At 39.9% G+C, this 230,686-nt stretch carries 185 protein-coding genes, 3 tRNA genes and 3 pseudogenes (2 of these 191 only partly in view); 104 read left to right on the top strand and 87 right to left on the bottom strand.

Features of this window, described 5'->3' with window-relative positions; all coding sequences use genetic code 11:
- From AC2D3N_RS08600 to AC2D3N_RS08590, 3 genes are all read right to left on the bottom strand, one after another.
- Positions 1–1,424: the start of a PAS domain S-box protein gene (locus AC2D3N_RS08600; RefSeq protein ID WP_484693364.1), read on the bottom strand. It extends 1,546 nt beyond the left edge of the window; only the first 1,424 of its 2,970 coding nucleotides appear in the window; the start codon lies at positions 1,422–1,424; the stop codon falls past the left edge of the window.
- A 235-nt stretch (positions 1,425–1,659) separates the two neighbouring features.
- Entirely contained in the window at positions 1,660–2,205 is a 546-nt protein-coding gene (locus tag AC2D3N_RS08595) for a BON domain-containing protein (RefSeq protein WP_484693363.1), read from the bottom strand.
- A 95-nt stretch (positions 2,206–2,300) separates the two neighbouring features.
- Positions 2,301–3,374 carry a hypothetical protein gene (locus AC2D3N_RS08590; RefSeq protein WP_079676804.1) on the bottom strand — a complete coding sequence of 358 codons (1,074 nt, stop codon included), beginning with the start codon at positions 3,372–3,374 and terminating at the stop codon, positions 2,301–2,303.
- Between the two features lie 394 nt (positions 3,375–3,768).
- Here AC2D3N_RS08590 and treS point away from each other — a divergent pair, with 394 nt between their 5' ends.
- The 3 genes from treS (at position 3,769) to AC2D3N_RS08575 (ending at position 7,829) form a co-directional block, all read left to right on the top strand.
- Positions 3,769–7,089, top strand: a complete 3,321-nt coding sequence (gene treS, locus AC2D3N_RS08585; RefSeq protein WP_484693362.1) for a maltose alpha-D-glucosyltransferase — start codon at positions 3,769–3,771, stop codon at positions 7,087–7,089.
- A 180-nt stretch (positions 7,090–7,269) separates the two neighbouring features.
- Entirely contained in the window at positions 7,270–7,485 is a 216-nt protein-coding gene (locus tag AC2D3N_RS08580) for a hypothetical protein (protein ID WP_079676806.1), read from the top strand.
- Complete coding sequence (locus tag AC2D3N_RS08575; RefSeq protein ID WP_079676807.1) at positions 7,482–7,829, top strand: type II toxin-antitoxin system PemK/MazF family toxin; 348 nt, start codon at positions 7,482–7,484, stop codon at positions 7,827–7,829. Before AC2D3N_RS08580 ends, AC2D3N_RS08575 begins: the two co-directional genes overlap by 4 nt.
- Positions 7,830–7,963: 134 nt before the next feature.
- On the opposite strand, the gene AC2D3N_RS08570 is transcribed toward AC2D3N_RS08575, so the two are convergent.
- From AC2D3N_RS08570 to treY, 3 genes and pseudogenes are all read right to left on the bottom strand, one after another.
- A complete protein-coding gene (locus AC2D3N_RS08570) occupies positions 7,964–9,139 on the bottom strand; it encodes a TFIIB-type zinc ribbon-containing protein (protein ID WP_484693361.1) in 1,176 nt (391 codons plus the stop codon).
- An 8-nt stretch (positions 9,140–9,147) separates the two neighbouring features.
- On the bottom strand, positions 9,148–10,209 hold the full coding sequence (locus AC2D3N_RS08565) for an SPFH domain-containing protein (RefSeq protein ID WP_484693360.1): 1,062 nt from the start codon (positions 10,207–10,209) through the stop codon (positions 9,148–9,150).
- A 175-nt stretch (positions 10,210–10,384) separates the two neighbouring features.
- Positions 10,385–13,190: pseudogene (gene treY, locus AC2D3N_RS08560) on the bottom strand (malto-oligosyltrehalose synthase).
- 267 nt (positions 13,191–13,457) lie between these two features.
- Between treY and AC2D3N_RS08555 the strand changes: the two are divergent.
- The 9 genes from AC2D3N_RS08555 (at position 13,458) to AC2D3N_RS08515 (ending at position 22,523) form a co-directional block, all read left to right on the top strand.
- Positions 13,458–14,690 carry a nucleotidyltransferase domain-containing protein gene (locus AC2D3N_RS08555; RefSeq protein WP_079676816.1) on the top strand — a complete coding sequence of 411 codons (1,233 nt, stop codon included), beginning with the start codon at positions 13,458–13,460 and terminating at the stop codon, positions 14,688–14,690.
- A gap of 254 nt (positions 14,691–14,944) precedes the next feature.
- On the top strand, positions 14,945–15,409 hold the full coding sequence (locus AC2D3N_RS08550; RefSeq protein ID WP_484693359.1) for a PqqD family protein: 465 nt from the start codon (positions 14,945–14,947) through the stop codon (positions 15,407–15,409).
- 69 nt (positions 15,410–15,478) lie between these two features.
- Entirely contained in the window at positions 15,479–16,561 is a 1,083-nt protein-coding gene (locus tag AC2D3N_RS08545) for a hypothetical protein (RefSeq protein WP_484693358.1), read from the top strand.
- On the top strand, positions 16,561–17,967 hold the full coding sequence (locus AC2D3N_RS08540) for a hypothetical protein (RefSeq protein ID WP_484693357.1): 1,407 nt from the start codon (positions 16,561–16,563) through the stop codon (positions 17,965–17,967). Before AC2D3N_RS08545 ends, AC2D3N_RS08540 begins: the two co-directional genes overlap by 1 nt.
- Before the next feature lie 115 nt (positions 17,968–18,082).
- Positions 18,083–18,787 carry a glycosyltransferase family 2 protein gene (locus AC2D3N_RS08535; RefSeq protein WP_484693356.1) on the top strand — a complete coding sequence of 235 codons (705 nt, stop codon included), beginning with the start codon at positions 18,083–18,085 and terminating at the stop codon, positions 18,785–18,787.
- A 5-nt stretch (positions 18,788–18,792) separates the two neighbouring features.
- On the top strand, positions 18,793–19,491 hold the full coding sequence (locus AC2D3N_RS08530) for a glycosyltransferase family 2 protein (RefSeq protein ID WP_484693355.1): 699 nt from the start codon (positions 18,793–18,795) through the stop codon (positions 19,489–19,491).
- 33 nt (positions 19,492–19,524) lie between these two features.
- Positions 19,525–20,373 (top strand): SDR family NAD(P)-dependent oxidoreductase, encoded by an 849-nt coding sequence (locus AC2D3N_RS08525; protein WP_484693354.1) that lies wholly within the window; start codon positions 19,525–19,527, stop codon positions 20,371–20,373.
- 81 nt (positions 20,374–20,454) lie between these two features.
- A complete protein-coding gene (locus tag AC2D3N_RS08520; protein WP_484693353.1) occupies positions 20,455–21,405 on the top strand; it encodes an SMP-30/gluconolactonase/LRE family protein in 951 nt (316 codons plus the stop codon).
- A gap of 17 nt (positions 21,406–21,422) precedes the next feature.
- Positions 21,423–22,523 carry a nucleotidyltransferase family protein gene (locus tag AC2D3N_RS08515; protein WP_484693352.1) on the top strand — a complete coding sequence of 367 codons (1,101 nt, stop codon included), beginning with the start codon at positions 21,423–21,425 and terminating at the stop codon, positions 22,521–22,523.
- 18 nt (positions 22,524–22,541) lie between these two features.
- On the opposite strand, the gene treZ is transcribed toward AC2D3N_RS08515, so the two are convergent.
- Both treZ and AC2D3N_RS08505 read right to left on the bottom strand, forming a co-directional pair.
- Positions 22,542–24,362: a malto-oligosyltrehalose trehalohydrolase gene (treZ, locus tag AC2D3N_RS08510; RefSeq protein ID WP_484693351.1), complete on the bottom strand. Its 1,821-nt coding sequence runs from the start codon at positions 24,360–24,362 to the stop codon at positions 22,542–22,544.
- Between the two features lie 18 nt (positions 24,363–24,380).
- The gene (locus AC2D3N_RS08505) at positions 24,381–25,472 is read right to left on the bottom strand and encodes a DMT family transporter (protein WP_484693350.1); all 1,092 of its coding nucleotides are present in this window, start codon (positions 25,470–25,472) and stop codon (positions 24,381–24,383) included.
- 101 nt (positions 25,473–25,573) lie between these two features.
- On the opposite strand from AC2D3N_RS08505, the gene sppA reads away from it, so the two are divergent.
- Entirely contained in the window at positions 25,574–26,392 is an 819-nt protein-coding gene (gene sppA / locus AC2D3N_RS08500; protein ID WP_079676827.1) for a signal peptide peptidase SppA, read from the top strand.
- Between the two features lie 83 nt (positions 26,393–26,475).
- Here the strand turns inward: sppA and AC2D3N_RS08495 are convergent, their stop codons facing one another.
- Positions 26,476–27,018 carry a dihydrofolate reductase family protein gene (locus AC2D3N_RS08495; protein WP_079676828.1) on the bottom strand — a complete coding sequence of 181 codons (543 nt, stop codon included), beginning with the start codon at positions 27,016–27,018 and terminating at the stop codon, positions 26,476–26,478.
- 160 nt (positions 27,019–27,178) lie between these two features.
- On the opposite strand from AC2D3N_RS08495, the gene AC2D3N_RS08490 reads away from it, so the two are divergent.
- From AC2D3N_RS08490 to AC2D3N_RS08475, 4 genes are all read left to right on the top strand, one after another.
- Complete coding sequence (locus AC2D3N_RS08490; RefSeq protein ID WP_079676832.1) at positions 27,179–28,612, top strand: AMIN domain-containing protein; 1,434 nt, start codon at positions 27,179–27,181, stop codon at positions 28,610–28,612.
- A gap of 193 nt (positions 28,613–28,805) precedes the next feature.
- The gene (locus tag AC2D3N_RS08485; RefSeq protein ID WP_484693349.1) at positions 28,806–31,814 is read left to right on the top strand and encodes a type ISP restriction/modification enzyme; all 3,009 of its coding nucleotides are present in this window, start codon (positions 28,806–28,808) and stop codon (positions 31,812–31,814) included.
- A 153-nt stretch (positions 31,815–31,967) separates the two neighbouring features.
- Positions 31,968–32,390 carry a putative toxin-antitoxin system toxin component, PIN family gene (locus AC2D3N_RS08480; protein WP_079676834.1) on the top strand — a complete coding sequence of 141 codons (423 nt, stop codon included), beginning with the start codon at positions 31,968–31,970 and terminating at the stop codon, positions 32,388–32,390.
- A gap of 7 nt (positions 32,391–32,397) precedes the next feature.
- The gene (locus AC2D3N_RS08475) at positions 32,398–32,616 is read left to right on the top strand and encodes a toxin-antitoxin system HicB family antitoxin (RefSeq protein WP_484693348.1); all 219 of its coding nucleotides are present in this window, start codon (positions 32,398–32,400) and stop codon (positions 32,614–32,616) included.
- A 151-nt stretch (positions 32,617–32,767) separates the two neighbouring features.
- Here the strand turns inward: AC2D3N_RS08475 and AC2D3N_RS08470 are convergent, their stop codons facing one another.
- Both AC2D3N_RS08470 and AC2D3N_RS08465 read right to left on the bottom strand, forming a co-directional pair.
- The gene (locus tag AC2D3N_RS08470; RefSeq protein ID WP_079676836.1) at positions 32,768–33,247 is read right to left on the bottom strand and encodes a flavin reductase family protein; all 480 of its coding nucleotides are present in this window, start codon (positions 33,245–33,247) and stop codon (positions 32,768–32,770) included.
- A gap of 57 nt (positions 33,248–33,304) precedes the next feature.
- The gene (locus AC2D3N_RS08465; RefSeq protein WP_079676837.1) at positions 33,305–34,438 is read right to left on the bottom strand and encodes a succinylglutamate desuccinylase/aspartoacylase family protein; all 1,134 of its coding nucleotides are present in this window, start codon (positions 34,436–34,438) and stop codon (positions 33,305–33,307) included.
- A 154-nt stretch (positions 34,439–34,592) separates the two neighbouring features.
- Here AC2D3N_RS08465 and AC2D3N_RS08460 point away from each other — a divergent pair, with 154 nt between their 5' ends.
- The 3 genes from AC2D3N_RS08460 to AC2D3N_RS08450 all read left to right on the top strand — a co-directional run bounded on the left by AC2D3N_RS08460 (position 34,593) and on the right by AC2D3N_RS08450 (position 38,570).
- Positions 34,593–37,283: a DEAD/DEAH box helicase gene (locus AC2D3N_RS08460; protein WP_079676838.1), complete on the top strand. Its 2,691-nt coding sequence runs from the start codon at positions 34,593–34,595 to the stop codon at positions 37,281–37,283.
- Between the two features lie 340 nt (positions 37,284–37,623).
- A complete protein-coding gene (locus tag AC2D3N_RS08455; RefSeq protein ID WP_484692500.1) occupies positions 37,624–38,016 on the top strand; it encodes a helix-turn-helix domain-containing protein in 393 nt (130 codons plus the stop codon).
- Positions 37,974–38,570 (top strand): IS630 family transposase, encoded by a 597-nt coding sequence (locus AC2D3N_RS08450; protein ID WP_484692499.1) that lies wholly within the window; start codon positions 37,974–37,976, stop codon positions 38,568–38,570. The genes AC2D3N_RS08455 and AC2D3N_RS08450 overlap by 43 nt, the downstream gene beginning before the upstream one ends.
- Here the strand turns inward: AC2D3N_RS08450 and AC2D3N_RS08445 are convergent.
- The 6 genes from AC2D3N_RS08445 to AC2D3N_RS08420 all read right to left on the bottom strand — a co-directional run bounded on the left by AC2D3N_RS08445 (position 38,565) and on the right by AC2D3N_RS08420 (position 46,158).
- A complete protein-coding gene (locus AC2D3N_RS08445) occupies positions 38,565–39,491 on the bottom strand; it encodes a hypothetical protein (protein ID WP_484693347.1) in 927 nt (308 codons plus the stop codon). The genes AC2D3N_RS08450 and AC2D3N_RS08445 overlap by 6 nt on opposite strands.
- 69 nt (positions 39,492–39,560) lie before the next feature.
- The gene (locus AC2D3N_RS08440) at positions 39,561–40,382 is read right to left on the bottom strand and encodes a metal ABC transporter permease (RefSeq protein ID WP_079676840.1); all 822 of its coding nucleotides are present in this window, start codon (positions 40,380–40,382) and stop codon (positions 39,561–39,563) included.
- A 138-nt stretch (positions 40,383–40,520) separates the two neighbouring features.
- Positions 40,521–41,531, bottom strand: coding sequence for an adenosyl-hopene transferase HpnH (gene hpnH / locus AC2D3N_RS08435; RefSeq protein WP_484693346.1), 1,011 nt, complete (start codon positions 41,529–41,531; stop codon positions 40,521–40,523).
- 118 nt (positions 41,532–41,649) lie between these two features.
- On the bottom strand, positions 41,650–42,630 hold the full coding sequence (gene hpnA / locus AC2D3N_RS08430; protein WP_484693345.1) for a hopanoid-associated sugar epimerase: 981 nt from the start codon (positions 42,628–42,630) through the stop codon (positions 41,650–41,652).
- A 66-nt stretch (positions 42,631–42,696) separates the two neighbouring features.
- Positions 42,697–45,450 (bottom strand): efflux RND transporter permease subunit, encoded by a 2,754-nt coding sequence (locus AC2D3N_RS08425; protein ID WP_484693344.1) that lies wholly within the window; start codon positions 45,448–45,450, stop codon positions 42,697–42,699.
- Positions 45,451–45,798: 348 nt separating this feature from the next.
- Positions 45,799–46,158, bottom strand: a complete 360-nt coding sequence (locus AC2D3N_RS08420; protein WP_484693343.1) for a hypothetical protein — start codon at positions 46,156–46,158, stop codon at positions 45,799–45,801.
- A 16-nt stretch (positions 46,159–46,174) separates the two neighbouring features.
- Here AC2D3N_RS08420 and AC2D3N_RS08415 point away from each other — a divergent pair, with 16 nt between their 5' ends.
- Together AC2D3N_RS08415 and AC2D3N_RS08410 are read left to right on the top strand one after the other, a co-directional pair.
- A complete protein-coding gene (locus AC2D3N_RS08415) occupies positions 46,175–46,879 on the top strand; it encodes a YdcF family protein (protein WP_484693342.1) in 705 nt (234 codons plus the stop codon).
- 337 nt (positions 46,880–47,216) lie between these two features.
- Positions 47,217–48,230: an IS701 family transposase gene (locus AC2D3N_RS08410; protein WP_484691139.1), complete on the top strand. Its 1,014-nt coding sequence runs from the start codon at positions 47,217–47,219 to the stop codon at positions 48,228–48,230.
- Positions 48,231–48,347: 117 nt separating this feature from the next.
- Here AC2D3N_RS08410 and AC2D3N_RS08405 read toward each other — a convergent pair.
- The 4 genes and pseudogenes from AC2D3N_RS08405 to cimA form a co-directional block, all read right to left on the bottom strand.
- Positions 48,348–48,647 (bottom strand): annotated as a pseudogene (locus tag AC2D3N_RS08405) (AAA-like domain-containing protein); the annotation flags it as partial.
- Between the two features lie 127 nt (positions 48,648–48,774).
- A complete protein-coding gene (locus AC2D3N_RS08400) occupies positions 48,775–50,304 on the bottom strand; it encodes a YifB family Mg chelatase-like AAA ATPase (protein ID WP_079676853.1) in 1,530 nt (509 codons plus the stop codon).
- A gap of 203 nt (positions 50,305–50,507) precedes the next feature.
- Positions 50,508–52,391 (bottom strand): biosynthetic-type acetolactate synthase large subunit, encoded by a 1,884-nt coding sequence (gene ilvB, locus AC2D3N_RS08395; RefSeq protein WP_484693744.1) that lies wholly within the window; start codon positions 52,389–52,391, stop codon positions 50,508–50,510.
- A gap of 189 nt (positions 52,392–52,580) precedes the next feature.
- On the bottom strand, positions 52,581–54,200 hold the full coding sequence (gene cimA / locus AC2D3N_RS08390) for a citramalate synthase (protein ID WP_079676855.1): 1,620 nt from the start codon (positions 54,198–54,200) through the stop codon (positions 52,581–52,583).
- A gap of 234 nt (positions 54,201–54,434) precedes the next feature.
- On the opposite strand from cimA, the gene AC2D3N_RS08385 reads away from it, so the two are divergent.
- On the top strand, positions 54,435–54,767 hold the full coding sequence (locus AC2D3N_RS08385) for a 2Fe-2S iron-sulfur cluster-binding protein (protein ID WP_079676856.1): 333 nt from the start codon (positions 54,435–54,437) through the stop codon (positions 54,765–54,767).
- Positions 54,768–54,808: 41 nt separating this feature from the next.
- Here the strand turns inward: AC2D3N_RS08385 and AC2D3N_RS08380 are convergent.
- From AC2D3N_RS08380 to AC2D3N_RS08345, 8 genes are all read right to left on the bottom strand, one after another.
- Positions 54,809–54,881: transfer RNA gene (locus tag AC2D3N_RS08380), tRNA-Met, on the bottom strand.
- Between the two features lie 181 nt (positions 54,882–55,062).
- Positions 55,063–57,219 carry a LysM peptidoglycan-binding domain-containing M23 family metallopeptidase gene (locus AC2D3N_RS08375; protein WP_079676857.1) on the bottom strand — a complete coding sequence of 719 codons (2,157 nt, stop codon included), beginning with the start codon at positions 57,217–57,219 and terminating at the stop codon, positions 55,063–55,065.
- Positions 57,220–57,766: 547 nt separating this feature from the next.
- Entirely contained in the window at positions 57,767–58,228 is a 462-nt protein-coding gene (locus tag AC2D3N_RS08370) for a tRNA (cytidine(34)-2'-O)-methyltransferase (protein WP_079676858.1), read from the bottom strand.
- Between the two features lie 135 nt (positions 58,229–58,363).
- Positions 58,364–59,515 (bottom strand): glutamate--cysteine ligase, encoded by a 1,152-nt coding sequence (gshA, locus tag AC2D3N_RS08365; RefSeq protein WP_484693341.1) that lies wholly within the window; start codon positions 59,513–59,515, stop codon positions 58,364–58,366.
- Between the two features lie 173 nt (positions 59,516–59,688).
- Positions 59,689–60,513, bottom strand: a complete 825-nt coding sequence (locus tag AC2D3N_RS08360; RefSeq protein WP_079676860.1) for a cobyrinic acid a,c-diamide synthase — start codon at positions 60,511–60,513, stop codon at positions 59,689–59,691.
- Between the two features lie 232 nt (positions 60,514–60,745).
- Complete coding sequence (locus tag AC2D3N_RS08355) at positions 60,746–61,216, bottom strand: KGK domain-containing protein (RefSeq protein WP_484693340.1); 471 nt, start codon at positions 61,214–61,216, stop codon at positions 60,746–60,748.
- Between the two features lie 184 nt (positions 61,217–61,400).
- The gene (locus tag AC2D3N_RS08350) at positions 61,401–61,883 is read right to left on the bottom strand and encodes a DUF4168 domain-containing protein (protein ID WP_484693339.1); all 483 of its coding nucleotides are present in this window, start codon (positions 61,881–61,883) and stop codon (positions 61,401–61,403) included.
- Between the two features lie 44 nt (positions 61,884–61,927).
- Complete coding sequence (locus tag AC2D3N_RS08345; protein ID WP_144017639.1) at positions 61,928–62,419, bottom strand: DUF4168 domain-containing protein; 492 nt, start codon at positions 62,417–62,419, stop codon at positions 61,928–61,930.
- A gap of 268 nt (positions 62,420–62,687) precedes the next feature.
- On the opposite strand from AC2D3N_RS08345, the gene ggt reads away from it, so the two are divergent.
- Together ggt and AC2D3N_RS08335 are read left to right on the top strand one after the other, a co-directional pair.
- Positions 62,688–64,238: a gamma-glutamyltransferase gene (gene ggt / locus AC2D3N_RS08340; RefSeq protein ID WP_484693338.1), complete on the top strand. Its 1,551-nt coding sequence runs from the start codon at positions 62,688–62,690 to the stop codon at positions 64,236–64,238.
- Positions 64,239–64,409: 171 nt separating this feature from the next.
- Positions 64,410–65,141 (top strand): glutamine amidotransferase-related protein, encoded by a 732-nt coding sequence (locus AC2D3N_RS08335; protein WP_484693337.1) that lies wholly within the window; start codon positions 64,410–64,412, stop codon positions 65,139–65,141.
- Positions 65,142–65,278: 137 nt separating this feature from the next.
- Here the strand turns inward: AC2D3N_RS08335 and AC2D3N_RS08330 are convergent, their stop codons facing one another.
- Together AC2D3N_RS08330 and AC2D3N_RS08325 are read right to left on the bottom strand one after the other, a co-directional pair.
- Positions 65,279–67,069 (bottom strand): transporter substrate-binding protein, encoded by a 1,791-nt coding sequence (locus tag AC2D3N_RS08330; RefSeq protein WP_484693336.1) that lies wholly within the window; start codon positions 67,067–67,069, stop codon positions 65,279–65,281.
- A 132-nt stretch (positions 67,070–67,201) separates the two neighbouring features.
- The gene (locus tag AC2D3N_RS08325; RefSeq protein WP_484693335.1) at positions 67,202–69,010 is read right to left on the bottom strand and encodes a protein kinase domain-containing protein; all 1,809 of its coding nucleotides are present in this window, start codon (positions 69,008–69,010) and stop codon (positions 67,202–67,204) included.
- A gap of 23 nt (positions 69,011–69,033) precedes the next feature.
- Here AC2D3N_RS08325 and AC2D3N_RS08320 point away from each other — a divergent pair, with 23 nt between their 5' ends.
- On the top strand, positions 69,034–70,623 hold the full coding sequence (locus tag AC2D3N_RS08320) for a phenylacetate--CoA ligase family protein (protein WP_484693334.1): 1,590 nt from the start codon (positions 69,034–69,036) through the stop codon (positions 70,621–70,623).
- Between the two features lie 10 nt (positions 70,624–70,633).
- Here AC2D3N_RS08320 and AC2D3N_RS08315 read toward each other — a convergent pair whose 3' ends face one another.
- Positions 70,634–70,900, bottom strand: a complete 267-nt coding sequence (locus AC2D3N_RS08315; RefSeq protein WP_484693743.1) for a pentapeptide repeat-containing protein — start codon at positions 70,898–70,900, stop codon at positions 70,634–70,636.
- Positions 70,901–71,028: 128 nt separating this feature from the next.
- Here AC2D3N_RS08315 and AC2D3N_RS08310 point away from each other — a divergent pair, with 128 nt between their 5' ends.
- Entirely contained in the window at positions 71,029–72,066 is a 1,038-nt protein-coding gene (locus tag AC2D3N_RS08310) for an SGNH/GDSL hydrolase family protein (RefSeq protein WP_159451493.1), read from the top strand.
- 164 nt (positions 72,067–72,230) lie between these two features.
- Here the strand turns inward: AC2D3N_RS08310 and AC2D3N_RS08305 are convergent, their stop codons facing one another.
- Complete coding sequence (locus AC2D3N_RS08305; protein ID WP_484693333.1) at positions 72,231–72,989, bottom strand: ABC transporter ATP-binding protein; 759 nt, start codon at positions 72,987–72,989, stop codon at positions 72,231–72,233.
- Positions 72,990–73,080: 91 nt separating this feature from the next.
- Complete coding sequence (locus AC2D3N_RS08300) at positions 73,081–74,298, bottom strand: ABC transporter permease (protein ID WP_484693332.1); 1,218 nt, start codon at positions 74,296–74,298, stop codon at positions 73,081–73,083.
- A gap of 152 nt (positions 74,299–74,450) precedes the next feature.
- Here AC2D3N_RS08300 and AC2D3N_RS08295 point away from each other — a divergent pair, with 152 nt between their 5' ends.
- The 6 genes from AC2D3N_RS08295 to AC2D3N_RS08270 all read left to right on the top strand — a co-directional run bounded on the left by AC2D3N_RS08295 (position 74,451) and on the right by AC2D3N_RS08270 (position 80,629).
- A complete protein-coding gene (locus AC2D3N_RS08295; protein ID WP_484693331.1) occupies positions 74,451–75,815 on the top strand; it encodes an NAD-dependent succinate-semialdehyde dehydrogenase in 1,365 nt (454 codons plus the stop codon).
- Positions 75,816–75,881: 66 nt separating this feature from the next.
- Positions 75,882–77,519 (top strand): acetolactate synthase large subunit, encoded by a 1,638-nt coding sequence (locus AC2D3N_RS08290; RefSeq protein ID WP_079676871.1) that lies wholly within the window; start codon positions 75,882–75,884, stop codon positions 77,517–77,519.
- Between the two features lie 135 nt (positions 77,520–77,654).
- Entirely contained in the window at positions 77,655–79,223 is a 1,569-nt protein-coding gene (locus tag AC2D3N_RS08285) for an NAD(P)H-quinone oxidoreductase subunit N (protein WP_079676872.1), read from the top strand.
- A 154-nt stretch (positions 79,224–79,377) separates the two neighbouring features.
- Positions 79,378–79,674: a type II toxin-antitoxin system Phd/YefM family antitoxin gene (locus AC2D3N_RS08280; protein ID WP_083616242.1), complete on the top strand. Its 297-nt coding sequence runs from the start codon at positions 79,378–79,380 to the stop codon at positions 79,672–79,674.
- Positions 79,646–79,996 carry a Txe/YoeB family addiction module toxin gene (locus tag AC2D3N_RS08275; protein ID WP_484693330.1) on the top strand — a complete coding sequence of 117 codons (351 nt, stop codon included), beginning with the start codon at positions 79,646–79,648 and terminating at the stop codon, positions 79,994–79,996. The genes AC2D3N_RS08280 and AC2D3N_RS08275 overlap by 29 nt, the downstream gene beginning before the upstream one ends.
- A gap of 36 nt (positions 79,997–80,032) precedes the next feature.
- Positions 80,033–80,629 carry a Uma2 family endonuclease gene (locus AC2D3N_RS08270; RefSeq protein ID WP_484693329.1) on the top strand — a complete coding sequence of 199 codons (597 nt, stop codon included), beginning with the start codon at positions 80,033–80,035 and terminating at the stop codon, positions 80,627–80,629.
- A gap of 8 nt (positions 80,630–80,637) precedes the next feature.
- Here AC2D3N_RS08270 and AC2D3N_RS08265 read toward each other — a convergent pair whose 3' ends face one another.
- Both AC2D3N_RS08265 and AC2D3N_RS08260 read right to left on the bottom strand, forming a co-directional pair.
- Positions 80,638–82,758 carry a PAS domain S-box protein gene (locus AC2D3N_RS08265; protein ID WP_234996589.1) on the bottom strand — a complete coding sequence of 707 codons (2,121 nt, stop codon included), beginning with the start codon at positions 82,756–82,758 and terminating at the stop codon, positions 80,638–80,640.
- Between the two features lie 315 nt (positions 82,759–83,073).
- The gene (locus tag AC2D3N_RS08260) at positions 83,074–84,915 is read right to left on the bottom strand and encodes a ShlB/FhaC/HecB family hemolysin secretion/activation protein (protein ID WP_484693328.1); all 1,842 of its coding nucleotides are present in this window, start codon (positions 84,913–84,915) and stop codon (positions 83,074–83,076) included.
- A gap of 177 nt (positions 84,916–85,092) precedes the next feature.
- On the opposite strand from AC2D3N_RS08260, the gene AC2D3N_RS08255 reads away from it, so the two are divergent.
- The 3 genes from AC2D3N_RS08255 (at position 85,093) to AC2D3N_RS08245 (ending at position 86,694) form a co-directional block, all read left to right on the top strand.
- Positions 85,093–85,428, top strand: a complete 336-nt coding sequence (locus AC2D3N_RS08255; protein WP_200816695.1) for a 2Fe-2S iron-sulfur cluster-binding protein — start codon at positions 85,093–85,095, stop codon at positions 85,426–85,428.
- A gap of 168 nt (positions 85,429–85,596) precedes the next feature.
- Entirely contained in the window at positions 85,597–86,082 is a 486-nt protein-coding gene (locus AC2D3N_RS08250) for a type II toxin-antitoxin system antitoxin SocA domain-containing protein (RefSeq protein ID WP_484693327.1), read from the top strand.
- 3 nt (positions 86,083–86,085) lie between these two features.
- Entirely contained in the window at positions 86,086–86,694 is a 609-nt protein-coding gene (locus tag AC2D3N_RS08245; RefSeq protein ID WP_484693326.1) for a type II toxin-antitoxin system PemK/MazF family toxin, read from the top strand.
- 67 nt (positions 86,695–86,761) lie between these two features.
- Here AC2D3N_RS08245 and AC2D3N_RS08240 read toward each other — a convergent pair whose 3' ends face one another.
- Entirely contained in the window at positions 86,762–86,917 is a 156-nt protein-coding gene (locus tag AC2D3N_RS08240; protein WP_484693325.1) for a DUF29 family protein, read from the bottom strand.
- A 36-nt stretch (positions 86,918–86,953) separates the two neighbouring features.
- A tRNA-Pro gene (locus tag AC2D3N_RS08235) sits at positions 86,954–87,027 on the bottom strand.
- A gap of 91 nt (positions 87,028–87,118) precedes the next feature.
- Between AC2D3N_RS08235 and lipA the strand changes: the two genes are divergently transcribed.
- Together lipA and AC2D3N_RS08225 are read left to right on the top strand one after the other, a co-directional pair.
- Positions 87,119–87,988: a lipoyl synthase gene (lipA, locus tag AC2D3N_RS08230; RefSeq protein WP_484693324.1), complete on the top strand. Its 870-nt coding sequence runs from the start codon at positions 87,119–87,121 to the stop codon at positions 87,986–87,988.
- A gap of 191 nt (positions 87,989–88,179) precedes the next feature.
- A complete protein-coding gene (locus tag AC2D3N_RS08225; protein WP_484693323.1) occupies positions 88,180–89,544 on the top strand; it encodes a protein kinase domain-containing protein in 1,365 nt (454 codons plus the stop codon).
- Positions 89,545–89,567: 23 nt separating this feature from the next.
- Here AC2D3N_RS08225 and AC2D3N_RS08220 read toward each other — a convergent pair whose 3' ends face one another.
- The gene (locus tag AC2D3N_RS08220; protein ID WP_484693322.1) at positions 89,568–89,756 is read right to left on the bottom strand and encodes a hypothetical protein; all 189 of its coding nucleotides are present in this window, start codon (positions 89,754–89,756) and stop codon (positions 89,568–89,570) included.
- A gap of 170 nt (positions 89,757–89,926) precedes the next feature.
- Positions 89,927–90,061 carry a hypothetical protein gene (locus tag AC2D3N_RS08215; protein WP_484693321.1) on the bottom strand — a complete coding sequence of 45 codons (135 nt, stop codon included), beginning with the start codon at positions 90,059–90,061 and terminating at the stop codon, positions 89,927–89,929.
- Between the two features lie 80 nt (positions 90,062–90,141).
- On the opposite strand from AC2D3N_RS08215, the gene AC2D3N_RS08210 reads away from it, so the two are divergent.
- Together AC2D3N_RS08210 and AC2D3N_RS08205 are read left to right on the top strand one after the other, a co-directional pair.
- Positions 90,142–90,471, top strand: coding sequence for a type II toxin-antitoxin system RelE/ParE family toxin (locus AC2D3N_RS08210; RefSeq protein WP_079676879.1), 330 nt, complete (start codon positions 90,142–90,144; stop codon positions 90,469–90,471).
- On the top strand, positions 90,458–90,817 hold the full coding sequence (locus AC2D3N_RS08205) for a hypothetical protein (protein WP_042153014.1): 360 nt from the start codon (positions 90,458–90,460) through the stop codon (positions 90,815–90,817). Before AC2D3N_RS08210 ends, AC2D3N_RS08205 begins: the two co-directional genes overlap by 14 nt.
- Here the strand turns inward: AC2D3N_RS08205 and AC2D3N_RS08200 are convergent.
- Entirely contained in the window at positions 90,814–90,954 is a 141-nt protein-coding gene (locus AC2D3N_RS08200) for a hypothetical protein (RefSeq protein WP_159451494.1), read from the bottom strand. The genes AC2D3N_RS08205 and AC2D3N_RS08200 overlap by 4 nt on opposite strands.
- A gap of 127 nt (positions 90,955–91,081) precedes the next feature.
- Positions 91,082–91,155, bottom strand: a tRNA-Asp gene (locus AC2D3N_RS08195).
- A 124-nt stretch (positions 91,156–91,279) separates the two neighbouring features.
- On the opposite strand from AC2D3N_RS08195, the gene glsA reads away from it, so the two are divergent.
- Positions 91,280–92,206: a glutaminase A gene (gene glsA, locus AC2D3N_RS08190; protein ID WP_484693320.1), complete on the top strand. Its 927-nt coding sequence runs from the start codon at positions 91,280–91,282 to the stop codon at positions 92,204–92,206.
- 92 nt (positions 92,207–92,298) lie between these two features.
- The gene (locus AC2D3N_RS08185) at positions 92,299–94,491 is read left to right on the top strand and encodes an alkaline phosphatase D family protein (protein ID WP_484693319.1); all 2,193 of its coding nucleotides are present in this window, start codon (positions 92,299–92,301) and stop codon (positions 94,489–94,491) included.
- A 117-nt stretch (positions 94,492–94,608) separates the two neighbouring features.
- Here the strand turns inward: AC2D3N_RS08185 and AC2D3N_RS08180 are convergent, their stop codons facing one another.
- A complete protein-coding gene (locus tag AC2D3N_RS08180) occupies positions 94,609–95,688 on the bottom strand; it encodes a PIN/TRAM domain-containing protein (protein WP_079676882.1) in 1,080 nt (359 codons plus the stop codon).
- A 315-nt stretch (positions 95,689–96,003) separates the two neighbouring features.
- On the opposite strand from AC2D3N_RS08180, the gene hemW reads away from it, so the two are divergent.
- Both hemW and AC2D3N_RS08170 read left to right on the top strand, forming a co-directional pair.
- Positions 96,004–97,278, top strand: a complete 1,275-nt coding sequence (gene hemW, locus AC2D3N_RS08175; protein WP_484693318.1) for a radical SAM family heme chaperone HemW — start codon at positions 96,004–96,006, stop codon at positions 97,276–97,278.
- A 65-nt stretch (positions 97,279–97,343) separates the two neighbouring features.
- Entirely contained in the window at positions 97,344–98,666 is a 1,323-nt protein-coding gene (locus AC2D3N_RS08170; RefSeq protein WP_484693317.1) for an aromatic ring-hydroxylating dioxygenase subunit alpha, read from the top strand.
- A 111-nt stretch (positions 98,667–98,777) separates the two neighbouring features.
- Here the strand turns inward: AC2D3N_RS08170 and purF are convergent, their stop codons facing one another.
- Entirely contained in the window at positions 98,778–100,256 is a 1,479-nt protein-coding gene (gene purF, locus AC2D3N_RS08165) for an amidophosphoribosyltransferase (RefSeq protein WP_079676886.1), read from the bottom strand.
- A gap of 182 nt (positions 100,257–100,438) precedes the next feature.
- A complete protein-coding gene (gene purL, locus AC2D3N_RS08160) occupies positions 100,439–102,982 on the bottom strand; it encodes a phosphoribosylformylglycinamidine synthase subunit PurL (protein WP_484693316.1) in 2,544 nt (847 codons plus the stop codon).
- Positions 102,983–103,179: 197 nt separating this feature from the next.
- Here purL and tadA point away from each other — a divergent pair, with 197 nt between their 5' ends.
- The 3 genes from tadA (at position 103,180) to AC2D3N_RS08145 (ending at position 104,951) form a co-directional block, all read left to right on the top strand.
- Complete coding sequence (tadA, locus tag AC2D3N_RS08155) at positions 103,180–103,668, top strand: tRNA adenosine(34) deaminase TadA (RefSeq protein WP_079676889.1); 489 nt, start codon at positions 103,180–103,182, stop codon at positions 103,666–103,668.
- A 96-nt stretch (positions 103,669–103,764) separates the two neighbouring features.
- Positions 103,765–104,484 (top strand): lysophospholipid acyltransferase family protein, encoded by a 720-nt coding sequence (locus tag AC2D3N_RS08150; protein WP_079676890.1) that lies wholly within the window; start codon positions 103,765–103,767, stop codon positions 104,482–104,484.
- Between the two features lie 38 nt (positions 104,485–104,522).
- Positions 104,523–104,951, top strand: coding sequence for a hypothetical protein (locus tag AC2D3N_RS08145; RefSeq protein WP_079676891.1), 429 nt, complete (start codon positions 104,523–104,525; stop codon positions 104,949–104,951).
- Positions 104,952–104,956: 5 nt separating this feature from the next.
- Here the strand turns inward: AC2D3N_RS08145 and AC2D3N_RS08140 are convergent, their stop codons facing one another.
- Complete coding sequence (locus AC2D3N_RS08140; protein WP_026787890.1) at positions 104,957–105,151, bottom strand: hypothetical protein; 195 nt, start codon at positions 105,149–105,151, stop codon at positions 104,957–104,959.
- 302 nt (positions 105,152–105,453) lie between these two features.
- On the opposite strand from AC2D3N_RS08140, the gene AC2D3N_RS08135 reads away from it, so the two are divergent.
- From AC2D3N_RS08135 to AC2D3N_RS08090, 10 genes are all read left to right on the top strand, one after another.
- Positions 105,454–108,084: a TIGR03960 family B12-binding radical SAM protein gene (locus AC2D3N_RS08135; protein ID WP_484693315.1), complete on the top strand. Its 2,631-nt coding sequence runs from the start codon at positions 105,454–105,456 to the stop codon at positions 108,082–108,084.
- Positions 108,085–108,910: 826 nt separating this feature from the next.
- The gene (rne, locus tag AC2D3N_RS08130; RefSeq protein WP_079676893.1) at positions 108,911–111,175 is read left to right on the top strand and encodes a ribonuclease E; all 2,265 of its coding nucleotides are present in this window, start codon (positions 108,911–108,913) and stop codon (positions 111,173–111,175) included.
- A 162-nt stretch (positions 111,176–111,337) separates the two neighbouring features.
- Positions 111,338–112,525: a glutamate 5-kinase gene (proB, locus tag AC2D3N_RS08125; RefSeq protein ID WP_079676894.1), complete on the top strand. Its 1,188-nt coding sequence runs from the start codon at positions 111,338–111,340 to the stop codon at positions 112,523–112,525.
- A gap of 37 nt (positions 112,526–112,562) precedes the next feature.
- Positions 112,563–112,880 carry an MGMT family protein gene (locus AC2D3N_RS08120; protein WP_484693314.1) on the top strand — a complete coding sequence of 106 codons (318 nt, stop codon included), beginning with the start codon at positions 112,563–112,565 and terminating at the stop codon, positions 112,878–112,880.
- A 214-nt stretch (positions 112,881–113,094) separates the two neighbouring features.
- Positions 113,095–113,595 carry a hypothetical protein gene (locus tag AC2D3N_RS08115; protein ID WP_484693313.1) on the top strand — a complete coding sequence of 167 codons (501 nt, stop codon included), beginning with the start codon at positions 113,095–113,097 and terminating at the stop codon, positions 113,593–113,595.
- A 116-nt stretch (positions 113,596–113,711) separates the two neighbouring features.
- On the top strand, positions 113,712–116,423 hold the full coding sequence (locus AC2D3N_RS08110) for a BON domain-containing protein (RefSeq protein ID WP_484693312.1): 2,712 nt from the start codon (positions 113,712–113,714) through the stop codon (positions 116,421–116,423).
- The gene (locus AC2D3N_RS08105; RefSeq protein ID WP_079676898.1) at positions 116,420–116,947 is read left to right on the top strand and encodes a Rab family GTPase; all 528 of its coding nucleotides are present in this window, start codon (positions 116,420–116,422) and stop codon (positions 116,945–116,947) included. Before AC2D3N_RS08110 ends, AC2D3N_RS08105 begins: the two co-directional genes overlap by 4 nt.
- Before the next feature lie 39 nt (positions 116,948–116,986).
- A complete protein-coding gene (locus AC2D3N_RS08100) occupies positions 116,987–118,861 on the top strand; it encodes a sensor domain-containing diguanylate cyclase (RefSeq protein ID WP_484693311.1) in 1,875 nt (624 codons plus the stop codon).
- Between the two features lie 178 nt (positions 118,862–119,039).
- Positions 119,040–121,202, top strand: a complete 2,163-nt coding sequence (locus AC2D3N_RS08095; RefSeq protein WP_484693310.1) for an adenylate/guanylate cyclase domain-containing protein — start codon at positions 119,040–119,042, stop codon at positions 121,200–121,202.
- A 51-nt stretch (positions 121,203–121,253) separates the two neighbouring features.
- A complete protein-coding gene (locus tag AC2D3N_RS08090; protein WP_484693309.1) occupies positions 121,254–122,378 on the top strand; it encodes a HetZ-related protein 2 in 1,125 nt (374 codons plus the stop codon).
- A gap of 73 nt (positions 122,379–122,451) precedes the next feature.
- Here AC2D3N_RS08090 and AC2D3N_RS08085 read toward each other — a convergent pair whose 3' ends face one another.
- Positions 122,452–123,015, bottom strand: a complete 564-nt coding sequence (locus AC2D3N_RS08085) for a Uma2 family endonuclease (RefSeq protein WP_079676901.1) — start codon at positions 123,013–123,015, stop codon at positions 122,452–122,454.
- A gap of 120 nt (positions 123,016–123,135) precedes the next feature.
- Here AC2D3N_RS08085 and sbcC point away from each other — a divergent pair, with 120 nt between their 5' ends.
- The 5 genes from sbcC (at position 123,136) to AC2D3N_RS08060 (ending at position 129,840) form a co-directional block, all read left to right on the top strand.
- Positions 123,136–126,246 (top strand): exonuclease subunit SbcC, encoded by a 3,111-nt coding sequence (gene sbcC, locus AC2D3N_RS08080; RefSeq protein ID WP_484693308.1) that lies wholly within the window; start codon positions 123,136–123,138, stop codon positions 126,244–126,246.
- 227 nt (positions 126,247–126,473) lie between these two features.
- Positions 126,474–127,181 (top strand): Uma2 family endonuclease, encoded by a 708-nt coding sequence (locus AC2D3N_RS08075; RefSeq protein ID WP_484693307.1) that lies wholly within the window; start codon positions 126,474–126,476, stop codon positions 127,179–127,181.
- 32 nt (positions 127,182–127,213) lie between these two features.
- Positions 127,214–128,140, top strand: a complete 927-nt coding sequence (gene puuE, locus AC2D3N_RS08070; RefSeq protein WP_484693306.1) for an allantoinase PuuE — start codon at positions 127,214–127,216, stop codon at positions 128,138–128,140.
- Between the two features lie 27 nt (positions 128,141–128,167).
- Positions 128,168–128,812, top strand: coding sequence for a calcium-binding protein (locus AC2D3N_RS08065; protein ID WP_079676905.1), 645 nt, complete (start codon positions 128,168–128,170; stop codon positions 128,810–128,812).
- Positions 128,813–128,820: 8 nt separating this feature from the next.
- The gene (locus tag AC2D3N_RS08060; RefSeq protein ID WP_484693305.1) at positions 128,821–129,840 is read left to right on the top strand and encodes a hypothetical protein; all 1,020 of its coding nucleotides are present in this window, start codon (positions 128,821–128,823) and stop codon (positions 129,838–129,840) included.
- Between the two features lie 118 nt (positions 129,841–129,958).
- On the opposite strand, the gene AC2D3N_RS08055 is transcribed toward AC2D3N_RS08060, so the two are convergent.
- Positions 129,959–130,513, bottom strand: a complete 555-nt coding sequence (locus AC2D3N_RS08055) for a phycobiliprotein lyase (protein WP_079676907.1) — start codon at positions 130,511–130,513, stop codon at positions 129,959–129,961.
- 109 nt (positions 130,514–130,622) lie between these two features.
- Here AC2D3N_RS08055 and AC2D3N_RS08050 point away from each other — a divergent pair, with 109 nt between their 5' ends.
- On the top strand, positions 130,623–132,245 hold the full coding sequence (locus tag AC2D3N_RS08050; RefSeq protein ID WP_234996590.1) for an MBL fold metallo-hydrolase: 1,623 nt from the start codon (positions 130,623–130,625) through the stop codon (positions 132,243–132,245).
- A gap of 45 nt (positions 132,246–132,290) precedes the next feature.
- A complete protein-coding gene (locus tag AC2D3N_RS08045; protein WP_484693304.1) occupies positions 132,291–132,821 on the top strand; it encodes a DUF1499 domain-containing protein in 531 nt (176 codons plus the stop codon).
- A 166-nt stretch (positions 132,822–132,987) separates the two neighbouring features.
- Here AC2D3N_RS08045 and psbD read toward each other — a convergent pair whose 3' ends face one another.
- From psbD to AC2D3N_RS08025, 4 genes are all read right to left on the bottom strand, one after another.
- Complete coding sequence (gene psbD, locus AC2D3N_RS08040; RefSeq protein WP_079676909.1) at positions 132,988–134,046, bottom strand: photosystem II D2 protein (photosystem q(a) protein); 1,059 nt, start codon at positions 134,044–134,046, stop codon at positions 132,988–132,990.
- Positions 134,047–134,393: 347 nt separating this feature from the next.
- Positions 134,394–134,687 carry an Asp-tRNA(Asn)/Glu-tRNA(Gln) amidotransferase subunit GatC gene (gatC, locus tag AC2D3N_RS08035; protein WP_079676910.1) on the bottom strand — a complete coding sequence of 98 codons (294 nt, stop codon included), beginning with the start codon at positions 134,685–134,687 and terminating at the stop codon, positions 134,394–134,396.
- 54 nt (positions 134,688–134,741) lie between these two features.
- The gene (locus AC2D3N_RS08030; protein ID WP_079676911.1) at positions 134,742–135,263 is read right to left on the bottom strand and encodes a photosystem I assembly protein Ycf3; all 522 of its coding nucleotides are present in this window, start codon (positions 135,261–135,263) and stop codon (positions 134,742–134,744) included.
- Between the two features lie 209 nt (positions 135,264–135,472).
- Entirely contained in the window at positions 135,473–136,297 is an 825-nt protein-coding gene (locus tag AC2D3N_RS08025; RefSeq protein WP_079676912.1) for an SDR family NAD(P)-dependent oxidoreductase, read from the bottom strand.
- Between the two features lie 686 nt (positions 136,298–136,983).
- Between AC2D3N_RS08025 and AC2D3N_RS08020 the strand changes: the two genes are divergently transcribed.
- Both AC2D3N_RS08020 and AC2D3N_RS08015 read left to right on the top strand, forming a co-directional pair.
- Positions 136,984–139,644: a tetratricopeptide repeat protein gene (locus AC2D3N_RS08020; protein ID WP_484693303.1), complete on the top strand. Its 2,661-nt coding sequence runs from the start codon at positions 136,984–136,986 to the stop codon at positions 139,642–139,644.
- Between the two features lie 30 nt (positions 139,645–139,674).
- A complete protein-coding gene (locus AC2D3N_RS08015) occupies positions 139,675–142,527 on the top strand; it encodes a tetratricopeptide repeat protein (protein WP_484693302.1) in 2,853 nt (950 codons plus the stop codon).
- Here the strand turns inward: AC2D3N_RS08015 and AC2D3N_RS08010 are convergent.
- Complete coding sequence (locus AC2D3N_RS08010) at positions 142,514–143,548, bottom strand: glycosyltransferase family 2 protein (RefSeq protein ID WP_079676914.1); 1,035 nt, start codon at positions 143,546–143,548, stop codon at positions 142,514–142,516. The genes AC2D3N_RS08015 and AC2D3N_RS08010 overlap by 14 nt on opposite strands.
- Positions 143,549–143,684: 136 nt before the next feature.
- Between AC2D3N_RS08010 and AC2D3N_RS08005 the strand changes: the two genes are divergently transcribed.
- From AC2D3N_RS08005 to infB, 5 genes are all read left to right on the top strand, one after another.
- On the top strand, positions 143,685–145,118 hold the full coding sequence (locus AC2D3N_RS08005; RefSeq protein WP_484693301.1) for a hypothetical protein: 1,434 nt from the start codon (positions 143,685–143,687) through the stop codon (positions 145,116–145,118).
- Positions 145,119–145,331: 213 nt separating this feature from the next.
- Complete coding sequence (gene rimP, locus AC2D3N_RS08000; protein WP_079676915.1) at positions 145,332–145,799, top strand: ribosome maturation factor RimP; 468 nt, start codon at positions 145,332–145,334, stop codon at positions 145,797–145,799.
- A gap of 91 nt (positions 145,800–145,890) precedes the next feature.
- A complete protein-coding gene (gene nusA / locus AC2D3N_RS07995; protein ID WP_079676916.1) occupies positions 145,891–147,114 on the top strand; it encodes a transcription termination factor NusA in 1,224 nt (407 codons plus the stop codon).
- A gap of 118 nt (positions 147,115–147,232) precedes the next feature.
- On the top strand, positions 147,233–147,475 hold the full coding sequence (locus AC2D3N_RS07990; RefSeq protein WP_079676917.1) for a YlxR family protein: 243 nt from the start codon (positions 147,233–147,235) through the stop codon (positions 147,473–147,475).
- Positions 147,476–147,904: 429 nt separating this feature from the next.
- Complete coding sequence (infB, locus tag AC2D3N_RS07985; RefSeq protein WP_079676918.1) at positions 147,905–151,006, top strand: translation initiation factor IF-2; 3,102 nt, start codon at positions 147,905–147,907, stop codon at positions 151,004–151,006.
- A 72-nt stretch (positions 151,007–151,078) separates the two neighbouring features.
- Here infB and AC2D3N_RS07980 read toward each other — a convergent pair whose 3' ends face one another.
- The 4 genes from AC2D3N_RS07980 to AC2D3N_RS07965 form a co-directional block, all read right to left on the bottom strand.
- Complete coding sequence (locus tag AC2D3N_RS07980; protein WP_079676919.1) at positions 151,079–151,555, bottom strand: TspO/MBR family protein; 477 nt, start codon at positions 151,553–151,555, stop codon at positions 151,079–151,081.
- Between the two features lie 86 nt (positions 151,556–151,641).
- Positions 151,642–153,573, bottom strand: coding sequence for a tetratricopeptide repeat protein (locus tag AC2D3N_RS07975; RefSeq protein ID WP_484693300.1), 1,932 nt, complete (start codon positions 153,571–153,573; stop codon positions 151,642–151,644).
- A 5-nt stretch (positions 153,574–153,578) separates the two neighbouring features.
- Positions 153,579–156,095 carry a tetratricopeptide repeat protein gene (locus AC2D3N_RS07970; protein ID WP_484693299.1) on the bottom strand — a complete coding sequence of 839 codons (2,517 nt, stop codon included), beginning with the start codon at positions 156,093–156,095 and terminating at the stop codon, positions 153,579–153,581.
- 206 nt (positions 156,096–156,301) lie between these two features.
- On the bottom strand, positions 156,302–156,580 hold the full coding sequence (locus AC2D3N_RS07965; protein WP_484693298.1) for a hypothetical protein: 279 nt from the start codon (positions 156,578–156,580) through the stop codon (positions 156,302–156,304).
- Positions 156,581–156,668: 88 nt separating this feature from the next.
- Here AC2D3N_RS07965 and AC2D3N_RS07960 point away from each other — a divergent pair, with 88 nt between their 5' ends.
- Both AC2D3N_RS07960 and AC2D3N_RS07955 read left to right on the top strand, forming a co-directional pair.
- A complete protein-coding gene (locus AC2D3N_RS07960; protein WP_484693297.1) occupies positions 156,669–160,181 on the top strand; it encodes a glycosyltransferase in 3,513 nt (1,170 codons plus the stop codon).
- Positions 160,182–160,221: 40 nt separating this feature from the next.
- On the top strand, positions 160,222–161,184 hold the full coding sequence (locus tag AC2D3N_RS07955) for a GDP-mannose 4,6-dehydratase (protein WP_484693296.1): 963 nt from the start codon (positions 160,222–160,224) through the stop codon (positions 161,182–161,184).
- A 416-nt stretch (positions 161,185–161,600) separates the two neighbouring features.
- Here the strand turns inward: AC2D3N_RS07955 and AC2D3N_RS07950 are convergent, their stop codons facing one another.
- Positions 161,601–162,218, bottom strand: a complete 618-nt coding sequence (locus AC2D3N_RS07950) for an aspartyl protease family protein (RefSeq protein ID WP_484693295.1) — start codon at positions 162,216–162,218, stop codon at positions 161,601–161,603.
- A gap of 216 nt (positions 162,219–162,434) precedes the next feature.
- On the opposite strand from AC2D3N_RS07950, the gene AC2D3N_RS07945 reads away from it, so the two are divergent.
- Positions 162,435–165,236 (top strand): glycosyltransferase, encoded by a 2,802-nt coding sequence (locus tag AC2D3N_RS07945; RefSeq protein ID WP_484693294.1) that lies wholly within the window; start codon positions 162,435–162,437, stop codon positions 165,234–165,236.
- Positions 165,237–165,462: 226 nt separating this feature from the next.
- On the opposite strand, the gene AC2D3N_RS07940 is transcribed toward AC2D3N_RS07945, so the two are convergent.
- The 8 genes from AC2D3N_RS07940 to AC2D3N_RS07905 all read right to left on the bottom strand — a co-directional run bounded on the left by AC2D3N_RS07940 (position 165,463) and on the right by AC2D3N_RS07905 (position 173,820).
- Entirely contained in the window at positions 165,463–166,992 is a 1,530-nt protein-coding gene (locus AC2D3N_RS07940) for a glycosyltransferase (protein WP_484693293.1), read from the bottom strand.
- Positions 166,993–167,045: 53 nt separating this feature from the next.
- A complete protein-coding gene (locus tag AC2D3N_RS07935) occupies positions 167,046–167,951 on the bottom strand; it encodes an NAD-dependent epimerase/dehydratase family protein (protein ID WP_484693292.1) in 906 nt (301 codons plus the stop codon).
- The gene (gene rfbC / locus AC2D3N_RS07930) at positions 167,948–168,481 is read right to left on the bottom strand and encodes a dTDP-4-dehydrorhamnose 3,5-epimerase (protein ID WP_484693291.1); all 534 of its coding nucleotides are present in this window, start codon (positions 168,479–168,481) and stop codon (positions 167,948–167,950) included. Before rfbC ends, AC2D3N_RS07935 begins: the two co-directional genes overlap by 4 nt.
- A complete protein-coding gene (locus AC2D3N_RS07925; RefSeq protein WP_484693290.1) occupies positions 168,478–169,707 on the bottom strand; it encodes a methyltransferase domain-containing protein in 1,230 nt (409 codons plus the stop codon). Before AC2D3N_RS07925 ends, rfbC begins: the two co-directional genes overlap by 4 nt.
- A 181-nt stretch (positions 169,708–169,888) precedes the next feature.
- Positions 169,889–170,308, bottom strand: a complete 420-nt coding sequence (locus AC2D3N_RS07920) for a clan AA aspartic protease (RefSeq protein ID WP_235754180.1) — start codon at positions 170,306–170,308, stop codon at positions 169,889–169,891.
- Between the two features lie 22 nt (positions 170,309–170,330).
- The gene (locus AC2D3N_RS07915) at positions 170,331–171,314 is read right to left on the bottom strand and encodes a GDP-mannose 4,6-dehydratase (protein WP_484693289.1); all 984 of its coding nucleotides are present in this window, start codon (positions 171,312–171,314) and stop codon (positions 170,331–170,333) included.
- A complete protein-coding gene (rfbF, locus tag AC2D3N_RS07910; protein ID WP_484693288.1) occupies positions 171,311–172,090 on the bottom strand; it encodes a glucose-1-phosphate cytidylyltransferase in 780 nt (259 codons plus the stop codon). The genes AC2D3N_RS07915 and rfbF overlap by 4 nt, the downstream gene beginning before the upstream one ends.
- 158 nt (positions 172,091–172,248) lie before the next feature.
- Positions 172,249–173,820, bottom strand: a complete 1,572-nt coding sequence (locus AC2D3N_RS07905; RefSeq protein WP_484693287.1) for a tetratricopeptide repeat protein — start codon at positions 173,818–173,820, stop codon at positions 172,249–172,251.
- 160 nt (positions 173,821–173,980) lie between these two features.
- Here AC2D3N_RS07905 and AC2D3N_RS07900 point away from each other — a divergent pair, with 160 nt between their 5' ends.
- From AC2D3N_RS07900 to AC2D3N_RS07885, 4 genes are read left to right on the top strand one after another with little or no spacing between them, the layout of a single operon-like run.
- Positions 173,981–178,018, top strand: a complete 4,038-nt coding sequence (locus AC2D3N_RS07900) for a tetratricopeptide repeat protein (protein WP_484693286.1) — start codon at positions 173,981–173,983, stop codon at positions 178,016–178,018.
- 33 nt (positions 178,019–178,051) lie between these two features.
- Positions 178,052–179,161 (top strand): FAD-dependent oxidoreductase, encoded by a 1,110-nt coding sequence (locus tag AC2D3N_RS07895; protein ID WP_484693285.1) that lies wholly within the window; start codon positions 178,052–178,054, stop codon positions 179,159–179,161.
- Between the two features lie 7 nt (positions 179,162–179,168).
- Positions 179,169–179,954, top strand: coding sequence for an NAD-dependent epimerase/dehydratase family protein (locus AC2D3N_RS07890; protein ID WP_484693284.1), 786 nt, complete (start codon positions 179,169–179,171; stop codon positions 179,952–179,954).
- Positions 179,954–180,802, top strand: coding sequence for a sugar phosphate isomerase/epimerase family protein (locus AC2D3N_RS07885; RefSeq protein ID WP_484693283.1), 849 nt, complete (start codon positions 179,954–179,956; stop codon positions 180,800–180,802). Before AC2D3N_RS07890 ends, AC2D3N_RS07885 begins: the two co-directional genes overlap by 1 nt.
- Here AC2D3N_RS07885 and AC2D3N_RS07880 read toward each other — a convergent pair.
- Positions 180,780–180,947 carry a hypothetical protein gene (locus AC2D3N_RS07880; RefSeq protein WP_484693282.1) on the bottom strand — a complete coding sequence of 56 codons (168 nt, stop codon included), beginning with the start codon at positions 180,945–180,947 and terminating at the stop codon, positions 180,780–180,782. The two genes, AC2D3N_RS07885 and AC2D3N_RS07880, sit on opposite strands and share 23 nt — an antisense overlap.
- 401 nt (positions 180,948–181,348) lie before the next feature.
- Here AC2D3N_RS07880 and AC2D3N_RS07875 point away from each other — a divergent pair, with 401 nt between their 5' ends.
- Complete coding sequence (locus tag AC2D3N_RS07875) at positions 181,349–182,902, top strand: FkbM family methyltransferase (RefSeq protein WP_484693281.1); 1,554 nt, start codon at positions 181,349–181,351, stop codon at positions 182,900–182,902.
- A gap of 94 nt (positions 182,903–182,996) precedes the next feature.
- On the opposite strand, the gene AC2D3N_RS07870 is transcribed toward AC2D3N_RS07875, so the two are convergent.
- The 5 genes from AC2D3N_RS07870 to AC2D3N_RS07850 all read right to left on the bottom strand — a co-directional run bounded on the left by AC2D3N_RS07870 (position 182,997) and on the right by AC2D3N_RS07850 (position 189,634).
- Positions 182,997–183,461 carry a DUF29 domain-containing protein gene (locus AC2D3N_RS07870; RefSeq protein ID WP_484693280.1) on the bottom strand — a complete coding sequence of 155 codons (465 nt, stop codon included), beginning with the start codon at positions 183,459–183,461 and terminating at the stop codon, positions 182,997–182,999.
- Positions 183,462–183,480: 19 nt separating this feature from the next.
- Complete coding sequence (locus AC2D3N_RS07865) at positions 183,481–184,068, bottom strand: Uma2 family endonuclease (RefSeq protein ID WP_484693279.1); 588 nt, start codon at positions 184,066–184,068, stop codon at positions 183,481–183,483.
- Positions 184,069–184,180: 112 nt separating this feature from the next.
- Positions 184,181–189,286, bottom strand: a complete 5,106-nt coding sequence (locus tag AC2D3N_RS07860) for an nSTAND1 domain-containing NTPase (protein WP_484693278.1) — start codon at positions 189,284–189,286, stop codon at positions 184,181–184,183.
- Positions 189,249–189,377, bottom strand: a complete 129-nt coding sequence (locus AC2D3N_RS07855; protein WP_484693277.1) for a hypothetical protein — start codon at positions 189,375–189,377, stop codon at positions 189,249–189,251. Before AC2D3N_RS07855 ends, AC2D3N_RS07860 begins: the two co-directional genes overlap by 38 nt.
- Before the next feature lie 2 nt (positions 189,378–189,379).
- On the bottom strand, positions 189,380–189,634 hold the full coding sequence (locus AC2D3N_RS07850) for a hypothetical protein (RefSeq protein WP_079676936.1): 255 nt from the start codon (positions 189,632–189,634) through the stop codon (positions 189,380–189,382).
- A gap of 486 nt (positions 189,635–190,120) precedes the next feature.
- On the opposite strand from AC2D3N_RS07850, the gene AC2D3N_RS07845 reads away from it, so the two are divergent.
- Both AC2D3N_RS07845 and AC2D3N_RS07840 read left to right on the top strand, forming a co-directional pair.
- Positions 190,121–192,007, top strand: a complete 1,887-nt coding sequence (locus tag AC2D3N_RS07845) for an ArsA family ATPase (RefSeq protein ID WP_484693276.1) — start codon at positions 190,121–190,123, stop codon at positions 192,005–192,007.
- Positions 192,008–192,137: 130 nt separating this feature from the next.
- Positions 192,138–192,650, top strand: a complete 513-nt coding sequence (locus AC2D3N_RS07840; RefSeq protein WP_484693275.1) for a hypothetical protein — start codon at positions 192,138–192,140, stop codon at positions 192,648–192,650.
- Between the two features lie 13 nt (positions 192,651–192,663).
- Here AC2D3N_RS07840 and AC2D3N_RS07835 read toward each other — a convergent pair whose 3' ends face one another.
- From AC2D3N_RS07835 to AC2D3N_RS07825, 3 genes are all read right to left on the bottom strand, one after another.
- Positions 192,664–193,698 (bottom strand): phosphotransferase, encoded by a 1,035-nt coding sequence (locus tag AC2D3N_RS07835; RefSeq protein WP_484693274.1) that lies wholly within the window; start codon positions 193,696–193,698, stop codon positions 192,664–192,666.
- Positions 193,699–194,115: 417 nt separating this feature from the next.
- Positions 194,116–195,264, bottom strand: coding sequence for an ABC transporter ATP-binding protein (locus AC2D3N_RS07830; protein WP_484693273.1), 1,149 nt, complete (start codon positions 195,262–195,264; stop codon positions 194,116–194,118).
- A 34-nt stretch (positions 195,265–195,298) separates the two neighbouring features.
- A complete protein-coding gene (locus tag AC2D3N_RS07825) occupies positions 195,299–195,871 on the bottom strand; it encodes an HD domain-containing protein (RefSeq protein ID WP_484693272.1) in 573 nt (190 codons plus the stop codon).
- Positions 195,872–195,982: 111 nt separating this feature from the next.
- Here AC2D3N_RS07825 and thyX point away from each other — a divergent pair, with 111 nt between their 5' ends.
- From thyX to rph, 5 genes are all read left to right on the top strand, one after another.
- Positions 195,983–196,705, top strand: a complete 723-nt coding sequence (thyX, locus tag AC2D3N_RS07820; RefSeq protein WP_484693271.1) for an FAD-dependent thymidylate synthase — start codon at positions 195,983–195,985, stop codon at positions 196,703–196,705.
- Positions 196,706–196,893: 188 nt separating this feature from the next.
- Positions 196,894–197,340, top strand: coding sequence for a dUTP diphosphatase (gene dut / locus AC2D3N_RS07815; RefSeq protein WP_484693270.1), 447 nt, complete (start codon positions 196,894–196,896; stop codon positions 197,338–197,340).
- A 19-nt stretch (positions 197,341–197,359) separates the two neighbouring features.
- Positions 197,360–197,926: a deoxycytidylate deaminase gene (locus AC2D3N_RS07810; RefSeq protein WP_484693269.1), complete on the top strand. Its 567-nt coding sequence runs from the start codon at positions 197,360–197,362 to the stop codon at positions 197,924–197,926.
- Positions 197,927–197,977: 51 nt separating this feature from the next.
- A complete protein-coding gene (locus tag AC2D3N_RS07805; protein WP_079676945.1) occupies positions 197,978–198,526 on the top strand; it encodes an adenylate kinase family protein in 549 nt (182 codons plus the stop codon).
- A gap of 49 nt (positions 198,527–198,575) precedes the next feature.
- Positions 198,576–199,322, top strand: a complete 747-nt coding sequence (gene rph, locus AC2D3N_RS07800; protein ID WP_484693742.1) for a ribonuclease PH — start codon at positions 198,576–198,578, stop codon at positions 199,320–199,322.
- A 41-nt stretch (positions 199,323–199,363) separates the two neighbouring features.
- On the opposite strand, the gene fcmC is transcribed toward rph, so the two are convergent.
- Positions 199,364–199,942, bottom strand: coding sequence for a filament morphology membrane protein FcmC (fcmC, locus tag AC2D3N_RS07795; RefSeq protein ID WP_144017644.1), 579 nt, complete (start codon positions 199,940–199,942; stop codon positions 199,364–199,366).
- A gap of 181 nt (positions 199,943–200,123) precedes the next feature.
- On the bottom strand, positions 200,124–201,233 hold the full coding sequence (gene fcmB / locus AC2D3N_RS07790; RefSeq protein WP_079676948.1) for a filament morphology actin-like protein FcmB: 1,110 nt from the start codon (positions 201,231–201,233) through the stop codon (positions 200,124–200,126).
- A gap of 435 nt (positions 201,234–201,668) precedes the next feature.
- Here fcmB and ftsH2 point away from each other — a divergent pair, with 435 nt between their 5' ends.
- The 5 genes and pseudogenes from ftsH2 to AC2D3N_RS07765 all read left to right on the top strand — a co-directional run bounded on the left by ftsH2 (position 201,669) and on the right by AC2D3N_RS07765 (position 208,053).
- A complete protein-coding gene (ftsH2, locus tag AC2D3N_RS07785) occupies positions 201,669–203,552 on the top strand; it encodes an ATP-dependent zinc metalloprotease FtsH2 (RefSeq protein WP_484693268.1) in 1,884 nt (627 codons plus the stop codon).
- 189 nt (positions 203,553–203,741) lie between these two features.
- The gene (locus tag AC2D3N_RS07780; RefSeq protein ID WP_079676950.1) at positions 203,742–205,052 is read left to right on the top strand and encodes an aminopeptidase P N-terminal domain-containing protein; all 1,311 of its coding nucleotides are present in this window, start codon (positions 203,742–203,744) and stop codon (positions 205,050–205,052) included.
- A 225-nt stretch (positions 205,053–205,277) separates the two neighbouring features.
- Entirely contained in the window at positions 205,278–206,420 is a 1,143-nt protein-coding gene (locus tag AC2D3N_RS07775) for an MGDG synthase family glycosyltransferase (protein WP_079676951.1), read from the top strand.
- 127 nt (positions 206,421–206,547) lie between these two features.
- Positions 206,548–207,198: pseudogene (locus tag AC2D3N_RS07770) on the top strand (family 1 glycosylhydrolase); the annotation flags it as partial.
- Between the two features lie 30 nt (positions 207,199–207,228).
- On the top strand, positions 207,229–208,053 hold the full coding sequence (locus AC2D3N_RS07765; protein WP_484693741.1) for a family 1 glycosylhydrolase: 825 nt from the start codon (positions 207,229–207,231) through the stop codon (positions 208,051–208,053).
- 170 nt (positions 208,054–208,223) lie between these two features.
- Here the strand turns inward: AC2D3N_RS07765 and AC2D3N_RS07760 are convergent, their stop codons facing one another.
- Together AC2D3N_RS07760 and AC2D3N_RS07755 are read right to left on the bottom strand one after the other, a co-directional pair.
- Positions 208,224–208,610 (bottom strand): type II toxin-antitoxin system death-on-curing family toxin, encoded by a 387-nt coding sequence (locus AC2D3N_RS07760; protein WP_079676953.1) that lies wholly within the window; start codon positions 208,608–208,610, stop codon positions 208,224–208,226.
- On the bottom strand, positions 208,607–208,888 hold the full coding sequence (locus AC2D3N_RS07755) for a hypothetical protein (RefSeq protein ID WP_079676954.1): 282 nt from the start codon (positions 208,886–208,888) through the stop codon (positions 208,607–208,609). Before AC2D3N_RS07755 ends, AC2D3N_RS07760 begins: the two co-directional genes overlap by 4 nt.
- A 192-nt stretch (positions 208,889–209,080) precedes the next feature.
- Here AC2D3N_RS07755 and AC2D3N_RS07750 point away from each other — a divergent pair, with 192 nt between their 5' ends.
- Positions 209,081–209,776: a hypothetical protein gene (locus tag AC2D3N_RS07750; RefSeq protein WP_484693267.1), complete on the top strand. Its 696-nt coding sequence runs from the start codon at positions 209,081–209,083 to the stop codon at positions 209,774–209,776.
- A gap of 53 nt (positions 209,777–209,829) precedes the next feature.
- On the top strand, positions 209,830–210,156 hold the full coding sequence (locus AC2D3N_RS07745) for a sugar ABC transporter ATP-binding protein (RefSeq protein ID WP_484693266.1): 327 nt from the start codon (positions 209,830–209,832) through the stop codon (positions 210,154–210,156).
- 75 nt (positions 210,157–210,231) lie between these two features.
- Here the strand turns inward: AC2D3N_RS07745 and AC2D3N_RS07740 are convergent, their stop codons facing one another.
- The 4 genes from AC2D3N_RS07740 to AC2D3N_RS07725 form a co-directional block, all read right to left on the bottom strand.
- A complete protein-coding gene (locus AC2D3N_RS07740) occupies positions 210,232–210,489 on the bottom strand; it encodes a gas vesicle protein GvpG (protein ID WP_079676956.1) in 258 nt (85 codons plus the stop codon).
- A gap of 11 nt (positions 210,490–210,500) precedes the next feature.
- Positions 210,501–211,238, bottom strand: a complete 738-nt coding sequence (gene gvpF, locus AC2D3N_RS07735; RefSeq protein ID WP_484693265.1) for a gas vesicle protein GvpF — start codon at positions 211,236–211,238, stop codon at positions 210,501–210,503.
- 126 nt (positions 211,239–211,364) lie between these two features.
- Positions 211,365–211,826 (bottom strand): gas vesicle protein K, encoded by a 462-nt coding sequence (locus tag AC2D3N_RS07730; RefSeq protein WP_484693264.1) that lies wholly within the window; start codon positions 211,824–211,826, stop codon positions 211,365–211,367.
- Between the two features lie 67 nt (positions 211,827–211,893).
- Positions 211,894–213,426: a SagB/ThcOx family dehydrogenase gene (locus AC2D3N_RS07725; RefSeq protein WP_484693263.1), complete on the bottom strand. Its 1,533-nt coding sequence runs from the start codon at positions 213,424–213,426 to the stop codon at positions 211,894–211,896.
- 280 nt (positions 213,427–213,706) lie between these two features.
- Between AC2D3N_RS07725 and AC2D3N_RS07720 the strand changes: the two genes are divergently transcribed.
- The 3 genes from AC2D3N_RS07720 to AC2D3N_RS07710 all read left to right on the top strand — a co-directional run bounded on the left by AC2D3N_RS07720 (position 213,707) and on the right by AC2D3N_RS07710 (position 214,871).
- Positions 213,707–213,970 (top strand): type II toxin-antitoxin system Phd/YefM family antitoxin, encoded by a 264-nt coding sequence (locus AC2D3N_RS07720; protein WP_079676960.1) that lies wholly within the window; start codon positions 213,707–213,709, stop codon positions 213,968–213,970.
- Positions 213,954–214,211, top strand: a complete 258-nt coding sequence (locus AC2D3N_RS07715) for a Txe/YoeB family addiction module toxin (RefSeq protein WP_079676961.1) — start codon at positions 213,954–213,956, stop codon at positions 214,209–214,211. The genes AC2D3N_RS07720 and AC2D3N_RS07715 overlap by 17 nt, the downstream gene beginning before the upstream one ends.
- 186 nt (positions 214,212–214,397) lie before the next feature.
- Positions 214,398–214,871 carry a hypothetical protein gene (locus AC2D3N_RS07710; RefSeq protein WP_484693262.1) on the top strand — a complete coding sequence of 158 codons (474 nt, stop codon included), beginning with the start codon at positions 214,398–214,400 and terminating at the stop codon, positions 214,869–214,871.
- Positions 214,872–214,917: 46 nt separating this feature from the next.
- Here AC2D3N_RS07710 and AC2D3N_RS07705 read toward each other — a convergent pair whose 3' ends face one another.
- The 3 genes from AC2D3N_RS07705 to AC2D3N_RS07695 form a co-directional block, all read right to left on the bottom strand.
- A complete protein-coding gene (locus tag AC2D3N_RS07705; protein ID WP_484693261.1) occupies positions 214,918–216,153 on the bottom strand; it encodes a GTPase family protein in 1,236 nt (411 codons plus the stop codon).
- Positions 216,154–216,253: 100 nt separating this feature from the next.
- Positions 216,254–217,168, bottom strand: a complete 915-nt coding sequence (locus tag AC2D3N_RS07700) for an ROK family protein (RefSeq protein WP_484693260.1) — start codon at positions 217,166–217,168, stop codon at positions 216,254–216,256.
- A 71-nt stretch (positions 217,169–217,239) separates the two neighbouring features.
- Positions 217,240–217,527, bottom strand: coding sequence for a hypothetical protein (locus tag AC2D3N_RS07695; protein ID WP_026797985.1), 288 nt, complete (start codon positions 217,525–217,527; stop codon positions 217,240–217,242).
- Positions 217,528–217,978: 451 nt separating this feature from the next.
- On the opposite strand from AC2D3N_RS07695, the gene carB reads away from it, so the two are divergent.
- From carB to AC2D3N_RS07655, 8 genes are all read left to right on the top strand, one after another.
- Positions 217,979–221,212, top strand: a complete 3,234-nt coding sequence (gene carB / locus AC2D3N_RS07690) for a carbamoyl-phosphate synthase large subunit (RefSeq protein ID WP_079676965.1) — start codon at positions 217,979–217,981, stop codon at positions 221,210–221,212.
- Positions 221,213–221,829: 617 nt separating this feature from the next.
- Positions 221,830–223,161 carry an urea ABC transporter substrate-binding protein gene (gene urtA, locus AC2D3N_RS07685; RefSeq protein ID WP_484693259.1) on the top strand — a complete coding sequence of 444 codons (1,332 nt, stop codon included), beginning with the start codon at positions 221,830–221,832 and terminating at the stop codon, positions 223,159–223,161.
- A gap of 139 nt (positions 223,162–223,300) precedes the next feature.
- Positions 223,301–224,464 (top strand): ABC transporter permease subunit, encoded by a 1,164-nt coding sequence (locus AC2D3N_RS07680; protein WP_079676967.1) that lies wholly within the window; start codon positions 223,301–223,303, stop codon positions 224,462–224,464.
- Entirely contained in the window at positions 224,461–225,639 is a 1,179-nt protein-coding gene (gene urtC, locus AC2D3N_RS07675) for an urea ABC transporter permease subunit UrtC (protein ID WP_079676968.1), read from the top strand. The genes AC2D3N_RS07680 and urtC overlap by 4 nt, the downstream gene beginning before the upstream one ends.
- Positions 225,640–225,643: 4 nt before the next feature.
- Positions 225,644–226,393 (top strand): urea ABC transporter ATP-binding protein UrtD, encoded by a 750-nt coding sequence (gene urtD, locus AC2D3N_RS07670; RefSeq protein ID WP_079676969.1) that lies wholly within the window; start codon positions 225,644–225,646, stop codon positions 226,391–226,393.
- Positions 226,394–226,682: 289 nt separating this feature from the next.
- Entirely contained in the window at positions 226,683–227,384 is a 702-nt protein-coding gene (gene urtE / locus AC2D3N_RS07665) for an urea ABC transporter ATP-binding subunit UrtE (RefSeq protein ID WP_079677380.1), read from the top strand.
- A gap of 131 nt (positions 227,385–227,515) precedes the next feature.
- Positions 227,516–228,163, top strand: a complete 648-nt coding sequence (locus AC2D3N_RS07660) for an ABC transporter ATP-binding protein (protein ID WP_079676972.1) — start codon at positions 227,516–227,518, stop codon at positions 228,161–228,163.
- A 21-nt stretch (positions 228,164–228,184) separates the two neighbouring features.
- On the top strand, positions 228,185–228,979 hold the full coding sequence (locus tag AC2D3N_RS07655) for an ABC transporter permease (protein ID WP_079676973.1): 795 nt from the start codon (positions 228,185–228,187) through the stop codon (positions 228,977–228,979).
- A 74-nt stretch (positions 228,980–229,053) separates the two neighbouring features.
- Here AC2D3N_RS07655 and ureC read toward each other — a convergent pair whose 3' ends face one another.
- A protein-coding gene (gene ureC, locus AC2D3N_RS07650; RefSeq protein ID WP_484693258.1) for an urease subunit alpha crosses the window boundary here: on the bottom strand, positions 229,054–230,686 show its 3' portion. The gene runs 86 nt beyond the window's last position; the window shows 1,633 of its 1,719 coding nt (coding positions 87–1,719); its start codon lies beyond the right edge, outside the window; it ends in the stop codon at positions 229,054–229,056.

Genomic DNA, 230,686 nt, shown 5'->3' with positions numbered 1-230,686 from the left:
ACTCCTAAATAAATCCCCTCAGCATTCATCCAAGAAATTGAACCGGGTACGGCATTTAATACCGCTTCTAGCTGTTCCTTGGCAGCGGATAAAGCCTGTTTTGCCTGTTCTAAATCGGCATTTTTTGCTTCTAATTTAGCAAAGGATTCTTGCAGTTGCTCGGTCATGGTATTAAAAGAACTGGCTAAAATTTCAAGCTCTGTAATCCCTTTGGTTTCAATATGTTGATCCAGTTGACCTTGAGCAATTGCTTCCGATGCGCTGCTTAATTTCAAAATCGGTTGAGAAATCCAGCGGGAGGTAGCAATACCCGCTAAAATTGCGATCGCTAATGCCACTAAACATAAAATAATAGTCAAGCGATTATTGGCATTAATTTCATCCATAAAATCGCTTTCTGGAATCACAACTACAATTAACCAGTCCAGTCCCCGACCATCTTTAAAGGGTAAAACTTGAATAAATTTCCGTTGATTATTGAGTAGAAACTCCGTTTGTACAGGTTTATCTAAGCTGGCAAAACTGCCATATTGAGAAATAATTTGTTGAGTCGCGCCTCTAATTAAGGGATTTTGGCTATCGTTTGCCGGGAGGAGTTTGGCTTGCTTGCCTTCTCCGACGGTGAGGGTTTCATCGGTGGAACTCGAAAGTAACTGGCCAGTGTGATCGCTGACAAAGGCAATACCGGATTTTCCGATCGCTAACCTTGAAAGAAATTTGCGGAAATCATCGGGTAGTAAAACATCCGTGGCGCAAACCCCCAGCAGTTCGTCCGTCTCGGGATTATAAATCGGTTGACTGGCTGTAACCGTGGGTAAACCAGTGGAAAAGGCCAAATAGATATCACTCCAGACCGGACGCCCGGTTTTTTGGGCTTTTTGATACCAAGGGCGTTGTCGCGGGTCATAAACAGTCCCGCTATCCTTGTGTAATGTGGTGGGCCGTCCTTGACCATCAATATTGTAGAGATATAAATGTTGTCCCGTTTCAATGTTCGCCGTCCACAACCCCAAGGTATTATTTTCTAAAATCCTCACCGCCCCTAAAAATTCTCCTTGGGAGTTACCACAATAGATAGCGTACAGAAGGGGAGATATTTTCAATTGATCTAACAGGGGAAGCGCGCTGTCAACCGTTGTAACATCGAGTTCCCCGCGTGAAAATGCACGACTATTGAGTTGGTTAAGTCTGTAGGGGTTTTCAAAATAGCTTTTGAGTTCCTGTTCAATGCGGGCACTCAGTTCGCTACGCAGTTGAGAAGCCAGGGTATTGACGGCTTTTTGAGCATTTCTAAAGGAAAGATACCCGACCAATCCAACGGCGGCAACAATTTGAACAACAAATGTAACAACTAGGGTAGTTCGCAGGCGCACTTTAGGTCTAATGGGGGGAACGGGATCGGGCGCAGGGGGAGTGGATCTCATGGGTGATTGTTAGAATAATTGATCAGGGATCATAGCTTTATTCTTAATCCTGGGCTTTCCAAGAGATATTTTAGGCATAGTACCCTTAAGTTTGATTGACTATCTTTAATCATAACTGTCTGCAAGAGTTACAAATCATCATAATCCTGATCAAAAGTCAAACCCGCCTTGAAACAAATTCAAGGCGGGCAGACGGTTTAATAGAATTTTTCCATTAATCCTATAATTTTTTTTCTTAATTGGGATTGGTTGGGGGCTGTTCCGAATTATTATTAGTCACTGGTTCAACCTTTTTATCTTCGGTTTTAGATTGGGCTTCTTTCCCTGGTTGGGCTGGGGCGATCGCTACATTAACTACAACCCCCGTTACCCCTTTAATTTCTTTTGCTAAGGGATCAATGCGGTCATATTGGGGTTGGTTTGGCACTGTTCCAGCCACCGTTACCACTCCATCTTTAGCTGTAACTGTGAGTTGACTCGCAGGTAAATTCGCCTCTAGTTTAGAGCGCACCTCATTCTCTAAATCACTATCGGCTCGAATTGCATCACCACCGGTCAAATTATTCCGTTGTTCCCGCGCCCGAATATCTTCATTAAGCTGACGTTGCCGCAGGTCACTTTTGGCATCTTTCTGAACGGCTTGGGCCGTTTCTACCGTGGGGGTTTCTGCGGTTTGGTTCGACCCACTTGGTGCACCCGTACTGGTTTTAGCGACATTTCCGCAGGCTATAGTGCTCAGTAGTAAAGCACTACCGATGAGTAAAGCGGTTAATTTTTTCATGATGGAAACTCCTAAACAAAAATATAAAGTAGGGAACACCGGAACCATAAGAGTTCACCCAGTTCTGCTGTTCCCAATTCGGCCATTAATCGCTTTTAAACAGGGAAATTAGTGCGATCGCGACCAAGGGACGTTAATGGTTTTGTTGGGCGAGTTTCTATTAGCGGAACTTCGGTTTGATCATAGACGTGCCATTGTTCAATTTTATGATTGCGGAAAATCGGCGCCGCCCGTTGAACTTCATCTTTTGTACCACTGACCAGCACAACGAAATCACCCCGATCTAGGCGATCGTTATAGATTTTGGTATGTTCAGTGGAGATACCGTCTCCCATGCCATCAAAGCGATCGCTCATTTCAATATCTGCAAACCCTTGGGATTTCGGTTGATGAGAGACTAAACGAATCTGACGTAAGGGGAAACCTGTACTTCTTAAATCGGTAATCGCCCGTTCGGTATCCTGTGGATTGGAGAATACACCCATCGCCAGTTTATTGCCGTTGGTATGCAGGGAATGATCTGGAGCAGAGAAAGTAATATCTCGGTTGAGGTGTTCCGGGGACATCGAAGCCAGACCGGGGGCATCATAAACCCTGTATTCCCGAATATTATGGGTTTGTAAAATTTGGTGGGCGCGGGCAAGATCCGCCTCGTTGCCATCAACAATAATTAAATATTCACCGCGACCGATGCAGTCGTTATAGATTTTGGCATCTGCTTCGGGAATTCCCAGGCCAATCAATCCCCCTAATAACCCTCCGGTGGCAACCCCAATGGCTGTCCCGGCTAAGGTTGTTGCGATCGCTGTAGTAGCGGCTCCTGCTAACATAATCGGGCCAACTCCCGGGATGGCAATACTGCCTAAACCGACTAATAACCCCGTCAATCCACCCAAAACCCCCCCTGTGGTCACTCCCAAGACTGCCCCTTCTTCGGCTTTATTATCAACTCGGTTGGCAACGTGATCCTTGGAAACGGAATCACTGACATCGGCCCCAGCAATTTCCTCGTCATGAATCGCGTCTTTTGTCATCACGGAAACCTGATTCATCGGAAAACCAGAGTCTCTTAAGGCATAAAGAGCTTCTTCCGCCGTACTCCGGTTAGGAAACACACCTACGGCACGCTGATTTTTAGTCGCTACAGAATTAGATTGACTAATGACCATAATATTCTTCCTTGAAAATATCTTAATTTGTTTTTTTGGCTTCAACAAGATCGACTCAAATTATTAAGTCTTAGTGCGAAAGTAAGATGATAAATTTCGTCATCCTGATCAACACTATGATTTTTTAAGTTATCTCATCTCCTCAAGACGATCTGAGGTTTACAGATATTTACTCACGAGTTTTAACTTCCATAATCACTACGTTAACGAGGTCAAAAATATTTTTCCTCTGTCTTTAGAGACAAGTTTTTTTCAGTCATCAGTGATCACTGATGACTGATTATTAAGTTATATCTAAAGAACGATGATTTTCCTGATCATTTGTTTTAGAATGGGAAAGTGTGTATTAACTCTATTCAAACAAAACACCGAAAATCTTAGGTAATTCAAGAAAATGCAACACAATAAACTCCCTAACGATTCCCTGTGGTTTAAAGATGCCATTATTTATGAAGTTCCAGTTCGCGCCTTTGCTGATAGTAATGGGGATGGAATTGGAGATTTTATTGGATTAACGGAAAAATTAGATTATTTACAGGATTTAGGAGTAACAGCCCTCTGGATTCTGCCGTTTTTTCCTTCCCCCTTGCGAGATGATGGTTATGATATTGCCGACTATATTAATGTTAATGGAATTTATGGGAATTTAGAAGATTTTAAAACCTTTTTAAATGCTGCCCACGATCGCGGAATTCGCGTGATTGTCGAATTAGTGATTAATCATACCTCCGATCAACATCCCTGGTTTCAACGGGCAAGATTAGCCCCCAAAGGCAGTAAAGAACGGGATTTTTATGTCTGGAGTGATACCCCAGAAAAATATCCAGAAGTCCGAATTATTTTCCAAGATTTTGAAACCTCAAATTGGGCTTGGGATAGTGTGGCAAAAGCCTACTATTGGCATCGGTTTTATGCCCATCAACCCGATTTGAATTATGAAAACCCAGAAGTGATCACCGCCATTTTAGAAGTCTTAGATTTCTGGATGGAAATGGGGGTGGATGGAATGCGACTCGATGCTATTCCTTATATTTTTGAACGGGAGGGTACCAACTGTGAAAACCTACCTGAAACCCATCAACTGTTAAAACAATTACGCAGTTATTTAGACACAAATTATGCTAACCGAATTTTCCTCGCAGAAGCCAACCAATGGCCGGAGGATGCGGCGGCTTATTATGGTGATGGGAATGAATGTCACCTGAATTTTCACTTCCCCTTAATGCCTCGATTATTTATGGCATTACGGATGGAAGATAGCTTTCCAATTATTGATATTTTAAATCAAACCCCCGCAATTCCTGATAACTGTCAATGGGCATTATTTTTAAGGAATCATGATGAATTAACCTTAGAAATGGTAACCGATGAAGATCGGGATTATATGTATAAAGTTTATGCTCAAGATCCCCAAGCTAGAATTAATTTAGGTATTCGGCGTCGTCTCGCACCCTTACTCGGAAATGATCGCCGTCAGATTGAATTAATGAATAGTTTATTACTCTCCTTACCCGGAACTCCCGTACTTTATTACGGGGATGAAATTGGCATGGGAGATAATATTTATATTGGCGATCGCAATGGCGTTAGAACCCCCATGCAATGGAGTCCCGATCGCAATGCTGGGTTTAGTCGGGCGAATCCACAAAAACTCTATTTACCCTTAATTTTTGATTCTGAATACGATTATAAAGCCGTTAACGTCGAATCCCAAAGTAGTAATCCTAATTCCTTTTTATCCTGGATGAAACGGATAATTGCTATGCGAAAACGGTTTCAAGCCTTTGGACGGGGAACCTTTGAAATCTTACATTCAGAAAACCGGAAAGTTCTGGTTTTTACCCGCACTTATCAGGGAGAACATCTGTTAATTGTGGCTAATTTATCTCGATTTGTACAATCGGTGAATTTAGATTTATCCGCCTTTAAAGGCATGGTTCCCGTGGAGATTTTTGGCCGAACAGAATTTCCTAAAATTAGCGATTCTTCCTATTTTATCAGTTTATCTCCCCATGGGTTTTACTGGTTTATGCTCCAGTTTGATCCAAAAGTCGCTTTATTACCGCGACCTCAAGCCCAATTACCCACTTTTATTGTTCAAAATAATTGGCAAGAAATTCTCACCCAACCCAACCTAAAAACCCGCCTAGAATCTATTTTACCCGCCTATATCTATCGCTGTCGCTGGTTTCTTTCTAAATCTCGCATTCTCCAATCTGTAAAGATTACAGAATCCATTCCTATTCCCTATAAAGACAGTCAAGCAATTATTGTTTTATTGCAAGTAGAATATACAGAAGGATTCCCAGAAATCTATCTTGTTCCTTTAGCCTATGCGGGGGATAAATTAGCAGAAACTCTGAAAATAGAAACCCCTCAATTCATCTTAGCAACGGTACAACAGAATACAGAAACCGGAATTTTATTAGAAGTAGGACAGAATCTTGACTTTTTAAGTTTACCCTTAAAAATGATTATCAATTCTGACCGTTATGCGGGTCGATCGGGTAATTTAATTGCCACCACAACGGAAGTCTTAAAACAACAGGATTTAGAGCAGAAATTAGATCCTCATTTATTAAAAGAGGAGTATGATAATTCCTTTGTAATTTATGGCGATCGCTTCCTGTTTAAACTATTTCGTCGAGTAGAAGAAGGTATCCATCCCGAGTTAGAAGTCCGTAAATTTTTAGAACAAAAACAACAATTAGGATACACAACGCCATTATTAGGGGGATTAGAATATCGTCGTCATCGAGGAGAATCCCTCACTTTAGGGGTTCTGCAAGGGTATATTCCCAATGCCATTAATGGTTGGAATTATACCTTAGATAGTCTGCGAGATTACTTTGATCGAGTCATCCTACAACCCAGTCAAGATTTAGAGATTTTATCTACATCCGGTTCATTCTTTGACCTCTATCAACAACCCATTCCTGAAGACGTTTTACTCCTGATTGGTTCCTATTTAACCAGTGCCGAACTGTTGGGAAAACGCACCGCCGAATTTCATATTGTTCTATCAAGTGATCCCCATAATTCTAATTTTGCCCCGGAACCCTTTTCTACCTTTTATCAACGCTCAATTTATCAATATTCTCGCAATTTAACCGGGCAAGTCCTGTTAAAATTCAGGAAACAACTACACACCTTACCCTCGGAACTTCAACCCCTTGCCCAACATATTTTGAACAATCAAAACTATATTTTAGGTCGGTTTCAAAGCCTATTAAATTTAAAAATTACCGCCCTAAGAACCCGATGTCATGGCAACTATTCCTTATATGATGTTTTGTATACGGGTAAAGAGTTTCTGATCATTGATTTTGAGGGAGAATCCTATCGGTCACTCAGTGAAAGACGGATGAAACGTTCCCCCCTGCGAGACGTCGCGGGAATGTTACAATCCTTTGATTTTGCTACCCGTTTTGCCCTGCGAGAAGAAGTTAATAATGGGATGATTCGCCCGGAGAATTTAGCCCAGATGGAACAGTGGAGCAAATTATGGTCAAACTGGGTTAGTGCGGCTTTCTTGAATAGTTATTTAGAAACCGCATCCCCAGATCGATTTTTGCCCCAAGGAAAACAGGAACTTAACGTTTTATTAGATTGTTATTTGTTAGAAAGAACCATTCAAGAATTGGGCTACCATTTAGATTATCGTCCCGAATTATTAGATATTTCTCTCAAGCGATTAGTCTCCAGTCTTCACTAGGTTATAGGAGGGAATGGGCAAAGCCAAAGAAACCGGGTTTCTAATCAGGGACTGTTGGTAAATAGATATTGATAGAAACCCGGTTTCTGACTTTTGGGGCGGTTCAGTTGTGGATAATGAGGTATAATAGAAGCCAAAGTCAGGCTGAAAATCAACTTTAACAAAAATAATAACTCACCCATGGTAACTACCTATCGTTTAAAAGCTAGTGAACTCGATCAGAGCTTTTTAGAAAGATTAAAAGCCACTTATGGAGATCAAGAAATAGAAATCAGCGTTTCTAACTTAACAACACAACTAGAAGCGATGGCAAACGATCTATCTATTCAAGCTGAGATTCAGCAAATAGAACAGGAATTTAAAATAACTGAAATGGATGGTTTAACTGATTTATGACTATTCAAAGAGGCGAGATTTATTTTGTTAATCTTAACCCTGTTCAGGGCAGAGAACAAGCAGGACAAAGACCTGTGTTAATTTTATCAATTGATTCTATTAACCAACTACCCTTAGTTATTACTGTAATTGTAGGAACAAAAGGTGAAAATATCACCCGTGACTTTCCCACTAATGTGCGTGTTTCTTCTTCTGAAAGTGGATTGCCCATGGAGACTGTTTTTTTATGTTTTCAAATCCGTTCTTTGGATAAAAATCGTTTTCCTGATTCTCCAGCAGGACGAATTTCTGAAACTAAAATGGCAGAACTTGAGACATCAATTCGTTATTGTTTAGGGTTATAGAAATTCACTTAACCATCTTGATACTGTCGTTCTATATTTTCTTACTAAAGATGCGTGCGATCTTTCCTGTATTTTCTACTTGCTTCGTCTTCAGCCAATATCATATCTGTATTCTTTCCATTACCCATTACCCACTATTGATTGTTTTGAGTGGGTTGATGTTGGGGAAAACGAGGAATTTTAACCTGACTCCAATCCACCATAAACGCTAAAATAATTGCTGTCGCCGTTACCATTCCTGCAATCATAGAAGCAGCAATTTTTAACCGACTATAGGGACGTGCTCCTTGCACTTCTCCCGTGCGAGCATTCACTAAAACTTGATATTTTTGATTTCGATAATCATAGGAACAGAGCCAAACTGGAAGCAAAATTGGTTTAAAAGCAATATCTTCATATTCAGTTGAAATATGATCAACTTTTTGTTCATCGCCACCAATATGACAGCGCACATCTTGATGAATTTGACCCGCCATAATCTGCTTGGCCTGTTCAAATCCCTCTTTTAAACTCATTTGGGGACGTTGGGCTTCAAATCCCGCTAAATAAGATGAATTATAGGGTTTCAAAGATTGTTTTAACTCCCAAGGTTCTAAGCCGTTTAAATAGGCAGTATCGACCGATTTTGTAGCCGCCACTAAAACATCATCAAACCAGCGATTGACCCGCCCCGATGCCGGACACCATCGGGTATGTCTGACCTGCCGGGTGCGTTCTTCCTCCTGTTGTTTTCCCTCGGAATCTGTGACCGTAACCCTGTAGGTTTCCGTGACATAATAATAGTCTCCCCGTTCCCCCCGATAGTCACTGGTGGTGTTAGTATCGTAAGTCCAAAAGGGTAAATAAATCCCATGAATTTTTTCCTGTTGTGCCAAGTATTTCAAAGCAGACGGAGCAAACCAGCGACTTTTAATCCACTTTTGAATTTCATTTCGCGCCTGTTTTCCTGTGATTTGAAAGGGAATAATTCCCTCGGGAATCACCGTAGGATTAGCTGCTTGCGGTTGGGTAATTAAAGCGGTATTACAAAACGGACAATTTTTAGCTACCGAGGAGGGTTCAAACAAAATATTGGCCCCACATCCGGTACATTTGACCTCTAAGGCCGTTTCCGATAAGCTCGCAACCGGGGTAGAGTCCCATTGCAAAGAATCGGTATAGGAGCGTTCTTGCGCCCCTGTGCCCGTCTCTGGAATTTCCTCCATCGACCCACAATAACTACATTTGAGTTTTCCCCCCGTCGGGTTAAACTCCATCGGTGCACCACAACTCGGACAGGGAAAATTTTGGATTGATGCCGGGGTGTTCATAAACTGTTCTATAACGCTGGCGGAGGCGGAGGCGGCAAGATGGGGGCTAATTCTGGAATTTGGGCCGCGGCCGTCCAACCTGGGAGTCCCGAATGCCAAACCAGGGTATCGCGTGTTAGTCCCTGCTGGCGCAGTTGGTCTGGGGTCAATGGCCCAACGGGTTGACCATTCTGGGCAATAAACCATTGAATGATGGGGGGAGGAGGAGCAGAAGCCGGGGTATTAAACGTGTTATTTAACTTTTGTGCCATGGCCATTCCTACCCCAAATTCTAAACCCATGTTACCCGAACCTGGATTTTTCGCTGATTCTTCAATGGCATTGGCGGCTTGATATTGGGCATAGTCTTGCAGATTGCCTAAAATTCCCATCGAAGACCGTTTATCAATGGCTTCTTCAACGCTCGGAGGAACCGAAACATTTTCAATATATAACCCGGTAAGTTCGACCCCGATTTCTTGCATTTGGGGTTGAATTCCTTGACGCACTTGTTCGCCAAAATCTGCATAATGGGAGGCAAAATTTAACAGGGGAATTTGAGCTTTTCCTAACCAAGAGGCAAACTCTGTGATGATAATATTACGGAGATGATCTTGAACTTCATCAACTTGAAATAACCCATCTGTACTGACTAGGGTTTTTAATAAATTTCCCGGTTCATTAACCCGAATACTATAGTTTCCATAGGCACGAATCCGCACGGCTCCAAAGTCTGCATCTCTCATGGGAATGGGGTTAGACGTTCCCCATTTTAAGTTAGTAAAGGTTTTTGTATTGACAAAATAAACTTCCGCTTTATAGGGAGAATTAAACCCATAGGGCCAGGCTTTGAGGGTACTTAAAATGGGTAAGTTTTTGGTATAAAGTTCGTAGGTTCCGGGTTGAAAAATATCAGCTATTTGCCCTTCATTCACAAAAATAGCTTGTTGTCCCGGTCGGACAATGAGTTTCGCTCCCTGTTTGATTTCGTTATTATGGCGCTGAAAACGGTAAATTATTGTATCATTCGTAGAGTCAAGCCATTCGATAACGTCAATGAATTGACCTAAAATATTATCAAATAATCCCATGGATTTACCTCAATTTTGTCAGTACAAACTGCTGATTATTCTATTATAGCAATCCTATTTGAGTTCTAAGAACTATTACCCATCAGTCATCAGTTGTAGGGGCGGGTTCATCAAGATTTAAGTGATTAACAAAGATCTAAAAAAACCCGCCCGTACCAGTTTATTAACCATTCCCTTAATTCTCTAAAGATAAACTTCCCAATAAAGCCACGGGAAACACTGTTAAAATATCTCCGATATTCAAGGAATGATTGCCTTTAATCCGTTGATTTGTAATTGTCTCTTTCCAATCATTTGTCCAATCTTCCGGTAATTTAATCGCCGTATCTTTCCAAATATTATTTCCTAAAGGAAACTGTTTGGGTTCAACTAAACTTGTTAAAAATCGGGGGACAATGGTAATTATAATCGTCTGACCATAGGTGCGACCAAAGGCTAAAATATGTTCTCCATAGTCTCCGGTTATTTCTAAGGGAATGTAAGTCCCCTGTTGATAAACTTCCAGATATTGTTGACGGATGGCTAACGCTTGAGTTGTTAAAAATAACTTAATTCTTCCATCTTCTGGTGTTTGTTTTAACTCCTCAATTAAAGATAAAATATTTTTCTGAGAACGGGTTTTAATTTCCTTGAGATATTCCATCCGTTTTTGATAATCAACGGGACGACGATTATCCGGGTCAACTAAACTAAAATCCCAAAGTTCTGTTCCTTGATAAAAGTCGGGTAAACCCGGGCTCGTGATTTTAATTAAGGTTTGGGAGAGAGAATTAAAGATTCCATAAAAGGCTATTTTTTGTTGAAAAGTTCTGAACTGTTGTAAAAAATTATTGTCCTGAGAAGGATTTAAAATTTTATCAATAAAAGCTAGATAACCTTCCTCATAAACTGAGTCAGGACGTAACCAAGCTGTATGAAATTTCGCTTCTCGGACGGCTTTAATCGCAAACTGTTTGACCCGTTCTACAAATTGGGGATATTCAACTTCATCAAAGGGGTAAGAAACCGATTAAATTTTGATACAAGAAATATTCATCATTTCCATCAGGAATAATCCGTCCATCGGTTTCGGTTTTCTGGTTACGGTTTAACGCCATCCAAGTTCTAACTTGGGCTTCCCATTCATCCGGGATTTCAGAAATGACGTTTAAGCGAGCGCGTAAATCTTCGCTGCGTTTTGTATCATGGGTGGAGGTGGTATTCAGGGTATGGGGCCAACTTTTTGCCCGTTTTTTATTAAATTGATGCAGGGTATCGGGACTAATTCCAAAGTGATTGGGTGCGCCACCCACTTCATTTAAAGAAACAAAACGGTTATAAACATAAAATAGGGTATCTTCCACTCCTTTTGCGGTTAATGGCCCAGAAAACTGTTGAAATTTCATCACAAAATGCAACCATAACCGTTTGTTTTCTTCGCTTAAATAGGGGTCGTATTCTAGTAAGAGAAACTTTTCAATTAAATTGAGTTCATTAATCAGTTCAGGATGTTTTCCTTTAGCTTCTTGAACTGCAAATTGAACATAATGTCGATCGGCTTCGCTGATTTGTCCTTCCTTAATATAGGTTCGATAGACTGGAAAGCGGACTAATACTTCTAAAATAGCGGTTTGTAATCCATGTAGGGTTAAGTCTCGTCCGTAACGATATTGACCTGCAATTTGTTTGAGTAATTGGGCTAAATTATCGGCATCTCCGGCTAAGTTACGATTGGCAATTAAGCGTTTTTTGTTAATTAATAGTTGTTTAAAGGATACGGCTAAACCCGTTGCATCTCGATAAATTTGGCTAAACCGGTCTTCATTTTTGCTCTGACAAAATAAACTATTAACATAAATTAAAAATTCATAACCGGAGGTTCCCTCAATCGGCCATTGGATGGGTAAGTCTTCCTCAATTTCTAAAATTTTCTCGACGGTTAGATAAATATTTCCGGCTTTTTCTCGAATAGATTGTAAGTATTGCAGGGGGTTATAGAGTCCATCAATATGATCAATTCTAAGTCCGGTAAATTTTCCCGACCTGACTAATTTAAAAATTAGATCATGGGTTTTATTAAATACTTTTTCATCTTCTACCTTGACACTAATTAACTCATTGACGGTAAAGAAGCGTCGATAGTTTAATTCTTCCGCACCGACTTTCCAATAGGATAATCGAAAAATTTGTTCAGATAATAGTTTATCTAAAAAGTTAAAACTTTCAGTATCTCCGGTTTCCCCATTCAAATATTGAATATTTTCATCAATAATTTTTTTGATATCGGCGTTTTCTTGATACAATCCCCAGAGTAATCCTTTAGCAAATAAGGCTTGCGATCGCCGATCTTGACTTGAGGTTTCATTGGGAATATTTTTAAGAACATAAAGCACCCCTAAAAGTTTAATGACATTCGGGTGTCTTCGTCCTAATCTTTCTTCTAATTCTTTCAGGCGATGACTGACTAAATAAGTATAGGATTCAATTTTTAAGGGGAATTTTAGATTATAATAATTTACACATAATTCTTCTTCTTCATAGGAAATTGTTAATTCTCTATTCTCTAAACAATTACCATAAAAATCTCCTAATAAGGGAGCTAAAACACGACTTTTTAGATCGGAATCAGGATGTTTCCAATCAATATCAAAAAAATCTAAATAATCGGAATCAGAACCATATTGAAAGATATCGGTTAAATATTTATTCTGACTATCATAGGCCATGTGGTTAGGAACAATATCCTGTAACCATCCCATCCCCTGATTTTTAATTTTTTCCATTAATTGATCAAAGTCTTCGGGGGTTCCTAGTTCGGGGTTCAGTTGATTTTGATCAACAATATCATAGCCATGGGTACTTCCAATTCTGGCTTTAAAAATGGGAGACGCATACAGGTCGGAAATTCCCAATTCATGCAAATAATTAATAATTGCTTGAGCCTGATTAAATGGGAAATCGCTATTAAACTGAATGCGATAGGTAGCTACAGGAATTCTCATAGTGATTTTGAGATAAAATTATAGAGAACACTTTGATTTTAGCCTCGATTTTTCATTTTGGTTATCTATCTAAAGATTGAAAATGTTGTTTTAGCTTATAAATTTCAAATATGATTAGATTTTTTCACCCTTGCCATATTAGAGATAATCTTGGCTTTCTTAATTTTTTGCGCTAGTCAAGCAATATCTACATAGGTATAACTTGCAACTTGCATTAATTAATAAATTAAGTTACTAATGAAGTTATAGCCAGACAAGTGGAGTCAAATGTCATTAAAATCACAAAGTTGGTCTTCTTTGACGGGAATTCAGCATGAACTAGAAGTATTGCTAATTTGTGCGAACACCCAGATAAACGCAGAAAGCAGGCAAAGGTTGAAAACTTTACTGCAAGAAACTATAGATTGGGTAGAGTTGGTACAGATGGCGAATCAGCATAAGGTGATGCCACTTTTGTACTCAAACCTGAACGCAATTTGTCCAGAACTTGTTCCCAAGCCAATTTTGACAAAGTTACGAATAGAGTTTCAGTTTAATACTCGCAAAAGCCTTTTATTGAGTGGTGAACTGGTCAGATTGTTGAATTTGTTTGAAACCCAAGGAATCCCACTTCTTCCGTTTAAAGGGCCTGTATTAGCGGCGACGGCTTATGGTAATTTGCTACTGCGACAGTTCAGCGATTTAGATATTCTAATTCATACTCCAGATATTGAACGGTCAAAAGCCCTGTTTTTATCTGAGGGATATCAAATGAAAATTGAGCGCGTCGAACTAACACCGGAACAGGAAAAAGTGTTTTTGCAATCGGATCAAATCTATCAATTTGTCCGCGAAGCTGCTTACCCATTTCTTCACCCCCAGAAAGAAATATTGGTAGAACTTCACTGGGGAATTATGCCCAAGTATTTTTCTTTTCCCATTGATGATCAGGGGTTATGGGAGAACTTAGATTCTGTTGTGATTGCGGGGAAAACGATACCCAATCTATCGCCAGAAAATGCAGTATTAGCAATTACAGGACACGGAACAAAAGAGTGTTGGACACAGCTTGCTCGGATCTGCGATTTAGCTGAATATATTCGCTCTCATCCCCAATTAGATTGGGCAAAATTAATCGAGAAAGCGACGGAAAAAGGCGGTCAACGAATGTTGTTTTTAGGTTTAACCCTTGCTGATCATCTGTTAGGAACAATTATACCCCAGGATATCCTACAAAAAATACAAGCCGATCCAGAAGTAGAATCCCTAACTGATCAAGTATACAAACAGCTTTGTTATTCTGTTGATAGTTCGTTTAAAGATGGTTCAACCACCCGCTTTCATCTCAAGGTGAGAGAACGATTTCAAGATCGGGTACGATACTTTTTGAAGGTTGCAATTACACCAACAACGACCGATTGGTTGGTACTCCCCTTAGCAAAATTTCCCGCTTTTATTTACTATCTACTGCGACCCCTGCGATTAATAATAGAGCAGGTTGTCAAAAGGGTTAAGAAATAACTGAACATTGTTTCAATTTCCTAAAAGTTTTTTGGGGTGTCATCTACTCCCTTCTTACAATAGAGATTTTGATCCTTTAACTCTTTAAAGGATAGTAACACTATGGCTTTTTAATTGAGTCAGAATAAACAAGATTTTTTTGCGAATCGAATCTCAAATTCCCGGAAAATAAACTTGACATATATCTAAGGATAGATTAAAATCAATGGAAATCAAATATAAATAAGTTAATCCACCCAAAAACTAGATCAGAAATGATGAACCCAGACGAAAAATTTAATGCTAATACTCCCAAAGTTGTTCATGAAAGTATTGATGGTGAAGTCGTCGTTGTCAACTTGGAACAGGGAGATTATTTTAGTTTAGTTAAAGTCGGTGCAGATATTTGGGACGGTTTGATTAGAGGTCTTTCCAGAGGGGATATTGTATCAGAAATCATTCAGCGCTATGAGGGCGATCGCACCATTATTGAAAATGCCGTTAATCATTTTATCGAACAATTACAACAGGAAGAACTGATTGTTCCCCATACAGGAGATGCGGTAGACAGCCAAAACAACCCTAACGATCCAACTCCAACCATTACAAACTTAGAAAAATTAAAATTTGAACCTCCCGGCTTACAGAAATATACGGACATGGAAGAATTACTGGCTTTAGATCCTATCCATGAAGTTGACGAGCAAATCGGTTGGCCGAGTGCTAAAGTTGAAGTTTAATTCCTTCAAAAAAGGGAGGAAAAACTCCTCCCAATTGTTTTATAATTATCGCTGAGTCCCAAAAATCAGATGATTACAAATACAGTTGAAAATCCTGATCATTCTGATCAGAAAGACCCTTTAGATTTTTTCAATACTGTTTATGAATTATATGAAAAAGCTGAGGTTTCTGCTGGGGGTTGTATTGACCGTTTTTACTGCATAGCAGGGTTAAAAATTCGGTTGCGGTTTGCAGGGGAAGCCTTAATTCCATACATGACCCCCGCTTTAGGACACTTAGAAACAGAACCTTTTTGCGATCAGGCACTTACAGTTTGTTTGTGGGATAGCACCTCGACAAATACCGTAATGCCACCTCCACCTTGGCAGAGGTATCAACATCATCCCAAGCGTGGAGAGATTTACGGTTTCAATAGCGATCGCATTCATACCAGTTTCCAATGGGGTGCATTTGCGTTAAGTCTGTTGGATAGCGATCGCAATCTAGGAATTTATTGGGTTGAAACAACCGAACAAATTCCCTATTGGGAAAAAGGTTCGCCGCTACGGGCAATTTTAAACGTTTGGATGAGTAAGCGGGGCATTCAGCTAGTTCATGGTGGTGCAGTAGGACTTCCATCGGGTGGCGTGTTGCTAGTCGGAAAGGGGGGATCTGGTAAATCTACAACCGCTTTAACTTGCCTAAATTCAGAGCTTTTTTATGCCAGCGACGATTACAGTTTCATCACCAGCGAACCAACCCCGACGGTGTTTAGCATCTACAACACGGGCAAGAAAAATGCCGATGATGTGAACAGATTACCGTTTTTGGCGGCGGCTATCAGTAATAGCGATCGCCTTTCAGATGAAAAAGCACTTTATTTCATTAACGAACATTTCCCTGAAAAAATTTTGACCAATTTCCCCATCCGTGCAGTTTTAATTCCACGCATTACTGGCAAAACAAATACCTCCTTAACAGCTACCTCTGCTGCTGCTGCTTTAGCTTCACTCGTACCAAGTACCATGATTCAACTACCAGGTTCTGGTAAAGAAGCTTGCCAAATTATGATGCAAGTTTTGCAACAAGTTCCTGCTTATTATTTAGAACTAGGCACTGATTTAGAACAAATTCCTCAAGTGATTTTTGAACTTTTATCTAAAAATAATTGATGCTAGATTCAAAGCAATTGAACAACAAATCCGCAGACCTACAATTAAAATTGTCCTATGCGTGGCAATTAAAGGGAAACCTAGAAAGAGCATTTCTTGGTTATCAGGAAGTTTTACGTCTCTACCCAGATTACTTACCTGCGTATGTACATTTAGGTAATCTGCTGCTAAAAAAAGAACGGATTGATGAGGCATTTCAATATTACGATAAAGCCTTAGCTATAGATGCAGAAGCAGTTGATTTATCTCACTACTATGCCTATCTTGGCTTAATTGTCCAAAAATCTCAGGAGTCTTTACCAAAAAAGAAATCTGAAGAAATTCAAGAAAATCCAGCCGGAAAAATTAATTTATATCACCAAAAAACTTTTTCCTTTCATCGAAGTGGCTGGAGTTTTGCGATCGATGCCTTAAAGCCTTTGCACAACAGTCAAGGGATCTTATTTGATGGATTTCTAGAAAATACCTTTTCTTGGGAACATCGACATGAAGGATCCAGACCCGCTAGAATTTTAGAAAAAATGAAACAAGATGGAGTATTTTCCCAATTAGCAACCTCCGAAGAAAAAGGGATTACTGATTATAATCAGCCTTGGGTTGGTTTTCTCCATAATCCACCAGGAATGCCAACCTGGTTTCATTACCAAGACTCTCCTCAAAGAATATTAGCTAAAGAGATTTGGAAAAAAAGGATTAATTCCTGTGTCGGATTATTTGCTTTATCTGAGTACCAGGCTCAATGGCTGAGGGAGCAAACAGGCAAACCAGTTTCGACTTTAATTCATCCCACAGAAATATCAGAAGTTCAGTTTGATTTTGATAAATTTATCCATAATCCTCAAAAAAAGATTGTGCAGATAGGTTGGTGGTTGCGAAAGCTGAATGCAATTTACCAATTACCTATCGCACAAGATAACCCTTTAAATTACGAAAAAATTAAGCTAACTCCTATTTTTTTCGGTCAGGCTAGTGAATATCTTCAAAAGCTGGCAGAAAAGGAAAAAAATGTAGCTCAATTAGAAATAGAGGAGAAATTTTTCCAGAATACTAAAGAAATACAGCACCTAGCAAACCAAGACTATGATCAATTACTATCCGAGAATATAGCTTTTGTAGATTTATATGATTCAAGTGCTAATAATGCCGTAATCGAATGTATTGCCAGAGCCACCCCACTTTTAATTAATCCTTTGCCTGCTGTGGTAGAATATCTGGGTAAGGATTATCCGATGTACTTTAATAACTTATCAGAAGCAGCCGAAAAAGCTCTAAATACTTCCTTAATTATAGATACCCATGAATATCTCAAGAATTGTGAGACTCGGAAAAAACTTTCGGCTGGGTATTTTTTGAAAAGTTTTGAAGAGAGTGAGGTTTATCAGTTAATTGATTTGGGTAAATGGTAAAGTTTCCCAATCTTTCTGATCAAATCTTAAAAAATCGTACTTGTTTGACAAAAATATTTAAAGCATCTCTTGAGCTTAAACGCAATTCTAAAGTCGTTAAAAAGGAGTTAGAGTAATGACGGAAAATGAATGTCTGGTATCTGTAATCATTCCAGTTTACAATGGCGATCGCCATCTAGCTGAAGCAATCGAAAGTGTTTTGGCACAGACCTATCGACCAATCGAGATTATCGTAGTTGATGATGGTTCAACTGATAATACCGCTAATATAGCGCGATCTGATCAACAAATCCGCTACATTTATCAAAAAAATCAAGGTAACGGAACGGCAAAAAATACCGGAATTTCAGTTGCTCAGGGAGAGTTAATTGCTTTTCTCGATGTTGACGATCTGTGGACATCTAATAAACTGAATTTGCAAGTTAATTATCTTCTTCAATATCCCCATATAGATGCTACAATTTGCCAAATGCGTAACATCTTGGAGTCTGGCAATGATTGGCCTTCTTGGTTAAAAAAAGAGCATATAGATGCAGATGTAGCAGGCTATATTCCCAGTGCTTTAGTTGTCCGTAAAACTGTGTTTGAAAAAATTGGTAATTTCGATCCAACTTACAGACGAACCAATGATGCTGACTGGTTTTTTCGCGCCAAGGATGGGGGTATTGTAATTGCGGTTATACCCGAAGTCCTTTTATATAAGCGTATTCATAACTCTAATTTATCCCATCAAACCAAAGAAATGAACTCAGAACTGATGGGAATTTTAAGGTCATCAATTGAGCGAAAACGCAATCAGAAGCTATCTAATCCTGAGTAAAAAAAATGGAAAAAATGAACTATACCCCTTTGATCAGCGTAATTATACCAGTCTACAATTGCGAAAAGTATTTAGCAGAAACGATTGAAAGCGTCCTAGCTCAAACTTATCAGCCACTAGAAATTATTGTAATAGATGATGGTTCAACTGATGGTAGTGCAGAAATAGCAAAGCGCTTTGGTACTACAGTGCAATACTGTTTTCAAGTCAATAGCGGTACGGCGGCGGCTCGTAATCGAGGAATAGAATTAGCCAAAGGCGATTTTTTTGCCTTTCTCGATGCAGATGATCTTTGGGTAGAAGATAAATTAACCAACCAAATGGCAGCATTTACAAATAACCCCAATCTTGATATCGTATACGGACAGGTTCAACAGTTTATTAGTCCAGAATTGGGGGAAAATCTGAAAGCCAAACTACAGGTTTCTCCTAAATTAGTACCAGGACATATTCCCTCAGCATTGCTAATCAAACGGGAGTCTTTTTTTCAAGTTGGCTTATTTGAAACTCAGTGGAAAATAGCCGAATTTGCTAGTTGGCAGGTGCGTGTTACAGAGCTAGGACTCCAGACAATGATGTTACCCGAATTAGTAGCCAAGCGCCGACTGCATGAAACCAATAAAGGAATTAAACAACGCGAATACCAAGCTGAATATGTTCAGATTTTGAAAGCATCACTAGACCGCCGCCGTGCTAAAGGTTAGGATATTAAAATTGCTGGCTTATAATCAACGGATATGAATTTAAAGACTCGGCTAAACAACATTAAAACTCGTTTCAAAGCTGCATCCAAAGCATTCCTTAATCCGATGCCTACGCTTAAACCAAAAGTTTTTGTCAAAACAGTAGAGCCTTTGGTTACTTTAGATAATCAGCTTTTAGCTGGAAAAAATGTCTTGATTACCGGAGCCGCAAGAAATATTGGCAGAAGTATTGCTATTGAAATGGCAAAACAAGGCGCAAATATTTTTTTTACCGATATTGTTGAGGAAGAATGTTTAAACTTAGAAAAAGAATTAAATACTTATCCAGTGAAGGTGAAAAGTTTTGTTTCAGACATATCAAAGCCTGAAGATATTGATTATTTATATAGCATTTTGGATGAGAACAAAATCATAATTGATATTCTGGTCAATAATGTAGGAATTCAATTTGAAACAATTGGGATAAATAACTTGGATTTGGGAGAATGGCAGAAAACCTTTCAAACTAATATATTTGGGCCGATGTACCTTACCAAAATTATCGCCAAAATGATGGTCAGTAATTCTATTCAGGGATCTATTATTTTTCTGACTTCTATACACCAAGAAATACTTGTTCGCTGGCCTAGTTATAGTTCTTCAAAAGCAGCATTAGGTATGATTATCAAAGAATTAGCGGTAGAATTTGCTCCCTACGGAATCAGAGTAAATGGAATTGCTCCCGGTTGGGTTGTAGAAGATGAGCAAGGGAACCATTTAGATCATGAATATAACCTATTACATAAGTGTTCTATTTCTCCTTGTTATATTGGTAGAGCGGCTATTTATCTAGCCTCAGATTATTTTTCAAAATTCACGACGGGAAACCGTTTTGAAAATTGATGGTGGAGCGACATTATATAGTTATCGTGTTGCTCAAAATCCGCCTATAAAAGTAGTATAAAATTAACAAAAGAAAGCCAAATGTTGCGTATTGCCAGATGGATAAAGAGACAGATCGAAAGGAAATTAGCCGCCAATCAAAAATTGCAATTAGGTGTCAGTCGTCTGGAAGCAAATTCTGAGACGTTTAAAACCCTCTTTCCTAAAAATGCCAAGATCGAGCGCGTAGCTACCGGATTTCAGTTTACTGAAGGGCCGATTTGGATAGCTGAAGAAAAGTATCTACTATTTAGCGATATTCCCGCTAACAAAATTTTGCAGTTGACTCCTCATGGAGAGGTAAAAATATTTAGAAAACCTAGTAATAATTCTAATGGTTTAACCAGGGACAAACAAGGACGATTAATTGCCTGTGAACAGGGGACGCGCCGAGTTACCCGCACCGAAAAAGACGGTTCAATTACTATTTTAGCCGATCAATTTCAAGGCAAAAAACTCAATAGTCCGAATGATGTTGTTGTTAAAAGTAACGGTGCAATTTATTTTACCGATCCTCCCTATGGAATTCAACCGGAACAACAAGAACAACCCATCCAAGGAGTTTATTTAATTCCGCCAGATCATCAAGAAATCATGCTCCTCGCCGATGATTTTTATAAACCGAATGGTTTGGCATTTTCACCAGATGAAAAACAGCTTTATATTGACGATTCCCAATCCCGTCATATCCGAGTTTTTGATGTCAAAATTGATGGTACACTGGCTAATAGTCGTGTGTTTCACGATATGAACATCAAGGAACCCGGCTCACCGGATGGCATGAAAATCGATGTTCAGGGAAACATCTATTGTACAGGAGCCGGAGGGGTGTGGGTGTTTGATTCTGAGGGCAATCATTTAGGAACAATTGTCACTCCAGAACGCCCCGCAAATTGTGCTTGGGGAGACGAAGATGGGCAAAGTCTTTATATCACTGCTCAGACTTCAGTTTACAGAATTAGAGTTAATATTCCAGGTATTCAAGTGACTTAATTAATTAGAACTAAATTATGAATTTTAATTTTAATCAAGAGCAACAATTAATTTTACAAGCCGCGCTTTTACAAGGTGAAGCAGCCATTAATTCTTGGCAAAGATGGAGAACATTGATCAATATTGACGATGTGGATCAAGACTCTTATCGGTTATTACCGTTACTGTATCGCAATTTATCGGCTCATAATGTCACAGATCCATATATTGGTAGACTCAAGGGGGTTTACCGACGTATCTGGGTTGAAAACCAAGTTTGGTTTCAACAAATTCGATCTATTTTAGGCTCTTTTCAAGAGGCTGATATTAAAATCATGCTGCTTAAAGATCCCGCTTTAAATTTGCATTATTATCAAGATTATGGTCTACGTTATATCGATAATCTTGATTTTTTAATTAACCCCACAGATGTTTTAAAGGCTATAAAATTATTACAAGAATTGGGTTGGACAGCCAAAGGAAAAATTTTGAATCCCACTGTTCCTTTTAGTCATTATATTGGGTTTGAAAATGAATCTAAGCAATATTTAAGTCTCCGTTGGCATCTTTTCGCGGATGGTTTTAATGAAAATGCAGAAACCGAGTTTTGGCAAAATGCAATATTAACTCAAGTCAACGATTTTCCCGTTTATCTTTTATCGGCAACTGACCAGTTATTTTATACCTGTGTATTTGGAGGATTAACAAATTCAATTTCACCCATTAGTCGGTTAGTAGATGCTGCAATCATTCTTCAGTCATACCCCCTTGAAATCGATGCAAACCGATTGCTAACATTAGCAGAAAAATACCGTTTTATTATACTCTTAAAATCGAGAATAACGCAGTTACAAGAAATCCTAAATTTACCCCTTTTATCCTTAATTATACCCGAACTTCAAAAATTATCAATTTCTAAATTTGAACATCAAGAATATCAGATGATAACGAGTAAAGAAAACACCACCTTAAATCGTTTAAAAAAAAGATATTTCCAATATTACAGAACAGTCAACACGGATGATTTTAACGTCTTCAATTTTTTCAGTTATCTGCAATCTATTTGGGGTTTAGAAAATTTATGGCAAGTACCCATACAAGTTATAATCCGAGGAATTAAAAGACAGATATCTCGTTAGAATTGCTCAAACTAACTATTAAGTTTCATACAGGACAAAACTTTCAGGTATCAAGATCAACTCTGAAGTATCAGTTAAAATTTCAGGTGAATTTGATCCCGAACCTAGCCATTTTTGATCATTGGAATCTAAGCGTTTATGCCAAGTTTTACCCCTCAAATCAGGACTATAAGAAACCGGATTTTTACTATAATTAATCAGACAAAAAACTTGATTGTCTTCAAACCAACGTCGGAAGTATAATAATTTATTCTCCTCCATAGCTTGAACTTCTTGATGGGTGCGATCGCGTAATTTTAAAGCCGAAATATTCCGCCTTAATTGGATTAAAGTTTGATATAATTTCCATAATACTTGATGTTTTCCTTCCTGTTTCAACTGCCAATTTAACTTGCATTGCTCGAAGGTTTCTCGACTTTGAGGATCGGGGGCTTCCCCCTCCAGATGAAATGCTTCAAAATCTGCTTTTCGTCCTTTCCGTACCGCTTCAATTAAATTCTGGTCTGAGTGACTAATAAAATATTGAAAAGGTGCCGGTTCCCCATATTCTTCTCCCATAAATAATAGGGGAATATAGGGCGATAATAACACCGTCGCGGCGGCCAACTTCAGAGCATCATAGGAGACTAAAGCTGTTAACCTTTCCCCTAATAAACGATTACCAATTTGGTCATGATTTTGACTAAAAACCAAAAAATGATCGGGAGGACAATCTGCGGCTGACTGTCCATGTAAACGTTTACGGTTAGGGGAATAATCCCAGGTATAAATAAACCCTTCTCGGTAGGATTTTGCTAACTGTTCGCAGCGACCATAATCTTGATAATACCCAATATTTTCACCCGTTAATATAGTATGAATAGCATGGTGAAAATCATCACACCACTGCACATCTAAACCATAGCCTCCTACGGCTTTTGAACGGATTAATTTAGCATCGTTTAAATCCGTTTCTGCCATTAAATAAAACTTCCGCCCTTGCTGTTGAGAAAGTTGATTGACGTGCTCGGCTAATTCCTGTAAAATGTGTTTAGCACCCAGATCAAAAATATTATCCGCAGCATCTAATCTTAAGGCATCAATATGAAACTCCCTTAACCAATAGAGAGCATTTTCAATAATAAAATTCCTGACTCCCTGACAATAGGCTTGGTCATAATTAATCGCTGAACCCCAAGGAGTTCGATAGAAGTCGGTAAAATAGGGGCCGAATTGTCCGATATAATTTCCTTCTGGGCCAAAGTGATTATAAACCACATCTAAAATCACCGCCATGCCCTGTTGATGGCAAGCATTGACTAACTGTTTTAACCCTTCTACTCCCCCATAGGAATTTTGAGGGGCATAGAGATAGGTGCCATCATAACCCCAATTGCGATAGCCCGGAAACTGACCAATAGGCATTAATTCAATGGCATTAATTCCTAATTCTAATAACTCCGAAATGCGGGGAATAATTGCGGTAAATGTGCCCTCTGTTGTAAACGTGCCAACGTGCATTTCATAAACAATTAATTCATCTAAGGAAATACTTTTCCAGTCCTGATCCTGCCAAATAAAACAACTTTGATCAATCACTTCTGAGGCTTGGTGAACTCCTTCCGGTTGAGAATAGGAAGCGGGATCAGGATGGGTAACATTGCCATCTAACTGATAAAAATAACGGCTTCCTGGAGGGATATTATCAACCGTGGCACTCCAATATCCCTGTTGATCGAGTTCTAAATCAATTAACCGTTCTTCCGGGGATAGAATCTTAACAGCAACCCGTTTACGCAAGGGCGACCACACTTTGAATTCACAGCAATTGTTGCCTAAATAATTTGCACCGATTTTCATGGGAAATTTTGGGGTAAATTACAGTTTAGGGTGTAGAGATGGGTTTGGGCTTGTCTCCACTTCGTGAATTTCTACGGGTATTTCTAGGGAATTTACCTCGGCGGGTTGTAATAAATTGGTTTCTGTTTGAGAGGGGGTAAAATCCTGAAAACCTTTGATTTTAAACTTTTCGGCTAAGGTTTCCCGTTGATTTACCAAATAGATACTCACTAATGTCAAACAAACACCCAATGATTGTAACGGACTGAGAACTTCTTGTAAAAAGAAATTTCCAAATAAGAGGGCAAAAACTGGAGTCAGAAACGTCAGAGAACTAAGGCTAGTCAGGCTTCCACTAGATGCAAAATAGAAAAATAATCCGTAGGATATGGCACTACCAAATACGGTAGAATAGCCCATGGCCGCCCAACCGGAAAGATCAATATTTTGCCATTGTTGAGTTTCCGAAATAGCTGATAACCCGAATAGGGGGAAACCCCCAATAATCATGTGCCATCCCGTTCCTACCACCGGATCAGCATAGCGACAAACCCACCGCACTAATACCGTTCCCACGGCCATGGATAGGGCAGCTAATAACATTAATAATTGCCCACTATTAAATAGTTGAGAAATATCAATAGAAGTGGTTAATAATTCCGAATTAAGTAACCCTAAAATCCAATCATCGGGTAAACCAATAAAACTAATTCCAATAATCCCAATAGCCAACCCTAACCAGCCCCAAAATCCAATGGTTTCTTGAAATAACCATAGGGATAAAATTGCCACGGCTAGGGGTTGGGAGTCGATCATCACCGATCCTAACCCGGCTCCAGTTCTCATTAACCCTTGGGCTAAAAATCCTTGAAATAGGGTGGCGTCCACTAACCCAAATATTGAGATCCAGAGCCAGGCTTGCCAGCCTTTGGGTTGGGGACGTCCCGACAATATCCCCGCCAATATTACCAAAACCCCTGCGGGAACTAACCGGACTCCCGCCATAAAAAACGGTGTGGTTTGGGGGAGAAGTCCCTTCATCGCCACCATCGCCGTCCCCCAAAAGAAGAAGGGGGCAATTAACAATAATGGTTGAAAGGGTAATTTACCAGGGGTTTGGGGTTGCTGCATTCGCTTCTCCATTGAGGTTGAGTTAGGAGGGATGAAAATTATGTACTTTTATTAAGCCGTTTATATCATATTATTAACCTAATACAGTTCTGTCATTACCCATGATTTGGCCATTTAAACCGAGCTACCGCAAACAAATCGCCCGCATAGAAATTAATGGAGCCATTGGGTCAGAGACCCGCAAACGGGTGTTAGAAGACCTAAAAACCGTGGAAGAACGGAAATTTCCCGCCCTATTATTGAGAATTGATAGCCCCGGGGGAACCGTTGGCGACTCCCAAGAAATTTATAGCGCCCTGAAACGGTTACAGAAAAAAGTCAAAATTGTGGCGAGTTTTGGGAATATTTCTGCCTCCGGGGGTGTGTATATTGGCATGGGAGCCGAACATATTGTGGCTAACCCCGGTACAATTACCGGAAGTATTGGAGTAATTTTAAGAGGTAATAATATAGAGCGCTTATTAGAAAAAGTAGGTGTATCTTTTAAGGTGATTAAATCGGGGCCCTATAAAGATATTTTGTCTTTTGATCGAGAATTAACTGAACCCGAACAACATATTTTACAGGAATTAATTGATACCAGTTATCAACAATTTGTACAAACCGTGGCTGAGTCTCGGAACTTGAGTCATGACACCGTGAGAACTTTCGCTGACGGTCGAATTTTTACCGGACAACAAGCGGTAGAATTGGGCATAGTAGACCGTTTAGGAACGGAAGAAGATGCCCGGTGTTGGGCGGCGGAATTAGTTAAACTTGATCCCAAGAAAACCGAGTGTTTCACCTTTGAAAAACCCAAACCTTTTCTAAGTAGATTAACCGGGAGTAATTTAGCCCCTAATAGCATTATTGCGGCTAACCGTTGGTTAGAATTTGAGTTATCTACCAGTGGTTTACCCCTGTGGATGTATCGACCATAATCAGTTATCAGTTGTAGGGGCGGGTTCATCAAGATTTAGGTGATTAAAAAGATCTAAAAGAACCCGCCCGTACCAGTTATCAGTTAATAGTTGTCAGTTATTAGTGAACAGTTTTTTAAATCATAAGATACCTGTAGTAAGCCAGAAGGATAGGTTTTTACCTGTTTTAATTCTAGGGAAATTTCTAAATTGGGATCGGAAGTTATTAACGGAATCCCACTGCCTAAAATGATGGGGTGAATGGACAAAATTAATTCATCAATCCAACCTTGTCGGAGAAATTCATGGATTAATTGACCTCCTCCTACAATCCAAATATCTTGACCTGGAGATTGACGGAGGGATTCAATAAAGTTTTTACAATCTCCGCCAATGAATTCTACATGATTAGTTTTTGTCCCTTGATCAGATTTGGAAAAGACAAATCCCTTTTTTTTGGGATAGGGATATTCTCCAAAGGTTAGAACTTGCTGATATGTTTTACGCCCCATTAAAACCGTATCAATTTGATCATAAAATTCCGTGTAGCCATAATCCGCATCGGTGAATAACCAATCAATTTCGCCCGTTTTTCTGGCAATATATCCATCTAAACTTGAGGCAATAAACAACCGTATTTTTCTCATGATCATGAGTTGCTTTTATCTAGGGTTAGGTGATATGGATATTTTAGTCAAGCTTCAGAGTTCATAGGCTATTATTGATATCTAATGACTTTAACACTTGCATTCTGCTCTTAAATGTGCTAATAAAACATCAATCAACTAGAGTTTTCACGCAGAAACCATGCAAGCGCAAAACTTCAAACAAAAATTTAAGCAAACGGTACAAACCTGCGTCGCCTCGGACGTGACCGCGTTGTATGGGAGTATGCTGTTGAGAAGCTCTAGTGTTGTCGCCTGTCTAGCCTTAGCAACTGCCCACCCCTTAACCGCACAAGCCGCCGCCGTTGTAGATTGGAAAATTGATCCCAACACCGGAATTGTCGAGGTCGAACTGCCGCCAGGGAATCAGCCCCAATTATCGGTTTATAACCTTCCCCCGCGCCTAATCCTAGACCTTCCGAATACAGAAGTTAAAGTAAATATTACCGAACGCTATGATACAGGCGTTGTTCGTCAAGTCAGTTTAATTCAGGCTAAACCCCAACAAGCTCAACTGGTGGTGGAATTTACCCAGGGTATCACCGTTGACCCCCAAACCCTCGATTTACGGCAAATTGGGATTGATAACCTCTGGGTCTTGCGTCCCACCCTACAAACCTTACCCCCGGAACCCCCTGCAACTCCTCCGAATAGCGTTGCGACCGCCCAACCCCAAACGACTCCAACTCCTGCCCCCTCCCGAACTGCCACCGCCCCCCAAACCACCACCGTTAAGCCGACCGAACCCCCAAAACCTCCTCAATATTCTGTCCGTCAATACGACCCCCGACAAACGGTTTTACCCAACCCCCAACCGACCCGAGATTCGAGTTTAGATGTGGTGCGGTTTCCGGTGAGTCAGCCTAGCCAAGCCCAACTGTTCCCTACCGTTTCGTCACCCCCAAACCCGTCCCTGAAAACCCCGATTGTCCGTCCGGTGGCCACCATTCGCCCAGCCAATTTATACCCATACCCACCTGATTATCAATACCAAGCATCATCCCTGCCCCAAGCGGTTCCCTTTGGTCAACCTTTGCCCCCAGGACAGCAGCAATCCTATCTTAATCCTCGTCCTCCGGCGATTCTGCTTCCGACCGGAACCGCTTTAACCTTACTGTATCCCACGGAAGATCAAGTGCGTTTAACTAATCGTTCTGAACGTCAGGATGTGTTGTTATTGCAAGGGGGAATTGTTGATAGTTTAGGCAATTATATTGTGCCGCCGGATACGCCGATTGTCGGAGAGTTTGAAACCACAGCAAAAGGCAGTCGATTTATTGCTCAAGCGATTAATTTAGACGGTCGTAGTATCCCGATTCAAGGTCAATCTAACTGGATTCCAGGGTCATTAGAAGTTCGTCCCGAACGGGTAGGAATTGGTACGGGTGCGGGGAGTTTAGCGGGGTTTTTAATTAGTGGTTTTACCGGAGTTGGGGCTTTAGTCGGCGCCATTGCTGGGGCGGGAATTGGCATTGGGACTTCTCCCTCGCCCACGACTTTACAACCCGGTCAAATCATTTCTATTCAGTTAACCCAGGATTTGACGACTCCTAATTTCTTTATAGTCAATCAATAGGTTTATTTGGGATAACGTTAATATTCAATTCTATAGCAATCCGCGCCGAGATTCTAACATTTTATCGTAGGGGTTGGGTCTCCCAACCCTCTTTGCGCCTGGGTTGGGAGACCCAACCCCTACAGGTTTTGATCACAAATCCTATACGGATTGCTATATTTTGATCAATAGGTTTTGAGGATCGGGGCGATTTATGTCTAAACTTTTGATTCATCAATATTATAATACCGTTGATCAAATTATTCAATATGGGGGAAGTCGCAAAGAAACTTCAATCCGCGTGGCGTTTCAAAATCTGTTAAATGACTATTGTAGAAGCAAAGATTTTATCTTAATTCCTGAGTTAGAATACAAAACCAAAAAGGGAAAACCTGTATATCCCGATGGGACAATTAAAGATACTCTCAGATTAGATTATGGGTATTGGGAAAGTAAGGATCAATATGATAATTTAGATTTAGAAATTGAGAAGAAACTGGCGAAAGGTTATCCCGATGATAATATTTTATTTGAAGATTCCCAAACGGCGGTTTTAATTCAAGGAGGAGGGGAAATTCTGCGGGTATCCATGGAAGATGCGGAAGCATTGGATACCGCTATTAACGCTTTTATTAACTATTTACGTCCAGAAGTTCGGGATTTTCGAGACGCTATTAGCCATTTTCAAGAAGATTTACCGACCATTTTAACAACGTTGCGATCGCTAATTGATCAACAGTCTATTAGTAATAAACCCTTTCAACAAGCGCGGGATAAATTTTTGCGGGTTTGTCAAGATTCTATTCACCCAGAAATTAGTTTAGAAGATATCCGAGAAATGATGATTCAGCATATCTTAACCGAAGATATCTTTATTAATATTTTCAATGAGTCCCAATTTCACCGAGAAAATAATATTGCTAGTCAGTTACAAGCGGTGATTGAAACTTTTTTCACCGGGGCGACCAAACGCAATACTTTAAGCACTATTGAGCGTTATTATGCGGTTATTCGACGCATCGCAGCTAATATTTATAACCATCACGAAAAGCAAAAATTCCTGAAAGCAGTTTATGAGAATTTCTATAAAGCGTATAACCCAAAAGCGGCGGATAAGTTAGGAATTGTTTATACTCCTAATGAAATTGTCCGGTTTATGATTGAGAGTACGGATTATTTATTGCATAAACATTTTGGTAAAATTTTAGCGGATAAGGATGTGGAAATTTTAGATCCCGCCACGGGGACGGGAACATTTATTACTGAATTAATTGAATATTTACCTAAAGCTCAATTACCCTATAAATACGAGCATGAAATTCATGGTAATGAAGTGGCGATTTTACCCTATTATATCGCTAACTTAAATATTGAGTTCACCTATCTGCAAAAAATAGGGAATTATGCCGAATTTCATAATATTTGTTTAATGGATACTTTAGATCATACGGTTTTTGCGGATAAACAGTTAGATTTATTCTCGATGACGGTGGAAAATACCGCTAGAATTAAACGACAAAATGATCGCAAGATTTTAGTTATTATGGGAAATCCGCCTTATAATGCTAATCAACAAAACGAAAATGATAATAATAAAAATCGCGAATACCCCGCGATTGATAAACAGATTAAAGCTACTTATATTAAAGAAAGTACCGCGCAAAAAACTAAACTTTATGATATGTACTCCCGATTTTTTCGATGGGCTTCTGATAGATTAGGAAAAAATGGTGCTTTGGCTTTTGTGACTAATTCATCTTTTATTGAAGCACGAAGTTTTGATGGTTTTAGAAAGGTAGTTAGTCAGGAGTTTAGTTATATCTATATAATTGATTTAGGTGGAGATATTAGAAAAAATCCCCAACTTTCGGGAGCTAAACATAATGTTTTTGGCATTCAAACTGGGGTAGCGATTAGTTTTATGGTCAAAAAATATTCAAACCAGAAAAATGTACCTTGTCAAATTTTTTATACTCGTCGAAATGAATTTGATACAGCCGAGGAAAAACTAAATTTTTTAGCGTCTATCTCTTTTGAGCAGGTTGATTTTGCTCATGTTACTCCTGATGATAAAAGTAATTGGATTAATTTAACAGATAATGACTTTGATAGTTTATTACCTTTGGTTGCTCAAAAAAATCAAAATTCTATATTTAAGTTAAATAATCCAGGTATATCAACAAATAGAGATTTATGGGTTTATGATGTAGAAAAAAGCAATTTGATAAATAAAATCAATTACATGATTAAAACCTATAATAATCTTTTAGATGAAAAGAACAATAATTATCCAGAAATAATTAAATGGAGTCATGTATTAAAAAAAAGATTTGCACGAGAAACAAATTTTAGTTTTTCTTTGGAAAAAATCACAAAAGCCTGTTACAGACCATTTTATAAAGTATTTTATTATGGGGATTTAGATTTAAGTGACTTGCTAACTGAGTTACATTTTTTAACTTATGGAAAAAATTTAAAACAAAGTAATTTTGTAATTAATTTTACTGGCCCAAATTCTCAAAAACCCTTTATGGTATTAATAAATAATTGTGTTAGTGATTTACATTTTGTAGGTGCTGCTGCTGCAACCCAATGTTTAACTTTATATATTTACACTGAAAATAACGAAAAAATCGATAACATTACCGACTGGGGGTTAACTCAATTTCAAACCCATTATAACGATAAAACTATAAAAAAAATTGATATCTTCCATTATACCTACGCTGTTTTACATCATCCCCTCTATCGACAAAAATACGAACAAAACCTAAAACGGGATTTTCCCCGTATTCCCTTTTATGATAATTTTCCACAGTGGGTAACTTGGGGAAAACAACTGATGGAACTTCATATTAACTATGAAACCATTAACCCCTATCCCCTAACCCGGGTTAATAGTTCGGAAACCGAAATCACCAACCCCAAACCCAAATTAAAAGCCGATAAAATCAAAAATGAAATTATCCTTGATACCGTCACCAGCTTAACCGATATTCCTAAAACCGCCTGGGACTATCGCCTAGGAAATCGTTCGGCGTTAGAATGGATATTAGACCAATATAAAGAGAAAAAACCCAAAGATGAAACTATTGCCAAACAATTCAATAATTATCGATTTGCGGACTATAAAGAACAGGTGATTAACTTATTAATGCGGGTTTGTACCGTTAGTATAGAAACCGTTAAAATTATTCAAGCCATGGAAACCCATCAACATTAATATATAGTAATCCTCAATAGGTTGTAACATTTTAATACTGATATGAAACAGTCAAAAGTATTATCCCTATTCCCTGTTCCCAGATCCTTTAATTAATGTTAACTTACAAAGAACGGAGTCAAAAGATGATAGAATATATGCTATTATTAGCTTATGTCTAGCAAACTTGTAATTGACACCAACGTTTTTGTCAGTGCCTTAATTAGCCCTTCTGGAGCAAGTCGCGCCGTACTTCGTGCCTGCTTACAAGGGAAGTATAAACCCCTGATGGGAACAGCATTATTGATGGAGTTTGAGTCAATCCTGGGGCGATCGGAGGTGATGGCACGCTGCCCAATATCGAAAGCTGATATTGAAGTATTGCTTGCTGCTTTGATGTCAGTAAGTCAATGGGTTCAGGTTTATTATTTATGGCGACCGAACTTGAAAGATGAAGCGGATAATCATCTAATTGAATTGGCGATCGCGGGTAATGCAGAGGCAATTGTTACCCAGAATATTAAAGATTTCCAAAGGGCTGAACTTCTCTTTCCCCAGCTTTCTATTATTTCCCCGGAAGCATTGATTACGGAGTAATTACAATATGGCAACTTTAACGATTCGTTTATCTGATGACAAACATTTCCGCCTGAAGGCTTTAGCTGAATCTCGCGGCATTAGTATCAATAAGCTTATGGAAGAATTATCAACGTTTGCGATCGCTGAGTTTGATGCTCAGACACGATTTCAATCTTTAGCAATGCGGGGCGATGTGGCACAGGGTTTAGAAGTTTTGGATCGGTTGGATGCCTTAAATCAGTAGAGAGTCTGGTTAGCAGATGTTAGCTTGGCAACAGTTTTGTCAAGGGGCGGTAATTCGACATAATGGGGTTATAGTATTGTTTAACTTCTCCCCCCCACCCCTCCACAGGTCAAGGGGAGAAGAATTCTTAAATCTATCTGTGTTTCCCTACCTATCCCCCATAATTCCATCCCGTGCTGGCGAGGTTAAGAATTTCCGCTTCTTGATGAACACCGGCGGCGATGACTTCCCCGACAAATACCGTATGGTCGCCATGTTCAACGCAACCGACCACTTGACATTCCACATAACCCAAGGCGACGGAAATAATCGGACAACCGGTTTCTCCTAAGTAAAATTCGATGTCTTCAAATTTGTTTCCCACTCGATGTTGGGGTTTAAAGAATTTCTGGGCAATGTCTTTTTGGCCTTCTGCCAGGAAACTCAGGGCGAACACACCACTGGTTTTAATCATGGCATGGGATTTAGAATCATTTTTAACACAGTTGACCACTAAAGGTGGTTGAAAGGAGGCTTGTGTCACCCAACTGGCGGTAAAACCATTGACTTCCTCTCCCTCTTTGACTCCACAAATATAGAGGGCGTGGGGAATTTTACGCAGAATTGTTTTTTTAGCGGCTTCGTCTAACACAATGTTAATGGGATATTTAGTGGTTTTACAGAAATTAGTTTAACAAAAAACTAGGATTTAAGACGGCATTACCCCTAAAACATAATCCCATTGATTTACGGAATGATTTTTGCTGATGTCGAAAATGAGTCCGTCCCCTTCGGCGCAAACCTCCCGAATTTGGGGTAATTCTCCAATTTTATTGAAACTCAAAATAGTATAGAGTTTCTGATTTTTATGAACGGTTTCCCCTAGTTTAACATAAAATTCAATCATGCCTCCGCCGGGGGAATAATAGCGTTGAATTGTGTTTTTAGGGGTAAGATTAATCCGATGATTTGGGGTGGAAGCTAAGGGGAAATCTTCGATGGATAACAGTCCTTTGGTCGCCAAATAATTTTTAATTCCCCTAATTCCTTTCTGCACAGATTCGGGATTCATTTCCAACCCCGAACCCAGTTCTAATGTCCAAGATTCAATCTCAAATCTGATATTTTTTCCCAGTTTATTTAATTCGTGTTCTAAGGCTAACCAGGGCTTCATAAAGGCTTCATCAAAGGCATCCCCATCATAATCATTCATTAATATTCCTGTATCCAATAGAAAGGCATTAGCACTTGCTTCTCGACTATGAAAACAATATAAATAGTCGAGGGCGTTATGGGTTGAACTGTGTAAATCAATCACATAATCAGCATCTAGGGCTAGGTTTTGGAGTTGATAGCGATAATAATTATTGTAGGAAACTCCTGGGGAACTCCTGATGGATTTAGCCAGTTGATGGAATTTATTTAAAATAGTTTGACGATATTTTTCTTGAATTTCATCTGGTTCTAAATCCTGATAATCTTCTGCAAATTCGCCAATATCGGCTCCGGTTTTTTCATAATCCCAAAAAATTCGATTCCAGTCTTTGCCATCATAGAGATTATATCGACCGGAGGAAAAATAGTGCGATCGCTGATTCACTCCCAAAGGATTACAAACAGGAACTAATAAAATTTCTCCCGTTAACTGAGTCTTATCCAAGGTGATTAAAAAATTAATTAAATCCCTAATCACCGCATTTCCACTAATTTCAGCCCCGTGTAAATTAGATTGTAAATAAACCTTTTTTCCTGGATTTTCGCCTGTAAACTGATAACTTTGAATAAATAATTGATCGCCAGAAGCGAGTTGAATCAAGGGAATAGTTGAAATATTAGGAATCATAAAATCATTAAAAATTAGGGTAATTTAATTCAATCATCAGTTAACTGATAACTGATGACTGATGACTGATGACTGATCCATTGTCTCTTTTGAAAAAAATCTATGCTATGATGGTGATTTTAACCTTAGAATTAGTCTTATTATTTATATTCCTGTGTCCTACTCTACCGAAAACAATCCCTCCCTGGATCTCAACGCCCTATTTCCATTTTCCCTGGATGAGTTTCAATGCAATGCCATTACAGCATTGGACGGGGGAAAGTCCGTTGTGGTTTGTGCGCCTACGGGTTCGGGAAAAACCTTGGTAGGAGAATATGCCATTCATCGGGCTTTAGCGGGTAATAGGCGGGTCTTTTACACTACACCCCTAAAGGCGCTATCCAATCAAAAGTTTCGGGATTTTCGAGAACAGTTTGGGGCGGACAAGGTAGGGTTATTAACGGGGGATATTTCCGTTAACCGGGATGCGGCCGTGGTGGTGATGACCACGGAGATTTTCCGCAATATGCTCTATGGTACACCGATTGGAGAAGTCGGAACTTCCATGGAAGCGGTAGAAGCGGTGGTTTTGGATGAGTGCCATTATATGAATGACCGCCAACGGGGGACGGTTTGGGAAGAATCGATTATTTATTGTCCCCGGGAAATTCAATTGGTGGCACTATCGGCAACGGTGGCCAATAGTGAACAGTTAACCCACTGGATTTCCCAAGTCCATGGCCCCACAGAATTAATTTATTCTGACTTTCGGCCAGTACCGCTACAATATCATTTTTGCAATAATAAAGGCTTTTTTCCCCTATTGGAAGACTCCCTGAAAAGAATTAATCCTCGCCTCAAAGAAAAAAAAGGTATCCCCCAACGGGGTAGACGCAATGATATTCCGAATTTAACCGCCGTCATCTCCCATCTACAAGAACGGGATATGCTGCCTGCTATTTATTTTATCTTTAGTCGGAAAGGTTGCGATCGCTCCGTTGGAGAAGTGCGTCATTTATCCTTAGTGAATGAAGCCGAAACTGCCCGCTTAAAAGAACGAATTGATGCGTTTTTAGCCTCAAGTCCTGAAGGCATTCGTCCCGAGCAGGTCGAAATTTTATATCGGGGAATTGCCGCCCACCACGCGGGACTTTTACCAACTTGGAAAGGGTTAGTTGAGGAGTTATTTCAACAGGGATTAATTAAGGTGGTATTTGCCACGGAAACCCTTGCCGCCGGGATTAATATGCCCGCGAGAACCACCGTAATTTCTAGTTTATCAAAACGCACCGATGACGGTCATCGCCTGTTAAAACCCTCGGAATTTCTGCAAATGTCGGGACGGGCGGGACGGCGGGGCATGGATACCGAAGGCTATGTGGTGACGGTACAAACCCCCTTTGAAGGGGCAAAGGAAGCAGCCTATTTAGCGACATCTAAACCCGACCCCTTAGTCAGTCAATTCAGCCCCAGTTATGGCATGGTGTTGAACTTATTACAACGGCATAGTTTAGAAAAATCTAAGGAATTAGTTGAACGCAGTTTCGGACAATATCTGTCTACAATTAATTTAATTCCCACTCAACAGGAAATAGAAATCCTGCAAGCAGAATTATCGTTAATTGAAGCCCAATTTGGCTTTAGTGGCGAACAAAATATGGCATTGTTGGAAGAAACCCTAGCCAGTTTTGAAAAAGTTTATGAGCGCCTGCGAGAAGAACGCCGTTTATTAAAACTCCTACAACAGCAAGCCGAAGATGGCCGAATGCACCGGATGGCCAACTTAATGGATATTGCCCCATTAGGTACAACGGTTGGGTTACGGGGAAAAAATGTTCCTACGGCCCGCAAACTGGAGTCTGACCCCATTCCCGCCGTGTTAGTCGCCAAAACCCCCAGTTCGGGACAGGTGCCCTATTTCCTCTGTTTGGGACGGGATAATCGCTGGTATGTGGTGAGTGCCTCTGATATTGTGATTCTGCAACCTGATTCTAAACGGTTAAATGTAGATTATCTGGAGATTCCTAATATTCCGTTTAAATTAGGTCAATGTCGTAAAGGGGACGAGTTAACCGTAGCCATTACCCAACAAATTCCCGAATTAAATATACCCGAACCGCCTCCAGAAGTCATTGCTCAACAGGAACAAGTCGAACGATTAGAGTTAGAATTAGACTCCCATCCCATCCATGAATGGGGTAAACCGAATAAACTGTTAAAACGGTGGCAACGCTGGGCAGAATTAAATGAAATGATTGAAGAAATGCGAGCGGAATTAGAAGAAGATTTAGCCCGTCATTGGGATGAATTTATGGCTTTAATTTCAATTTTGCAATACTTCCAAGCCCTAGATGAGTTGAAACCAACGGACTTAGGACAGGCCACCGCCGCCCTGCGGGGAGATAACGAATTATGGTTAGGGTTAGCCTTAAAGTCAGGGATTTTTGACCAACTCGACCCCCATCATTTAGCAGCGGCCTGTGCCGCTTTGGTTACGGAGGTTTCCCGTCCCGATAGTTGGACGCGCTATGACTTATCGGAGGAGGCGGAAAACGCCCTAGGACAGTTGCGCCATCTGCGTCAGGAATTATTTAAACAGCAACGACGGTATCGGGTGGCTTTACCCATCTGGTTAGAACGGGATTTAACGGGTTTAATTGAGCAGTGGGCCTTAGAAACCGATTGGTTGGAGTTAGTGGCAAATACCAGTTTAGATGAAGGAGATATTGTCCGAATGTTCCGAAGAACTTTAGATTTTCTCTCTCAAATTCCTCATGTTCCTTATTTAAGTGAATCTTTGAAAAAAAACGCTCTGCGCGCCCGTCAGTTGATAGACCGATATCCAATTAATGAGGCAGTAGACTAGGTTTTGACATCCTCCTCTACCTCCTCTACCTCCTCTACCTCCCCTGCCTCCCCTGCTCCCCCCGCTCCCCCCGCTCCCCCTGCTCCCCCTACTCCCCCTGCCTCCCCTGCTCCCCCTGCCTCCCCTGCTCCCCCTGCTCCCCCTGCTCCCCCTGCTCCCCCTGCCTCCCCTGCTCCCCCTGCCTCCCCTGCTCCCCCTGCCTCCCCTGCTCCCCCCGCTCCCCCTGCTCCCCCTGCTCCCCCTACTCCCCCTGCTCTCCCACTCCCCTACCTCCCCCTACATACAGCGGTTCCCGCTGTAATGGGATACACTAAAGTAATAACAAAAATATGATTTGTAAATGAAAGCATTCTCAATAGATTTCCGGCAAAAAATAGTGACAGCACATCTGGTGGAAAATCTATCCATTAGAAAAGTAGCAGCTAAATTCTCTGTCAGTAAAAGTTTAGTCCAAAAACTGGTAAAACAACAACGAGTTGATGGAAATTTACAACCCAAGAAACCCGGGAAACCACAGTTTAGCCATCTCAAAAATGCTGAAGCAGATTTAAGAATAATGGTAGCCGACAATCCTGATGCAACTTTACTGGAATTTTGCGAATTATTTGCAGCCAAGACAGGGAATTGGGTCAGTCGAAGTGCTATGTCTGCCTGTTTACAAAAATTAGGATTAAATCGTAAAAAAAAACAATGCGGAGTAGCCAAGCTGCCACAGAAAGAGTTCAAAAGTTAAGATTAGATTACTGGGAAAAAGTCAAAGATATAGATCCTATCAACTTAGTATTTCTGGATGAAACTGGCGTGATGCTAGGATTGGCAAGAACTCATGCCCGCTCACAACGAGGAACAAGAGTATACGATTTAAAACCTTTTTATCGAGGGTCAAAAGTAACGGCTATTGGAGCAATTAGTATTAAAAAAGTCCTAGCATTGATGACGATGGACAATTCCATGGACGGAAAAGCTTTTGAAGTATTTGTTAAGAAATTTTTAGTTCCTGAATTGTGGCCAGGAGCCGTAGTAGTAATGGATAACTTACCAGCCCATAAACTAGCTTCAGTTACAACTATGATTGAAGCTGTTGGTGCTAAAATTCTTTGTTTATCACCCTATTCTCCTGATTTTAACCCCATTGAATTATGGTGGTCTCAACTTAAGTCTTTCTTACGAAGGTTGGCTCCAACTACAGCAGAAATGGTTGATACCCTAATTGCCGTTGCACTCCATTTAGTCAATCCTCAACATTTAAGAAATTGGTTTGCTAATTGCTGTTACTGTACCTCATAACAGCGGGAACCGCTGTATCTCCAATTTCGCCCCCGTAGCGCAGGCTTCCTCTGCCATTCCTAACGCCACACCATCAAACACAGGGGCGGCCCATTGTCGCCCGGCTTGAATTGACCCCGCCCGTTGAATAATTTCTGCGGCTTGGGCAACCTCAATAATCGCCACTTTAGGATTATATTCCGCCGCCCTTTCAATCATCGGATGCCAAGCCAAAGAATGACCCTCACGATTATTTTTCCCCCCTCGAACTCTCGGCCCAATATTAACTAAACCCTGCTGTTGATAAAACCCAACTAAACGATTTTGAATGCGATATTCCCACCATAAATCCCGTTGATGGAGTCCGGTAACTAACATTTGAGCACCCGGACGGGGGTTAGCAGCATTCGCAACATTAGCATCGGCTGTTAAAACCACCGTTTGCACCGAAGTATTTCCCTTATGAACTCCGGCAATAAAATGTTCTAAAGCCTGGAATCCATCTATATTTTCTCCATACATAGAAATCGTCGGAGTTAACACATAAAATCCTAACGCTTCTAACCGTCGTTTCATTTCTTCAACGGTAATTGAATTCCAAATTCGACCCACGGAAACACCGTTAACACTTGCCCCGGATTGTACACCATTGCTAGTATATTGCATGGGTAAAATTGCAATTGGTTTATTCGTATTAATTCTTATGGGGGCAACATCAGCATGAGTCCAATTTTCTCCAGTATAATTGTAGCGAACTCGATAAATCCCCTGTCCGGCTTCATATTCATAAGACCGACCATCTTCTAAAATCGCCACGGTTTCTGTCGAGTTGGAGTTTTGACACGCAGAAACTGAACTCGGACAGTTAAGATTCTGTGCCGTTGCCGGGTAGGAAAAGCCTAAAATTAGGGAAGTCAAACAAAGTGCAATCTGGGTTTTCATAAATTCATCTAAAGGGTGATTCAAGGTTCAACAGAGGACTTTAGCATAAATCAGGAAAATTGAACCCCATCAGGCTTGTTTAATCATATTTTTTAGGCTTAAACTGAATAAATAAGCGCAACCAGCGACTAAAATAATCGTGGCACCGGAGGTTAAATTAAAAAAGTAAGAAATTCCTAATCCTAGGGTGGTAAAAACCATTCCTAAAATACTGGATAGTAACATCATTTGTTTTAAGTCTTTAACAAATTGTCCTGAAATTGCCGCCGGAATTGTTAATAGGGCAATTACCAAAATTAAACCGACAACTTTCATCACCATCACCACTGTTAGGGCAATGGCAACTATTAACATTAGATAAAGTTGGTCTACTGGTAAATTCCGAGTTTCGGCAAAAACTGGGTCAAAAGAAATGGCAACTAATTCCTTATAAAATAAAAGAATCATCCCCCCAATTAAAATATTTAATATTAACATCAAAATTAAATCCGATGGAGGGACGGTTAGAATACTGCCAAATAAATAACTCATTAAATCCACTTTATAACCTGGGGTTAAGTCGATAAAAATAATCCCAATTGCCATTCCTATTGCCCACATTACACCAATAATAGTATCTGCCCGTTGTTGAGTTTTTCGATATACTAACCCCATTCCTAGGGCGGAAATTACAGAAAATGCGATCGCCCCGAATACGGGACTAAATTTGAAAAAGTAACCCATACCAATTCCCCCATAGGCAGCATGGGCGATTCCTCCACTAATAAAAACAATCCGATTCACAACAACAAATGTTCCAATCATGCCACAGGCAATACTCACTAAAAGTCCTGCCATTAAAGCATTTCTCATAAATTCAAATTCAAATAATTTAATTAATTCTGTTAGCATTATTTTTGATTATATAAAATGGAATAAACCGTTAAGCTAAAGCACGCAACCTAGCGACAGAGGACGCTCGGACTAGAAGGGTTTTACAATGGTTATACAAAAATAGGGCAAGTTAATCATAAACCTACCCGCAACTAATTAAAATAAAGCTCCAATAGAACGCCCCATATTTTCAATTTTCATCGCTTCTATAGCCGCCGTAGGTTCATAACCACAGTGAACCATACAATCTACACATTTAGGATTTCCACTGGATTTACCGTATTGTTCCCAGTCGGTTTTTTCCAATAATTCTTGATAACTGGAATAATACCCTTCATTTAATAAATAACAGGGTTTTTGCCATCCTAAAACACTATAACTAGGACTGCCCCAGGGAGTGCAATCATAGTCTTTTTCTCCGATGAGAAAATCTAAGAATAAAGGATTATGATTAAAATTCCATTGCTTTTTACCTGATTGATAGGGAGATAAAATTTCCCGGAATAAGGCTTTAGTTTGTTCTCGTTTTAGGAAATGTTCTTGATCTGGTGCCCATTCATAACTATAACCAGGGGAAATCATCATTCCATCTAAACCTAAACTTTCCAGAAAATCAAAGAATTTCTGCATTTCTTCCGGCTGAGTTCCCGCAAATACCGTTGTATTGGTTGTCACCCTAAATCCTTTTGATTTAGCCACTTTAATCGCTTTTACTGCAATTTCAAATACGCCCTCCCGATCTACACATTGATCATGATGTGCTTTTAACCCATCTAAATGCACACTAAAGGTTAAATAGGGAGAAGGTTTAAATTTGTCTAAACTTTTTTCGAGCAAAATTCCATTCGTACACAAATAAATAAACTTTTTGCGAGTAACTAACCCCTCAACTATTTGATCAATTTGCGGATGTAATAAAGGTTCACCTCCGGGAATTGAAACCACGGGTGCACCGCATTCTTCCACAGCTTTAAAACAGTCTTCTGGGCTTAAATTTTGCTTGAGAATTTCTTTCGGATGTTGAATTTTTCCACAGCCTGAACAGGCTAAATTACAACGAAATAATGGTTCTAACATCAACACTAGGGGGAATTTTTTTCGCCCCATTAACCGTTGCATAAACAAATATTTGCCGACGGTAATTGCTTGTTCAATTTGAATGGCCATTTTTCTCCTTTTAGATCACGGATTTAGATGGATTTCACGGATTTCGCGGATTTTTAAGGACGGGTTAATCAAGATTTGGATTGATTAAAAAAGATCTGACTGAGCCCGCCCGTATCCGTCAAGAGTCAACTGTTAACATAAACCAATTAACGGCATCTTTCAAGGCGGTTTTAATTGAAGATTGAGGTAAACCCAATTCTTGAACTGCTTTTGAAGCATTATAATACATCGGTTGTCTTGACATTTTAACGCCATCTAGGGGAATAGAAGGTTTTTTTCCTAAATTAGCTAAAATCATTTCATCGACCCAGGCAATGCCCAAGGGAAGCCAAACTGGGATGGTTTTTTCGGGGGCGGGTAATCCGGTTATTTCTGACAATAAATCCAAGAATTGTTTTAAGGTTAAATTCTGATGACCTAAAATATAACGTTCTCCTGTTTTGCCTTTTTCTAAGGCTAGTAAATGACCTTGGGCAACATCTCTAACATCAATAAAATTCAATCCGGTATTCACATAGGCGGGCATTTTTTGGCGGAGAAAGCGTAAAATCAAATCCCCCGTCGGTGTGGGTTTTATATCCCAAGGGCCAATGGGTGTACTGGGATTGACAATCACAATATCCTGACCCAATTTTACCACATTTTGGGCTTCCTGTTCTGCCCAATATTTGGATTTTTTATAATATCCCACTAAATTCTCAACCGAACTTTGATAGGTTTCATTAACAGCAACTCCAGATTTTACCCCAATTGCAGCAACGGAACTGGTATAAATTGTTCGTTCAATTTTCGCTTGCCTAGCGGCGGCTAAAATATTACGAGTGCCGATAATATTATATTGTTGTAATAGGTGTTTATCTCTTTGCCAAAGAGAATAATGGGCTGCACAATGAAATAGAACCTTACAGCCTTTTAAAGATTGAGATAAGTTGGCATCTGTTAAGTTTCCTATAACAATTTCAACCTCTAAATTTTTTAAGTTATCTAAATTACTCTCAGGACGAACCAACACCCGAACCGCATAGTTATTTTTCAATAACGATCTAACTAAATTCGCCCCAATAAACCCCGTACCACCCGTTACAAATACTTTGATCATCTCTCTGTTTTCTCCTAATATTTGATTCCCCTAAATCCCCCTTATTGATGGGAAATTTAATATCTTTTATTTGCCTGATAAACTTTGTTTATTAAATCGTTTTTTTATCTTCAAACCTTCATCTTCTAAAAACGTATTTAAAACCGGAACAACAATTAAACTTAATAAAGTAGATGTAATTAAACCCCCAATAATCGCCACGGCCATCGGTTGTCTTAATTCTGCCCCTGCTCCTAATCCTAAAGCAATCGGTAACATTCCTAAAACCGTCGAAGCGGTGGTCATCATAATCGGTCTTAAACGGACAACTCCCGTCTCAATAATTGCCTGATTTCGACCCATGCCTTTTTGACGTAATTGGTTGATATAATCCATCAATAATAATACATTTTTATCTAATAATCCCAAGAGAAAAATTAACCCAATTAAAGAGATAATCCCGAAATCACTTTGGGTAATTAATAAGGCTAACATTGCTCCAGCTAGAGACAAGGGAAGGGTTAACCCCACCACCGTCGGTTCGACCCAACGACCAAATAATAGAAATAGTAACCCTAACATACAAATCACTGAAAACAAAAGCGTGACTAAAAAACTATTTAAAACTTGACCAATTCTGGCGGAATCTCCGGTTAATTTTACGGTGACTTCATCGGTTATTAAAGTTTGAGCAATATCCATTACTTGATTAGTCGCATCTCCTAATAATTGACCTTGGCTTAAATTCGCCGTCACATAAGCCGCTCGTTGACCATTAAATCGTTCAATCTGGTTAATTGTATTGGATGTATTGTCTTCTCCCGTTGCCCGAACATCAACAAAACCGGGTAATTTTGTGACTTTTTCTTGAATGGTTTTAGCTATATTATTTAATTTCGGAATATCTTCTCCTAGCAATACAATTTGCAGGGGTTTTTCATCCCCTGTTTCTACAAATTGAATATCTTCCACACTGACGGTAACATTATCAATGGGAGGTAAATTAGAACGAATTTGATCTTGAGCTTCTAAGGTAGTTAATTGACGATTATTTTTCAATTTGACATAAATTCTACCTCGATTTGGTTGCCCTTTAATCCCAATAATACTAAAGGCTTTTTCCACATCAGGAGTTTGTAAAATAACCGCTTCTATTTTTGTGGCGGTTGTGCGAGTTTTTCTCAGAAAAAGTTGAATGGGATTTCTCGCTAAATCAGTTAACCAGTCAAAAGCTCCTGGCTGTTGAAAAATATCGTTGGAGGGAGAGGAGACGCGCCGTGGCTCGTCTCTACGGGGTTGAGGTTGAATATTGGAAATTTGAGGCAGAGGATAGGAATAATTAATTACAAATTCTCCCCTATCGAGTCGCGGTAAAAACCCCTGTGGGACAAAAGGAATTAAGGCTAAACCCACAATAAAACTCAAAATAGCGATTAGAATAACTCGTTTTCGGTGGGTGAGTGACCATTGCAATAATCGACGATAATTTTCGATAATTGGGTTGGGTTTTGGAGTATAATTTTCCGGTCTATCTTTTGCGGGTTTTAACCAATAAACTGCTAAAACTGGAGATAACGTTCTGGCGACTAATAATGATATAACCACAGCCGAAGAAATAGTCAAAGCAAAGGGTTTAAAAAACTGTCCTAACGCATCTCCCATAAAGGCTACGGGGAGAAAAACTGCTACAATTGTTAAGGTAGAAGCTGTCACCGTTAACCCAATTTCATCTGTTCCTTTAATTGCTGCTTCTCTGGGTGTTTCTCCGGCATCAATTAACCGGGCAATATTCTCCACATCAACAATAGCATCATCTATGACAATTCCAATTACTAATGCTAAGGCTAATAAGGTTATCGTTTCTAAGTTAAATCCAGCAATTGCCATCACAATGCAGGTTCCTAATAAAGAAGTGGGAATGGCTAAAGCGGTAATTAAAGTTGCTCTAAAATTTCTTAAAAATGGGAAGACAATTGCAATAGCTAAAACAACGGCTAATAATAATTCATTAATTGTAGAACGGGTGGCTTTTTTAATATAATCTGCTTGGGTTTCTGCTAAAATTATCTTGACATCGCTTAAGTTTTTTTGGAGACTATCAATTGTATTTTCAACCTGATTAACCACTTCTAAGGTATTAGCATCACTGCGTTTTACCACTTGAACTGCTAAGACATTTTCACCATTATATCTAACCAAAGTTGGCGGGTCTTGAATTAGGGTTTGAGAACTGGATAAGGAGGCGATATCCTTTTTGGCTTCTCGACTTAATCCATCCCCCAAGAGATTAACTTTTAATACCCCTGGTAAAGCTTTTAGTTGGGGAATAATTGCACTTTTAGTAATTGTGGTTAATTCTTTTAAGGTTTTGCTTTCGCTTTTAATCGCGTAGGTAATAGCTGTTGATTCGTTTAGGTTTAATGGAATTATATTGTAGGTTGTTTCAAGAGGTAATCGAATGGTTTTTAAAGCTGTTTCTACTTGATTTGTTGAGGATTCTAAACTCGTACCCACTAAAAATGCCAAACTAACAATACTGCGTCCGGCATAGGTTGATGAACGCAAATCATAGACTCCTGGAATAGATTTTACCCCCGTTTCAATCGGTAAAGTCACTTTTAATTCCGTATCCGTTGCCGTGGAAATTGGTGTAGTGGTACTCACAACTACAACCGGAAACGTCACCTCTGGAAATAGGGCATATTTGAGATGACTAAATGCCAAAATTCCTGCTATAATTACCCCAATCCAAAACCCAATTGCAATTCTAGGATGAGCGATACAAGCACGAGAAATATTGAACTGTTCTCGCATAGAAGGTTTTAGCGGAGACTGAATCATAGGAGGTATTGATAATATATGATTATTAAACTATTTATTGTAAACTATTGAGGGAACACCGAAACACCGAAACACCGAAACAGGGGTAATACTTCTGGTTGTTTCATATTAGTATTAAAATATTACAGCCTCGGCGCGAGTTGCTATAGCTATAGCAATCCGTGTAGGATTTGTGATAAAAACCCGTAGGGGTTGGGTCTCCCAACCCTCTTTGCGCTTGGGTTGGGAGACCCAACCCCTACAATAAAATGCTACAACCTATTTAGGATTGCTATATGAAGATTTAAACTCTATTTTCCAGCGAGTGAGGACGCTCGCACTGCAATATTTTTTGGATTTTATATTAATTTATTGGAGCAATTTTTCAGCACATTCAATCCCCACATCCACAAACTCATCGGGGGATTTTTTTGTCTTTTGAGCTTGGGTATAAATTTTCAGAAACTGCTCAAAACTGTACCGAGATTGAAATTGGTTAATAGTACACTGACAAACCACTTTCGCCTGTTGTTGGGTTAAACCTTCTTGAACACTGCGTTGACTACAACTACTGATATAAGTATTAACAATTTCTTGGGGATATTGATATTTGGGTTTGGGTTGAGTAGAATTATTTTGAGCCAGAGTCGAAACCGGATAAAGTCCTAAAGCCAAGAATAATATAAAATACAACAGACGAACAACGACAAAAGGACTGATAATATTCATAAAGGATTGGTTTTAAATGAATTGGCGACCATTACAATTAAAACATAAATTGTGCCTAAAAATTTTACTGCTAGGGACAATTATTATATTAATCACGCTGTCGAGTAGTATTTGGCATCAATTCCAGAAGCTATCTGTCGCCTCCCAACAACCTGTGGATACATTTTTTGTCCTGGGGGGAAGTATTAAACGGGAAATGTATGTCGCCCAACTAGCAAAACAAAATCCCGATATTCGGATTTTAATTTCAACCGGATCAGATGATCCCTGTATTTTAAAATTATTTCAAATACAACAAGCACCAACACAACAGGTTTGGCTAGAAAAGTGTGCAAATTCTACTTTTGATAATTTTTTTTACAGTCAACCTATTCTGAGTAAATGGCAAGCTCGTCATATTAAATTAATTACCTCTCCCACCCATTTACCCCGGGCAAAATGGATGGCTCAAATTATGTTAGGAGCCCATGGAATTTGGGTGGATGTGGAAACAGTAAAAGAAACCGGAGTTCCCGCAAATCGGGAATTGTGGCTAAAAACAGGAATAGATATCACCCGAACTTTTTTATGGGCGTTAGCAAGTCAAGTGATTCAACCTTCCTGTTCTAATCTAACTCAACTTGAAGGGGTAAATCTGAAAAACTGGTGTCAGGAAAAATTCTCCTGTGAATATCAAAGTGGTATTGACCGAAAATCAATTTGTCAGGAAAGGGAGCCCTAATTAGACCTTAACTTTACATACGCTTTTGACAAAAAAGTCCCCCAACCTTTTATCCCATCGGTTTTACAAGCCTTAAAATTTCAGCACTCAATGTAAAGATTGAGTTAAAGATTTAATAAAAATCATCGGAATCTGCTTCAATTTGGGAACACCCTGGATTAGACAGGACTTACGCAAGCACACTATATATGGTGTGCGGTAAGCCAGCGAACGCTGCCAATTATTCAAGTATTTGCGCCAGCAATATAAAATTTAGACACAAAAATCATACTGATTGACAGATATTTAACAGTCAATATTTATGCTAAACTGATTAAGTTAACTTGGGGTGAAAAATATGTCGTTTAGCCAATTAGATTACTGCCAGTATCTATTAAGCAGTCCAAACAATTATACTTTAAATAACTTAGCCAACCACTTAGAAAACGTTAGCCATGATACCATAAACCGTTACTTAACCAAAGAAAATTTTACCTCGGAATCTTTGTGGCAAAATGTCAAAAAAGATATCCAAATAAGTGAAAATAGTGCGATCATTTTTGATGATACAGTGCTGGATAAAAGGTTTGGGGAAAAGATTGAATTAGTCCGTCGTCAATATAGCGGAACAGAACATCGTGTACTGTCAGGTATTGGGCTGGTTAACTGTGTTTATGTTAATCCAGAACTAGGTTTATTTTGGGTAATTGATTATCGCATATATCAGCCAGAGTATGATGATAAAACCAAACTAGATCATGTAGCTGATATGTTGAATAATCTGGTGACAGAAAAACAACTCCCCTTCGCAAAAGTCCTGATGGATAGTTGGTATGGGTCACAAAAACTAATGGCAATGATTGACGAATTAGGAAAAATTTATTATTGCCCATTGAAAAAGAATCGTTTAGTAGATGACACAGGAGGAAAAGAAAAATACCAATCAATTGAAAAGTTAAACTGGTCTAATACTGAAGAAAAATCAGGGAAGTTAATCAAAATCAAAAATTTCCCTAAATCTCATAAAGTCAAGCTATTTCGGGTTATTGTTTCTACCAACAGAACGGAATATGTAGCAACTAATGACTTAACTCAAGCATCCACATTGGATACGAAAAAAACCTGTGCTATTCGCTGGAAAATAGAGGAATTTCATCGAGAAATTAAGCAGTTAACAGGGATTGAATCTTGCCAGTGTCGTAAAGCTAGTATTCAAAGAAATCATATTGCTTGTGCCATTTTAGTTTGGAATCAATTGAAAAGATTAGCTCATCTGACTCAGAAAACAGTCTATCAGTTAAAAGCTGAATCTTTGTCAAGTTATTTAATCAAAGAATTGAATTTTCCTTCGATAAAAATGGAACTTGTTTGATTGTTTTGGGTTTATTTTTAAATAAATAATCAGGACTTTTTGGGACGATTGCTATTATCATTGGTATGCGATCGCCTACTTTTGACACTCTATATATAGCGTGCTTGCGTAAGTCCTGTCATATAAATTCAAACTACTAACAATACTATCAATAATTCCCGCATACCATTCTGCCGATGTAATATCCGCCGTCCCAATAGCTGTTAAATCAATAGAAACACATAAAACTCCTGCATCTTGTAACCTTTGCATTGTGCGGACTCGCAAGGAAGATTTTCCCATTTGTCGGGAGTTTAACACATAACAAAACTTTCCTGCTTTCAATGCTTGATACAGGTCTTCATCCGCTTGTCGTTTAATATAGGTAGGAGCATCAACGGGTAAACTCCCACCCACTTGATAAATGGAATAGGACATAGGATAAACAGGAAATTTTGCCAGGTATAGAGGAAACCACCACTATTGTTTTAAGTCCTAAATGTTTGCTACCTATAAACAATAGTAATCTGTAAAAGACGGAATGACAACAAATTACCTCTACAATTTACTGCATTCGATCAATAGTTCGGTATTGAATAGCCTCCGCAACATGGGCAGGTTTAATATTATCTTCCCCCGATAAATCAGCAATAGTTCGACCTACCTTTAAAATCCGATCACTTGCCCTGGCTGATAATCCTAATTTCCTAATCGCATTTTCTAATAAACTCTGTCCGACCGTATCCAATTGACACCATTTTTGAATATGGCGACTCTGCATTTCCGCATTTGATTTTAACTGGGGTTCATCTTCAAATCGTTGGCGGGTGCGTTCCCGGGCTGTGATCACTCGTTGTCGAATATTAGCAGAATTTTCACCTTGAGATTGTTGTAAAATTTCCTCTGGTTTTAATCGATTAACAGCCACTTGTAAATCAATCCGATCCATCAATGGCCCCGATAATTTTGCCCAATATTGCTCTCGATGACGAGGCGAACAAGTACAAGGTTGAATAGTATCCCCATAATAACCACAGGGACAGGGATTGGTACTCGCTACTAAGGTAAATTTAGCCGGAAAAATTACCGATTGTTTGGTGCGAGAAACCGTCACAAATCCATCCTCTAAAGGTTGTCTTAAAAACTCTAAAACATCCCGTTTAAATTCTGTCAATTCATCAGCAAATAAGATCCCTCGGTGAGCCAAAGAAATCTCCCCTGGTTTCGGATAGGTTCCTCCCCCAACTAAAGCCGGGCCAGAAGCGGAATGATGGGGACTTCTAAAGGGGCGATCGCTCACTAAAGTTCCCCGATTTTTTAATAGTCCCGCCACCGAATAAATCCGAGTCACTTCTAAGGATTCTTCAAAACTTAACGGGGGTAAAATCCCGGGTAAACGCCGGGCTAACATGGTTTTTCCACTCCCTGGCGGCCCAACAAAAATTAAATTATGTCCTCCGGTTGCCGCAATTTCTAATGCCCGTCTAGCGTGGGCTTGTCCCTTAACTTCACTTAAATCTAAGCCAATTGTTGTTTTTTGAGATAATAAATCCGTTGCGGTTAATTGAACAGGTTGATAAGCACTGGGATGATTTAAAAAATCCGTCACATCTAATAAACTTTTAAATCCATAAACTGATAATCCCTGCACAACGGCCGCTTCTTGAACATTATCTTCAGGAACAACTAACCCGGTAATTCCCATTTTTTGGGCTGCTACGGCGATCGGAAGTACCCCGGCAACGGGTCTTAATCCACCGTCTAAACTCACCTCTCCTAAAAATAAAAAATCCCCCAATAAATCAGCCTTAATTTGTTCTGATGCGGCTAAAATCCCAATACTAATGGGAAGGTCAAAACTCGGCCCTTCTTTGCGTAAATCCGCCGGAGTTAAGTTAATTACAATATTTCGCATCGGGAAATGGTATCCGGCATTTTTTAAAGTTGCTTTTACCCGCTCTCGTGATTCTTGAACCGCCGCATCGGGAAGTCCCAACACCATAATTTTAGGCAGTCCCCCGGAAATATCAACTTCCACCCCGACTTTAACCGCATCAATTCCAACAATAGAGGCACTCCAAACCCTGGCTAACATGGTTTTTAAGTTTAATAATGGGTTCTATTTTTATCAGTTGACAATTGATAATTAACAATTGACAATTAGTTAATTAGGTTGAAAACCTCCTTTTTTAAGAGGAAAAAATTAACAATTTTTCCTGATTGTCAATCCTCTCACTTTAGGGAGAGGTAATTGTTAACTGTCCATTGTCCATTGTACATTGTCAATTGTTGAAAGATCTAAGCTAACACGAAATCCGTCGTTAATTGTGTTCCACATTCTGAACAACATTTGTGATTAATTGGATTGAGTGTGCCACAACTTGGACATACTAATCCTTGAGGATTGGTTTGGGTAATCTTCGATTTTAAACCCATCATATCATCATTCCCATGACCTGGAGCGACCATGGGAAAACAGTCTTCATTCCGAGTGACCCGCACATCTAATAACATGGGGCCGTCATAAGTTAATAATTCAGCGATCGCCCCCGCTAAACTTTCCCGCCGAGAAATATTCAATGATCTAATATTATAAACATCGGCTAATTTAGCAAAATTGGGACTGCCTTTTTCTAAATTTGTTGCTTCATAGCGATCATCATAAAATAAATGTTGCCACTGGCGCACCATGCCTAACCAACCATTATTTAAAATAATCACTTTGATTCCCACATTGTATTGAGAAATAGTTCCCAATTCCTGCATATTCATCTGAAAACTGCCATCCCCACTAATACAAATTACTTGTTCATTGGGTAAGGCAATTTTTACCCCCACCGCCGCCGGAAGTCCATAGCCCATGGTTCCTAAACCCCCGCTAGAAATCCACCGTCGCGGCCCGGTTTTGAGGAATTGAGCCGACCACATTTGATGCTGTCCGACATCGGTGGTATAAAAAGCATCGGGGGCTTGACGAGCAATTTCTACAATCACTTCTTGAGGAGAAATTCCGGTTTCCGGTTGAGAAATTTCCAAGGGATATTCTAAGCGCAGTTGGGCTAAATGTTCACACCAACTCTGATTTTTTTCGGGATTAATACTATCCCCCAACTCATGGGCGTGACGCAACAAATCCACTAAAACTTGACGCACATCTCCGACAATGGGAATATCGGGTTGGCGTGTTTTTCCCACTTCCGCCGGATCAATATCAATATGAATCACTTTGGCATTTTTAGCAAAGTCATTGCCTTGACTCGCCACGCGGTCATCAAAACGTACCCCTAAAGCGATTAATAAATCACATTCAGCCACGGCAAAATTAGCGTAGGCCGTGCCGTGCATTCCCAACATTCCTAAACATAAAGGATGATTTTCATTGAATATTCCTTTCCCCATTAAAGTCGTGGTGAGCGGAATTTGAAATCGTTCTATTAATTCTTGAATTTCGCCATGGGAATTGCTAATAATTGCTCCCCCGCCGACATATAATAAGGGTTTTTTTGCCTGTTGAATTAACTCTAAGGCTTGATGAATTTGGCGGGGATTTCCTTTCACCGTTGGCTTATATCCAATTAGTTTAACTTGACCGGGTTCAACGGGACGATAATCAATCTTAGCAATGCCCACATCCTTGGGAATATCAATTAAAACTGGCCCGGGTCGGCCACTATTGGCCAAGTGAAAGGCTTCAGCTACAATCCGAGAAATATCCGCCGGATTTCTCACTAAATAAGAGTGTTTAACAATGGGTAAAGTGATCCCATAAATATCAATTTCTTGAAAGGCATCACTCCCTAAAGACCCCCGGGGCACCTGTCCGGTAATGGCCACCATGGGCACGGAGTCCATGTAGGCCGTTGCCAAGCCTGTAACGAGGTTGGTGGCTCCGGGGCCAGAGGTGGCCAAACAGACCCCCACCCGACCCGTTGCCCGGGCGTAACCATCGGCGGCGTGGGCGGCAGCTTGTTCGTGGCGGACTAGAATATGTTGGAGATCTCCTGCCTGTTCTGCTCGATAAAGTTCATCATAAATCGGTAAATTTGCCCCGCCGGGATAGCCAAAAATATGTTTAACACCGTGACGTTTGAGACTATCAACTAAGGCAAACGCGCCTGAAACTTGTTGTTGATTTTGCATATCTTTCTCCTGAGAATTAGAAACTCTCGGTTGACGATTAATTAACCTAACAAAAGGATAATTTTGTAATGAATTATTGTTTTATTTTTGCTGTAAAATTTATACTTCTATAATAAGGCAAATTTAGGAAAGAAAAGCTATATTTTTTATTAAATTTTATAAAAGGAAAAGAAAATCCCCATCTTGAAAATTAGGGGATGGGGATAATAATAAATTGAGACTTAGACGGGGTTAAATTGCCACAACAACAGTAACCGGAGTTTCTTGCTGTTTCAGTAATAAACCATATTCTAATCCTTCCACAACAGCTTGATAGGAGGCATCAATAATATTAGTAGAAACTCCCACGGTTGTCCAACGTTGCTGACCGTTACTGGACTCAACTAAAACCCGAGTTTTTGCCGATGTTCCCGAACCTCCATCGAGAATTCTAACTTTATAATCTCGCAGTTGAAATTCGGCAATCATGGGATAAAAATTAACTAAAGCTTTTCTTAAAGCCGCATCTAAAGCCGATACGGGGCCATTTCCCTCGGCAGCTTCTAAAATATCTTGACCATTAACTGCTACTTTCACTGTGGCTAAAGCATGGCAAACTTCATCACTAGATTTATCACAATGGACTTGAAATCCTTTGAGGGTAAAAAAGGCTTTGCGGGTTCCTAATGCTTCTCGCATTAATAAATCAAAACTTGCTTCCGCCGCTTCAAATTGATAACCCTGATTTTCTAAATTCTTCAGTTGTTGTAAAATTTTACGACTGGCGGGATTATTCCGATCTAAATCAATGCCAAAGGTTCTGGCTTTAGCTAAAATATTACTTAAACCCGCTTGATCGGAAACCACAATTCGCCTTTGATTTCCAATAGTTTCCGGGGGTATATGTTCATAGGTTAGGGGATTTTTTTGTACCGCAGAAACATGAATTCCGCCCTTATGGGAAAAGGCAGATAATCCCACAAAAGGTGCGTGATCATCCGGGGCTAAATTTGCGACTTCACTGACAAATCGACTCACTTCGGTTAGTCTTTTAATCTGTTCATCTTGAATACAATTATAGTCTAATTTTAACTGGAAATTGGGAATTAAGGTACAAAGATTGGCATTTCCACAACGTTCTCCATAGCCATTGATGGTTCCTTGTACCATCGTGACTCCTTCTAATACGGCGGCGATCGCATTCCCAATCGCTGTTCCCGAATCATTATGACTATGAATCCCAAATTGCAGAGGAAAAGGAGTTTCTAAGTTTTTTGTGGCTTGAATTGCATCCCGGACAATTTGAGTCACTTCATGGGGTAAAGTTCCGCCATTGGTATCACAAAAAACCAACCATTCCGCCCCCGCTTGCGCCGCCGTCATTAAAGTTTGTAAGGCATAATCAGGATTATTTTTATAGCCATCAAACCAGTGTTCCGCATCATAAATTACCCGTCTTCCCTGACTTCTGAAAAACTGAATGGTATCGGCAATCATCGCCAGATTTTCTGTTAGAGTAGTTTGCAATCCTTCGATAACGTGCAAATCCCAGGATTTTCCAAATAACGTGATCCAACGTGTTCCCGCCGATAAAATCGCTTTTAAATTATCATCTTCTGCCGCATTACTATTCGGTCGTCGGGTCGAACAAAATGCCACGACTTCCGAATTAACTAAGGGTTGTTCTTGCAACTTCCAAAAAAACTGCACATCTTTAGGATTTGCCCCCGGCCATCCTCCTTCAATAAAAGGGATTCCTAAACTATCCAACTGACGCGCAATTCGCAATTTATCATCAAGAGATAGGGATAATCCTTCCCGTTGGGCGCCGTCTCTTAATGTGGTATCATATATCCAAAGTGGATGAGTCATGGCTGATAGGATTTATCGTTAACAATTAATTTAATTCACAGTGCCACAAATATCAGTATTTCATCATATTTTAGCGTTAGGGTTTGTTGCCTTGACCCCTATGGGCTTGTAATCATCCGTCCCAGCTAATTTTTTATTTTTCACTCCCATTCTACTTTTAAATCTCTCTTTTTGGGCTTGAAAAAAAGTAACAATTCAGTTAAGAATTATTGCATCACTTTTATTAAGGGAAACATGGTACAAATTCAAGCTCAAGGGAAAACGATCACTTGCGATCGCGGTGCCAATCTCCGTAAAGTTTTATTAGAGAATGGAATTGATCTCTACAATGGTCAAGCCTCCCTGATTAACTGTCACGGGTTTGGGACTTGTGGGACTTGTTGCGTGGAAATTGAAGGGGAAGTTTCCGAACCCCAATGGAAAGAGAAAACCCGGCTTTCCCTTCCTCCCCATTCCTCTGGTAGCACCCGCCGTTTAGCCTGTCAGGTTCAAGTTTTGGGGGATATCAAAGTTAAAAAATATAATGGTTTCTGGGGTCAGGGTTCCCAGGGAGTGTGGAATCCATAAACAGATTAGAAAAAGATAATCTTTTTCCAGACAGATAGAAATGGCTCAGGCGGGATTTGAACCTGCGACCTTGGGCTTATGAGTCCCCTGCTCTAACCACTGAGCTACTGAGCCTTATTTGATTCACAGTTTACTAGGTTAACACAACCCTTTCCCAAAGATCAACCCCCTGTTTAAAGTTTTTTCAGGGGGCAAGGGACAGGGGGAGTAGGGGGAGCAGGAGGTTGATATGCGCACTTAGTATCCAAGCCTCAATACCTCAACCTCAGCACCTCAAACTCAACACCTGAACAGCCTAATAATTTTGGGATACCGTAGAACTTTCTGGAGGTAAGAGAGCGATCGGGTTGACTGCACCTTGGCCACTAGGATGGACTTCAAAGTGTAAATGGGGCCCCGTACTGCGACCGGTGGTTCCCATTTCCGAGATTTGATCTCCCTGAGCCACTTTTTGGCCTTCGCTGACCAGGATGCGATCGTTATGGGCGTAAACCGTTAAACTGCCGTCGGGATGTTCAATTTCGACTAAATTGCCATAGCCGCCATCATTCCATCCCGCATAGCTAACCACCCCGGGGGCGGCTGCCACAACTGGGGTTCCAATCGGCCCAGCAATATCAATTCCACTGTGCATCCGTCCCCAACGCCAGCCATAACCAGAGCTTAGGACACCCGATGATGGCCAAATATAGCCATTAAAGCGCATAGACCCACTCGGTAAATAAACGTCTGGCCCCGAGAGCGGGGGTAACTGCGGGGAAACCATCTGACCCAAAGCCGGGTTGCTTAAAGGATCATAGGCCTTAGAACCAACGGGGGCAGTAGCCACTACCGAACCTCTGGATGCAGGTTGGAGTTGAGCGACCGGAGACGTCACGCCATTGGGAGATAATTGAGCTAACTGTTCTGAAGCCAAGTTCTGTGCGGCTTGACCAGCCTTTTCAGGAGCATAGGCTTGAGGATTAAACTCAGGATTAATCAGTTTTTGACGATGTGCGGAAGCCGCTCTCTTAGAGGTCAAAACTTCAGCCTTGGGCTGTTCATTTTTTTCTAGGGATACGCTGGTCAACTGATAGCCACTCTGAACCTTATACTCCTCGCGCAGTCGTTCTACCTCAGATCTCAGGCGGTCGCTGTACAATTTGTTGACGGCTTCTGATTTGCTAACGGAAACCTCTTGAACCGCCACCTGTTCGGACAAGGAAGAAAACTTTGCATCAACCGGAATCGCTACGGCTGCGGCTGCTACCGGAGCAGAGGAATCGACCGCACTCATGGCACGGTTCGCCAGTTGGTTCAGGGAGAGTTGATTTAAAGTGCTATGGGTGGGAATCGAACTCAGATCAGTAATATCTTCCCCTGGAAGATCGGCAACTACTGAATCAGCACTTCTAAATTCCGAGGGAAGAACTGCCGGAAGCACCGCTTGAGGTAATCTCCCTCCTAAAAGGCCCAAGTCTGTTGTTGTAGCAGCTTGTTGTGGAGAGGGGGCAGCATCTGGACGAATCTGGGGGTCTTGCCATGGATTCGTTGCAACAGAGGACAGATTGCTAGAAAAACTACTCGCCAGTTGCTTAGGGATTTTTAGACTCTGATTAACACTCAGAACATTAGGATCAGTTAGCTGATTTGCCTTAATAATGGCATCTACAGAAACATTATGTAGTTTAGCAATTCCAGCTAAGGTATCACCCGAACCCACTTGATAAACTTCCGAAACGGTTGGGTACCGTTCATCATTCGGAATCACAAATGCTCCAGATGCCCCTTGGGAGAGAGTATCTAAAGAATTAAAATGAACTGAGTTAGAAACCCTATTGGTTGGCTCCCACTGCTGATTAGGGCGGGTTGGAGAGCCTGAACTATCCACCGATGGATGTAGAATTTCCTGAGTTGCCGAGGGTTCAACCCCAGAAGGAGGAATCTGCTGATTGAATCCGGGGATGGATTCCGGCAGGGTAGCTGATTCAGGTAACGATTCCGAGTTAACACTCGGCCGAGACCCTGGTGTAGAAAGTGCTTCTACGCTAGTCTTATCCGGTTTTTTTAACCCTAAATCCCTAGATTGACTCCGGTTATTTGTCGCTTTCTCATCTGTATTCAGACTGGAAAGGCTTCGCAATAGAGATGGCTGCCAATCGGGTTGGGATACTTGTCCCCCAGAGGTGGGATTTTCCACCGTCGGAGCCGATGCTGCCATCGGTGCAGGTGACTGCATCGCCGGATTGGACTCAGGATTGGATAACTCCGTTGCCATGACCCGATCATTCGTTTTGGGCATAAGGATGCCCGAAGCGACGGCCAAACCGAGAAATGCGACAGAGGTATAAACCTTATGACTGCCAGAGTATGCGACCTGCTGTTTGGTCTGGCCTGTTGCAGTCTGATCTAAATTGGAATCTAAATTAGGCATAACAACAGGTTGATCATGATTTGGAACTGTTCCTTTCAAAGAACGACCTCCTATGGAGAAGCGTGCTGACTGTCCTCGAACCGCTCAAGAACCTCATATCAGTGAAATTAATCACATTAATTATTGACTGAAATCACTGAAGATAATCTTGATTAAGTCAGATTACCTTGATTTTTCAATTTCGGCAACAAAAGCCGAAGTTTAGATCGAAATACGAACCCTGAAAACTAAGGACAGATAAACAATAACCCTTGAGGGTCGAGGATATTTAAAATATGAGTGAATTCTGTTACCAGAGTTCAGATGAGAATTTACACCAGTTCCTACCAGAAATACAACACCTGATCTGGGGCTGTGAATTTCTGGGGATCGGTGGGGAAGATGGATCAAAATCAACAAATAAGACCCTTAAATCAAAGCCAGTCAAGGGTTCTGGCTTTTTTTGAAACAGGAAAAAACACCCCGTTTAGATGAATAAAATCTATCACTGTCGGGGGACAATTGAATCCGGTCATTTATAAAAAAAAGTTATCAGATTAGGGTGATTTTGGGGATTAACACAATATCAGGGTTTGAGGGATGGACTTTACCCCAAATAACCGAGTTGGCGGCGTGCCTCAAATAAACTGGCGGCAACACTCACGGAGAGATTCAAACTTCTGACTCCGGCTTCAGCCATGGGAATATATATTGTTGCGGTGCAAGTCTCCAATACATCGGGGGAAAGTCCGGTGGTTTCACTGCCAAAAAGTAGCCAGTCGGAATCTTGAAACTGGAACTGGACATAGTTAGAAGCCCCTTTGGTACTAAACCCGAGCAAACGGCCACCCCGTTGTTGATGATGGGTTTGAAAGCTGGAGAAATCGGAGTGCTGGGTGAGTTTAACGTAGGGCCAATAATCTAATCCGGCTCGTTTGAGGTAGCGATCGCTAATTTCAAATCCCAAGGGCCCGACTAAATGTAATTCGGTACAGGTTGCTGCACAGGTACGGGCGATATTTCCGGTATTGGGCGGGATTTGTGGCTGAACTAAGACAACGTGGGGCATGAGGTAATTAGACCAGGAAACAAGGGCTTTTGGGTCGGATCAACCCGGTGGATGAGTAATAAATCTATAGTTTTTCTTTATACTTTGTAAAGAAATTTATCGATAAGATATTCTCATCTAATAATGGGCCGATTTTCAGGCTATCAGGGGTTGACAAATTTGATCTTCAAACTCTTTTTCCTGGGTTGCCATCTCCTGAATGGCCTGTTGAATAATCAAGCGAGGATCGTGGCCCTGTTCCGATAGCCGTAACCACTGTTGGGCGGTAGACCCTTCTCGCAGGAGCTTTTTCACCGGAGACAGAAAGCAACTAAACCCGTGTTTTTTGGCAATGGGCCAAACTTCTTCATAGAGTTGCTCAATCCAATCTCTAGCGGAAATCGTGCTGCCGTCTTTCCAATGCCGCAGTTGGGCGTCCAAACTCTGGTGAGCGGCTAGAATTTCATTTTGATCTGAAATTTCGACTAAATCCTGGGCCCGGCTATTTTCCGGGAGTTGACTCCGTTGCAACGGATCAAGATCGGGGTTTTCCAATATTTGCCAGATCCGAGCTTCTAATAACGCTGTGATGGCTAACAGGGCGATGGGGTTGACCATCAAATCACAGATTCTCAGTTCTAAACGGTTTAAATTATAGGGACGGCGATCGCCATTGGGTCGTACCGATGACCACAGGTGACGAACATTCTGCATGGTTTTTTGTTGCAGTTGGGTTTCTGTCCAGTCAATAAAATGGCGATGGCTTTCAAATAAGGGGACAAAAGCCGGGGTTTTGGGGAATAAATGCCAACGGGTGGAATGATACCCGGTAACTTTACCGCCCAAAAACGGAGAGGAAGCACTCATCGCTAAATATAAAGGCGCTTCCACCCGCACCAAACGAATGGCCCGCATTAACTGTTCGGGGTCAGCGATACCCACATTAATATGAATACTAGCGGTGACTACATCCGTACCATAGGTTTGTTCAATATAATCATGATAGGGATTTTGCGGATCGGAGCGATAAAATTTCTCCGTGCCGCCCAGGGGTAGGGTACTTCCGGGGATGATGGTATAGTCGCCCAACTGTTGTAAATATTTTCGGAGTTCCCGCCGGGGTCGAACTAAGGCACACAATAACCGCTCATAATTACACAGGGGGGCGGTTGTGTACTCGACATTGCGACTATCGGGTTCGCGGACGAATCCCTCTAAATCGGCTACAATTTTATCGGACAGTCCCACCACGTCACCTTGGGGAGTTCCGGTATACATTTCTACTTCAAAACCTTTGGATAAAAGCATATTACAGTTATCAGTAATCAGTAGTAGGGGCGGGTTCATCAAGATTTAGGTGATTAACAAAAATATCACAAAACCCGCCCCTACAAGTTATCAGGGTAAGAGTTATTAGAAAAGAGTTGATCAACTGTTTGCTAATAATTGGATCTAGGTTATTAGAAAATAATTCCTATTCTCTATCCTATCATGGATTCTGAACCCCAAGGAAAAATGCTATCGGGTTCATTAGAGTTAAAAATATAGTCATAATCAAAATCGAAGGCTCGACTATGACGAGTGAGGGAGAATCCACAAGCAATCACTTGTCCAGTGGTAAAGGTTGCCATCACTAACTCAATTAATTTCCTCAATTTTATTTCGGGTTTCTGTACATAAAAATCTCGTTTTGCGAAAAATACCCGCTCATCTTTAGGAACAATAATTCCATTCACTTTATGGGCGTGTTGAATCGGTTTGAGATAATTTTTAATAAAATAATCTTGATTAGTTTGTAGGCGGGAGAGTCGTTCATGTTGTACCCAACTCATTTGAAATAGGAGTTTAATCATTTCAAATCCGATGATATAATTAAAAACATTATCTTTGTCTTTTGGGCTTAATGCTAATTTTAAAGCGGACTCTAAATATTGACTGGGTTGGCATCGAGCATCCTGGGCGGAATGAATATAGAATTGTCTAATATACTCCCGCAAAACCGATTCATTTAAGGGGGCTTTTATTTGAAAACCACTAAGATATTGTTTGACTCTTTGCAGGGTATCAATATCTTCTAGCATCTTAGCAATTAAACCATCGGCGGTATATTCATCTAAAAATTCCGCTTGTTTTTCCGGGGAAGATGCACACAGAATATAGCACAGAGAGAGAACATAACGGCGTTGATTCCAAGGTAAACTTTCTGCCCACTGTTGCACTTCTAGGGGGAGTTTGTCAAACATCAAGTTATGTTTCATCAACCCAAAAACATCTATATCTGCTTCATCGTTGAATTCAATATTCATGATCTGATCCCCTTCGGCACACTGAATAAATTTTACCTGATTTTAAAGGATTTGAGGGGTTTTTGTTTGTCCGCGACTGAATTTTATTGAGATACTCAAGAGTTTATACGGTGGGGGTATCCTAGCCCAAAACCTGTCTATAATCTTGAAAACGTTTAATATTTACCGTAGGGGTTTGGTCTCCAAACCCAACCTTAACTTTAAATAGTGTCAGAAGATCCAAACCCGATTATTAAATAGCTTTCATTTCGTTTAATTCTGCTCTAATTTTATCTAAACTGTTATCATAATTAATGTTGTTCTGTTCTTCTTCGTTAGATATTATTTCATCAGGAGCAAATTCTGCTTCTATAATCAGTCTATCACTATAACCTCCCTGACTATATATATGATCTGCATCGGCTTGAAATCTGATTTTACCTGAAATCCACTGTCCAGACTTTAATTGGAGTAACTGACATTCTGTTCCGTTAGGCGGAAATACTAATCTAATTTCATTTAATTTCAGTTTTATTGATTTATCTGTTATTGTTAAATCTTGGCATAACCTATGAGTTAAAGCTGATTTACTATCAGGTTCATAGAAAAGTCTATGTCTCATATTCTCAGTTATCAACTCTTTCAACCTCGATACAGTAAATGTATCCTTACCCAACATTACAATATCGTTATCCTGTTCTAACTTAATAAATGATTCCGTCATTAATTTAATCCTTGAAATTATTATAGATATCCTATATTTTAATTTATGTAGGTATCTATAATTAATCTTAAAAAAATCGTTGTTGGGCTTTAGCCCTTCTTGATGCGCTCAAGCGCAACAACAGAATAAAAGGTTTCGTTGTTGCGCTTTAGCCCCCTCTTAATGCGCTGAAGCGCAACAACGGTTAGTTTCCACCTGATTGTAATAATTTTAAAATCTCGGCTTGAATTCGTTGTCTAAAACGGGGATCATTTTGTTGATGACGGGTGATATCATTGAACTGAGCAATCGTTAATCCCTTCGATTCAATCATGCGTTTTGCTTGGTCACAATAACTTACTGCTAATTGAGGTGCGTTCCCCGGTAAGGCATTAAAACTGGTGGGTTGATCACAAATAATTCGGGGCACATCTCCAACAATTTTTTTAATTTCATTGGCTACTTCATGACGTCGGGATTCTAAGGCTAAAGCTGCCCGGGCATAATTTCTAATCGTTTCTTCACTATAGTTAAAACTATCTTGAGCCTGGGCGGGCGAACCCCAACTTAAGGACGGAAAAGCTTGGGATGGCGTTTGACTCCATCCAATAAAACTACCACAACCGGATAGAATCGCAACGGTTAAGGATTTCGATAGAATTTGACGAAATAGTAATGTAGTTTTCATAGCAGGTTCATCATATATAGAGTTAAATTTGAGAAAATCTTAGATTAGTTTTGTAGGCGCTGGAGTTCCCCTTGAATGCGTTTTTGTAACGCGGGGTCAGCCTGTTGACGTTGGGTAATTTCATTGAAACGAGTAATAGTTAACTCGTTGGTTTCAATGATAGATTTTGCTTGGGTGCAGTAATTGACCGCAATATCTCGAACACCTTTATCCAGGCCATTAATGGTTCGGGTTTCACTGCAAACCACATCGGGGACAGATTTTCCCGCCCCGAATATTGCTTGAATTTCGTTGTATGCGGTCTGGCGTCTGGGTTCAATTCCTAGGACAGCACGAGCATAATTCCGAATTTCCGCCTCACTAAATTCTGGGGACTGTTGGGCCAGAACAACGGTATTAAAGCCAGAAGCGTTTGATACTGAAACATCTGGGACAACTCCCAACAAAACCGCGCCCGAAGAAAATAGTCCCAGTAGCAGAGCACGGGTAAGGGGGTGTTGAGGCCTGAATCGTAAGGTACGCAAAGAATCCATCATATTCAAAGGTTTTGATGCCACAGGAGCAGGTGAAAGTGCTTAGTTATCTTGAATTATTTTATCGGTAAGAAGTTCCTCATCCAAAACTTAAAAATGCTTTAGCTAAGAATTCCATGTCCAGTCACAAGTTTGACTTCAAACAACTGAGGGTTTAACTTGTACGCAGAGAAAAACTTGATATTCAAAAGGCGTAATCGCAGGAAGTGAAACTTTTTAGATGGAAAATCCATTGTATCCTGAAATGTTGACCTGGAAAATTTAAGAAAGTATGAAGAAAACAAACGGGGTAATTGCCGCAGGACATCCCAAAACCGTTGAAGCCGGGTTGAGAATGTTTGAGGCGGGTGGCAATGCTTTTGATGCGGCGGTGGCTTGTATTTTGGCGGCTTGTGTTACCGAACCGGGTTTAACTTCCCTCGCAGGTGGGGGATTTTTATTAGCTCATACCCATACTAATCAGAATATTTTATTTGATTTTTTTACTCAAACTCCCCGATATAAATGCCCGATATCGGAGTTGAATTTTTATCCAGTTGGGGTTAATTTTGGTCGGATTATTCAGGAATTTCATATTGGTTTGGGTTCGATGGCGGTTCCTGGGGTTTGGGCCGGGGTAATTCGGGTGCATGAAACCCTGGGACGTTTGCCGTTTTCTCTGGTGGCGGAACCGGCGATCGCTTTAGCAAAACAGGGGGTAGAAGTTAATTCTTTTCAGGCTTATACTTTCTCTAATTTGTTACAACCGATTTTATTAACAACGGCGGAAGGACGGGAAATTTACGCGCCTGAAGGTGATATTTTAAAAACGGGCGATCGCTTAATTATGAATAACTTTGCCCAGACTTTAGAGGGTTTAATCTCGGGAGGAAGGGCAGAATTTTATCAAGGCGAAATTGCTCAAAATTTGGTCAGAGATTGTCAAAATAGTGGCGGACATTTAACCTTAGAAGATCTCCAGAATTATAGGGTTATTGAACGGGAACCTTTAACAATTAACTATCGAGGAAAAACGATATTAACTAATCCACCACCGAGTGCGGGCGGAACTTTAATTGCTTTTGCTTTAGAGTTGTTATCGGCTGTGGATTTGAGTGGAATTGAGTTTGGTAGTCACCAATATTTACAGCTTTTAAAAACCGTGATGCAGTTAACTAATATCGCTAGAACAGATCGGTTAGATGGTAATTTATATCAAGATAATATTACAGATACTTTTTTATCTTCTGCCTCTAGTTATCAACAACCGTTAATTCATGCGGTGAATAAATGGGGAAGTACCACCCATATTAGTGTTTTAGATCAAGAAGGAAATGCCGCAAGTGTGACAACTTCTAATGGAGAAGGTTCGGGATATATGATTCCGGGAACGGGAATTATGGTTAATAATATGTTAGGAGAAGAAGACCTAAACCCCCTGGGATTTCATCTCTGGCCGGAAAATGTTAGAATCTCCTCGATGATGTCTCCAACTTTAGTATTAAATCAGGGGAAACCGGAAGTGGTCATGGGTTCGGGGGGTTCAAATCGGATTAGAACGGCTATTTTACAAGTCCTATTAAATTTAATTGATTTTCGGTTTTCTGTGGAAGATGCGGTTAATCATCCTCGGTTTCATTGGGAAAATCACCGCTTGGATATAGAACCAGGTTTTGATCCTGAAATTATTAATACTCTTGATTTATCTGAACAGGATGTAGTCAGATTATGGCCGGAAAAAAATATGTTTTTTGGCGGGGTTCATACTTTAGTTAGAACGGCAGATGGACAGTTATCCGGGGCTGGAGATCAACGTCGGAGTGGTGTCAGTTTAAAGAGTTAATCAATATTATAACACTTTTCCTAGGAATTAATTAGTATTTTTTTACTAAAATGTATTAAAAAATACAACAATTATCTCGGAAAACCATACTAAAATACCCATAGTGTTTTATTGTTTAATAATAGACTAACTTCTGGTTTGTTTGAATAGTTTATTGGAATCATCAGACGCATGAAACATATTCTCGTTATTATTCACCAACCCACTTCTGAGACGGGACGGGTGGGACAAATTCTAACATCCTATGGTTATCAACTCGATATTCGCCTTCCCAGTCACGGGGATAGTTTACCTTGCCATTTAGACAAACATGATGCGGTGATTGTTTTTGGGGGGCAAATGAGCGCGAATGATGAGAATATTTTACCTCATATTCGCACAGAATTAAACTGGATTCCCCTAGTTTTGGAGTCGAAAAAACCCTATTTAGGGATTTGTTTAGGGGCGCAACTTTTAGCCAAAGTTTTAGGGGCAAAAGTATCTGTTCATCCCCAAGATATTCAAGAGATTGGCTATTTTCCCATTACTCCAACGATAGAAGGACAGGATTATTTTAATGATTTGGAATATGTTTACCACTGGCATCGAGAAGGCTTTGAATTACCCTCGGGAGCCGTATTATTAGCAACGGGTAAAACCTTTAAAAACCAAGCATTTTGCTATGAAAAAACCGCCTATGGTCTTCAGTTTCATCCTGAAATAACTGGGGCATTAATGCAACGCTGGATTGAACGCGACATGGAACAATTAACTTTACCCGGAAGCCAATCTATTATAGAACAATTAAGAAGACACCGTTTGTATGGAGTTCAAGGAGAAAAATGGTTAAAAACATTTATTCCGCTTTGGATTCATTCAATTCAATCGGAACAACGTTTACAGCTAGAAAGACGCTCTGCCTAAATAAAATAGGGAATATAGCAATTTGCGACGGGCGATACGGAGGTTGTAACATTTCAATACTGATTTGAAACAACCAGAAATATTACCTCTGTTCCCTATTGCCTATTGCCTATTGCCTATTCCCTATTCCCTTAATCTTAAACATAGTGTAAACACCATTGATTTTTACCGTTATGTTTAGCTTGATAAAGGGCTTTATCGGATTCGGAAATCAATAATTCAGGGGAAGATTTTAATAGGGGAATCTGACTGGCAACTCCTAAACTGACGGTGACATAATCATTAACTAAAGAGTTTAAATGGGGAATCTCAAGTTGTTGCACTTCCAGATTAATCCGAGTAGCCACTTGTGAGGCATCAAATAAGGTAGTGCGGGGTAAAATTACGGCAAATTCTTCACCCCCATAACGAGCGACAATATCACAACTATTTCTAACGGATTTCTTAATTGCTTGAGCGACTTGTTGTAAACAGTAATCGCCCATTTGATGACCGTATGTATCATTATAATTTTTAAAATAATCAATATCACATAAAATTAATGCTAAGGGGGTTTTAGTCTGTAGATTTTGATGCCATAAGGATTTGAGACATTCATTAAACCAATATCGATTCGAGAGTTTGGTTAAACTATCGGTAATTGCCATATATTTTAGTTCTTTATTGACCTCTTGTAAGGCAATTTCAATCCGTTGGCGTTCTTCAATTTCCTGTTGTAATTTTCGCATCGTCAGTTCTAAACTAAGGCTATTTTGCTCTAATAAACAACTGTGTTGAATCCCTTGGGATACCTCTGCTAACATATCAATGACTAAATCGGCTTGAGGGAAATTTTTTAATTCCTCTACTCCTAACCAGGGTAAAGGTTTAATTAAATTAGGACTTTTCCAAATAATTTCAAACTGTTTAATTTCGTTAACACGACCAACATAACAGTGTTTCCATAAATGATGATTCGGTTCAATTTTAACTAACCCCCCTGGAGCATAAAAGGTTTGACAATATGCAGCTTTTCTGACTGCATTAGTTTTAAAACTTTTTGCAGTTTCTACGGATTTTTTCCATAGATAAACTTGAAAATAAGCAGCTTCAATGGGGTCAGAAGTGACTCTTTCTTGACCATATAAGGCTTTAAAGTTATTCACAAATTCATGATTATGGGGAGTATTTAAACTTTGAAAATAACTCCAGCAGGCATAGTGGCCTACACTGGCTTTACCGATACTTTGAACTTCTGACTCAGAAATACTCATCGCCATAATCGGCAGATCCGAGGGTTTAATTCCAGCATCATAATAGGCATTATAAAAGTAAAAATTGCTATCTCCATTTAACGTATTAAAAACCACATCCGGCTTGATCTGTTTAATTTGATCAACAATATCAGTAAAGTTTTTATCTCCACAGGGAAAATATTGTTCTCCGACAACGGTTCCACCTTCATGTTTCAGGAGGGATTTAACTAATTTGTGAGCCGTGCGGGGAAATACATAATCTGAACCTAATAAATAAAATCGTTTTCCTAAATTTTTGAGTGACCAACTAATCACCGGTTGAATTTGTTGATTTAAACAGGAACCCGTATAAAAAATATTAGGAGAAGATTCTAACCCTTCATACTGAACCGGATACCACAGTAAAATATTAAACTGTTCAAATATCGGTTTAACTGCCTTACGAGCCGTCGATGTCCAGCAGCCAAATACCGTAGCCACTTGATCAATAGCTAGTAATTTTCTAGCTTTGTCTTCAAAGATGGAAATATTGGAGGCTCCATCTTCAATTACGGGTTCAATTTCATACCCTAAAATCCCGCCTTGGGAATTAATTTCTGCGATCGCCATCAAGGTTGCTTCTAACAATGGCGTCGCGCTCATCGCCATGGTTCCGCTTAATGAATATAAAATCCCAACTTTTATTTTTTCCATAAAATTTAATATCCTTGAGAGTCTGGCATGGATGAGAACCTGAACCTCGACAATTTAGAAATATTCAATTATCACAGATAGCCGATAAATTTTCAGTTCGTTTGAATACTCTTATCAACAATGATAAACTCCTTAACGAGTTTCTAGGGTTAACTCATAGTCAAACGGTCGAGAAGATTCAGACACCACAACCACTTGATAATCACCAGAATCGGGTAAACGACCTGACCAACGGTTTTTAGCAGAATCTTCTAGTAAAAATTGAGCTTTTTGTGTATAAATGGAAAGTAAAGTTGAGGATTTTGGGGATTTGAGATGCACCTGTAAATCTTGATTTTTATTAAAGCGAGCAATATAGATTTTTCCCTCTCCGGGTTTTAACCGATCTTTTAAGGTTTTTCGAGTTTTTGTAGAAGCAAACTCTACCCGTTCCCAAGCCGTTCCCGCTTCTAAATTTTTAACCAGATCATCGGAAACAGCTTGCCAAACTTGTCCTATTGGTAATCCTAATAAATCAGCATTTCTCGATTGTTCGGGAAATAAATCAAAAAATTTAGCATCCGCCAAATCATATAAGGATTGACTGCTTAAATTTAACTGATTCACTTGTGCTTTTAAGTGATCTAAATCATTATTATAGGTTCCTAATTTTATTCGAGATTGATCACTGAGTTTGGCTAAACGTTGCAAAAATTTATCTGCAATTTTATCCCATTTTTCTCGCCAAATTGCATCGGAGGGTTTATCTGTTAAGGTTCTTCCCCGTTGTTCGGGATAGCGAGTATAAAATTCTTCGTTAACTAAATCCACAAAAAAGTTGAAATCAATATCTAATAAACGCCGTTGTTCTCGTAATGCTTCTTGTCGTTTTTCCTCGGTTTTTGAGAGTTGATTTAAGTCATAATTTGCATAATGATTTAACCCATAACGTCCTCCTAACCATCCAAAAACCCCTAAAGTTAAGATAAAAACAAATACCAGTAAAGGCGTTTTGATAGGAGAAGACTTTCCGGTTTGAGGAGAAAAAGGTTGGGGAGATAAGCTCTGATTGAGGATGGTTTGAGTAGGGTTTATAGAGGTTTTTGGGGGTGGATTTATGGCGGAAAGAGCGACTAAAACATCCTGAACCGATGAAAAGCGATCGCTGTGACGATAGGCTAACATTTTATCTAATATTTCCCCAAATTTAGGATTTAATTGGATGTATTTTCTCCAATTCCAAGTTAAGGTTTGGGGATCAATTAAGTGTTGCGGTTCTTTTCGAGTTAATAACACTAACATAGTTGCTGCTAAAGCATACAAATCACTATTAGGATAAACCATACCCAAACGCATTTGTTCATCGGGGGCATACCCCACTTTTCCTAACCTTGTCGGTGAGGGATTTTGCCCCCCCTGGGCTGCCAATTCCGATTCTACTTTGGCTTGAATTAATTTAACGCCGCCGAAATCAATTAACATGGGTAAACCATCGGATTGACGTTGAATCATATTGTCAGGAGAAATATCTCGATGAATTACCCCGTAACTGTGAATATAGTCTAATACGGGTAAAATTTGGAATAATAATTCCAGCACTTCGGCTTCTGTAAAAGTGTGTTGATTGAGTAAACTGCGATAGTTCAACCCCTCAACATAATCCTGGACAAAAAATAAATACCCTTTATTATCAATTGTTTCTCGAAATAACTCTCGAAATTTAGGAATTTGGGGATGTTTTAATTTATAGAGAATCTCCGCTTCCCGTTCAAATAATTCTTGGGATTTTTTCAAAGCAAAACTGCCTTGTACCTGGGGAGAAAATTCTTTTAAAACACAAAGTTCATCAAACCGATGTTGGTCTTTGGCTAAATAAGTTCGTCCAAAACCCCCATGTCCTAACTCACGGACAATGGCGTAATGATTTCTCAAAACAAGACCCGGATAAATTAATTGACTCATGCGGTGTTAGGGTGAAAAAATGAATGCTGAACGGTTCCGATCTGTCTCAATTTAGAGTAGCAATTTATGAGGACTGTAGCATGGGTCAACTCCGAGACGAACAACGCCAACGGGCAATTTCCGCCTTAAACGGCTTTTTATCTACACCCCTATCAGATTTAATTCAACCCTCTAAAGATAGAGGAGTGACTTCTGTTTTACAATTATTCCAAGATGTTGTCACAAAAGTTCCCGCCTATCAACATTTTTTAGCCGCCCATCATCGGTCTGTTAATGAGATTCAAACCCTGGAAGATTTCCAAACCTTGCCCTTAATTACAAAAGAAAATTATCTCCGCCAATATTCCCTATCCCAATTATGTCGTCACGGTCAATTAGAAACCTGTGATTTGATTGCGGTTTCTTCTGGTTCCACCGGAAATCCGACATTTTGGCCCCGTTTTATTAGTGATGAATTGCAAATTGCCACTCGCTTTGAACAGATTTTTTATGATAGCTTTCAAGCGGATCAACGTCGAACTTTAGCGGTAATTTGTTTTACTTTAGGAACTTGGGTTGGAGGCATTTATACAACGGCCTGTTGTCGTCATTTAGCCACCAAAGGTTATCCGATTACGGTGATTACTCCGGGCAATCAAAAACCGGAAATTTTTCGGGTGATTCGGGAATTGGGAGAACAGTTTGATCAGGTGGTTTTATTAGGTTATCCTCCGTTTATTAAAGATGTCATTGATACGGGAATTATTGAAGGCATAGAATGGGCAAAATATCAAGTTAAATTAGTATTTGCAGGAGAAGTTTTTAGCGAGGAATGGCGGAGTTTAGTCGGGGAAAGGGTGGGATCAACTCAACCCTATTATGATTCAGCTAGTCTTTATGGTACGGCAGATGCGGGGGTTTTAGGGAATGAAACGCCTTTAAGTATTTGTATCCGGCGGTTTTTAGCTGAACATCCAGATATTGCTAAACAATTATTTGGGGAATCTCGACTTCCTACTTTAGTTCAATATGATCCTAAAAGTCGATTTTTTGAAGTCCAAAAAACAGATGATTCTATAACCGGAACTCTATTATTTTCCGGTGATAATGGGATTCCTCTAATTCGATATCATATTGCTGATCAAGGAGGAATTATTGAATTTGAGGAAATGTTAGACTTTTTGAAACAATGGGATTTTGATCCGATTTTAGAATTACAAAAAATAGGCGATCGGGGAATTTATCAATTACCGTTTGTTTTTGTGTTTGGGCGATCGCAATTTATTATTTCCTATTTTGGAGCTAATATTTATCCTGAAAATATTACCGTAGGTTTAGAACAACCCTTAATTAAAGATTGGGTGACGGGTAAATTTGTTATGTCTATTCTCGAGGATTCTGATCAAAATCGGTGGTTATCGGTGGTGGTAGAATTAGCGCCGGGGATTGAAGAAACCGAGGATAAAAAACAAGCGATCGCCACTTCTATTTTAACCCAATTAAAGCGCCTAAATAGTGAATTTGCTAATTATGTTCCCCCCGAATATCAAACCCCTCAAATCACCCTCAAATTAACCGGAGACCCCGAATATTTTCCCCTGGGAGTAAAACATCGCTATACCCGAAAAAATTAAGATCATCACCCTAGGACTGTAGGGGCGAGGTCTCCTCGCCCACTCCCTGTATATTTACTCCCTGTATATTTACTCCCTGTATATTTACTCCCTGTATATTTACTCCCTGTATATTTACTCCCTGTATATTTACTCCCTGTATATTTACTCCCTGTATATTTACTCCCTGTATATTTACTCCCTGTATATTTACTCCCTGTATATTTACTCCCTGTATATTTACTCCCTGTATATTTACTCCCTGTATATTTACTCCTTGTACATTTACTCTCTGTATATTTACTGAAGTTTTACAATAATTCTCCCCAAACTTTACAATATCCCCGTAATTCTACGGACAACCCACAGACTAAAATGCTAAATTGGACTCAAACAAAGTCAATTTCAGCTATCAAGGTGTACGCTATGATCAATATTTATACTACGGGTCGTTTACTAGCCGTTTCCGTTGGCACCATTGCATTTACAATTACGGGGATAAATGCTGCACAAGCCGCCAAGTTTACCAGTATTAACATTTTCGGAGATAGTCTGAGTGATCCTGGGAATGCTTTTAAAGCATCTGGTGGTTTATTTCCTCCAGCCCCCTATTACCAAGGACGCTTTTCTAATGGCCCCGTTTGGACAGACTATTTAGCCAATGATTTAGGACTCAATCCTATTCCCTACATGGACACGAATGGCATACCCTCGGCTAAAGGTGTTAATTATGCTTTTGGAGGGGCAACTTCGGGGAAAGAAAATATTGCTTATCTCTTTGACCCTAAACTTGCTGGACTACCTGGTGTACAGACTCAAGTAGGTGCATTTATTCAACCTTTATTACAACAAGGTAAAACAGCCGATCCCAACTCTTTGTATGTGCTTTGGGCGGGGGGCAATGATTATACCTATGCAAGTAGTAAAGATACTCAGGGAGTTGTTAATAATTTATCCTGGGCTATCAACAACTTATATAATATCGGTGCCAGAAATTTCTTAATTAGCAACTTACCGGATTTAAGTCAAACTCCTTTAGGAAGTAGTGGTGCATTAGTTCCATCGGGGGATTTACAAAAAACAGTTCAAGAGCATAACACTTTACTCAATCAAGAAATTACCAACTTAAATCAATCATTGTTTAATTCTAATATTGCCCTGTTTGATGTTAACAATGTGTTTGAAGATGTGATCAACAAACCTGATCAATATGGGCTTACAAATGTTACTGAACAGTGTTTTTCAAAAACATCAGTTGCAATATTTCTTTGTAGTAATCCCGATGAATATTTATTCTGGGATGATTTACACCCGACAACCAAGGGTCATAAATTAATAGCGGATGCTGCTTATGCAACTATTCAACAAGAATTTAAGTCTACTCCCGAACCTAGTACAATACTTGCCCTAACAGGAATAGGTTTAGGATTCCTTTTGTTAAATAAAAACAAGAAGGTAGCATAAACAAAGCTAAAAAAAGTCCCCGTTGTTGGGCCGTTGTTGGGCTTTAGCCCTCTTAATTGTTGGGCTTCAGCCCATTCTTAATAGGGTCTAATCTCAAAAAAGTCTCCTGTTGTGAGGTTTTAAACCTTGAGAAGATGGGCTAAAGCCCAACAACTAATATGGAATTAAAAAATAGCACTGTGTAAATCATTTGGGCTGAGATGGGAATGAATAACTTCACCGTCTTTAAACCAAACAATTCGACGAGTTTGGCGGGCAACATCGGCTTCATGAGTCACCATGACAACGGTCATTCCACCCGCATTTAATTCCGTGAAAATATCCATCACTTCTTGAGTTGTGTGAGAATCCAATGCTCCGGTAGGTTCATCTGCCAATAATAATACTGGCCGATTCACAATAGCACGGGCGATCGCTACCCGTTGTTGCTGACCACCAGAGAGTTGATTCGGTTTATTATTTAATCGATTTTCCAACCCGACTCGAATTAAAGCTTGCTTTGCTCTTTCTTTACGTTCAGCCGAGGGAATTCCGGCATACATCATCGGTAAAATCACATTTTCTAAAGCACTCAATTGGGGTAAAAGATGGAATTGTTGGAACACAAACCCTAATTTAATATTACGAATTCGGGCTAAATTATTTTCCGACATTTGCGCCACATTTACCCCATCCAAATGATAAGCACCTGTGGAGGGACGATCCAAACAACCGATAATATTCATCGCCGTTGATTTTCCCGAACCCGATGCTCCCATAATTGAACAATATTCCCCTTGTTCTACCGTTAATGTTACCCCTTTTAAAGCCTGAACTTGAATATCACCCATCCCATAAACTTTAGTGACATTTTCTAAATGAATAATAACCGGATTGGTTTGAAAATCTTGATTTTCTGTCTTGTTAGAAATTGATGTTTTCATGATTTTAACAGAATAGGGAATAGGGAACACCAGATAATACTTTTGGCAGTTTAAGCTAAAATCAAAAATCAACTAATCAAAAATCAACCAATTAAATACTTCTTAAAGCCACAATTGGGTCAAGTTTAGCAGCTTGTTTAGCAGGAACAACCCCAAAAAATAATCCAATTGCCCCAGAAATACTAACGGCTGTTACAATCGCAACGGTGGAAACTCCGGCTTGTAAAGGAGTGAAAGCACCGACAACTAAAACGCCACCCACGCCAACCAATGTACCAATCAAACCCCCGGCTGCGGATAGGATCACAGATTCAATTATAAACTGAATTAAAATATCTGATTGGGTGGCTCCGATCGCTTTTCTGAGTCCGATTTCTTGGGTTCTTTCACTAACAGAAACCAGCATAATATTCATAATTCCGATCCCACCCACTAATAATGAAATCGCGGCGGTTGATGCTAATAAAAGGGTTAAAGCTCCGGTAATACTACCCAAAATATTCATCAAATCTTTTTGGTTTCGCACCGTAAAGTCATCTTCATTGGTGATTTTATGACGTAACCTCAATAAATTTTCCACTTGAAATTGGGCTGCCCGCATATTATCTTGACTATCAATACTAATAGAAATAAACGTAACTTGAGTTCCGTAGGGTGATCGATTTCCTACAATTCGATTAGCCATTGTGGTTAAAGGAACAAAGGCATTCATATCATCATTACTGCCAAAACTGGAGCCTTTAGGCTGCATTACCCCAATAACTTGTAAACTTAAATTCCGCAGTCGAACCGATTTACCAATGGGATCTTCAGTTCCAAATAATTGTTGAGCTAATTCTGACCCTAACGCCACAACTTGTTCATTCCGTTTTAAGTCTAAATCCGTAATAAATCGACCTTTAGCAATATCAAAATTTCGCACCGATAAAAATTCCGGTGTGGTTCCAACTATAGAAGCTGAAGCATTATTACTGCGATAGGTAATTAATTCACTGCCATTTAAAGACGGAGCAACCTGTTGAACAGAAGGGACTTGTTCAGCGATCGCAATTGCATCTTCCAAGACCAAATTTTGCGGTGGAAATACTGGACGGCGTTGGGATTCGGGGCTTCCTGGCAATACAAATAAAATATTAGGCCCCAAGGAATTAACTTGACTATTGACAAATTTCTGAGCGCCTTCGCCAATTCCAATCATCGCAATCACAGAGGCATTGCCAATAATAATTCCTAACATGGTTAAACTACTTCGCATTTTATTGGCTAATAGCGTTGTAGTTGCCATTTTGATACTTTCTAGGAAATTCATAATTATTAAGAATCTTGAATTTATTTATACTATTGTACAGTTTTGTGTCAATTTATTAACCCGTGATCCCAGAAGTAAAAATCGGGAGTTTTTAAGGGTTACGATAAAAAAAGTAAAAGACTAAATTCTAACTTAAAACTAAACAATCAATTATGGGCATTGCTACAATTAACCCGGCCACGGGGGAACAGCTAAGAATTTTTACTCCCCTAACAGATGCCGAAATTGAAGACGCTTTGGCTCTAGCAGATCGCGCTTTTAGAGACTATCGGCGAGTCTCCTTTGAACAGCGATCACAATGGATGTTAAAGGCGGCTAACCTGTTAGAAGAAAACGCCGAAACCTACGCCAAAATCATGACCTTGGAAATGGGAAAACCCATTACCTCAGCGATCGCCGAAGTCAAAAAAAGCGCCTCCGTTTGTCGCTTCTATGCGGAAAATGCGGCTCAATTTCTCGCCGATGTCCCCGCCGAAAGTGATGCCAGTAATAGCTTTATTGCTTACGAACCTCTGGGGACAATTTTAGCAGTCATGCCCTGGAATTTTCCCTTCTGGCAAGTCTTCCGCTTCGCTGCACCCGCATTAATGGCCGGAAATGTTGGTTTACTCAAACACGCTTCTAACGTGCCTGAATGCGCCTTAGCCATTGGGGAAATTTTCCAAAAAGCCGGATTTCCTGAAGGCGTGTTTCAAACCCTATTAGTGGGGTCTGATAAAGTGGCTCAAATTATTACCGATGATAGGGTGAAAGGGGGAGCGTTAACTGGAAGTGAACCCGCAGGCGCCAGTTTAGCATCTTTGGCGGGTCAAAACATTAAAAAAACCGTCCTGGAATTAGGGGGAAGTGATCCGTTTATTGTGTTAGAAACTGCGGATCTAAATGCAGCAGTCGAAGCTGCCGTTACCGCCCGAATGTTAAACAATGGACAATCCTGTATTGCGGCTAAACGGTTTATTTTAATCAGTACAATTGCTGAGGAATTTGAAAGTCGTATGGCGGAAAAATTTGCGGCTTTAAAAATCGGTGATCCGATGTTACCCGATACCGAAGTCGGGCCCCTAGCAACCCCAGGTATTTTGACAGAATTGCACCAACAGGTTCAAAGCTGTGTTGAAGCTGGAGCTAAGGTATTAACTGGAGGTCAACCCCTAGAACGTCCCGGAAATTTTTATCCCCCCACAATTCTAACCCAAATTCCTGAAGGAACACCCGCTTACAGTGAAGAATTCTTTGGGCCGGTGGCGTTAATCTTCCGGGTTAATTCCTTAGAGGAAGCGATTACCCTGGCTAATAGCACGATCTTTGGTTTGGGTGCAAGTGCTTGGACAACCAATCGGGCCGAACAAGAGCGTTGCATTCGAGAATTAGAAGCGGGTGCGGTGTTTATTAATGGTTTAGTTAAATCCGATCCGCGCTTACCCTTTGGCGGCATTAAACGTTCCGGTTATGGACGGGAATTGAGCAGTCAAGGAATTCACGAATTTGTGAATATTAAAACCGTTTGGATTAAATAGGGTAAAGGAAGCCGGGTTTCTAGGTTGGGTGTACAGATATAGCAATCCCATTTACATTAAAAAATTATGAACACAGCAGAACTGTTAGTTAAATGCCTAGAAAATGAAGGAGTCGAGTATATTTTTGGGGTTCCAGGAGAAGAAAATATGCAAATTCTGGAATGTTTAAAAACCTCCTCAATTAAGTTTATCACCACTCGCCATGAGCAGGGTGCCGCATTTATGGCCGATGTTTATGGTCGCTTAACCGGACGGGCGGGAGTTTGTTTATCAACATTAGGCCCTGGGGCAACTAATTTAATGACCGGGGTTGCGGATGCGAATTTAGATGGAGCTCCGTTAGTTGCAATTACGGGTCAAGTGGGAACTGATCGAATGCACATTGAATCCCATCAATATTTGGATTTAGTGGCAATGTTTGCCCCGGTTACTAAATGGAATGCCCAAATTGTTCGCCCCAGTATTACCCCAGAAATTGTCAGGAAAGCGTTTAAAATAGCGCAAGCTGAAAAACCAGGAGCAGTGCATATTGATCTGCCGGAAAATATTGCCAGTATGGCTGTCGAAGGTTATCCCTTAAAACAAGATAAGCGAGAAAAAGTTTATTCGGCTTATCAGAGTATGAATGAAGCGGCGATCGCTATTTCTAAAGCCAATAATCCCTTAATATTAGTCGGAAATGGAGCGATTCGGGGGAATGCCAGTGCCGCTTTAACGGAATTTGCTACCCAACTAAATATCCCCGTTGTTAATACATTTATGGGCAAAGGAATGATTCCCTATACCCATCCCTTAGCCCTCTGGACAACGGGATTACAACTGCGGGATTATATTAGTTGTGGGTTTGATAAAGCGGATTTAGTCATCGCCATTGGCTATGATTTAATTGAATATTCCCCGAAAAAATGGAATCCCCAAGGCAAAATTCCGATTATTCATATTGGTGAAACCCCCGCCGAAGTCGATAGCAGTTATATTCCCATTGCTGAAATTATTGGGGATATTTCTGACTCTCTCCAAGAGATTTTAAGGCGTTCAGATCGTACCGGAAAACCCGAACCCTATGCTTTAAAATTAAAACCAGATATTCGCAATAATTACGAATTTTATGCCAAGGACGATGGCTTTCCGATTAAACCCCAAAAAATTATTTATGATTTGCGTCAAGTTATGGGCCCAGAAGATATTGTGATTTCTGATGTTGGTGCCCATAAAATGTGGATGGCGAGACATTATCACTGTGAAACACCGAATACCTGTTTAATTTCTAATGGATTTGCAGCCATGGGAATTGCGATTCCGGGTGCAGTGGCGGCTAAATTAGTTTATCCGAATCGGAAGGTGGTGGCGGTCACTGGTGATGGCGGATTTATGATGAATAATCAGGAACTCGAAACTGCTTTACGAGTGGGAACTCCCTTTGTGACTTTGGTCTTTAATGATGGCGGTTATGGATTAATTGAATGGAAACAAAACGACCAATTTGGCGAATCCTGTTTTGTTAAATTTGGTAATCCTGATTTTGTTAAATTTGCCGAAAGTATGGGATTGAAAGGATATCGGGTGGAAGCAACAACCGATTTAGTTCCTATTCTTAAAGAAGCCCTAAATCAAGATGTTCCGGTCGTGATTGATTGTCCCGTAGACTATAACGAAAACTCCCGCTTTAGTCAACGTTCCGGCGGCTTATGTTGCCCTATCTAACCCCGTTGTTGTGCCACGGATGCCCCTGTCTGCTATCCTTAAACTGATGTTAAAACGTGGTCAAATTATTGGGAATTGAGAGGAATTCTCAAAGTCCCATCGATTGTAAACGGTATTATCCATTTAGGTTAGACTATGGATTTTTCGACTCTTGCAGCCCAGTTGAATGCTGGGGTTATTTGGCCAGAGGGGATTGTAATTGTCACCCTCTTGGTGGTGTTGGTGGGTGATTTAATTGTCGGGCGTAGTCGGTCTTCTGTGTGGACACCATACGCGGCGATCGGCGGTTTACTGATTTCCGTGGGGGTGTTGTACACTCAATGGGACAGTAGGAATACCATCGCCTTCCTAGGCAGTTTCAATGGCGATGATCTGAGCATTGTGTTTCGGGGGATTATTGCCGTATGTTCAGCCGTCACTATTTTAATGTCGATTCGCTACATTGAACAGACGGGAACCCCCTTAGCGGAATTTATCGCCATTCTATTAACCGCAACTTTAGGGGCGATGTTTCTCTCGGGGGCGAATGAATTAGTCACCATTTTTGTGGCTTTGGAAACCTTAAGTATCTCCTCTTATTTATTAACCGGATATACCAAACGTGACCCCCGTTCCAATGAAGCTGCGTTGAAATATTTATTAATTGGAGCCGCCAGTTCCGCCGTATTTCTTTATGGTTTATCCCTATTATATGGACTCTCGGGCGGTCAAACCAATTTAACCAAAATTGCCGAGGTTTTGGCTCGCTCCAATGGCGAATCCCTAGGGGTGGTCATCGCTTTAGTTTTCGTGATTGCCGGAATTTCCTTTAAAATTTCTGCGGTTCCCTTTCACCAATGGACACCGGATGTTTATGAAGGTTCACCGACTCCGGTGGTGGCATTTTTATCCGTCGGTTCCAAAGCCGCGGGATTTGCCCTGGCGATTCGTTTACTGATTAACGCCTTTCCCTCCGTTGCCGATGAATGGCGGTTTGTATTCACTGCCTTAGCCATCCTGAGTATGATCTTAGGAAACGTGGTCGCCTTGGCGCAAACGGGCATGAAACGGATGTTGGCCTATTCTTCCATCGCCCAAGCGGGATTTGTGATGATTGGGTTAATTGCCGGAACCGAGGCGGGATATTCCAGCATGGTATTCTACCTGTTGATTTATCTATTTATGAACTTGGGTGGCTTCATTTGTGTGATTCTATTCTCCCTGAGAACCGGAACCGATCAAATTAGTGAATATAGCGGGTTGTATCAAAAAGATCCCCTATTAACCCTGTGTTTAAGTATTTGTCTATTATCCCTCGGTGGTATTCCCCCCCTAGCTGGATTTTTTGGCAAAATTTATCTGTTTTGGGCGGGTTGGCAAGCGGGTTTATATGGCTTAGTGCTGTTGGGCTTAGTCACCAGTGTGATCTCGATTTATTATTATATTCGAGTCGTGAAAATGATGGTGGTCAAAGAACCCCAAGAAATGTCCGATGTGGTGAAAAACTATCCCGCAGTTCAGTGGAATTTACCCGGAATGCGTCCCCTACAAGTGGGTTTGGTTTTAACTTTGGTAGCAACGTCTTTAGCGGGGATTTTATCAAATCCGTTATTTACTTTATCCACCGAAGCTGTTACTCATAGCACCATGTTTGACAGTGTATTGGTGAAGACAAAAACCGTTGCTCATCTGACAAAATCTCCGTTAATTGCCCAGAGAGATTAGATCTCCCTAAATTCTACCCGAAATGCCCCGTACACGGGGAGCAGGGGGAGCAGGGGGAGCAGGGGGAGACTTCGATCTTAATCTTTCCGTCTCCCCCTTTTTTTGGTTTTAGGGGGGTTTATAATAGGAATATTGATTCAGGTTTTCCTAAACTATGACTGAAATCGATTATGCTCAAGCCTGTAAAGATTTTGAGACAATCTACAATCAAGTGCTTCTGAATCGTCAACCGATTACAATTTATCGAGAAGGTTTAGAAAGTGTCTCTGTGATTGCAACGGCTGAACTTGAAAGTCTGATCGAAACCGTTTATTTGTTTCAATCCCATGAAAATGCAGCCCGTCTTTTAGCTGCGTTAGGGCGTGCAAAAGCTGGAGTTAATCAACCTCAAACTGTTGAAAAATTACGTCAGGAGTTCGGACTTGGCGAAGAAGAAAAAGCCTCAGCCTGAAAGCGAAAAACCCCAAGAATCATTAGCCAATACTTTTCCAGCTAAAGCTAGAATTAAACGAGATCTGGTTTTTGATTCTCAGTTTCTTGAAGATATGGCTTATTGGGTTAAAACTGATCGAAAAATTGCCTTACGTCTATTATCATTAGTTGAAGAAATTGGACGTATCCCTTTTGATGGGACAGGAAAGCCAGAACGCTTAAAATATCAAGATGCTAATGTGTGGTCACGCCGTCTTACCGACAAAGATCGGATTGTTTACTTAGTAAGTGAAGATAGAATAGAGTTTTTACAAGGTCGTTATCATTATAGCGATCATTGATTATTGAATATCAGCTTTAAGTTTAAGGATAAAACTATGGGATTATCATCTTCTACATTACCTGTTAATATTCCCTCAACGGTTCAATTAATGGTAACTTCTGAACAATTTATGGAAATTGCGATCGCTAACCGCGATTTAAAGTTAGAAAGAACTGTTACTGGAGAATTAATTGTTATGCCCCCGACAGGAAGTGATACCGGATCTAAAAATTCAGATATCAACGGACAACTTTGGTTCTGGAATCATCAAAATAAATTGGGAAAAACCTTTGATTCTTCCACCGGGTTTCATCTTCCTAATGGTGCCGATCGTTCTCCTGATGCTGCTTGGATATCTCACAAACGATGGCAACAACTAACCCCTGAACAACAACAAAGTTTTGCCCCTATTTCTCCTGATTTTGTCTTAGAATTACGGTCTAAAACCGATAGTTTGAATGCACTGCAAGAGAAAATGCAAGAATATATAGAAAATGGTGTGCGTTTGGGTTGGTTAATTGACCAAAAACATCAAACCGTTAGTATTTATCGGCAAAATCAAGATATAGAAATTGTACAACAACCCTTGAGTTTATCCGGTGAAGATATCCTACCTGGATTTATATTAGATTTAACAGAAATTTGGCAATAAATTGCAATCTAATTCCCTAAAGGAATTTCGATTAAAAAGTTAGTTCCGGTTCCTAATGCTGAAAAACAGGTGAGTTCCCCGTGGTGTTTATCTGTGACTAAATGATAAGCAATTGATAGTCCTAAACTGGTACCTTTCCCTTGTAATTGTGGGGGAATAAAGGGATCAAAAATGCTTTTCCGTTCTATTTCCGACATCCCAATTCCATTATCTGCGATCGAAATAGCAACGGTATTTTCATTCTCTAAATAGGTGCGAATGGTAATTTTAGGTTGATCCACTAAATCATCCTTCAAACTGGTGGCTTCTAAACGATCAATGGTGTAGGTAAGTAAATTCATAAACACTTGATTTAGTTGTCCCGCATAGCAACCAACTTTGGGTAACGAACTATATTCCTTAACTAAAGTAATACCCGATCTTCCGGCTTTTGCTTGCAGACGATTTTGTAAGATTAAGATGGTACTATCTAACCCTTCATGAATATCAACAAACTTCATTTGAGATTCATCTAAACGGGTGAAATGACGCAGCGATCGCACGACATCTCTAATTCGTTCGGCTCCCACTTTCATCGACTCTAACATCCGGGGTAAATCCTGCTTTAAAAAGCTCAAATTGACTTCTTCTATCTCATCGGCAATTTCAGGAACAATTTCAGGATAATACTGTTGATATAAGCTAACTAAATTCATTAAATCTTCAATATAATTTTTAGCATGAGCAATATTTCCCGAAATAAAACTCACTGGATTATTAATTTCATGGGCAATTCCCGCCACCAACTGCCCCAAGGATGACATTTTTTCGGTTTGAATTAGTTGGGTTTGGGTGCGTTGAAGTTGAGTTAAAATGGTTTCTAATTCGGCTCGTCGTTTGGCTTCTTGTTCTTCACTGCGCCGTAACGCTTGCTCCATTTGTTGACGTTCGGTAATATCTAAACCCACAAAAACCGCCGCCGAACCTCGGTGATATTTTTGGGCAACAATTAAATAAGTACAGGGAAATCCTCGGACATTAGCCGTTAGTTCCCGGGAACTTTTCCAGTGATCTTGAGCAAAAAATTCATAGACAAATTGATTAAATTCTGGGCTAGTTTGGAGAAATCCCACCTCTTTCCCGATGAAGGTTTCCGCCGGAACATTGTAGGAATTGGCTAAATGGCGATTCACCCCTAAATATTTTAAATCGGAACTAATCCAAGAGACTAACCCGGGGACGGCATTTAATACGGCTTCTAATTGATCCTTGGAGGCTAAAATGGCAGAAGACGTGGCTTTTTGTTCAGAAATATCATGGGCAAAACCACAAATTAAGGGTAAACCCGGAACTGAAACTGCACCGAATTCGGTTTCAACGGTTAAAGTCGGATCGGAGGACTCTAATTCTAAATAATTAATTTTAAAATTAACCGGAAAAATAGAACCGGATTTTCTTTGATAACTGGACTCAAAGGTTAATGATCCTTTTTGTTTTAATTCTTGGCAATATTCCTGCCAAACCACGGTAGTTAAATCGGGATCAATATTATGAATATTTAGTTGCAGTAATTCACTTTCCGTATAGCCCAACATCCGACAGGCGGACTGATTCACATAGCAAAAATTACCTTCTAAAGTCATCCAGAAAATAGCTGTTGCTGCCTGATCAAATGCTTTTTGAGTCAGTTGTAATTTTTCTTGTAATTGTTTTTGAGGCGTAATTACTTCTAGGTATAAAATCAACCCGCCAATCTCTCCCGATGCGGTTTGCCAAGGTTGAACTACCCATTTATTCCACTGAATAGAACCCTGGGTTAAAGGGTGGTAGGTTTCCAGTTCCCAACGGGGTAATTTCCCCGCCAAAGATAGTTCGGCATTCTGATACCAAATTTCCGGTAAATGGGGAAACCATTGTTGATGAGCCGAACCGATTAAATTAATATTGCCTTCGCCATAGTCCTGTTGCCATTGGCGGGATACGGCTAAATATCGCAGTTGCGGGTCAACCATCGCCATGGCCGTCGGCAGATATTCCACGAAGCGACGGAAATAATCTGGATCGGAGTGGGCAGAATCTGGGACACCGAACCCAGTCCCAGGGGGGTCGGAGGGGTTGGAAATAGTAGTGGGTTGAACTTGTTTATCCACGATTTGACACTCCCTCAGTCAAAATTGGGTTAGGAAAACTCCATTTGTTTATACAAGATGGAAGATCTGAATTCAATAAAATTGAATATTACCCTGATGAGGGGTGTTACCCTCCATTGTATAATTAGTTGCAGGAGTTTGTCTATGAATTGAGTCCTTTTCTGGAAAATTCCCACCGCAACCGGGGAATCTCATCGAAAAATTATGATTTTTTGCTGCAATTAATTGTTATCTATTATACTGAAATTCGATCTAACAATTAATTCAACTTTACAAAGTTTGGGGTGAGAAAGCCCTGAAGGGCTTACTACGGGGTTAGAAGGGTTTCCAATTGAAAAGGAAATAAATCCCTTGTTCCTGTAAACTGCGATCGCGAGACTCTAATTTAATTAAGGGAATGCCCCAGTCAATCTGTGCGGTTATGCGATCGCCATATTGCCACTTTAATCCTAACCCAATTGATAATAATGTGCGATCGGGCAATGTCAATTCTCCGGGCGCATTCCAAGCCTGACCAAAATCTATAAAAGGTGTAAGTTGGAGGATGCCTTCACCATTTTTAGTTCTCAAAATTGGATAACGCAATTCTGCGGAGGCAAATACCACATTATCGCGTAACAAAACATCTTGACGATACCCTCGCACACTCTCTAAACCCCCCAGTCCCATCTGTTCTAAAGCGAGTAATTCTTGGTTGGTGAGTTGAACATCAGAACGGAGTAAAAAAATCGTATCGGGCGCTAATAAACGTACCCATTGGGCTTGACCGCGCCAGGAAAAATATCGACTATCGGGTTGATCGGAACTGAGGGTGGCATCCAATAATCCTACCCCAAAACTGAGTTGCGATCGCACCGCTAAGACCTGTTTTGGCCCCTGATTCGTATATTCTTGAAAAAATCGCACAATTGAAAGTCGGGTTTTTCCATCATCCTCGGCCCCCCTGGACAGGGGAAAACCCACTCCTAAAATACTTGTGTCACTTTCCTGACGGCCAAAGGTTAATCCTAATGCCAATTCCTCCGTTGGGGTGCGGATAATCGGTTGGCGAAATCGCAATTCATACGTCCGACTATTCCCCCTAATATCCAAATTGTCAAAAGGCGGTTCAATAATTTGGCTATTAGTCGAGTTGAAATAAAATCCTAATGTGGCATTTCGAGATGTCAGGGGAAAGGTATATAAAACATCTCCAATACTACTTCCTTGGGTATTACTAAAGGATAATTCTAAGCGATCGCCCTGTCCTAATAAATTCCCTTCTTTGACTTCAATTCCCCGTTGCCAAGATCCCACCGCCGGAGACCGATTATTATTGGTAAATAAATTCAGATCAAAGGTTTTTGCCGTTTGAAACTCAATATTTAGAATACTTTCCCCAGGTTGAGTTCCCGCTGCCAATTCCGCCGAAATCGTTTTCACCACTGGATCAAGTTGTAGCAATTGTAAAGTTTGTAACAGATGTTTTTGATTAAAGGGTTTCTGAGTCACTAATTCTAACCGACTCTTAATATAGTTGGGGTTTAAACGTCCTTTTCCTTTAATATTAATCTCCGTAACTTTCCCTTCTAAAATTGAAATAGTAACAATTCCATTGGTTAAAGGTTGAGCCGGAATAAATGCCCCAGAGGTAATATAACCCTGTTTAATATATAAATCCGTTACCGCAGAACGGGCTTGCAATAGTTCCGTAAAAGTAATCGGACGACCAACAAAATCTTTGGTAACTTCAGCTAATTTTTGATCAGAAAAAACTGTATTACCTTCAAAATTAAAGCGTTCAATATTAATAGTATTGGGACTATCTGGAATATTGTCTGGAGTTGTTGGCGTGGGAACCAATGGAGAAAACAGACGTTCTGTTGGGGGTAGGGGTTCAGGAAGTTGGGGTTCGGTGCGTCCAGGTTGAGGAGGAATCGGGACAATAGAATGATCGGAGGGCAAAGAATCTGGAATTTCCGCCAACAGAGGACGACTCACCGCAGTTAAGGCGCAATTAATTTGTACTGCTAGAATTAAACTGGCAAACAATTGAGAGTAGACTTGAATATACCGAAGGCGAGAAAATTGCCATAGCAGGATCAATAATTTCAGATTCGGTTTAAATTGTTCTATGGGTAAATAATTAATCGACGGTCGAGGACTTAAAGGGCGCATAAAAAAATGTTTAAATTAGGTTTTACTCAAAAAAATATCAAGAATATACTGGGATCATCATGATTAACCTTTTGGTTGTTTCTTTTCGGGGACTTATTCTTTTAATCATCTCCTCCTTCTTTTATAATCAAAAAATAAGCTAACCCTGAAATATAATTGAGTCAAATTTTTATGACCATGGTTTATCAAGTCCGCCTGATTAACGAAGCTGAAGGTTTAGATTGCACAATTGCAGTTCCTGATGACCAATATATTCTCGATATTGCAGAAGACAACGGGATTCGTCTACCATCAGGATGTAAACAAGGAGATTGTTCCGCTTGTGTGGCTAAACTCCTCCAGGGTCAAGTGGATCAAAGTGAACAAAAATTTCTCCGTCCTGGGGAAATTGCCATGGGCTATACTGTAACCTGTGTTGCTTACCCTCGTTCAGACTGTACCCTGATCACCCATCAAGAAAAGGTTTTATATCAATCTTCTCTGTATCATCAGTCTAGTTCCGATCCCGGTTAATTACTCAATTTATGCCTAATTACCCTAGTTTGATAGATGAGCGTTAATTGTCAGGCAAGGTTTAGGGTTCCGGTTTTGTGTTACAATAGGGAATCATTCTAAAATTCATCTAAAAAATCTAATTTATATACTTGATTCTCAACCTTCTTTTCATAATAGGAAAAAGCCATGTTAGAGAAACTAATTCAGTATTTTGTCTATGAGACAAAAGGCTATATCACTAAAACCCAGATGGTCAAATTTTTATATCTAGCTGATCTTTATTCTGTTAAATGGACTGGGAAACAACTTACTGAACTCGATTGGTATTTGTACAAATTTGGCCCTTGGCATGAAGATATAGACACTGCATTAAATAAAATGGAGGATCAAAAGATTATTCAGAGACTACCACAGGGAAATATAATCCAGCTAAACATCGGTTCAGAAGCAGGTAATGTAGAAGAACTAAAACTTCCTCTAGGTTTGACACTTATGCTTGAGAATATTAGACGAGAATGGGCAGGTTTAAGTCAAAATAAAGTGGATCAGCTATTAGAGTATGTATATAATACTGCACCAATGGTCGAGGTTAAAAATATTCATAAACCTGATGAAAAAGTCAGGCTGAATCTCGACAAAGAAAGAGAAAAACTAATGATTGAATTAGGATAAAAAATGGCTGGACAAAAACCTCGACAAGGTTGGATTTACAGGATCAATCCCTCTAGGGTATCTCTACGTTGTCAACGAAATCATGTTCATATTTATGATTTAGATGAAGCGGGTGAAGTGGAATGTAAGACCACTTCTTGTACACTAACTATTAATTCTAGTCGAGTTTTTAGGGGAGAGCATCCTTATATTGTTTGGACAAGCGATCAATTTCAAGATGAAGCCAGGTACATCAAAACTTTTATCGTGATTCCCCTAACCTCGCAAGAAACCTATAAAGGTTTACCGACAACCTATCCTATTAATTTTACCAGTAAAAATGGTCTTGATAGAAATTCCTATGCTCTAATTCATCAACTCGATACTGTTGATGCTAATTGCTTCAAAGACTCAGAGGGAAATTGGTTAACTCGAACTGGACAACTGGATAAGTGGGATAAAGAAGAGATAGAAAAACGTTTAAAATATGTTTTGAATATTAAGGAAAATCCCAGTGATGATTGGTTTGCTGAAAATGCCTCTCCAGAACTTATAAAAAAGGTTTTTGATTATCTCCCTAAAGACAAAAAAGAGATAGTTATAGAACAATTAATAGAACATCCTGATTTATAGTTAAGAAATTTATTAGTTACTTTTCACTCAACCTTTGTCGATCATTTTCTAACATCTGATCCCGTCCTTAGATCGGTAAAAAATCTTGATCCAGAGTTTGTTCAGGAGTAAAAGGGGACTGACTGGGAAATTTACCGAAAGGTAATTCTGTTTCCTCAGCCCACAAACAAAAGTCGAAATCGTATATTTTAGAGGTGCGATCGCCTAATTGTGATCCGGTCATATCACAATACCCCGTAAGTTTTGCTTTTAATAAAAATCGGGATGATAGGATTTGAACCTACGACCCCCGCGTCCCGAACGCGGTGCGCTACCAAGCTGCGCTACATCCCGATGCCTTAATTAAGACACCTTTAGTGAGTATAACACATAAAAGATCAGTTAGGATCTATAAAGATGTGAATTTATTAGGAAAAGGTAGCCCGTGGTAGTCAAGCCAGACTGGTTAAGAGTCAAAGCCCCTCAATGGGAGCGTGTTGGCAACGTTAAAGGGATTTTGCGGGATTTAGGCTTAAACACCGTCTGTGAGGAAGCCTCCTGTCCCAACATTGGGGAATGCTTCAATGCTGGAACCGCTACATTTTTAATTATGGGGCCAGCTTGTACCCGGGCTTGTCCCTACTGTGATATTGATTTCGAGAAAAAACCCCAACCCCTAGATACTACTGAACCGGAAAGACTAGCGGAAGCGGTGCGACGCCTGAACTTAAATCATGTTGTGATCACTTCTGTCAACCGGGATGACCTACCCGATGGCGGTGCGTCCCAGTTTGTTCGGTGTATTCAGGGGGTGCGTTTGCTATCTCCCAAAACGACTATTGAGGTCTTAATTCCCGATTTGTGTGGTAACTGGGACGCCTTAGAAATAATTTTGCAAGCTAAACCAGAAGTTCTCAACCACAATACTGAAACCATCCAACGTCTGTATCGGCGGGTTCGTCCCCAAGGCGACTATCAGCGCAGTTTGGAGTTATTAAAGCGATCGCGCCAACTCAGACCCGAGGTTTATACTAAATCTGGGTTAATGGTGGGACTGGGTGAAACCGATGCCGAAGTTCGGGAAGCCATGGAGGACTTACGAGCCGTTGACTGTGATATTTTAACCTTGGGTCAATATCTCCAACCCACACCTAAACATTTAGCCGTTCAGGGATTTATCACACCCGAACAATTTGATACTTGGCGGGATTTTGGTGAGTCTATCGGTTTCTTACAGGTGGTGGCTTCTCCCCTAACCCGCAGTTCCTACCACGCCGAACAGGTACGAGCCTTAATGCACCAATATCCCCGTTAATATGTAGTGAGTCCTAAAGGACTCCCTCTCAAGGTTCGAGCCTTAATACAGCGATATCCGCGTTAATACCGTAGTGAGTCCTTTAGGACTCCCTCTCAAGGTTCGAGCCTTAATACAACGATATCCGGGTTGATACTCCAGTTTCCCAAAATTGAGACAAAATAGAGATAATATTCTAACCCTTGAGAACGATGACTTGCTGTATCAACCCCCAATGTAAGAACCCAAACAACCCCGATAATACGGTTTACTGTCAAAGCTGCGGTGTCAAAATACCCGACTTGCTGCTGTACAGACGGTTTCGCAGGATCAAATTTTTGGGTAAAGGGGGGTTTGGTCGGACTTATTTAGCCGAAGATCGGGATAAACTGAATGAGAAATGTGTGGTTAAACAGTTAGTTGTTAATAACCCAGGAACAAAAGTCTTAGAATTATTTGAACGAGAAGCGAAACAACTGCAACAACTGGGACAACATCCCCAAATTCCGGCGTTATCAGCCTATTTCTCGGAAAATAATCAACTCTATTTAGTTCAGCAATATATTGAAGGGGAAACTTTAGATAAAATTTTACAAAAACAAGGAGTTTGGACAGAACAGCAAGTTAAGGAATTATTAATCAGTTTATTACCTGTTCTCGAATTTATTCACCAGCAAAAGGTGATTCACCGTGACCTCAAACCCGATAATATTATGCGTCGTGGAAATGGGGAATATGTGTTAATTGATTTTGGCGTAGCGAAAGATTTATCTGGAACGGTAGTCAATACCCAAGTCGGAACCCGTGTTGGTTCTAATGGATATGCAGCGAGGGAACAAATGCAAGGGGGAGAAGCCTACCCCGCTAGTGATTTATATAGTTTAGGAGCAACTTGTTTTTATCTATTAACTAAAATTTCACCTCTGGAATTATGGTCAGATGAAGGGTACAGTTGGACGAACAATTGGCAAAAATATTTAAAGCAAAATCTGAGTCCACAATTAAAGAAAGTTCTTGATCAGTTATTAAAAAAAGATATTGAAGATCGTTATTCTTCTGCTAATCAAGTGTTACAGAATTTACAGATAATACGACCACCACAACCAGCGCCAAAGTTATCAACGCCACCACCGTCAACACCTCGACCGACACCATCACCCCAAGTATCCTGGCAAAACCCTATCTGTATTGCCACTCTCACCGGACATTCATCTAGTTTCTGGTCTATACTCTCTTTTGGTATCTGGTCTGTAGCCTTCAGTCCCGATGGTCGGACGTTAGCTAGTGCGGGTCATGACAAGACGATTAAATTTTGGGATGTCCAGAGCCAAAGGCAAATTGCCACCCTCACCGGACATTCACATCTTGTCAGGTCTGTAGCCTTCAGTCCCGATGGTCGGACGTTAGCTAGTGGGAGTCATAAAACGATTAAATTGTGGGACGTGCAGAACCAACGGCAAATTGCTACTTTCACCGAACATTCAAGTGATGTCCAGTCTGTAGCCTTCAGTCCCGATGGTCGGACGTTAGCCAGTGCGGGTCATGACAACACGATTAAATTGTGGCGAGCGCCGTAGGGGCGGGTTCGCGTTAATCTTTGTTAATGAGCAGAAATCTGAATAAACCCGCCCCCACCAGAAACCGGGTTTCTCAAGATATTAATTAGAAACCCGGTTTCTTTGAGTATTGCGATCGCATTTGGGGCGGGTTTAGCATTCGGGGCGGGTTTAGCCAGATTTTCGATCATTAACAGAGCATTCGGGGCAGGTTTAGCCAGATTTCTGATCATTGACAGAGATAGTCTCGAACCCGCCCCTACAATTGGGGGATTTGATAATAGGGGAAAGTGCGATCGCTTGTGTCTAAATCAACCCATGACAATCACCCTAATTATCTTAATATTACCCAAACTGTAGGGGCGGGTTCGCGTTAATCTTTGTTAATCAGCAAAAATCTAAATCAACCCGCCCCCACCAGAAACCGAATTAGAAACCCTGTTTTTTTGGTATTTGCGATCGCATTCGGGGCAGGTTTAGCCAGATTTTCGATCATTAACAGAGCATTCGGGGCAGGTTTAGCCAGGTTTCTGATCATTGACAGAGATAGTCTCGAACCTGCCCCTACAATTGGGGGATTTGATAATATGGCAAAGTGCGATCGCTATAATTAATATTATGGAAAGTCAACCCAGGGAGATTCAACGTTATGTGACACCAGATGGTAAAATTCCCTTTGATCAGTGGTACGAATCCCTAAGCGACGCTAAAACTCAATATAAAATAGATGCAAGGATAGAACGAATTGCGTTAGGTAATTTAGGAGATTACCGTTTTGTAGGAGCAGGGGTTTATGAGTTCAGAATTAATTATGGCCCTGGTTATCGCCTTTACTTTGGACAAATCGGATTAAAAATTGTGTTATTGCTGTTTGGGGGAGATAAAAGCACCCAAAAACAAGATATTCGTCAAGCTCAGGAGTATTGGAAAGATTATGACAAACATTAAAATACCAACTTCTAAACCCTATCATGATTTTATCATTGAAAAGCTGAAAAATTCTGAACACGCTGCGGGTTTTTTGACCGCAATATTAGAAGAAGAAAACCCCGAACCTGAATTATTGAAAAATGCGATCGCTAAGGTAATTGAAGCAAAATATCAAAATCAAGATTTATCAAACGAAGCCAAATTATGTTATGAAAAACTCAATCATCTGTTAACAAAATCAGGTTGTGCTGAAATTTATGGTTTTATTGAATTATTGAATAGTTTGGGATTTGAGATTTCAATTCATGTTAAAGAATATATTACAGAAGTTGAGGAAGAAGAACCTGCGATCGCTTGTTTCTAAATCAACCCGCCCCCACCAGAAACCGAATTAGAAACCCCTGTTTCTTTGGTATTTGCGATCGCATTCGGGGCAGGTTTAGCCAGATTTTTGCTAATTAACAGAGCATTCGGGGCAGGTTTAGCCAGATTTCTGATCATTGACAGAGATAGTCTCGAACCTGCCCCTACAATTGGGAATTTGATAATATGGCAAAGTGCGATCATAATTCAGAAACTTGACAATAATAGAATGGGCGACTATTATTTTTAGTTTTAACCTTTAAAACGGGACTGACGGGGCTCGAACCCGCAACTTCCGCCGTGACAGGGCGGTGCTCTAACCAATTGAACTACAGTCCCTTGCTGTCGTTCTTTTTTTTGCGACAATTTTTATTATTACTGCTTTTTTCTAATTTGTCAAGCCTTTCTGGGAATTTTTTTTCAGAAAGCCTGACTGAAGCCAACAAATTAGGAGGGATTCTCAGTGAATATAGGGTTTCAGCCCATATACCAGTTAACTCAGGAGCAGGTCAATACTTGGGTTGAGGAAGGACAACAACGGAGTCAATTCGGCCAGTTACCCAGCTATATTCCCCAATTAGCCCAGGTGAACCCCCAGGAATTTGTTGTTAAAATCCTGACGCTCCAGGGCCAATCCTATCAGGTGGGAAATGAAACCCTCCGGTTTCCGGTGATGAGTGTGATCAAGTGCTTTCTCTTATTGAATCGACTGCTGGAATTGGGGGAGGAGCGGGTATTCCAACGGGTGGGGGTGCAACCGTCCGATCAACCGTTTAATTCCCTCAAACAGCTAGAGTCCGATGGCGGATGGCCCCGCAATCCCATGATTAATAGTGGGGCGATCGCCTTAGCGGGATTACTTCCGGGAAAGGATGCGGATACTCGCTGTCAGTATCTCTGTTCCTGGTTAAATCAATTCGCCAATTGTCAGTTAGTCTTAGACCCGGATATTCTGGAGTCCGTGCGTTCAGCCCCCAACGCCAAAAACCAAGCCCTGGTTTCCACCCTGGCGGCTGCGGGTTATGTGGAGCATCCCGAGATCACCCTAGATACCTATAACCAAATCTGTTGTTTATCCGCCACCATTTCCGATTTAGCAAAATTGGGTTTGTTATTGCTACAACCGACGAACCTCCCATGGGAAATTGCTAGTCGCACCGTCAAAACCTTAATGCTCACCTGCGGGCTCTACGAAACATCGGGACAGTTTGCGGTGCAGGTGGGAGTCCCGACTAAATCGGGGGTGAGTGGGGCGGTATTATCGATTATTCCGCGACAGGGGGCGATCGCTTGTTACAGTCCACCCCTTGACCCGCAAGGAAATTCCATCGGGAGTTTATTTTTTATTGAAAAAATGGTGAGAACTTTAAACTTAAGTCTATTTAATTAGTTTCGGAAAAATTGTTGGGGTTTGACATCTAAAGCCAGCCCAGAATAGAATTTGGATTAAATCCTAGATTAATCCCCTATTCAATTGTATTTATGTTACAGGCAAATGGCTTATTTAATGAATCCTTTTATTTAGCACAAAATCCCGATGTAGCCGCCGCCGTTGCGAGTGGAATTATTGCCAATGGATTTCAACACTTTATTGAGTCCGGTCAATTTCAAGTTCGCCAACCTAGTCCCCTTTACGATGAATCCTATTATTTAGCTACAAATCCCGACGTTGCCCAAGGGGTTAAAAGTGGAGCTTTTGCCAGTGGATTTGAACATTATATCAACCTGGGACAGTTGGAAAATCGCAGCCCCAGTATTTTATTTGATAGTACCTATTATTTAACCGAAAATCCGTCTCTTGCCGCCATCGTTGCCCAGGGAAATATTACGGGAATTGAACATTTTGTTAACTTTGGACAGTTTGAAGATCGCAGTCCCACCCCCCTTTATAATTCTAAATATTATTTAGCTCAAAATCCCGATGTTGCCCTTGCCGTTGCCCGGGATGAACTCACCGGAATCGAACATTATATTAACATTGGAGCCGCCGAAAATCGTCAATTTACCCCCTTTATTCAACCCCAAGGTTCTAGTTTACCTAATCGAGTCGCCACCGGGGATACAACCCCCAATTCCACGGTATTTTTAACCCGCAGTTCGGCGGCGGGAACTGTTAGTCTCGAATATGCGAATAATCTCAGTTTTATTAATCCTTTGGGAATTCTTTATAGTAACGTCACAGATATTACCGAACCCGTTAAGTTAACAGCTAATAATTTAACTCCAAATACTCAATATTTTTATCGTTTTACTAATGCAGAAGGAACATCGTCGGTGGGAAGTTTTCGCACTCCAGCTACCCAGGAAACCCAACGTGGATTAAGATTTGGAGCCACCGCCGACGGACAGGGGGAATTAATGCCCTATATGTCAGTTAATAATGTTCCTGAACGCAATTTAGACTTTTTTGTAGGACTAGGAAATACCATTTCTGCTGATACCATTTCCCCCGATTTACCAGGTGTTAAACAAGCGGTTACTCCCCTGGATTTTAGAACTAAATATAATGAGATTGTTTCGCCCCGTTTAGGTCTAAATCCTTGGGCAAATTTACAAGCTGCAACAACAATATATAGCACTTGGAATGATCAAAATTTAATTACGGGTTTTGCCGGGGGAGAAAATCCTGCTTTATCTGCTCAACAGTTATTTTTTGGAACTGACGGACAATTTATTAATAATACTGATCAATTTAATATCGGTTTGCAAGCCTGGAAAGAGTATAATCCCGTGGGAAATCAAGTCTATGGAAACACCGGAGACCCCCGCACTGCTAATCAAGAAAAACTCTATCGATATCAACCCTTTGGTAATGATGGGGCGTTATTTGTATTAGATGCACGCTCTTTTAGAGATGCACCTTTACCTCAAGTTCCTGACCCAGCTTTAGACAGTCAAATTAATCAATTTTTAGCATCTTCTTTTGACCCTAACCGGACGTTATTAGGAAAAGCCCAATTAGAGGATTTAAAGATTAATTTATTAGATGCCCAAAATACTGGAATCAACTGGAAATTTGTTTTTTCTCCGGTTCCCATTCAGAATTTAGGTTTATATGATTCTGCGAACCGTTGGGAAGGATATGCCGCCGAACGTCGGGATTTATTACAATTTATTGATCAAAATAATATCGAAAATGTTGTTTTTGTCTCGGGCGGAGCCGGGGGAACTATTGTTAATGAGTTAACCTATCAATTAAATTTTGATCAACCCCAAATTCAAACCGATGCCATTGAAATTACGGTCGGGCCCATCGGTTATCAGTTAAATTTAGGTGAAAGTTTTATTCCCGGAACCTGGGGTTCAGAAATTATGAATTTTAGTTCTATTGATACCATTACCCAGGATACTAAGGATTTTTACGCAGGGTTAGATACGGCTTCAAGTAAAGATCAATTAGTAGAAAATATTCTGAATAATCAACTGAATGAATTCGGATATGACCCCATTGGTTTAGATGAAAGCAAAATTAATGCGGAGTTAATTAAAGGGTCTTATTTTGCAGTCCATAACTTTGGTTGGACTGAATTTATTGTTGATCCACAAACTCAAAAACTACAAGTTAATGTTTATGGAATTGAACCTTATACCCAAACAGATATCCAGTCAATTCCAGCGAATCTGATTAATCGTCAGCCAGAAATCATTAGTCAATTTGTGATTAATTCAATATAGCAGTCCTATGGGAGTTATAGAAAAGTCGCGGGCAACTCTTGACCGATTTTGGTTGGGGCGGGTTCGCCTCAATCTCAAGATACCTAACCCCAATCTCCATAAACCCGCCCTTTTGTATTAAGCCACAACTGAATGTTCAGGACGGGCAAAAATCATCCGACCGGCGGAAGTTTGCAGGGAACTGGTGACAATCACTCGCACCTGATCTCCGACATATTCACTTCCGGCTTCGACAACTACCATTGTACCATCATCTAAATAACCAATTCCCTGAGAAGGTTCTTTACCTTCCTTGCGAATTTTCAAATCAATAATATCCCCTGGTAAATAGGAGGGACGAATCGCTTGCACCAAATCATTAATATTCAAAACTGGAACTTGTTGTACCGTTGCCACCTTTGATAAATTGTAATCATTAGTTAATAGCGTGCCACTGATTTCTTGAGCAAATCGGACTAATTTGGCATCGACCGTTTGAGGTTCTTCATAATCAATGGGATGAATCGAAATCTGATCGGGATATTCTTCCCGCAGGCGATTTAAAATATCTAATCCTCGTCGCCCTCGCACCCGTTTTTGATCATTAGCGGCATCGGCAACTAACTGTAACTCCTGTAAAATAAACTGAGGCACTAAAATTTGACCTTCGATAAACCCTGTTTCTAACAAACTTTCAATCCGACCATCAATAATACAACTGGTATCAATTACTTTGGTATAGGCAGGTTTGAGAGTTCCTTCTGCCAATAACATCGAGTCTAAACTACCTGGATTAATAATTCTAAAAAATGCCCGTCCGTGGGTATCCGCTAAATTAACCCCAGTGAATCCAAACATGGCACTGGATAACACCGCAAATAGGGGTTTAATAAACCCAAATTCCCGGGGAATAGGCAGTAAAAATAACGGCGCTAACATTAAATTGGCGACTAATAATCCAATCACTAAACCGATAGCACGGGTTATCAATACATCAAGAGGCATCTGGCGCACTTGCTCTTCTAGGCGACGGTAGGTGGTTTGCACCACTAAACCCATAACACCTCCGATTAAAGCGGTAAATGCACCCGTAACCGATCGCAGTCCTTCGATATTTGTGACCTGATCGAGTACGGGTTTCGGAAGTAATTCAATGCCGTAGAAGCCCGTCCCAGCACCAGCTATTATGAATAAAATAATAATGATTGCATCTAGCATGATTTTAAGCCGATGGAAGTGGGTGGGAAATCCTGTTCAGGATATCCGTATGTTTGTGTACCATTATATCCTCTGTGGGAAACCCGATCGGTATTCGGGGGTGAGGGAAAACCGACCGCACCTATTTTATTGACTTTATCGGTATTCAAAATTCTCGAAAACCCGGATTATATTCTCCCCTATCCTGCTTTTTCAGGACTTTTCCATCTTTTTTGGGTTTCAAAGTCGGTAGGGGCAATTTTTCCCTGATTCTGCCAATTCTTCAGAAAAACTTTAGAATTGAATCGGAAAAAGTTATAGTTTATATAAAATATTATGAATAATTTTTCTATTGTTAATTCATCTGAATCCGGTTTTCCCCCTTTAGAATCCCCCAGATCCGCCTATTTACATATTCCGTTTTGTCGCCGTCGTTGTTTTTACTGCGATTTTGCTGTGTCGGTGGTGGGCGATCGCAAACATGGGGATAATTCTGCCATGATTCAAGACTATGTAAAAGTATTATGTCAAGAAATTGCCCAAGAATCCATTTCTGATAATATTTCTCCTTTAAAAACCGTTTTCTTTGGTGGTGGCACTCCTTCCTTATTATCGGTTAATCAGTTAGCACAAATTTTACATTTAGTGGATCAAAAATTAGGTATTGCCACGGATGCAGAAATTTCTATGGAAGTAGATCCCGGAACTTTCGATCAAGAAAAATTACAAGGTTTTCTGGATTTGGGAGTAAATCGAATTAGTTTAGGAGTGCAAGGATTTCAGGATAAACTATTACAATTAGCTGGGCGATCGCATACCGTCGATGAAATTTTTTCAGCCATTAATATTATTGAAAAAACCGGAATAAAAAATTGGAGTTTAGATTTAATTTCTGGTTTACCCGAACAAACCTTAGAAGATTGGGAATATTCCTTAAAAACCCTATTAAAAATTAACCCCAATCACATCTCAATTTATGACCTAATAGTCGAAGATAAAACGCCCTTTTCTCGATATTATACTCCCGGTGAATCTCCCTTACCCACGGAAGAAGCCACCGCCCAAATGTATCGTTTAGCTCAACACCTCCTAACTCAAGCTGGCTATGAACATTACGAAATTTCTAACTATGCCAAACCCGGATTTCAATGTCAACATAATTTAGTCTACTGGAAAAAACAACCCTATTATGGATTTGGTATGGGGGCGGCAAGTTATCTTCAGGGTTATCGCCTAACTCGACCTCGAAAACGACAAGAATATTATGCTTGGGTTAATGGCAATTACTCCTATGATATTGCTGAATTTGTCGATACAACCCAAGAAAAATTATTAGAAACCTTAATGTTAGGATTCCGGTTAGCAGAAGGAATTAATTTAGAATATCTATCGCAACAATTTGGAGTCGAAACCCTAGCCAAAATATTAACAATATTAATCCCTTTTCATCAGCAAGAGTTAGTGCAATTTTTAGATGTCCAGAAACAACCTATTTCTAATACCATTCAACCGGACTTAAATCAAGGGTTTATCCGATTAACAGATCCTGAAGGTTTCTTAGTTTCTAATCAAGTTTTATCGACATTATTTGCAGAATTAAGTGATCTGTAGTTTGGGTTGCATTCCATTTCGGTTTTCCCTAGTATATATTGTATAAAATCTTTAGAGACAAAAACATGACAGAAACACAATTCAACTTTTTTCAACAATGGTATCCCTTATCAATTCTTACGGATCTTGACCCCAAACGACCCAAAGCTGTGACGGTGTTAGGAATTAGGTTAGTAATTTGGAAACCCCACCAACAGCAACACTATCAAGTTTTTTTAGATCAATGTCCCCATCGTTTAGCCTCTTTAAGTGAAGGTAGAATTGATGAAAAAACCGGAAATTTAATGTGTAGTTATCACGGCTGGGAATTTAATACTCAAGGGATTTGTAGCCGGATTCCCCAAGCAGAAAACCCAGAATTAGTTAAAGATAAATTTTGTGTAAAAGTCTTTCCCACCCGAGAAGAACAAGATTTATTATGGTTTTGGGCTGATCCCTTATCGGCTGAATTAGCAGCAAAAACACCTTTACCCCTATCTCCTCAAATTAATGCTGAAAAAGGATTTATTTGGAGTTCCTATTGTCGAGAATTAGAATATGATTGGCAAACTTTAGTCGAAAATCTTGTTGATCCGAGTCATGTTGCTTTTGCCCATCATGGATTACAAGGAAAACGAGAAAATGCTCAACCCATTGCTTTTGGCATCTTACAATCAACCGCCAATTTAATTGAAGCAACAATATCAGTTCCCAATCGCAATATTAAATTCCAGCCCCCTTGTTATATAGAATATCAGATTGCATTTCCCGGGGGCAAACAAGTCGGAATTTTGGCTTATTGTATTCCCGTATTACCCGGAAAATCACGATTAATTGGTTTCTTTCCACAAAACTTTGCTAAAACCTTAGTCCAGATTACTCCTCGATGGTGGGATCATATTATGCTGCGAAATTTAGTCTTGGATAGCGATATGATTTTACTCCATCAACAGGAACGTTTCTTACAACAAAAGTCCACAAAGGAAACTTGGAAAACCGCTTATAAAATGCCAACGGGCGCCGATCATTTAATTATTGAATTTCGCAAATGGTTTGATCGTTATTGTGACGGACAATTACCTTGGCAACAACTGAATATACCAGTCCCCGATTATTTTCCGTTTAATGATAACCGTCAACAATTACTCGACACCTATCACCAACATACCCAACACTGTAGTAGCTGTCGTCAGGCTTTAAATAATATTAAAAAGTTACAGTTGGGGTTATTAATTTATTTTGTATTAACGGTTTCCGGTGTAGCTTTAATGTCCGATTCCTTCCGGTCACAATGGGGAATTCCCTTAATCACGATCGCTCTTTTAGGATTAGGCATTTATGGAATCTTAAAATATTATTTAGAACCTAAATTTTATTTTGTAGATTATATTCATGCAGAGAAAAAGTAAAAGGATCTCGTTTACAACGTCTTTGTGGTTTATCCTTATAAAAATAGAAACCGGGTTTCCTAGGTCAGAAATCCGGTTTCTTGGGCAGGTATATGAGTTCTATTGCAGAAGTTAAACCGTTACTGGTTTCTCCAGAATCAATTTAGAGCGTTTTACCTTTTCAGGAATATCAATCGGATAATTCCCCGTAAAACACGCCGAACAGAAAGTAGTAGTATCTTCCCGGGTAGCGATTAACATTCCTTCCCAACTCAAATAAGCTAAACTATCCACTTCAATTTGTTGACGAATTTCCTCAACGGATTTAGTTGCCGCAATCAATTGTTCCTGACTATCGGTATCAATCCCATAAAAACAAGGATGCGTCACCGGAGGAGAAGAAATTCTCATGTGAACTTCGGTTGCACCCGCATCCCGCAGCGCCTTGACAATTTTGCGACTGGTCGTCCCTCGGACAATCGAATCATCCACAATAATCACCCGTTTGCCTTCCAAGACATCCTTTAACGGGTTTAACTTCATGCGAATTCCCGACTCCCGCATACTTTGAGTCGGTTGAATAAACGTCCGGCCCACATAACGGTTTTTAATTAATCCCTCAGCAAAAGTAATCCCCGACTCCTGGGAAAATCCAATCGCCGCCGGAATTCCAGAGTCGGGAACCCCGATCACAATATCCGCTTCAACAAAGGATTCCCGGGCTAAAATTCGTCCGATTTCCAAGCGATAACTATAGAGACTTTCGCCACACATCACACTATCGGGACGGGCAAAATAAATCATCTCAAAAACACATAATTTCCGGGCGGGTTTGGGACTCCAGTGGAAAGATGACATCCCTTCTTCGGTGATCCAAACCAGTTCCCCCGGTTCCACATCCCGCAGATATTCCGCCCCGATAATATCTAATCCACAGGTTTCCGACGCCAAAACATACCGTTGGGGAGTGCTAGGTAAAATTCCAATCACTAAGGGTCGAATCCCATTGGGGTCACGGACTCCCATCATCCCTTTGGGTGTCCCAATCACTAAACTATAGGCCCCCTGGCACAAGGTAAAGGCACTCAAAGCCCCTTCTAACCAGTCTTTGTTATTATTGACTTCCGAAGCGATCGCTAAAGCAATCATTTCGCTATCGGTGGTGGTCAGAAAATCACATTCCCGCCGGGTTAATTCTTCACGCAATTCGCCAGTATTGACTAAATTACCATTATGGGCTAGGGCGAGGGAACCTAGACGGGTTGAAACCACCGCAGGTTGGGCATTCACCACCCGACTCGATCCCGTTGTGGAGTAGCGGGTATGACCCACCGCCAGATTCCCGGTTAAGTCATTTAAAATAGTTTCGTTAAAAACCTGGGAGACTAATCCCATCTCTTTGTGCAAATGCACCGTTTCGCCATCAAAGGTGGCAATCCCTGCGGATTCTTGGCCTCGGTGTTGCAGCGCATATAGACCAAAATAAGTCAGTTTAGCGACATCCTCCCCTGGAGCATACACCCCAAAAACGCCACAGGCTTCTTCCGGCTTATCGGGTCGTTCGTGATCAACCTGGGCAGAGTGGGTATCAAGGGAATCATTTGGAATCATGTTACGGTTTTGCTCCTGATTGGCAAAGTCAGATAGTGGGATTTATGAATCAAGGCTACTGGATAGTGCGAGTCTAACTACTTAAAAGTTAACATTTTCTTAATCTTATCTCTTTTTAGCCGAAATCGCAAGAAAGCTCCACCTCTACTGTCCTCTCCCTAATCTTTGGGTTGGAATTAGGCTTAACCGTCCAACCGACGTTCAATCCCATTAAAATAGCGATCGCCCATTTTCCCAAGATCAACCTCAATTAAACCCTGATCGTCAGAGGCTAAAATCCGCAACCCTTCAGACTCCGACCCCACAACACCCAAGTTTTGCCAGATATGGTTTTCTTCCCCTAACTGTTGGTGTAAAAATTCTTCCCAAACCGACTGATATTCAGGAGGCACAGAAACCAGAATTCGTCCTCCCCCCTCAGCAAAGAGAATTTCATCCCAACGGACAGCAGCAGCAGTAGAACTCAAATTCAGCTTAACCCGGGCTCCTTTTTTGCCACTCAGACAAGATTCTGCTAAGGCCACCGCTAACCCTCCTTCTGCACAATCATGGGCCGATTTGATCCACCCCTGACGGATTCCTTCTCTACAGGTGGGTTGTACCTTTTGTTCTAGCTCAAAATCCACCCTCGGAGGCTTGCCCGCAATTGTGCCATGCAACACCGCCAGATATTCCGACGCCCCCAGGGTGGGTAAGGTTTTGTCATCCCCCAAAAGATAGATTAAATCCCCTGAACCCTGCCAACCTTGGCCACAAACTTTGGTTAAATCCGTAATTAATCCCACCATACCCACCACCGGGGTTGGATAAATTGATTCCGGGTTGCCATCGGCATCCAGGGTTTCATTATAGAGGGAGACATTTCCCCCCGTCACCGGAGTATTAAAGGCCTTACAGCCATCGGAAATCCCCCGACAGGATTCGGCCAACTGCCAATAACCTATCGGTTTTTCAGGACTGCCAAAATTCAGGTTATCCGTCACCGCGATCGGTTGTGCCCCCACACAGCTTAAATTTCGGGCGGCTTCCGCTACCGCTGCTTTTGCCCCTTCGTAGGGGTCAAGATACACATACCGAGAGTTACAGTCTACTGTTGCAGCTAGTCCCCGGGTTAGGGCAGGGGAGGCAGGGGGAGCAGGGGAGGCAGGGGAGGCAGGGGGAGTAGGGGGGGCAGGGGGGGCAGGGGGAGCAGGGGGGGCAGGGGGGGTAGGGGAGGCAGGGGGGGCAGGGGGAGCAGGGGAGGCAGGGGGGGCAGGGGGGGCAGGGGGGGTAGGGGAGGCAGGGGGAGATATATTTTCTGTTGCTTCCCCATTTTTGGTGAATCGGGGTTCTAGGGGACGTAGGCGAATGACGGCGGCATCTCCCCCCCCGGGAACTAAAACGGTGTTATTTTGAACTTGATGATCGTATTGACGATAAACCCAGCGTTTAGAAGCAATAGAAGGGGTATCTAATAGGGTCAATAAAACTTGGTTCCACGATTGAAATTCTTCCTTAATTTTAATTCCTGAAACCGTAGATTCTGGTAAATTTTCCGGTTTCCATTGCCAGGCTATTTGAACATATTCTGGGGGTTCTGATAGGATTTCTCGCGGATATAAAGGCGTATTTTCTGCTAAGGCATCGGCCGGAATTTCCGCCGCAATTTCCCCTTGAAATAAAATTCTAACTATGGGTTCGGCAATTACAGTTCCCGCCACAACCGCCTGTAATCCCCAACGATGGAAAATATCAATTAACTCCTGTTCTCGCCCTTTTTGAGCGACAAATAACATCCGTTCTTGAGATTCCGATAACAGATATTCGTAGGGAACCATGCCCGTTTCTCGTACCGGAATTAAGTCTAAATCTAGCTCAATTCCTACCCCCCCTTTCGCCGCCATTTCTGATGTTGAGCAGGTAATTCCAGCGGCTCCCATATCTTGGGCTGCGACCACCGCTCCGGTTTTAAAGGCTTCTAAACAGGCTTCGACTAAAGACTTTTCTAAAAACGGATCTCCGACTTGTACCGCCGGACGATCTTGGATCGATTCTTCACTTAATTCGGCACTGGCGAAACTCGCGCCCCCCATGCCATCCCGTCCCGTTGTTGAACCTACATATAACACCGGATTTCCAATCCCAGAAGCACCCGATTTCACAATTTCTGGGGTTTCCATTAACCCAATTGCCATAGCATTAACTAGGGGATTTCCGTTATAAGCCGGATCAAAATAAACCTCTCCCCCAACTGTGGGAACCCCGAAACAATTACCATAATGACTAATACCAGAAACTACCCCTTTAAAGATTTGTCGAGTTCTGGAATCTTCTAATGAACCAAACCGCAAAGAATTTAAGGCGGCAATTGGACGAGCCCCCATGGTAAAGATATCTCTTAGAATTCCCCCTACTCCCGTTGCAGCGCCTTGGAAGGGTTCAATAGCCGAGGGGTGATTATGGGATTCGATTTTAAAGGCAATATGCAGCCCCTCCCCGAAGTCCACAACTCCGGCATTTTCTCCGGGGCCGACTAAAATCCGTTCTCCGGTGGTGGGAAATTGTTTGAGGAGGGGACGGGAATTTTTATAACAACAGTGTTCGCTCCACATCACGCCAAACATCCCTAATTCCGCTTTATTGGGGTGTCTTCCTAAGCGTCGGACAATTTCTTCATATTCTTCGGGTTTGATGCCTTCAGAGGCGATTTCTTCAGCAGAAAAGGGACAGTTATTTTGGGTAGACATCTCTAAAAGCGATCGCACTTTTCACCACAGCATTTCCTATTCTATCTTCTCCTAACTCAAAACTGATTTGATTAAAAAAATTGCCGAAAAAGATAGAAGCTACCCTTGACAAATTCCCGCAGCCATCGTACTATATTCATACGGCTAACGTGAACATACGCTTGATTAAAAAGTCAACACACAAAAACACCCCCCTGATGTCTGGTTCCCCAAACCCAATTTTTAACGACTATTCCACCCATCAATATTGGATGAGTCGGGCTTTAGAATTAGCGCAACAAGCGGGAGAAGCAGGAGAAGTTCCGGTGGGAGCGATTATTATTAATCAGAATAATCAACTCATTTCCCAAGCCCAAAACCGCAAAGAAAGAGACTGTGACCCCACCGCCCACGCCGAAATATTAGCCCTCAGACAAGCAGGAAAAGTCTTAAATAATTGGCATCTCAATACCTGTACTTTATATGTTACTCTCGAACCCTGTCCCATGTGTACTGGAGCCATATTACAAGCCCGTTTGGGGTTATTAGTTTATGGTGCTGATGACCCTAAAACCGGAACCATTCGTACCGTTATTAACCTTCCTGATAGTCCCTGTTCTTACCATAAATTATCGGTTTTAGGTGGAATATTAGAATCTCCCTGTCGTCAACAATTACAATCTTGGTTTGCTCAAAAACGCAGTTAAACAGACAATGAAAAAACTGTCCTGATCACGATCAATCAAACCCTTTAAACTGTTTAAGATCAAGTCAAGAGGTTTATTCAACCCGCGAAAACCGTTATGCTCATCTTTGACTCTGATCAATCTTCTGCAAAAATGTCCATATCTACAAAGGAAACACAGGTTAATTCTGACGTTTCTCCCTTGCTGGCTTCCATTGTTTACCCCTTGGGACAACATCTGGTTTTACCCTTTTATTTTAAATCCTTAGAGGTCATCGGCCAAGAAAATCTTCCCCTACAAGGCCCGGTGATTTTAGCACCCACCCATCGTTCTCGTTGGGATGCTATTATGATTCCCTTTGCTACGGGTCGCTATGTCACCGGACGAGACCTGCGGTTTATGGTCACCGTCGATGAAATGAAAGGACTACAGGGGTGGTTTATTCGTCATCTGGGTGGGTTTGCAATTAACCAAAAACATCCCACTATTTCCACCATCCGTTATGGCGTAGAATTGCTGCACCAAGGAGAAATGTTAGTGATTTTTCCCGAGGGAAATATTTTTCAGGATGACCAAGTTCACCCCCTGAAATTGGGACTGGGACGTTTAGCAATACAAGCGGAAACTAGCCATGATAATTTAGGAATTAAGATTGTCCCGATTTCCGTACGCTATAATCCGATTATTCCCAGTCGGGGTTCTAGTGTTAAAATAAAAATCGCCACTCCCTTGTCTGTGAATGATTATTGTCAAGGTTCACCCAAAAAAGACGCTCAACATCTAATCCAAGATTTACAATTAGCACTGAACCAAATCGATCAACAAGAAGCCTTATAATTAGAGTTACTGGTAATTAATAAGCTGTTACGCGCGTGATGGACTCTAGCTGCAATTTTAAGCCTGGTCAAATTGTGGGATTAAATCATCACAACAGTTGTCTGTATGCAGAAGTTATTCAAGTGGTCGAGGTTCGAGAAGTCTGTTGGGTCAGACCTTTGATGTTAATTCAAGGGTTATCTGATGATCCAGAAGACAATTTTTCGAGTTTGGGCTTTACCCCAAAAACATTTACTTTATCTGATTTACGCCAAAGCCCGGATTTAATTTGGCCGACGCGGTTATTTAAGGCGGCTTTAGATACGGAAGTGATTACTTTCTTAGCCCAACTAGAGACTCCAGAGACCAATTCTCCAGGAGTTAAACGGGTAAATGCTGGTTCTGCTCACCAACAACTCCAAGACTTTATCGGTCAAGTTTGGCGGGCTTATACTGATGTTTTTGAGTCTGGAAATTTTAAAGATTGAAACCATTAATGGCTAGAAACTAAGCGAATTCTACCAGCATCCATTTCTTCCATTAATAATTCTAAGGCCTCATAATCGACATCGGAAACATAACCCAGTCGGGTTAATTCGGTATTAATTGCATTTTCAATTTCAGGAGTCAGACATCTAAAATAGAGAGCTTTTTCAACCAGTTTACGAATCATATTCGTTGCTGACATAGTAGGTACGGATAACTCGCATATTTTTATTGTCTGATAAATCGTAATTTTTACTTGTGATCATATCCTTTTATTTAAAGTGATCCTTGTCACTGAATATCTAGGAACTTTAATAACATTTATTTCGTCCCAATTGCATCTATCTTAAGGTATGTTTAATAGTACATTTTAATACATTTATGGAATATTAAAAAAATAATTGTTTTTTGGGTTTGGTTTCCAAAACCTAAAAATAATTAATACTATGACAACATCAGTGGTAATCTTAAAATAGTGTCGTTATCCATGGGGTGAGGTTTGCCTTGAATGTCGCAGTAGAGAAACTAATTACACCAGAAATTAATCAACCAGCCCGTTATTTGGGTCAAGAGTTGGGCGCCAAACGCAAACCTTGGGAGTCCGCCGTTGTCCGTTGGTCGTTAACCTATCCTGAAGTTTATGAAGTGGGAGTCTCCAATCTTGGCCATGTGATTCTCTATAATATTTTAAATACTCAACCTCGGCAATTATGCGATCGCGCCTATCTCCCCGCACCAGACTTTTCCCAAAAATTACGCGAGACGAAAACCCCTCTCTTTGCAGTGGAGTCCCGTCATTTTTTAATCGATTTTGATATTTTAGGATTTAGCCTCAGCTACGAATTAGGGGCAACTAATATCTTAGAAATGTTAGATTTAGCGGGAATTCCTTTAACTTGGGAAGACCGACAAAATTATTCGGTTTGGGGTGATCCGCAAAATTCTGATCAACCCCATTATCCCCTAATCTTTGCCGGGGGACAAACGGCTACCTCTAACCCCGAACCCTACGCGGATTTTTTTGATTTTATCGCTTTAGGAGATGGGGAAGAATTATTACCCGAAATTGGATTAGTTTTAGAAGAATGCAAGAAAAAAGGTTTAGATAGAAAAGCCGTATTACTAGATTTAGCGCAAATTCCCGGGGTCTATGTTCCCCAATTTTATCAGATGGCAGAAGATGGTTCTATTCATCCCAAACATCCTGACGTTCCCCCCAAAATATTAAGACGGGTGGCCGCACCAATGCCCGCCTATTCGATTAAATTTGTTCCCTATGTGCAAACCGTTCATGATCGGTTAGTCATTGAAGTGAGACGGGGTTGTACCAGGGGATGTCGGTTTTGTCAACCGGGAATGTTAACCCGTCCGGCGCGAGATGTGGAACCGGAAGATGTGATTCAAGCTGTTGAAAAGGGGATGAAAGAAACGGGTTATAATGAATTTTCCTTATTATCTTTGAGTTGTTCCGATTATTTATCCTTACCCTCGGTGGGAATGGAAATTAAGAACCGTCTGAAAGATTATAATGTCAGTTTATCTTTACCCAGTCAACGGGTCGATCGCTTTGATGAAAATATTGCCAATATTCTAGGAGGAGCGCGACAAAGTGGGTTAACTTTTGCCCCAGAAGCGGGAACCCAAAGAATGCGGGATATTATTAATAAAGGGTTAACCAATGAGGAATTATTAACCGGAGTTAAAACCGCCTTTGAACAAGGTTGGGAGAAAATTAAACTCTATTTTATGATTGGTTTACCCGGAGAAACCGATGGGGATGTGTTAGGAATTGCGGAAACCGTGGCTTGGTTACAACGAGAATGTTCTGCTAAAGATCGCAGAAAATTAAACTTTAATTTAACGATTTCTAACTTTACCCCTAAACCCCATACTCCCTTTCAATGGCATTCGGTTTCTACTACTGAATTCCAACGCAAACAGAAATTATTAAGACAAGAATTTCGCCAAATGCGAGGGGTAAAAGTTAACTTTACTGATGTTAGAATATCTGCAATGGAGGATTTTGTCGGTCGGGGCGATCGCCGTTTAGGGCCGGTGGTGCGTCGGGCGTGGGAACTCGGGGCGGGAATGGACTCCTGGTGGGAAAGTTTGGATCGGGCCTTTGGTGCTTGGACACAGGCGATCGAAGAAGCAGGTTTGAGTTGGAAATATCGTCGGGTGGAAAGCGGGGAATGGAATTTAATTGAGGAAATGGGGAACAGTCAAGAACAGGATTATGCAGTATTATTAGATCAGCCCTTACCCTGGGATCATATTGACAGTGGAATTGATAAAAATTGGCTCAAAGAAGATTTAAAACGGGCCTTAGAAGCAGCTATAGTTCCCGATTGTTCCTTTGAAAGTTGTTCCCATTGTGGGGTTTGTGGCACGGATTTTGGTCATAATATTGTGATTAAATCCCCCCCTATTCCCCAATTTGCCGGGGAATTTATTCCCAATACTCAACGAGTCCAACGGTTAAGAGTGGGGTTTGGAAAATTAGGGGATATGGCTTTAGTTGGGCATTTAGATTTATTCCGATTATTTGACCGGGCAATTCGTCGGGCTTCAATTCCCCTAGCGTTTACGGGGGGATATCGTCCAAATCCGAGGATTTCCATTGCCTTTGCCTTACCGTTAGGGGCAACCAGTAGCGGTGAAATTGTGGATTTTGAATTAACAGAATCCATGAATATAGAAGAATTTCGCCAAAAATTAGCTCAGGGTTTACCCGATACTATTCCTCTATATCAGATTCAAGAAGTGCCCCTAGACTTACCCTCCCTCACGGATGCGGTGGAAAAAGCCGAATATTATTTAACCGTAAATTGGATAGGGAAAGAAAACGCTATCCCGGAATGGTTAAATTGGATCAATGCGGTCAAAGCCACATCGGAAATTTTATGGGAGAAAACCACAAAATCAGGCAAAAAGAACATCATCAACTTACGAGAACAATTATTTGAACTCGAGATGATTTCCCCCGAAGATCAGCGCCTCCGTTATGTGGGAAGTTGTCGGAATGATGGGACACAACTACGGCCCGAACTGATGATCAAGATGTTAGAACAGGTAACTGGCCAAGAATTCCAAGTGTTACAGATTCACCGCCAGCAGCTTTTAACCCAATCTTAAAAAACTTCTATCTCAGGTCATAATTTATATTGGCTCCAGTGTTATAATAGGATGCGTTAAGCCAAGTTTTGTGGCATAGGGGCGGGTTCGTCCAGATCTAGGCTACAAACCGACAATATTACTTAATCTCCCCGGTACTCAACTAGGGTTCTCAGAATCAAAAATTGCAGGTTCGCTGACGCTAGGATCAACCCAATTGAACCGGAATCCTATACACTTACTAAAGGTTGGTGTATGGCATTCACGGGTGGCGCACCTGTTATCAGGTGGCTGGAAAATCCACCCAAGCTTAATAGGGCTAAACATCACACCGAAGAAAGTAGCAAAAAAAACTTTGTTTGGCATCTGTCTTGATACCATAAAGAAACAAAAACATTTCAATGGCTAGATTCAAGTCTATTGAGGTGAATGGGGGAGAGATCATCTGGCTTAGAATGTGCGATCTAGGCTGTAGTCTCTGAGGTTTTCGTAGATACGGATACTATATTGGTGAGTTAGTCAAGAGGTCAAACCCAAGTATTGCTTTGGACAGAATCATGATGAAGGTAGATGGATAACAAATAACCGCCTATAATTTCATTTTCCCATAACCTTTGAAGGCTTACATTTGATGGATTTTGGATATTAAATTTGGGTGTTTGTTAACCGTTGATTTTCAATGATCAAAACCTGATTCCCTCTTGCGGTTTGCCCGTTAGCTTGGTGTATCTTTGGTGTCTTCCTAATGGCGCGAAAATTCGCATTAATCAATTTATTAATCACGTCAATATTGCTCAGTACACGCAGCGTAGGTGCTTTCAATATTGCTAAGTTTTGAGGGAATTGAATGTCAAAGCAAATTATTATCGCAGAACAGCAACGAATCGCTGCTGTCTTTTCAGAAGATCAAATTCAAGAACTGGTTGTAGCGACCGGAAATCACCAAGTTAGTGATATTTATCTGGGTATCGTGGAAAATGTTCTACCAGGGATTGATGCGGCCTTTGTCAATATTGGAGACCCGGAACGGAATGGATTTATCCATGTTTCCGACCTCGGGCCATTACGCTTAAAACGCAGTTCCGGTTCCATTACCGAACTATTAAGTCCCCAGCAAAAAGTGCTGGTGCAGGTGATGAAGGAACCCACCGGAACTAAAGGCCCAAGGTTAACGGGAAATATTTCCTTACCCGGGCGGTATTTAGTGTTAATGCCCTATGGCAGAGGGGTGAATTTATCCCGCCGCATTCGCTCGGAAAATGAACGAAATCGTTTAAGGGCCTTAGCCATTTTAATTAAACCCGCCGGGATGGGGTTATTAGTCCGTACAGAAGCGGAAGATATGCCCGAGGATGCGATTTTAGAAGATTTGGAAAGTCTACAAAAGCAATGGGAATTGGTGCAACAGGAAGCCCAATCTTCCCGTCCTCCGGCCCTGTTAAATCGAGATAATGATTTTATTCAACGGGTGCTACGGGATATGTACAGTACCGAAGTGAACCGAATTGTGGTCGATACCAGCACGGGGGTGAAGCGGGTCAAACAACATTTGATGAGTTGGAGTGTGGGAAAAGCTCCCCAGGGGGTGTTAATTGACCACCACCGAGAACGGATTCCGATTTTAGAGTATTTCCGAGCGAATGCAGCCATTCGAGAGGCTTTAAGACCTAGGGTGGATTTACCCTCGGGCGGTTATGTTGTGATTGAACCAACGGAAGCCCTTACCGTAATTGATGTTAACTCTGGCTCCTTTACCCGTTCGGCTACCTCCAGGGAAACGGTATTATGGACAAATTGCGAGGCTGCTACCGAAATCGCCCGTCAGTTGAGGTTACGCAATATTGCTGGGGTGATTATTGTGGACTTCATTGATATGGATTCCCGCCGAGACCAATTACAAGTCTTGGAACATTTTAATAAAGTCCTGAAAGCCGATAAAGCCCGACCCCAAATTGCTCAATTATCAGAATTAGGGTTAGTGGAATTAACCCGCAAACGCCAAGGCCAAAATATCTATGAGTTGTTTGGTAAAACCTGTAGCACCTGTGGAGGCTTGGGCCATATCGTTCAGTTACCTGGAGAACCCGAACCTGAACCCACAGAAACCCCAGAACGAGTCGTTATTCCTAGTAATCGGATTATTACGCCATCGAGCAGTGGCGACACCTCAGAACGGCCCAGTTTACGTCCGGTTCCAGTTTATGAACAGCCGTCTTCCCGGGAAGAACGGGAAGTTGTAGATTTTGAAGCCTCTGATGGTTTCCAAGAGTTAGAACTGCTCAACCATCCCAGTTATCAGGATATTGGTGCCAGCAATGCCCGTCGCCGTCGCCGTCGAATTCGGGATATGGATTCTTTAGGGCGAGAGGAGGAACTCCCCGCCCCTGGTGTTCGGGTGTCTCCAACGGTTAAATATGGGGAACCTCGCTCGGACGTTGGGTTTAGTGAGGGGTTCTCAGGACGAGGTGGATTGAGTGAACGCAGTCGCCCCACGAAATCCGAAATTATTAAACCTTCGGTGGAACCTACCGAGGTAATTTCGGTGGAAATGACTCCAGAGGAACAGGAAGTTTATGCGTTGATGGGGATTTCTCCGTTGATGTTATCCCATGAACAGGTGAAAAATTCTCGCTCTGTGATTGTCACGGTTCGCTCCCCAGGGGAAGCCCCGGTTTCTCCCACGACTTTGATGGATGAAGACTCCGATGAAGGACAAAACCTGCCGTTGTCGATTGGGTCGGGTGAAAGAACTATGCCTGAACGCTCGGTTTCTGAACGGATTATTCTTGACCGAACCCTGACCGATCGGACAAGTTTACCGGTGGTTATTTCTGAGCGCATTGTTCCCGAACGGTCAATTTCTGACCGGATTATTCTCGAACCCAAAAAACCAGAAATACCGGCAATACTAGAAATACCAGAAATAACAGAAACACCGAAAATACCAGAAACCCTAGAAATTGAAGAACCTGAACCAACAATAGAATTTTTTGTCCCGCAAACCGAGGATGAGTCACCATCGGAGGATGCCTCTGAATCAGATACAGATCATCAACCGGGTGAACCGATTATTCGTCGCCGTCGCCGTCGGTCTTCGGCCCTAACAGACTAAGCACAGCTAGGGGATTTTGGGGGTGAGCAGTTCAACTGTTAACCCTCAACCCAAACCTAATCACTTAGGTAATTACCTGAATTCAATGATTTCTATATCCCCGATTTCTTGGTTCTCAACCATGAATGTTTCGTGACTATTTCCGTTTAAACTAAACTGATTATGTCTCAAACTATTGTTGTTAAAATTGGTACCTCGAGTTTAACCCAGTCGGCGACGGGACATTTAGCCCTATCAACTTTAGCCGCATTAGTAGAAACCTTGACCGGACTGCAAAAGCAGGGTTATCGGGTGGTTTTAGTGTCTTCGGGGGCTGTGGGAGTGGGACGCGATCGCTTAGGATTAACCGAACGTCCCCGCACCATTGCTTTAAAACAGGCGGTGGCGGCGGTGGGTCAAGGTCGTTTGATGCGGGTTTATGATGATTTATTTAGTACCTTAAAACAACCGATTGCTCAGGTTTTACTAACCAGAGGGGACTTAGTTCAACGCAATGGTTATGTGAATGTTTATAATACCTTTCAACAACTTTTAAAATTAGGGGTGATTCCGATTGTTAATGAAAATGATACCGTGGCGGTAGATGAACTTAAATTTGGAGATAATGATACGCTTTCGGCTTTAGTTGCTAGTTTAGTTGAAGCGGACTGGTTATTTTTATTAACTGATGTAGACCGATTATATTCCGCCGATCCTCGGGAAAATCCCAATGCTCAACCGATTAGTTTAGTGACTAATATGGAACAACTGGAAGAATTTCAAGTTAAAACGGGAGATTCTCGTAGTGGTTGGGGAACCGGAGGGATGATTACTAAAATTGAAGCCGCTAGAATTGCTACGGGATCGGGGGTGAGAACGGTTATTACGGAGGGGAAATTCCCTCAAAATTTAGAAAAAATTCTGCAAGGAGAGGCTATTGGCACGCAATTTGAACCCCATAATCGACCCGTTAATGCGCGAAAACATTGGATTGCCAATGTATTAGTTCCCATGGGAAAAATATATTTAGATGCCGGGGCAGTTCGAGCTATTTCTCAAGGCGGAAAATCCCTATTGGCGGCGGGAATTACTCAAGTTGAAGGCGGATTTAATCTTCAGGATTCTGTCCAAATTTGTAATTTAGACGGACAGGAAATTGCTCGGGGATTAGTTAATTATAGTCAGGAAGAATTGCAAAAAATTAAAGGCTTACATTCGGATAAAATTCCTGAAATTTTGGGTTATGAGGGAGCAGAAACGGTGATTCATCGGGATAATTTAGTCGTATCATCCTCATTATCTATAACAGGGAACAGGCAACAGGGAACAGGCAACAGGGAACAGGCAACAGGGAAAAATTTTTCACTGTAATCAATACTTTTTTAAAATCAATTTGAACTTGTTTTTTATGTCAGTTTATAATACAATATACGAAATTGTCTATCAAGTTCCTTGGGGAAAAGTTGCTACCTATGGACAAATTGCCGAACTCGCTAACCTAGGGCAAAAAGCTCGTTTAGTGGGTTATGCTTTATACAAAATTCCCTTAGAAACCACCGACATTCCTTGGCATCGAGTGATTAATGCTAAGGGAGAAATCTCTCACTCGATTTGGCGTAAAGGGACGGACTATCTTCAGCGATCGCGCTTAGAATCAGAGGGGATTCAATTTAACAGCCAGGGTAAAATTAATCTTTCCGAATATCTTTGGAAACCTCCGGTTTAACGGGTGGGGACTTGAGCCAGAAAGACTCTCTAACCGCCGGGAATTCCACGAATTCCATGCGGCGTCTTGCTAATCCCTAATTCCCTGCTATAGTGTTATCTCGGCTGATGTTTGATAAAGTTCTTGGGCGAAATCGCGAACTTACAAGCAAAACCGAACTATAATTCCTGCATGGCAAATCACCCCTACCAGGAGCATCGATCAGGAGGTACAAATGGCTGAAATTACTAAGGAAGAAATGCGGGAGCGTTTGGGCAATATTGACCAAATTCGTGATATCATATTTGGATCGCAACTTCGGGACTATAATACTAGGTTTGACAAGATCGAGTCTGATTTGGCACTATTACAGGAAGATGCCCAGGATCGGGTTGAACAACTCAAAACTATTTTAACGGCAGAAATCAAGTCTGTTGTTGAGAATTTAGACAAAAAAATTAAAACCCTGAGTTCAAATTCTCAGGAGGAGTTAACGGATTTAAGACAACAGGCTGATCGACTGAATCGCAAATTTTCCAGTAGTATTGAGGCGTTAGATGAGGCCTTAGATAGTCAAACTAATTCCTTGCGGGAAGAATTGGGACAAACCCGTGATCAGTTACAAGACGAAGTTCGCAGTCTGAAAAATCAAGTCTTAGAAGAATTAGAACGTCGATTTACTTTATTGACAGAGGCAAAAGTCTCCCGGGATGATATGGCTGAAGTTTCTGTTTGAAGTTGGGATGCGATTAAAGGGGACTGAATTTGTTCCAGCTATTAAACAGGCGGCTGAGGAAAAAAATTCAGGTTTTGCTCTCCCAGAACATCATCTATAATTAATTCGGTCAAACTATGACCTTTTCTCAGGGTGATTTAAGTCCAAACAATCAACAACAGGGGAATTCATCTCAACAAAATCCGTCGGATCAGGTTGAGAGTGATCCCCTAGAATTGTTGGTAAATTTATTGATGGATTTAAACGGTTTTAATGATACTAAAACTGAGTCTGTCACCGCTTTACCCTCAGAAGATGATCATTCTAAATCTGATTTTTTAACTGCTTTACTCTCAGAAGATCAACAACCGAGTGATCATTCAAAATCCCATAGTTTTACTGATTTACCCTTAGAAAATCAACCCAGTATTGATTCCATAACAGCCGATGAGATTTCCTCTAAAATAGAATCTATTAACCCGATTCCCTCGATTCAGACTGGATCTTCGAGGACGGCAAAATCAGAAGATGATCTGATTTTGCGACTTCTACCTTTACTGGAAAAACCGCCCTCCGGGGCGATGGATGTGGACTATTCAGTCAGTAATATTGAAGAAGATGTACCGAGGATTTCTGCTAATCCTGTACCCCAATTAGAAACTTCTAAAAATCAGGATATTATTGAAAATATTAGTACCCCTTTACCCTTAGAGCCAACTGATATTAACTCAAAATTAGATTCCGTTAATTTAGAAACAGATTTAACTAAAAATCTCTCCTCAAACCCTGAATTACCATCTCCCAGTCTATCCCCACAATCTTCAACTATTCAGAGCAAAAATCCTGTTTCTAGGGGTAATGATCCTTTGGATAAATTACAGGAATTAATGTTTGGATCTAATCTGGGGGATGACTTAGAAAGTTTCAAAAGCCAGTTGTTGAATTCCGAGTTACCAGAAGTTAGAGAATTAGTCCAAAATATTAATAATAAACTCAGTCAAATTCAATTCCAAATTCATGATCCCGAACAATTAATTGAACTTTTACTGCCCACCATTGGTCAACTTCTGCATTTAAAAGTTACGGAGTCCAAAGAAGAATTAATTCAAGCGTTTATTCCGATTATTGATCAGGTTATTAAAGGGAAAGCTCAAACCGACCGACAAGCAATGAGTGCGGCAATTGCTGATTTAATTCCTGAAGCAATTAGACAACAAATTCAAAATTCTCCTAAAGAAATTGCTCAAGCCTTGGGGCCAGAAATGGGGGCAGCCATTCGAGAACAAATTAAAGTTGATCGGAATGAAATTGCCGCAGCTTTAGCACCGACGATTGGACGCACTATTAAAGAACAGGTGAGTTTAGAACGAGATTCCATGGTAGATGCACTGTATCCGGTGATTGGGAGTACGATTACTCGTTATTTAGGGGAAGCAATTCAAGAAATCAATGAAAAAGTCAGTCAGACTTTTAGTGCTGAGGGTTTGAAACGGAAAGTTCAATCCAAAGTCCAAGGGGTATCAGAAGCCGAATTAATATTACGAGAAGTGAGTCGCTTTGTGGTGCAAGCGGTGTTTTTAATTCATAAAGGTTCGGGTTTAATTATTGCTGAAATTCAACAACCGGATCAAGCGCAAATGGAAGCGGAAATGGTAGCTGGAATGTTAACAGCAATTCGGAGTTTTGTTAATGATTGTATTATGCAGACGGGGGAAGTTTCCGAACTGAATGAAATTGAATATGGGGATTGTAAAATCATCCTAGAAGTGGCGGGATATTGTTATTTAGCAGTGGTGGTAAAGGGGGACTGTCCGAAAGCATTTATTAAAAAAATTCGCCAAACGATGAATACTTTAATTATGAAATATAGTCAGCCTATTGAAGAATTTGAAGGTGATCCAGATTCAGTTCCTGAAGGAGTTATTAGTCAGCTTGAAGGTTTAATCAGAGTCGCAACCCGTTTGAAGACTGAGCAAAAGCCAATAACTTTGTTGATTTTGGGTTCGGTGCTATTGAGTTTGATTCTAATTCCTTGGGGAATCTATCAATATCGACAACATAATTTCCGACAGTTAGAAACAACATTAATCACGGCTTTAGGAGCGGAGCCTGAGTTATCAATTTATACTTTTAAAGTTAAAGCTCAGGATCAAACCTTAGTCTTAGAGGGGAAAGTTCCCACCGCTCGATTAAAAGATAAAGTTGAAAAAATTGCCCAACAAACCGCCCCAAATTTTCAAATTAATAATCGGATTATTGCGGTTAAAGTTCCTCCCGATCCGAGCAAAGTTGCTGCTGAAGTTAAACAAATGGCAACTATAATGAATCAAATTAGTGGGATATCAATTTCTGCTCATTATCAAAATTTCCAAGTGAATTTAAAAGGAAAAGTGATAAAATCTGAAGATATTCAGAAAATTACCCAAGCGTTTAAGAAAATTGAAGGGGTAGATTCAGTGATTGCCAATCTAACGGTGCAACCTTTACCGATAGCTACTAGAATTTATTTTAATTTTGGTTCGGCGGAATTAGTCTTAAAAGATATTCGAGGTAAACTTGTCCCTCTGGCTCAATATTTAAAACGATATCCGGATCTCAAATTGCAAATTATTGGTTATAGTCATGAACAGGAAAAATCCCGAAAACATCCTCAGTTAGCCTTAGAACGGGCTCAAACGATCCAAAATGTTTTAGAGGATTTAGGAATTGATCGGCGACGGATAGAAACAGTGGGTAAAATTGAACGTCCCGAGGGAGTTGATCTCAATCAAGAAGTTTGGTTGAGTCAAACGGTTTTATTTGAGATAATACCGTTACAGTTTCAACAAAATAACCCCCCAAAACCATGATTTCTAAAAAAATTTGCTTAGTTGGTGATTTCGGAGTTGGAAAGACCAGTTTAATCCGCAGGTTTGTGGATAGACAGTTTAGTGATCAATATTTGTCCACCGTAGGAGTAAAAATTTCTCGTAAAATTGTTGATCTAACGGAATTCACTTCAGAAAAAACTGGATCTGTACAATTATTAATTTGGGATATTGAAGGCCATACTAAATTTAAAGCGATCGCCCCGAGTTATTTACAGGGAGCGAGTGGTGTGGTAATTGTTGCCGATGTGACCCGACAGGAAACCGTAGAAAGACTCCCGGAACATATTAATTTATTTCTGTCTGTGAATCCCAAGGGGTCGATCGTGATCGCGTTTAATAAAATTGATTTGATCGATGCAACAGAACTTGAACATCTAATCAAAATAACCCCGGATTTAAAACAGTATGGACAGATTTTATCTAGCTATAAAACCTCAGCAAAAACAGGAGATGATGTAGATACAATTTTCTATGAATTATCTCAGAAATTTATCTCTGGTTAAAGGATTAAATCTAGTTTTTTCTGTATTCTGGGATGAATTATGAATAACCTGTTAAAAAAAATCTTAGCACCAAAACGACTTGAATATTTGACTACTAATTCTGAGTGGGTCATTGTCGAGATGTCCTGGGGTGTAGCTAGATTTGCAGATTGTCCAGAACAATTGCGATTAGGAGAAGATGTCTGTATGGCTTTTCCTGAGTTCATTGGATTAGAAGAAACCTTTAAGAAAATTTTGTTGAGTCAAATCAATCAGTTTGAACTCAAAGGAATTTCTAGGACAATTACTCAGGAACATACGATTTATTTTGATATTTATGTTTTGAAAAATACTGATAATTCTCGCTGTGAGCCAGAACTATTAATTGTATTTGAGGATACAACAGAATGGATTTTAAAGGAACAAAAGATTACTCAGGTTGCCAAGGAGTATGGATTGGCTTTAAGTGCTTTAGAAAAAACCAAAATCTATTTAGATAAAATTATTAATTCTATGACAAATATATTAATTGTCACAGATGATAAAGGAATGATCAAAATTATCAATCAAGCTACATCGGTTTTATTAAAATATTCAAAAGCAGAATTAATCCAGCAATCTATTTTAACTATTTTTAAAGATAATCAACTTAAAAATTATCACCAAGTCAATCAATTTTTATTATCTTCTGATTTATTAAAACCCGTTGAAGTTATCTGTCAGACCAAAATAGGAACCAATTTTCCCGTCTCCTTTTCCTGTGCAGCCCTAAATTTTGATCCCAATGATCCCCAGGAATTCGTTTGGATGGGTCAGGATATGACCGAACAAAAACGGGTAGAATTTCAGTTGTATCAACAAGCCGAACGCGATCGGATCTTAAAAACCATTACACAACATATTCACCAGTCTTTAAGTCTACAGAAAACTTTAGAAACAACCGTGAATGAAGTTCTGACTTTTTTAAAAGCAGATCGAGTTTTAATTTATCGATTTTACTCTTTAGAAGAAGGAAAAGTAATTGCTGAATCCTTAGCAAACTCTTGCATTAGTTCTATTGATAGCATTGTTTTTAGTCCAGATTTTAATTCTTTATTATTATCTTATTTTAAAGCGGGTAAAATTCATGCTATTGATGATATATATAAGATTTCAAATTATAAATATTTAGATTATTTAGTTCAATTAAAAGTAAAATCTAGTTTAATAGTCCCGATTATAATTTATGATTCTTCTATTTCACCCCAGTCTAATACCAGTAATCAACTTTGGGGATTATTAATAGCCCATCAATGCCAGCAATCTCGGCATTGGGAAGTCTGGGAAATAAACTTATTAGAAGAATTAGCCCTACAAATCGCCATTGCGTTACAACAGGCTGAACTTTATCAACAATTACAAATCGTCAATCAAGAATTAGAGCAATTGGCAATTGAGGACGGATTGACAAAACTGGCAAATCGTCGTCAGTTTGATCGGGTACTTGAGCATGAATGGAATCGCTGTAGACGAGAAGGAATACCCCTGTCCTTATTTTTACTAGATATTGATTATTTTAAACAATATAATGATCACTATGGACATTTAGCTGGAGATTTTTGCTTACAACAAGTTGCTCAAGTTTTACGGAATGTCATTCAACGGAATACCGATTTAGTGGCTCGTTATGGGGGGGAAGAATTTGCTATCATTTTACCCAATACCGATATTAATGGCTGTATTCATCTCGCTCAAAAGGTTCGGAAAGCTGTTGAAGACTTAGAAATACCGCATCTCAAATCAACGGTGAGCAAATATATCACAATTAGTATTGGAGTAGCAGGTTTAATTCCCGTTGCAGGTCTGACATCTGAAATGCTTATCTTTCAGGCTGATCAAGCTTTATATAAAGCTAAAGAAAGTGGACGAAATTGTGTTTTTATTGCTACTCACTAAGTCGTGGGACATTCATAAACCGAATGGTAAAAATGACTCAATTTCTGACTGTTGCCCGTTGCCTATTCCCGATTACCTGTCACCCAATATTCAACGGGTTTTTGTTTTGATTGCATCTATTTATCAACCATTTTTTTTGACTCCAAACTTAGAAAAAATTATCATCAATTCAGGGACTATGAACCATTTATTTAAACAATTTTTAATAGCGCGAAAAATGGACTATTTGGTGATTAATCCAGAGTTAAAGATCCAGGATTTTTCTCAAGGGGTTATTCGGTTTGCTGAAGATTCAGAAGGTTTAAATCAAGGAGAAGATGTACACTTTTATTTTCCTGAATTGATTGGAACAGAGGATATTATTGATGCCATTATTCAGGGACACCAAGATTACTTTGAATTAAATGCCATGAGTCGGCAAATTGAAGAAACAACATCAATTTATTTTAATATTTACTTTCTAGGTGTTTCAATTCAAGGAGAACATATCCCCGAATTAATGTTACTGTTCGAGGATGTGACACAACGAATGGAACTAGAACAGGCTTTAGTTCAAGAAACCAATGAATCCCGTTTGCTGTTAAATGCCTATTCCCATTCCCAACAATATATTGATCGAATTATTACCTCAATGGAGGATATTTTAATTGTTACGAATCAGCAGGGGATTATTCAAAAGATAAATCTCGCCACTTTATCCCTATTAGAATATAGTCAATCGGATTTAATTAATCACTCCCTTTCTTCCTTTGTGGAAGATGATACCTTTTTGCAAGAATATTTAAAGGAATCTTCCCTGAAAAAACAGGACTTTTTATTTAAAAATTTGGAGTTAACCTGTCAGAAAAAACATGGCGGTAAAATTATCCTAGAATTTTCGATCTCGACCCTAACAACGGATACGGATGATTCCCTAGACTTTATTTATGTGGGTCGGGATATTACCGCCAGAAAACGCGCTCAACAACGGATGTTTACTCAGTATCAAATTTCTCGGATTCTGTCTGAAGCTCCGAATATTCATGAAGCTTTACTGCAAATTTTACAATCAACTTGTGAAAGTTGGGGATGGATATTGGGAGAGGTTTGGATGTTAGAAAATTTCTCGGAAGCACCCTTAGTTTTGGGAAACAAACTCTCTCAAACCCATGCTTTTAAAGTCAATTCTACTAACCCCAAACTGGAGTGTATTAAACTCTGGATTAACTCAGATTCTGATCCCTCGAAAATTCAGGGACTTTATCAAAAAATTAACCTAGATTCTAATATGAGTTTACCAGGTAAAATTTGGCAAAGTGGTTTTGCCCATTGGATCGAAGATGTGATGGTTAATGATCAATTTACTCAAAAAGATATTGCGGAAATATTGGGATTACACAGTGGTTTTGGGTTCCCAATTAAAGATGGCAAAGAAGTCTTAGGAGTCATAATTTTTTTGGGTTCAGAAATTTGTTTTCCCGATCCTGAATTGATGCAAACTATGACCACTATTGGTAGTCAACTCGGTCAATTTATTAAACGAAAATTGGCTGAAATTGCTCTCCAATATCAACAACAACAAACAGAACGTTTACTTTTAAATATTCTCCCAGAACCGATTGCAGAACGTCTAAAAAAAGAACAAAAAACCATAGCAGAACATTTTTCTGAAGTCACGGTTTTATTTGCCGATATTGTTGGATTTACGCAAATTTCATCTAGCTTAAGCCCGATTGCTTTAGTGAATTTACTCAATGAATTATTCTCAGCTTTTGATCGATTAACGGAAAAATATGGCTTAGAAAAAATTAAAACTATTGGTGATGCCTATATGGTGGTGGGAGGATTACCCTATCCCTGTTCCAATCATGCAATCGCGATCGCAGAAATGGCTTTAGATATGCAAAAAGCAATTCTTGAATTTAATGAAACTCATAATCAAGTGTTAAGTTTGCGAATTGGAATCCATAGTGGGCCCGTCGTCGCGGGAGTGATTGGGATTAAAAAATTCCTTTATGATTTGTGGGGAGATACGGTCAATATTGCCTCACGAATGGAATCCCATGGGTTAGCAGGACGGATTCAAATTAGTGAAGATACTTTCCATCTTTTACCCGATCAATATGTTATATTCAAACGAGGGATGATTTCAGTCAAAGGCAAAGGAGCGATGAATACCTATTTTTTATTAGGCCGAAAAGGAGAAAAAAGTCTCCCTATTATTGAGCAAATTATTCCCGAAAAAAATCAATGCAAAAATGCCGCAGCACAGCATTTAGTTGAAGTGATTCATAATAAACTTCAAGACAGCTATCCCCTCAAATTCGATGAACTTACCGATCGCTCACCGGATTTAGGATAAAATAGTTAAACCCTCAGCCATTAAAAACTTCCTGACCCCTTAAAACCTTAAATGACCCTAGCAGAATCTTGGACAAATCAGTGGCGTTTCCAACTGGAAAATGACTATCCTAACTCTAGTCAAGACCAACGAGAAAGTATCATTAATTGGTTACTGGGAGAACATTTTACCACCTTAGATTCCCTTCCTATTAACCAACAAGAACGAATCAAATTAGGGTTAAACTTTCGCTATCGAATTTTGCAACAGCGCTATTTAGATACGCCGCCGGAAAAAGCCTATCGAAATTTAATGCAGCGATTAGGAAGTTTAATGATTCTACGCCAAAAAGTTCGTCTTTGGGTGGCAACCAGTCGCGATCGCCAGCGGCAAGTGGTGGATGTTTTACAGGAAGTGGTACAGGAAATGTTGAACAGCGATCGCTATTTACAACAACAAATCCAATGGATTTCTCAGTGTACAAGCGATCGCAAATTAAGTAATGCTTTATTATTCACAACGGTAGAAGAATATTGTCTGCGTCCCATTCGGAATCAACCCCTATTAGTTTATCGATTTGTTAACTATTTACGTCGCTCTCAACGGGGAGGATTAACCCAAGTTCCCGCCGGAGAATGGATTAAACAATTATCCGATGAAATTCTATCAGACGAAACTGAAGACACCATTAGTTTATTAGACAATCAAGCGATCATTCAATACGAAGATGAACAATATTTTCAAACCCAACAAAACCAAAGGTTAAAAGTACAAACAGAATTTGAAGACTATTTAATTAAAAATGTAGATTCAACGGCGGCGGAATGGTTGCGACTTTATTTACAAGGATTATCTCAAGAAGCGATCGCTCAAAAGTTGAATTTACCCATTAAACAAATTTATCGACTGCGGGAAAAAGTTAGTTACCATGCAATTAAAAATTTTACCTTAAAACAGAATCCCGAATTAGTCACCAGTTGGTTAGGAACCTCTTTATCCGAACATCGTTTAGGATTAAATTCCGAACAATGGCAACAATTTTGGCAAGGTTTAAACGATAACCAACGTCAAATTATTGAAGGATTAAAAGCCGGAGAAAATTTAGAAACTATTGCTAAAATCCTCAACTTAAAAATTACCCAAATTCAGCAGGAATGGACTACAATCTATTTAATAGCTCAAGATCTTCGGAATTAATTCTGAACAATAAAACCTGATCTCATAATCAACAGCTTCACCTATTTTTTTCCCGTAGAGTGAGTGACCTACCCTAAAAAGAAATATCTTCATAAACAGCAGTCAGAGAACAAGAGAAACTAACACTGGTTAACTCGAGTTCTTGATTTCCTCGATAACTATAAAGTTCCCATCTCCCTTCTGCATTCCGTCGAAAACAATCAACACGCTGGCGGTTTTGACTAATTAATACATATTCTTGTAAGGTTTCTAATTCTTGATAATCAATAAATTTATCCCCTCTATCAAAAGCTTCGGTAGAGGATGAAAGCACTTCAATAATTAAGCAGGGATAGCATTTAAAATATTCAAAATTGGCATCGCGGGAGTCGCAAGTTACCATGATATCTGGATAGTAGAAAATATTTAAAGTCTCAATTTTGGCTTTCATATCTGCAACATAAACACGACAGCCAGTTCCGCGAATATGATTTCTCAGGAGGGTCAGTAAGTTAGCGGTAATGGTAACGTGAGCATCACTCGCCCCAGCCATTGCATAAATTTGTCCTTGGATATATTCATGTTTAATCGGGCTATTCTTTTCGACTTCTAAGTATTCTTCCGGTGAAAGATAGGGATGAGCTTTGTTAAACGTCATAAATTAATCATCCTAAAAATCTAATTCTAATTGTAGTCCAACTAACACAAATTGCGTTAATATAATATTGATCAATGCAACAACCTCCTAAAAATTCCCTATTTCCAGTTGTGAAAACCTATGATTCCGCAAAAACTGACCCTAAAAAATTTCCTCAGTTATCGAGAAGCCACCCTAGATTTTAGTGGATTACATACCGCCTGTATTTGCGGTTCTAACGGATCAGGAAAGTCATCTTTATTAGAAGCAATGGCTTGGGCAATTTGGGGGGAGAGTCGGGCAGAATCAAAGGATGATATTATCTATATGGGGGAATTAGAAACCCAGGTTGATTTTATATTTATTAGTCAGGGAAACTTATATCGGGTAATTCGTAACCGTCGCCGTGGTCAATCAGGAGCCTTAGAATTTCAAGTAGCAACCACCGTTTTACAAGAAATTGAAGATTTAGATCAAATTAAGTTTCGCACCCTCACAGAAAAGGGAATAACTGTCACTCAACAGAAAATTATAGACTACTTAAAACTAGATTATGATACCTTTACTAATTCCGCCTATTTGCGTCAGGGAAAAGCGGACGAATTCATGATCAAACGTCCCGCAGAACGGAAAGAAATTCTGGCGAATTTATTAAAACTAGATCAATATGATGGCTTATCGGATCAAGCTAAAGATTTAGCCAAAAGTTATAAATCCCAAGCCGAAATCCTAGAACAAACCTTAACCAATAATCAAGTCCAAATTGACCAAAAAAGTCAACTGGAACAGGAAATAATTCAACTCCAAAATACCATTGATCAGCTTCAGGAAAAACAAGCCCAAGACCGAGATCACTATCAACAACTACAAGCCCAACAACATCATCGTCAAGCTTGGGAAAAATTATTAACTGGACAACAACAACAGCATCAAACCTTTGCTCAAGATTATCGCAGATTACAACAGGAATTAACTACAACTCAACAGCAAAGTCAAAAATTAGAAGCAGTATTAAAACAAGAAACGGAAATTCAAACCGGATATACCCATTTTCAAACCCTACAAACTACAGAAGAAACCCTATCCGTTCAATTCAAAATCTATCAAGATTCCCAACAACAACGCCAACAGTTACAAGAACAACAACGCCAACATCTAAACAGCTTACAACAGCAAATTCAAGGACTCCAAGCCCGTTTAGAAGCCCTAACCCAACAGGAACAGGATTACTCCCAAATTTTAAGCCAAAAATCCGATATTGAAACGGGATTAGAACAGTTACAAACTGCTCGCAATCGTTTAACTCAGTTTGATCAATTACAATTAGAAGTTACCCCGATTTTACAACAGCGTCAACGGCTACAAACGGAATTAGATCGGGCTCAATCCCGTCAACAAGCTCGGTTAGAGGAATTAAAAACCTCCGTGGGAAAATTGCAACGGACTCTCAACCATCATCGCCCCCAATTAGAACAAAAATCCCAAACCATTGCGACTCAAATTGTTGAACTGGATAAGAAAAAAGTTTATCAACTCAGGGTCAGGGAAAAAGGACAAGAACGCCATGGTTTTATTGACCGTTTGAATACGGTTAAACGGGATTATGAAGAAAAATTAGGGGAACTGGATCAGAAAATTCAACTGTTATCAAAATCGGAAACGGAAGCACCCGAAACCGAAGAATTACCGTTATTACAATCGCAATTTCCCCCCTGTCCATTATGCGATCGCCCCCTAGACGAACATCACTGGAATTTAGTGATTTCTAAACAACAAAACCAACAACAGGAATTCAGAAATCAAATTTGGGTGATCCATGAACAGTTAGTCGTTGCTGATCGAGAACTTAAAATATTACAGGAGGAATATCGACAAATTCAAGAAGATTTATTACCCTACGAAGAATTGCGAGAACAACGGGGAAAAATTCAAGCTCAGTTAGAATCTTTAGATCAAGATGAACAACAATTACAACAATTAATATTAGAAGAAAAAGCCGTTCAAACCATTTTAGAGACAGGTGACTATGCAACGGATTTATATGCAGAATTACAGGATTTAGAACAGAAATTAAGCCAACTTAATTATAATGAACAAAGCCATGCGTTAGCTAGAAACGAGGAAAAACGCTGGCGTTGGGCGGAAATTAAATATAGTCAAATTCGAGATGCTCAGGATAAATTAACAAAAATTCAGACTCAAAAACCAGAATTAGAAACCCAAATTCAAACCTTAATCAAAACCTTAACTGAACAGAAAAATAATTCTGAAATCCAACAAGAAATTATTATCTTAGAACAAAAAATTAGCCAAATGGGTTATAAGGTAGAGGAACATAATCGCATCCGGGCGGAGTTACGTCAAGCTCAAATTTGGTTAACTCGAACCGAACAACTTAACCAAGCCAAACAACAATATCCCATCCTGCAACAACGCCTTCAAGAGTTAGAAACTATCACCCAAGAACGGGTTAAAAATTTACAAGCCATTCAAGGACAAATTGAACTCTTACAACAGCAATTAAAAGAAACTCCCGACCCGACAGAATCATTAAAACAATTAGAGCAATTAATTCAACAACAACAGCTAAAATTAGATAGTCATTTAGGTCAATTTGGTAGTTTACAACAACAACAAACTCAATTAGACAATTTAAATACACAACAAACGGAACTTAAAACCCAATTAGACACCGCCCGCCGTCAATATCGAGTTTATGATGAATTAGGAAAAGCCTTTGGTAAAAATGGGATTCAGGCCCTAATGATTGAGAATGTTTTACCCCAATTAGAAGCAGAAACCAATCAAATTTTATCTCGATTATCTGCTAATCAACTTCATGTTCAATTTGTTACCCAACGCACTAGCGGACGCGGGGGTAAATCCTCAAAAAATACCGCTAAAATGATTGAAACCTTAGAAATTTTAATAGCAGATGCGCGGGGAACTCGTTCCTATGAAACCTATTCCGGGGGGGAAGCCTTTAGAATTAATTTTGCCATTCGGTTGGCCCTAGCAAAACTATTAGCTCAACGGGCGGGAACTTCTCTACAAATGTTAATTATTGATGAGGGCTTTGGAACCCAAGATGCTGAAGGTTGCGATCGATTAATTGCGGCAATTAATGCGATCGCGTCTGATTTTGCTTGTATTCTCACCGTCACCCATATTCCTAGTTTAAAAGAAGCTTTTCAAGCTAGAATTGAAGTTCATAAAACTAGCCAAGGTTCGCAAATTTACCTCTCAATTTAAGATGTCCCAACGATAAATTAAACATTAGTTGTTGTTCGTTGTTGGGCTTTAGCCCCTCCAGAAAGCGCTAAAGCTCAACAACAAACTTACGATTATTAGGTCTGTTTAAATTGCATAGAGCAACTCATAAACCTAGTTTATTATCAAGTTATAAAATTACATTAGAAACTTGACAATCATCAAAATAATAATTAAAATATCAGTATATAGCTTATTTTTTAAGAACAATGGCAACCTCAATCGCCAGTTTCAAAATAACCTGGGAACCCCTTCCCGATGATTTTATTTTACCGGATGATCCTGTGGATAATATTAATCAACCTGCATTAGCCGCCGCCTTAACAGATAGTTTACAAAATGCGGGAAAACTCCCCCCTAATAGTTTAACTCCAACCAATTATGGAATTTGTGCAACGGTTAATGACAAAATAGTCATTAAAGCCCCAGACTGGGCATTTATTCCAGAAATTCGAGTTCCCAGAACCGATATTCAACGCAGTTATACCCCGCAATTACAAGGGGATATTCCGCTTTTAGTCATAGAATTTCTGTCTGATACCGAAGGCGGAGAATATTCGATTAAATCAACCTATCCTCCGGGGAAATGGTTTTTCTATCAAACGATTTTGCAAGTCAAGTATTATGTAATTTTTGAGCCACAGCAGGGCATTTTAGAAGTCTACGTTTTAAATGAAAAGGGAGAATATCAGTTACAAACTGCTAATGCTAATAGCCGTTATTTTATCCCCGAAATGAACTTATATTTAGGAGTTTGGCAAGGAACTCGAGAAAACAGAACCGGATATTGGTTGCGATGGTGGGATGAAAGCGAAAGCCTATTATTATGGGGATTTGAATTAGCAGAAATTGAACATCAACGGGCGGAAAGATTAGCTGCACAATTACGAGCAGCAGGTATTGAACCCGAAGTTTAATTAAACTGAATGGCTTGGAGAAAATTGATCGGATGTCTGAATATTATCCCCGAAATATGATCGGTTATGGTCGCCATACCCCCGATCCAAAATGGCCGAATCAAGCCCGAATTGCGGTACAATTTGTGATTAATTATGAAGAAGGCGGCGAGAATTGTGTTCTACATGGCGATCAATCTTCCGAAGCTTTTTTATCAGAAATTATTGGGGCTGAACCCTTTCATGGACTGCGCCATTTAAACATGGAATCGATTTATGAATATGGCAGCAGAGCGGGGTTTTGGCGGCTGTATCGGCTGTTTACCCAACGTCATATCCCCGTGACCGTTTATGGAATTGCCATGGCCTTAGAACGCAACCCAGAAGCCGTTGCAGCCATGTTAGAGGCGGACTGGGAAATTGCTAGTCATGGTTATCGCTGGATTGATTATAAATATTTTGATGAAGAAATGGAGCGGGAACATCTACAAAAAGCGATCGCCATTCATACCAAAGTTACCGGAAATTCTCCCCTGGGTTGGTATACCGGACGCACCAGTCCCCATACCCGCAAATTAGTCGTAGAAGCTGGAGGATTTTTGTATGATGCTGATAGTTATGCCGATGATTTACCCTATTGGATTTATGATTATGGAAAGCCCCATTTAGTGATTCCCTATACCCTTGATAATAATGATATGCGATTTGCTACCAATCAAGGGTTTAACTGTGGTGATCAATTTTTTACCTATTTAAAAGATGCCTTTGATTTGTTATATTTAGAGGGAGAAACCGCACCTAAAATGATGAGTATTGGGTTACATTGTCGTTTAGTAGGTAGACCCGGACGGGCGGCGGCATTGGCTCGATTTTTAGATTATATTCAAAATTATGACCGGGTTTGGATCTGTCGTCGGGTTGATATTGCTAATCATTGGTATGAGTATAATAGACCCATACCCGAAAACGACGGTCAATGATTAATCAATTTTAACTTAAAAAATATTATGACAGACACAACTGTTACTCTCGATAATAATACCTTTGTGTTTTTATTGGGAACCGATAACAATGATACCATATTAGGAGGGGTAGAAAATGACTTAATATTAGGACTTTCTGGGAATGATTTTTTATCGGGAAATTTAGGTAATGATTGGTTAAATGGAAATCTGGGTAATGATGCAGTTGTCGGAAATGAAGGCAATGATACCCTTTATGGAGGGCAAAATAATGATGTTTTAGATGGTCGAATTGGAGATGATTTACTATTTGGAAATTTAGATAGTGATGACCTAACCGGAGATGGGGGAAATGATACCTTATTTGGCGGTCAAGGAACAGATATTCTGCGAGGAAATGATGGGGATGACTGGTTATATGGAGATAAGGATAATGATACTTTAATTGGAGGGTCTGGACGCGATCGCTTTATCCTAGCGAATAATTCAGGAAGCGATACTATCAATGACTTTACCCAAAGTGAAGATATAATTAGTTTAACTGGAGGGTTAACCTTTGCCCAATTAACTTTAGTTTCTGATCTGAATAATACCCTAATTCGTGTTACCAGTAGTAACGAAATATTAGCCACATTAATTGACGTTTCTGCGAATAGCTTAAATAGCAACGATTTTAATATCCTATCTTAAATTTAACCATGTCTCAACAGATATACCCCCTTAATATTAATATTCATCCCCAACTGGAAAAATCCCTAGGCTATCATTCTAACAATCGATGGGTAGCTTGGTATTGGGAATCTGATATTGAACAAGCATTCTTTACCGATGGTCAAAATTTAGGAACAACTTCGGCTTTATCTTGGCAAATTTTATTACAACATCCCAATATTAGTTCCAGTTTACAACAGTATTTCCCTGATCCGAATCAGCAATATGGGTTACTTTTAGATCGAAAAAACCGTAACCTTTATATCGCAGAGGGAAAACTGATTCAAAATTTATTAGAACAACCCGATAGTCTGAATTTACTTGCTTGTTTAGAGAATCAGAATCAGTCGTTTTCTAATATTAAATATCAATGGAATCAAATCACCCATAATCCTTTACTGTTAAATCTATTAAAATGGGTTCCCTTAACTGTTGGTGTTATTTTTGTCACTATATTAGGCTTAAAAACCGTATCTTCCCTAATTCCCAAAGTAGAACAGCAATTAAAAGTAACTCCTGCTTCTCAACCAATTGTAGCTGGAAATCAAACCTGTGGAGTCGGAGGATCTGATGATTTTAACCATTATGTGATTAAAACATCCCAGTCAAAAGAACTACATTTAATTGGAGTCTATGAAGCCGATCCTAATCATAGTGGAAATCAACGTTCTCCGGGTACAATTTCCGTTAACATTAACCGTCAGAATCAACCCATAATATTAGCTTTATCATCCTATGAACCCGTCACCTGGAAACTGGATATTAAGCCCGGGGTTATAATTGAAAAAATAATTTTAAATGGATATTATGATCAAAATATTATCGGGGTTTCGGGAATTCCAATTGAGGAGTATAGTCAAGAAGGAACCCGTCAAACTTTAGGAAATTTTCCCTATCAATGGAATAGTGTTTCTTCCACTCTGATTAATCAACTTCAACAAAAAACAGGACTTGAAATTACCGCCTTTCAAGGTTGTTATCGGGGCACAGATTTCAAAATAGATTAAATATGGAATAGGAATCAGTCAATAAATCAACTCTTACACTGATAACTGGTAGGGGCGGGTTCTGTGATATCTTTGTTAATTACCTAAATCTCGATGAACCCGCCCCTACAACTAAAAATCATTGTTTTTGTTCAACTCCAAAACCCACTAATAATACGGTTTCTAAGGGGTGATCATCTATCGGTCGTTGATAATTAATAATCCGACGAATTCTTAACTTTGGATTAATTAAAGTAATCGAATCGACCGAAACAACACTGGTGTAGGTCGTTTTCATTAACAATTCCCGGGTTTCCGTATGGTAGCGAAAATGAGAGACCATCGGTTTCGCTTCCTCATAGGCTTTATCCCGCAGATAATCTCCTTCAATAATCGGAAAATCTAATTTTTTAGGGACAAAAAGAATATTTAATTCCTGGGAAACCTCATCCCCTTTTTCTGAAACCGTTTGAAACGCCAGTCGATATCCGGGGAGAGTCTGTAATTCTAAATTTGTTGATAAACGGTGATTATCTTCTAAGACTTTGGCTTTAGCCCCATTGTCTAGGGGATGAATCACAAATTCGGTATGCGATCGCTCAACTTCCCGATAACTTAGATAATGATAGGTACGTTCTGTGATCCATTGACCCACACAATGATCGAAAAACTCCTGGAATTGTCCAATCGACATAATGAATATCACTCCTCTAAATCATCTTTGCAACAGTTTTTAACATTTTTTAGCAAAAATCCCTAGTGATTCTAAGATCTAAACTAAATTATCCTGTTGATGAACTCCTGTGATTGACCCGGAATGTTTAGCCTATAGCGTCGGCCATGCAGGGGAAGGTGTCTGTCTGTTGGTGCGGATAGGATCTCATCGCATTCTATTAGATTGTGGTATTCAGGACATTTCACCCCTATTAGCATCCTCAGATCAACCCCTGGCCGACTTGGTTCTCTGTTCCCATGCCCATGCGGATCATGCTCAAGGTTTACTCGCCTTTCATCAGGCATTTCCAGAAATTCCCATCTATGGGAGTCAGGTTACAACCCAACTGTTAGTCCTCAACTGGCCAGACTGGGAACCCGATCCCCATATCCCCCTATGTCACCCCTTACCCTGGGATTCTCCCGTTGAAATCCAGCCAGGACTCAGTGTTACCTTGTTTCCGGCGGGTCATTTACCCGGGGCGGCGGTAATTTTAATCAATTATGTAACACCCGAACGCAACTATAAACTAATTTACACCGGAGATTTTTTTCTCTCCAATTCTCGCCTAGTCGAAGGCTTACCCCTGGGGGAGTTGCGCGGACTCAAACCCGACGTTTTAATCCTAGAAGGCAGTTATGGAACGGCGCGCCATCCCCATCGTCGTCAACTGGAAAACCAACTAGCAGAACGCTTATATCGGGCAATAGAAGCCCAATATTGCCTCCTCCTGCCGACACCAACTTTGGGGTTAGGACAAGAATTGTTGATGTTGCTTCGCAGTCACCATTATTTTACCGGGCGAGATCTCGATATTTGGGTTGACGGCAGTGTCGCCACCGGATGTGATATTTACCTACAACTCCTGCCCCATTTCCCCGCCAGCGTTCAGAATTTTGCCCAACATCAGCCCCTATTTTGGGATGACCGGATTCGCCCCAGAGTCCGACGACTCACCCCGGAACACCGCTCCCAACTCGGTCAAACGCCCTGTATTGTTCTCACCGATGAATCTGCCGATTGGAATTCCTATTGGGCCGATTCCATCCTGCCTTGGATGTTATTTTTACCCCAAAAACCCGGCCAAACCCTCGATATTATTCTGACTCCCGAATCGGAAGAAACGGGCTTTAGTCCCTGTATTCCCAAGGTTGAAACCTATTTCATCTCGGAACATTGTGACGGCCCTGGGACAACCCAACTGATTCATAACCTGCGACCCCAACATATTATTTTTGTTCACGGATCTCCCACCTATTTAGGGGATTTGACCAATTTAGAAGAACTCAGAAACCGCTATCAACTCCATACCCCCAACCCCGGAACCCTTGTCGAGTTACCCATTGGAGAAACCTTCATCCAGCCGCCCCTGGCTGAAATTGAGTATGAGGGGGAGATTGCCGAGTTTGAAACTCAAATTCACATTACCCTTCCCCCAGGGTTAACCACCGATCCGCGCTGGTTAGGTTTTGCCGATACGGGGTTAGTAGAAGCCCGATGGCAAGGGGAAGAATTAGTATTGCGGGGGATTTCCCAACGGGAGTTCCTGAGTCAAGGCAGCGATCGCCCCATTCCCCGAGATCTCGATTGTTGTGGAAATTGCCAATACTATCGGGGACAACGCTGTTGGAATCAATCCTCGGCTCTTTATAGCTTCAAAGTAACTTCCGATGGTTACTGCCCAATGTTTGAATCCATCGAAAGGATTTAATCGGTTAAATTAAGTTTAAAATAGATGAAGTTCTTAATATTTCCCATGAAAAAATCAGTCTTGTCTATCGGTCAAATTTCCGGTTTTTCTATATTGTTAACGGCGATTATATTTGTTAGCAGTCTATTAGGATTAGTGCCTTCAGCTTTGGCTAATACTACTTCTGTGTCTCCAATCATAGCTAGTATATTTTCTTTTTCTGGAAATCGACCCACAAACCTCGGCATTAAACAAGAAAAATTTGCCCCCTGTCCCACTTCTCCCAATTGTGTTTCCAGTCAAAGCCTAGATGCCCAACATCAAATTGAACCGTTTACCTATCAAGATACTGCTAAAAAAGCCTTTGAAAAGCTTAAAACAATTCTTGAAAATACTGAAAATGCCAAAGTTATTACGGCTGAAACAAATTATATTTACGCCGAATTTACTTCAGATTTGATGGGATTTGTGGATGATGTGGAATTTTATTTAGACGAAAAAGAGGATTTAATTCAAGTGCGTTCTGCCTCTCGTTTAGGGGAATCAGATTTAGGAGTAAATCGGAAACGAATTGAAGATATCCGAGCCAAATTTTAATTGTAGTAAGCCCTTCAGGGCTTTCTTAAACCCAATTGTAGTAAGCCCTTCAGGGCTTTCTTAAACCATTAATCCTCAAAAAAACAAAATCCCCTACAAAAATTGTAGGAGATTTTAAAATTAATCAGATGTTTTTAAGAATGTCCTGAATAATTAGACTCTCTAATTACAGAGCATTACCGCGAGGTAGCACTTCTTCAGGGAAAATAAAGTTTTCGTGGGGTTGATCCGCAGGAGCCATCCAAGCCCGCAGACCTTCATTTAACAGAATGTTCTTGGTATAGAACGTTTCAAATTCAGGATCTTCCGCCGCCCGTAATTCCTGGGAGACGAAATCATAAGCCCGTAGGTTCAGTGCTAAACCCACAATCCCGATGGAACTCATCCACAAGCCCGTGACGGGCACAAACAACATGAAGAAGTGTAACCAGCGTTTGTTGGAAAAAGCAATCCCGAAAATTTGTGACCAGAAGCGGTTGGCGGTCACCATCGAATAGGTTTCTTCCGCTTGAGTTGGTTCAAAAGCCCGGAACGTATTGGCTTTGTCTCCATCTTCAAACAGAGTATTTTCCACCGTCGCTCCGTGAATAGCGCACAACAGCGCACCACCCAAGATTCCCGCCACTCCCATCATGTGGAAGGGGTTCAGCGTCCAGTTATGGAAGCCTTGCAGGAACAGAATAAACCGGAAGATTCCAGCTACCCCAAAGCTAGGGCCAAAGAACCAACTAGACTGACCCAAGGGGTACATCAGAAATACACTGACGAACACCGCAATCGGCCCAGTAAAGGCAATGGCGTTATAGGGACGAATACCGACTAAACGGGCAATTTCCAACTGACGCAGACAAAAGCCGATCAGGGCAAAAGCACCGTGGAGCGCGATAAAAGCCCATAAACCGCCCAGTTGACACCAGCGAGTGAAATCCCACTGAGCTTCCGGCCCCCAGAGGAACAGCAGGGAATGTCCCAAGCTGTTGGCGGGGCTACTGACGGCGGCGGTGATGAAATTGCAGCCTTCTAAATAAGAGCTTGCTAAACCGTGGGTGTACCAGGAAGTCACAAAGGTTGTTCCAGTTAACCAGCCACCGAGAGCTAGATAAGCACAGGGGAACAGCAGAACTCCTGACCAACCCACGAAGACGAAGCGATCGCGTTTGAGCCAGTCGTCGAGGATGTCAAAGGTGCCTCTCTCAACCTGCGGTCTTTCGACTGCAATAGTCATGGACAAAAATCTCCGAATATATAATTACAAGTCGTAAAGGGATTAGGACTCATGTTAAGCATCTCTCATCTGCTATAGCAGAATCTGAGAAATTTTATGAGTACCGTTAATGTTTCTTTACGTCTGTTGACATTATAGAGGTAAATCTTCAGTTGATCAACTCCCCAGCCACCAGAATTCAAAAAAAATCCCACAACAACCCAAAACCCTGTTTCTGACCGACAAAAACAGGGTTAAATCTCCGATCCCATCAGGAGGGCTGTTATTTTTGATATAGCAGGGAACAGGGAATGGGGAATGGGGAATAGGTGGAAAAAGACTTCAATTCAGGCAGTTTGGGCGGTTGGTCAGTCCTCGGCGATAATTTTGGGGACTTTGAAATAGTCTCCTTCCTGTTCCGGGGCGTTCGCCAGAATATCATCTCGTTGGGGATAGGATTCTAACTGATCAGGTCGAGTAATATTACTCAACTCAATAGCCCGGGTCATGGGAGCTACCTGGGATGTATCGAGTTCGTTTAATTGCTCAAAATAATCTAAAATTTCACCCAGTTGAGTCGTAAATTGTTCTTCTTCCTGGGGTGTTAGCTCCAGTCGAGCCAAAAAAGCAACTTTAGAGACTTGTTCACGATCAATAGTCATGTTAAATCGAGCTTAAGATAGGTTAGCAAACCGGTGATTGATTGAAAAGTTTAGTTAAAAATAGATATCGATTTTGCTTCTTCCGGTAACTTTCAGCCAATTTTGGGCTTCAATATAGTTATTCGGGGCTAAACGAATTGCCCTAATCCAATATTCCGCCGCTTGCTTAAATTCTTCTTCTGCGGTGTCTTCGTCTCCCGCTTCCTTGGCTTTTTCCCCCTGATAATGGTAAATCACCGCAATATTATTCAAAGCCTGGGGCATTCGGGGATTTAACTCGATCGCTTGTTGATAATATTCCAACGCTTCTTCATGTTCTCCATTGCTGGCATGAATTAAGCCCATATTATAAAGGACAAAACTCCGATCATAGGGATCTTCCTCTAAGGTTAAGGCTTCCTGGTAGTTTTCTAAGGCTTCTGCATATTCTCCGTCCGCCTGGGCTGACATTCCATCCCGATAATAGGCAAATGCTTCCTTAGCTTTTTTATTGGTAGGCAGCACCTTCAGAATCATATCTGCCATAACCGTAAAGGTTTTATCAATAAAGTTATCGTTACGTTGTGATCTGGGCATAAAATTTTAATCTCCAAAGTTTAAGGCGGGAAACTCCATAATTTTAGGGAAGTTCCAGCAACAGCCTATCGCCTAATCTTACCTTAATCAGTTATCGGTCATCAGTTATCAATGTCTGTACCATTAATTAAATGTAGAGACGCGCCATGGCACGTCTCTACGGGGAATCCGTTAACGGTCAAAGGTTAAGGGTCAACCGTTAACCCAAACTAATGCAATGTTGCGTTAGCTTTGTGGAAAACAGGATAGGATTTGCGGATTTTGTGGGTCACTGGAGAGGCTAATACCATAATCTTCTCCATCAACCAGGGGGCAAAACGGTTGCACCAAACGGCTAAATGGCTTTGCCATCCGACCAAGATTTCCGAGGCATCTTTATCGATCCCAGCCACTAACACCTTAGCGACTTGTTCGGGGGTCATGGGGACGACCCAACGGAATAATTGCAAGTCCCGGGTCATATCCGTGTCCGTTAAGGTGGGTAATAGAGCCATAACCCGAATATTGTAGGGGGCTAATTCTTGGCGCAGCGCCTCTGTAAACCCCAAAATCGCGAATTTAGTCGCCGAATAGGTGGACATCGTAGGGGCGGCAATTTTGCCCATCAAACTCGATACATTAATAATGGTTCCCGATTGGCGGGTGGCCATGCGTCGAGCGATAACGTGAGTAATGGTATACAACCCGATTAAATTCAAGGAGATTTCCTCCTGAACATCTGGGAGTTTGGATTCTAAAAACGGCTTTTGGTGGGCAACACCTGCACAATTAATCAGAATTTCAATTGGCCCGTGAGAACGCCAAGCCTGGGCGATCGCAATATGAACTTGAACCGATTGGGTTAAGTCCAGGGCTAAGGTAATCACCTCTACGCCCATCGGCTCTATTTCTGTGGCTAATTCTGCCAGTCGTTGGCGATCGCGTGCCACTAGAATCAGACGTTTAACTCCATTTTTGGCAAATTCTAAGGCAATTGCCCTGCCAATTCCACGAGAAGCCCCAGTAATTAGGGCTGTTTTTCCTTGAATGTTCATTGCAAAAACCTCCTGTTGAGGAGGAATTCGGTGCGACGGGGCGGGCTTCTCCCACCCGTTTGAGTCGGGATTTTTTCATCCCAAGCGACCCTGACATCCTTTTAGGCGCACCGATATTCCTCTATGCAGCGTGTAAAAAATCTGGGAATGCTAAAAATTTGGTGTCATGATTGTAGAGATTACTAATGGGTCATGATTAGACAACAGACCAGGCTATCTTTTTTCCTTAATTCCTGGTTAACAGAGCAACATTGATTTCAAGCATGGCTCAACTGTCTCCTCAATACGAGCGTTCATGGAAAGACCCTCTATGCACAATCTAGCAAGTCGATCAACAAGTTGCAACATTTTTTAATAAATTTGTCGTAATATTTCTTAACAATAGGGAATAGGGAATAGGCAATAGGCAATAGTTTGCTCCCCTACTCCTCCTACTCCCCCTACCTCCCCTGCTCCTCCTACTCCCCCTGCTCCCCCTGCTCCCCCTACTCCCCCTACCTCCCCTGCTCCTCCTACTCCCCCTGCTCCCCCTGCTCCCCCTGCCTCCCCTGCTCCCCCTGCTCCCCCTGCTCCCCCTGCCTCCCCTGCTCCCCCTGCTCCCTGTTCCCTATTCCCTCAGAAATTGATAAACTATTTCCATCAATTCAACGTCTATATTAAAAGCTGTCCTATTTTTGCGGTTGATCATGCCATTGTCCGACACTCCAGAAAAAACTGTCCTTGATTTACATGAAGATGCAAACCGCCATATTGCTGAACAGCAGTTTGATGAAGCAGTTGCTGTGTGTCAACAGGCGTTAAAATTGCAACCGCGCTTTCTCCCAGCCTACAGTACCCTGGGGTTAGCGAAACAATTGCAGGGGAAACTCGATGAAGCCAAATTTTGGTATACAAAAGCCCTAGATCTGAAACCCGATTGGGCGGAAGTTCATGCTAATTTAGGAACAGTTTATGTTCAACAACAACAATGGCGGGAGGCCCTACAATCCTATGAAACCGCCCTACATTTTAAACCGAATCAAGCTAGAATTTATCAGAGTTTATACACAGTTTTAATTAATCTGAATCAACCGGAAGAAGCCACAAATGCCTGGTATCAAGCCTTAATTTTAGAACCCCAGTCTGTTGTCCCTCAAGAGTATATGGACTTTGGGAAAACCTTAATTGAAAAAGGCAAATTAGAGTCAGCAATTGAATTGTATAGAAAGGGGGTAGAAGTTTACCCGAGTTTGCCCCAATCTTATTATTGGTTAGGGGAAGCATTAAGTCGGAAACAACATTGGGAAGAAGCGATCGCAGCCTATAATCAAGCGATTATTCTGAATCCCCAAAGCCATCTATCTTATCAAAGTTTAGCCGATGCTTTAGTGCAACAAAAAAATTACGAACAAGCGATCGCCAATTATCAAAAAGCTATTGAACTGTGCCCAGATTTTTCTTGGACATATCATCAACTGGGAAATGCTTTATCTGAACAGGAACAATGGCCAGAAGCCACCGTTGCTTATTATCAAGGAATCGCTCTAAATCCCAAGTTTTTTGGTTCCTATTATAAGTTAGGAGAAATTTGTTCTAAGACCGGAAAACCCGCAGAAGCGATTAATTGGTATCGTCAAGCCCTGGAGATTAATCCCGATAGTTTTTGGTTACATTTTACCTTGGGAAATGCTCTCTGTGAAACCCAGGAATTTGACCAGGCTTTAATAGAATATTATCAAGCAATTGAATTTGAACCGAATACGGATTGGTTATATCCCCCCCTGGGAAAAGTATTGATTGCTCAACAACAGTGGGCTCAAGCTATTAAAGTTTATTTTAAAGCAGTTGAACTGAATTCTAATAATCTTTGGCTCTTAGATCAATTAGCAGAAACCTTAATTGAACAGCAGGAAGTTGAGACCGCAATTGCTGTTTATCAGGAACGTCTTAAAAGTGACCCTAAAGCTGATTTTTTACATTATAAGTTAGGCAATTTATATAAGTCTCAAGGTCAATGGGAATCAGCGATCGCATCCTATCAAACTGCTATTAATGTCAATCCTAAAATTGCTGAATATTATGCTGGATTAGGAGAAATTTGGTTAAAAAAACAAGAACTAGATCTGGCAATGTCCTACTTAATGGACGCTTTAAAAATGAAGCCAGATTTAATTTCTGCTTATGAAAATATTGCTGAAATTCTACAACGGCAAGGAAAAACAGAAGCAGCCATAAAATGTTATAATTATAAGGATTTGCCCCCGTCACTGGTAGAACAATATTGTTTTGTTAATCCTGATCAATTGATCACATCCGATTTTAGTTCTAATGTCACCTATATTCCAGTTTATCCGGGTAGTGAAATTTTCCTTAATCCTTCTAAAACCGTAGCTCAATTTCATCCGGGTTTTATCTTTAGTCAAGCGACAACTAGGAATGCGTTTATTGTCAAATTGGATCAAGGGAGAGTCTGGGGAGATTCGGCGACCAGTGCGGTGATCACAGCCCATAATGAATTGCTCACTGATATTTCAACCGGATCTGCTGAATTAGTTTTATCCTCCCGTAAATTACCTCCAATTCATCATATTAATGGAACCGTTGCATTTTTGTCGGTACGCTGGGGGGCGGCATTTTTTCATTGGATGTATGATGTTTTACCTGGAATTCACTTGATGCAAAAAAGTGGTATAAATTTGGAGAGTATTGATTATTTTGTGTTTAATAATTATCACTTTTCCTATCAAAAACAAACCTTGGAGATTTTGGGAATCCCTGAACATAAAATTATTCAAAGTGTTGATAAACCTTATATTCAAGCGAAAAAACTGATTGTTCCTGCTCCTAATTTGTTCCAAAATGATGCAACAACTCCTGAATGGATTTGTAACTTTTTAAGACAGCAATTCCTGCCGGAAACAGCAAAAAATAAAACTGCAAATCGTCGCATTTATATTAATCGGGAAAATGCAATTTCTCGGAATGTGGTTAATCAAGATGAGTTGATGCAACGCTTAGAATCCCTTAACTTTGAGAGTGTTGTTTTAGAATCCTTAACTATTTCTGAACAAGCTGAATTAATGGCGAGTGCATCGGTGATTTTAGCCCCCCATGGTGCAGGATTATCCAATATTGTTTTCTGTCAACCTGGAACCAAAATTATCGAATTATTTGCTCCTACCTATGTGCCCCCTTGCTATCGAATTATTAGTAATATTTGTGGGCTGGAACATTACTATTTAATTGGGGAACTGGTAGAGGATACAACAGATGAAGATCTGATCCATTCGGGATTGTTTAATATGGAAATTAATATTGATAACTTAATGAGTTTACTGGAATTAGCAGAAATTACAAAACCTGCTTAATATTTTGGGCATTCTATCGGAACAAAAATCATGCCACAATCTGAAACGCCAGAAAATTCTGTGATTTTTTTATATCAACAGGCATCTCGCTATATTTCTCAACAGCAGTTTGATGAAGCAGTTGCTGTGTGTCAACAGGCGTTAAAATTGCAACCGCGCTTTCTCCCTGCCTACAGTACCCTGGGATTAGCGAAACAATTGCAGGGGAAACTCGATGAAGCCAAATTTTGGTATACAAAAGCCCTAGATCTGAAACCCGATTGGGCGGAAGTTCATGCTAATTTAGGAACAGTTTATGTTCAACAACAACAATGGCGGGAGGCCCTACAATCCTATGAAACCGCCCTACATTTTAAACCGAATCAAGCCAGAATTTATCAGAGTTTATACACAGTTTTCACTAATCTGAATCAACCGGAAGAAGCCACAAATGCCTGGTATCAAGCCTTAATTTTAGAACCCCAGTCTGTTGTCCCTCAAGAGTATATGGACTTTGGGAAAACCTTAATTGAAAAAGGCAAATTAGAGCCAGCAATTGAATTGTATAGAAAGGGGGTAGAAGTTTACCCGAGTTTGCCCCAATCTTATTATTGGTTAGGGGAAGCATTAAGTCGGAAACAACATTGGGAAGAAGCGATCGCAGCCTATAATCAAGCGATTATTCTGAATCCCCAAAGCCATCTATCTTATCAAAGTTTAGCCGATGCTTTAGTGCAACAAAAAAATTACGAACAAGCGATCGCCAATTATCAAAAAGCTATTGAACTGTGCCCAGATTTTTCTTGGACATATCATCAACTGGGAAATGCTTTATCTGAACAGGAAAAATGGCCAGAAGCCACCGTTGCTTATTATCAAGGAATCGCTCTAAATCCCAAGTTTTTTGGTTCCTATTATAAGTTAGGAGAAATTTGTTCTAAGACCGGAAAACCCGCAGAAGCGATTAATTGGTATCGTCAAGCCCTGGAGATTAATCCCGATAGTTTTTGGTTACATTTTACCTTGGGAAATGCTTTATGTGAAACCCTGGAGTTTGATGAAGCTTTAGTTGCCTATTATCAAGCCATTAAACTTGAACCGAATACGGATTGGTTATATCCTCCATTGGGAAAAGTTTTAACCGATCAAAAACAATGGAATCAAGCAATTAAAGTTTATTGTAAAGCAGTTGAACTGAATTCTAACCATCTTTGGTTATTAGGGAAATTAGCAGAAACCTTAATTGAACAGCAAGAAATTGAAACTGCTATTTCTGTTTATCAGGAATATCTAAAAGTTGATCCCAAAGCGGATATTATACATTATAATCTAGGCAATTTATATAAATCTCAAGGTCAATGGGAATCAGCGATCACATCCTATCAAACTGCAATTAATATTAATCCTAATCATCTTTGGTTACTAGAGGAATTAATCAAAACCTTACTGGAACAGCAGCAAACTAAAATTGCAATTTTAGTTTGCCATAAATTCCTAGAAATCGCACCCAAAGCCGATATTTTGCATTATAATTTAGCTCATATTTATCACAATTTAGATCAATTAGATAATGCTTTATTATTCTATCAAAATGCTATCAATCTAAATTCCAAGGAAGCTAAATATTATGCTGAATTAGGAGAGGTTTTCTTAAAAAAACAAGACTTAGAGCAAGCAATGTTTAACCTGATGGAATCTTTGAAAATCAAGTCGGATTTATTTCAATCCTATGACAACATTGCTAAAATTTTACAACAACAAGGAAAAACTGAAGAAGCATTATCTTGTTATAATTATCGAGTTTTGCCCCGGTCAATTGTAGAACAATATTGTTTTGTTAATGCTGATCAATTAATCACATCAGATTCAAGTCATAATGTTACTTATATTCCGGTTTATCCAGGTAGCCAAATTTCTTTAAAACATTCCCAAACCCTTGCTGAAGATCATTTATCGATGAGCTTTAATCAAATAGAGAATCGAAATGCGTTTGTAGTTACCTTAGACAATGGCAGGGTTTGGGGAAGTGCAGTTGTAACTGCAATTATGACGGCACAAAACGAGCTATTAACTGATATTTCTACAGGATGTGCTGAATTAGTTTTATCCTCCAATAAATTACCCCCTGTTCATAAAATTGACGGAACAGTTGCCTTTTTATCAACTCAATGTGCAGAGGGTTTTTACCATTGGATGTATGAGCTATTACCCGGGATTCATTTAATTCAAAAAAGTGGTATTTCTTTAGATAGTATTGATTATTTTGTTGTCAATAGTTGTAATTTGTCTTTCCAAAAGCAAACCCTAAAAATACTGGGGATTCCTGAATTAAAAATTATTGAGAGTCGTTTTCACCCTCATATTCAAGCTAAAAAAATTATTGTTCCTGCACCTAATATTGATCATGTAGCATCTCCTTGGATTTGCCAATTTTTAAAGCAACAGTTAGTTGCTCAAGAGGTTTATAAAATTCCAGCCCATCGTCGGCTTTATATCAGTCGAGGACAAGCAACCCATCGCCATATTCTGAATGAAGATCAGTTATTGCAAAGTTTAGAACCCTTGAACTTTGAGAAGGTTGTACTAGAAACTTTAACAATTGCTGAACAAGCTGAATTAATGGCGAGTGCATCGGTGGTTTTAGCACCCCATGGTGCAGGATTATCACATCTGGTTTTCTGTCAACCTGGAACTAAGGTTATTGAGTTATTTACACCAAATTATATTATTCCTTGTTATCGAATTATTAGCGATATTTGTGATTTAGACTATTACTATTTAGTTGGGGAGATAATCGAGGATGAAATAGAAAATCAGGCTATGGATTTAATCAAGTTGAATATGCGAATTAATATCAATAATTTACTGAGTTTACTGGAATTGGCAGAAATTACAGTAAATTAATTCCCGCTTCTAAAGGTTGAGAACGTTTTTCTATAGTTTGTTCTAAAACCCAAGCGGTTAAATTTTGCCATTCGGGTAAATTACAAAGTTGATTCACCTCTAAAGACTGTCCTAAACTATTAGAATAATGCACAAAACTTTCTGTCCAATTTATTAGGGTTTCTACCAACAAAAATGGCGTATATTGCCAGGATTTTTGCAAATATTCTGCCATTTCAACGGGAAAACCTGTATAATATAAATACCAGGAACTCCAGACCAAGGTACTGTAACGTACCCAATTTTCGATTAACCGAATTTCTAAGGGAATATTGGGAAAATTAAAGAATTTATCCAAAACATAATTAATTGATTTAGCTTGGGAAATTCCATCCCGCATGGTATTTCGGTCATGTTGACGATAACAAACTGTTGATTGACGTAACCAAGCGGATTCACACCCGAATAATGCCATTCTTAAGATTAAATCGACATCTTCCGCGTGGGCTAACCCGGGTTCAAACCCATTTATTTTTAATAACCATTCTCGACGAAACATTAAGGTTCCCATGGTTCCCAAGGGTTTCCAACGTAACCAATTTTCTAAGTTTAATTCGGGAACATAGTCCCAGGGTGTCGCATCCATGAGAAGTTCTCCGGTATCGGTGACGCGACGCCATCCACTTTGAACCAGTCCTAGGTGGGGTTGGGCTTGAAAAACCGCAAGTTGGGCTGCTAATTTATCGGGAAGAAAGATATCATCCGCATCCAGAAACACAATGAACTCTCCCCGCGCCAAATTTAACCCATGATTTCGGGCGACAGAAACCCCTTGATTTTCTTGATAAACATAGCGAATATAGTCAGAATATGGTTGTAAGACTTGACGGGTATTGTCTTGGGAACCATCATCAATAATAATAATTTCGTCAGCATCATAGGTTTGATTAAGAATACTTTCGACGGCTTGCCCAACATAGCGATCGCAGTTGTATGCTGGAATGATTACACTAATTTGGGGAGTTGCTAAAGTATGGGACATAGATGGAATCGGTAAACTTTATTGAATGTTAAACGAATTACGAATTACGAATTATGAATTATGAATTAATAACTGGTAATTCTTAATTATCAACTACTATAATACCTAAAAACGTTATTAATCATCGGTGCTAATTGTGAAAAATACTGTTTCTGTCAAGAAAAGTCAAAATATTCCCTGGTTTGAACAATTGATGGCTATGGTCGCGACGCTGAACTATGGGTTGGTTTTATTCGACCTGAGTTATACGGATCTGCGAGATTACTATTTTAACTATATTCCAGTTTTGACTCAGGTTTATGATCCGATCAAAGGAATTGAACCCCATCAAACCACAGAAAAATATTTAGGTACTATTGAACAATTAAAATCAACCGTAGTTGAAACCAGTTTAAATTCTGATCAAGTCGATCAAATTTTAGCAAACTTACGAAATCAAAGTGAGGAAATTATTAATGAAAATCCCTTTGCCATTTCCGAGAAAAGTGGGACTTTAGAACGGATAAAAAATCGGATGCGAGAGCATATCAAAAATCCCAATAATTCCGCAAAAGAAGCCTTTAATATATTTTGGTCTCAATCTTATCTTAGACAACAAGGATATGATCGAGAAATTCAATGGTTTGAAAAGAATATTAAACCTTTAATTGGCAGCAATTATTATCGGAGTATTAGTGAAAACGGAAAATTTACCCGCACGTTTTGGAAAGTAGATTTACCCTTTACAATTATTTTCATTTTAGAATTTTTGGCCCGAACTTATTTGATTAGTCGTCGTTATCCTAAAGTAACCTGGTTTGATGCGATGTTATGGCGGTGGTATGATGTGTTTTTGTTTTTACCAATTTGGCGATTATTACGAATTATTCCAGTAACGATTCGTTTAAATCAGGTGCATTTTATTAGTTTAGAACCAATTAGAATCCAAATGACTCGGGGATTTGTCGCTGCAATTGCTCGGGAATTAACCGAGTTTGTAGTGATTGAAGTGATTCAACAAATTCAAGGAGAAATTAGGAGAGGAGATATTTTTAAACAACTGTTTTTCAATCAAAATAAACCCTATTTAGATATTAATAATGTGAATGAAATAGAAGCGATCGCCAATCATTTAATTCAGGTTATTATTTATAAAGTTATTCCTAAATTAGAATTAGATATTGAAGCATTATTACGCTATAATATAGAACAGGTTATCGAACAATCTCCTGTGATTCAACAGTTTAAAACCATTCCAGGGTTACAACAAATTCCCCAACAGATTCAAGAAAGAATTATTGCCGAACTTTCTAAATTAGCTACAGAGGGGCCCCAAGAAGCCTATCAAACCGTGACCAAAGCCATGAATGATCCCGTGGGGACAAAATTATCAAATCAATTGGTTAAAAACTTTAATAAACTTTTAGGAGAAGAATTACAAAAAGAACAGGGCTTAGAAGAAATTAAAACCCTATTAGTTGACTTTTTAGAAGAATTCAAAATCAACTATATTCAACAAGTGGATGAATCTAACTTTGAACAAGTTCTTGCCCAGTTACAGGAACAAAGACAACTCAAAGAAACCCAATAAACATAAATGATCCTAGACCCGGGATCAAAACTCGAAACCCGATATCTGGCAATTGCTTTCCCTGTAAGCTAAACTAGAGAAATAGGCGAACCCACAGGGTTCGTCTTTGGCTTGGTGAGAAGACACTGTTTCACGATCTGGAGTGGGATTGACCCACTTTTTTAATGGCAGTTAAGCTCTTGACCCCTGTAGACTCTAGCATTCACGTCAACTATGGCTCATCCTCTAATCCCCCAAATTCTCGACATCGCCACCCCCATCGCCCAAACATTGGGACTCGAAGTGGTCGGGGCAACCTTTTACACCAATCAGAAACCTCCTGTGCTGCGTGTAGATATCCGTAACGCCAGTCAGGATACCGGATTGGAAGATTGTGAACGGATGAGTCGAGCCTTGGATGAGGAATTAGAGACCAGCAATATTATTCCTGATGCCTATGTGTTAGAGATTTCCAGCCCCGGAATTTCAGAATCTTTAACCAGCGATCGCGAATTCGTTTCATTCAAAGGATTTTCCATTATTGTTAAAACATCAGAACCCTACAAAGGTCATTCTCAACAACGGGGAAAACTGGTGAGTCGGGATGAGACTGCGGTTCATTTAAGCCAAAAAGGACGACAACTGGCTATTCCCCGGGAATTAATTACGGAAGTGTTATTTGATGAAAGTGGGGAGGAGTGAAGGTTTTACCCCCGGCGGTGTGCTTCCCCAATTTTCCCTAAAAAATTCATCTGTGTGATCAACAAAAATTAAAGTTTAGAGGATAAAAACCATGTCAATGGTGAGTTTGCCCGGTTTACAAGATATGATTAATGGTATTTCTCAAGAGCGGAATTTACCTAAACAGGCGGTAGAAGAAGCCCTACGAGAAGCCCTATTAAAAGGGTATGAACGGTATCGTCGTACCATCGAAATTCAGACCCAATTTAGTGAAGATTATTTTGATAATTTTGACGTCGAACTCGATGTCGATGAAGAAGGATTTCGAGTCCTAGCCAAAAACCTTACCATTGTTGAACAAGTTAGTAATCAAGATCATCAAATTGCCTTAAAAGACGTACGCGAAGTCGCTCCCGAAGCCCAATTAGGGGATACCGTCACCCTAGATGTTACCCCCGATCAAGGAGAATTTGGTCGGATGGCGGCGATCCAAACTAAACAGGTTTTAGCTCAAAAACTGCGGGATAAGCAGCGCAAAATGATTCAAGAGGAGTTCAAAGAACTTGAAGGCACGGTATTGCAAGCCAAAGTCCTGCGATTTGAACGCCAGTCAGTGATTATGGAAGTGGCTAGTGGTTTTGGTCGCACCAGTGTGGAAGCGGAACTTTCTAAACGGGAACAACTACCCAATGATAACTACCGCGCCAATGCCACCTTCCGGGTATATTTGAAAAAAGTCTCCCAAGGTTCCCAACGGGGGCCACAGTTATTAGTATCAAGGGCTGATGCCGGGTTAGTGGTGTATCTCTTTGCCAATGAAGTCCCCGAAATTGAGGATGAAGTGGTGCGAATTGTGGCTGTGGCCCGGGAGGCCAACCCCCCGTCCCGTCATGTAGGCCCCCGGACTAAAATTGCCGTCGATACCTTGGATCGGGATGTTGATCCCGTAGGAGCTTGCATTGGGGCTAGGGGGTCACGGATTCAAGTGGTGGTGAATGAACTGCGGGGCGAGAAAATTGACGTGATTCGTTGGTCTCCTGACCCGGCCACCTATATTGCCAATGCCCTGAGTCCGGCGAGGGTTGATGAGGTGCGTTTAGTCAATCCCGAAGAACGTCGCGCCCATATTCTGGTTCCCGAAGATCAGTTAAGTTTGGCCATTGGTAAGGAGGGGCAAAATGTTCGTCTCGCTGCCCGGTTGACGGGATGGAAAATCGATATCAAGGATACGGCTAAATATGATGCCGCAGCCGAAGACCAAAAAATCGCCGAAGAACTCGAACGTCAGGAGGCGATCAACAATCGCAACTATGATGAATTTGGGGAGGAGGAGTAGGAGGGGAGTAGGGGGAGTAGGGGAGTAGGGGAGGCAGGGGAGCAGGGGAGCAGGGGGAGTAGTAAAATGCTGACCACGGACTGCTAACCACTAACCACTAACTGCTAACTGTCAACCCATGAAAAATCAACGTCGTTGTGTGGCCTGTCGCCAATTGGGAGCAAAAGAAAGCTTCTGGCGATTTGTCAGGCTCTATCCATCACATCAGGTACAATTGGATCATGGCATGGGTCGTTCGGCCTATCTTTGCCCTAACCCAGATTGTTTGAAGGCGGCTCAGAAAAAAAATCGACTGGGACACGCACTCCGAATATCGGTGTCAGAGGAAGTTTATCAAAGCCTATGGCAACGTTTGGACTAACCTGGAATTGCTCCCCCCATGTCCTAGGAACTAGGGAAGGGTGGGAACAATTGCCAGGTAGCCGAAGGTTTCGAGTTTCTCAATCATGTACTTTAATTCGGTTAGCAACCCTACTCCCCAGATAGAGGACGTTGAGGTCTAAGTTGAATCAAAATGAAGTAAACTGAGTAACTTAATTGATAATTCTTCACCATCCGGTTAATATCTGCTAACTTGATAAAGACAAGACTGAAGATTTGAGGGATTTAATTTCACCAAAAATTAAAATAAAATTAAGAACTGTCAAAGCAGACCTTACATCTGCATCCTTGACACTTAAATAACCAGGGCAGATGATATCGTTATTTAAAACGTGCGGGTTACTGTTGTAAGAGTAAATCGAACTATGTAAACATCAAACCATGGGTAGGTAAGAAGAGGGGTCAGTGGATGAACAACGCCAAAGTCAGAATTTACGAACTATCACGGGAACTTAATTTGGATAACAAGGACATCTTAGCGGTGTGCGAACGGCTCAATATTTCGGTTAAAAGCCACAGTAGCACGATTTCAGAATCAGATAAAGAACGCATTGAAAAATACGTCGCAACTCATCCGAACCTGGGTCAGCTTGAAGTAAAAGCACCCGGATCGCAACCTAACGGGAAATTATCGGCGACGGCACCTAGCGACAAAAAAAGGCAAGAAATTTTAGATATCCAGAAGCCCAAAATTCGGTCGAGCTCCGAGTCCTCCCCCCCCTACGATGAGGCGAGTTCCTCCGGATCAGCTTCCGTTGCTACCCCACCTAAATCACTTGTTTCTTCAAAAGCGCCTGTGAAACCCACGTTAAATCGACCTGTATTATCAAAACCCACTGCTCCGGCTGCATCGGAAACGGAATCTTCCCCGATAACGGCCGAGAAGGTTACTTCAGAAACCGAGGAGATGACCATGGGGTCTTCTGTTGGGGAAATGGAAATATCTGAACAGATTGATTCATCCCTATCGGAACCCGCACCTCTGTCTCCTCCGCCCATTAGACCAGCAGAGCCAGTTCCCGTGAGTGTCAATGTGATCACGGCGGAGCCAGCAGCCATTTCCAAAAATAAGCCCGTTTTAAAGACAAGTAAACCAACGCCTAAACCCGTTGAGTCAAAGTCTAAAGCGGACTCTCCCGAAAAACCAACTCCCAAATCTCAACAAACCACCCCAGAAGGGAAAGAAAAAGATTCAGAGGGCCGAAGACCGCCTCGTAAAGAAATTGGCAGTCCCAGACCCCGCTCAATTTCTGATTTGCAGCCCCCTCCATCGCGTAAGCCAGCGGCTCAGGTGATTGATGAGGATGGAGAATCGACCGAGGGCGCGGAGGAGGAACCCTTAGCCACCACCGACGATTTAGTCAAACGGCCAAAACGGGCTGTAACCCTGACCCGGCCGAACCCCCCCCGCACTGGAAAACGAGGGCCAGCATGGGAGGAGGAAGAAGAAGAAGTTGTAGATACCGCTAAAACCAAGGCGGCTAAACTTAAAGCCAAGCGACGGGCTAAACCTTCCTTAGATGAGGACGACGACGATGAACTGAATGCGTTGTCTCTGCTGAATGCCAACAACGCCATGATCACCGTCTCCCTAGCCCGTCCCCCCAAACCCAAAGCCAGCCCGGGACAAAATGTGGCGACGACAACGGCTAGACCGAAGAAACCAGCCCCCAGTCGGGGTTCCGGTTCTTCCGGCGGAAGTTCGCGCCGGACAGAGGCTAAACCCAAGGCAGAACGCCCGGAGAAAGTAATCGTACCTGGGCCAATGACCGTTCAGGAACTCGCCTCTGCCTTAATCTTGCCGGAAACAGAAATTATCAAACGCCTGTTTTCCCAGGGAATTGCAGTTAATATTACCGAAACCCTCGACTACAACACAATTCTGTTGATTTGTCAAGACCTCGGTGTTGAAGTTGAAAACGAAAAACTCAAATCCGGTGCTATCAAGCCCGACAATATGCTCAACGCAGAGGATCTGGAGCATCTGCAACGGCGTCCTCCGGTGGTCACCATCATGGGTCACGTCGATCACGGGAAAACCACCCTCCTGGATGCAATCCGCGAAACCAAAGTGGCTCAAGGAGAGGCTGGGGGCATCACCCAACACATCGGAGCCTATCATGTCGATATGGAACATGAGGGTAAAACCCAGCAAGTGGTCTTCCTGGATACTCCGGGTCACGAAGCCTTTACCGCCATGCGCGCCCGGGGCGCGCGAGTTACGGACGTGGCAATTCTGGTGGTGGCCGCCGATGATGGTGTCCAACCCCAAACCATTGAAGCCATTAGTCACGCTAAGGCCGCCGGAGTCCCGATGATCATTGCTATCAACAAAATTGATAAGGAAGGTGCCCAGCCCGATCGGGTGAAACAGGAGCTAACGGAATTTGCCCTGGTTCCCGAAGAATGGGGCGGTGACACGATTATGGTTCCGGTCAGTGCCATCAGGGGAGAAAACCTTGATACCCTCTTAGAAATGATTCTGTTAGTGGCGGAGGTGGAAGATCTCTATGCCAACCCCGACAGGGCTGCGAAGGGAACGATTATTGAAGCTCACCTCGACAAGTCCCGGGGCCCGGTGGCGACGCTGTTGGTACAAAATGGCACCCTGCGGGTGGGAGATATTGTGGTGGCCGGTTCTGTCCTGGGTAAAGTCCGGGCGATGGTGGATGACCGAGGCGATCGGGTTGATAATGCCAGTCCTTCCTTTGCCGTTGAGGTCTTAGGTCTGCGGGATGTCCCGGCGGCTGGAGATGAATTCGAGGTCTTTGAAAGTGAAAAAGAAGCCTCGGCTTTGGCGACCCAACGGGCAGAAACGAAACGGGAAACCCGTTTAATCAAGGGTCGGATCAGTCTAAGTGAATTCTCCGCCCGTGCTCAACAGGGTGAGTTGAAAGAACTGAACTTGATCCTGAAGGGGGATGTTCAAGGGTCTGTAGAAGCGATCGTTGGCGCCCTGAAGAAACTTCCTCAAAAAGAAGTCGAACTGCAACTGCTGTTAGCCGCCCCGGGTGAAATTACGGAAACGGATATTGACTTAGCCGCGGCCAGTAATGCGGTCTTACTTGGATTCAACACCACCCTAGCCCATGGCGCTCGCCAAGCTGCCGATCGTGCCGGAGTTGATATCCGAGACTACAACATCATTTACAACCTCTTAGATGATGTCCAGGCTGCCATGGAAGGGCTATTAGAACCGGAACTGGTGGAAGAACATCTAGGTCAAGTGGAAGTCCGGGCCATCTTCCCCGTGGGACGTAATACCATCGCTGGTTGTTATGTGCTATCAGGTAAAGTGATTCGGAACTGTAAAGTCCGAGTCCGCCGGAAAAATGAAGTGATTCACGAAGGTGTCCTTGACTCCCTGAAACGGATGAAAGAAGATGCCAAGGAAGTCAATGCTGGCTATGAGTGCGGTGTTGCCTTGGATAACTTCAACGACTGGGCGATGGGCGATATTATCGAAGCCTATCGGATGACCACCAAACGTCGTACTTTGTCTCTGTCTTAAGTGCAGGCTTCAACCTCTATTGCTATATATCAGCCACCTATTTTTAACCCATAGTAGGTGGCTGGTCTGTTTTTAAGCCTCTGCGGGGTTGAGTGGGATCATTGCCCAGGTGGTGTAGGTTCCAATTGGACTCCACAGGACAAAGGGGAGGAGTAAATAGGCTGCGGTTTGAGATACTGGCCAAACGCTTACCATTAACATCAAGCCTAAAATAAAGCCTGTCCCTCCTAATATTGTTCCGACCCGTAAACTTTTGGCTTTACACATTACCGGGGTATAGGACAAAATCACTAATTCTAATAATAGGTAAAATCCCATTAATACCCAGGTTTGGGATATTCCGGGTTCAGCTTCCCAGACTAAAATTGCTGACCAAGCCCCAGCAATAAAAACGATTATCCAAATTAAAGGAATTGCTTTTTCAAAGGTTAACCAACTGGGACGGGTTAAACGATTAAACCATCGGATATCATCAGGGGTTAATAGAATATTATTGGCTAAGGCGACTAAAAATACCACTCCTCCAATTATCATCCAAGATTTAATCATAATTTTTTACTCTTTTAACCCTATTCAGGTTATTTTAGTGGGTTATTAGTCAAATCTCCCAAAAGCAGGAAAATTGAATCCTATCCCTAAACAACTCCAGCCCATTGCATTAATTTTAAAAGGGAATTCAAATTGACCTTAATATTTTGAGATCCATCCGTAGGAGAACGACCAAAATCGGCAGGTTCACAAAATAAACAGTAATAATCACAACCCACAATATTACTTAATTCCCAATAACAAGATAGCGTCCAATTCGGCATTAAAAACTCAATCACCTGAGTTCCTGGGGAACAAAAAACTAAATTGGTTAAAGCGGCTCCATGGGGAGAAATAATGACTTTAGTATTAGCTAGATAATAGGCTTGTTGTCTGACTGATAAAGTTTCTAAACTCAAGGCTGTAAATCCAAATTGCTGTAAAAATAAGACTACTTCTGCTTCATTAGATACCTGACGATAGGATGCGTTACTTCGACTTAAATAAACTCTTTCTAAAGGAAATAATCCTGGTTTATCTTGAGAATTCAGACATAAACTTTTTAAGAAATCACAAGCCCATTTAGGTGTTCTGGAAGTTTTATGAGAATAGGAAGGAATTAAAATTTTATCTGCTTTTAAAGCTGGATTTTTGCAACTTTCAATAACTTTTTCTGAAGGAATATTTAATAGTTGTAACGTCTCATTTTCATGGTTCAATTGGCATCGATTCACAACAAAATAATCGATTTCTTCAATTAAAAAATGCCGTAATAATAAATCAAATCTAGCAATAATATCAAACATCCAGTGATAATAGTTCTCACCCCATTTTACCGATAAAAATGCCACTGTTCCACTAATATTTTGTGACGCAATAAGATGAGGAGAGTTAACCAATAAAGCTGCGCTTCCGGTGGATAAATCTGTGATTAATTGATTCTCTGAATTGAGAACAGCACTGGTCAATGTATCCGCCCAAACTTTACCTTTAGGAATACTAGAAACAAAGGTTTCTGGGAAATTAATTGAGGTTAATTGAAAATGAGGGTTGAGACTTCCTTCGATAAATTTAGGGGGAGTAAGTTCGATATTGCTAGGCGGATAAACCAGAATTTTGGTTAGATTTTTTTCTGTATGAGTGGTAATAAAATGATCATCTGATAAATTAAATATTTTTTGAATTAAAGGGATTGGTAATTGATGATGAACCTCACAAAGAATAGCATCTAATAGTTGATTTTTTTGTTTAAAAATGGTAGAAATATAATCATAGGCTTCATGGTAATCCGGCTGTATTTGTAATCCTTTAATTAAATAATCTAAAGCAATATCCCATAGTTTTTGTTGAATTAAAATTTTTCCAATCTCTATATAATGCCAGGTTTGTGGATTGATTATTATTGCATTTTGGTAAGTTTTAATGGCATTTTCTAACTGATTTTGAGATAAAAAAACTTCTGCCAACTTCCCATAAAACCAATCTATATTTGGATTAAGCTGGATTGCTTGAGAATAAGATTTAATCGCATTTTCTTGTTGCTGTAATTTCAAAAAAGCATCTCCTAATTTAATATGAATCCAGCAATTTGTAGGTTCAAGCTCAACTGCTTTTTTATAATAATTAAGAGATTTTTCTATCTGGTTTAAGTTAAAAAAAGATTCCCCTATACCAAAATAAGCCCAACAAAAATTATTATTAAATTCAATAAATTGAGTATAGGCTGTGATCGCTTCTTCCCAGCGTTCTAATTTAATTAATACTTCTCCTAAACTATTGTAAAACCAAGGAAAATCAGGATTAATTTGAATAGATATAGAGTAGGCTGTGATCGCATCTTCATAACGTTCTAACTGCATTAAAGTTTGACCTAATTTATAATAAATCTGGTCATTATCAGGATTTAATTCAATTGCTTGATTATAAAAAGATAAAGCTAGTTCCGTGTTCCCCTGTTCCAAACATTGATTCGCAGAAGTTAAATAATATTCTGTTGTTTGTAAATTATTTTTGGTGTTATTATCGTTAAAATCACTCATAACTACTAAATAACCTTTGCCATTTTCAAAAGTTCAATAATAGTATAAGACTTAATTTTTATATTGTCAAAAATGGGAATAGAATTTAATTCGACCTCATCCAAAGGTTCACCGACACAACAGTAATATTCACAGCTAACCATATTGCAAAGTTGCCAATAATAAGAAGTCTCCCATTCAGGAAATAAAAATTCAATTACCTTTGTATTAGGACGACAAAAGATTAGATTAGTTAATCCTGACCCATGGGGTGCAATAATAATTTCTGCATTAGCAAAATAACCAACTTGTTCTTGAAAAGATAAATGTTCTAAACAAAGTGTTTGAAAACCTAATGTTTCTAAAAAGGGTAAAAATTCCGACTCATTGATGACTTTTCGGCAGTTAGCATTTTGGCGACTTATATAAATTCGCTGAGGATAAATACTTGAGTTAATACTAGCGGAAAGAAACTTATTTCTAATGAAATTTACTCCCCATTTTGCAGACTTTAAATGACTCCAATGAACGCAAGATGGCACTAATAATACTGACCCTTTGACATGGGGATAATTACAGTTATCAATTACTTTATGTTCGGGAATATTCAACAGCTTTAGCGTCTCTTTTTCATAAGGATATTGGTGGCGGTTAACGACAAACCAATCAATTTTATTGAAATCAAAATCAGCTTTCTCTAATAAATGCAAACGGGCTATAATATCAAACATCCAATGGTAATAAATTAATCCGAATTGCGCTGATAAAAAAGCTACATTTCCTGATAATTCTAAAGGATCTTGTAATTGCTCACGACTAATCACTAACTCACCACAACCCGTTGATAAATCCTTAATTAACTGGTTTTCTGAAGTCATGACAGCAGATGTTAAAGCATCTCCCCATACTCGTCCATTAGGAATCACTGCAACAAACACTTCTGAGGATAGCATAGAGTTAGGAAACAACCTAAAATTAGCTTCTCCTAATATTCCGTTTGGAGGATTAAAAACTACCAAACTTTGAGGATAAATTGATATTTTTTGAGCCGGGGGATAATCTTGAATATTTATTAGTAAATCAGGTGATAAATTTAAGTGTTTTTCAAGTAGATCAAGAGGGATAACTTGCAAATATTTACATCCATCTCCATCTAACTTTCGTCCCATTTTTTCTAAAATTAAACCCAATTTAACATAACTATCAAAATCGTCCGAGTGTCGTTTTAACCATTGTAATAAATAGGGAATTGCTTCTTCCCATCGTTGTTGATCAATTAAAATATCTGTAATCAATAGATAGAAATTAGAATGATGGTTGATTTTAATATAATTTTGATAACAAGCGATTGCTTGCTCGATATTTCCTTGCTGTTGTAAATACGCTCCTAATTTTTGATAGACTATTTCTAAGTTTAAATTTCCTTCTAAGCACTTGTGATAAATTTTAATAGCTTCTTCCCAATTTCCTAAATTAGAATGCACTTCTACTAAGTTTAAATTTAAGTCAGGATAATCAGGATTAATGTTCAGACAATTACTAAAATTAATATACGCTTCTTCCCATTGTTTCAATTCTTTTAAAACTATGCCTAAATTAAAATAAGCTGCTGCAATATTAGGATTAATAGCAATAAAATGACGATAAGTAGAAACTGCTTTTTTTTCCTGTTTAACCGATTGGTAAGCCTCCCCTAAACCATAATACGACCAGCTAAAATCAGGATTTAATTCTATGGCTTTTTGATAGGCTAAAATAGCTTCTTCCCAGCGTTGTAGCTTACTGAAATTTTCTCCTAAACCTTGATACGACCAGCTAAAATCAGGATTTAATTCTATAGCTTTTTGATAGGCTAAAATAGCTTCTTCCCAGCGTTGTAGCTTATTAAAATTTTCTCCTAAACCTTGATACGACCAGCTAAAATCAGGATTTAATTCTATAGCTTTTTGATAGGCTAAAATTGCTTCTGTAAAATGTTTTTTTTGACTTAAAGCCAATCCCAATTGACAATAAAGATGATAAAAGGTAGGATTAAATTCAATAGCGTAACGATAACAAACAATTGCTTGATCAATTTTGCCATTATCTAAAAATTTATTTCCTAAATTAAACTGATCTTCCGGTTTGATTTTATCAGGTTCTCTAATTAGAATTTGATATTGACATTCGTTAGCGAGTTCCGTTTGATTGGTTGTATTAAAAACATTGGCTAAATCCCTATAAAATCTTGTATTATTAGGATTGATTTTTATTGCCATTTGATAATAATCTGTAGCGGATTTCCATTGTCGCTTCTGAGCATAAATTATACCTAGATTAGCATATATTTCTGCTTGATTAGGTTGTAATACTAAAACTTGTTTATAATAATTTTCAGCTTGCTGGTAGTTGCCTTTTAACTGCATTACAATTCCCATTAATCGATAAGCATCGCCCAAATCAGAATTGTTTTTTAAAGCAATTTCACAAATATTAATTGCTTCATCTAATTGACCTTGTTTAATATAAATTTCAGCTTTTTTGATTATCTCTGATTGGGTCATAATTATAAAATAAAAAATATAAATTTAAGTTAAAATGGGTTTTTGTTAGAATCAATTTCGATAGTTTTTTGATCAAGTGCGATCACTTCTGCTAATTTTTTTTGATTTATATAAAGTTCCACCTATTCATATAAGCTGGAAGCTGACATGGGATTTTTGTGTAATAAATTAGAATCAAAACTCATAAAAATTTATTTCGCCAATTTTCAATCTTTTGTCAATTTATACACCAAATAAAACACCAAACCAGCAATAGCAGGAATTGCCAGCAAATAAATCAATAAAACTTGAGAAATCCCACTGGCTACATATAACAAACTACCGTATGGCCCAAATACAAAAATCAAAAATAAAATCAGTTTAATGGGAGTCCATTTAACGGGTTTTAGTGTCTGCATATTTTTGCCATCTAAATTGGGTAACATTACAGATTTAGGTGGTTTTCCAAAATTATTATATTCTCCCGATGGATTCTGTTTTTTCATTGCTCCTCAATTTGCTTTCCTCAAACTACTGATCATGTAAGCCAATAAGACTTATAATAACAGATTGATTAGCTAAAACTGTAATTTTATGTTGAGTTCATCTCCCCTGGTTAGTGTTATTATTCCGGTTTATAATGGCGATCGCTACCTTAGCCAAGCCATCGATAGTGTTTTGATTCAAACCTACTCAAACTACGAAATTGTTATCGTTGATGATGGCTCAACGGACAATATACCTAAGATCATACAACACTACATAGATACACACCGGAACCCCTCTATAATTCGTTATATTGTGCAATCTAATCAAGGAGTTGCAGCTGCTAGAAATCGTGGAATTCAGGAAGCTAGGGGAAAATTTATTGCTTTACTAGATCAAGATGATGTGTTTTTACCTGAAAAATTAGCCCATCAAGTCGCCTGTTTTAATTCTAACCAAAATGTAGCAATTGTCAATAGTGGTTGGCGTTTAATTGATCAAAATAATGATCAAATTTCTGATATTGAACCTTGGCATGAGTTACCCGATTTAACCCTAGAAACTTGGATAAAAAGAACTCCAATTTTACCTAGCTCTTTAATGTTCAGGCAAGAATCTTGGCAGCAAGTTGGAGGATTTGATTCTCGCTTTAATGGAGTCGATGATGTTGATTTTATTTGGCGTTTAGCATCACAAGGATATGCAGCCGTTTGGCTTCCTGAAATTACTGTTAATTATCGACAACATGAGCAAACTGTTTCTAATCAAAAAGCTAGAGAAAGGGCTGATTTAATTATATCACTTCACGATTATTTTTTTAGTAATCCCCATCTATCCGATGAAATACGACAACTGGAAAAACCCGCTCGATATGAAGCTATAACTTGGATGGCTTGGCATTTATATCATACTAATCATCCTCAAGCAATGGCTGAATTTCTCCAAAAATCTTTACTTTATACTCCTTATACCGTAGCGATTACTATTTCTGACTGGGTACATAGATTCATAGGTTATTGTCAGGGTTATGGTTATGAACTTGATTTAGAAAATTTCTATAATTTACCGGAATGGAAACAATTAATTACGGAAAATATTCCTCAAAATAAACCTAGAGTGAGTGTGATTATTCCGGCGTATAATTGTGATCAATATATTGAACAATGTGTAAAAAGTGTTCTCGAACAAACCTATAATGATTACGAAGTTATTGTTATAGATGATGGCTCTCAAGATCAAATTCAACAAATTCTAAAACCTTTTTTTCCTGTAATTAAATATATCTATCAAGACAATCAAGGAGCAGCAAAAGCCAGAAATCATGGCTGTGAAATAGCGCAAGGAGAATTTTTAGCTTTTTTAGATGGAGATGACTTTTTCTTACCTCAAAAATTAGCCGAACAGGTTGCTACTTTTGATGCTGATCCTAGTATTGATTTTATCCAAAGTGGGTGGTGTATTGTTAATCAAAAAGGAATTGTAATGAGTGTCATTAAGCCTTGGGAAAACGCACCGGAATTGAATTTAGAAACGTGGGTTTTACATAAATGTGTACGTCCGAGTGCCATGATTTTGCGCCGAGAATGGTGGGAAAAAGTGGGAGGATTTGATCATCTTTATCCCCCTACTGAAGACTTAGATTTTGTCTTACGTTTATCCTTAATGGGATGTAAAACCGTTTGGTTAAAAGAAATTCATGCTGGTTATCGTCAACATGACAATAATTTAATGTCGGGGGGATTAAAAGTTATTAAAAATACCGAAATTATTATGGATCAATTTTTTGGCTATCCCGATCTTCCAGATAAAATTCGTCAGTTACGTCCAAAAGAAAGTTATGAGCGCTGGGTATGGTTAGCTTGGCGAATGTATCGAGACCATTATCCTCAATTAATGATATATTGTTTAGAGAAATCCATAGAATATACTTTTTTTACTCTGACAGAAAATATTTGTCAATGGCTTGATGCCTTTCAAAATATAGCATCAGACTATGGGGAAAAAATAGATACTTATGATTTAATTCAATCTCAGGAATGGCAATCTATTATCCATAAAATCATGAACCCAAAACTTACCCCCCAACCTAAACCAACCTTAACTCCTCCCTTGAATAAACCCCATATTCTGTTAATCAATACTGACGACCCAGGTATTGGGGGTTTAGCACAATATGATCATTTAATTCTTTGTGAATTAGCTAAATTAGGCTATCAAGTAACAGCCGTTAGACCTCAACACCATAACCCCTTAGTTGAGGAAGAAAAAGAGTTAGGAATTCAGCAATATTGGTTAGACTATAGTACCAGTAAAGATTTACCACGAATTCTCAGAAATACCCAAGATGCAGAAACCCTTTATGATAAAATTAAGCCCGATTTTATTATTTTTAGTGATGGCTGGCCTTACTCCCATTTTGCCGCTAAACAAGTCGCAATTCAACGCCATATTCCCTATATGATTGCCTTGGGATTAGCTATGCCAGAACATATTAATTTTACCATGGGAGATGGTGTTCCCTACGCCAAAGGAGTATTATATCAATATGGATTAGCCCGGACTTTTAATACCGCAGCCTACGAACATATTCAGATTTTACAAGACCAATTTGGCCTACCTAAAGATAAAGGAAATGTGGTCTATTATGGGCGATCAGAAAAATATTTTGCCCCGCCTAATTTAGCCACTCGTCAACGGTTACGGCAAGAAATTGGTATTCCTGAAGATGGAATTATGTGCTTAACAACTGCCAGGTTAGCCCCCATTAAAGGACATCGGTTTCAGTTAGAAGCGATCGCTCAATTAAAACATACTTCTATCTGGGAAAAATTATACTTTGTTTGGGCGGGAACAGGACAGGGAAGTGATCATGATTTAGAACATGAATTAAAACAAAAAGTTGAGGATTTAGGAGTTAGCGATCGCGTCATATTCTTAGGGCAAATATGGAATATTCCCGACTGGTTAGATGCCTGTGATATCTTTATATTAACCTCCCTAGCAGAAGCCGCTCCCTCCTTTGCAATTATGGAAGCCATGGCAAAAGGATTACCCATTATCGCCTCGGCTGCGGGTGGCATTCCCGAAGGCTTAGGAGATACGGGAAAACTGTTAAGTGATCCTAATATTGATCCCGAAAAAACGGTTAATGAACTTGTTCAAAGTCTTCAAGAATTAGCGATTAATCCCCTATTATTATCTAAAATGGGTGTAGCATCTAAACAACGAGCGGAAGAACTTTTTAAAGAAGACCGGATGTTAAAACAAACCCTAGAAATTATAGAAATTGCTTTAACTCCCCCCCAACAAGATGCCTTGATCAATTTACCCTTAACGAAAACAGAAGTAAAACAGCTTAATCATCGCCTCAAATATGCTTCATTACTTTGGAATGCTTGGTATCATTATACCCAAGGAAATCTCTCTAAAATGGTTGATTTTCTTGAACAATCTTTAAAATACTCCCCCTTTGAATTTGTCACCGAATCTGTGTTAGAATGGGTAAATGATTTTGTGCGATTATCCAATTATAAAAACTATCCTTTGGATGCTTCTACTTTAAGTCAATCCCATGAATGGAAATATGCAATAGAACGAATTTTAGGGATTGTTAGTCGTTGATTCTATTGTTAAAAAATGAAATTAGGATTATCAATTAAAGATGAAAACAGCGTTAATTTGTGGGGTATCAGGACAGGATGGGGCCTATTTAGCCGACCTATTGTTAAAACAAGATTATTCCGTTTATGGCACATCCCGGGATGCTCAAATGTCTTCCTTTAGCAATTTATCCCGTCTAGGAATTCGAGAAAAAATTAAATTAGAATCCATGAGTCTAACGGATTTTAGAAGTGTATTGCAAACTCTAACTAAAATTCAACCCGATGAAGTCTATAATTTAGCAGGTCAAAGTTCAGTAGGATTATCCTTTGAACAGCCTGTAGAAACCTTAGAAAGTATAGCAACAGGAACTCTCAATTTATTAGAAGCCATTCGATTTACTGGGGCAAAAATTAAACTTTATAATGCTAGTTCTAGTGAATGTTTTGGAGATACAAAAGGACTTCCTGCCGATGAAAATACTCCCTTTCATCCTCGTAGTCCCTATGCTGTAGCTAAAGCAACGGCTTTTTGGGAAGTCGCCAACTATCGAGAAGCCTATGGTTTATTTGCCTGTTCTGGAATTTTATTTAACCATGAATCACCCCTGCGTCCCGAACGATTTGTAACGCAAAAAATTATTAAAGCAGCTATTGATATTGCAGCCGGAAAACAAGATAAACTTTATTTAGGAGATATTTCAATTCAACGAGATTGGGGTTGGGCTCCAGAGTATGTAGAAGCCATGTATTTAATGTTGCAACAGCAAGAACCCGACGATTATGTAATTGCCACGGGGGAAACTTATGCGTTAGAATCGTTTATAGAAACAGCTTTTTCCTGTGTGGGATTAGATTGGAAAACTCATGTTAAATCCGATAATAATTTATTACGACCTACGGATATTACGGTGGGTCGAGGAAATCCCAGTAAAGCCGAACAAAAGTTAGGATGGAAAGCCCAATATAAAATGCCAGATGTTGTTAGAATGATGGTAGTAAGCCCTTCAGGGCTTCAATATTAATTCAATTCAAAACAATTAAATCAATGAAATTATGTCTAATTTTACACAGTTAAAAACAACAATCTTTCCGTTATAAAATGGCGATCGCATTTATCAACAAAGAATCCCATGGACAAAAATAGCTTAGTTCTTTTTCAGGTTGATTTACAAGCTCAAAAGGTCTAACGTTTGTAGGGGCGGGTTCGAGATAATCTTTAGAATGCACCAACCATCTCCCTAAACCCGCCCCGTTTTTCCCCCTAAACCCGCCCCATTTTTCAAGATTCCGACAGATTGAAATCTATCGCTACACAGACAAAACCCGCCTGCGCGGGTTGTGAAATCTAGCAAATTAAGAGATAATAATCTTGTTCATAAAGACTAGAACTCTCGATATTATTCATTGAATCACCTTTGTTTTTGGGATTATTAACTACTTATGCCTGACCGCCACGCCATTTAAAAATAATCGTCTCATCAGCCTGCTTAAATTCTATATCAAACAAATCAAACACTACCTCTCTGCCTAACAAAATTTCTTCACAAAAATCGCTTTGTATCCACGCTACAGGAGCCGTAAAACGATGACCTTCTATCTCTATTTCCACCTTTCTTAATAGATATTCAATACTACCACCAATTCCTTCACCACTACCCAGGTTTTCTCCCTCTCCTTTAGTGTAGCCTAATCGCTCACCAAGCTGTCTAGTAATTAAGCTAAAATCAGCCCCAGAGTCCACTAGAATTTTGACTTTTTCTGTGTTTTGAAATTTCAAAATTAATTCATATTTGGGTTGCCAATCGTGAACTTTTAGCGATCGCATTCTCACCGGATAAAACTTAGCAGGTTCAATAAATTCATTCTCAAATATTCGCTCAATCACATAACTCAATTTAGGAGTATCAGGGGGGATAGCATCCATCATTTTTCTGAAATCTCGATCATGACTAATCACGCCTTGATTAGTATAAGCGATCCATTGGCCCCGATATATTTTTAATTGGGGACGATTGGCTTTATACCAATCATTAGTTGTGGCATATTCTGGTTCCATTATTAATATTCTCCCTTGAATAATATCCAGAAAAAATTGAATAATTGAAGATGATAAACTAAGATTAGCACATAATTAGGGGGAACTTTTGAGCAGGTTAATCGTCCTGCTAACAATTGCGCCTGTCGGTTTCAATGTTGAAATTGTGATATAATGTCTCTCGTTGACTAAACCCAAGACCAGCAACCCTTATTTTTTGAGAGTATAGAATCTATTATGGTTACAGTCTTTCAGCAAGCCAACCAACTGTTAAGAGAAGGGAAGTTAGAAGAAGCAGTAGTAGCTTATCGGCGTGCAATTAGTAATAACCCTGATTTTTATTTAGCTTACCATAATTTAGGGGAAGCCCTGGAAAAGTTGGGACATTGGGAAGAATCAGTTGAAGCTTATGGACAGGCATTGGAGTTGAAGCCAGATGTGGCTTGGTCTCTTGTGGGTTTAAGTCGGGTTTTACCACAGGTGGGACAGCTTGAGGAAGCTCAACAGGCTTGGGAAAAAGCAGCCAAGATTGAGCCAAAGTTAGTTGGATTAGCGGGAAATTGGCAAGGGATAGGAAACCAACCTGTTGCAGAAAACAAGATAGAAGATGCAATCGCACTTTACAAAAAGGCGATCACACTTAATCCTGATAACTTACTGGTATATCATAAAGCAATAGCAATTCAGCCACGAAACTATGAACTTTATTTTGAATTAGGTAATGCTTTACTAAGACAAAATCAAATTTATGGCGCAATCACATTTTACAAATTAGCACAGATCCTGCAACCAAATGAGCCGAAAATTTCCTTACAATTAGAAGAATCTTTAAAAAAAAGTTGGCTAGAAGCTAAAAACGTTCAGGTAAATTCAAATAGCGCAGGTAACAATCCTCAGTCAAAAACAACTTTACCTCAACTTCTTGTTCGACGTAGCTATGATTTTAATAGCAGTTCCGATGATGTTTACGCTCAATGGCTGAGGGAAAACTCCCCCAAACCAGCAGATTTTCGTCGCATGGCTGAGATAGCAAAAGTTCTCAAATACCAACCGCTAATTAGTGTTGTCATGCCTGTTTATAACACCGATGAAGTGTTTCTACGGGAGGCAATACTTTCAGTTATAGATCAAGTTTATCCTTATTGGGAACTGTGCATTACCGATGATGCTTCGCCCAAACCCCATGTTCGCAAAGTTTTAGAAGAATATGCGGCTCAAGATGAGCGAATCAAAGTTGTTTTTAGGAAACAAAACGGTCATATTGCGGCTTGTTCAAATTCAGCTTTAGAGTTAGCTACAGGAGAATATATAGCATTACTTGACCATGATGATGTTTTAACACCAAATGCTCTGTATGAAGTGGCATTACTGCTGAATATTCACCCCGAAGCCGATATGGTTTATTCTGATGAGGATAAACTCGATGAACAGGGCAATCGCACTCAAGCCTATTTTAAACCGGATTGGTGTCCTGAATCATTTTTAGCCCAAATGTATACTTGTCACTTGGGGGTTTATCGTCGTGCTTTAATTGAAGAAATCGGCGGTTTTCGCGAAGAATATGCAGGTTGTCAAGACTATGATTTAGTTCTCAGGTTTACTGAGAAAACCGACAAAATTTTCCATATCCCGAAAATTCTCTATCACTGGCGAATTCACTCCGCTTCTGCGGCAAGTGGTATCGCAGCTAAACCCTACGTTTATCAGTTAATTGAAAAGCTGCTGTCTGAAACGATTCATCGGCGGGGAGAACCCGGTCAAATTGTTCAAGTTCCCAACTATCCAGGGAATTATATTATTCGTTACCAAATCCGAGAGTACAAGTTGGTAAGTATTATTATTCCAACTCGGAATCTAGGTACAGTCTTGAATCAGTGTCTCAAGTCGATTTTTGAAAAAACGACTTATCCGAACTATGAAGTAATTGTCATTGATAATGGCAGTGATGAACCGGAAACTTTATCAATTCTTGAGTCTTGGAAGCAGCAAGAACCGACTCGATTTAAGTGTTTTGAGTACAATATTCCGTTTAATTACTCCCGCATCAACAACTACGCGGTAACGAAAGCTCAAGGTGATTATTTGCTGCTCTTAAATAATGATACAGAAGTGATCACACCAGACTGGATTGATGGCATGGTAGAACAAGTGCAAAGAAAGTCAATTGGTGCGGTGGGTGCGTTATTACTTTATCCTGATGGGTTGATTCAGCACGCGGGCGTTGTGTTAGGAATTGGGGAAGTAGCCGGTCATAGTCATCATGGCTTTTTACCCACCCATCCCGGATATTTAGGCAAAATTATCAATGTTAATAACTATTCAGCCATAACGGGTGCGTGTTTAATGTGTCGGCGTGAAGTTTTTGAAGAAGTGGGGGGGTTAGATGAAGAGTTAGTTGTTGCTTATAACGATGTTGATTTGTGTTTGAAGATGCTGCAAAAGGGGTATCGAAATGTTTACTTACCTCATGTTGTGTTGTATCACCATGAGTCAAAAAGTCGAGGCTATGAGGATACCCCAGAAAAACAACGTCGTTCTCTAAGTGAAGCGAAAATTATGCACGCCCGGTGGGGAGATTTAATCCAGCATGATCCCTGTTACAATCCTAATTTAACAAAAGAAAAACGGGATTATACTTTACAGATTCAAAACAATGTTTTAGTAGAAATTCTTTCTGTGTATAGAGAACCAGAATCTGATTTATTATTTGCCTGTGCGATCGATTCCCCTGTGGTTGGGAAAAGATTTTATGATAACGTTGTGATGATCAAGGGCTGGATTTTGGGGAGGAAGTCTAAAGCTGTCACAGTTCAGGCGATACTGTATGGGGAAATCCTGCAACAAAGTCCTGTGAACGGGTATCGGGCTGATGTCGCTAAGGCTTACCCCCAAGTCACGGATGAGTACAGTGGTTTTTACCTCAGTGTCAAAGTGAGTCCAATCCCAACAACAACTCAATTGCAATTGCAGACGGTTCTGCAAGACGGCAGTTGTATTCCGATTGGTTCTGTAGAATATCAGGTTCAACTCCTGAGTTAGTCTTTCTAATTTGGATTTATCCCTCTTCTGTCACTTTCCGAATTAAGCAAGTAGTAAATAAACTAAATTATCCAGAAGAATAAAAGTTGTTATAGGTTATACAGGGGCGCTTCTTGATAACTCCTGTTCATAACCTTGAATTTTGACCGTGATCCCTTGTCCTTGATATTGAGTGGGAATGTGGTATTGAAAAGAATGATTTAGGCTTGCTATAGATTTATAAATTCTATACTAAAAAATGCTGCTTTTGGCTCTCAATCACAAAAATCATCAGGTTTTCCCATTCTGCTGATTCAATCAGGTAAGAAACCTGAAAAGTTTCTGCTTTTGAGGCAGAGTGATTCGCTAAATATTCGATCCATTGCAAAACACTTTCAGTTGGTAATACGGTTTCTTGCTCTAAGGATTGTTTTAAATAATCAATAGTTTTAGCCAAATCTTTTTGAACATAGGCATCAGCAGCTTTTTCTAATACAGAACTATCATAAACTTTAGATTCTTGTAGAGAAAGCAATGTCAAATTTTTATTTTCTGCATTCAAGGTGTGCTTATGATCTAATTGTTCCAACTTCTTATGAGTTTGCTGTAATTGAGTTTGTGATTGTTCCAACTCTGCCTTAACTTGATTAAGTTCAGCGTGCAAGTTTTCTAGCCCTTTATTAGCATAATGCAGTTGAGTATGAACTCTTGCCGAGGAAACTACACCAAAAATATCTTGAGCTTTAGCGATTTTAATTAAATTTGAAAAATCATAAGAATACTGATCTCTGATTTTTTCAACATTCTTTGGATTCTGATAAACTTGATATAAAACATCCAAGGCAAATGCTCGATGATCCGGACGCCCCACCCAAAATGCTAACATACCAATCAAGAAGGGTTTTAAATCTTGATCGACACGATTAACATTCTCCAGCATAGAAATAATGAAAGGTTCAATTTCCCTATCGATATCTGCAATATTCTTCTCAATGTACATTTGTTTGAGAGTTTCGGGAGGAAAAACTTCTGCAAGATGATCAAGAACTAAAGGACTCAGATAGTGTTTTAAAAGCTGACTTAATTCTATATAATGCAAACTATGGGTTTCAGGTTTACCAGCACTGCCTTGACTTTCATGAACTCGAAACTTAGTCAATCTTTCAGACAGAATATGGATTTGATATTTCAGACACATTCTGATCCAGTAATCTAAATCCAGCAGCAAAGCAAATCGTTCATCAAATAAGCCAATATCCTCTTGACAGCGTTTACGAATTAAGGCACTCGGATGGCATAAGCAATTATCATTGAGGAAAAAATTTCTTAACCATCCAAACCGATTTTCTTGATTCGGTCGATCAAATATACCATTGTAAGCACTTTCTCCCTTAAAAGCTTGACTATCCTTATCTATTACTTCAGCATAACTAAATACAATGCCAACATGAGGATTTTCATCTAAAAATTTAACTTGCTTTTCTAATTTCTCAGGATAAAAAGCATCATCAGAATTTAACAGGGCTAAAAATTCTCCTTGTGCGGCTCTGATAGAGTTATTCATGCCACCACAATGACCTCGATTCTTTGCTAAAGATAATAATCGAATGCGGGGATCTTGAAAACTCTTGATCACATTAGCTGTTCCATCACTCGAACCATTATCTGTAATGACTAATTCAAAATCCTGATAGGTTTGAGCTAAAACACTTTGAATGGCTTCGGCAACATATCGTTCATCATTATAAGCAGGCATTACAACTGATACTCTAGGCATGGGCTTTTCCTTTTTTACTGGTAAGTGTATCCAATGAATTGATTTTAAAATTTTTATAAAAGTCTATTATTCCACCAATTTAAAGTTTGATGAATTCCTTCTTCTAAATTATATTTAGTTTTCCACCCAACTTCATTAAATAAACGAGTCGGATCTGCGACGACTAAAGGGGGTTCTGTTGATGCTGCTGGAATGGCTCCGAGTTCAACTAAATCTGCTCTGCCAATCAGATTGGCAATTGTATAAATAATTTCCTTCAGTGTCACAGGCTTACCAGAAGCAATATTAACACAACCTGTTACATCACTCTCTAAAAGCGCGACAAAAGCATCCGCAACATCCTGAACATACAAGAAATCTCGGATTTGATTACCGTGAGAACAGCGTGCAGGTTCTGCCTTTAACAGAGAACAAATAACAGAGGGAACCAGTCGCTCAGGATACTCATGGGGGCCATAAAGCCAGAAAATCCGTCCCCAAGCACTGCTGAGTCCAGTTAGCCCTGAATATGAGTTTAGCATCTCCTGAAGTGCATTCTTGCAAACATTATAAGGAGATTGAGGATTTTTAGGTGTAATCGACTCCGAACAAAAACCATACTTCCAATCATACTCCGCAGAGGTGCCAGCCATCACAACTCGTTCGCCCCCACACTCTCGAAATTGTTTGACTAATTCTAAACTAGCCTGCACCCACAAAAAATTTTGCTCTGATGTCCAGTATTTTCCTGGTACAGCATACCACGCAAAATGCAAAAGATGAGTAGGTTTTATGGTGCTAACTAATTTTTGAATTTGGGTAGTATCCAATAAATTGGCTTTGTGCCAGTTACAACCATTATCTTCTGTGGGCAGATCGTTTGTAGTGATGGCATGAACTTCAAAACCTTTAGTAATCAAGGTTACTAGGGAATGTCTGCCAATGAATCCCCCTGCACCTGTGACAATTACTTTTTTCATAAGCAAAAATCTGGGTAGCTTTGGTCTTTGTCTGAAATTATAACCTCTTGGGTAGATGGCCACTCAATGCCAAATGCCGGATCGTTCCAACGGACTCCTGTAGCTGACTCTGGATAATAAAATTCTGACATCTGATAAAAAACTTCTGTGTTGTCTTCTAATGTCTGAAAACCATGAGCTATGCCTTCTGCAATATAGAGCATTTTTCGATTTTCAGCAGTTAACTCAACAGCAACCCACTGCTTAAACGTTGGTGACTCTGGGCGAATATCAATAATCACATCATAAATCGCCCCCATTGTACATCGAACGAGTTTGGCTTCTTCGTAGGGTTTGGCTTGATAGTGCATCCCCCTCAACGTTCCCTTTTTATGGTTAAAAGAAATATTACATTGAACTAGATTAGGATTTAACCCTCGCTCTGTAAACTCTTTTTGACACCAAGAACGAGCAAAGAACCCTCTTTCATCCGTAAGCATTTCTGGCTCTATAATATAAGCACCTTTTAGTTGAGTTTCGGTAAATTTCAAGCGATCACCTCCACTTGAGGAATAGGGACAACAAACTGACCACCCCACTCACGAATATGACTCATTTGCTCGATAATCTCATCCTTGATATTCCACGGTAAGATCAGCAAATAATCTGGTTTAGTTTCGATAATTTTATCAGGATGATAGATAGGAATGTGAGTGCCAGGTAAAAAGAAACCTTGTTTATAGGGACTACGATCTACCGTATAGTCGAGTAAATCTGTGCGAATACCACAATAATTTAACAGCGTATTACCCTTTGCTGGAGCTCCATAGCCCACAATTGATTTACCCTGTTTTTTGCCATCAATTAGGAAACTGAGCAAGTCACACTTAATAGACTTAACCTTGTCTCCAAAACCTAGATAAGTTTCCAGTTGCTCTAACCCAACTTCAATTTCTTTAGATTTTAGGAGAGAAACGCGATCGCTAATAGGTTTTTTACCATCATTATGTTGCCCATAAATCCGTAAAGATCCCCCATGAGTGGGTAATTCTTCCACATCAAATAAGGTGATCCCATGATCAGCAAATACTTTTTCGACTGTTAAAAACGAGAAATAAGAAAAATGTTCGTGGTAAATAGTATCGAATTGATTTTGTAGAATCAGTCGCAATACATGAGGAAATTCCATTGTTAAAATCCCATCGGGTTTAAGTACAATCTTCATCCCTGCTACAAAATCATTCAAATCAGGAACATGAGCCAAAACATTATTACCCAATAATAAGTCAGCTTGTATTCCTTGAGCAACTAATTCTTTAGCTGTTGACACCCCAAAAAACTTGACTAAAGAAGGAATACCTTTTTCTTCAGCAACTTTAGCCACATTGGCAGCAGGTTCAATTCCCAATACAGGAATATTTTGTTTCTGAAAATACTGAAGCAAGTAGCCATCATTACTGGCAATTTCAATCACTTGGCTATTGACGTTCAAACCAAATCGTTTGATCATCAATTCAGTATAATTTTCAGCATGGCGTAGCCAAGTTTCAGAATAGGAGGAAAAATAAGCATAATCACTAAAAATATGATCAGGCGTTTCAAATTCTTCTAACTGAACTAAAAAGCAGTTATCACAAACATAAGTATGGAGGGGATAAAATTTTTCTGCCTTATTAATAGTATCTAATTTCAAGTAAGCATTGGAAAGCGGAGACATTCCTAAATCAACAAAAGTATGGTTTAATAAATTACCACAAAAACGGCATTTGGATAACATTGAATTTACATCTCCTTCAAATTTTGATCGTCTTGTTTACTCAAAAAAATCTTATACCAATTAATGGTTTCTTTTAAACCTTCTTCTAGGGAATATTGAGGATACCAATTTAACATCTCATGAGCTTTTTTAGCGAAAACATACTGATGCTTAATTTCATTCTTAGAACCTCCTTTTCTCTTTATTTTAAAGATTTTTTAGCAAAATAAGGACTTGCTGGATTCACAATTAACCGTTGTTGACGAGGATCTATTAATACATCCATATCCTCCAGAGGAATAGCCCCTAATAAGACCTCAGTATCTCCTGATAATACCATTGCTCGACAAGTAGTAGAACGATTTTCAAAGCGCACTTCTACAGGGCCAACAATCTCTAGCTTCAACTTTGAACCATCTGCTAATTCAGCAATTTGTTCTTCTAATTTCGGTAAATCTAGCTGGAGTTTAATGCTTTCATTAATAGCTAACATATAAGCACCACTATCAACTAAAGCATTCACTGTTATTTTCTTGACATTTTCCGGCTGGATATATCCCCGTCTGGCTAAAACCAAATCATCGCCACTAATCAATTCGATTTCTGCGTAAGTAAGTCCCATAAGGTTTAATTTCACTCCTTTTTTAATTTGAACTATCAAGTAAAAAATCTTGATACCATTTTATCGTCTCCTGTAAACATTCATCAAGGGAATATTTAGGCTTCCAATTCAGCATCTCACGAGCTTTTTTGGCGGAAAGATACTGATGCTTAATTTCATTCTTGGCTTGATTCAAGATAACAGGTTCTAAATCTTTCTTATCCATCAAAGCTAGAATTTTCTGCACCAGTTCTAACACCGTAATTTGCAGTTCATTACTAAAATTAAACGCCTCTCCCCAGATTTCTTTTCTCTCCATCTGTTCCGCTAAATGCAGATAGGCTAACACCCCATCCCTAACATAAAAATAATCACGGATATAACTACCATCACTACGGATAGTAACGGGTTTATTGCGGAAAGCAGAACGAATTGTATCCGGTACAATGCGATTAAAATTCAAATCCCCGCCACCATAAAAATTGCCGCAGCGAGTAATACAAACTGGCAATCCATAACTAACATAATAAGTGCGACAAATCAAATCTGCACAACTTTTAGACACATCATAGGGGTGTTCTCCTTGTAATGGTGTGGTTTCATCGTAGGGCAAAATATCTTGATCGCCATACGCTTTATCACTAGAAGCCACCACAATTCGACTGACTACCCCCACCCGACGACAGGCTTCTAAAAGGTTCCAAGTACCTTTAATATTAGCTTCAAAGGTGGCTAAGGGTTCACGGTTAGCTACTCCGACAATAGTTTGAGCAGCTAAGTGAAAAACTGTATCAACTTCATACTCATTAATCGCTCGTTCTAGGGTTGGTAAATCTTCAATACAACCCCGAACAATATTAATTTGATGATGCCAGTTTTCTGTATACAATCGAGACTGGGGAACACCATCTCGGATTAAAGCCGTTACCCTAGCTCCTCGCTGCACTAACTCGGCTACTAACCAACTTCCTAATAACCCTGTACCACCCGTAACAAACACAGAGCGATCGCGCCAAAATTGACTCATTTCCATACCTTCCAAGGAGCTTGTTCAGTTTCCCACATTTTATTGAGTTCAGTGTATTCTTTAAAGGTATCCATCGCATAAAAAAAGCCATGATGCTGATAACTCATTAACTGACCCTCCGCCGTTAAACGCTCTAAAGGTTCCCGTTCTAATATACAATGCCCTTCCTCTAAATAATCAAATACTTTGCGGTTAAAGACAAAATAACCCGCACTTACCCATTTGTTATCCTTAATCTTCTCCCCAAACTTCAAAACCCTAGCTTCTCGTTCATCAATGTCCACAATTCCATAACGAGAAGGCGGTTGTACCGTTGTGACGGTTGCTAGTTTCCCATGTTCCTTATGAAAACTGAGTAATTCTCCAATATTGACATCAGCTAGACCATCGCCATAAGTCACCATAAACAGATCATCTTCGATGTACTTCTGGATCTGCTTAATTCGTCCTCCGGTCTGGGTATCAACTCCCGTATTAGCTAAGGTAACCCGAAAATTCTGCTCATCGTGATTATTCAGATAATGAATTTGGTTAGGAACCCCTAAACCGATGGTAAAGTCATTATTCATCGCTTCATAGTTGAGGAAATATTCCTTGATCATATTTCCCCGATATCCCAAACAAGCGATAAAATCTAAGAATCCATAATGGGCATAGAGTTTCATAATATGCCAAATAATTGGACGTCCGCCAACTTCAACTAATGGTTTAGGGCGGTATTCTGTTTCTTCTCGGAGGCGAGTTCCCAGGCCACCGGCTAAAATTACAACTTGCATTTCCTTCCCTTTTTGATAACTTTCCTTAAAAGATACAGGAAAATAGGTTTTGTTCCTCAACTTTGATGGAAGTACAATGAAGTCATCAAAAATCAAGGCTATTGTTACACCTGCGATCAAGTCTAATCCCCTAGATATAAGGCTCGAAAAGACAAAAATCACTGCTTCTCTGCCGCTACTACCTGAAACTGAACTTTTTTGAGTGGAATACAGCTTTTATTTGAACAAACAGCTTGTATTAGTAACTCTCCCTGCTCTACAAGTTCACCTATATCAACAATGGTTTCAAATCCACTCATCTCAGCATCAGGTACATGAGAATAAGCCTGAGCAACATCTGGACGGGGAAAATTCACAAAAACTTGTTTAACAACTACATGATTGTGGATAATTTCTATAACCTCCACTTTTGATTTTTTTCCTAAAACCCAACCTTTCAATATAAGTTCAACTGTGTTGCTGGTGTTGATTTGTTCTACTTCATCCAGATAAAATCCCCAAAGTGCTTCTGGGTCATCTTGTGAACATGAAATTATTGTTTTATTTATCGTGTATTTGTTAGTCTCTGACCATTGATTATTTTTTTGACCTGATGGCACATTATAAGTGTTATTAAACTTTTGCTGTAATTTACTAATTTCTTCAATTAATCCTACAAGATAACGTTTTCCTAGAGAATTATGTTCCGGTTTGCATTTGATAATCACGCATAGGGAGTTAAAGAATGTAATTGAGTGGATATTTTCAAGATCGATTGGGTAAATTGTACAACTATATTTCCTACACAATTCGTTTAATAAGTCTGTTGGTTTTTTTGAAATTCCCCAGTGTTCATAATTAATTATATCAATAAGATATTTAAAAAAAGTAACAGAGGAAAAAGGGTAAAACAAACCACCTTCGTATTCTTTCCAGTATGAACTATGTATATCTTCGACTATGTATATTCCGCCATCTTCTAAAAGAGGAAAATATCTGGCAAAAGATTTTATAATATTTGAAGAATGATGAGAACCATCATCAATAATTATATCAAAACTTTTAGATAATTCAATCACATTACTTTTAACTTCATCAGAGTTTGCATCACCTACAAGTACATGAATCCTTGAATCTTCATAAGTCAAATTGGCACACTTAGGGTTGATATCGCAGCCTACAATTATTTTTGGATTAGAAAAATATTTTGACCATATTTCAAGAGAACCACCATTTTGAACACCTATTTCTAGTAATCTGACATTCATATTTCTGTAACTTTTTAGAATTTGATCATATACAAATAAATATGAAGACCATTTATCAGATACTTTTCCGGTATGTTGTGAATATAATTCTTCAAGCGTCTTACTTTTGAGAGCGTTTTGAGCCGATACTTGACCCAATCTGTTATGTAATTTATCGCAGTTCGGTTTAATCTCAATCGCCTTTTGTAAATATTCAACAGCAGCTTCTAAATCGCCCTGTTGAGCCAAAGCCTCACCCAAACTATACAATAACCAAGCTGAATTGGGATTAACTTTTAAACTTTCTGAATAACAAGTAACAGCTTCATCTAAATTCCCCTGTTGAACCAAAGTAGTACCCAAATTATTATAAGCCCAAGCAAAATTGGGGTTAATTTCAATCACCTGATGATAAAGTGCGATCGCTTGATCCAACTTGCCCATCCGCTTCAACTGATTCGCCTGCTTCAGTAACCGACCTGCACTCATTCGTTGATTATCCATCACAACTCACCCACCAATCCACTCACAGATATGGACATACACTCCAATGCGAGATTGTAACACGGGGCTGAGGGAAATTGACAAGTGCGTAAAGCTACATTAACATACAACAGGGGTAAGAAGCGGTTTCCCTTGTGTTGTTTCTGGAGTTGATAGAGTTGTGAGCGATTTGATTCGGGGTAATCAATTACTGCGGAGTGGTAAGATTGAGGAGGCTGTGGCTGCTTATCAGAGTGCGATCACACATAATCCAAGTTTTCATTGGTCTTACTACAAGTTGGGAGAAGCTTTAGAGAAGTTGGGGCGTTCGGAAGAGGCGGTAGTAGCTTATCGGAAGGCGATCAAACTCAAATCAGATTGTACCTGGTCTCACCACAAATTGGGAGTGCCATTAGCCGAAAGTAGAGGGGGAGACTCCCATGTATCCCCAGTGTATCGTATTTATAATCTAGAATTATCTGATTCTGGTTATTTTTTCAAAAGAAATGAAGTAGACGAACCTCATTATCTTTGGCAAAACTCTCAGAAAGTATTTCCTTCTAATGAAAACTATGCCAAATCTATTTTAGTGTTAGGACAAGATGAATTATATGTCGTTTTATGGAATAGTGGCTTATGGTTTCTTGACGCTGACCTAAACCTTATTGCCAACGAAAATTTACTTATTGATCCCAATTTACAGAATAGTCATTATGCTCAACTATGGCGTTCATATCTTGAAGACATATTACCTCGTATTTGGTACGCACTAAATACTCCAGGGTTTCTTCAAAAATTTCCTGCGTTTGCTCCTGAAGAGACATTTATTCACGATTGTGTTTCGCAAGATGTTAACCAAATAATGGGTGATTTTAATCCGCCTTTTTGTCAAGTCACTCTTGCTGAACTAGATAATCAAGTTCATCTTTTAAGCCATCATTACCCTCCCATTCAAAAAGATTATTTACTTTATAGTCTTGGCACAGAGGTTCACAACTGGCAAGAAAGGGCGATTCTAGCAGGTTTTGTCGAAATAATGTGTCCTTTTTCCGGGCAAGTCATTCAAAGCAATGAATCAATTTATTCGACAAGTTTTACTCTAGGAAAAACGTTAAGCTATAGATTTGAATCCCATGGCGAAATCTTTTTTCTAATTTCTGGCATACATACCAGTGGAAAGGTCGGCTTTTACTTTCCTCGGAGAAATACAGCTTTTTTAACACATAGGTTTTATGATGGTTTTCTGGGTTGGTTTTTAATATCAATTGCGCGAGATTGGCAACTAATTAAACCTTATTTATTGAATAAGAATAAGACTAGAGAGATCGCGGTATTAGCTCTTTTAAATCCTCATGTAGGACACAACCTCTATAATGATTTGTCAGCGCTGGAACGTTTGGACAAAAATAATATCCTCAGTCAAATTTCTCACCTATATCTGTTTGGTGAGGAGATGTGGGCACCAACGGAAACTCTTTTCCCGACTCTGCAAGGTAAAATTAGACCAGTTTCTTCCACCGACCAGCTTCAGGATTTTTATAAAGATAATAAACTTCTTATTGTTGTAGGCGATAACTTCATTCTTAAAAGTATTGCTGATAAAATCATCAGTTATTCCGTGAGTTCATCTGTGAAAGAATCACTTTCTCAAAACTTGCAAGAATTCTGTAAAGAAAAATTTTCCCTGGTTATTTTATTTACATTGCGATTTCAAAATCGAAGTTGGTTGGAGCAAGAAAAGGGGATTTGTGAAATTATCGTTAGTCTAAGCAAAATATTTCCTGGATCAATCGCTTTAATAATTGACGGTAAAAATACAACTTTGAAGGGTGAGAAGCTGCTAAGTTTTGGAGAAGGAGTTTACTTCAAAGAAGAATTATCAGAAATAGAATACAATACAGCAGAACGTATAAAAAACACAATATCTTCCGATAGAATTACAGTAATTAATACTATAGATTGCTCTTTACCCGAAAGTATTAATTGGAGTTTACTGTGTGATTTCTTTGTGGCACCTTGGGGCGCTGGTCTGGCTAAGTGTAAGTGGATAACCAATACCCCTGGATTAATCTATTCTTCTCGTAAAGTGCTTACGGGAAGACCGGATTTACGTATCTATGATGGTCCAACAGTCAGAGAAGATGCGTCTCCTTGCGAATATGTTGATTCAGCTATGGTGTTTGATGAGGGAAATGAAAGTAGCCTGGGTGAAGGGCGGGATAATTTCTCATTATCACTGGGCCACTTATATGACAAAATTGTGAGTATGTGTAAGCGGTTTGGTCGAGTGAAGATGAGGAGTTATCAATTCTATAATCTAGAATTATCTGATTCTGGTTATTTTTTCAAAAGAAATGAAGTAGACGAACCTCATTATCTTTGGCAAAACTCTCAGAAAGTATTTCCTTCTAATGAAAACTATGCCAAATCTATTTTGGTGCTAGGACAAGATGAATTATATGTCGTTTTATGGAATAGTGGCTTATGGTTTCTTGACGCTGATTTAAACCTTATTGCCAACCAAAATTTACTTATTGATCCCAATTTACAGAATAGTCATTATACTCAACTATGGCGTTCATATCTTGAAGACATATTAACCCGTATTTGGTACGCACTGAATACTCCAGGGCTGCTTCATGATTTTCCGGCGTTTGCTCCTGAAGAGACATTCATTCACGATTGTGTTTTGGAAGATGTTAAGCAAATAATGGATTATTTTAACCCACCTTTTTGTCAAGTCAGTCTTGATGAACTAGATAATCAAGTTCATCTTTTAAACCGTCATTACCCTCCCATTCAAAAAGAGTATTTACTTTATAGTCTTGATCTTGGTTCTGCGGGGATAGAGATAGAGGTTAATAACTGTCAACAAAACCGGATTTTAGCAGGTTATGTCCAAATCAAGTGTCCTTTTTCCGGACAAATCATTCAAAGCAATGAATCAATTTATTCTACAAGTTTCAATAGTTTAGTAAAAACAGTGTGCTATAGATTTGAATCCCATGGCGAAATTTTTTTTCTAATTTCTGGCATACATACGGGTGGAAAAGCAGGTTTTTACTTTCCTCGCAGAAATACAGCTTTTTGGATATATAGGTTGTATGGTGATTTTTTTGGTGATTTTTCTTGTGCTTTCTTAGCAGGGATTGCCCGAGATTGGCAACTGATTAAACCTTACTTATTGAATAATAATACAAGTAGAGAGATGGCGGTATTAGCTTTTTTAAATCCTCATTTAGGGCACAACCTATATAATGATTTATCAGCACTGGAACGCTTGGACAAAAATAATATCCTTAGCCAACTTCCTAATTTATATTTGTTTGTTGGTCGGGATCAGGAAATGTGGGCTCCCACGGAAGATATTTTCCCAAATCTCCAGGGCAAAATTCAGCGAGTTTCTTCCACCGACCAGCTTCAGGATTTTTATAAAGATAATAAATTTGTAATTACTGTTGTAGACGATCACTTCATTCCTAAAAGTCTTGCGGATAAAATTATCAATTATTCTCTTAGTTCATCTGTGAGAAAATCACTTTCTCAAGACTTGCAAGAATTCTGTAAAGAAAAATTTTCCCTGGTCATTTTATTTACATTGCGATTTCAAAATCGAAGTTGGTTGGAGCAAGAAAAGGGAATTTGTGAAATTATCGTTCGCTTAAGCGAAACATTTTCTGGAAAAATTGCCTTGCTAATTGATGGTAAAAATACAACTTTCAATGGTGATAGAATGCTAAGTTTTGGCGAAGGTTTTTACTTCAAAGAAGAATTATCAGAAATAGAATACAATACAGCAGAACGTATAAAAAACACAATATCTTCCGATAGAATTACAGTAATTAATACTATAGATTGCTCTTTACCCGAAAGTATTAATTGGAGTTTACTGTGTGATTTCTTTGTGGCCCCTTGGGGCGCTGGTCTGGCTAAGTATAAGTGGATAACCAATACCCCTGGATTAATCTATTCTTCTCGTAAAGTGCTTATGGAAAAAGGAGATTTACATATCTATGATAGTCCAGAATATCGAGAAGATGCGTATCCTTGTGAATATGTTGATCCACTTATGGTTTTTGATCAAGGGGATGATATTCGCGTTGGTCAACCGTTTCGGGATGATTTCTCATTATCGCTGGAGCATTTATACGACAAAATTGTGAGTATGTGTGAGCGGTTTGGTCGGGTGAATGAGTCTAACGTTAATTTCGAGAAATGATATAATTTGAAGACAATAAGGAGTTAAAAATTAATGACGTATTCCCTTGCTATTATTGGTGCTGGTTGGTATGGCTGTCATATTGCGTCATCCCTTAGTGCCATCGGTATGGATGTCACAGTATTTGAAAAGAATGCTAGACCGTTATATGAAGCCTCCGGTAATAATCAATTTAGGTTACATTTAGGTTTTCATTATCCTCGCCATTACAACACCCGAATGCAATCCCGTGATGGCTATATGCGTTTTAGGGAACGCTATCCCCACTTGAGTGCCTCTGTTGTTAATAACATTTATGCTGTTCCTAAGCAAAATTCCTTAATTGATTTTTTAACTTATCGTTTGATCATGACCGCCTCTGGAATTGATTTTTCTGAACCCAATGAACTTAGCATTAAGTTAAATAACATTGAAGGTCTTATTCAATGTGAGGAACAAGTTCTTCTCACTGAAAAAGCAAGGATATATTTTCAACAACGTTTGGGATCAAAGCTAATTTTGAACCAAAAAGTCGAAAATATTGACGAAAAAGAAAATTGTGTCTATGTAAATGGTGAGCGTTTTGATTATGTTATTGATGCCACTTGGGGGCATTTTAAAAAGCCACCTATTGAACTATTTTACGAACCCACAATTCTGTTGTACTATGAATTAAAAGACAATCGAGAAGTTTTCCCAGCCTTAACATTCGTTGACGGCCCATTGTGTTCTATATATCCCACTGAAGATCCCACTTTATATACTTTATCTAGTGTACCCTATACACCAATAAAACAATGCTCTTCGGCAGTTGAGGCACAAAATGTAAAAAATTCCATCGATCAAGATTTTGTATTATCAAAAGTTCAAAGTATGGAGTCACAGATTTCTCAGTATGTTCCTGATTTTAAAGATAGATTTAGATTTATGGCTCCCCAATTGTCTATTAAAACCAAGCCAGTAGGTAGCTGTGATGATCGTTCTTGTTATGTTTTCAAAGAAGGCAGGTTTTTTTATGTAATGTCAGGAAAAATAGATACAGTGTTTTTTGCAACTGAACGGATTTTGTCAATGCTAGATGTTTCAATGGACTCAAAACTTCCTGACGTAATACCCAGTCGTTTGCGTCAAGATTTCTATTCTTACAACAATAAAGAAGGCTAAGGGAAAAATGCTGAATAATTATCAAACGGCACTTATCGGACATACAGGCTTTGTTGGCTCAAACCTGTTGCGTGATCTCCAATTTGATGAATTATATAATTCACAAAATATTGCAGAAATAACTGGAAAAAGTTTTCAGAAAATCGTTTGTGCAGGTGTTAGTGCGGTCAAATGGTGGGCTAATCAACATCCAGAGGAAGATAAAGCACAAATAGACCGACTTCTGAATAGTCTAAAGACTGTAAAACAAGTCGATAATTTTATTCTCATTTCAACAGTGGATGTTTATGGTGAGGTGAATGCTGCTACAGAAGATGATCCTCCTAATCCAGACACTCTGAATTTTTATGGTCGTCATCGCTTGTATGTGGAAGAATTTGTTAAACAAAATTTTCCTAAATACCACATCATTAGATTACCAGCTTTATTTGGTTCTGGACTCAAAAAAAACGTAATCTATGATTTACTCAATTCTCATAGACTGGATGTTATTAATCCTCAATCATCTTTTCAATGGTATCCCTTAGCACGATTAGCTAGAGATATAGAAATTATTGAAACAGCTAATGTGTCTTTGATCAATTTAGCGGCAGAACCAGTAAAAACAGAAGTCATTATAAATCGTTACTTTCCATCGGTTCAAATTGGCATTAACGCAAGTACAGAAGTGCATTACGATATGCACACCAAGTATGCCTACTTATTTGGTCAAAATTCTCATTACGTTATTCAAAAAGATGATATTTTATTGGAATTAGATTGTTTTTTGGAAAAGACAAGGAGCATGGGTTGATGAAATTAGCTATATCTAATCTAGCTTGGGACATTAATGAGCAAGAAAAAATTTTGTCTCTTCTTCCTTCTTTGGGAGTATCTGGTATTGAAGTTGCTCCCACTAAGATAGCTAACTGGGAAAACATCAAGCCTTCTCTGCTTGTGGATTTTCGTAAGAAACTTAATGATAAAGGGCTATGTATTAGTTCACTGCAAGCTATTCTTTTTGGTAAGCCTGACGCTCAGTTATTAGGCGATACTAATAGTTTTGGCATTATGTGTGACCACATTGATTTTCTTGCAGATATTGCTGCTGAATTAGGAGCTAAAGTCGCAGTTTTTGGAGCACCAAAAAATCGTCAACGTAGTAATCTTGACAGCGATATTGCCTTTAATCTCGCCCAAGAAAGATTTAAGCAACTTGGCGAAATTTGCCAGGGACGTATGAAAATAGGAATTGAGCCTGTACCTAGATTTTATGGCTCGGATTTTATTTTAACTGCCGAAGAAGATTTAGCTTTAGTTCAAGCCATAAATCATCCATCTGTAGGTTTACATTTAGATACAGGCTGTGTATTCCTTGGCGACGGTAATATTGATCTAGCCATTCGTGAAGGTATTTCACATTTGATACATTTTCATGTCGCTGAACCTGAGCTTTCCAATTTTTCCTCGCCAAAAGCGGCTCATGTTTTAGCAGCAAAGACTTTAAATGAGGTTGGATATAACCAATGGATCGCCATAGAAATGAAAGCAAGTGCAAGTGAAAATTCAGTTCAAAATGTTGTTCAAGCGGTCGAATTTGTTAGAAAAACATATAATTCTAGCTTGAACAACATTTCCATTAATGCTGGTCAAGGCTCTTAGCTATTTTGATTGGGTAATATTCTGATTTTTGTCCTGTACCTGTAATCTTTGTTTGAAGGTCTCTTATATTATCTTTCTCAGCAGATTCTGCCCAATCTGCGTATCCATCCCAAATGTTTTGCCCATAACCTCTATTTTTAATCATTGTCTTTCAGTCCTTCATAATCTTAACAATCAGTCCCATCCTACAATTGTACTTTAATTATTCCCAAAAGAGTTTGTATAATCGATCAATGTTCACCGATGCTCTAGGCTGTGGTTATGAGGATTTGGGACGAGAGATGGTTTACCCGAAAAAGGGGGACTTTCAGGGTCTTTAGATTCGGTTTCACGGAATAAAACGTTCGGTTATCCGTACTTGACAAATATTATTTTATGTTTATTAATCGGTGCGTGTGCTGCGCTTACGCACCCTACGATTCAACCGCAGGGTAATTAAAAGGCGATTGAAATCTTCAACCCGCGTCGGCGGGTTTTGTTTGTGTAGATGCGGTTTCAACCGCCTTTGTTTAAAGCTTTGTTTCTATTTCGGAATAGAGTATTTAGATGAACAGCTTACCACCTGATACAATAGACAATCAAGTCAATAGACCTCAAGCAACCCTCTCCATGAAACTGAACTTTCCCGACCTCTGCCAACACCACAACATCACCCCACGCGGCATTATCTTAATTGGTGCTTACGATGGCAAAACCCTCAAACGCCTCAACCTCCCCAATACGGTTAAAACCCTACTTATTGACGCTAACCCCAGCGCCGTCGGACGACTACAAGCTAATTTTGCCGATAGTCCCAATATCCAAGTGGTTCAGGCTGCTATTGCCAACCATAACAACACCGTTACCCTACACCTAACTTCCCTGGAGTCTAGCAGTTCTATCTTGCCCTGGAAACAGTACGGCGAAATTTACCCCAATATTAAAGAAATTCAACAACTCACCCTTTCCTCGCGGACTCTGGATACTCTCCTGGAAGAATTGAACCTTTCTCCTAGTGACTTTAATATTCTGATTCTCGATATTCAGGGCGCTGAACTTTTAGCCTTAGAAGGTGCTACCCAACTCCTGAATAACCTGGATGCTATTTACACCAATGTTCATTATCAAGAACTATTTGAAGGTGGCGCATTAGCGAAAGAAGTTAATCAGTTTCTCACCGACTATCAATTTGACCGTGTGGCAGAGGAAACTCCCTACCATCCCGCTTGGGGAGAAGCATTTTATGTGCGTCAAACTGTTAGGACTGAGGATGGAGTTCATCCGGTTAAACCCCTATCCCCGATTTCTCAACAACTTCTGGAAACCAAACAGGAGTTGGAAATTTTACAGTCCCAATACCAAGAGGTTTTGTTAACGTTAGAACAAGCTCAAGTCCAACTGGATGAAGGTACAGAAATTTTAGTTAAGTTAGAATCTCAACGGGATCAAATATTAGCAGAATTAGAACAATCTCAAACGGAATTAGAACAATCTCAAGTTAAACTGCACGCAAATACAGAAAATTTAACTGAGTTAGAATCTCAACGGGATCAAATATTAGCAGAATTAGAACAAACCCAAACGGAATTAGAACAATCTCAAGTTAAACTGCACGCAAATACAGAAAATTTAACTGAGTTAGAATCTCAACGGGATCAAATATTAGCAGAATTAGAACAAACCCAAACGGAATTAGAACAATCTCAAGTTAAACTGCACGCAAATACAGAAAATTTAACTGAGTTAGAATCTCAACGGGATCAAATATTAGCAGAATTAGAACAAACCCAAACAGAATTAGAACAATCTCAAACCAACCTTAAACAAACCCAGAAAGAATTTGATCAGTCCCGTTCAGAACTGCATGAAGTTCGAGAAGAATTAGAATTAACTCAATTTCAACTCGATGAAGTGCAGGTCGAGTTAGAACAATATGTTTCCCAATTTCATCAACAAAAAGAAGAAATCACCAAACTGCAAACCGAACTACAACAAACTAAAACTCAATTAACTCAAGTTCAATACCAACCGGAAATCACTGTTAGTAAAAAATCTAAATCTGATAATGCAGCAATAGTTAAATTATTAGCAAAAGTTTTAGCAGAAACTATTGAAGATTAGGGAGGATATATTGTGACAGCAACCGCCAAAGAGTTTGGTTTATGCCAAATTCTAAATGTGAAACTTAATTTTCAAGGCACTCCCCTCCCTGTGTTCAATATTCCCAGTCTTGGCTAGTATCGCAGATAAAACCATCTGCGATAACTTCCTCAAAATTGTATGGACATTGTTCTGGAAAAGTTCTTAATGGCAAGTTTGTTTCTCGTAGTGCCAAATCAACTCCGGCTTCAAAGCCATCTTCTAAAGCATCAATTATGCGAGACTTTAAGCTAGGATTACGATAAAAATGGCGACTAATGGCACGGCGTTGTTCTCTGATGGTCAGAAACCAACTGCGAGAACGGTTTTCTGGCTGATATTGCCACTTGAGGAGATGCCCTAACAAGACACTAAGACGACTGACTAATTCTCGGTATTCCTGTCTCCCCAAGGCTTGTACCTCATCTTCTAAGTTTTGCCAATCTAATTCTGATACTTGTCTGTTGGCTAGTACCTGTACTTGCCACTGTGTCCAGCCATAAAAATCTTGTTCGTATTGTGAAACTGTTTCGGAATTCATGGTAATGACTATAAATTATTTAGAATATAGATGTTAAATCTAAGACAAACCCTGGAAGAATATTTTCTCCTGATAAGGTGGTGGGATTTTCGAGAATTTCTACTTCTTGATCAGAACGATAAATTTCAACTCGTCGGTTTTTCGGATCAATTAACCAGCCTAATTTTGCCCCATTTTCCCGATATTCCCTCATTTTATTTTGTAATGGTTTTAAAGCATCACTCGCTGACCGTAATTCCACCACAAAATCAGGACATAAAGGCACAAATTTTTCCCGTTGTTTGGGGGTTAAGGTATCCCAGCGATCGCGTTTAATCCAAGACGCATCAGGAGAACGATCCGCACCATTGGGAAGTTTAAACCCACCGGAAGAATCAAAAGCTTTACCTAAATTATTTTGACGACTCCAATCTTGCAATTGATAGGATAATTCCATATTGCGGTTGCTGGTTTCTCCCCCCGTTGGTGACATAATTACTAAAACTCCTGATGCGGTGCGTTCAAATTTCAAATCTCGATTGTTTTCACATAACTCAAAAAACTGATCTTCGGTTAAATCAATCGTTAATTGTAGAGGAGTCGATAAGTTAATTGTGGCAAATTCCATACCCTTTCCCCATCTAATTTTTTATATTTAAAACCCTAGCTTCTGTAGGGCTTGCCAATCACTTTTGAACTAACTCTTTGATTTCTATTTTACCTTTGGCTGATCTGACAGTCTATAAGGCAGGTTTTTGGACTGATCTATGAATCGGATTAGATCTCGAAGAACCTGCTTCTATAGGATAATCACATAAATTCCGGTCGTGTCCCTGTAATTGGGTTGGGTTGGTGGTGAGATAGTCCCGAAGCCAGTTACAACTTTGTCGCATCTGAGTTTTTAAGTCTAAATTCCCTAAACTCCAGAGAATCGTGGTTCCATTATCCTTGCCAATGGCGAGAATTCCGGTATTTCCCGGACTAAAACTAATACTATTCACAAAATCATTCTGTGGTAAAACAATTAACGGTTGAATCTGATCACAAGCCGATGTGTTCCAAAGACCGTCATTAATTTGCCATAGCCTGACTTTTTTATCATCACTGGCCGTTGCTAAAATCGCTCGGTGGGAATCATAACTTAAACTTTGTACCTGAGCATTATGTCCCAGAGGACAAGAGGCGAGGGGTTTTTTCCCTGGAAGCTTCCAAAGCCTGACCACATCATTTTCAGCGACGGCAATTTGTTGAGAATTGCCCAAAAAAGCCAAGGTCGCCACAGGATTTTTCGCGGGTAATTTTAAGGTCGGTTGCCATTGTTTACCTTTTTTTGTCCAAAGGGTAATACCGTTACTGGGAAGCTTGATGGGACTGTCAAAAAAACTTGCAGATGTGGCTAAGGTATTACCATCGGGACTAAAACGGACATCCCAAACGGCATCTTGATGAAGCAAAGTAGCGATCAATTTTCCTTGTTTGTTCCAAAGTTTAACGGTTTTATCTTCACTGGCACTGGCTAAAGTTTGACCGTCAGGGCTAAATGTCACAGCCTTAATTGCTTGAGTATGACCGGAAAGTGCTTGCAACAACTGACCTTTTTTTGTCCAGAGTCGCACCATTTTATCCTCACTGGCGGTGGCAATTTCTTGACCATTCGGACTGAAACTCACCCAGTTGACTTTACTGGGATGGGGCAAAATTGAAGCAGGCTGGGAAGCATATTGCAGAGGTTTGGTGGCGACCCATAACTTCACGGTTTTATCTTCACTCGCACTGGCTAAACTTTGACCATCGGGGCTAAAGCTCACACTCAACACCCCTTCTGTATGACCCTGTAAGGTCGTATTTAAGGGATCTCGACTCCGATCCCAGATGCGGGCGGTCGTATCGGCACTGACGGATACTAGGGTTTGACCATCGGGACTAAATTCAACACCCCAAATACTATCTTGATGTCCGATAAAGGTTTTGAGTAATACCCCGTTTAAGTTCCAGAGTTTTACGGTGCGATCGCGACTACCACTGAGTAAAAAATTACCATCGGGACTAAAATTGACCGTTAAAATATCATCGTTATGACCCTTAATCGGGGTGTTAATTTCCTGACCTGTTTCCGTATCCCAAAGTTTGAGGGTGCGATCGCTACTGGCGGAAACAATTTGTTTACCATCAGGACTAAAATCAAGATCATAAACGGGTTGATTATGGGCTTTAATTGTGCGAATTAATTGACCATCAATCGACCAAATTTTAATTTCTCCATCCTTACTACAACTGGCAATTGTTTTACCATTGGGACTTAATTCTGCATCAAAAATCCGATCCGTATGACCTTTGAATTCACGAATTAATGTTCCGTCTAAAGCCCATAACTTAATCGTTTTATCATTACTGGAAGTGAGTATTTTCTTGCCATCGGGACTAAAACTAATACTATTAATCACGGCTAGATGTCTCATGGGACGCTGGGGAAGGGGAGTTCCCGTTGTTGTCCATAATAAGACTTGATTTTGACCTGTGTTATTGACTCTTGCTGTAGCGGTGGCAATGATGTTTCCGTCGGGACTATAACGAACCCTGGTAATCGGACTTTTATGGGGAAATTGGGAAGGTTCAGTTAATAACTTACCCTGAATGCTCCAAATTTTGAGCGTCCGATCAAGACTAGCCGTGGCAATCTGCTGACCATCGGGACTAAAACTAACGCCTAAAATGCTTCCCGTATGCCCTTCTAATCGATTTTTTTCTTGAATCCCAGAAATGATCTGCATTAATCCATGGGAAATCTCTGTTTTTGTTTCCTCTGGAGCTTTGGTTTTTAAGGTATTTTGACCAATCTGTACGGTGTTTTTTAATAATCCTAATTGATCTTGTTGATCCGCTGACAAAAGGGCATTTTTAGCAGAAGTTAAGGCTTGAACTCTAGCTTTAACTTCATTCTGACCATTCAGATAAAAGGTGGCAGCAAAACTAATTACAACCGCCCCTACAATCAATCCCATTAATCGTTCTAAACGACGATTTTTTGCTTCGGCTTGGTGGCGTTTTTCCTGTTCCTCTGAAAGTTTTTTGCCTATTTCTTTTTCTTGAATCAGTTGGGCTTTTTCCTGTTGCAGTTTTGTGATGACTTCTTCTTGTTCGTTTCTATTTTGTCGGCGGATAAATCCTGCCAAATAATCATGTACTAATTGATAAAATTCTCCAGTAGCTCCAATATCTCGATAGACTAATCCAGACTTTTCTAAAATATAAAGGATAATATCTAACGGGCCTAGAACCTGCTCTCGATGTAGTTTTTGTTTTAACTCCTCGGCTAATTCCAGGCGTGTTTTTAAAGGGCGGGTATCATTTTCATCGGTTAACGCATATAAAACCACCCGCGCCGTGGCGTCGTTTTCTGGGCCACAATCCCCTATAACTTCTTCTAAAAACCGTTCGACTAACTTTTGTTTCGGGCCTTGTTTTTGATAGCTTTCTAACGTGGCAATATTTTCTGCTTGTAATTGAGTCCCGACCACTTGTAATTCAATAGGACGAACTTCTCCCGCTTCTCCTGCCAAATCTTTAACCAAGGCTTGAATTAAGGCATCTTCTAAATAAAAATGGGCGCGATCAGTTAAACTCTTGATGACGTTATGGGCTTCTTTTTTGCTAAAATTTCCTAAATAAAATATAATATCTTTACTTAAAATATCATTATTAATGGCTTCTAAATCAACCTGGCGGGTTCCTTCTAGTAAATAGTGTAAGTAATCTTCTCGCAAGGAAATAATTATTTTCACAAATGGTAAATTTAAGGCATCTTGTAAAAACTCAAAAAATAGCCTTTGTAATCTTAGAGACTGAACAAAAAATAATTCTTCAAATTGATCAAAAATTAAAACCGTCAATAAATTTTGTCTGGCATTTTCCTTGAGTTGTGCAATCACCCTTACTAAAATCTCTGTATAATCTTGATTTTCCGGTTCTTCGGTGTGTTTCAAATACAAGTCACTCTCTAACACCAAGGGTACGGGAACAGCCGAATTTTCTAACCCTCTGTTCAGCAGTTTTTGTTCTAACTCAATGATAAAACAATTATAGGTTTTAATCACAATGGGAAAGCTAATCCGCGCATCAATAATTTTTTGCTGCAAGGCGGGAACTAATCCGGCTCCTAAAATTGAGCTTTTTCCTACCCCAGATTGACCATAAATCACCGTTAATTTATGATGACTACTCGCCATCCTTTGTAACAGATGTTTAATGGCTTCTTCCCGTCCTGAAGCGGTAATTTCATCGGTAAAATTGGCGGTGATTTCACTCGGATCTAAAGTAGAAGTCAGAGCTTGTTTCCGAGGTTGTAATCGTCCGGCTCCCACAAAGGCATTATACCCATAGGCACTTGATTGATTGCGATATTCTTCCTTGATTTTAAAGGCTTCTTGATAATCTTTCAATTCAAAATAAAGGCGGTTTAACATCTGCAAAATTTGCAGATACAACCAAATTAAATTAACGGTTAAAAGGGTCTTCTTAATCGTCTCTGCCGCCTGTTCTAATTTTTGAATTGCTTCCTTTTTTAACCCCTGCTTTTCTAACGCCTGGGCTAACACATAGAGGAAAAAACTTTCTAATTGATCAATCCAGGGATTATCGGGATTTTCCTTTGCTACTAAAATCAGAGTTTCTAAGGCTACATTAGCTAATTCTTTAGCATTTTGCCAGTCGTGATCCTGTAGAGCTACATTCGCCAAAAATCCATAATCCTGGGCTAGTGGAATCAAAAAATTATTCCCGAGTTCCTGATGTAATTTGCGACCTTTTAAAGCTAATTCTCGCAGACTTTTCCAATCTTTTAAATGGATAAAAACTTCTCCAATTTTATTGAGAAACTTAGCAACTAAATCCTGACGTTGGGCGACTTCAAACCTTTCTATGGCTTGTCCAAAGGCAACACCCGCTTGTCTCCATTCCCGTTCACCATTCGAGCCACGGTGTTGTTCGGCTAAATAACACCAACATAAACCAATATGAAATAATATTAATCCTTCCCATAATAGAGGATTAGAACAATCTTTAAAACCCGTTGAAATTCCATTGACACCGACGATTTCTGGGTCTGGTGGTGATTGTTGTTGCCAAAATCTTAAAGCTTGTTGATATTGTTGTAACGCCAGAGTAACCTGTTGATTTACATAAAAATAGCGACCATAAACCCATTTTAACTTGGCTTCCAAAACGGGATCGATGGGAATTTCTCGACTTTTTAAATCTTGATAAGCCGCTTGCAGTTCGGTTCCTGATTCCGAGCCTAAAATATTAGTTGTGGGTAAAAATCGTTCTGAACCTGCTTCTAAAACCGTTGTAAAAACCGATGAAACTTTTTCCTCTAAAAATTCAATTAATTCATCAGAACTGAGTAAAAACTCATAGGTTGTTGCCCAACTGGTAAAATCGGGAGCATTACGATTGAGTTTTTTCCATAATTTATCATTAATCCATAGGACTAAAGGAAAGGGAAAATTACGAAAGGCTTCCCTAACTAAATTAGCCGAATGCAAGAGTTCATCGATCGCAACAACAGATTCTAAACCATAAACTATTAAAACTGAGGGATAATTGGGCTCTAGTTCGGCCTTAATTGAACCATATAGGGTTTGACTCCCAGGAGCTAACTTAAGTTCTGTGAAGGTCAGGGAACATTCCTGTTTGAGTTCGGCGACCATTTTTTCCCGCAAACTTTCATAATTGCATCGCAACAGCAAGAGCGAAAAACTGCCCTGCATTTTCGTTATTGCTCTGACTAAGGTATGAATCTGCTGATGATTATGGCTGATTGTATTGTTTACGGGGTAAAGTGCCATTTTTATGAATCTCCTTGACGGGGTGATCATCCGACGGTTGATCTTGAAATCGGCTGTTTAACCTTAACTCCCCATCATAACTCAAAGCCATACCTATTCCGGTGTGACTTGTTCGGTTCTATAGCATAAACCATTGTCGATACATTCAGAAGTGCGTCTTTGTTCTGGGTGAGTCAATATGGATTTATGATTGGGGGTATACTTTATTGACCCAGGACTCAAGGGTTCAACTCTCAAATGACTAGAACTTACCCCTTGTGGGTTGGCAAAACCGGGGGTAGCATTGAGTACGCCCGCTAAGGATAATGCCAGGATCAAAGTATATTTTTTTCTCGGGTTGGTCAACATAGTATTTAGCTCCTAATTGATTTCTAAGTTAGTGATTGATGGCTTGATCTAGGGAAAGGCGGGGTACTGAGTTCTGACTTCATATTTAGACTCATCCATTGATTTAGTCTGTTCCCTGGGGTTGAAACTTGCTGGTGACTCTTTAATTATCTAAAATCTACGACGACTTCATGCTTGATTGGTGTGACAGTTTAATTCTCAGTTGATTTCAAAGGGTTTGAGATTAAGATGGTTGGGGGAGTCTCAAGTGTCTAGTCTGTTTGATCAACGGTTCAACCTGTTGTTATGGGAGATCGGGGGCTGGACTTTCTGCAAAGGCTATAACACTTTGGCAACTGACACAAGGGCTGAAGATTTCAAATCAACTGATCTATTCTATTCCAAGGGTTTCCAGGCTTAAATCTGTTTAGGTCGATGGGTTTGGGGCTTTAGGTGGAGGGCTACAATATAAATATAGCAAACTCCGGTTAATTTATCACAAATTTGATGTTTAATTCTAATACTCTTAGTCTAGCTTTATTGAGTGGAAAAGGGGGTGTGGGAAAGACCACCCTTTCCTGTGGGTTTGCCCTCAATTGGGCGAAACAATTTCCTAAGGAACAAATTTTACTGATTTCCACTGATCCCGCCCATTCTTTAGGGGATGTCTTACAAATTCCGGTGACTGATCAAGCTGAAGTTATTAAAAATTTCCCTAATTTAAAAGTTAGAGCTATAGAATCAGAAACCTTATTAACAAAGTTTAAAACTCGTTATGGTGCGGTTTTAGAATTGTTAGTAGAACGGGGCAGTTTTGTCGAAGGGGAAGACTTAACTCCGGTTTGGGATTTAGACTGGCCGGGAATCGATGAATTGATGGGATTATTAGAAATTCAACGGTTATTTCATGACCAAGTTGTGGATCGAGTTGTGGTGGATATGGCTCCCAGTGGTCATGCGTTAAACCTTTTAGAATTAATGGATTTTTTAGATAATTTATTGGCTTCTTTAACCTTATTTCAAGAAAAACACCGCACCATTAGTCAATCTTTTACTGGCCGTTATCAATCGGATCAAGCGGATGTTTTTTTAGAAGAAATGCAGGAAGAACTGGCTTCTGGAAGATCTCGACTTCAAAATCAAGAAAAAACCGCTTGTTTTGTGGTAGCTATTCCTGAACCCATGAGTTGGTTAGAAACCCAACGTTTTTTAGAGGCTCTCCAAGGTTTAAAGATTCCGGTTGGGGGGTTATTCATTAATCATCTTGTTTCTCAAAGTCAAAATTTAGATCGGTATCAGGAACAGCAGAAACTTCTCAAACAATTTCAGGATATTTCAGACCATCATCCTATTTTTACTATTCCTGAACTTTCGACAGAACCCTTGGGAACCATAGCCTTAGAAACCCTATTTTCCCAACTCCAACCTTTAATAATATCAGAAGATTTAGAGGAGCAAATTTTTATTCCTTCTCAACCCTTAGAATTTTCTACCCCCCTAGCCAAATTGAGTGATTTTATCGAGGAAAATAGACGGTTAATTATTGTTGGTGGGAAAGGAGGTGTGGGTAAAACAACTGTTGCCGCTGCTATAGGTTGGGAAATGGCTGAACGATATTCTGATAAAAAAATTCAGATGGTTTCTATTGACCCAGCCCATTCTTTAGGAGATGCTTTTGGGTTAAAATTAAGCCATGAACCCATGGCAATTACGCCCAATTTATTCGGTCAAGAAATAGATGCTGATCAGGTTTTAAATCAGTTCCGGGAAGACTATCTTTGGGAACTCGCAGAAATGATGAGTGGGGAGAAAGATGATCCCAATGCTATGTTAAAACTAGCTTATGGCCCGGAGGCGTGGCGACGAATTGTGTCTCAATCTTTACCTGGAATTGATGAAATGTTATCCCTAGTAGAAGTGATGGATTTATTGGAAAGTCATGAACTGGATTTAATTATTTTAGATACGGCTCCTACGGGTCATTTATTACGGTTTTTAGAAATGCCAACGGCGATGAGTGAATGGTTAGCGTGGATTTTTAAACTGTGGATTAAATATCAGAATGTTTTAGGAAGAACTGAATTTATGGGACGTTTAAGAAATTTACGTCAACGGGTTGTTAAAGCTCAGAAAAAATTGCAAGATCCTAATTATACTGAATTTATTGGCGTGATTCAAGGACAAATTGCGATTGTAGCAGAAGCAAAAAGGTTAACGGAATCTTTAATAGAAAAGGGCATTAGTCAACGCTATATCGTTCAGAATCGCTGGGAACTAGGACAGGAATTAGTAACGGATCAATTTCCCGATCAAACCTTAATTATTTTGCCTAATCTTTCCCGTTCCGTTGAACCGATTGTTAGAATTAAAGAAGCAGCTAAAATTATATTTTAAGTAGGGGCGAATGGCCATTCGCCCCTACTTGATTTAGCTGTTGTGCATTTAAAGTGTTTATTCTAGGGGAAGCTGGCACTACAAGATTAAATTATTAACAGATTAAGTAAAAATAATGGGAGTCAATTCCATGCAAAACTATCTAAAAATTATTCTGAGTTTTCTTGTTATTGCAAGTGGAATAACAGGTTTAATTCCTAGTTATAATCATCTCCACATTCCCTTTAAAATTTCGGCGGGTCGGGCTAATTCCTTGCCTGAAAAAGAACTGGGTTTAGGACAATTTCGTGTAGGAGATTCAGCGTCAAGATTAGATATTTTAGGAACACCGCTTCAAATTCGCAAATATCCTCCGGGTAACTATAAAACCTATCGCCAACTGGTTTATCCTAATTTAATTGTGGGAGTGGGAGACGAAACAATTGCGGTTTTAACGACAACTGATCGCGATTTAGCAACCCCTGATCAGGTTCGTGTCGGAGATTCTCTCAAGCGAATATTAGAGGTTTATGGAGAAAAAGAACCTTATATTGATGGAGAAAACCAATTTCTAGGATATTCATTTTCTGGAGGAAGATATCTCACCTTTAAATTAAACAGCGATCGCATTGTTGAAATAAGTTGTGGATTTCTCCCCGACTAATGGTAAACTAATTTTATTGCCAATCGGGAGAATGTAAGCGTTTCAACTGTTCTAAATGTCGAGTAAAATAGCAGGAATCTAAACGGCTATAATTAAACTGCTCCGCGTTAATAATACTAATCGCCCAAGCCCAAATATGAGCCGTTTCAGTTAACCCTTGAAGCAGACTTTTTTCTATTTCTATTAGGGGGTTAACTTTTTCGTAACCGAGTATAAAAGACTCGCGGATTTTTTTACTGAGTCCTGACTGTAATGATACTTGTAAAAACTTAGCAATATCAAAAGATCGCCACCCATATCCACATTGATCAAAGTCAAATAGGGTAATTTGATCATCGGTGGTGAAATGAGCATTTCCACTATGGGGATCACCCCAACAAATCCCCCATAATGGAGGAATTTTAGGTAAATTTTCCAGTTGAGCTTCGAGTTGAAAGACAACTTCTACTAAATAGTTTAAATCCTTGGATCTGTTTTTTAAATAGGGTGCGATCACCACTAAGGAACTCTCTAATAAATAATCTAAGGTTAAAGGTTGACGTTGAACAGGGGGTTTGAAATTCAAAGAAACTTGATGAATTTTAGCAACGGTTTCACCTAACTTTAAACTTTGGCTAACATTCAAATCTCCGATCGCAATTTGACCCGGAGCATTGACAAATAACACCGCATATCGTTTTCCTTCAGGAGCATTAATTTCCAGAAATAATTGTCCGTCTTTTCTTCTAATGGGATAAGCAACGGGGAGTTGATGTCGATGCAAAAAATCCAGCAATTCCACCTCAAAATTAATTTCATCCTGACAGCGCCAATGTTGATGGGAAATTCTCAAAAAATAGCGCGTAGTTTGAGTTTTTACCGAATAAACATCACTTAATCCTCGATGCCAAAATTTGCATTTTTCAATCGGATCAATGGGATAGTGATTTAAAATTTGAGTGATTAATGCTCTGATGTCTAAGGTTGAGTAACTAATTGGAAAAATATCGGATTGACTTCTAACTCCAGACTCATTCTGCTGAAGATTAGGTTGGTTTAAAAGCATCATATTGATTTTAGGGTGATGGGGAATTTTCCTGATTTGTAGGATAGAGGATGAGGATGAGGATTAAACAACCCAATGGTTAACGATTCCGCTTTCCCCACCAGACAACCTACGGATTGGATAGATTTAGAGATTTGTTATTCAGTATGATTCAAAATCAGGAAAATAAAATATTTTTTATTCAGAGTTTAAAAATTTTCACTAATTTAATAAAAGTCAATATTAGTTAAACTTTCTTTACTCATTTCTGGTTTTAAATTGCCAGAATTGTGCATCACGTTCCAGTATTTTTTTAATGTAAAGATCTATATTTATAAGGTAATCAAAAAAACATAATTTGTCAAGAATTTCAGTTCATTAGGATACAAAATTAAAGGTTTTGTGGCGCGTGCAGTTTCCCTGACGCACTCCACAAATAGTTTAGGGGTAGAGAGTCTGACCTGTGGTGGAATCAAAAATTAAGATCTGGTTAAAATCCAGTTTGACCGTGAGGTGATCGCCCGGACGAATTCGATGGTGAATGGGGACTTGAAATTGAATAGAATATTGATCGGTTTGGGGGATATGGGCACGAACTAAGATTTCTCGTCCCAGGGGTTCGATCACACTGATTTCTACCTCCAGGGGTGATTTTTCAAATGCCCAAACATCTTGCTGTAGATCATCAACAAATTGATCGGATCTGGGAATAAGTCCTGAAGGACTTACTAATTGAATGTGTTCAGGACGAATTCCTAAATCGAATTGCTGACCGTCTTGGGGTTGTAATTTTTCTCGAATTGCAGGAGGACAAGTTAAGGATTGATTCCCTACCCAAAATAAACTATTTCCATAGGTAATGGGTAAAATATTCATTGGTGGATTGCCTAAAAAGGTGGCGACCATGCGATTTTTGGGGCGAGAATAAACCGTTTGTGGATCACCAATTTGTTGAATTTTTCCTTGATGGAGAATGACTATTTTATCGGCTAAAGTCATCGCCTCGACTTGATCATGGGTAACATAAATTGTGGTAATTTTTAAGCGCTGATGCAGTTGTTTGAGTTCTGCTCGGGTGTCATCTCGCAGTTGAGCATCTAAATTAGAGAGAGGTTCATCTAATAGAAATACTTTGGGTTCCCGGGCGATCGCCCGTCCTAATGCCACCCGTTGTTGTTGTCCTCCAGAAAGTTGTTTGGGTTTGCGATTTAATAAATGTTCAATGGATAAAGATCGGGCGACCTGTAAAATTATTTCTTGGGTTTTGACCGGATCAACTCCCCGCATTTTTAAACCAAAGGCTAAATTTTCAGCCACGCTAAGATGGGGATACAGGGCATAATTTTGAAAGACCATTGCCACATCCCGTTTACGGGCTGGAATTTCATTAACTAACAAATTATCAATATAAACATTGCCACTGGTTACGGTTTCTAACCCGGCAATGGTTCTTAAAACCGTTGATTTTCCACAACCGGACGGCCCGACCAATACCCAGAATTCCCCGTCGGGAATTTCTAAATTAATATTTTCAATTGCGATCGCGGTCTGATAGCGTCGGGTGATATTTTCTAAACGAACGGTTGCCATTAGTAATCCATTAAAATAGAATAATTTTTTAGGGTTAATGATTCTGTTCAACTAACTGTTCTAGTTCAGAAACAACCCGATCTAATTCTTCAACTAAAGGAGTTGAATCGACTTTACGAAAGGCATGGACTAAAGATCGATAGTACCATAGAGTTCCTGCTTTTTTGCCCGTAAATCTTTCCCATAAATCCTCCCCAATTTGACGATAATCTTTGACAATTGATTGAGCATTATAGAGTTTATCCGCCGCCGAAACTAAGCGCACCGATGGCGAAGCGTGAATAATATGGTCAATATAGGCTTGTTTTCGTTCTCTCCAAGGAGGTTTGGGAGTCCTATCGGTATCCGTACAACCCTGAACAATTGTGGCGACGGTTTCCCCAAATCGCCGTTGAATTTCGGCTCGAATGGTAGCACCGCCCTGATCTTCGATGGCATCATGTAAGAGGGCTGCGATCGCTTCTTCCTCATTAGCCCCGTATTCTAAGGCAATACTGGCTACTCCCAACAGATGGGCAATATAGGGAACCTCCGAACCCTTACGAATTTGGTTGGCGTGGAGTTCGGTGGCGTAAACTAAGGCGGCGGTAAATTTGTCGGAAAGCATAATTGCGAATTCTGTTGTTCATCCTAAAATATATCAAATTGATCCATTTAATGCTTTAATGTTAAAGGCTTAAAATATTAAAACTTTTAATTGAGTTGGTTGTAGTCAAAAATGGATCGATTTCGTGTAGAAGTGATTGCTAAAACTCCTTGTCCTCAGCAAGTTATTTATGCGGCAATGCACCAAGATTATACAGATATTTTTGTGGCAGAGGAACGGGACTCTTGGCCGTCAGAAGAAAAATGTGGGGAAGTCATTGTTAAGCGTCTCTTGGCAGGAGAAAGGGGACATTACGGCCCCCTAGAACACTGTCAAATTGTCTTGGGTTGTGGTTATTTTCCCCATAGTGTTATGCAGCAAGCTAGAACTCACAGAATAGGAATTAGTTTTGATTGTCAATCGTACCGCTATACTTCAGGAAAAGTATTAGCAGTAGCCGAAGGAAAAAGGGATATTGAGGATGCGTTTTATTTAAGACCTGTAGGAAATTATAGCGATCGCCAAGGCAAAAAATATTACTATTCTCCTGAACAACGTCAACAGGATTTAAACTGGTGTTTAGAAGCCGCAAAACGCTATAAAATTGATATTGATAATGGAATGTCCGAAGAACACGCCCGGGGAAAAGTTCCCTTTGATTATCGTCAACATTTTGTAGTCAGTTTTACTTTAAGAGCCCTATTACATTTTCTGGATTTACGCTTTAAAAAAGATGCCCAGTTAGAAATTCAAAAACTCTGCGATTTAATTTGGCCCCATACTCAAGAATGGGTTCCAGAAATTGCTAAATGGTACGAACAAACTCGACTCGGAAAAGCTCGACTTGCCCCTTAAATCAGTCATCAGTCATCAGTTGTAGGGGCGGGTTCATCAAGATTTAAGTGATTAACAAAGATCTAAAAAAACCCGCCCGTACCAGTTTATTACCCATTCCCGATCGCGGATTTAAGCGGATTACGCAGATTAAAATCCGTGAAATCCGTGAAATCCTCTTAAATCCGTGATCCCTGTTCCCTTTAAATATGAAATTAAACATTTTAAAACTGAATGAAGCCGCAATTTTACCTCAATATGCCCATATTGGAGATGCGGGATTGGATTTATTTGCGATCGCTAATACCACTATTGATCCGGGAGCAAGTCAATTAATTCCCACCGGAATTGCCATTGAATTACCCCTAGGAACAGAAGCCCAAATTCGACCCAGAAGTGGTTTAGCCTTAAAACATCAAATCACCGTTTTAAATAGCCCCGGAACCATTGATGCCGGATATCGGGGAGAAATCGGCGTGATTTTGATTAATCATGGCAAGACATCCTTTAATATTACAAAAGGTATGAAAATTGCTCAAATGGTGATCGCCCCCGTTTTGCGGGTTGAAATTGAAGAAGTTCAACAGTTAAGTGATACAAAAAGAAGCGATAATGGATTTGGGTCTACGGGATTAATCTCCAACAAACCTTACTAATTCTTACGGTTTTATTAGCATGGCAGACTTACCAGAAAACTATCAACCCCCCCTGCGACCAACCTGGGATGAGTATTTTATGATGATGGCTAAACTGGTAGCAACGCGCTCCACCTGTTTAGTGTTTCCCGTGGGTGCAGTGATTGTTAAAGACCGACAAATGCTGGCTACGGGTTATAATGGTTCCCCTTCCGGTTCCATTCACTGTACTACCCAGGGCTATTGTTATCCAGGGTTAAGCACCTGTGATGCGAGTTCGGTGTTACCGTCCCGCGCGGTTCACGCAGAAGCCAATGCGATCGCCCAAGCGGCAAAACATGGAATTTGTTGTAACGGGGGAAGTATTTATGTTACCTTGGAACCTTGTATTTCCTGTTTAAAATTAATTATTTCTACAGGAATTAAGGAAGTCTTTTATGAGACGGTTTTTAATTCTGGAGACAAGGCGATGGTACGAGATTTATATATTAATGATGGCTTAGTTACCTTAAAACAAATCCATCTTTGTGAAGCAATTACTCAAAAAGGGGCTTCATTTTTATTAAATCCAACATCGATTTTTGGAATGGTTAAGGGGGGAAACTAAATCAAGAATTTAAACAATGGTCAAACTTGAACATCGGAGGAGCTAAATATTGTGAGACTGGTGATTCTAGGTGGCCCAGGAGCGGGAAAGGGAACTCAAGCCAAATTGTTGTGTAGTGATTTGGGTATTCCTTGCTTAGATATGGGTCAGATTCTCAGACAAAGGATCATTTCTGATACAGAGTTAGGCCAACAAGCTAAACCCTATGTGGAAAAAGGCGAGTTAGTCCCAGATGAAATAATGATTCAATTTGTCCGTCAACAATTGCTTGATCCAAATGTGGGGCAAGGTTGGCTTTTAGACGGTTATCCCCGTACCGCATTTCAGGCGGAAGAATTGGATTTTTTATTAGAAGATTTAGAACAAAAGTTAAATTGGGCGATTTATTTTAATGTTCCAGAAATGGTGTTAAAAAGGCGTTCTTTAGCGCGCTCAAGGGCTGATGACCAACTGGGAATTATTGAACGTCGCATTGAACTATTTTATCAACGCACTGTGCCAATTTTAGAATATTATGAACTCACCAATCGTCTTTTAGATATTAATGGGGAGCAATCTCCAGAACAAATTTATCAAGAGATTTGTCAACGTCTCAAGTAAGAATAGATAGATAAAGCCCTGAAGGGCTTACTACAATTACCTTTAATTAATTATGTGGAAACGTCCTGACAATAGACAACCTAATCAACTTCGTCCTGTAAGTTTTGAGCGAAATTTTACTCGCTTTTCCCCTGGTTCTGTGTTAGCAAAAAGTGGAGATACAAAAGTCTTATGTACCGTTAGTATTGAGCCAGGAGTGCCTAAATTTTTACAGAATACAGGACAGGGATGGCTAACCGCAGAATATCGAATGTTACCTGGGGCTACACCCCAACGTCAACCCAGAGAATCTTTCAAATTATCAGGACGCACCCAAGAAATTCAGCGATTAATTGGGCGGAGTTTAAGGGCTGCATTAGATTTAAAATCATTAGGAGAATTTACAATTACCGTTGATGCCGATGTGATTCAAGCCGATGCTGGAACCCGAACCACGGCGATTACCGGGGGGTTTGTGGCGCTAGTTGATGCCTTAAATTCCTTAGTGGAAAAAGAGCAACTCCAACAATTACCCATCTGTCATCAAATTGCAGCCATTTCTGTAGGATTATTAGCAGGAGAACCCTATTTAGATTTGAATTATCCCGAAGATGTAGCCGCCGATATTGATTTTAATTTAGTGATGACCGAAGAATTAGAAATTATTGAAATCCAAGGAACCGCAGAATCCGGTAGTTTTAGCCGGGAAAAACTCAATAAAATTTTAGATTTTGCCGAACTAGGAATTAAAGAGTTATTAGAGGCTCAACGTCAAATATTAGGAGAGTTTATCCTCCTAAAAAGTGAGGAATCATAAATAACAAACGGTGCATTCCCTATTCCCTGTTCCCTGTTCTCCTAAAAATCATCCAATAAAGAACCTAAACGTTTAAGTAAAGGATCAGCTTCTGCCATCGCTTCTGGAGAGGGAGAGACGGTTTCTGGTTCCGGTTCGGGTTGGGGAGGTTTTGACTCCATGATGATTACAGGTTGAGATTTAACTGTTTCTAAACCCGTAGCAAGTTGAGCTAATTTTTGGTTAATTGATGTTTGTAATTGACTCACTTGTTCGGTTAACTGATGGAATTGAGTCTCTAATTTTTCTGTCTTAGTTCCATCGTCAACTATGACTTTTTTTTCTAAATCTGTTAGTTTATTGTGAATTTCAGATAACCGTTCTTCAAGGGGCTGTAAATTCGGTAAAACAGGTAAAACTTGAGGAGGATTCAGGTTAGGAATCTCAGGCGGTGGGGGTGGGGGCGTAGGTTCAGATTTAGATAATAATAGAAATTGCCACAGAGCTTGTTTACAAAGATTGCTAAAGGTTTGATACTTTGCCTGGGATAATTCCTTTTCAATAGCATCTAATAATGTCTGATCTGCGGCATCTTCCGTGAATGTTACCGACTGAGTTTGTTTGCGATTTGCCCACAGCATAATATAAGTCCAGACCTACTGTTATCCCATTATTGAGTTTGGAGCCTGGAAAATTTTGATCCAAACAATATTAACCAGATTCACCCTTTGTTAGTGTATCAGAATCGGGATACCCCAGAGCCAAAATTAAACCCGCCCTTGCCCAGTGGAACTGAGTTCAGGACGGGTTTAATTCACAAAATTAACGTCGGGTTAACTGAGCTTCACCATAGACATACTGTCCTAAAGCATTAGCTTTACGCGAAGGTTGCACTAAATGGGCTCTTAGACCTGCGTTTTTGAGCAGAGGTTGTAGATCTTCCCAGAAAAATTCGCCACCGCCCCCGGTCACGACCACATCCGTTACCCGTTCAGGTAACCATTTAACAACGCGATCGGATAAATCCCGGGCAAAATTTTTCCGTAATTCCGGCACAATATCATCTAAGTTAAAAGGTTTAACGGCTCCCCGAGGACGATATAACCGTTCTCCGGCGGGTTTATGAACCGCTTCAAGTAAGTACAGAGACTGACTATCGGCGCCTTCAATTTTACTCGCCACTTCTTCATAGAATTTACCCATAGCAAAGTTATCACTTTGGGAAACCCCTCTGGCAAAACGGAAGCGATCAACCGTTAAGAAATCGGTGGTTTGATGACCAACATCCACAATCGCCACAGAGAGATCAGCAAAATTGGGAACTTCTTTGCCGCCCTGAGCTTCCAGCCAAATCAAACTACCATAGCCCTCGGGCATGATCCGAACCGTAGTCACATTGACGGCGATCTTTTCGCCCCGATAGAGCATCTCGTGGCCACCACTGAGTAAACGGGTGATGTGTTCCTTCTCTTGCTCAAATTGTGATTGAGAATAGAAAGGCAGTCCTAGAACCACATCAATTTCGCCTTGTAGTTTGAAGTAGCCGATACAAGCAAAAAGTTTAATTAAAGCATCATCAACCTTGGAAGGAGAATCAGAACCATCTTTAAACAAACTGGCTCCAAAGTCAGCCGCCAGTTGACCCACGGCATAACCTGTTCCTTGATATTCCACCCAAATATCCAGAAGGGGATCGGTATTTTTCGACTCAAAGCCACCGCCTCTAGCGGTATCAACTGTCAGTGCTTTGATATTGGAGGGAATGAAAACGACTTCATTTGGGTTCCGACTGGTGGAAGCCTTTGTCGATGTCCGTCCTAAATCAATACTTAAAATCGTTTTTTTGCCTGCTGTCGGCGTTTGCCGACTCAGCATGGAAGCCGCTGCGGCTGCTGCGGCTGGTTGTCCGGGCTGTTTGTTACCACCTTGCATCGGAATATGTTACCTCACGGAGATTCAAAATATATAATGCCTTATCTGTTGCCCATTTTATCTACTTTCAAGAAACCGACAACAATCAGTCAAATCTAGGATTTTGAGTTCTTTCTGGAGAGAACCACAGAAGCAACCGAGTCTAGTAAACCCCGTAATTACTATAGTTACTGGGTTGTGCTCAATTGAAAACCACATTAATGACCAAAAATAACAACTTTTGAGTCTTCTGCCCACATTCAGGTCTTACCGGAAATCTTGTTGAAGGCCCTATGGATGCACCCATGATTTTATTCTATGGTTTCCCTAGCTATTACCACAATTTTAAGGAGGTCAGTTGCCTGATACCGAAATATTACGTTAAATTTAGTTAAGATTATGAATAACAAAGAGCGATCGCAGATTCTATATTCCACACCATAGGCAACGCAATTTATGAAAACATCCTGGAAAACCATAATTCTTTGGACTTTACCCGCCTTAGTCATCGGGTTTTTTGTCTGGCAGGGAGCTTTTGCCACAGCCCCCGCAGAATTCGGCAAAAACACCGCCAGCACCCGTATGAGCTATGGTCGTTTCTTAGACTATTTGAATGCGGGTCGTGTGACCAGTGTAGAACTGTATGATGGCGGACGCACCGCTATTGTGGATGCGATCGATCCCCAACTCGATAACCGAGTGCAAAAACTGCGGGTGGACTTGCCCAATAACGCCCCGGAATTGATCGCCCGGTTAAGAGAGTCCCAAATTAGTTTTGATACCCACCCTCCTCGGAATGATGGAGCGCTGTGGGGACTGTTGGGAAATCTGATCTTCCCGATTTTATTAATTGCTGGTCTATTTTTTCTGTTCCGTCGGTCGAATAATGTTCCAGGTGGCCCGGGTCAAGCCATGAACTTTGGCAAGTCCAAAGCTAAATTTCAAATGGAAGCCAAAACCGGAGTTTTATTTGATGATGTGGCTGGGGTAGAAGAAGCCAAAGAAGAATTGCAAGAAGTCGTTACTTTCTTGAAAAAACCGGAAAAGTTTACCGCCGTCGGCGCGAGAATTCCTAAAGGGGTGTTATTAGTCGGCCCTCCAGGGACGGGTAAAACTTTATTAGCTAAAGCGATCGCCGGGGAAGCCGGAGTTCCCTTTTTCAGTATCTCCGGTTCGGAATTTGTGGAAATGTTTGTGGGTGTAGGGGCGTCCCGGGTGCGTGACCTGTTCAAAAAAGCCAAGGAAACCGCTCCTTGTATCGTTTTTATCGATGAAATTGATGCCGTCGGTCGTCAACGGGGGGCCGGAATTGGCGGGGGAAATGATGAACGGGAACAAACCCTAAACCAATTATTAACGGAAATGGATGGGTTTGAGGGCAATACCGGAATTATTATTATTGCGGCGACCAACCGCCCGGATGTTCTCGACTCTGCCCTCCTACGTCCGGGTCGGTTTGACCGTCAAATTACCGTGGACGCGCCGGATATTAAGGGCCGTTTAGCGGTCTTGGAAGTGCACGCCCGCAATAAGAAAATTTCCGAGGAAGTGTCCTTAGAAGCGATCGCCCGTCGGACTCCGGGGTTCACCGGGGCTGACCTAGCCAACTTGCTGAACGAAGCGGCAATTTTAACCGCCCGCCGTCGCAAAGAAGGCATGACTATGATCGAAATTGATGATGCGGTGGATCGGGTGATTGCCGGGATGGAAGGAACGCCCTTAATTGATGGCAAGAGCAAACGATTAATTGCTTACCACGAAGTCGGTCATGCGATCGTCGGAACCCTGCTTAAAGAGCATGATCCGGTGCAGAAAGTCACCTTAATTCCCCGGGGTCAAGCCCAGGGTTTAACTTGGTTTATGCCCGATGAGGATCAAGGGTTGATTTCCCGTTCCCAAATCCTAGCCCGGATTACTGGAGCTTTGGGCGGTCGGGCGGCTGAAGATATCATTTTTGGTGATTCGGAAGTAACAACGGGCGCTGGGGGCGATTTACAGCAGGTTGCGGGCATGGCACGGCAGATGGTCACTCGTTACGGAATGTCGGATTTAGGGCCTTTGTCCTTAGAATCTCAACAGGAAGTGTTCCTCGGTCGGGACTTTGCGACTCGCACGGAATATTCTAATGAAATTGCCTCTCGCATTGATGGTCAAATTCGCAGCATTGCCGAACATTGCTATCAGCAAGCCTGCCAAATTATTCGGGAAAACCGGGCCGTGATTGATCGCTTAGTCGATCTTTTAATTGAAAAAGAAAGTATCGACGGCGATGAATTTCGGCAAATTGTCGCCGAGTACACAGAAGTTCCTGAAAAAGAACGGTTTGCTGCGGTAATTTAATCTGAATTTCAGTCACAATTCACTTAAAATTAACAAGGGTAAAGCAATTGCTTACCCTTGTTTTTTATCACCCGTAGTAAGCCCTTTAGGGCTGTCTTTCACAAGGTCTAAAAATCTTGTAGTAAGCCCTTCAGAGCTTTCTGCTTCTGAGGCGTGAACGCCTCACTACAATTTTAGGAGATATAAAAGATGATTACTCAAACAGAATATCGGCAACGACGGGAACAATTAATGGCAAATATTAGGCAGGGAACTGCCATTTTTAGAAGTGCGCCCATGGCAGTTATGCACAATGATGTGGAATATAATTTTCGCCAAGATAGTGATTTTTTCTATTTAACGGGGTTTAATGAAGCGAATGCGGTTGCTGTTTTTGCCCCTCACCATGAAGAACATAAATTTGTTTTATTTGTCCAACCGCAAGACCCAGAAAAAGAAACTTGGTCAGGTTATATTACGGGAGTAGAAAAAGCTAAAGAACTTTATGGAGCGGATGAAGTTTATCCGATTCATGAATTAGATGAAAAATTGCCCCAATATTTAAAAAAAGCTGACCGGATTTATTATCGTTTAGGACGGGATGAAAAATTTAATGAAAAGATTTTAAAACATTGGCAAAAACTATTAAGAGTTTATCCTAAACATGGCACGGGGCCGATTGCGATTGAGGATGTTTGTAATATATTACATCCTATCCGTTTAATTAAAAGCGAAACGGAATTAGAGTTAATGCGCAAAGCGATAGAAATATCAGTAAAAGCCCATAACCATTCCCGGGAATTTGCCCAACCCGGACGTTATGAGTATGAAATTCAAGCGGAAATTGAACATATTTTTGGTTTAAATGGGGGAACTATTGCCTATCCTTCGATTGTGGCATCGGGAAAAAATGCTTGTATTTTGCATTATGTAGAAAATAATTGTCAAATACAAAATAATGATTTATTGTTAATTGATGCGGGATGTTGTTATCAATATTATAATGGAGATATTACCCGAACTTTTCCCGTTGGTGGTAAGTTTACACCGGAACAAAAAATTATTTATGAATTAGTTCTGAAAGCCCAATTAGCCGCCATTGAACAAGTTAAACCCGGAAATCCTTATAAAAATATTCATGATGTGGCGGTGCGGGTGTTGGTGGAAGGGTTAATGGATTTAGGGTTATTAGTTGGGGATATTGAGGAAATTATTAAGGAAGAAAAATATAAGCCTTTTTATATGCACAGAACTGGACATTGGTTAGGGTTAGATGTCCATGATGTGGGGGTCTATCAATGGGGTGAAAATCCTCAACCCTTGCAACCTGGAAATATATTAACAGTTGAACCGGGTATCTATATTTCTCCTAATATCAAACCCGTTGAAGGACAACCGGAAGTTCCCGAATGTTGGCGGGGAATTGGGGTAAGAATTGAGGATGATGTCTTAGTAACTTCCGGCGGGTATGAAGTTTTAAGTGCCGGAGTTCCTAAGTCTGTGGAAGCGATGGAAACATAATTTAACCCTAGGTGTAGGGGCAATTGATGAATTTCCCCTACTGTAGTTTTTCGGTGCTGATCATGCTAAATTATTCGATATTACTCTAAGCACCCAAACATAATTATTTACATATTTCTAATTTCCTGTTCCCTGTTCCCTGTTCCCTGTTCCCTGTTCACTTTTTTAACTCGGTAATTTATTGTGCACAAGCACTTACTAAAAAACGACAAATTTTAATTAATTATGACCCATATTTTGATCTTATCTTCTTCTTTGGGGGCTGGACATAATAGTGCCGCCCAAGCCTTAAATCAGGCTTTTTCCCAGTTTCCAGATGTTACCGTTACGGTAGAAGATGCTTTAGAGTATGCTAGTTCTATTTATCGGAATGCCGTTACCAGTATTTATAAACAATTGAGCGAAAAAGCTCCTCAAATTTATCGGGCTTATTATGAAGGGACGGATTTAGGAGATTTAGAACGGTCTTTAGAATTAAATATTGTAACGGCAAAAATAGAACGGGTTTTTTTTAGAAAACTACGACATTTGATTGAAGAAGTTAATCCCGATGCTATTGTTTGTGTTCAGCAAATTCCTAGTCGTTTATTACAATTATTAGAAGAAGAAGAACGTATTTCCAAACCCCATTATGTTGTGATTACAGATGTTATTGCTCATAGTAGTTGGATTAATAAAGAAGTGGATGGTTATTATTTACCCAATGATTTAACAACGGATTTTCTGATTAAACGAGGAGTTGACCCGGCAATTCTTCATGTTACTGGAATCCCGATTAAACTTGAAGTATTAGAATCTAAATCGCAAGTTGAAATGCGAGAACGTTATCAACTCAAAACAGATAAACCTGTAGTTACAATATTTGGCGGGGGATTACATTATAAACGAGTGCGTTTAATGGTTTCTCAATTGATGGACACCTTAGAACTAGGAACATTAATTGTAGCCGCAGGACGGAATGAACAATTGTTAGACTCGTTAACAGAATTAAACTCTACCCCAGAAACGGAACTCCGAAAATTAGGATTAGTTGATTATGTTGATGATTTAGTTGTTGCAAGTGATTTAGTGATTACGAAAGCGGGGGGATTAATTATGAGTGAAGTTTTAGCCCGAGGAAAACCCATGATTATTGTAGACCCATTTCCAGGTCAAGAAGAATGGAATGCCGATTTAATCGTGGCTGCGGGGGCGGGAGTGCAGTTAAGATTACCGGAAATGGTCGCCCATTGTGTAAAGTTTTTGTTAAATCACTCAGAAAGACTATCCCAAATGCAGGCATCCGCTTTAGAATTAGGAGAACCTCGGGCGGCTCTGAATATTGCTGAAAATATTTTATCACAAATCACAATAGGTAATGGGGAATAGACAATGGTTTTTAGGAATAGATAGAATGGTGGTTATTGAATAATCATTACTCCTATTGGAACAATCTAAAAATAAATTTACACCGCCTGTTTCTGGCTATAAATCAACAAAAGGAGATTAAATTTTGATGAGTAAAAATAACTTTTTATGGGGCGTTGCTACGTCTGGATATCAAAGTGAAGGAGGTTATAATGGTGTGGGACAACCTCAAAATAACTGGTCAGAAAGTGAACAAAAAGGCAAGGTAATGAGAACTGGAAACGCTTCTGAATTTTGGACGCGCTACCAGGAAGATTTTTCTAATTGTCAAGAATTAGGATTAAATTCTTTCCGCTTAAGTTTAGAATGGAGTCGAATTCAACCTACAATAACCCCCGAAATTTCTCCTGCCCCAAATTATAATTTTAAGGTCTTAGATGACTATGCAAAACGCATTGCTACCTGTCGTCAATATGGCTTAGAACCCATTGTTACTTTACATCATTTTACCCATCCCGCCTGGTTAGGAATAGATGCTTGGTTATCCTCAGAAACCATAGATGGTTTTATTGATTATGTGACGGTAAGTGTTACCCATATTAATCAACGTTTAACTGACTATCACCAACAGCCACCGATTCATTGGTATATTACCATTAATGAACCTAATATTTTAGTCCTGAATACCTATTTAAGTCGTCAATTTCCCTCTGGAACTTTTACCGGAATTAAAGCAGTTTGGCGAGCTTATAATCATTTATTAGCGGCTCATATTCGGGCTTATAATTCTATCCATGATATTTATGAAAAATATGGCTGGAACCAACCTATGGTGACTTTAAATACCTATTGCAGTGATTTATATTGGTCAGAAAAAGTAATTTGGGATTTGTTAGGCGCCCAGGAAAAAGAAATAAAACCCAAGGAAATCAGAGATTATGTTTATGCCCAAGCCAAACATTTAGAAACATCTTTGCGTCGAGCTTCTTTACCCTTTCAAAAAGATATTCCCTATCAACTGGGACGGTTAGCTCGTTGGACGGGGAATAGGGTTGGTCATCGGACTTTTGACCTTAAACATTTAGACTATTATTGGCAAGAATTAATCCTATCTCCTCGGCCAAAAGTCTATGATTATCTAGCAATTGATTATTATGATCCTTTTATTGCCCATACCTTCCGTTTACCGTCTTTTTCTGATTTTGAATTTAAAACTAAAGGGTTGAGAAATTGGTTAATGACGGGAATTATGAGTAAATGGTGGGACTGGCGAGCGCTCCCGGAAGGATTATCTTTTTTCTGTAAATATTATGCTCAGGAATATAATCTTCCGATTTTAATTGCGGAAAATGGCATGGCGTTACGTCGAAAACCCGATAATAGTATCGCCACTCGGCGCTCTGACCAACTGCATCGCAGCCAATTTTTAGAAGCCCATGTTCGTCAAATTCAACATTTATTACAGGAAAATATTCCGATTTTGGGTTATATGCACTGGTCATTAACGGATAATTATGAATGGGGGTCTTATACCCCTAGGTTTGGGTTATTTAGTATTAATTTTCATCGTGGAACAGAACGGGAAATTGAGGATCATTTAGGCGATCGCCCTTCGGAAACCTATGCTAAACTGATTAGAGAGATGCAATCCTAAAATTAAGGGTGACTAATATTTAATCTTCAGGTTTAAATATTAGTCACCCTCAAGATATTATCGCAATAGACATGGCTATACAGATAACGGATAGGATAGGTTATTATTGATCGACGTGCACCTTGCAAAAATAGACTTTAATAGCGATCGCTATTTTTTCCAGTTTATTATCATATAGTCATAGAATTTTTTCTTAACCATTGGGCTAAAGATTCCTGAGTTTGTTGGTCAGTTGCTAACTGTTCCATCATTTGCACAACCTCGATTTCGGGAACTTCCAGCAAATAGTCATTGACTAACAAAAAAGTTGCCATAACTACAAAAGCAGTGCGTTTATTACCATCAATAAATGGATGGTTTTTAGCCAAACCATAACCATAAGCCGCAGCTAGGTCAAATAAATCAGGTTGACCGTAAGCAAATAAATGTCTGGGTCTGGCTAAACTTGCAGAAAGGAGATTTTCATCCCTTATTCCTAAACTACCCCCATGCTGCTGAATTTGATACTGATGGATAACTTGAACAATTTCTTCAAAAATCCATAACGGTTCATTCACTTCGCTAATTCCCGTAACGCATTTTTATACTTCTCGCTAATAACTTGATAAGCTACTATTACCTTGTCAAATTCAGGCTGATCACAAGTTGAGGAATTATCCGAACCCGTCTTCTGTAATTGTTCAGGTAGTTTCCGGTGTAGTAAATCTATATACTTGCTATCTAAATCTCTAGCTTTTTGGGCAATAGAATTCAAAGAAGCTAGGGCTTCTGGTAACAATTCATCCGGTAACTCTTGGGCTAAGGTAACGATTTTTTGACGTATTTCTTGAGTCATGGTTATTGCCTATAATATTTTAAATTATCAGTCAAATTTTGGGATTATTAACCCGTCACCCCCTCAATTTAACACCTGGAAACCAAAACCACCAAAAACAGATGGGATAGGTTACAGTTGATTGACGCCCACCTTGCAAAAATAGACTTTTTAGTCAATATTGAAGATATTACCTTTGCTCAGATTCTATCCATGTCAGACTCAAACCCAAAGATTAATCCTCCTGAACGGGGATATCTGACGTTTCTAGTCCCCCTGGCGGTGGTTTTGTTTATCCTCCAGAAAGCATTCCCCTTAGCGATTTTAACCGTTGGGGGATGGGGGTCTTGGCGGGTGTGGAAATATTATCAACAGCGTCAACAGGAGCAGTTAGCGACCTTGGATGAGGTGTTTTATCGGTTAATTCGGGAAAACCAAGGACGAATTACGGCCTTAGATTTGGCCATGCACACCCAACAGTCGGGGACAAAAGTCCAGGAATATCTTGACCAACGGGCCACCGAATTCGCCGCCCAATATGAAATTACCGATGTGGGCGGGATGATTTACTATTTTCCCACCGCCCAACCTTCTCAGACCGTTGAACACCCCCTCCCGGTTGTTTCTCCAGAAAAACCTAATTCCGTGGTCTTATTTCCGGTCAACCCGGCATCTAGTTCTATTTTACCTGAAACCCTGAATCAGTCGGAACTTGCCCAACGGTTGGGGGTGCATCCGACTACCCTCAGCAAGTGGAAAACCAAACCGGAATTTTCTGACTGGAGTTATCAACGTGACCCCGATGCTATCTGTTGGAGTTATTCGGCGGAAACGAAACGGTTTTCTTCCCAAAAGTCTCACAAAAAAATTAGCAAAATTAGTGAGTTAATGAAGAAAAATAAAGTTTAGGACTTATACAAATTCAATTGTTACAATGAGTTCGTAGTTATACCCAAATTATTATGCGTCCTTTTCGTTCTCAACCTCCTATTTTACCAAAAATTAGCACCATGCCTCGCAGAAAAACCGAAGCAACGCTCTACCGAAATTTATATCAATTGGCGGTAGAGAAAAAACGGTTACAAGAGGAGTTAGAAAGTTTAGGACAACGCTTTGAAACCGTTACTCAACGTTTAGAACAAATTGAAACTCAAATCCAAGGGCTAGAAACCGACGTTAAACAAATTGCTCAACCGAAACCCCCAGAAACCAAAACGACCCAACCTCCGACTTCCACTCCTCCTAAATCTAAACCCGGTTCTGTTTCAACTTTCACTTTAGACTATTAATTGGACGGGAGAATAGAAAAAAAATTGATAATTGAGGGAAACACAAAGACACGAAGGATGGGAAAGGATCATAATTTAGTCTATTTCATCTTCTTCTTGGTTTGCTTCATCTTCTAAAGCTTGAATTTGTAGTAATAATTCTTCTTCTTGAACTTCAAAATCTTCCTCTGGAATATCCCCCATATCAAAGGCTAACTGGAGCGCCAATAACCGCTTACCTAAATTTTCTTTGTCATCAAGTTCCGCTTCCGCCCTTTCTAGGAGTTGTTCCCCAATCCAGATTACACCTTCAAAGGGTGCTGTGATCGGAGAAAGTAATAATCGTAATACCATAACACCTCGGATTAAGGGTTGAGTTGGGCAAAATTAAACGGGGCTGTAAAGTTATTATAGCGAATTCGCAGGCGGTTATTAAAATAGTGATCTAGTTCTTCTATTTTATCTCCAAATTGGGGTTCCATATCCCAAGGAATTAAATAGGCTGCGTTATAAATCATGGCACTGGTTAAATTATCATTTTCGACAATTTCTTGTGCTAGGGGGTTTAATATCTGCTGAAATTTGCTGATAATTCCCTGTTGACGATCTTGCATCGCCCGTTCAATTTCTTGACCGATACCGATAATTTCATCCATACTCAGACGTTTACCTTCTAAGCTATCGCGTTTTTCCCTTAACCCTTGATTTTCTGTCATTAAAAGGTTTAATTCTTCGGTTTCTTCCCAAAATATTTTCACCCCAACTTCCCGTTTTCCTTCTAATTTATGAAACAATTCTTTTAACCGATCTTGATAGGGAACAATTAACTGCTCTTTCACATTCTCCCAATCTTTTACAATTAATCCAAATTGCAGGGGTAAAACCGTTCGATATCCATGTTGCATTACCTTTTCTAATACATCTTCATGGCCTAATAGGTTGCGCCGACTGGCTAAATAACGTTCTTGTTGAGTCTCGGAATATAAAAAGCTAAACTCATCAACGGGATGGGTTTGTATCGGTTGTTTATCTAACCCATGCAAGGCTAAAGGTCGCACTCGGTTAGTCGGTAAAATCCCATATAAATATAAACCATTTCCCATAATTAAACCCTATTAATTAAACCCGTCGGCTGTGTAAGCGATCGCACCAACACCTATTATAAACCTTAACGTCAACTCTCCAATATAGAAGGGAACACCGCAACACCAGAGAAAATGATACAAGAGTTAGAGAGGTTTGGAGGTTAGGACTAATCTTAGTTTTGCATGAATTAAGTTCAGTTGTGCTAACCCTAAATCTACACTTCCCTCGACCACAATTCCTGTATTCATTAACCGATCTAATAATTCCAAAATCGAAGGATTTTGTGTGGTTTCCCCTGGATAATAGCTTCCTGATTTGGGTAATAATGTTCCAAATTCCGATAACTCAATATTCAAGTCCGCCGGGTCTATTTCAAAGATTTCACATAGTTTTAATACCTGAATTTCTAATTGTTGTAAACTCTGTGCCGCCCGATCTAATTCTTCTTCAGTAAGGGTATTTCCTTCCATCCGTCGGATGACTTGGGCTTCCATTAACTGTCGAATTAATTCCACCAAAGTCAAAACCAATGGCGCTAAACCCGCATCTTTTCCAGAAGATTTCGGCGTAATAATGGTTTCTATCGAAGGTTCAGAAGATGACATTTGTTTAAAATGTTATGGTTGTAATATTTTATCGTAGGGGTTTGGTCTCCAAACCCTCTTTGCTTCTCTACCTGGGTCTACCTAATGTTGTAATATAAAGCACGGCTTCATCCGTAGGAATACCCAAAACTTCATTTACCTGATCATCAAAAAATCCCCCAATTCCACTCACGCCTAAACGCAAATAAAAAGCCCCTAAATTTAAGCGTTGTCCGAGATGACCGGCATCTAAGTGTAAATAGCGGTAAACCCGATCCCCATAATTGGCGATCGCTTTTTTCAAATCCGCCGTATGAAATAATACCGCCGCCGCATCCCGTCCTAAATCCTGTTGTAAACACAAATAGTACAACTCCTTGCGAAAATTCTTAAAGCGAATTTGCCTTAATTCTTGGGCTTTGGGAGCATAATAATAACATCCATCCTCTAAACCCGAGACTCCAGAAACTGCAATAAAAGTTTCAATTAAACTCAAATCAAAATAATCTGGAGAACCATCTAACCCTTGATGAATATAATGGTAAGGTTGATAGGTAAAATCTAAAAGGGCTAAAAGTTCATTTAACATGAGTTCAGCCCCATTATAATTGCGGGTAGATCGTCTTTTTAAAATGGTTTTTTCTAAACCTGATAGATTTTTACCCCAATCAATGGAACTCGTCACCGTTGAAATTTTTGTGCAAAATGGGAAATTATATTTATCTTCTAATATTTCGTCGGTTTCTAGGAGTTTCCAGCCTTGACTTCCCGAAGAATCCGTTTCTAATTTGGTAGATTCATGCAAATAAGCCAACAGTTTTCCATCGGGAATATTAGGGTAATCTATTTGAGTTTCAGAAGGTAAAGCTGTTCTCGAAATCGGTAAGTTTTCATTGATTTCTAATAAATCAGCTAGGGCTAAAACCGCGATCGCTCCTTCAGCATCCGTATCCAAATATAACAATTGATTCAGAATATCATCGGCAAATCCTCCAATTAAATGGGGTCGATAATCATTCATCGCCGCCATTAATTCAATATTACCTAATAAATGACCCGTATCTAAACAAATGCGCCGATAAGCCCGATCTTGATAGCGCCAAGCAGAACGGAAAAAAACCGCCGATGTGACTAATGCTAAATGGGTATTTTCTAATGCTGGATGCCAAAAACAAGCATCTCGTAAATCAGGCCAAACTTGATTTTCCCAAAATTGAACTAAAGCATGGGTTTGGGGTTGATAATGATATAAACCCGCAGGTAAAATCGCCGTCCCCCTGGAAATTAAATAAATTTCCGCCGGATACAAACCCCCCGCCGAAGGTGCCGCCCTCAGATAATGGACTCCCGCCGCCGTGGGGAGTTTGGCCGTTAAACCATAGCTATGCAGCAATAAATGGGACAAACGCTGCCAAAGTCGGATTTTAGGATCACTAGATGGGGCTTCGTCCGTGTCCCGTAGGTAGGGTTTAAGGTCAAAGACCGTGCCGATTTTATACTCTTTAAAGGGAATGGGCTGTTTTTCCCAGTCCAAGGTCTGACCTTTTAACCCTAGGGTTTCGGGGTCATATTTCGTGCGTTCATGGTAGTGTTGGGCAATGGATTTCGGAGATTCTGACATAAGATTAACCTGATGCAGAAGAATAACGCTTTTCTTTAGTGTAGACTTTTCTTTTCAGTTTCTTCCTATTTTCTGTAATTGATTTTTACCCCTCTGAACATTTTGGCGTCTGATACCCAAAACCTGACAGCCAATATCAATCTTGATTATAGCGTTTCAATCTGTAACTCCTTGATCACATTTGCGATCGGTGTTAATATTTTATTTAACAGTAATAATTATACTCTAGTCAAAAATATAAGATTTGGTAGAATTAATTTTATAGATTCAGAGAGGTTGAATGGAAATTTTAAGTGCAACTGAGGCTAAAGCTAATTTATTAAATTTGCTTGAACAGGTCAATCAAGATCATTTACCTAGAATGATTACCAGTCAAAATGGGGATGCTATTTTAGTTTCAAAAGAAGACTGGGAAAGTTTGCAAGAAACACTTTATTTACAATCTATTCCGGGTTTTGTGTCCGAAATCAAAAAAGCTGCACAGTCAAATGATTGGGTATCGGAAGAAGAGTTTATGAGGGCGTTAGATGCTGTGGAAGATTGAATTTAGCCGTGATGCTCTTAAAGATGTCAAAAAGTTGAAGTCTGCTAATTTGGAAAACAATGTGAAAAAATTGGTCGAGATATTAAAACAAAACCCCTATACTCCTCCTTATGAAAAGTTATCAGGAGATCTTCAAGGATACTATTCAAGGCGAATTAATATTAAACATCGTCTTGTCTATTCAATTGATGATATAACTAAAACGATTAGAGTTATTTCAGTTTGGTCACATTATGAATGAGATGAATTTCATGGATAAGGGTTTCAAGCTGAGTTCTATAATCGATTATCAATCTTGATTATAGCGTTTAAATCTGTAACTCCTTGATCACATTTGCGATCGGTGTTAGTATTTTATTTAACAGTAATAATTATACTCTACTCAAAAATACAGTGGTCGTAAGTCAAGGGGAGTAAAAGATTTAGAATGTTAAATCCTATTAATTTAATTCCAACCGCAATTCAAGGTTATAATGGGATTCAGATGTGGCATGAAAAACAAGCTAATCCGCCCCATCTTCCTGATAATGCTCTCTTGCTCTTTAAACGATTTAAAGATGCTTATGATACAAAAAATATTATTAAACTTGGTTTTACTATCTCAGATGATTATCGAGGAGATTTATATGGGGTTTCTACAAAACAGGAGTTTATCAGTAGCCAAAAACGAGTCTTTGATAATTTATCTGTAGTATCTCCTTGTTTGTCGATTAATGTTTACAGTATTATTGAAAATAGTAATGACGTATTTTCTGCAATTATTGATACTCAATCAAAAGCATCGGTTTTAGGAATTCCCCTGACAAATTATGATTCTGCCCCTATTCGTTGTGAAATTCGTCCTGAACAGGGGTTATGGGTGATTACGAAGATGTTTATTGAATGGCGATTAATTTCATAATGTAATAGTTTTAATGAAGTTTAACAAACAGTTTAGTAGATTTCAATTATAATGCTTCGCCTTGTTTCGCGTCTTGTAAGAAATATGCGATCGCAGTATCTCCTAAACCTTTTGTAGCAATTGCACCTGCACCAGCAGAAAGTACACTACCAAAACCTGGCACAAACTTCAAGCCAATATCAGCAATAGCAATCATTCCTGCATTTGCGCCAATACCTACCCCCGAAGTAACAACAAAGTCTTTAACTGTTTGTTCTGAAAACTCACGACCACTTAGCCAACCAATATACATAACCATAAAAGTTTGAATAGTTGCAACGGGTAGAATTGCAGAACCTGGAATGGGGTTTGCGGAAACAATACCAGAAATAGCTACACAAGCACTAACAACAGTCCTGGCAATGCCAAGTTGAAATTCTTGAAAATGTGCCATCCGAGCCAAAGATCCCCTTGTTTCTTGTGGGGTATATTGAATCATTTTTTCTGTTAATTGGTTGATATTCCAACGCTCATCTGTGTCAGGAATTATTAAACCGTTTCTTCCCTCTTCATATTTAGCATAAGCAACAGTTGGAATAACACCCTTGACATGAGGACGCAAGTTTTCTCTTGTTTGCAAATAGCCGTAAAAATTTGTGACTTCTTCTTGAATATTCTGATTTTTTGTTTCATTGTCCGTGGGTAACCAAACTTTAGGAGGATCTAATTCATCACATTTAGTTAACACTCCAATGATTGGCAACTCGCGTTTATATTGTTTCTTAATCTCTTTGATAATTGATTCACAAATATTGAGGTCTTCTTGACTAGCACTGTGAACTTCAGTTGCTTTACAGACGAAAAGGATTACGTCTGGGCATTTTTGATGAATCGCTTGCATAATACTTTCATAAGCTGTTGTAGCTGAATCATCCTGTATTGGAGCTTGAGCATCTTGTAAACCTCTTGTATCCAACAGATGCAATAAATCAATCCCATCGTGATAATAGTCCTTCCATTCAGCCTTACCTGTTTGTGGCTTTGTATGACTAACTTCGGCTACTTTTAAACCACAAATCGCATTAATTAAAGATGATTTACCAGACCTAGACCGCCCAATTACCATAATTCTTGGAGGTCGCAATCCTAACATCACAGAATGCAGATTGTTGAGATTTTCTTGTAAATCTGATTTAAACGGAAAAATCTTAGGAATTTTATCGATAATATCTGTCAACGCTATTATTATTGCTTCATTACGCTTTAAAGCTTGTAGTTGATTTCTATCCTGCTCAATAGCCATATAGGGACTCCCATTATTTAAAAGCTACTAAAGCATATTTTAGCACACATTAATTTAATGTATTAACTATTTATAATTTGAAAAAGTTATAAAATCATGACTATTCAACTTGATCCTCAATCTTAACAAACTTCTGAAACGCTAATTTTGCCGCCCCAATCATTCCCGCTTGATTTCCTAATTCCGCAATTAATATTTCTAACCCCTCCCTGGAACTGAATAATACTCTTTGTTCTAATTCCGCTTTCATCGCAGGCAAAAATAAATCAGCCCCCGCACTAATTCCCCCACCTAAAATGATCGCTTCTGGAGTTAAAACATAAATTAAATTCCCTAATCCTATCCCTAATAACTTGCCATATTCTTGCCAATATTCGATCGCTTTTTCATCCCCTGCTAAGGCTTTTTCCGCTAATTCTGCGGGTTCTAATCCCGTATCCCGGCGAATAGCTTGAACTGAAGTATATTGTTCTAAAGAACCCCGATTTCCACTATTACAAACAGGGCCATCAAAATTAAGACTAATTAATCCTAATTCCGCCGCCGCCCCTTGATGTCCGACAAATAATTCCCCATTTAAAATAATCGCCCCGCCTACCCCAGTTCCTAAAGTTAATAAAATTAAATTTTGAAACCGTCGCCCCGCCCCTAACCACGCCTCCCCTAACCCCGCACAATTAGCATCATTCGCTAAAATCACAGGTAAACCCGTTTTTTCCTCTAACCAATTAGCTAAGGGAACATCCTGCCATCCGGCCAAATTAATCGCTACTTTGGCAATTTTTCCCGTCCCATCCACAGGCCCAGGAGTTCCCAATCCAATTGCTACAATATTATTGACATTTTGCCTAATTTGTGCTACAGCCCCAACTATTGCTACTAACACCGCTTCCGGTGTCGCCGGTTGAGGAGTGGGAACCGTTAAGGACTGATAACAAGTTCCGTCGGGTGCAAAACAGCCCAATTTTATCGCTGTCCCACCCAAATCGATCCCAATAACTTGCACTGTGTTCACTTCTCGTAGTAAGCCCTTTAGGGCTTTCTCATTAACATCAATAATTGAATAAGCCCTGAAGGGCTTACTACTTAAATATCGGGTTCATCAACCATGCGACGGTCAATACTGGAGTTGAAAACGGGTTCCACCCGAATAGCCTTAATCGCACTCGGACGAACAACCATATATTCTTTAGCATTATTATCTTCTGCCCGTTGTTTGATGGGAACATTGACAAATTCGGTACTATCAAATTTGGGCAGTAAAACTTTGTTGTACCACACCTGAAAGTCTTGCATCGTGGGAAACTTAATTTCTTCTCGATGACCCCCCTCAATCATGATGTGAACCACATATTCATCGGGCGTTCTGGGCATAATGACTCGCAGCTAAAAACAGATTGGCTAAACTGACAGGATGTTAACCATTTGCTCTTAGTCTCTCATCAATTGTCGATAAAGTCTACTGACCCAATCATTACAAAAATTTACCAAAAATCGAAAAAAAAACCGGATTCCCCCTTGACAGGGCCGCGGATTCGCGAGAAGATACTTATAATATAATGGGGTGGTTGTAAAAATTTTAAAATTGCAACCACCCCATTATATTTAATTACCAATTAGCATACCACAGCGGCGCATCCGGTGGCAACCCCGAAAATTTAAAATTTTTGTAAAAAAAACAAAACTGGGATTTGTCAAGGTTTAATCAAACAGTTCACAAGAATATAAAGCGATATCCTTAAAATGTTTAGAGACTTAGGAGTAAGTTGTATACTCAATCCCGTTTAATGAAGCTAAACGTCAACTGATATACACAGAATTCATAATGCCGAAACGTACAGACATAAAGAAAATTTTGCTCCTGGGTTCTGGGCCGATTGTGATTGGACAAGCCTGTGAGTTCGACTATTCAGGAACTCAAGCCTGTAAAGCTCTGCGGGAAGAAGGCTATGAAGTGGTGCTAGTCAACTCCAACCCGGCAACAATTATGACTGACCCAGAAACGGCCGAACGCACCTATATTGAGCCTCTAGTTCCCGAAATCGTAGCCAAGGTAATCGAAAAAGAACGTCCCGATGCCCTATTACCCACCATGGGAGGTCAAACCGCCCTTAACTTAGCCGTGGCTTTAGCTAGAAATGGTACCTTAGAGAAATATGGCGTAGAACTGATTGGGGCTAAATTAGAAGCCATTGAAAAAGCCGAAGATCGGCAACTGTTCAAAGAGGCCATGGAAAAAATCGGAGTGGCCTGTTGCCCTTCGGGAATTGCCAATACCATGGGTGAAGCCCTCCAGGTGGGGCATCAAATTGGGAGCTACCCCTTAATTATTCGTCCCGCCTTTACCATGGGAGGCACAGGGGGTGGTATTGCCTATAACCAAGAAGAATTTGAAGAAATTGCCCAATCCGGTTTAGATGCGTCTCCCAATTCTCAAATTTTAATCGAACAATCCTTAATTGGTTGGAAAGAATATGAATTAGAGGTCATGCGGGATCTGGCTGATAACGTGGTGATTATTTGTTCGATTGAAAATATCGATCCCATGGGGGTACATACGGGGGATTCAATTACCGTAGCTCCCGCCCAAACCTTAACCGATAAAGAATATCAAAGATTGCGGGATGCTTCGATTAAAATTATCCGAGAAATTGGGGTAGAAACCGGGGGATCTAATATTCAATTTGCCGTTAATCCGGTGACCGGGGATTTTATTGTGATTGAGATGAATCCTCGGGTGAGTCGGTCTTCGGCCCTAGCTTCCAAAGCCACGGGATTCCCGATCGCTAAATTTGCGGCGAAATTATCCGTGGGATATACCTTAGATGAAATTAAGAACGATATTACTAAGAAAACCCCCGCTTCCTTTGAACCCACAATTGATTATGTGGTAACCAAAATTCCCCGGTTTGCCTTTGAGAAATTCCCCGGTTCAGAACCAGTTTTAACCACCCAAATGAAGTCCGTCGGGGAAGCGATGGCGATCGGTGGCACCTTCTGTGAATCCTTCCAAAAAGCCTTACGATCCTTGGAAACCGGGTTAGCAGGTTGGGGATGCGATCGCTCGGAAAAACTCGACCGTTTAGATCATATTCGCTCCGGTTTGCGCACACCGAATCCAGAACGAATTTTAACCGTTCGGAATGCGATGGTGTTAGGAATGACGGTGGAAGAAATCTATGAATTGACCGGAATTGATCCGTGGTTTTTAGATAAAATGCAGGAAATCTTAGAAACGGAAAAGTTCCTGAAACGCACTTCTTTACCTGAGCTAAAAGCCGATAAACTGTTAGCGGTAAAACGGCAAGGATTTAGCGATCGCCAAATTGCCTTTGCCACCAAAACCACGGAAGATGAAGTCCGAACCTATCGCAAAGGATTAGGGGTAAAACCCGTTTATAAAATGGTGGATACCTGTGCGGCGGAATTTGAATCAACCACACCCTATTATTATTCCACCTATTGGGAAGAAGACGAAATTTTACCCTCAACTAAACCCAAAGTCATGATTTTAGGCGGTGGCCCAAACCGCATTGGACAGGGGATTGAGTTTGATTATTGTTGTTGTCATGCCTCCTATTCTTTACGCGCGGATGGCTATGAAACGATTATGGTTAACTCGAACCCAGAAACCGTTTCCACCGACTATGATACGAGCGATCGCTTATATTTTGAACCGCTCACGAAAGAAGATGTTCTCAATATTATTGAAGCGGAAGAACCCGAAGGAATTATTATTCAATTCGGCGGTCAAACGCCGCTAAAATTAGCCTTACCTTTGCAACGAGCCTTAGAAAAATTACCCCTAAAAACCAAGATTTGGGGTACATCTCCCGACTCGATTGATATTGCCGAAGACCGAGAACGGTTTGAAAAGATTCTGCGGGAATTGAATATTTTGCAGGCTGAAAACGGCATGGCTCGCAGTTTCAAAGAAGCCCTAAAAGTGGCGCGCCGGATTGGATATCCAGTAGTTGTGCGTCCTTCCTATGTGTTAGGGGGACGGGCCATGGAAATCGTCTATTCCGATGAAGAATTGGAACGCTATATGCTGTTTGCGGTTCATGTCGAACCCGATCACCCCATTTTAGTCGATCAGTTCCTACAAAATGCCATAGAAGTTGATGTGGATGCGATCGCTGACCAACAGGGAAACGTGGTGATTGGGGGAATTATGGAACATATCGAACAGGCTGGAATTCACTCGGGAGATTCCGCTTGTTCGATTCCCTACCAAACCCTCTCGGAAGCCGCCATTACCACCATTCGCCGTCAAACCATTGAACTGGCCAAGGCGTTAAATGTGGTGGGGTTAATGAATATTCAGTTCGCGGTGCAGGGGGAAAATGTCTTTATTTTAGAAGCTAATCCCCGGGCGTCTCGAACCGTTCCCTTTGTCTCTAAGGCGATTGGGGTTCCCTTAGCCAAAATTGCTTCCCGGGTAATGTCGGGTAAAAGTTTAATTGAATTAGACTTTACCGAGGAAATCATTCCCACCTACGTTTCGGTCAAAGAAGCCGTCTTACCCTTTGCCAAATTCCCAGGTACGGATGTGCTCTTAGGGCCGGAAATGCGCTCTACGGGGGAAGTGATGGGCATTGATACCGAATTTGGCAAGGCCTTTGCCAAGGCAGAACTGGCCGCCGGACAGGTGTTACCCCTATCGGGGACGGTGTTTATTTCGGTGAATGAACGGGATAAACAGGCCATTGTCCCCGTGGTTCGGGATTTCTTGGCTTTAGGGTTTAAAGTTACCGCGACGATTGGGACTCGCAAAGTGCTTTGGGAAAATGACGTGAAAGTGGAGATGGAGTTGAAACTGCACGAAGGACGGCCGAATATTTTGGATGCTATCAAAAACCAGGCGGTGCAGTTGGCCATTATTACTCCTTCTGGGGAGGAGTCCCGCAGCGATGGGATTCTGATCCGTCGTTCGGCTTTGGCTTACAAAATCCCGATTATTACAACTATTGCTGGGGCTAAGGCGACGGTGGCGGCGATTCGTTCCTTAAAGTCTACTCCCCTGGAAGTGAAAGCGATTCAGGATTATTACGTCTAACCCTAATTAGTCCCCCCTCTCCTCACAGTCGAGGGGTTGGGGGAGAGGTCACACAGTTTTTCCTAGAGAATGAAACAGAGTCCTGCTGGTTAGGGGAGAACTGGGTTTAAATCCCCTTTGGTAAGGCTAGGGCTGTTTCATTCTGTTTAAAAATTGATTCTTTTTGATAACAATATAAAATCCTATGCAACAGCAACAAAATATTTAAGATGACGTAATTCCATGAACACAAAAAAGTTCGTATATTTTATAATTATATCTCTATACTTTTTAAGCATATATATCTCAAAAAAAATCGATACAAGCATGATATATTACCTAAATTACCAATCACATCAGGAGATGCTGGTCGGTAACCATTGTAAGTCCTGTTAATTCTGGATATTTTGTATTTTAGGTTACAATTTACCATGCCAAATTCCTCTAATATCCAAATCTTGAATAGGAAATTGCCCATCCCCATATATTCATCGAAGCGCAGTCAATTGTTGTTGATTTTTCAGCAATTTGACCTACTGCTCAATGTTTAAATTTAACCAATTTATGGTTATAGATAGGGTCAAGAAAACAGCCTATTATTTGGGCAAATTTTTAAGTAAAATTACTAAATACTCATAGTGAAAAAAAATTTCGGTAGACGCAAATTCTTAGTTTATGGTTCGGCAGCCTTTGGCAGTACCCTGTTCCTCAAAGGGTGCGCCAACTCTGCTAACAATAATACCACGAGTTCAACCCCAACCTCAACCGCAACCCCAACCTCAACCCCCAGCGGTGGTGGCGATACAATTAAGGTGGGAATTCTTCACTCCTTAAGTGGAACGATGGCAATTAGTGAAACTACCGTTGTGGAAGCCGAAAAGTTGGCAATTAAAGAAATTAACGCCAATGGTGGGGTGCTTGGTAAACAAATTGAAGCCGTAGTTGAAGATGGTGCTTCTGACTGGCCGACTTTTGCCGAAAAAGCTCAAAAATTAATCGACCAAGATAAAGTCGTTACTGTTTTTGGTTGCTGGACATCTGCCAGTCGGAAGGCGGTAAAAGATGTATTTGAATCGAGAAATCATATGTTATGGTATCCGGTTCAATACGAAGGTCAAGAATGTTCTAAAAACATTTTTTATACCGGAGCCGCCCCGAATCAACAAATTGAACCCGCCGTACAATGGTTATTTGATAATAAAGGTAAGGAATTTTTCTTAGTAGGCTCCGACTATGTTTTTCCCCGCACGGCTAACAATATTATTAAGGAACAGTTAATAGCTATTGGTGGCACAACCGTAGGGGAAGATTATTTACCTCTAGGGAATACGGAAGTTACCCCAATTATTACTAAAATTAAACAGGCATTACCCAATGGCGGTGTGATTTTTAATAGTTTGAATGGAGATAGTAATGTAGCCTTCTTCAAACAGTTACAAGGGGCGGGAATGACCCCGGAAAAATATCCGGTGATGTCGGTCAGTATTGGGGAAGAAGAAGTCCGACAAATTGGTAAAGACTTCCTTTTGGGTCACTATGCCGCTTGGAACTATTTCCAAACCGTTGACACTCCCACTAATAAGAAATGGGTAGAAGCGTTTAAAGCTGAATATGGGCCAGACCGGGTAACTAATGACCCGATGGAAGCCGCTTATTTGATGGTCTATTTGTGGAAACAGGCCGTAGAAAAAGCTGGAACTGCTGATGATTTAGAGAAGGTTAGATTGGCAGCTATCGGTCAAAGTTTCGATGCTCCTGAGGGCAAAGTGACGATGTTCCCCAACCATCATATTTCTAAAACCGTGCGGATGGGACAGGTACGGGATGATGGATTATTTAATATTGTTTGGGCAACGGAAGGCCCCGTTGATCCGATTCCCTGGAACCAATTTGTTCCGGCGACCAAGGGCTTTGGTTGTGACTGGACTGATCCCAAGAAAGGGGAAAAATACAAAATGGGAACGACATAATTAATCAATTTTAATCCCCAAATTATATCCCCCTAGCTCCCAGTTTTAAGGGGGATTAGAGTTAAAGAGACAGTGAATTCTTTTCCTCCGGTTTTCCCTATTCCCTGTTCCCTGCTACAATTTGGAGTTTTTCCTAAAAATGCAAGATTTATTAACTGCCATCTTTAATGGAATTAGCATTGGTTCGGTGCTGTTAATGGCAGCATTAGGACTAGCAATTGTCTTTGGACTTATGGGTGTGATTAACCTCGCCCATGGGGAACTAATTATGTTAGGAGCCTATACAACCTTTGTGGTTCAAAATATCTTCAGACCCCTAGGAGAACCGCTGTTTAGCACCTACATTATTTTTGCCATTCCCATTGCTTTTATCGTCACAGCCCTGGCGGGATTAGCCTTAGAAAGAGGGGTGATTAGATTTCTGTATGGAAGACCCTTAGAAACCTTATTAGCAACTTGGGGTGTGAGTTTGATTTTGCAACAACTGGTTCGCAGTGTGAGTACCACCTTTGTGATCGGAATTGTTATATTTTGCCTGCTATTTTTTGGCGGATTATGGGTACTACGTCGTCGTCCTAATTGGGATAATATTCAACGGTGGGCAGTTTCCGTTTTATTCCTATTATCATCAGGAATAGGTCTGACAATCGGATTAATTATTGGGCAAAGTCAAAAAGCCCTATCAAAACCTTGGTTTAGTGCCAGAAATGTCGATGTTAGCACCCCACCTTGGTTGCGAGGGGGATTAGAATTAGGCTCTGTTCAAATTCCCTATGCCCGGGTTTTTATTATTGTTCTAACCATACTTTGTTTAATCGGAATTTATTGGTTTTTCAATAAGTCTAATTGGGGATTAAGGATTCGTTCTGTCACCCAAAATCGTACCATGAGTGCCTGTTTAGGGATTCCCACCGATACCGTTGATGCCCTAACCTTTGCCATCGGTTCAGGACTTGCCGGAATTGCCGGATGTGCGATTACATTATTAGGTTCGGTCGGCCCCAATACTGGACAAAATTATATCGTGGATACCTTTATGGTGGTGGTGGTGGGAGGGGTAGGAAATCTCCTCGGGACTGTGATTGCTTCCTTTGCCATTGGTGTTACCAGTTATTTAATCGGTTCAGGAACTCTGGCTCTATTATTAACCAACATGAACGCCGCGCCTTTCTTTGTTAACTTTTTCAACTTTTTTGCCACAACCAGTATGGCAAAAGTATTAGTTTTCGTATTAATTATTGCCTTTTTACAAGTTAAACCATCAGGAATCTTTCCACAGAAAGGGAGAACAGCCGAACTATGAACAATGATATTATTCTACCTCAAACCAAGAAGCAGAAACATCAAAAGAAGCTGATTGAAGGGGCAATAATTATGGGACTTGGCTTGTTTTTTGCCATAATTATGCCCTTAATCTTACCCACCTTTCGGTTACAATTATTGGGTCGATTTCTCGCCTTAGCGATCGCAGCATTAGGAATTGATTTAATCTGGGGATATACAGGATTATTGAGTTTAGGACATGGGATCTTTTTTGCATTAGGGGGTTATGCCCTAGCCATGTACCTAAAATTGCAACTACCCTCGGGAGAAATCCCCGATTTTTTTACTCTCTACGGAGTCAATGATTTACCCTGGTTATGGAAACCCTTTTATTCCTTCCCTTTCACTCTATTTGCAGTAATTATTATTCCGGGGATTGTTGCCGGATTATTAGGCTATTTAGTCTTTAGAAATCGAATTAAAGGGGTTTATTTTTCAATTATTACCCAAGCCGCGTTAATCGTTTTCTTTAACTTCTTTAATGGTCAACAACAACTGATTAATGGAACCAACGGGTTAAAAACAGAAACAGATAAGATCTTCGGATTTGTTGTCGGTTCTGCCCCGGTTCAGTTGGCGTTTTATGAAATCACAATTCTGTTTTTAATTGCTACCTATTTACTCTGTCGTTGGCTAACCAGTGGACGATTTGGTAATTTATTAATAGCGATTCGAGATGATGAATTTCGGTTGAGATTCTCCGGTTATAATCCCACTTGGTTTAAGGTTTTAGTCTTTTCGATTTCGGGAGCATTTGCCGGAATTGCAGGGGCTTTGTACACTGTCCAAACCGGAATTATTACGCCCAATGCCATGGATGTTGCCTTTTCCATTGAAATGGTGATTTGGGTAGCCGTGGGAGGGCGAGGAAGTCTAATTGGGGCAATTTTAGGAACCATATTAGTGCGGTTAGGAAAAACCGTATTAAGTGAACAATTCCCCGAAGTTTGGCTATTTTTTCAAGGGGCATTATTCTTAATTGTTGTTACCATATTACCCGATGGCATTGTGGGATGGGTCAGAAACTTTAGTTTTGATCAAGTTCGTGCCTTATTCGGATTTCCTAAACCCGTGGAGACCTATCCCCGTTTAGAAGAAGACCCAGAAATTAAGTTAGAAAGAGAAGAACTTGAACGGAAAATAACCAAAGATTAAAACCATGAGTGCTAAAATTTTAGAAATTAATGATGTCACCGTCAGTTTTGATGGATTTAAAGCCCTCAATCACTTAACATTTAGTATGGATGTGGGGGAATTGCGAGTCATTATTGGCCCAAATGGAGCGGGCAAAACCACGTTTTTAGATGTAATTACGGGCAAAGTTCAACCCACGAGCGGACAGGTATTTTTTAAAGGGCGTAATTTAACCAAAATGCCCGAATATCAAATTGCTTGTTTTGGAGTTGGGCGAAAATTTCAAACCCCGAGAATTTATCTGAATTTAACCGTTAGAGATAATTTAGATTTGGCTTGTAACCGCAATAAAAATGTTTTTCCGACCTTATTTCAACGGACTACAGGGGCAGAAATTAGAAACGTTGCGGGACTTTTAGATACCATTGGGTTAATTGCTAAAGCAGATTTTCCGGCGGCGTTACTCTCCCACGGGGAAAAACAACGTTTAGAAATTGGGATGTTAGTCGCCCAATCTCCCGATTTATTATTAGTAGATGAACCGGTTGCCGGACTCACGGATGAAGAAACAGAAAATGTGGGAAATTTGCTGTTAGCATTAGCAGAAAGTCACTCGATTATTGTGATTGAACATGATATGGAATTTGTCCGACAAATTGCCAGAACAGTAACGGTTTTACATCAAGGTTCGGTATTGTGTCAAGGGGATATGGATGAAGTGCAAAATGATCCTCGGGTGATTGAGGTTTATTTGGGAAAACAAGAGGAGGAGTAATCAACTGCACTGCATTGAAACGCTATATTTTAGGGAGCCCGGATGTTCCCACTACTGGGAATTGGCAATTTTCTGATCACAAAAAGTTAAGTGACTATATAGAATGCCGCTTAGAGAGTTTCAACTTTAAATTTTTTAATCACCCAATTTAAGCCATAGCCTGCGAACAGGCATATAATTGGCATGATTGGGTGTTGGTATAATTCCTAACAACATTAAAGCGAGGATTGGCAAAATGATCGGAATTACAGAAGGAGCGGTTATGGAATCTGTAGCACCGCCGGATATTATGTTAAAAGTATCTGGATTGAATGTTTATTATGGGGAAAGTCATATTTTACGCGATGTAGATTTAAGCGTTACCCCTGGACAAATGGTTTGTTTAATTGGGCGGAATGGGGTGGGAAAAACCACTTTATTAAAAAGTATTATGGGATTACTCAAACCCAAAACCGGGGAGATTTATTTTCAAGGTCAACCGATTACTAAAGTTGCCACGGATAAACGGGCTAGATTAGGAATTGGTTATGTTCCCCAAGGACGGGAAGTTATTCCCCGGGTGACGGTGAAGGAAAATCTATTATTAGGGTTAGAAGCATTACCCAAAAGACCGAAAGGAAAACCAGAAATTCCTGATGAAATTTTTGAATTATTCCCCGTTTTAAAAACTATGTTATCTCGGATGGGAGGGGATTTAAGTGGCGGACAACAACAACAATTAGCTATTGCTAGGGCGTTGATGGGAAAACCACAATTATTAGTTTTAGATGAACCCACAGAAGGGATTCAACCTTCAATTATTTTAGAAATTGAAGCGGCAGTACGGGGAATTATTCAAACAACAGGAATTTCGGTTTTATTAGTCGAACAACACTTACATTTTGTTCGTCAAGCTGACCGTTATTATGCGATGCAAAAAGGTGGAATTGTGGCTTCCGGTGCAACAAAAGATTTAAGTCAAGAAGTCATCCAACGATTTTTGGCGGTGTGACTTGTTTCCTGAGCTTTATTTCCTAGAAGTTGTTCCGCTTCTTGCTGCGAATAAAAATAAGGAATTACTTATAATTGTATCAATCACTTTAAGTTTTTGATAGAATAGAAAAGTATAATTCCTAATATCCAATGAGCCAATTATCAGCGATTAATCTTGGTCGTAAAATTCAATCTCGATGGGTTTGGCGAGGGGTTGATTTGGTGTTATCCCCTGGGATGTGTTTGGGTTTAGTCGGGGCGACAGGAACCGGAAAAACCCTGTTAATGCGAGCATTGGCGGGGTTAGATCCCTTTGATGAGGGGGAAATTCAACTGGGAAGTCGCCCTTTAACCCAATGTTATATCCCTCAATATCGTTCTTTAGTTATTTACTTACATCAACGTCCAGTATTATTAGAAGGAACTGTAGAAACAAATTTAAAAAGGGTTTATGATCTATTAGTTCATCGTCAAAAATATTACAATCCGCAACGGGTAGAAAACTGGTTTTTAGATGTGGGGCGATCGCCTGATTTTCTCCAACAATCTACTCAAAATCTATCAGGAGGAGAAACACAATTAGTGGCATTAATTAGAGGATTACAATTAGATCCATTAGTGTTATTATTAGATGAACCCACCGCCTCTTTAGATCCTAGAACCACGCAACAAGTTGAGTCTTTAATTCAACGTTGGTTAACTGAAAACCCAGAACGAGCTTGCATTTGGACAAGTCATGATCCTAAACAATTGCGTCGGGTAACTCAAGTTCAACAAGAATTACTTTCTGATCAATAATTATATCTCCCTTCTCCTAAAATGTCTAGTAGTTATATTCCGATTAGTGTAGAACAATTAGCCCTATCTGTCTTATTCATTGTGATTAATATTGTCCTATCTTTAGGATTAAAATTAGGTCTAGCTCAATCCTTAATCATTGCCAGTGTACGAATGGTTGTGCAGTTATTATTAATTGGATATGTCTTAAATTGGCTGTTTACCTTATCCCATCCCTTTCCTGTTATTGCCTTAGCAATAATTATGGCAACTATCGCTGGAATTTCTAGTGTTAATCGAACCTCTCGGAGATTTGTGGGAATTTATTGGAGAAGTTTATTATCGGTTTTTATATCATCATTTTTGATTACCAATTTAACCACCTTGGGAATTATTCAAGTGCAACCTTGGTATGATCCGCAATACTTTATTCCTTTATTGGGAATGGTATTAGGAAATACCCTGACTGGGATTTCTTTAGGATTAGATCGATTCATGGAATCCTTAGTTAATCAACGTCAAAAAATAGAAACCTTATTAGCATTAGGAGCGACCCGTTGGGAAGCAACCCATGAAGAAGTTAAAGCCGCTATTAGAACAGGAATGATCCCCATGATTAACTCAATGATGGTGATGGGAATTGTCAGTTTACCTGGGATGATGACGGGTCAAATTTTAGCGGGGGCAAATCCTTTAGATGCGGTGCGTTATCAGATTATTATAATTTTTGCGATCGCCTCCGCCACCGCTTTAGGCACATTAGGAGTGGTATTATTAGCCTGGCAAGCTCTCCTCAATTCTTCCCATCAACTGTGTTTAGATCGGTTAACGAAATAAGAAATTCCTCAATTTAATTATTCCCTACTAGAATAACCCCAAAAAAGAGTTTTTGGGGTATTATTCAACAACAACTAAAACAAGAAATAGCGCTGCGCCATTGGTAAAACCTCCGCAGGTTCACAGGTTAATAATTGCCCGTCTGCTTTAACTTGATAGGTTTCAGGATCAACCTCAATTTTGGGTAAAGCATCATTTAATTTCATGTCAGCTTTACTCAAATTTCGAGTACCTGAAACCGCGACACATTGTTTTTTTAACCCTAATTGTTCGGGAATTTTTGCCTCTAAAGCGGCTTGAGACATAAAAGTTAAAGAAGTAGATGAAATTGCTTTTCCAAAACTCCCAAACATCGGGCGACCATAGACAGGTTGAGGAGTAGGAATACTGGCATTGGCATCCCCCATTTGTGCCCAAGCAATTAAGCCGCCTTTAATTACCAATTCCGGTTTTACCCCAAAAAAAGCAGGTTTCCATAAACACAAATCCGCTAATTTTCCTTCAGCAATTGACCCCACATAATCAGAAATTCCATGGGTAATAGCCGGATTAATTGTATACTTAGCAATATAGCGTTTTACCCGAAAATTATCATGGGATGCGGTCGAATTTTCTGGGTCAGTTAATACCCCCCGTTGCACTTTCATTTTATGGGCCGTTTGCCAAGTTCTAATAATAGTTTCTCCCACCCTTCCCATCGCTTGAGAATCAGAAGAAATCATACTAAATGCCCCTAAATCGTGCAAAATATCTTCAGCGGCAATAGTTTCTCGGCGAATTCGTGACTCAGCAAAAGCCACATCCTCTGGAATATTTCGATCTAAATGATGACAAACCATCAACATATCCAAATGTTCTTCTAAGGTGTTCATCGTATAGGGACGGGTGGGATTTGTAGAAGAAGGTAAGACATTTTTCTGACCACAAACCTTAATAATATCTGGTGCATGACCCCCTCCCGCCCCTTCGGTATGGTAAGTATGAATCACCCGATTTTTAAATGCTGCAATGGTCGTTTCTACGAACCCTGATTCGTTTAAAGTATCCGTATGAATGGCAACTTGAACATCATATTCATCCGCAATTGTTAAACAAGTATCAATTGTTGCTGGGGTAGTTCCCCAATCTTCATGTAGTTTTAAACCCATGACCCCCGCTACAATTTGTTCAACTAAACCTTGGGGTTGACTACTATTTCCTTTGCCTAAAAATCCCAAATTCATCGGAAAGGCTTCCGCCGCTTCTAACATCCGATAAATATTCCATGCACCTGGGGTACAAGTAGTAGCATTAGTTCCCGTTGCCGGGCCAGTTCCACCCCCGATCATCGTGGTAATTCCTGATGCAATGGCGGTCTCAATTTGTTGAGGACAAATAAAGTGAATATGGCTATCAATTCCCCCTGCGGTGAGGATCATTCCTTCCCCGGCGATCACTTCCGTAGAAGGGCCGATAATAATATCAATATGATCTTGAATATAGGGATTTCCTGCCTTCCCAATCTTATAAATTTTCCCATCTTTTATCCCCACATCTGCTTTAACAATCCCCCACCAATCTACAATTAAAGCATTAGTAATCACTAAATCTACGGCTCCATCCGCACGGGAAATTGGAGACTGTCCCATGCCATCCCGAATTACTTTTCCGCCTCCAAATTTTACCTCATCCCCATAATTTGTATAGTCCATTTCCACTTCAATAATT

Source organism: Planktothrix sp. PLAVEN19ND, from assembly GCF_057220675.1.
This window is presented reverse-complemented; position numbering and strand designations above follow the sequence as displayed.

What these genes read in the sequence shown, in the direction of transcription:
- AC2D3N_RS08595 (WP_484693363.1), bottom strand. Translation starts at nt 2,205, where the DNA reads ATGAAAAAATTAACCGCTTTACTCATCGGTAGTGCTTTACTACTGAGC.
- AC2D3N_RS08590 (WP_079676804.1), bottom strand. Translation starts at nt 3,374, where the DNA reads ATGGTCATTAGTCAATCTAATTCTGTAGCGACTAAAAATCAGCGTGCC.
- treS (WP_484693362.1), top strand. Translation starts at nt 3,769, where the DNA reads ATGCAACACAATAAACTCCCTAACGATTCCCTGTGGTTTAAAGATGCC.
- AC2D3N_RS08580 (WP_079676806.1), top strand. Translation starts at nt 7,270, where the DNA reads ATGGTAACTACCTATCGTTTAAAAGCTAGTGAACTCGATCAGAGCTTT.
- AC2D3N_RS08575 (WP_079676807.1), top strand. Translation starts at nt 7,482, where the DNA reads ATGACTATTCAAAGAGGCGAGATTTATTTTGTTAATCTTAACCCTGTT.
- AC2D3N_RS08570 (WP_484693361.1), bottom strand. Translation starts at nt 9,139, where the DNA reads ATGAACACCCCGGCATCAATCCAAAATTTTCCCTGTCCGAGTTGTGGT.
- AC2D3N_RS08565 (WP_484693360.1), bottom strand. Translation starts at nt 10,209, where the DNA reads ATGGGATTATTTGATAATATTTTAGGTCAATTCATTGACGTTATCGAA.
- AC2D3N_RS08555 (WP_079676816.1), top strand. Translation starts at nt 13,458, where the DNA reads ATGTCATTAAAATCACAAAGTTGGTCTTCTTTGACGGGAATTCAGCAT.
- AC2D3N_RS08550 (WP_484693359.1), top strand. Translation starts at nt 14,945, where the DNA reads ATGATGAACCCAGACGAAAAATTTAATGCTAATACTCCCAAAGTTGTT.
- AC2D3N_RS08545 (WP_484693358.1), top strand. Translation starts at nt 15,479, where the DNA reads ATGATTACAAATACAGTTGAAAATCCTGATCATTCTGATCAGAAAGAC.
- AC2D3N_RS08540 (WP_484693357.1), top strand. Translation starts at nt 16,561, where the DNA reads ATGCTAGATTCAAAGCAATTGAACAACAAATCCGCAGACCTACAATTA.
- AC2D3N_RS08535 (WP_484693356.1), top strand. Translation starts at nt 18,083, where the DNA reads ATGACGGAAAATGAATGTCTGGTATCTGTAATCATTCCAGTTTACAAT.
- AC2D3N_RS08530 (WP_484693355.1), top strand. Translation starts at nt 18,793, where the DNA reads ATGGAAAAAATGAACTATACCCCTTTGATCAGCGTAATTATACCAGTC.
- AC2D3N_RS08525 (WP_484693354.1), top strand. Translation starts at nt 19,525, where the DNA reads ATGAATTTAAAGACTCGGCTAAACAACATTAAAACTCGTTTCAAAGCT.
- AC2D3N_RS08520 (WP_484693353.1), top strand. Translation starts at nt 20,455, where the DNA reads ATGTTGCGTATTGCCAGATGGATAAAGAGACAGATCGAAAGGAAATTA.
- AC2D3N_RS08515 (WP_484693352.1), top strand. Translation starts at nt 21,423, where the DNA reads ATGAATTTTAATTTTAATCAAGAGCAACAATTAATTTTACAAGCCGCG.
- treZ (WP_484693351.1), bottom strand. Translation starts at nt 24,362, where the DNA reads ATGAAAATCGGTGCAAATTATTTAGGCAACAATTGCTGTGAATTCAAA.
- AC2D3N_RS08505 (WP_484693350.1), bottom strand. Translation starts at nt 25,472, where the DNA reads ATGCAGCAACCCCAAACCCCTGGTAAATTACCCTTTCAACCATTATTG.
- sppA (WP_079676827.1), top strand. Translation starts at nt 25,574, where the DNA reads ATGATTTGGCCATTTAAACCGAGCTACCGCAAACAAATCGCCCGCATA.
- AC2D3N_RS08495 (WP_079676828.1), bottom strand. Translation starts at nt 27,018, where the DNA reads ATGAGAAAAATACGGTTGTTTATTGCCTCAAGTTTAGATGGATATATT.
- AC2D3N_RS08490 (WP_079676832.1), top strand. Translation starts at nt 27,179, where the DNA reads ATGCAAGCGCAAAACTTCAAACAAAAATTTAAGCAAACGGTACAAACC.
- AC2D3N_RS08485 (WP_484693349.1), top strand. Translation starts at nt 28,806, where the DNA reads ATGTCTAAACTTTTGATTCATCAATATTATAATACCGTTGATCAAATT.
- AC2D3N_RS08480 (WP_079676834.1), top strand. Translation starts at nt 31,968, where the DNA reads ATGTCTAGCAAACTTGTAATTGACACCAACGTTTTTGTCAGTGCCTTA.
- AC2D3N_RS08475 (WP_484693348.1), top strand. Translation starts at nt 32,398, where the DNA reads ATGGCAACTTTAACGATTCGTTTATCTGATGACAAACATTTCCGCCTG.
- AC2D3N_RS08465 (WP_079676837.1), bottom strand. Translation starts at nt 34,438, where the DNA reads ATGATTCCTAATATTTCAACTATTCCCTTGATTCAACTCGCTTCTGGC.
- AC2D3N_RS08455 (WP_484692500.1), top strand. Translation starts at nt 37,624, where the DNA reads ATGAAAGCATTCTCAATAGATTTCCGGCAAAAAATAGTGACAGCACAT.
- AC2D3N_RS08450 (WP_484692499.1), top strand. Translation starts at nt 37,974, where the DNA reads ATGCGGAGTAGCCAAGCTGCCACAGAAAGAGTTCAAAAGTTAAGATTA.
- AC2D3N_RS08445 (WP_484693347.1), bottom strand. Translation starts at nt 39,491, where the DNA reads ATGAAAACCCAGATTGCACTTTGTTTGACTTCCCTAATTTTAGGCTTT.
- AC2D3N_RS08440 (WP_079676840.1), bottom strand. Translation starts at nt 40,382, where the DNA reads ATGCTAACAGAATTAATTAAATTATTTGAATTTGAATTTATGAGAAAT.
- hpnH (WP_484693346.1), bottom strand. Translation starts at nt 41,531, where the DNA reads ATGGCCATTCAAATTGAACAAGCAATTACCGTCGGCAAATATTTGTTT.
- hpnA (WP_484693345.1), bottom strand. Translation starts at nt 42,630, where the DNA reads ATGATCAAAGTATTTGTAACGGGTGGTACGGGGTTTATTGGGGCGAAT.
- AC2D3N_RS08425 (WP_484693344.1), bottom strand. Translation starts at nt 45,450, where the DNA reads ATGATTCAGTCTCCGCTAAAACCTTCTATGCGAGAACAGTTCAATATT.
- AC2D3N_RS08420 (WP_484693343.1), bottom strand. Translation starts at nt 46,158, where the DNA reads ATGAATATTATCAGTCCTTTTGTCGTTGTTCGTCTGTTGTATTTTATA.
- AC2D3N_RS08415 (WP_484693342.1), top strand. Translation starts at nt 46,175, where the DNA reads ATGAATTGGCGACCATTACAATTAAAACATAAATTGTGCCTAAAAATT.
- AC2D3N_RS08410 (WP_484691139.1), top strand. Translation starts at nt 47,217, where the DNA reads ATGTCGTTTAGCCAATTAGATTACTGCCAGTATCTATTAAGCAGTCCA.
- AC2D3N_RS08400 (WP_079676853.1), bottom strand. Translation starts at nt 50,304, where the DNA reads ATGTTAGCCAGGGTTTGGAGTGCCTCTATTGTTGGAATTGATGCGGTT.
- cimA (WP_079676855.1), bottom strand. Translation starts at nt 54,200, where the DNA reads ATGACTCATCCACTTTGGATATATGATACCACATTAAGAGACGGCGCC.
- AC2D3N_RS08385 (WP_079676856.1), top strand. Translation starts at nt 54,435, where the DNA reads ATGGTACAAATTCAAGCTCAAGGGAAAACGATCACTTGCGATCGCGGT.
- AC2D3N_RS08370 (WP_079676858.1), bottom strand. Translation starts at nt 58,228, where the DNA reads ATGCCCCACGTTGTCTTAGTTCAGCCACAAATCCCGCCCAATACCGGA.
- gshA (WP_484693341.1), bottom strand. Translation starts at nt 59,515, where the DNA reads ATGCTTTTATCCAAAGGTTTTGAAGTAGAAATGTATACCGGAACTCCC.
- AC2D3N_RS08360 (WP_079676860.1), bottom strand. Translation starts at nt 60,513, where the DNA reads ATGAATATTGAATTCAACGATGAAGCAGATATAGATGTTTTTGGGTTG.
- AC2D3N_RS08355 (WP_484693340.1), bottom strand. Translation starts at nt 61,216, where the DNA reads ATGACGGAATCATTTATTAAGTTAGAACAGGATAACGATATTGTAATG.
- AC2D3N_RS08350 (WP_484693339.1), bottom strand. Translation starts at nt 61,883, where the DNA reads ATGAAAACTACATTACTATTTCGTCAAATTCTATCGAAATCCTTAACC.
- AC2D3N_RS08345 (WP_144017639.1), bottom strand. Translation starts at nt 62,419, where the DNA reads ATGATGGATTCTTTGCGTACCTTACGATTCAGGCCTCAACACCCCCTT.
- ggt (WP_484693338.1), top strand. Translation starts at nt 62,688, where the DNA reads ATGAAGAAAACAAACGGGGTAATTGCCGCAGGACATCCCAAAACCGTT.
- AC2D3N_RS08335 (WP_484693337.1), top strand. Translation starts at nt 64,410, where the DNA reads ATGAAACATATTCTCGTTATTATTCACCAACCCACTTCTGAGACGGGA.
- AC2D3N_RS08330 (WP_484693336.1), bottom strand. Translation starts at nt 67,069, where the DNA reads ATGGAAAAAATAAAAGTTGGGATTTTATATTCATTAAGCGGAACCATG.
- AC2D3N_RS08325 (WP_484693335.1), bottom strand. Translation starts at nt 69,010, where the DNA reads ATGAGTCAATTAATTTATCCGGGTCTTGTTTTGAGAAATCATTACGCC.
- AC2D3N_RS08320 (WP_484693334.1), top strand. Translation starts at nt 69,034, where the DNA reads ATGCTGAACGGTTCCGATCTGTCTCAATTTAGAGTAGCAATTTATGAG.
- AC2D3N_RS08310 (WP_159451493.1), top strand. Translation starts at nt 71,029, where the DNA reads ATGATCAATATTTATACTACGGGTCGTTTACTAGCCGTTTCCGTTGGC.
- AC2D3N_RS08305 (WP_484693333.1), bottom strand. Translation starts at nt 72,989, where the DNA reads ATGAAAACATCAATTTCTAACAAGACAGAAAATCAAGATTTTCAAACC.
- AC2D3N_RS08300 (WP_484693332.1), bottom strand. Translation starts at nt 74,298, where the DNA reads ATGAATTTCCTAGAAAGTATCAAAATGGCAACTACAACGCTATTAGCC.
- AC2D3N_RS08295 (WP_484693331.1), top strand. Translation starts at nt 74,451, where the DNA reads ATGGGCATTGCTACAATTAACCCGGCCACGGGGGAACAGCTAAGAATT.
- AC2D3N_RS08290 (WP_079676871.1), top strand. Translation starts at nt 75,882, where the DNA reads ATGAACACAGCAGAACTGTTAGTTAAATGCCTAGAAAATGAAGGAGTC.
- AC2D3N_RS08285 (WP_079676872.1), top strand. Translation starts at nt 77,655, where the DNA reads ATGGATTTTTCGACTCTTGCAGCCCAGTTGAATGCTGGGGTTATTTGG.
- AC2D3N_RS08280 (WP_083616242.1), top strand. Translation starts at nt 79,378, where the DNA reads ATGACTGAAATCGATTATGCTCAAGCCTGTAAAGATTTTGAGACAATC.
- AC2D3N_RS08270 (WP_484693329.1), top strand. Translation starts at nt 80,033, where the DNA reads ATGGGATTATCATCTTCTACATTACCTGTTAATATTCCCTCAACGGTT.
- AC2D3N_RS08260 (WP_484693328.1), bottom strand. Translation starts at nt 84,915, where the DNA reads ATGCGCCCTTTAAGTCCTCGACCGTCGATTAATTATTTACCCATAGAA.
- AC2D3N_RS08255 (WP_200816695.1), top strand. Translation starts at nt 85,093, where the DNA reads ATGGTTTATCAAGTCCGCCTGATTAACGAAGCTGAAGGTTTAGATTGC.
- AC2D3N_RS08250 (WP_484693327.1), top strand. Translation starts at nt 85,597, where the DNA reads ATGTTAGAGAAACTAATTCAGTATTTTGTCTATGAGACAAAAGGCTAT.
- AC2D3N_RS08245 (WP_484693326.1), top strand. Translation starts at nt 86,086, where the DNA reads ATGGCTGGACAAAAACCTCGACAAGGTTGGATTTACAGGATCAATCCC.
- AC2D3N_RS08240 (WP_484693325.1), bottom strand. Translation starts at nt 86,917, where the DNA reads ATGACCGGATCACAATTAGGCGATCGCACCTCTAAAATATACGATTTC.
- AC2D3N_RS08225 (WP_484693323.1), top strand. Translation starts at nt 88,180, where the DNA reads ATGACTTGCTGTATCAACCCCCAATGTAAGAACCCAAACAACCCCGAT.
- AC2D3N_RS08220 (WP_484693322.1), bottom strand. Translation starts at nt 89,756, where the DNA reads ATGATCAGAAATCTGGCTAAACCTGCCCCGAATGCTCTGTTAATGATC.
- AC2D3N_RS08215 (WP_484693321.1), bottom strand. Translation starts at nt 90,061, where the DNA reads ATGATCAGAAACCTGGCTAAACCTGCCCCGAATGCTCTGTTAATGATC.
- AC2D3N_RS08210 (WP_079676879.1), top strand. Translation starts at nt 90,142, where the DNA reads ATGGAAAGTCAACCCAGGGAGATTCAACGTTATGTGACACCAGATGGT.
- AC2D3N_RS08205 (WP_042153014.1), top strand. Translation starts at nt 90,458, where the DNA reads ATGACAAACATTAAAATACCAACTTCTAAACCCTATCATGATTTTATC.
- AC2D3N_RS08200 (WP_159451494.1), bottom strand. Translation starts at nt 90,954, where the DNA reads ATGATCAGAAATCTGGCTAAACCTGCCCCGAATGCTCTGTTAATTAGC.
- AC2D3N_RS08185 (WP_484693319.1), top strand. Translation starts at nt 92,299, where the DNA reads ATGTTACAGGCAAATGGCTTATTTAATGAATCCTTTTATTTAGCACAA.
- AC2D3N_RS08180 (WP_079676882.1), bottom strand. Translation starts at nt 95,688, where the DNA reads ATGCTAGATGCAATCATTATTATTTTATTCATAATAGCTGGTGCTGGG.
- hemW (WP_484693318.1), top strand. Translation starts at nt 96,004, where the DNA reads ATGAATAATTTTTCTATTGTTAATTCATCTGAATCCGGTTTTCCCCCT.
- AC2D3N_RS08170 (WP_484693317.1), top strand. Translation starts at nt 97,344, where the DNA reads ATGACAGAAACACAATTCAACTTTTTTCAACAATGGTATCCCTTATCA.
- purF (WP_079676886.1), bottom strand. Translation starts at nt 100,256, where the DNA reads ATGATTCCAAATGATTCCCTTGATACCCACTCTGCCCAGGTTGATCAC.
- purL (WP_484693316.1), bottom strand. Translation starts at nt 102,982, where the DNA reads ATGTCTACCCAAAATAACTGTCCCTTTTCTGCTGAAGAAATCGCCTCT.
- tadA (WP_079676889.1), top strand. Translation starts at nt 103,180, where the DNA reads ATGTCTGGTTCCCCAAACCCAATTTTTAACGACTATTCCACCCATCAA.
- AC2D3N_RS08150 (WP_079676890.1), top strand. Translation starts at nt 103,765, where the DNA reads ATGCTCATCTTTGACTCTGATCAATCTTCTGCAAAAATGTCCATATCT.
- AC2D3N_RS08145 (WP_079676891.1), top strand. Translation starts at nt 104,523, where the DNA reads ATGGACTCTAGCTGCAATTTTAAGCCTGGTCAAATTGTGGGATTAAAT.
- AC2D3N_RS08140 (WP_026787890.1), bottom strand. Translation starts at nt 105,151, where the DNA reads ATGTCAGCAACGAATATGATTCGTAAACTGGTTGAAAAAGCTCTCTAT.
- rne (WP_079676893.1), top strand. Translation starts at nt 108,911, where the DNA reads ATGTCAAAGCAAATTATTATCGCAGAACAGCAACGAATCGCTGCTGTC.
- proB (WP_079676894.1), top strand. Translation starts at nt 111,338, where the DNA reads ATGTCTCAAACTATTGTTGTTAAAATTGGTACCTCGAGTTTAACCCAG.
- AC2D3N_RS08120 (WP_484693314.1), top strand. Translation starts at nt 112,563, where the DNA reads ATGTCAGTTTATAATACAATATACGAAATTGTCTATCAAGTTCCTTGG.
- AC2D3N_RS08115 (WP_484693313.1), top strand. Translation starts at nt 113,095, where the DNA reads ATGGCTGAAATTACTAAGGAAGAAATGCGGGAGCGTTTGGGCAATATT.
- AC2D3N_RS08110 (WP_484693312.1), top strand. Translation starts at nt 113,712, where the DNA reads ATGACCTTTTCTCAGGGTGATTTAAGTCCAAACAATCAACAACAGGGG.
- AC2D3N_RS08105 (WP_079676898.1), top strand. Translation starts at nt 116,420, where the DNA reads ATGATTTCTAAAAAAATTTGCTTAGTTGGTGATTTCGGAGTTGGAAAG.
- AC2D3N_RS08100 (WP_484693311.1), top strand. Translation starts at nt 116,987, where the DNA reads ATGAATAACCTGTTAAAAAAAATCTTAGCACCAAAACGACTTGAATAT.
- AC2D3N_RS08095 (WP_484693310.1), top strand. Translation starts at nt 119,040, where the DNA reads ATGAACCATTTATTTAAACAATTTTTAATAGCGCGAAAAATGGACTAT.
- AC2D3N_RS08090 (WP_484693309.1), top strand. Translation starts at nt 121,254, where the DNA reads ATGACCCTAGCAGAATCTTGGACAAATCAGTGGCGTTTCCAACTGGAA.
- AC2D3N_RS08085 (WP_079676901.1), bottom strand. Translation starts at nt 123,015, where the DNA reads ATGACGTTTAACAAAGCTCATCCCTATCTTTCACCGGAAGAATACTTA.
- sbcC (WP_484693308.1), top strand. Translation starts at nt 123,136, where the DNA reads ATGATTCCGCAAAAACTGACCCTAAAAAATTTCCTCAGTTATCGAGAA.
- AC2D3N_RS08075 (WP_484693307.1), top strand. Translation starts at nt 126,474, where the DNA reads ATGGCAACCTCAATCGCCAGTTTCAAAATAACCTGGGAACCCCTTCCC.
- puuE (WP_484693306.1), top strand. Translation starts at nt 127,214, where the DNA reads ATGTCTGAATATTATCCCCGAAATATGATCGGTTATGGTCGCCATACC.
- AC2D3N_RS08065 (WP_079676905.1), top strand. Translation starts at nt 128,168, where the DNA reads ATGACAGACACAACTGTTACTCTCGATAATAATACCTTTGTGTTTTTA.
- AC2D3N_RS08060 (WP_484693305.1), top strand. Translation starts at nt 128,821, where the DNA reads ATGTCTCAACAGATATACCCCCTTAATATTAATATTCATCCCCAACTG.
- AC2D3N_RS08055 (WP_079676907.1), bottom strand. Translation starts at nt 130,513, where the DNA reads ATGTCGATTGGACAATTCCAGGAGTTTTTCGATCATTGTGTGGGTCAA.
- AC2D3N_RS08045 (WP_484693304.1), top strand. Translation starts at nt 132,291, where the DNA reads ATGAAAAAATCAGTCTTGTCTATCGGTCAAATTTCCGGTTTTTCTATA.
- psbD (WP_079676909.1), bottom strand. Translation starts at nt 134,046, where the DNA reads ATGACTATTGCAGTCGAAAGACCGCAGGTTGAGAGAGGCACCTTTGAC.
- gatC (WP_079676910.1), bottom strand. Translation starts at nt 134,687, where the DNA reads ATGACTATTGATCGTGAACAAGTCTCTAAAGTTGCTTTTTTGGCTCGA.
- AC2D3N_RS08030 (WP_079676911.1), bottom strand. Translation starts at nt 135,263, where the DNA reads ATGCCCAGATCACAACGTAACGATAACTTTATTGATAAAACCTTTACG.
- AC2D3N_RS08025 (WP_079676912.1), bottom strand. Translation starts at nt 136,297, where the DNA reads ATGAACATTCAAGGAAAAACAGCCCTAATTACTGGGGCTTCTCGTGGA.
- AC2D3N_RS08020 (WP_484693303.1), top strand. Translation starts at nt 136,984, where the DNA reads ATGCCATTGTCCGACACTCCAGAAAAAACTGTCCTTGATTTACATGAA.
- AC2D3N_RS08015 (WP_484693302.1), top strand. Translation starts at nt 139,675, where the DNA reads ATGCCACAATCTGAAACGCCAGAAAATTCTGTGATTTTTTTATATCAA.
- AC2D3N_RS08010 (WP_079676914.1), bottom strand. Translation starts at nt 143,548, where the DNA reads ATGTCCCATACTTTAGCAACTCCCCAAATTAGTGTAATCATTCCAGCA.
- rimP (WP_079676915.1), top strand. Translation starts at nt 145,332, where the DNA reads ATGGCTCATCCTCTAATCCCCCAAATTCTCGACATCGCCACCCCCATC.
- nusA (WP_079676916.1), top strand. Translation starts at nt 145,891, where the DNA reads ATGTCAATGGTGAGTTTGCCCGGTTTACAAGATATGATTAATGGTATT.
- AC2D3N_RS07990 (WP_079676917.1), top strand. Translation starts at nt 147,233, where the DNA reads ATGAAAAATCAACGTCGTTGTGTGGCCTGTCGCCAATTGGGAGCAAAA.
- infB (WP_079676918.1), top strand. Translation starts at nt 147,905, where the DNA reads ATGAACAACGCCAAAGTCAGAATTTACGAACTATCACGGGAACTTAAT.
- AC2D3N_RS07980 (WP_079676919.1), bottom strand. Translation starts at nt 151,555, where the DNA reads ATGATTAAATCTTGGATGATAATTGGAGGAGTGGTATTTTTAGTCGCC.
- AC2D3N_RS07975 (WP_484693300.1), bottom strand. Translation starts at nt 153,573, where the DNA reads ATGAGTGATTTTAACGATAATAACACCAAAAATAATTTACAAACAACA.
- AC2D3N_RS07970 (WP_484693299.1), bottom strand. Translation starts at nt 156,095, where the DNA reads ATGACCCAATCAGAGATAATCAAAAAAGCTGAAATTTATATTAAACAA.
- AC2D3N_RS07965 (WP_484693298.1), bottom strand. Translation starts at nt 156,580, where the DNA reads ATGAAAAAACAGAATCCATCGGGAGAATATAATAATTTTGGAAAACCA.
- AC2D3N_RS07960 (WP_484693297.1), top strand. Translation starts at nt 156,669, where the DNA reads ATGTTGAGTTCATCTCCCCTGGTTAGTGTTATTATTCCGGTTTATAAT.
- AC2D3N_RS07955 (WP_484693296.1), top strand. Translation starts at nt 160,222, where the DNA reads ATGAAAACAGCGTTAATTTGTGGGGTATCAGGACAGGATGGGGCCTAT.
- AC2D3N_RS07950 (WP_484693295.1), bottom strand. Translation starts at nt 162,218, where the DNA reads ATGGAACCAGAATATGCCACAACTAATGATTGGTATAAAGCCAATCGT.
- AC2D3N_RS07945 (WP_484693294.1), top strand. Translation starts at nt 162,435, where the DNA reads ATGGTTACAGTCTTTCAGCAAGCCAACCAACTGTTAAGAGAAGGGAAG.
- AC2D3N_RS07940 (WP_484693293.1), bottom strand. Translation starts at nt 166,992, where the DNA reads ATGCCTAGAGTATCAGTTGTAATGCCTGCTTATAATGATGAACGATAT.
- AC2D3N_RS07935 (WP_484693292.1), bottom strand. Translation starts at nt 167,951, where the DNA reads ATGAAAAAAGTAATTGTCACAGGTGCAGGGGGATTCATTGGCAGACAT.
- AC2D3N_RS07925 (WP_484693290.1), bottom strand. Translation starts at nt 169,707, where the DNA reads ATGTTATCCAAATGCCGTTTTTGTGGTAATTTATTAAACCATACTTTT.
- AC2D3N_RS07920 (WP_235754180.1), bottom strand. Translation starts at nt 170,308, where the DNA reads ATGGGACTTACTTACGCAGAAATCGAATTGATTAGTGGCGATGATTTG.
- AC2D3N_RS07915 (WP_484693289.1), bottom strand. Translation starts at nt 171,314, where the DNA reads ATGAGTCAATTTTGGCGCGATCGCTCTGTGTTTGTTACGGGTGGTACA.
- rfbF (WP_484693288.1), bottom strand. Translation starts at nt 172,090, where the DNA reads ATGCAAGTTGTAATTTTAGCCGGTGGCCTGGGAACTCGCCTCCGAGAA.
- AC2D3N_RS07905 (WP_484693287.1), bottom strand. Translation starts at nt 173,820, where the DNA reads ATGGATAATCAACGAATGAGTGCAGGTCGGTTACTGAAGCAGGCGAAT.
- AC2D3N_RS07895 (WP_484693285.1), top strand. Translation starts at nt 178,052, where the DNA reads ATGACGTATTCCCTTGCTATTATTGGTGCTGGTTGGTATGGCTGTCAT.
- AC2D3N_RS07890 (WP_484693284.1), top strand. Translation starts at nt 179,169, where the DNA reads ATGCTGAATAATTATCAAACGGCACTTATCGGACATACAGGCTTTGTT.
- AC2D3N_RS07885 (WP_484693283.1), top strand. Translation starts at nt 179,954, where the DNA reads ATGAAATTAGCTATATCTAATCTAGCTTGGGACATTAATGAGCAAGAA.
- AC2D3N_RS07880 (WP_484693282.1), bottom strand. Translation starts at nt 180,947, where the DNA reads ATGATTAAAAATAGAGGTTATGGGCAAAACATTTGGGATGGATACGCA.
- AC2D3N_RS07875 (WP_484693281.1), top strand. Translation starts at nt 181,349, where the DNA reads ATGAACAGCTTACCACCTGATACAATAGACAATCAAGTCAATAGACCT.
- AC2D3N_RS07870 (WP_484693280.1), bottom strand. Translation starts at nt 183,461, where the DNA reads ATGAATTCCGAAACAGTTTCACAATACGAACAAGATTTTTATGGCTGG.
- AC2D3N_RS07865 (WP_484693279.1), bottom strand. Translation starts at nt 184,068, where the DNA reads ATGGAATTTGCCACAATTAACTTATCGACTCCTCTACAATTAACGATT.
- AC2D3N_RS07860 (WP_484693278.1), bottom strand. Translation starts at nt 189,286, where the DNA reads ATGGCACTTTACCCCGTAAACAATACAATCAGCCATAATCATCAGCAG.
- AC2D3N_RS07855 (WP_484693277.1), bottom strand. Translation starts at nt 189,377, where the DNA reads ATGGCTTTGAGTTATGATGGGGAGTTAAGGTTAAACAGCCGATTTCAA.
- AC2D3N_RS07850 (WP_079676936.1), bottom strand. Translation starts at nt 189,634, where the DNA reads ATGTTGACCAACCCGAGAAAAAAATATACTTTGATCCTGGCATTATCC.
- AC2D3N_RS07845 (WP_484693276.1), top strand. Translation starts at nt 190,121, where the DNA reads ATGTTTAATTCTAATACTCTTAGTCTAGCTTTATTGAGTGGAAAAGGG.
- AC2D3N_RS07840 (WP_484693275.1), top strand. Translation starts at nt 192,138, where the DNA reads ATGCAAAACTATCTAAAAATTATTCTGAGTTTTCTTGTTATTGCAAGT.
- AC2D3N_RS07835 (WP_484693274.1), bottom strand. Translation starts at nt 193,698, where the DNA reads ATGATGCTTTTAAACCAACCTAATCTTCAGCAGAATGAGTCTGGAGTT.
- AC2D3N_RS07830 (WP_484693273.1), bottom strand. Translation starts at nt 195,264, where the DNA reads ATGGCAACCGTTCGTTTAGAAAATATCACCCGACGCTATCAGACCGCG.
- AC2D3N_RS07825 (WP_484693272.1), bottom strand. Translation starts at nt 195,871, where the DNA reads ATGCTTTCCGACAAATTTACCGCCGCCTTAGTTTACGCCACCGAACTC.
- thyX (WP_484693271.1), top strand. Translation starts at nt 195,983, where the DNA reads ATGGATCGATTTCGTGTAGAAGTGATTGCTAAAACTCCTTGTCCTCAG.
- dut (WP_484693270.1), top strand. Translation starts at nt 196,894, where the DNA reads ATGAAATTAAACATTTTAAAACTGAATGAAGCCGCAATTTTACCTCAA.
- AC2D3N_RS07810 (WP_484693269.1), top strand. Translation starts at nt 197,360, where the DNA reads ATGGCAGACTTACCAGAAAACTATCAACCCCCCCTGCGACCAACCTGG.
- fcmC (WP_144017644.1), bottom strand. Translation starts at nt 199,942, where the DNA reads ATGCTGTGGGCAAATCGCAAACAAACTCAGTCGGTAACATTCACGGAA.
- fcmB (WP_079676948.1), bottom strand. Translation starts at nt 201,233, where the DNA reads ATGCAAGGTGGTAACAAACAGCCCGGACAACCAGCCGCAGCAGCCGCA.
- ftsH2 (WP_484693268.1), top strand. Translation starts at nt 201,669, where the DNA reads ATGAAAACATCCTGGAAAACCATAATTCTTTGGACTTTACCCGCCTTA.
- AC2D3N_RS07780 (WP_079676950.1), top strand. Translation starts at nt 203,742, where the DNA reads ATGATTACTCAAACAGAATATCGGCAACGACGGGAACAATTAATGGCA.
- AC2D3N_RS07775 (WP_079676951.1), top strand. Translation starts at nt 205,278, where the DNA reads ATGACCCATATTTTGATCTTATCTTCTTCTTTGGGGGCTGGACATAAT.
- AC2D3N_RS07765 (WP_484693741.1), top strand. Translation starts at nt 207,229, where the DNA reads ATGGTGACTTTAAATACCTATTGCAGTGATTTATATTGGTCAGAAAAA.
- AC2D3N_RS07755 (WP_079676954.1), bottom strand. Translation starts at nt 208,888, where the DNA reads ATGACTCAAGAAATACGTCAAAAAATCGTTACCTTAGCCCAAGAGTTA.
- AC2D3N_RS07750 (WP_484693267.1), top strand. Translation starts at nt 209,081, where the DNA reads ATGTCAGACTCAAACCCAAAGATTAATCCTCCTGAACGGGGATATCTG.
- AC2D3N_RS07745 (WP_484693266.1), top strand. Translation starts at nt 209,830, where the DNA reads ATGCGTCCTTTTCGTTCTCAACCTCCTATTTTACCAAAAATTAGCACC.
- AC2D3N_RS07740 (WP_079676956.1), bottom strand. Translation starts at nt 210,489, where the DNA reads ATGGTATTACGATTATTACTTTCTCCGATCACAGCACCCTTTGAAGGT.
- gvpF (WP_484693265.1), bottom strand. Translation starts at nt 211,238, where the DNA reads ATGGGAAATGGTTTATATTTATATGGGATTTTACCGACTAACCGAGTG.
- AC2D3N_RS07730 (WP_484693264.1), bottom strand. Translation starts at nt 211,826, where the DNA reads ATGTCATCTTCTGAACCTTCGATAGAAACCATTATTACGCCGAAATCT.
- AC2D3N_RS07725 (WP_484693263.1), bottom strand. Translation starts at nt 213,426, where the DNA reads ATGTCAGAATCTCCGAAATCCATTGCCCAACACTACCATGAACGCACG.
- AC2D3N_RS07720 (WP_079676960.1), top strand. Translation starts at nt 213,707, where the DNA reads ATGGAAATTTTAAGTGCAACTGAGGCTAAAGCTAATTTATTAAATTTG.
- AC2D3N_RS07715 (WP_079676961.1), top strand. Translation starts at nt 213,954, where the DNA reads ATGCTGTGGAAGATTGAATTTAGCCGTGATGCTCTTAAAGATGTCAAA.
- AC2D3N_RS07710 (WP_484693262.1), top strand. Translation starts at nt 214,398, where the DNA reads ATGTTAAATCCTATTAATTTAATTCCAACCGCAATTCAAGGTTATAAT.
- AC2D3N_RS07705 (WP_484693261.1), bottom strand. Translation starts at nt 216,153, where the DNA reads ATGGCTATTGAGCAGGATAGAAATCAACTACAAGCTTTAAAGCGTAAT.
- AC2D3N_RS07695 (WP_026797985.1), bottom strand. Translation starts at nt 217,527, where the DNA reads ATGCCCAGAACGCCCGATGAATATGTGGTTCACATCATGATTGAGGGG.
- carB (WP_079676965.1), top strand. Translation starts at nt 217,979, where the DNA reads ATGCCGAAACGTACAGACATAAAGAAAATTTTGCTCCTGGGTTCTGGG.
- AC2D3N_RS07680 (WP_079676967.1), top strand. Translation starts at nt 223,301, where the DNA reads ATGCAAGATTTATTAACTGCCATCTTTAATGGAATTAGCATTGGTTCG.
- urtC (WP_079676968.1), top strand. Translation starts at nt 224,461, where the DNA reads ATGAACAATGATATTATTCTACCTCAAACCAAGAAGCAGAAACATCAA.
- urtD (WP_079676969.1), top strand. Translation starts at nt 225,644, where the DNA reads ATGAGTGCTAAAATTTTAGAAATTAATGATGTCACCGTCAGTTTTGAT.
- urtE (WP_079677380.1), top strand. Translation starts at nt 226,683, where the DNA reads ATGTTAAAAGTATCTGGATTGAATGTTTATTATGGGGAAAGTCATATT.
- AC2D3N_RS07660 (WP_079676972.1), top strand. Translation starts at nt 227,516, where the DNA reads ATGAGCCAATTATCAGCGATTAATCTTGGTCGTAAAATTCAATCTCGA.
- AC2D3N_RS07655 (WP_079676973.1), top strand. Translation starts at nt 228,185, where the DNA reads ATGTCTAGTAGTTATATTCCGATTAGTGTAGAACAATTAGCCCTATCT.